Origin of the sequence: Pseudomonas sp. 2957, from assembly GCF_031456345.1 — a bacterium.
In the GTDB taxonomy this organism is placed as follows: domain Bacteria; phylum Pseudomonadota; class Gammaproteobacteria; order Pseudomonadales; family Pseudomonadaceae; genus Aquipseudomonas; species Aquipseudomonas siliginis.
The window spans coordinates 625125-818219 of the sequence record NZ_JAVDUL010000004.1; the positions used below are offsets into that span (position 1 = coordinate 625125).

General features: G+C 60.3%; 162 protein-coding genes, 1 tRNA gene and 3 pseudogenes (1 of these 166 cut by a window edge). 74 read left to right on the forward strand and 92 right to left on the reverse strand.

Annotation, left to right across the window (positions count from 1 at the left end; all coding sequences use genetic code 11):
* The 4 genes from J2Y39_RS17535 to J2Y39_RS17550 all read right to left on the reverse strand — a co-directional run.
* A protein-coding gene (locus J2Y39_RS17535; protein WP_016772779.1) for a DUF1090 domain-containing protein crosses the window boundary here: on the reverse strand, positions 1–282 show its 5' portion. Its footprint begins 114 nt before the window's first position; only the first 282 of its 396 coding nucleotides appear in the window; it begins with the start codon at positions 280–282; the stop codon falls past the left edge of the window.
* A 97-nt stretch (positions 283–379) separates the two neighbouring features.
* Positions 380–2056, reverse strand: a complete 1677-nt coding sequence (gene ligB / locus J2Y39_RS17540; RefSeq protein ID WP_310218924.1) for an NAD-dependent DNA ligase LigB — start codon at positions 2054–2056, stop codon at positions 380–382.
* A 221-nt stretch (positions 2057–2277) separates the two neighbouring features.
* Positions 2278–3468, reverse strand: a complete 1191-nt coding sequence (metK, locus tag J2Y39_RS17545) for a methionine adenosyltransferase (RefSeq protein ID WP_024014624.1) — start codon at positions 3466–3468, stop codon at positions 2278–2280.
* A gap of 18 nt (positions 3469–3486) precedes the next feature.
* Positions 3487–4482 (reverse strand): metalloregulator ArsR/SmtB family transcription factor, encoded by a 996-nt coding sequence (locus J2Y39_RS17550; RefSeq protein ID WP_056786470.1) that lies wholly within the window; start codon positions 4480–4482, stop codon positions 3487–3489.
* Between the two features lie 259 nt (positions 4483–4741).
* Here J2Y39_RS17550 and tkt point away from each other — a divergent pair, with 259 nt between their 5' ends.
* The 6 genes from tkt (at position 4742) to fba (ending at position 11096) form a co-directional block, all read left to right on the forward strand.
* Positions 4742–6739, forward strand: a complete 1998-nt coding sequence (tkt, locus tag J2Y39_RS17555) for a transketolase (protein WP_056786473.1) — start codon at positions 4742–4744, stop codon at positions 6737–6739.
* Positions 6740–6905: 166 nt separating this feature from the next.
* Positions 6906–7958, forward strand: coding sequence for an erythrose-4-phosphate dehydrogenase (gene epd / locus J2Y39_RS17560; protein ID WP_310218926.1), 1053 nt, complete (start codon positions 6906–6908; stop codon positions 7956–7958).
* A gap of 12 nt (positions 7959–7970) precedes the next feature.
* Positions 7971–9134: a phosphoglycerate kinase gene (locus J2Y39_RS17565; RefSeq protein WP_016772785.1), complete on the forward strand. Its 1164-nt coding sequence runs from the start codon at positions 7971–7973 to the stop codon at positions 9132–9134.
* A gap of 34 nt (positions 9135–9168) precedes the next feature.
* Positions 9169–9390, forward strand: a complete 222-nt coding sequence (locus J2Y39_RS17570) for a hypothetical protein (RefSeq protein WP_041476780.1) — start codon at positions 9169–9171, stop codon at positions 9388–9390.
* 57 nt (positions 9391–9447) lie between these two features.
* A complete protein-coding gene (locus J2Y39_RS17575) occupies positions 9448–9780 on the forward strand; it encodes an MliC family protein (protein WP_310218927.1) in 333 nt (110 codons plus the stop codon).
* A 251-nt stretch (positions 9781–10031) separates the two neighbouring features.
* Positions 10032–11096 carry a class II fructose-bisphosphate aldolase gene (fba, locus tag J2Y39_RS17580; protein WP_008081027.1) on the forward strand — a complete coding sequence of 355 codons (1065 nt, stop codon included), beginning with the start codon at positions 10032–10034 and terminating at the stop codon, positions 11094–11096.
* 733 nt (positions 11097–11829) lie between these two features.
* Here the strand turns inward: fba and J2Y39_RS17585 are convergent.
* From J2Y39_RS17585 to J2Y39_RS17605, 5 genes and pseudogenes are all read right to left on the reverse strand, one after another.
* Positions 11830–12426: pseudogene (locus tag J2Y39_RS17585) on the reverse strand (transposase); the annotation flags it as partial.
* Positions 12427–12550: 124 nt separating this feature from the next.
* The gene (locus tag J2Y39_RS17590; RefSeq protein ID WP_056786490.1) at positions 12551–13750 is read right to left on the reverse strand and encodes a type II toxin-antitoxin system HipA family toxin; all 1200 of its coding nucleotides are present in this window, start codon (positions 13748–13750) and stop codon (positions 12551–12553) included.
* The gene (locus J2Y39_RS17595; RefSeq protein WP_056786493.1) at positions 13747–13998 is read right to left on the reverse strand and encodes a helix-turn-helix domain-containing protein; all 252 of its coding nucleotides are present in this window, start codon (positions 13996–13998) and stop codon (positions 13747–13749) included. Before J2Y39_RS17595 ends, J2Y39_RS17590 begins: the two co-directional genes overlap by 4 nt.
* A 101-nt stretch (positions 13999–14099) precedes the next feature.
* Positions 14100–14425, reverse strand: a pseudogene (locus J2Y39_RS17600) (DUF6124 family protein).
* Between the two features lie 390 nt (positions 14426–14815).
* Positions 14816–15484: a polysaccharide lyase family 7 protein gene (locus J2Y39_RS17605; RefSeq protein WP_016772792.1), complete on the reverse strand. Its 669-nt coding sequence runs from the start codon at positions 15482–15484 to the stop codon at positions 14816–14818.
* A 312-nt stretch (positions 15485–15796) separates the two neighbouring features.
* On the opposite strand from J2Y39_RS17605, the gene J2Y39_RS17610 reads away from it, so the two are divergent.
* The 3 genes from J2Y39_RS17610 to J2Y39_RS17620 all read left to right on the forward strand — a co-directional run bounded on the left by J2Y39_RS17610 (position 15797) and on the right by J2Y39_RS17620 (position 18853).
* Entirely contained in the window at positions 15797–17920 is a 2124-nt protein-coding gene (locus tag J2Y39_RS17610) for an EAL domain-containing protein (protein WP_310218930.1), read from the forward strand.
* Positions 17921–17964: 44 nt separating this feature from the next.
* Complete coding sequence (locus J2Y39_RS17615) at positions 17965–18456, forward strand: YgjP-like metallopeptidase domain-containing protein (RefSeq protein ID WP_095181434.1); 492 nt, start codon at positions 17965–17967, stop codon at positions 18454–18456.
* Between the two features lie 100 nt (positions 18457–18556).
* Positions 18557–18853, forward strand: coding sequence for a helix-turn-helix domain-containing protein (locus J2Y39_RS17620; protein WP_016772794.1), 297 nt, complete (start codon positions 18557–18559; stop codon positions 18851–18853).
* A 118-nt stretch (positions 18854–18971) separates the two neighbouring features.
* On the opposite strand, the gene J2Y39_RS17625 is transcribed toward J2Y39_RS17620, so the two are convergent.
* Positions 18972–19424 carry a GNAT family N-acetyltransferase gene (locus J2Y39_RS17625; protein WP_252868404.1) on the reverse strand — a complete coding sequence of 151 codons (453 nt, stop codon included), beginning with the start codon at positions 19422–19424 and terminating at the stop codon, positions 18972–18974.
* A gap of 255 nt (positions 19425–19679) precedes the next feature.
* Between J2Y39_RS17625 and J2Y39_RS17630 the strand changes: the two genes are divergently transcribed.
* A complete protein-coding gene (locus J2Y39_RS17630; protein WP_056786502.1) occupies positions 19680–20417 on the forward strand; it encodes an ABC transporter substrate-binding protein in 738 nt (245 codons plus the stop codon).
* A gap of 111 nt (positions 20418–20528) precedes the next feature.
* Here J2Y39_RS17630 and yccS read toward each other — a convergent pair whose 3' ends face one another.
* From yccS to betI, 9 genes are all read right to left on the reverse strand, one after another.
* The gene (gene yccS / locus J2Y39_RS17635; RefSeq protein ID WP_095181360.1) at positions 20529–22721 is read right to left on the reverse strand and encodes a YccS family putative transporter; all 2193 of its coding nucleotides are present in this window, start codon (positions 22719–22721) and stop codon (positions 20529–20531) included.
* Positions 22722–22939: 218 nt separating this feature from the next.
* On the reverse strand, positions 22940–24118 hold the full coding sequence (locus J2Y39_RS17640; protein ID WP_310218933.1) for an NAD(P)/FAD-dependent oxidoreductase: 1179 nt from the start codon (positions 24116–24118) through the stop codon (positions 22940–22942).
* Between the two features lie 153 nt (positions 24119–24271).
* The gene (dbpA, locus tag J2Y39_RS17645) at positions 24272–25657 is read right to left on the reverse strand and encodes an ATP-dependent RNA helicase DbpA (RefSeq protein ID WP_024014613.1); all 1386 of its coding nucleotides are present in this window, start codon (positions 25655–25657) and stop codon (positions 24272–24274) included.
* A gap of 281 nt (positions 25658–25938) precedes the next feature.
* Positions 25939–27366: a multidrug transporter subunit MdtD gene (mdtD, locus tag J2Y39_RS17650; RefSeq protein ID WP_056786508.1), complete on the reverse strand. Its 1428-nt coding sequence runs from the start codon at positions 27364–27366 to the stop codon at positions 25939–25941.
* Positions 27367–27505: 139 nt separating this feature from the next.
* Positions 27506–28843, reverse strand: a complete 1338-nt coding sequence (locus tag J2Y39_RS17655; protein WP_056786510.1) for a TldD/PmbA family protein — start codon at positions 28841–28843, stop codon at positions 27506–27508.
* Positions 28843–30285: a TldD/PmbA family protein gene (locus J2Y39_RS17660; protein WP_310218935.1), complete on the reverse strand. Its 1443-nt coding sequence runs from the start codon at positions 30283–30285 to the stop codon at positions 28843–28845. The genes J2Y39_RS17655 and J2Y39_RS17660 overlap by 1 nt, the downstream gene beginning before the upstream one ends.
* 261 nt (positions 30286–30546) lie before the next feature.
* Positions 30547–32250 (reverse strand): choline dehydrogenase, encoded by a 1704-nt coding sequence (gene betA / locus J2Y39_RS17665; protein ID WP_310218937.1) that lies wholly within the window; start codon positions 32248–32250, stop codon positions 30547–30549.
* A 180-nt stretch (positions 32251–32430) separates the two neighbouring features.
* The gene (betB, locus tag J2Y39_RS17670; RefSeq protein ID WP_039757620.1) at positions 32431–33903 is read right to left on the reverse strand and encodes a betaine-aldehyde dehydrogenase; all 1473 of its coding nucleotides are present in this window, start codon (positions 33901–33903) and stop codon (positions 32431–32433) included.
* 88 nt (positions 33904–33991) lie between these two features.
* Positions 33992–34585 carry a transcriptional regulator BetI gene (betI, locus tag J2Y39_RS17675; RefSeq protein ID WP_008085771.1) on the reverse strand — a complete coding sequence of 198 codons (594 nt, stop codon included), beginning with the start codon at positions 34583–34585 and terminating at the stop codon, positions 33992–33994.
* A 486-nt stretch (positions 34586–35071) separates the two neighbouring features.
* On the opposite strand from betI, the gene J2Y39_RS17680 reads away from it, so the two are divergent.
* Positions 35072–37012, forward strand: a complete 1941-nt coding sequence (locus J2Y39_RS17680) for a BCCT family transporter (protein WP_224787278.1) — start codon at positions 35072–35074, stop codon at positions 37010–37012.
* Between the two features lie 269 nt (positions 37013–37281).
* On the opposite strand, the gene choV is transcribed toward J2Y39_RS17680, so the two are convergent.
* The 3 genes from choV to J2Y39_RS17695 form a co-directional block, all read right to left on the reverse strand.
* A complete protein-coding gene (gene choV, locus J2Y39_RS17685) occupies positions 37282–38460 on the reverse strand; it encodes a choline ABC transporter ATP-binding protein (protein ID WP_016772804.1) in 1179 nt (392 codons plus the stop codon).
* The gene (choW, locus tag J2Y39_RS17690; protein WP_016772805.1) at positions 38457–39302 is read right to left on the reverse strand and encodes a choline ABC transporter permease subunit; all 846 of its coding nucleotides are present in this window, start codon (positions 39300–39302) and stop codon (positions 38457–38459) included. Before choW ends, choV begins: the two co-directional genes overlap by 4 nt.
* Before the next feature lie 77 nt (positions 39303–39379).
* Positions 39380–40327: a choline ABC transporter substrate-binding protein gene (locus J2Y39_RS17695; RefSeq protein WP_016772806.1), complete on the reverse strand. Its 948-nt coding sequence runs from the start codon at positions 40325–40327 to the stop codon at positions 39380–39382.
* A 435-nt stretch (positions 40328–40762) separates the two neighbouring features.
* Between J2Y39_RS17695 and J2Y39_RS17700 the strand changes: the two genes are divergently transcribed.
* Together J2Y39_RS17700 and J2Y39_RS17705 are read left to right on the forward strand one after the other, a co-directional pair.
* On the forward strand, positions 40763–42139 hold the full coding sequence (locus tag J2Y39_RS17700; protein WP_310218941.1) for an L-serine ammonia-lyase: 1377 nt from the start codon (positions 40763–40765) through the stop codon (positions 42137–42139).
* A 546-nt stretch (positions 42140–42685) separates the two neighbouring features.
* Positions 42686–43789, forward strand: coding sequence for a GlxA family transcriptional regulator (locus J2Y39_RS17705; RefSeq protein WP_007949927.1), 1104 nt, complete (start codon positions 42686–42688; stop codon positions 43787–43789).
* Positions 43790–43862: 73 nt separating this feature from the next.
* On the opposite strand, the gene J2Y39_RS17710 is transcribed toward J2Y39_RS17705, so the two are convergent.
* From J2Y39_RS17710 to J2Y39_RS17735, 6 genes are all read right to left on the reverse strand, one after another.
* Complete coding sequence (locus tag J2Y39_RS17710) at positions 43863–44126, reverse strand: hypothetical protein (protein ID WP_008083190.1); 264 nt, start codon at positions 44124–44126, stop codon at positions 43863–43865.
* A gap of 371 nt (positions 44127–44497) precedes the next feature.
* Complete coding sequence (locus tag J2Y39_RS17715) at positions 44498–45661, reverse strand: gamma-butyrobetaine dioxygenase (RefSeq protein ID WP_150636867.1); 1164 nt, start codon at positions 45659–45661, stop codon at positions 44498–44500.
* 27 nt (positions 45662–45688) lie between these two features.
* Positions 45689–46165, reverse strand: a complete 477-nt coding sequence (locus J2Y39_RS17720) for a thioesterase family protein (RefSeq protein ID WP_056786520.1) — start codon at positions 46163–46165, stop codon at positions 45689–45691.
* Between the two features lie 127 nt (positions 46166–46292).
* Positions 46293–47258: an L-carnitine dehydrogenase gene (locus J2Y39_RS17725; protein ID WP_056786523.1), complete on the reverse strand. Its 966-nt coding sequence runs from the start codon at positions 47256–47258 to the stop codon at positions 46293–46295.
* A gap of 133 nt (positions 47259–47391) precedes the next feature.
* Positions 47392–48279 carry a 3-keto-5-aminohexanoate cleavage protein gene (locus J2Y39_RS17730; protein ID WP_056786525.1) on the reverse strand — a complete coding sequence of 296 codons (888 nt, stop codon included), beginning with the start codon at positions 48277–48279 and terminating at the stop codon, positions 47392–47394.
* A gap of 104 nt (positions 48280–48383) precedes the next feature.
* The gene (locus tag J2Y39_RS17735) at positions 48384–49328 is read right to left on the reverse strand and encodes a choline ABC transporter substrate-binding protein (RefSeq protein ID WP_236167685.1); all 945 of its coding nucleotides are present in this window, start codon (positions 49326–49328) and stop codon (positions 48384–48386) included.
* A gap of 191 nt (positions 49329–49519) precedes the next feature.
* Between J2Y39_RS17735 and J2Y39_RS17740 the strand changes: the two genes are divergently transcribed.
* Positions 49520–50464, forward strand: a complete 945-nt coding sequence (locus J2Y39_RS17740; RefSeq protein ID WP_041476759.1) for a GlxA family transcriptional regulator — start codon at positions 49520–49522, stop codon at positions 50462–50464.
* Between the two features lie 134 nt (positions 50465–50598).
* On the opposite strand, the gene J2Y39_RS17745 is transcribed toward J2Y39_RS17740, so the two are convergent.
* On the reverse strand, positions 50599–51015 hold the full coding sequence (locus J2Y39_RS17745; protein WP_016772815.1) for a DUF3010 family protein: 417 nt from the start codon (positions 51013–51015) through the stop codon (positions 50599–50601).
* 229 nt (positions 51016–51244) lie between these two features.
* On the opposite strand from J2Y39_RS17745, the gene J2Y39_RS17750 reads away from it, so the two are divergent.
* Positions 51245–52210: a tyrosinase family protein gene (locus J2Y39_RS17750; protein WP_310218950.1), complete on the forward strand. Its 966-nt coding sequence runs from the start codon at positions 51245–51247 to the stop codon at positions 52208–52210.
* A gap of 63 nt (positions 52211–52273) precedes the next feature.
* On the opposite strand, the pseudogene J2Y39_RS17755 reads toward J2Y39_RS17750, so the two are convergent.
* Positions 52274–52501: pseudogene (locus J2Y39_RS17755) on the reverse strand (helix-turn-helix domain-containing protein); the annotation flags it as partial.
* A gap of 10 nt (positions 52502–52511) precedes the next feature.
* Positions 52512–52913, reverse strand: a complete 402-nt coding sequence (locus J2Y39_RS17760) for a lysozyme inhibitor LprI family protein (RefSeq protein ID WP_039757631.1) — start codon at positions 52911–52913, stop codon at positions 52512–52514.
* Positions 52914–53144: 231 nt separating this feature from the next.
* Here J2Y39_RS17760 and J2Y39_RS17765 point away from each other — a divergent pair, with 231 nt between their 5' ends.
* From J2Y39_RS17765 to J2Y39_RS17790, 6 genes are all read left to right on the forward strand, one after another.
* Positions 53145–54122, forward strand: coding sequence for a dipeptidase (locus J2Y39_RS17765; protein ID WP_007962626.1), 978 nt, complete (start codon positions 53145–53147; stop codon positions 54120–54122).
* A gap of 78 nt (positions 54123–54200) precedes the next feature.
* A complete protein-coding gene (locus tag J2Y39_RS17770; RefSeq protein WP_039757633.1) occupies positions 54201–54731 on the forward strand; it encodes a 4-vinyl reductase in 531 nt (176 codons plus the stop codon).
* A 15-nt stretch (positions 54732–54746) separates the two neighbouring features.
* A complete protein-coding gene (dgcA, locus tag J2Y39_RS17775) occupies positions 54747–56807 on the forward strand; it encodes a dimethylglycine demethylation protein DgcA (protein WP_024014595.1) in 2061 nt (686 codons plus the stop codon).
* A 153-nt stretch (positions 56808–56960) separates the two neighbouring features.
* Positions 56961–58910, forward strand: a complete 1950-nt coding sequence (dgcB, locus tag J2Y39_RS17780; protein WP_310218953.1) for a dimethylglycine demethylation protein DgcB — start codon at positions 56961–56963, stop codon at positions 58908–58910.
* Positions 58910–60130: an electron transfer flavoprotein subunit alpha/FixB family protein gene (locus tag J2Y39_RS17785; RefSeq protein ID WP_310218955.1), complete on the forward strand. Its 1221-nt coding sequence runs from the start codon at positions 58910–58912 to the stop codon at positions 60128–60130. Before dgcB ends, J2Y39_RS17785 begins: the two co-directional genes overlap by 1 nt.
* Positions 60131–60139: 9 nt before the next feature.
* Complete coding sequence (locus J2Y39_RS17790; RefSeq protein WP_252879019.1) at positions 60140–60910, forward strand: electron transfer flavoprotein subunit beta; 771 nt, start codon at positions 60140–60142, stop codon at positions 60908–60910.
* An 876-nt stretch (positions 60911–61786) separates the two neighbouring features.
* Here the strand turns inward: J2Y39_RS17790 and gbcA are convergent.
* Positions 61787–63082 carry a glycine-betaine demethylase subunit GbcA gene (gene gbcA / locus J2Y39_RS17795; RefSeq protein WP_016772823.1) on the reverse strand — a complete coding sequence of 432 codons (1296 nt, stop codon included), beginning with the start codon at positions 63080–63082 and terminating at the stop codon, positions 61787–61789.
* A gap of 296 nt (positions 63083–63378) precedes the next feature.
* Between gbcA and gbcB the strand changes: the two genes are divergently transcribed.
* The gene (gene gbcB, locus J2Y39_RS17800; protein WP_016772824.1) at positions 63379–64479 is read left to right on the forward strand and encodes a glycine-betaine demethylase subunit GbcB; all 1101 of its coding nucleotides are present in this window, start codon (positions 63379–63381) and stop codon (positions 64477–64479) included.
* Positions 64480–64537: 58 nt separating this feature from the next.
* On the opposite strand, the gene J2Y39_RS17805 is transcribed toward gbcB, so the two are convergent.
* From J2Y39_RS17805 to J2Y39_RS17820, 4 genes are all read right to left on the reverse strand, one after another.
* A complete protein-coding gene (locus J2Y39_RS17805) occupies positions 64538–65302 on the reverse strand; it encodes a hypothetical protein (RefSeq protein WP_310218959.1) in 765 nt (254 codons plus the stop codon).
* Positions 65299–66654 carry a hypothetical protein gene (locus J2Y39_RS17810; protein WP_310218961.1) on the reverse strand — a complete coding sequence of 452 codons (1356 nt, stop codon included), beginning with the start codon at positions 66652–66654 and terminating at the stop codon, positions 65299–65301. Before J2Y39_RS17810 ends, J2Y39_RS17805 begins: the two co-directional genes overlap by 4 nt.
* Before the next feature lie 104 nt (positions 66655–66758).
* Positions 66759–67244 carry an Hcp family type VI secretion system effector gene (locus J2Y39_RS17815; RefSeq protein WP_095181378.1) on the reverse strand — a complete coding sequence of 162 codons (486 nt, stop codon included), beginning with the start codon at positions 67242–67244 and terminating at the stop codon, positions 66759–66761.
* A 159-nt stretch (positions 67245–67403) separates the two neighbouring features.
* Entirely contained in the window at positions 67404–68444 is a 1041-nt protein-coding gene (locus J2Y39_RS17820) for a low specificity L-threonine aldolase (protein ID WP_016772826.1), read from the reverse strand.
* A gap of 126 nt (positions 68445–68570) precedes the next feature.
* Between J2Y39_RS17820 and J2Y39_RS17825 the strand changes: the two genes are divergently transcribed.
* The 8 genes from J2Y39_RS17825 to fdhA all read left to right on the forward strand — a co-directional run bounded on the left by J2Y39_RS17825 (position 68571) and on the right by fdhA (position 78661).
* Positions 68571–69281: a TraX family protein gene (locus J2Y39_RS17825; protein ID WP_252884938.1), complete on the forward strand. Its 711-nt coding sequence runs from the start codon at positions 68571–68573 to the stop codon at positions 69279–69281.
* Positions 69282–69554: 273 nt separating this feature from the next.
* Positions 69555–70808, forward strand: coding sequence for a serine hydroxymethyltransferase (gene glyA, locus J2Y39_RS17830; protein WP_024014589.1), 1254 nt, complete (start codon positions 69555–69557; stop codon positions 70806–70808).
* Positions 70809–70829: 21 nt separating this feature from the next.
* Positions 70830–72080 carry a sarcosine oxidase subunit beta gene (locus J2Y39_RS17835; RefSeq protein WP_016772829.1) on the forward strand — a complete coding sequence of 417 codons (1251 nt, stop codon included), beginning with the start codon at positions 70830–70832 and terminating at the stop codon, positions 72078–72080.
* Positions 72081–72094: 14 nt separating this feature from the next.
* Complete coding sequence (locus J2Y39_RS17840) at positions 72095–72424, forward strand: sarcosine oxidase subunit delta (RefSeq protein WP_047596487.1); 330 nt, start codon at positions 72095–72097, stop codon at positions 72422–72424.
* The gene (locus tag J2Y39_RS17845) at positions 72421–75438 is read left to right on the forward strand and encodes a sarcosine oxidase subunit alpha (protein ID WP_039757642.1); all 3018 of its coding nucleotides are present in this window, start codon (positions 72421–72423) and stop codon (positions 75436–75438) included. Before J2Y39_RS17840 ends, J2Y39_RS17845 begins: the two co-directional genes overlap by 4 nt.
* 142 nt (positions 75439–75580) lie before the next feature.
* Positions 75581–76213: a sarcosine oxidase subunit gamma gene (locus tag J2Y39_RS17850; protein WP_126367130.1), complete on the forward strand. Its 633-nt coding sequence runs from the start codon at positions 75581–75583 to the stop codon at positions 76211–76213.
* 216 nt (positions 76214–76429) lie between these two features.
* Positions 76430–77287, forward strand: coding sequence for a formyltetrahydrofolate deformylase (purU, locus tag J2Y39_RS17855; protein WP_039757644.1), 858 nt, complete (start codon positions 76430–76432; stop codon positions 77285–77287).
* A gap of 174 nt (positions 77288–77461) precedes the next feature.
* The gene (fdhA, locus tag J2Y39_RS17860) at positions 77462–78661 is read left to right on the forward strand and encodes a formaldehyde dehydrogenase, glutathione-independent (RefSeq protein WP_016772834.1); all 1200 of its coding nucleotides are present in this window, start codon (positions 77462–77464) and stop codon (positions 78659–78661) included.
* Between the two features lie 62 nt (positions 78662–78723).
* On the opposite strand, the gene J2Y39_RS17865 is transcribed toward fdhA, so the two are convergent.
* Positions 78724–79032, reverse strand: coding sequence for a hypothetical protein (locus tag J2Y39_RS17865; RefSeq protein ID WP_056786558.1), 309 nt, complete (start codon positions 79030–79032; stop codon positions 78724–78726).
* 281 nt (positions 79033–79313) lie between these two features.
* Here J2Y39_RS17865 and J2Y39_RS17870 point away from each other — a divergent pair, with 281 nt between their 5' ends.
* Positions 79314–79871, forward strand: coding sequence for a DUF2780 domain-containing protein (locus J2Y39_RS17870; RefSeq protein WP_016772837.1), 558 nt, complete (start codon positions 79314–79316; stop codon positions 79869–79871).
* Between the two features lies 1 nt (position 79872).
* On the opposite strand, the gene J2Y39_RS17875 is transcribed toward J2Y39_RS17870, so the two are convergent.
* Positions 79873–80760, reverse strand: coding sequence for an acyltransferase (locus J2Y39_RS17875; RefSeq protein ID WP_236167673.1), 888 nt, complete (start codon positions 80758–80760; stop codon positions 79873–79875).
* A gap of 279 nt (positions 80761–81039) precedes the next feature.
* Here J2Y39_RS17875 and J2Y39_RS17880 point away from each other — a divergent pair, with 279 nt between their 5' ends.
* The 4 genes from J2Y39_RS17880 to creD all read left to right on the forward strand — a co-directional run bounded on the left by J2Y39_RS17880 (position 81040) and on the right by creD (position 85214).
* The gene (locus J2Y39_RS17880; RefSeq protein WP_016772839.1) at positions 81040–81546 is read left to right on the forward strand and encodes an ATP-dependent zinc protease; all 507 of its coding nucleotides are present in this window, start codon (positions 81040–81042) and stop codon (positions 81544–81546) included.
* Between the two features lie 69 nt (positions 81547–81615).
* Positions 81616–82296: a two-component system response regulator CreB gene (gene creB, locus J2Y39_RS17885; RefSeq protein WP_024014583.1), complete on the forward strand. Its 681-nt coding sequence runs from the start codon at positions 81616–81618 to the stop codon at positions 82294–82296.
* Positions 82296–83714 carry a two-component system sensor histidine kinase CreC gene (creC, locus tag J2Y39_RS17890; protein WP_310218967.1) on the forward strand — a complete coding sequence of 473 codons (1419 nt, stop codon included), beginning with the start codon at positions 82296–82298 and terminating at the stop codon, positions 83712–83714. Before creB ends, creC begins: the two co-directional genes overlap by 1 nt.
* Positions 83715–83846: 132 nt before the next feature.
* Complete coding sequence (creD, locus tag J2Y39_RS17895; RefSeq protein ID WP_310218968.1) at positions 83847–85214, forward strand: cell envelope integrity protein CreD; 1368 nt, start codon at positions 83847–83849, stop codon at positions 85212–85214.
* Between the two features lie 169 nt (positions 85215–85383).
* Here creD and J2Y39_RS17900 read toward each other — a convergent pair whose 3' ends face one another.
* The 8 genes from J2Y39_RS17900 to J2Y39_RS17935 form a co-directional block, all read right to left on the reverse strand.
* The gene (locus tag J2Y39_RS17900) at positions 85384–86013 is read right to left on the reverse strand and encodes a glutathione S-transferase (protein WP_310218970.1); all 630 of its coding nucleotides are present in this window, start codon (positions 86011–86013) and stop codon (positions 85384–85386) included.
* A gap of 162 nt (positions 86014–86175) precedes the next feature.
* On the reverse strand, positions 86176–86355 hold the full coding sequence (locus J2Y39_RS17905; protein ID WP_095181386.1) for a hypothetical protein: 180 nt from the start codon (positions 86353–86355) through the stop codon (positions 86176–86178).
* A complete protein-coding gene (locus J2Y39_RS17910; protein WP_310218973.1) occupies positions 86352–87482 on the reverse strand; it encodes a PepSY-associated TM helix domain-containing protein in 1131 nt (376 codons plus the stop codon). Before J2Y39_RS17910 ends, J2Y39_RS17905 begins: the two co-directional genes overlap by 4 nt.
* A gap of 74 nt (positions 87483–87556) precedes the next feature.
* Positions 87557–89995: a TonB-dependent siderophore receptor gene (locus tag J2Y39_RS17915; RefSeq protein WP_310218975.1), complete on the reverse strand. Its 2439-nt coding sequence runs from the start codon at positions 89993–89995 to the stop codon at positions 87557–87559.
* 204 nt (positions 89996–90199) lie between these two features.
* Positions 90200–91174, reverse strand: coding sequence for a FecR domain-containing protein (locus J2Y39_RS17920; protein WP_236167669.1), 975 nt, complete (start codon positions 91172–91174; stop codon positions 90200–90202).
* Positions 91171–91647, reverse strand: a complete 477-nt coding sequence (locus J2Y39_RS17925) for an RNA polymerase sigma factor (RefSeq protein ID WP_236167915.1) — start codon at positions 91645–91647, stop codon at positions 91171–91173. The genes J2Y39_RS17920 and J2Y39_RS17925 overlap by 4 nt, the downstream gene beginning before the upstream one ends.
* 346 nt (positions 91648–91993) lie before the next feature.
* Positions 91994–92701, reverse strand: a complete 708-nt coding sequence (locus J2Y39_RS17930; RefSeq protein ID WP_236167668.1) for a PolC-type DNA polymerase III — start codon at positions 92699–92701, stop codon at positions 91994–91996.
* Complete coding sequence (locus J2Y39_RS17935) at positions 92698–94632, reverse strand: putative nucleotidyltransferase substrate binding domain-containing protein (protein ID WP_309297927.1); 1935 nt, start codon at positions 94630–94632, stop codon at positions 92698–92700. Before J2Y39_RS17935 ends, J2Y39_RS17930 begins: the two co-directional genes overlap by 4 nt.
* Positions 94633–94887: 255 nt before the next feature.
* Here J2Y39_RS17935 and J2Y39_RS17940 point away from each other — a divergent pair, with 255 nt between their 5' ends.
* Positions 94888–95334, forward strand: a complete 447-nt coding sequence (locus J2Y39_RS17940) for a response regulator (RefSeq protein ID WP_016772851.1) — start codon at positions 94888–94890, stop codon at positions 95332–95334.
* A 263-nt stretch (positions 95335–95597) separates the two neighbouring features.
* On the opposite strand, the gene J2Y39_RS17945 is transcribed toward J2Y39_RS17940, so the two are convergent.
* Entirely contained in the window at positions 95598–97775 is a 2178-nt protein-coding gene (locus tag J2Y39_RS17945) for a malate synthase G (RefSeq protein ID WP_252886899.1), read from the reverse strand.
* 640 nt (positions 97776–98415) lie between these two features.
* Between J2Y39_RS17945 and J2Y39_RS17950 the strand changes: the two genes are divergently transcribed.
* Positions 98416–98934 carry a glycine cleavage system protein R gene (locus tag J2Y39_RS17950; RefSeq protein WP_016772854.1) on the forward strand — a complete coding sequence of 173 codons (519 nt, stop codon included), beginning with the start codon at positions 98416–98418 and terminating at the stop codon, positions 98932–98934.
* A 223-nt stretch (positions 98935–99157) separates the two neighbouring features.
* On the opposite strand, the gene rarD is transcribed toward J2Y39_RS17950, so the two are convergent.
* The 5 genes from rarD to J2Y39_RS17975 all read right to left on the reverse strand — a co-directional run bounded on the left by rarD (position 99158) and on the right by J2Y39_RS17975 (position 105037).
* Complete coding sequence (rarD, locus tag J2Y39_RS17955; RefSeq protein WP_041476730.1) at positions 99158–100045, reverse strand: EamA family transporter RarD; 888 nt, start codon at positions 100043–100045, stop codon at positions 99158–99160.
* Between the two features lie 194 nt (positions 100046–100239).
* Positions 100240–101214: a serine/threonine protein kinase gene (locus J2Y39_RS17960; RefSeq protein WP_310218982.1), complete on the reverse strand. Its 975-nt coding sequence runs from the start codon at positions 101212–101214 to the stop codon at positions 100240–100242.
* 165 nt (positions 101215–101379) lie between these two features.
* Positions 101380–103281 (reverse strand): PhoX family phosphatase, encoded by a 1902-nt coding sequence (locus tag J2Y39_RS17965; protein ID WP_252884929.1) that lies wholly within the window; start codon positions 103279–103281, stop codon positions 101380–101382.
* A 70-nt stretch (positions 103282–103351) separates the two neighbouring features.
* On the reverse strand, positions 103352–104116 hold the full coding sequence (locus J2Y39_RS17970; RefSeq protein ID WP_310218985.1) for a TOBE domain-containing protein: 765 nt from the start codon (positions 104114–104116) through the stop codon (positions 103352–103354).
* 186 nt (positions 104117–104302) lie between these two features.
* The gene (locus J2Y39_RS17975; RefSeq protein ID WP_310218987.1) at positions 104303–105037 is read right to left on the reverse strand and encodes a ComF family protein; all 735 of its coding nucleotides are present in this window, start codon (positions 105035–105037) and stop codon (positions 104303–104305) included.
* Between the two features lie 91 nt (positions 105038–105128).
* Here J2Y39_RS17975 and bioB point away from each other — a divergent pair, with 91 nt between their 5' ends.
* From bioB to J2Y39_RS18025, 10 genes are all read left to right on the forward strand, one after another.
* On the forward strand, positions 105129–106184 hold the full coding sequence (gene bioB / locus J2Y39_RS17980; RefSeq protein ID WP_110603564.1) for a biotin synthase BioB: 1056 nt from the start codon (positions 105129–105131) through the stop codon (positions 106182–106184).
* A 159-nt stretch (positions 106185–106343) separates the two neighbouring features.
* Entirely contained in the window at positions 106344–107522 is a 1179-nt protein-coding gene (gene bioF, locus J2Y39_RS17985) for an 8-amino-7-oxononanoate synthase (RefSeq protein ID WP_310218990.1), read from the forward strand.
* A complete protein-coding gene (locus J2Y39_RS17990) occupies positions 107515–108246 on the forward strand; it encodes an alpha/beta fold hydrolase (protein ID WP_095181397.1) in 732 nt (243 codons plus the stop codon). The genes bioF and J2Y39_RS17990 overlap by 8 nt, the downstream gene beginning before the upstream one ends.
* The gene (bioC, locus tag J2Y39_RS17995) at positions 108239–109048 is read left to right on the forward strand and encodes a malonyl-ACP O-methyltransferase BioC (protein WP_310218992.1); all 810 of its coding nucleotides are present in this window, start codon (positions 108239–108241) and stop codon (positions 109046–109048) included. The genes J2Y39_RS17990 and bioC overlap by 8 nt, the downstream gene beginning before the upstream one ends.
* Complete coding sequence (gene bioD, locus J2Y39_RS18000; protein ID WP_041476721.1) at positions 109045–109725, forward strand: dethiobiotin synthase; 681 nt, start codon at positions 109045–109047, stop codon at positions 109723–109725. The genes bioC and bioD overlap by 4 nt, the downstream gene beginning before the upstream one ends.
* Positions 109726–109833: 108 nt before the next feature.
* Positions 109834–110130 carry a hypothetical protein gene (locus J2Y39_RS18005; RefSeq protein ID WP_016772865.1) on the forward strand — a complete coding sequence of 99 codons (297 nt, stop codon included), beginning with the start codon at positions 109834–109836 and terminating at the stop codon, positions 110128–110130.
* A gap of 274 nt (positions 110131–110404) precedes the next feature.
* Positions 110405–112210 (forward strand): phenylacyl-CoA dehydrogenase, encoded by a 1806-nt coding sequence (locus J2Y39_RS18010; protein ID WP_024014564.1) that lies wholly within the window; start codon positions 110405–110407, stop codon positions 112208–112210.
* A 191-nt stretch (positions 112211–112401) separates the two neighbouring features.
* Positions 112402–113691: a GGDEF domain-containing protein gene (locus J2Y39_RS18015; RefSeq protein WP_041476719.1), complete on the forward strand. Its 1290-nt coding sequence runs from the start codon at positions 112402–112404 to the stop codon at positions 113689–113691.
* Between the two features lie 90 nt (positions 113692–113781).
* Positions 113782–115578, forward strand: a complete 1797-nt coding sequence (locus J2Y39_RS18020) for an acyl-CoA dehydrogenase C-terminal domain-containing protein (RefSeq protein WP_310218996.1) — start codon at positions 113782–113784, stop codon at positions 115576–115578.
* A gap of 157 nt (positions 115579–115735) precedes the next feature.
* Complete coding sequence (locus J2Y39_RS18025) at positions 115736–117514, forward strand: acyl-CoA dehydrogenase C-terminal domain-containing protein (RefSeq protein ID WP_310218999.1); 1779 nt, start codon at positions 115736–115738, stop codon at positions 117512–117514.
* Positions 117515–117742: 228 nt separating this feature from the next.
* Here the strand turns inward: J2Y39_RS18025 and J2Y39_RS18030 are convergent, their stop codons facing one another.
* Positions 117743–118657, reverse strand: a complete 915-nt coding sequence (locus J2Y39_RS18030; RefSeq protein ID WP_150743545.1) for a LysR family transcriptional regulator — start codon at positions 118655–118657, stop codon at positions 117743–117745.
* 169 nt (positions 118658–118826) lie between these two features.
* Between J2Y39_RS18030 and J2Y39_RS18035 the strand changes: the two genes are divergently transcribed.
* The gene (locus J2Y39_RS18035) at positions 118827–120053 is read left to right on the forward strand and encodes an aminotransferase class III-fold pyridoxal phosphate-dependent enzyme (RefSeq protein WP_310219001.1); all 1227 of its coding nucleotides are present in this window, start codon (positions 118827–118829) and stop codon (positions 120051–120053) included.
* Positions 120054–120245: 192 nt separating this feature from the next.
* The gene (locus tag J2Y39_RS18040) at positions 120246–120404 is read left to right on the forward strand and encodes a YqaE/Pmp3 family membrane protein (protein WP_003228885.1); all 159 of its coding nucleotides are present in this window, start codon (positions 120246–120248) and stop codon (positions 120402–120404) included.
* 142 nt (positions 120405–120546) lie between these two features.
* On the opposite strand, the gene J2Y39_RS18045 is transcribed toward J2Y39_RS18040, so the two are convergent.
* From J2Y39_RS18045 to rpsU, 16 genes are all read right to left on the reverse strand, one after another.
* Positions 120547–122346, reverse strand: coding sequence for a S9 family peptidase (locus J2Y39_RS18045; RefSeq protein WP_310219002.1), 1800 nt, complete (start codon positions 122344–122346; stop codon positions 120547–120549).
* Positions 122312–123484: a pyrroloquinoline quinone biosynthesis protein PqqE gene (gene pqqE / locus J2Y39_RS18050; protein ID WP_095181401.1), complete on the reverse strand. Its 1173-nt coding sequence runs from the start codon at positions 123482–123484 to the stop codon at positions 122312–122314. The genes J2Y39_RS18045 and pqqE overlap by 35 nt, the downstream gene beginning before the upstream one ends.
* Positions 123456–123731 (reverse strand): pyrroloquinoline quinone biosynthesis peptide chaperone PqqD, encoded by a 276-nt coding sequence (gene pqqD, locus J2Y39_RS18055; protein WP_056786642.1) that lies wholly within the window; start codon positions 123729–123731, stop codon positions 123456–123458. Before pqqD ends, pqqE begins: the two co-directional genes overlap by 29 nt.
* On the reverse strand, positions 123728–124480 hold the full coding sequence (gene pqqC / locus J2Y39_RS18060) for a pyrroloquinoline-quinone synthase PqqC (RefSeq protein WP_039757691.1): 753 nt from the start codon (positions 124478–124480) through the stop codon (positions 123728–123730). The genes pqqD and pqqC overlap by 4 nt, the downstream gene beginning before the upstream one ends.
* A gap of 139 nt (positions 124481–124619) precedes the next feature.
* Entirely contained in the window at positions 124620–125531 is a 912-nt protein-coding gene (gene pqqB / locus J2Y39_RS18065) for a pyrroloquinoline quinone biosynthesis protein PqqB (protein WP_065616547.1), read from the reverse strand.
* 81 nt (positions 125532–125612) lie between these two features.
* On the reverse strand, positions 125613–125687 hold the full coding sequence (gene pqqA / locus J2Y39_RS18070) for a pyrroloquinoline quinone precursor peptide PqqA (RefSeq protein WP_003444522.1): 75 nt from the start codon (positions 125685–125687) through the stop codon (positions 125613–125615).
* A 156-nt stretch (positions 125688–125843) separates the two neighbouring features.
* Positions 125844–128255: a pyrroloquinoline quinone biosynthesis protein PqqF gene (gene pqqF, locus J2Y39_RS18075; RefSeq protein ID WP_310219006.1), complete on the reverse strand. Its 2412-nt coding sequence runs from the start codon at positions 128253–128255 to the stop codon at positions 125844–125846.
* 38 nt (positions 128256–128293) lie between these two features.
* Complete coding sequence (locus J2Y39_RS18080; RefSeq protein ID WP_041476708.1) at positions 128294–129088, reverse strand: carbon-nitrogen hydrolase family protein; 795 nt, start codon at positions 129086–129088, stop codon at positions 128294–128296.
* A 12-nt stretch (positions 129089–129100) separates the two neighbouring features.
* Positions 129101–130783 carry an NAD(P)/FAD-dependent oxidoreductase gene (locus tag J2Y39_RS18085; protein WP_024014552.1) on the reverse strand — a complete coding sequence of 561 codons (1683 nt, stop codon included), beginning with the start codon at positions 130781–130783 and terminating at the stop codon, positions 129101–129103.
* Positions 130784–131006: 223 nt separating this feature from the next.
* Positions 131007–131468: an Lrp/AsnC family transcriptional regulator gene (locus tag J2Y39_RS18090; protein WP_041476707.1), complete on the reverse strand. Its 462-nt coding sequence runs from the start codon at positions 131466–131468 to the stop codon at positions 131007–131009.
* Between the two features lie 272 nt (positions 131469–131740).
* On the reverse strand, positions 131741–132313 hold the full coding sequence (locus J2Y39_RS18095; RefSeq protein WP_056786649.1) for a PBECR2 nuclease fold domain-containing protein: 573 nt from the start codon (positions 132311–132313) through the stop codon (positions 131741–131743).
* Between the two features lie 194 nt (positions 132314–132507).
* Positions 132508–132584 (reverse strand) — tRNA-Ile (locus J2Y39_RS18100).
* Positions 132585–132599: 15 nt separating this feature from the next.
* Positions 132600–136346 carry an EAL domain-containing protein gene (locus tag J2Y39_RS18105; RefSeq protein ID WP_310219010.1) on the reverse strand — a complete coding sequence of 1249 codons (3747 nt, stop codon included), beginning with the start codon at positions 136344–136346 and terminating at the stop codon, positions 132600–132602.
* A 125-nt stretch (positions 136347–136471) separates the two neighbouring features.
* Complete coding sequence (gene rpoD / locus J2Y39_RS18110) at positions 136472–138319, reverse strand: RNA polymerase sigma factor RpoD (RefSeq protein ID WP_024014550.1); 1848 nt, start codon at positions 138317–138319, stop codon at positions 136472–136474.
* 67 nt (positions 138320–138386) lie between these two features.
* Positions 138387–140351: a DNA primase gene (dnaG, locus tag J2Y39_RS18115; RefSeq protein WP_150743558.1), complete on the reverse strand. Its 1965-nt coding sequence runs from the start codon at positions 140349–140351 to the stop codon at positions 138387–138389.
* Positions 140352–140837: 486 nt separating this feature from the next.
* Complete coding sequence (rpsU, locus tag J2Y39_RS18120) at positions 140838–141053, reverse strand: 30S ribosomal protein S21 (protein ID WP_002551877.1); 216 nt, start codon at positions 141051–141053, stop codon at positions 140838–140840.
* 199 nt (positions 141054–141252) lie between these two features.
* Here rpsU and tsaD point away from each other — a divergent pair, with 199 nt between their 5' ends.
* On the forward strand, positions 141253–142278 hold the full coding sequence (gene tsaD / locus J2Y39_RS18125; protein WP_039757706.1) for a tRNA (adenosine(37)-N6)-threonylcarbamoyltransferase complex transferase subunit TsaD: 1026 nt from the start codon (positions 141253–141255) through the stop codon (positions 142276–142278).
* Between the two features lie 23 nt (positions 142279–142301).
* On the opposite strand, the gene plsY is transcribed toward tsaD, so the two are convergent.
* Entirely contained in the window at positions 142302–142871 is a 570-nt protein-coding gene (gene plsY, locus J2Y39_RS18130) for a glycerol-3-phosphate 1-O-acyltransferase PlsY (RefSeq protein WP_310219012.1), read from the reverse strand.
* Positions 142872–142945: 74 nt separating this feature from the next.
* On the opposite strand from plsY, the gene folB reads away from it, so the two are divergent.
* Together folB and folK are read left to right on the forward strand one after the other, a co-directional pair.
* On the forward strand, positions 142946–143302 hold the full coding sequence (gene folB / locus J2Y39_RS18135; RefSeq protein WP_016772885.1) for a dihydroneopterin aldolase: 357 nt from the start codon (positions 142946–142948) through the stop codon (positions 143300–143302).
* Positions 143293–143811 (forward strand): 2-amino-4-hydroxy-6-hydroxymethyldihydropteridine diphosphokinase, encoded by a 519-nt coding sequence (folK, locus tag J2Y39_RS18140; RefSeq protein WP_122699657.1) that lies wholly within the window; start codon positions 143293–143295, stop codon positions 143809–143811. The genes folB and folK overlap by 10 nt, the downstream gene beginning before the upstream one ends.
* Before the next feature lie 85 nt (positions 143812–143896).
* Here folK and J2Y39_RS18145 read toward each other — a convergent pair whose 3' ends face one another.
* From J2Y39_RS18145 to J2Y39_RS18195, 11 genes are all read right to left on the reverse strand, one after another.
* A complete protein-coding gene (locus tag J2Y39_RS18145; RefSeq protein ID WP_310219014.1) occupies positions 143897–145126 on the reverse strand; it encodes a multifunctional CCA addition/repair protein in 1230 nt (409 codons plus the stop codon).
* Between the two features lie 63 nt (positions 145127–145189).
* The gene (locus J2Y39_RS18150) at positions 145190–146752 is read right to left on the reverse strand and encodes a SpoVR family protein (RefSeq protein ID WP_024014545.1); all 1563 of its coding nucleotides are present in this window, start codon (positions 146750–146752) and stop codon (positions 145190–145192) included.
* Positions 146749–148020 carry a YeaH/YhbH family protein gene (locus tag J2Y39_RS18155; protein WP_039757709.1) on the reverse strand — a complete coding sequence of 424 codons (1272 nt, stop codon included), beginning with the start codon at positions 148018–148020 and terminating at the stop codon, positions 146749–146751. The genes J2Y39_RS18150 and J2Y39_RS18155 overlap by 4 nt, the downstream gene beginning before the upstream one ends.
* Before the next feature lie 119 nt (positions 148021–148139).
* Complete coding sequence (locus J2Y39_RS18160) at positions 148140–150062, reverse strand: PrkA family serine protein kinase (RefSeq protein ID WP_016772892.1); 1923 nt, start codon at positions 150060–150062, stop codon at positions 148140–148142.
* Between the two features lie 296 nt (positions 150063–150358).
* Entirely contained in the window at positions 150359–150688 is a 330-nt protein-coding gene (gene glpE / locus J2Y39_RS18165; RefSeq protein ID WP_056786663.1) for a thiosulfate sulfurtransferase GlpE, read from the reverse strand.
* A gap of 34 nt (positions 150689–150722) precedes the next feature.
* Positions 150723–151604, reverse strand: a complete 882-nt coding sequence (locus J2Y39_RS18170) for a symmetrical bis(5'-nucleosyl)-tetraphosphatase (RefSeq protein WP_310219017.1) — start codon at positions 151602–151604, stop codon at positions 150723–150725.
* Positions 151604–151984, reverse strand: coding sequence for a Co2+/Mg2+ efflux protein ApaG (gene apaG / locus J2Y39_RS18175; protein ID WP_095181410.1), 381 nt, complete (start codon positions 151982–151984; stop codon positions 151604–151606). The genes J2Y39_RS18170 and apaG overlap by 1 nt, the downstream gene beginning before the upstream one ends.
* Before the next feature lie 113 nt (positions 151985–152097).
* Positions 152098–152916 (reverse strand): 16S rRNA (adenine(1518)-N(6)/adenine(1519)-N(6))-dimethyltransferase RsmA, encoded by an 819-nt coding sequence (gene rsmA, locus J2Y39_RS18180; protein WP_310219020.1) that lies wholly within the window; start codon positions 152914–152916, stop codon positions 152098–152100.
* A complete protein-coding gene (gene pdxA / locus J2Y39_RS18185) occupies positions 152913–153902 on the reverse strand; it encodes a 4-hydroxythreonine-4-phosphate dehydrogenase PdxA (RefSeq protein WP_016772897.1) in 990 nt (329 codons plus the stop codon). Before pdxA ends, rsmA begins: the two co-directional genes overlap by 4 nt.
* Positions 153899–155221, reverse strand: coding sequence for a peptidylprolyl isomerase SurA (surA, locus tag J2Y39_RS18190; RefSeq protein WP_310219021.1), 1323 nt, complete (start codon positions 155219–155221; stop codon positions 153899–153901). The genes pdxA and surA overlap by 4 nt, the downstream gene beginning before the upstream one ends.
* Entirely contained in the window at positions 155196–157997 is a 2802-nt protein-coding gene (locus tag J2Y39_RS18195; RefSeq protein ID WP_236167649.1) for an LPS-assembly protein LptD, read from the reverse strand. The genes surA and J2Y39_RS18195 overlap by 26 nt, the downstream gene beginning before the upstream one ends.
* 130 nt (positions 157998–158127) lie before the next feature.
* Here J2Y39_RS18195 and J2Y39_RS18200 point away from each other — a divergent pair, with 130 nt between their 5' ends.
* Genes J2Y39_RS18200 through J2Y39_RS18210 form a run of 3 tightly spaced genes read left to right on the forward strand, consistent with a single transcriptional unit; the run spans position 158128 to position 160584 of the window.
* The gene (locus J2Y39_RS18200; protein ID WP_095181413.1) at positions 158128–159147 is read left to right on the forward strand and encodes an aminoglycoside phosphotransferase family protein; all 1020 of its coding nucleotides are present in this window, start codon (positions 158128–158130) and stop codon (positions 159145–159147) included.
* Positions 159144–159815, forward strand: coding sequence for an N-acetylmuramate alpha-1-phosphate uridylyltransferase MurU (gene murU, locus J2Y39_RS18205; protein WP_310219023.1), 672 nt, complete (start codon positions 159144–159146; stop codon positions 159813–159815). The genes J2Y39_RS18200 and murU overlap by 4 nt, the downstream gene beginning before the upstream one ends.
* A 1-nt stretch (position 159816) precedes the next feature.
* Positions 159817–160584: a TerB family tellurite resistance protein gene (locus J2Y39_RS18210; RefSeq protein ID WP_056786687.1), complete on the forward strand. Its 768-nt coding sequence runs from the start codon at positions 159817–159819 to the stop codon at positions 160582–160584.
* Between the two features lie 123 nt (positions 160585–160707).
* Here the strand turns inward: J2Y39_RS18210 and J2Y39_RS18215 are convergent, their stop codons facing one another.
* Positions 160708–161694 (reverse strand): alpha/beta hydrolase family protein, encoded by a 987-nt coding sequence (locus J2Y39_RS18215; RefSeq protein WP_310219025.1) that lies wholly within the window; start codon positions 161692–161694, stop codon positions 160708–160710.
* A gap of 73 nt (positions 161695–161767) precedes the next feature.
* Here J2Y39_RS18215 and J2Y39_RS18220 point away from each other — a divergent pair, with 73 nt between their 5' ends.
* From J2Y39_RS18220 to trpE, 10 genes are all read left to right on the forward strand, one after another.
* Positions 161768–164164, forward strand: a complete 2397-nt coding sequence (locus tag J2Y39_RS18220; protein ID WP_310219027.1) for a PAS domain S-box protein — start codon at positions 161768–161770, stop codon at positions 164162–164164.
* Between the two features lie 84 nt (positions 164165–164248).
* Positions 164249–164878 (forward strand): response regulator transcription factor, encoded by a 630-nt coding sequence (locus J2Y39_RS18225; protein WP_003228820.1) that lies wholly within the window; start codon positions 164249–164251, stop codon positions 164876–164878.
* Positions 164879–165211: 333 nt separating this feature from the next.
* The gene (locus J2Y39_RS18230) at positions 165212–166336 is read left to right on the forward strand and encodes an ABC transporter ATP-binding protein (protein WP_041476689.1); all 1125 of its coding nucleotides are present in this window, start codon (positions 165212–165214) and stop codon (positions 166334–166336) included.
* A 48-nt stretch (positions 166337–166384) separates the two neighbouring features.
* Positions 166385–167428: an ABC transporter substrate-binding protein gene (locus tag J2Y39_RS18235; protein ID WP_016772907.1), complete on the forward strand. Its 1044-nt coding sequence runs from the start codon at positions 166385–166387 to the stop codon at positions 167426–167428.
* Between the two features lie 277 nt (positions 167429–167705).
* On the forward strand, positions 167706–168953 hold the full coding sequence (locus J2Y39_RS18240; protein ID WP_310219029.1) for an ABC transporter permease: 1248 nt from the start codon (positions 167706–167708) through the stop codon (positions 168951–168953).
* Between the two features lie 12 nt (positions 168954–168965).
* Entirely contained in the window at positions 168966–169790 is an 825-nt protein-coding gene (locus J2Y39_RS18245) for an ABC transporter permease (RefSeq protein ID WP_093097808.1), read from the forward strand.
* A 285-nt stretch (positions 169791–170075) separates the two neighbouring features.
* Entirely contained in the window at positions 170076–171224 is a 1149-nt protein-coding gene (locus tag J2Y39_RS18250) for an iron-containing alcohol dehydrogenase (RefSeq protein WP_310219030.1), read from the forward strand.
* Between the two features lie 114 nt (positions 171225–171338).
* Positions 171339–172013: a ribulose-phosphate 3-epimerase gene (gene rpe / locus J2Y39_RS18255; protein WP_007918813.1), complete on the forward strand. Its 675-nt coding sequence runs from the start codon at positions 171339–171341 to the stop codon at positions 172011–172013.
* Complete coding sequence (locus J2Y39_RS18260; protein WP_041476686.1) at positions 172010–172828, forward strand: phosphoglycolate phosphatase; 819 nt, start codon at positions 172010–172012, stop codon at positions 172826–172828. Before rpe ends, J2Y39_RS18260 begins: the two co-directional genes overlap by 4 nt.
* Before the next feature lie 70 nt (positions 172829–172898).
* Positions 172899–174380 carry an anthranilate synthase component I gene (gene trpE, locus J2Y39_RS18265; RefSeq protein ID WP_310219031.1) on the forward strand — a complete coding sequence of 494 codons (1482 nt, stop codon included), beginning with the start codon at positions 172899–172901 and terminating at the stop codon, positions 174378–174380.
* 172 nt (positions 174381–174552) lie between these two features.
* On the opposite strand, the gene estP is transcribed toward trpE, so the two are convergent.
* Positions 174553–176460: an esterase EstP gene (gene estP / locus J2Y39_RS18270; protein ID WP_016772913.1), complete on the reverse strand. Its 1908-nt coding sequence runs from the start codon at positions 176458–176460 to the stop codon at positions 174553–174555.
* Between the two features lie 407 nt (positions 176461–176867).
* On the opposite strand from estP, the gene J2Y39_RS18275 reads away from it, so the two are divergent.
* The 4 genes from J2Y39_RS18275 (at position 176868) to J2Y39_RS18290 (ending at position 180179) form a co-directional block, all read left to right on the forward strand.
* Positions 176868–177461 carry an aminodeoxychorismate/anthranilate synthase component II gene (locus tag J2Y39_RS18275; protein WP_041476683.1) on the forward strand — a complete coding sequence of 198 codons (594 nt, stop codon included), beginning with the start codon at positions 176868–176870 and terminating at the stop codon, positions 177459–177461.
* A 9-nt stretch (positions 177462–177470) separates the two neighbouring features.
* On the forward strand, positions 177471–178520 hold the full coding sequence (gene trpD, locus J2Y39_RS18280; RefSeq protein WP_041476682.1) for an anthranilate phosphoribosyltransferase: 1050 nt from the start codon (positions 177471–177473) through the stop codon (positions 178518–178520).
* Positions 178517–179353: an indole-3-glycerol phosphate synthase TrpC gene (trpC, locus tag J2Y39_RS18285; RefSeq protein ID WP_041476681.1), complete on the forward strand. Its 837-nt coding sequence runs from the start codon at positions 178517–178519 to the stop codon at positions 179351–179353. The genes trpD and trpC overlap by 4 nt, the downstream gene beginning before the upstream one ends.
* Positions 179354–179480: 127 nt before the next feature.
* A complete protein-coding gene (locus J2Y39_RS18290) occupies positions 179481–180179 on the forward strand; it encodes a lipoyl protein ligase domain-containing protein (protein ID WP_310219034.1) in 699 nt (232 codons plus the stop codon).
* On the opposite strand, the gene crp is transcribed toward J2Y39_RS18290, so the two are convergent.
* On the reverse strand, positions 180176–180820 hold the full coding sequence (crp, locus tag J2Y39_RS18295; protein ID WP_041476679.1) for a cAMP-activated global transcriptional regulator CRP: 645 nt from the start codon (positions 180818–180820) through the stop codon (positions 180176–180178). The genes J2Y39_RS18290 and crp overlap by 4 nt on opposite strands.
* A 235-nt stretch (positions 180821–181055) precedes the next feature.
* Between crp and J2Y39_RS18300 the strand changes: the two genes are divergently transcribed.
* Positions 181056–181478 (forward strand): OsmC family protein, encoded by a 423-nt coding sequence (locus J2Y39_RS18300; RefSeq protein ID WP_016772921.1) that lies wholly within the window; start codon positions 181056–181058, stop codon positions 181476–181478.
* Between the two features lie 237 nt (positions 181479–181715).
* A complete protein-coding gene (gene speD / locus J2Y39_RS18305; RefSeq protein ID WP_024014530.1) occupies positions 181716–182510 on the forward strand; it encodes an adenosylmethionine decarboxylase in 795 nt (264 codons plus the stop codon).
* Between the two features lie 112 nt (positions 182511–182622).
* On the opposite strand, the gene coq7 is transcribed toward speD, so the two are convergent.
* The 6 genes from coq7 to hemJ all read right to left on the reverse strand — a co-directional run bounded on the left by coq7 (position 182623) and on the right by hemJ (position 187170).
* On the reverse strand, positions 182623–183270 hold the full coding sequence (coq7, locus tag J2Y39_RS18310; RefSeq protein WP_041476678.1) for a 2-polyprenyl-3-methyl-6-methoxy-1,4-benzoquinone monooxygenase: 648 nt from the start codon (positions 183268–183270) through the stop codon (positions 182623–182625).
* Positions 183271–183466: 196 nt separating this feature from the next.
* Positions 183467–183805, reverse strand: a complete 339-nt coding sequence (locus J2Y39_RS18315) for a histidine triad nucleotide-binding protein (RefSeq protein ID WP_017128660.1) — start codon at positions 183803–183805, stop codon at positions 183467–183469.
* A gap of 56 nt (positions 183806–183861) precedes the next feature.
* Positions 183862–184650 carry an SDR family oxidoreductase gene (locus J2Y39_RS18320; RefSeq protein WP_041476677.1) on the reverse strand — a complete coding sequence of 263 codons (789 nt, stop codon included), beginning with the start codon at positions 184648–184650 and terminating at the stop codon, positions 183862–183864.
* 61 nt (positions 184651–184711) lie between these two features.
* Positions 184712–185659: a DUF805 domain-containing protein gene (locus J2Y39_RS18325; protein ID WP_133336124.1), complete on the reverse strand. Its 948-nt coding sequence runs from the start codon at positions 185657–185659 to the stop codon at positions 184712–184714.
* 80 nt (positions 185660–185739) lie between these two features.
* Positions 185740–186708, reverse strand: a complete 969-nt coding sequence (locus J2Y39_RS18330) for a nitronate monooxygenase family protein (protein WP_252868377.1) — start codon at positions 186706–186708, stop codon at positions 185740–185742.
* Positions 186709–186741: 33 nt separating this feature from the next.
* Positions 186742–187170, reverse strand: a complete 429-nt coding sequence (gene hemJ, locus J2Y39_RS18335) for a protoporphyrinogen oxidase HemJ (protein ID WP_056786716.1) — start codon at positions 187168–187170, stop codon at positions 186742–186744.
* Between the two features lie 134 nt (positions 187171–187304).
* On the opposite strand from hemJ, the gene argC reads away from it, so the two are divergent.
* Positions 187305–188339, forward strand: a complete 1035-nt coding sequence (argC, locus tag J2Y39_RS18340) for an N-acetyl-gamma-glutamyl-phosphate reductase (RefSeq protein WP_056786719.1) — start codon at positions 187305–187307, stop codon at positions 188337–188339.
* A 167-nt stretch (positions 188340–188506) separates the two neighbouring features.
* The gene (gene erpA / locus J2Y39_RS18345; RefSeq protein ID WP_007918905.1) at positions 188507–188857 is read left to right on the forward strand and encodes an iron-sulfur cluster insertion protein ErpA; all 351 of its coding nucleotides are present in this window, start codon (positions 188507–188509) and stop codon (positions 188855–188857) included.
* Positions 188858–188926: 69 nt separating this feature from the next.
* Here erpA and J2Y39_RS18350 read toward each other — a convergent pair whose 3' ends face one another.
* Both J2Y39_RS18350 and J2Y39_RS18355 read right to left on the reverse strand, forming a co-directional pair.
* Complete coding sequence (locus tag J2Y39_RS18350; protein ID WP_310219044.1) at positions 188927–190018, reverse strand: anhydro-N-acetylmuramic acid kinase; 1092 nt, start codon at positions 190016–190018, stop codon at positions 188927–188929.
* 3 nt (positions 190019–190021) lie between these two features.
* Positions 190022–191446 (reverse strand): peptidoglycan DD-metalloendopeptidase family protein, encoded by a 1425-nt coding sequence (locus J2Y39_RS18355; RefSeq protein WP_041476672.1) that lies wholly within the window; start codon positions 191444–191446, stop codon positions 190022–190024.
* A gap of 212 nt (positions 191447–191658) precedes the next feature.
* Between J2Y39_RS18355 and tyrS the strand changes: the two genes are divergently transcribed.
* Complete coding sequence (gene tyrS / locus J2Y39_RS18360) at positions 191659–192858, forward strand: tyrosine--tRNA ligase (protein ID WP_016772931.1); 1200 nt, start codon at positions 191659–191661, stop codon at positions 192856–192858.
* The last annotated feature ends 237 nt before the right edge of the window (positions 192859–193095 follow it).

Genomic DNA, 193095 nt, shown 5'->3' on the forward strand with positions numbered 1-193095 from the left:
CGCCTGACGCTGGCTGACTTCATGCTTGGCCTCAAGCACCTTGTTCTCACGCTCTTTCTTCAGCCCGGCGTCGGTGCAATGTTCGTTCACTTCACGCAGTGCTGTTTCCAGGCCTGCCTGCTGCTCCATGTTGCCGCGCGACTTGGCCTGTTCGATCTGATTGATGATGCCCTGCTTCTTGGCAGCGCAACCGGTCAGGCCCGGGCCGTCTTCTTCGGCCATGACCGGGGCGGCCATGACGCCGCAAAGAGTAAGCAGGGCGAGCGGTGCGAGAAATTTCATAAAAGCTCCATGTGCAAAGGCAATCGGGGTTGGAGGGCACTGCGCTGTTGGAGCGTCTGGCCGGCCGTTGGGTTCCCGCCGGGCGGGGATTGCAGGTTCAGAAGCCGTCGATTCCGGCGGCTTTCAGGGTGTCACTCAAAGCCAGTACCTGCGGGTCACGAAAGAATGCGCTCAGTTGCGCCGCGCGTCCCGGGCCGATACCGGCTTCTGCCTGCCATTGTTCAGTGTCGCGTTGTGCCAGGGCCTGCCACGAATCGTCCAGTTGTGCCTGTCCGGCCGGCGGCATGCCCAGCGCTTTCAACCATCGAGCGAACGGCTTTTGCCGCGCGCCCTGAAAACTGTCGATCAGCCGTGCGCTGCTGCGCTCGCCGAGGCCGGCAATGTTAGCAAGCTCTGACGCATCGAGGGTCAGCCAATCCAGCAGGTGTTTCAGACGGCCTGTTTCCAAAAGTTTCTCCCAGGTGCCGCGACCGACATGCTGCATGGCCAGGCCCTGCTTGCCACTGAGCCAGGTCAGACGCGCGAGAAACTGGCTTTCACACCCCGGCGTCGGTTGCCAGCAGCTCAGGGCGTGGTAGTCGCCAGCATCGGGGATGTTGATGTCCGCCCGTTCGTTGGTGCGCAGCACGACACTGTCGAGGCGCGGAATGGTCAGCCCGGCCAGAGTGATTGCCACCTGATCGCCGGGACGGATGTCGAGGGTTTGCCAGCGCTTGAGTGAGCTGACGCTGACCCGTTTGATTTCGCGGTCATCGAGTCTGACCGGCAGCAGTTCCAGCACCGGCGTGATCCGCCCGGTGCGGCCGATCTTGAAATTGACCTTGCGCACTTCGGCCAATGCCTGGGCGAAAGGGTATTTCCAGGCGATCGCCCAATACGGCGCGCGAGCCTGCCAGCGTTCGGCGGGTGGCCGTTGGCTCTGGCGCAGCACCACGCCGTCGCTGGCAAAGGGCAGTGGCGAGCGATACCAGTGCTCGCGCCATTTTTGCGCGTCTTCGAATCGGGTGACGGGCTGGGTATAGGGCTCGTTTGTGGCGAACCCCAATGTCTGAAGTTCGGACAATCTTTCCGGCAGCCGCACAGGACCTTGCGGCCAGTCCCAGACAAACAGACCGATCCCGGCGGCCTGTTCGGCATCGAGGGATTTGCGCCCCATCAGCCCGGCGACGGTGGCGCGGGCATTGACGCTGCCGGACTGTGATTGAACATGCGCGGTAAGGCGCCAATAGAGTTCGCCCTGTACCAGCAGATCCCGTGGCTGCCTCAACCGTTGCGGAATGGCTGCAATCCTGCGCGCGGAGGCGGTCCAGTCCTGGCCGTTGACCCCGTCACCGCGACTGATGGCCTGCTGCAATATCCCCTGGCGGTAGATCAGCGTGACAGCCACGCCGTCGACTTTGGGCTGCACCCAGACGTTCTGGCGATCGCGCAGCCAGTGGGCGACGTCTTCGACTTTGTGCAGCTTGTCCAGACCGGTGTGTGCGATGGGGTGGGTGACCGTGCCGGACGCGGTGCGCAACGGCTGCGGGGATGTGGGTTGGTTGAAACAGGCTTGCCATTCTTTCAGCCGCAGTCGGGACTGGTCATAGAGTTCGTCGCTGATCAATGAACGGCCTTCGCGGTGATAGGCGTCGTCCCATTGGTCGATCCGGTTTTGCAGGCTGGTGATTTCGCGTTGGGCTTGGGAGTGATCCCAGTTCGGACAGTTGGCTTGGCTGACAAGGGTGATGAGTGCCAGCAGGAAAGCCAGCAACAGGCGCAGTGTGAAGAGCATCGTTGAGCGTCCTTGCTCGGGGGTAATATTTGAAGGGTAGGTGAGGATTCGAAATGCGTTACCGGGGGTGTTTTTCGAGGTGTTTCCGGATTCTGAATTGACGTTGCATGAGCGGGCGCCTTCGCGAGCAGGCTCGCTCCCGCAGGGATCTCAAAAATCTGTCAGGCATGAAAAAGCCCCGCACGGCGCGAACCGTGCGGGGCTTTCTTGCAGCCAGGGTATTACAGGCCAGCGGCGGAACGCAGGGCGTCGGCGCGGTCGGTTTTTTCCCAGGTGAACGTGGTGAAGCTGTCTTCGCCAACGGTCTTGGTCTGCGGCGCGCGACCGAAGTGGCCGTAGGCTGCGGTTTCCTGGTACATCGGGTGCAGCAGGTCGAGCATGGTGGTGATCGCGTATGGACGCAGGTCGAACACTTCACGCACCAGTTTGATGATCTTGTCATCGCTGATCTTGCCGGTGCCGAAGGTGTTCAACGAGATCGACGTAGGCTGGGCCACACCGATCGCGTAGGACACCTGAATCTCGCAACGCTCGGCAAGGCCGGCCGCAACGATGTTCTTGGCCACGTAACGGCCTGCGTAGGCAGCCGAACGGTCAACCTTCGATGGATCCTTGCCGGAGAACGCGCCGCCGCCGTGACGGGCCATGCCGCCGTAGCTGTCGACGATGATCTTGCGACCGGTCAGACCGCAGTCACCTACCGGGCCGCCAATGATGAACTGGCCGGTCGGGTTGATGTGGAACTGGGTGTCCTTGCTCAGCAGTTCGGCAGGCAGTACGTGCTTGACGATCAGCTCCATTACGCCTTCGCGCAGGTCTTTGTACGACACTTCCGGGTTGTGCTGGGTCGACAGAACCACAGCGTCGATGCCGACAACCTTGCCGCCTTCGTAACGGCAGGTCACTTGCGACTTGGCATCCGGACGCAGCCAAGGCAGCAGGCCCGACTTGCGTGCTTCAGCCTGACGCTGCACCAGCTGGTGCGAGAAGGTGATCGGCGCTGGCATCAAAACGTCGGTTTCGTTGCTGGCGTAGCCGAACATCAGGCCCTGGTCGCCGGCGCCCTGATCTTCAGGCTTGGCGCGGTCAACACCCTGGTTGATGTCAGGGGACTGCTTGCCGATGATGTTCATCACGCCGCAGGTCGCGCCGTCGAAGCCGACTTCGGAGCTGGTGTAGCCGATGTCGCAAATCACGTCACGAACGATCTGCTCCAGGTCGACCCAGGCGCTGGTGGTCACTTCACCGGCAACGATGGCTACGCCGGTCTTGACCAGGGTTTCCACAGCCACGCGAGCGTGTTTGTCCTGGGCAATAATGGCGTCCAGCACCGCATCGGAAATCTGGTCGGCGATTTTGTCCGGATGTCCTTCAGACACGGACTCGGAGGTGAAGAGGGAGTATTCGCTCATCTCGATGTTTTCCTGAATTTACCGATGGTGAGTGTCGCCAGCCGGTCGCTGAAAGTGGCGAACCTGGATCTGGAAACCATTACGTAAGCCTACATAGAGGCTTTCCCCGGGAACGAGTCCCGCAGCGGTGGCCCAACGGGCCAGATCGTCCTGTTCAAACCCCAACCAGAGATCACCGCAGGCCTCCCTGGCCCAACTCTGGTTGTGGCTACATAACTCTGTCACGAGCAGGCTACCGCCCGGTTGCAGCAGATCGGCCATGTGCCTGAGCGCATCGGCCGGAGCGGCGAAATGGTGCAGGACCATGTTCAACACTACGCAATGGGCCTTGAGGCTTGTGCCGTTCAATGCATCGGCCAATTGCAGGCTGACGTTAGCCAGCTGTTCACGTTCACACACCTGACGCGCCAGTTCGAGCATCGCCGGGCTGTTGTCCAGCGCGGTTACGGTGCCGAAACGACGGGCCAGTTCCGGCAGAAAAGCACCATCGCCGGGGCCGACTTCAATGGCCGTGGCTGCACCATCGAAGTTCAGTTTGTCGAGCAGGGCCAGCACGCTGTCACGGTACTGCGGCAGGCCTGCGATCAAATCTTGCTGGGCACGGAATTTCTCCGCGACCCGGGCGAAAAAATCCCGGCTGGCGGCGGCACGCTGGCCGTGAACCTGCTCGATGCGTGCTTGCACTTCATCGGGCAGATCCAGATTGTCGACTTCTTCCAGCAATGCCGCGTGCAGCTTGCCGCCGAGCAATTCGCTGTGGGGCAGGGCACGACGATAAAAAATTGCGTTGCCCTCACGGCGTGTCGCCACCAGGTCGGCTTGCGCCAGCACCTTGAGGTGATGGCTCATGCCCGACTGACCGATGCCGAAAATCTGCGCCAGCTCCAGCACGCCAAACGAATCGTTGGCCAGCGCGCGCAATACATTCAGCCGCAGCGGATCGCCGCCGGCCTTGCACAGGGCCGCCAGCTCGTCGCAATCGTCATGGCGAATGGAAGGCACGCGTAAGTTCATAGGGCTGGCAGTCTAGAGACGGGGACAAGGCACCGCAAGGTCAATATCAAAAAGTTTTGATATTGCTCGATAAATGGCACTTCTCGGCGGACGGCAGTCTCTACAAACGAATAGCGGAAAGGTTTCACCAAGCGAAACCTGTGCTATCGATTGGAAAAACGCCTGCCGATGACTATCTGTCATTGCCCCGAGGCGCATGGGTGAGGGAAAATGCCCTCCTTTTTTCCGTTTCAGTCTATTCACACCCAGGAGATCAGCGATGCCTAGCCGTCGTGAGCGTGCCAACGCCATTCGTGCCCTCAGCATGGATGCCGTGCAAAAAGCCAACAGCGGCCATCCCGGTGCCCCTATGGGTATGGCAGATATTGCCGAAGTGCTGTGGCGCGACTACCTCAAGCACAACCCGAGCAACCCGTCGTTCGCCGACCGTGACCGCTTCGTGCTGTCCAACGGCCACGGCTCGATGTTGATCTACTCGCTGCTGCACCTGACCGGCTACGACCTGTCGATCGACGACCTCAAGCAGTTCCGTCAACTGCACAGCCGCACTCCAGGCCACCCGGAATTCGGTTACACCCCGGGCGTCGAAACCACCACCGGCCCGCTGGGTCAGGGTCTGGCCAACGCCGTCGGTTTCGCTCTGGCTGAAAAAGTCATGGGCGCGCAGTTCAACCGTCCCGGCCACAACATCGTTGATCACCACACCTACGTGTTCCTCGGTGATGGCTGCATGATGGAAGGCATTTCCCACGAGGTCGCCTCCCTGGCCGGCACGCTGGGCCTGGGCAAGCTGATTGCCTTCTACGATGACAACGGCATTTCCATCGACGGTGAAGTCGAAGGCTGGTTCACCGATGACACGCCGAAGCGCTTCGAAGCCTACAACTGGCAGGTGATCCGCAACGTCGACGGCCATGATCCGGAAGAGATCAAGACCGCCATCGAAACCGCACGCAAGAGCGCTCAACCGACGCTGATCTGCTGCAAGACCACCATCGGTTTCGGTTCGCCGAACAAGCAGGGCAAGGAAGATTGCCACGGCGCCCCATTGGGTGACGCAGAAATCGCCCTGACCCGCCAGGCATTGAACTGGAACCACGGCCCGTTCGAAATCCCGGCCGACATCTATGCCGAGTGGGACGCCAAAGAAGCTGGCCGCGCGGTCGAAGCCGAGTGGGATCAGCGTTTCGCCGCCTACTCCGCTGCGTTCCCGACTGAAGCCAACGAGCTGATCCGTCGTCTGAGCGGCGAACTGCCGGCCGACTTCTCGGAAAAAGCCTCGGCCTACATCGCCGAAGTCGCCGCCAAGGGCGAAACCATCGCCAGCCGCAAAGCCAGCCAGAACACCCTCAACGCTTTCGGCCCGCTGCTGCCGGAAATGCTCGGCGGTTCGGCTGACCTCGCCGGCTCCAACCTGACCCTGTGGAAAGGCTGCAAAGGTGTCAGCGCTGAAGACGCCAGCGGCAACTACATGTACTACGGCGTGCGCGAGTTCGGCATGACCGCGATCATGAACGGCGTCGCCCTGCACGGCGGTCTGGTGCCTTACGGCGCGACCTTCCTGATGTTCATGGAATACGCACGCAACGCCGTACGTATGTCGGCTTTGATGAAGAAACGCGTGATCCACGTCTACACCCACGACTCCATTGGTCTGGGCGAAGACGGCCCGACGCACCAGCCAATCGAGCAATTGACCAGCCTGCGCAGCACGCCGAACCTCGACACCTGGCGCCCAGCCGATGCCGTGGAATCGGCAGTGGCCTGGAAAAACGCTCTGGAGCGCAAGGACGGCCCGTCGGCGCTGATCTTCTCCCGGCAGAACCTGCAGCACCAGGAACGCGACGCTGGCCAGATTGCCAACATCAGCCGTGGCGGTTATGTGCTCAAGGATTGCGCAGGCGAGCCTGAGCTGATCCTGATCGCCACCGGTTCGGAAGTCGGTCTGGCCGTACAGGCCTTCGACAAACTGACCGAGCAGGGCCGCAAGGTTCGCGTGGTTTCGATGCCTTGCACCAGCGCGTTCGATGCTCAGGATGCGGAGTACAAGCAGTCGGTTCTGCCATTGCAGGTCAGCGCACGTATCGCCATCGAAGCCGCCCACGCCGATTTCTGGTTCAAGTACGTGGGTCTGGAAGGTCGTGTGATCGGCATGACCACCTACGGTGAGTCGGCGCCGGCTTCGGCATTGTTCGAAGAGTTCGGCTTCACCCTGGAAAACATCCTCGGTCAGGCTGAAGAGCTGCTGGAAGACTAAGCAGTACGAATGCGGTGGCCCTGGCCGCCGCGTTCCCCTGTAGGAGCTGCCGAAGGCTGCGATCTTTTGATCTTGATCTTAAAAACAAGATCAAAAGATCGCAGCCTCGTTTCACTCGTCAGCTCCTACATGGGGTTGTGTTGTTAGCGAATCTATCGAGAACCCCATGCCTCAACCGCGTCCCTACAAAGTTGCACTCAACGGCTACGGCCGCATTGGTCGTTGCGTCTTGCGTGCGTTGTTTGAGCGAGGCGAGAAAGCCGGGTTTGAAATTGTCGCGATCAACGATCTGGCCGACATGGCCAGCATCGAATACCTGACACGCTTCGACTCCACCCACGGCCGCTTTCCCGGCGAAGTGCGGGTTGAAGGCGATTGTCTGCATATCAATGGCGACTGCGTGAAGGTCCTGCGCAGTGCCACCCCTGAAGGCATCGATTGGGCGTCGCTGGGCGTCGATCTGGTGCTTGAGTGCTCCGGCGCTTACCACACCCGTGCCGATGGCCAGCGTTTTCTCGACGCCGGCGCACCGCGCGTGCTGTTTTCGCAGCCGATGGCCAGCGAAGCGGATGTCGACGCCACCATCGTCTACGGCGTCAATCAGGACTGCCTGACCGGCGACGAACTGCTGGTGTCCAATGCCTCCTGCACGACAAATTGCGGCGTGCCGCTGCTGCGCCTGCTTGATCAGGCGATCGGCCTCGATTACGTGTCGATCACCACGATTCACTCGGCGATGAACGATCAGCCAGTGATCGACGCCTATCACCACGAAGACCTGCGCCGCACGCGTTCGGCGTTCCAGTCGGTGATCCCGGTGTCCACTGGTCTGGCACGTGGTATCGAGCGCCTGCTGCCGGAACTTGCCGGGCGAATTCAGGCCAAAGCCGTGCGCGTGCCGACAGTCAACGTGTCCTGCCTCGACATAACGATGCAGACCGCCACGGCGACTGACGCCAATGAGGTCAACCGGATCCTGCGCGAAGCCGCCACCAGCGGCCCGCTCAAAGGCCTTCTGGCCTATACCGAGTTGCCGCACGCCAGCTGTGATTTCAACCATGACCCACATTCGGCCATCGTCGATGCCAGCCAGACCCGAGTTTCCGGCCCCAAACTGGTGAACATCCTGGCCTGGTTCGACAACGAGTGGGGTTTTGCCAACCGAATGCTGGACGTAGCAGACCACTATCTGCAAACAGCAACTTCAAAAAAACCGTAGGAAGTGCGACCCATGACCGTGTTGAAGATGTCCGACCTCGATCTGCAAGGTAAGCGCGTATTGATCCGCGAAGACCTCAACGTCCCCGTCAAGGACGGTGTTGTCACTAGCGACGCGCGCATCCTGGCTTCGCTGCCGACCATCAAGCTGGCCCTGGAAAAAGGCGCGGCGGTGATGGTCTGCTCGCACCTGGGCCGTCCGACCGAAGGCGAGTTCTCCGCCGAAAACAGCCTGAAACCTGTCGCCGACTACCTGAGCAAAGCGCTGGGCCGCGAAGTGCCGCTGGTGGCTGACTACCTCGGTGGCGTGGAGGTCAAGGCTGGCGACATCGTGCTGTTCGAAAACGTACGCTTCAACAAGGGCGAGAAGAAGAACGCCGACGACCTGGCGCAGCAATACGCGGCCCTGTGCGACGTGTTCGTGATGGACGCCTTCGGTACTGCTCACCGCGCCGAGGGTTCGACCCATGGTGTAGCCAAGTTCGCCAAAGTCGCAGCCGCCGGCCCGTTGCTGGCCGCTGAGCTGGATGCACTGGGCAAAGCCCTCGGCGCGCCGGCCAAGCCAATGGCAGCCATCGTTGCCGGCTCCAAGGTGTCGACCAAACTCGACGTGCTCAACAGCCTGAGCCAGATCTGCGATCAACTGATCGTCGGCGGCGGCATCGCCAACACCTTCCTCGCGGCGGCTGGTCACCCGGTCGGCAAGTCGCTGTACGAACCGGACCTGCTCGACACCGCGCGTGAAATCGCTGCCAAAGTCAGCGTACCGTTGCCGGTTGACGTTGTGGTCGCCAAGGAATTTGCCGAAAGCGCTGAAGCGACCGTCAAGCTGATCGCTGACGTGGCGGCTGACGACATGATTCTCGACATCGGTCCGCAAACTGCAGCCAATTTCGCCGAGCTGCTGAAGTCGTCGAAAACCATTCTGTGGAACGGCCCGGTTGGTGTGTTCGAGTTCGATCAGTTCGGCAACGGCACCAAAGTGCTGGCCCAGGCTATCGCCGAAAGCTCGGCATTCTCCATCGCGGGCGGTGGCGACACCCTGGCGGCGATCGATAAATATGGCGTGGCTGAGCAGATCTCCTACATTTCCACCGGTGGTGGCGCGTTCCTCGAATTCGTCGAGGGCAAGGTGCTGCCTGCCGTTGAAGTCCTGGAAAGCCGGGCCAAGGCCTGAGGCCGCCCGTTTGGCCAGGCAAAGGAGTGTTCACATGGTCAAGTCGTTAGCGCTGTTGTTGCTGACCGGTACGCTGGCGGCCTGCGGTAGTAACCCGAAGGCCGAAGCCACGCCGGCGCCGAGCGAACCGCAGAAGGGCTGTTATCAGGCCGACTGGCAGGCCGAAACCAACCCGGTGCTGAACAAGCGCTCGGGCCCGGACGGCCTGGACAAATACGAGACGCAAACCCCGGTCAAGGAACATGGTTGTCCTTGACGGGTCTGACTCTTTAACTCAGGGCTGGCGGCATGCGTCGTCAGTCGAGGAACACGGATGAAAGGCTTGATCGCCGTTGCGGCGTTGGCATTGTTGGGTGGTTGCGCGCAGTTGAACCTGTTTCAGTCGTCGGCCCCGGCAGACAACTGGACGACCTGGACCTGCGACAGTCAGGCCAAGGTGTTTTGGCGTTACGCCGATGCCGGCCAGAAGGAAGTCGACGTTCGCCTCGGCGGCGGTGATCAGGTCTATCGCCTGAAAGAAGAGCCGGGCGCCTCGGGCACGCTGTACAGCGACGGCATGCTGGCGTTTCACGTTAAGGGTGACGAAGGCCTGGTGTACTGGGTCGCCACCAATGACCTGATTGGCCGTGGTTGCAAGGCGCAGTAATTGACACACCACAGTTCTACTGTGGGAGCGAGCCTGCTCGCGAAAGCGGCCTGGCAGGCACTGCATCAGCGACTGCAAGATTGCTTTCGCGAGCAGGCTCGCTCCCACAGGGGATCTGTGTAGTTCTTGGAATTTGCTTTACCGAATCACCAGGTCGGGCCTCAACCCCCGATCTGCATTAACTTGAATAGCCGCCGCCGCTTCGGCAGGCTGGCACGATCAACGACCCTCAACCGGGAGAGACACACACAATGGCACTTATCAGCATGCGCCAGATGCTGGACCACGCAGCCGAGTTCGGCTACGGCGTTCCAGCCTTCAACGTCAACAACCTTGAGCAGATGCGCGCCATCATGGAAGCCGCTGACAAGACTGACTCCCCGGTGATCGTCCAGGCTTCGGCCGGCGCCCGCAAATACGCCGGCGCACCGTTCCTGCGTCACTTGATCCTGGCCGCGATCGAAGAATTCCCGCACATCCCGGTGTGCATGCACCAGGACCACGGCACCAGCCCTGACGTCTGCCAGCGTTCGATTCAACTGGGCTTCAGCTCGGTGATGATGGACGGCTCGCTGGGCGAAGACGGCAAGACCCCGACCGACTACGACTACAACGTCCGCGTTACCCAACAAACCGTAGCCATGGCCCACGCCTGCGGCGTTTCGGTAGAGGGCGAGCTGGGTTGCCTGGGGTCGCTGGAAACCGGCATGGCCGGTGAAGAAGATGGCATCGGCGCTGAAGGCGTTCTGGATCACAGCCAGATGCTGACCGACCCGGAAGAAGCCGCTGACTTCGTCAAGCGCACCCAGGTCGACGCCCTGGCCATCGCCATCGGCACCAGCCACGGCGCCTACAAGTTCACCAAGCCACCCACCGGCGACGTGCTGGCGATCGACCGCATCAAGGAAATCCACAAGCGCATCCCGAATACCCACCTGGTGATGCACGGTTCGTCTTCGGTTCCGCAAGAGTGGCTGGCGATCATCAACCAGTACGGCGGCGATATCAAAGAAACCTACGGCGTCCCGGTTGAAGAAATCGTCGAAGGCATCAAGCACGGCGTGCGCAAGGTCAACATCGACACCGACCTGCGCCTGGCCTCCACTGGCGCCATGCGTCGCCTGATGGCCACCAACCCGAGCGAATTCGACCCACGTAAATTCTTCGGCGCCACCGTGACCGCAATGCGCGATGTATGTATCGCACGTTATGAAGCGTTCGGTACTGCCGGTAATGCTTCGAAGATCAAACCGATCTCGCTGGAAGCGATGTATCAGCGTTATCTGAAGGGTGAGTTGAACGCCAAGGTTAATTAAATTTAAGTGTTTGAAAGAAGCCCGCAGTGATGCGGGCTTTATTTATATTAAGTAGCCAGAACGAAATTCAATCTTTTTTATATCCTAACCGTAGATGCTTACGGGATCGCTCCACTCTGTATTTGAGACCGGCGCGTTTTTAGTTGCATAGCATCGAGCTTGAACCTGAATCCATTCACCTGTTTTGATTGTTAACTCGACTCTCCATTGCCCACCCGGCTCGACACGACCTGTTCCGAGGACTTGGCCTGTGTTGGAAACAGCAACGTCAACAAAATAATTAGGCTCGCCAGTTCCGTAAAGTGCGGGATGTGGACCAAGGGGGGGAGCATATTGAAGGGGAGCGATGGTTGCTTTCTGTGCCATGTTGGTTTCTTCCATGTAGATGAGATGGTGTTTGGCTGTAAGGGATACAGTTGGTGCTTGTATCGCTTGTTTTTGATGTTAAGGATTATTTAAATACGCGTAACCTGTAATAGTTGACAGTCTTTAATCTCAATTGGCTATAACAGTCGGATCATTTAGATATTACGATGTCTACTGTGGGAAGAGGCGTATTTATCAAATCCTTCGTTAGTTAAGCCACTAACTGAGCTTGGGTGTTGAACTGATTAAAAGGAAACCCGCCGAGACAGACTGTGTGAAAACGCACTGATGGTGGTTCCAGCAAACGCCCCGACTTGTTCGGGGCGTTTGCTTTTGTGCTCACAGCAGACGAAAAAAGGCGTTTCAGCCCCATCAGCGCCATCATCTGGCGCACGCTCAACACGTTAATTGCTCTTTTCAGGTTGTAGGCGTTCACCGCCAAGGCCATTTCAGCTCTCGCGCCTTCAAGCTGTCGCAGCAAGAAGCGAGCGTTACCAAATAACCACTGTTTAAGGTTGCCAAAGGGATGTTCGACGATGGATCGTCGGCTGACCATCATTTCGGGATGCGCCTGCATTCGCTGCTCCATTCGCTGGAAAGCCTGTTCGTGCATATGGCGCGAGATGTATCGGCGTTTGGCGTCGGTGCACTTCGCTTTAATCGTGCAGCTTGTGCAGTCGCTGACCTTCGCTTGGTAGATCCGGCCTTTGTTGCTGATCTGCTTAAAGATCAGCCATTTCCGCTGGAAATAGCCGTAGAGCTAGAGTTTGAGCTGATCCGCTGGATCGTAAGAGGGACGGCCGGTGCTTTTGGGAAGTGCTTTATCAAAGCCCAGTCGAGCCAGATCCAGCTTGGCGACGTGAAGATCGATAACGCCAACGAGGTGATCCTCGGGGATCAACTCTTCCAGCGAGACCGGAAACAGGCTGGTCTGGCTGCGGGACTGTCCCTGGATGTAGGCCATAACGAAAAATGCTCCGTATCTTTCGATACGGAGCATTTTCTTTGAGCGCTGCGCAGATTGCTAGGTTTTCACACAGTCTGGAGAGGCGGGTTTTTTGGGGGCGGAATTTCTCGCAATGACGAAGTTATCTAAACGTCAGAGAAAATGGCGCTGCCGCGCGCTCAATGGCGTTGACCACATGAGGCGCGTGTTCGCGATACTGAGGATAGCGTCCGAGCACCGTTTCAACCGAGGCAAGCAGGTTTTGAATTCGCTCTTTGGGTTGGTCGATTTCACAGGTGCGAGCAAACTCCAAGAGTCCTTGTCGTGAGGCGAACATTGACTTGTTGCCCGCCAGATCCAATGCCAGAACATCTTCTGGAATATAGGCCGTGGTGTTGACGATGTCGTAAGCCGGCGCCAGATGCGCATCGCGTTGCGTCGGTTCTGAGTAGAGCAATCCGAAATTTTTCAAATGAGCGTCGCCGTTTCCGACGATGCAGCTCAGGGCAACGCTAGCGAAGAGTTGATCAAGCGACGTACGCAAGTGTTTCGCCGGGCAAAACACTCGAACAGCCTTGGCGATTGCCGCATAACTCTTGCTGTACTTCTGGTTAGCCGACAGCCCCATCAGCACGGCCATGTCTTCAAACCCAATCGGGTTGAGCCTGTCGTCGCGATCAAATCGACGCATGACAAACAGCTTGGCGTTGTCGGAAAGGTAAAACGGTGGAACGGGAATCCCCGCCTCTTTCGCCATGGACATGCAAAGGAATTCGTTGATCGCAAGGCCCGGGAATTCGTCTCTTCCACTCTTGATGATCAGATCCGAGGTTTTGGATGTCACTCTCGGCAACTCTGGTTCTTGCCGCTCCGGCACCAGCAACTTGGGTTGAACACCTGAAATGCCTGCCCGCAGGAGGTAACGATCAAGCATCTCAGCGAAGATATCTTCCGTACCATCCCACGTGAGGATCTCTTCGAGTTTTTCTCCCGGAAATTCTTGCGCCTGCAACAATGCATCAACGGTTTCAGAGCGTACGTGAATCCTGCCAATGGGCGATGTACTGCCGGAAAGCGCCAGTAGCAGCATTGGGTTGACGTTCACAGTCTTGGCCAAGCGGTTGCGCAACTGCTCCAGTACGTAGCCTTCTGGCAGGTTCATTTGAAAAACAGGGTGCAACTCGCGCCGACGAAATTCGTCATGCCGTACAGGCATCAGGAGGCTGATCGCCATTTGTGGCGATGCATCTTCGTGATAACGAAAAGTGAAATCCTCGGCATCGCTGCAAAGCCTTCCGCTAGTACCTTCAGGGGTACTGACTTGAAGAGAGGCCATGTTCATTCGAATAAATCTCCAATCTCTTCAAGGGTTGGCATCGTTGCTGGAACCACTGAGAGTTCGCAGTCCAAAGCAGCCAAAACCCGCGCGTAAGCGATCATGCCGACAGAAAGGGTGCCTTTCTCCACTGCGATGACTTTGTATCGCGTCAGTCCCGCCAGATGGGCAAGCTGCGCCTGCGTCAAGCCACGATTTATACGTTTTTCACGTAATTGAATGCCGAGACGGGTAATTAAAAGAGAGTAATCCATGTTGCGCTACCGTCACATTTTGATGTCAATGTAGCGTATGCGGAACATTTAATCTATTTGGCTCAAGAAACCCGCGGTGAGGGAGGCTTTTTTGTGGACGACTATTCCTTCAGTTCAACGAGCATGACCACCTGCGCGATGCCTAGCGCAGTCCTGCGGTGTGAGGTGTCGAGCATGGCGGCGAAGTTGTTGAGCATTTCGCTGGCTGAACCCAGGGTTTCGCTGGCGTTTGCCAGCAGCGATTCAGTGTTGTACTTCGGGTTGGCGAGGTACATGGATCGGGTTTGTGCGTGCTGGCCATGATGAAGGCGGACGGTTTGAGGTAATGGTCGAGGGCGCGTTCGGCGGCGTCGTTGAGTTTTTTGGAATCAAGGGATTCGTAGGGGGATGCGGGACTGTTTCTGGGGTGCGGCGTTGATTTGATCATGGTTCGTCTCCGGTAAATGGAGCCGACACCGGATCGCTACTAAACGAAGAGGGTGGCAGCTGAACGCAGGTTAGTAGACCGGGGAGACGCGACCGGCGCACCCGAAGGCGCTCTGCGTACAGCTACCATCAAGCGCGGGTTATGCCCGACTGAATGGTGCCAGTGCGCATCGCGTAACCACGGGCTACTAAACCCGATCACTGGGAATCAGCTGTTGTAGGCATCCGGAAGTAACTGCTGACAGATATAAACAACGCTGTTTAAAGGTAGGAGCTGCCGAAGGCTGCGATCTTTTGATTTTGATCCCGGCGTCCCAAGAGGCGCCAACATCAAGATCAAAAGATCGCAGCCTTCGGCAGCTCCTACAAGGGATTGCGATGTCGAAATGGGTTACTTGTCGTGATCAATATCCAGTTTGGTAAACGTCACCTGTCCACCTTCACTGGTGTACCCGGTGTTGTCCTGCACATACACGCCGGCCTTGAAGTACAGCGGCTTGTCGCGCCAGGTCGCGCTGATCTGGGAGTCCCACTGATAGCCCGCCGCACTCACGCCCAGGGCACCGCCGGGGCTCAAGTGGATGAGATAGTTGAATTCGCGATCAAGCTTGACGCCGGTGGCGAGGGTGATGACGCGGCTTTCGGCGTCGTCCGGGCGCATGCGCACTTTGATCACCAGATTGCCGGTCTGGGTTTTTTCCTTGTACTGATATTCGAGCTTGACCATCGGCCGCTGGCTTTCGTACGCGTGAATCTGGCCGATGACGATCTTGCCCGAGCTCGGCACCTTGTTCACCGCGAGGGTGGCGCGCAGCAGGTTGTCGGCGTCCGGGTAGTACCAGTTACGCAGGGTGCCGTTGCTGTAGGTTTCGCGCAGTTCGGTACGCGGGTAGATGGCGTTTTCGGTTTTCGAGCCAGTCACCGGGGACCAGAAGAACAGGGTGCCGGTGTCGGAATGGAAGTACTGATCCTTGAAGCCATCCACCAGTTTCGAGGTTTCGACGGTGTACGGCGGGCTGCCAACAGGAACGCTGAGGTTCCAGGTTGCGAGGTCGATCATGACGGTTCTTCCAATCAATTCATCCGGAACGCCGGTGCCAGAAGCTCTAGCCCGCGCGTTTTCGGGCGTCTTTATAAGCGTAGCGGCAATTTTTGTTAATGCCCGTCCGGCGATTACTTGACGTCAAAGTCCTGTCGAAATGCCATCCCGCCCGGTTTTCGGGGGCTGTAGCGGTGACCGTTAGTCGGCTGGGTTGAGCATTGTTTAAATGATGGCGGGATGACAGCTTCTGCTTTCACTGATCCGCGTCTAGAGTGAAGGCTCAGTACGTCTATGGTTTTGCCGGCAACCGGTCCCGATAAGAGAAGCAGCATGGAATGCGCGCAACCCCAGCCAGGTGAAGGCAGCTCGGTCCTTTTGATCGTCGATGATTACCCCGAAAATCTGATCAGCATGCGCGCGTTGCTGCAGCGTCAGGATTGGCACGTGATGACCGCCGCCTCCGGTTTCGAGGCGCTGAACCTTTTGCTCGAACACGACATCGACCTGGTCCTGCTCGATGTGCAGATGCCCGGCATGGACGGTTTCGAGGTCGCGCGGCTGATGCGCGGCAGCCAGCGCACGCGGCTGACGCCGATCATTTTCCTCACCGCCAACGAGCAATCTCAGGACGCCGTGATCAAAGGCTATGCCAGCGGCGCGGTGGATTACCTGTTCAAGCCGTTCGATCCGCAAATCCTCAAGCCCAAGGTCCAGGCGCTGCTCGAGCACCAGCGCAATCGCCGTGCCTTGCAACGCCTGAGTCATGACCTGGAAGTGGCGCGCGCCTTCAATGCCTCAGTGCTGGACAACGCCGCCGAAGGCATTCTGGTGTTGAGCGAGGACGGCGTGATCCGCTTCGCCAACCCGGCGATTTCGCGGTTGCTCAATGCGCCGGTGAAGGATCTGCAAGGCAAGGAGTTTCTCGATTTCCTGCAGAAGCCACACATTCCCCTGTGGGCCGATTCCGAGTTCTACGCCGGCTACCAGCGCGGTGAAACCCTGCGCCTGCATGATGCGTTGCTGCGCACGGCGCCCGGGCAGCAAGTGCCGGTGGCATTGTCCTGTGCGCCGCTGTCCTCGGAGCAGCATGCGATGGTGGTAACGGTGCTGGACATGTCGGTGGTGCGTCACTTGCACCAGCAACTGGAATTCCAGGCGGTAACCGATCCGCTGACCGGGCTGCTCAACCGACGCGGGTTCTACCAGACCGTCGAAAACCTGCTGTTGCGCGGCGAACGTAGCGACAGCAGTTGGGTGTTGCTCTACCTTGATCTCGACGGCTTCAAGCGGGTCAATGATTCCCTCGGTCACGATGCCGGCGATCGCGTGTTGCGCTGGGTCTCCGAACAGTTGAAAGCGTGCCTGCGGCCGTTCGATATTCTCGCGCGTATGGGCGGCGATGAATTCACCGCGCTGCTGGATCTCGAGTTCCCCGAGCAAGCGGCGAAGATTGCCGAAAAACTCATCGAACGGGTATCGGTGTGTCAGCAGATCGAAGGTCTGGATATCGTCCTTGGCGCCAGTATCGGCATCGCCACCTATCCTGACTGCGGGCGCAATCTCGACGGCTTGCTGCGCGCCTCGGACATCGCTATGTACGAGGCCAAGCGCGCCGGGCGTCAGCAATATCGTTTCTATGACCCTGAAATGAACGGCCGCGCACGCTCGCGTCTGATGCTGGAAGACAGCGTGCGCGAGGCCATCGAGAATCGCGATTTCAATTTGGTCTATCAGCCGCAGGTGGCGATCGGCAGCGGACAGATCCGTGGGTTCGAAGCGTTGCTGCGCTGGCAGCATCCGAGCGTCGGCGATGTGCCGCCGGGGTTGTTTCTGCCGTTGCTGGAAGAGGCGCGCTTGATCAGTCGCCTCGGCAGCTGGATCTATCACCGTGGCGCCGGTCAGCGTAAAGCCTGGGAAACCTTGTTCGCTGAAGATCTGGTGCTTGGCGTGAGCCTGAGCAATACCCAGTTCGGCCTGCCGAATCTGGTCACTGAATTGCGTCAAGTCATGGAACGCCATGCGCTGCAACCGCGGCAACTGGAAGTCGAAGTCACCGAAGAAGCGTTGATGCAAGACCCGGACGAAACCCGCAAGCAACTGCGGCTGCTGCGTCATCTCGGGGTGCGCGTGGCGCTGGATGATTTTGGTTCGGGGCCGTGCTCGCTGGCGCATCTGCGCGATCTGGAACTGGACACGCTGAAGCTCGACCGCCACTTGATCGCGCGCCTGCCGAACTCGCCACGTGATGCGGCGCTGGTGCGCATGGTCATCGACCTGTGCAAGCAATACGGTCTGCTGGTGATCGCCGAAGGAGTGGAAACCCTCGAGCAATATCAGTGGCTGCAAGCCCATGGCTGCGAATACGTGCAGGGCTTCCTCGTCGCGCGGCCGTTGATCGCCGAAGACGCGGTCAGCTTCGTCGAGCCGTTTGACTGGAGCGCGCTGCCCGGTTGAATTCGCTACACTGGCGGACCTTTTTCGAACCGCGTCGCTTGTCCATGACTGTGTTGAAGTACCTCCAGGCCTACCCCGCGCAATTGCAGGATCAGGTGCGCCAACTGATTGCCGAAGGGCGTCTGGGTGAATACCTGAATCAGCGCTATTCAGGGCGACACGACGTGCAGAGCGACAAGGCCTTGTACAGCTACGCGCTGGATCTCAAGCAGCAGTACATGCGTAATGCGCCGGCGATCGACAAAGTGCTGTTCGACAACCGCCTCGACCTGACCCACCGCGCGCTCGGTCTGCACACCACGGTGTCACGGGTGCAGGGCGGCAAGCTCAAGGCCAACAAGGAAATTCGCATCGCCGCGCTGTTCAAGGACGCCGCGCCGGATTTTCTGAAGATGATCGTGGTGCACGAGCTGGCGCACTTCAAGGAATCGGATCACAACAAGGCGTTCTATAAACTGTGCGAGCACATGCTGCCGGGGTATCACCAGATCGAGTTCGATCTGCGTGTGTACCTGACGTGGCGGGATATGCAGTAAAGATCAAAAGATCGCAGCCTTCGGCAGCTCCTGCAGTTGAAATGCGATCTTCTGTAGGAGCTGCCGAAGGCTGCGATCTTTTAACGGTGGGAGTGTTTAGATGGACGTAAGCAAGACCAAAAGCAGTTTCTATCGCCGTTTGTACGTGGCTTATCTCATCGATAGCGGCCTGGCGCCGAGTGTGCCGACGCTGACCGAAGTCACCGGCATGCCGCGACGTACGGCGCAGGACACGATTGCCGCGCTGGCCGATCTGGACATCATCTGCGAGTTCGAACAGGAAGAGGGCGCACGCAATCATGCCGGGCGCTATCGGATTCGTGAGTGGGGAGCGATTGATCGCGGATGGATCGAGCGCAATTTGCGGCAGATAAAAGCGGTGCTGGAATACCCCTGAATCCAGCCGCGCCTGAACTGACGCAATCGCTGGCAGCTCCCACAGGGATCTCCAGCGAACACGGTTTTCGTGAACGAGCGATGAACCTGTGGGAGCTGGCTTGCCAGCGATGAGGCCCTCAAGAACGACGCATGCCGATATGTGGAATGTCATCCTCAAGATATTCCTCACCCACCACGACAAACCCGTACCTGCCGTAATACCCCTGCAGATGCGCCTGCGCCGACAAATAGATCGGCACCTGCGGCCAGTGCTTTTCGGCCTGCTTCAGCGCCTGTTCCATCATCGCGTGGCCCAGCCCTTTGCCACGGCCGGCGGGCGCGGTCACCACGCGGCCAATCACCACGTCGCCGCCCTGTGATTCCGGGTCCAGCAGGCGCAGATAAGCCATCAACTGATCATCCTCCCAGCCCATCAGGTGATGGGTATCGCCCTCCAGATCCTGGCCGTCGAGATCCGGGTAGGCGCATTTCTGTTCGACCACGAATACATCAGAGCGCAGCTTCAACAATGCGTACAACTGCTCTTTGCCCAGATCGCGATGATGTTTGCAGATCCACTCGATTGTCATTTTTCGATTCCTTGACCATGTCGCCCGATACTAAGCGCAGCTGCGCCATATGTCTGTATGGCGCAACAGTCTGTGATAAAGGTCAAAATGCCACCATTCCTTTCTCGCGCCCGCCGAGACTTTGTGTAATCTGCTCAAGAGCACTGCGCACTGGTTCCCATGAGCTAATGTTCAATGCTTGGGTTTTGCCGGTAAGGGGCCTTTGGTTTTGACGTGAAACCACGTCGGGCGGTTGCCCGCTGAGGATGTTCAAGCATGCTGCGATTGCTTCAAGCCGTTGCTTTGATCGGACTGCTGGTGCTGGGCCAGGATGCTGCGGCGCAGAAGCTGCGGCTGGCGTTCGATAATTGGCCGCCGTTTACCGACGATGCACTGGTCAACGGTGGACTGGCCACCGACATTGTCAGCACCGCACTCGCTCGCGCCGGTTATGCCAGCGGTTACGAGCAAGTGCCATGGGCGCGCGCATTGCTGGGGATTGGCGAGGGGCGTTACGACGTTCTGGTCAACGCCTGGTACAACGACGAGCGCACGCAGATCGGCCAGTTTTCCGGTGAGTACCTGATCAACCGCATCCGCTTCCTCAAGCGTAAAGACGCACCTATTGAATACAACAGCCTCGAGCAACTGCACACCTATCCGATTGCAGTGGTGCGCGGGTACGCCTATTCCGCCCCTTTCGATGCCGATACGGCGATGCAGAAAGTCCCTGTGCACAACTTCGCCATGGGCGTGCGCATGCTCGCGGCGGACCGGGTCAAGCTGACCCTGGAGGATGAGTACGTGGCCAAGTATTACCTGGCACGGGAATCGGCCAAGGTACGCAATTCGGTGGAGTTTTTACCCAAGCCGTTGAGTGAGAACAGCCTGCATATTCTGGTCAGTCTGAAGAACCCGCAGCATGAGCAGATCGTCGCCGGGTTTGATCGAGCGATCGAGGCGATGAAGGCTGACGGGACTTATGAGAAGTTATTGCGGCGGCATGGAATGTGAAGGGTGATCCGGCAATTTCTTTGTTGCTGATGACCTCTTCGCGAGCAGGCTCGCTCCCACAATTTGAAATGCATACCCTGTGGGAGCGAGCCTGCTCGCGAACGCGTTGTCTCAGGCGCCGCTGATTTCGGCAGTGTCCTTGATCAAATGCGCCGCCAACGTCCGAAGCGGCCCCAACTGCCGGCAAATCAGCGCCAGCTGCGTCTGCACCAACCGTTGCCCTTCATCGATTTCATCCGGCATCTGCTCCAGCTCATTGGCCAGCGCTTCCTCGTCATCACTCTGAATCGCAATCGGCTGCTTGCTCGCCAAACCATGAGCGATTTCGTCGATGCTGGTCGCCAGTTTCACCCCGGCGCCTTCGATCAGATGCTCCCGCACCTCCGCTGGCAACTGTGTTTCACGGTGCGCGCCGAGCCCTGACAAATAGCTGAGCAACGTGTGCGATAGCACCAGGAAGCGGAAGCCGACATCCGCCTCCTTACGGAAATGCCCCGGCTCCATGAGCATGTTCGCCAGTGTCGTCGACAGCGCCGCGTCAGCGTTATGGGCGTTGCGTCGGGCCAGGCGATAAGCGAGGTCATCGCTTTTGCCGGCGGCGTATTGCTGCATGATCTGGCGCAGGTAGATGCTGTTGCAGGTCAGGGTGTTGGCCAGCACTTTGTTCAGGCGCCGACCCTGCCAGTCCGGCAGGAATAGGAACACCGCCAGACCTGCGATCAGGCTGCCCAGCAGGGTATCGAACAGCCGTGGCAGGAACAGCCCGTAGCCATCGCCGACCTGATTGAAGCAGAACAGCACCATGATCGTGATCGCCGCCGTTGCCAGGGTGTAGCGGGTGGTGCGGTTGGTAAAGAACACCACACCGGCAGCGATGGCGAAGCACGATTGCACCACCGGGTTGGGGAACAGATCGAACAGCGCCCAGGCCACCGTCAGGCCAATGGCCGTGCCGATGATCCGCTGGCCGAGTTTGCGCCGGGTCGCGCCGTAGTTCGGCTGGCAGACGAACAGCGTGGTGAGGATGATCCAGTAGCCTTGCGACGGGTGGATCAGGTGCACCATGCCGTAGCCGATGCTCAGTGCCAGCGGTAGGCGCAGGGCATGGCGGAACAGCAGCGAGGTCGGCGTCAGTTGCGTACGCAGGCGAATCCACACGTCCTTGAGATTACGCGGTGAGCGGTCGAGCAGGCTGCTGTCGGTGGCGTCCGCCAGGGCATCGGGGTTGCTGGCATCGCTGAGCAGTCGGTCGAGGGTGCCGAGGTTGGCCGCCAAGGCGCGCAGCGAGCGCAGCAGGCCGCGCCATGCCGGGTTGCTCTGGATGCGTAAATGTTCGAGGGAGGCATGCAGGTCGTTCAGGGCTTCGGCGAAACTGGCGTCATAGATGAACGGCTGGCGCATCTGGATCGATTCGGCCAACGCCCGGCAGGCCTTGCCTTGCTGGCGCAGCAGGCGCTGGCAGCGGAACAGCACGTCGCTGTGGAAGAACGCCTCGGCCAGCGCGTTGTAAGGATAGTGCGAAGAGCTGGCGCGTTCGTGAATGTCCTGCGCGAGGAAATACAGCTTCAGATAACGGCTGACTTTCGAGCCGGGTCGACCGTTGCCGACCCGATGCAGGATGATTTCCTTGGCCGTGTTCAGGGCGGCGACCACCCGGCCATTCTGCTGCGCCAGTTCGAGCCGCCGGGCTTCGACATCCATCTGCCGGATCGGCTCGAACAGCGAAGATTTCAGCTTCAGATAAAGGCCCAGCTCGCGGAACAGCCGCGCCAGGCTCTGCTGCACCGGTTGATTGGAAAACAGCGCCTGCCACAGCACCGAGAGCAGGCCGTACCACGCCGCACCAGCGACCAGCAGCATCGGTTCGTGCCAGAAATCAGTGACCGCGCCGCCGCGCTGATCAACGCCGATCATTGTGTACACCGACAGAATCAGCGTCGCCGAGGCGATCGCACCGTAGCGCTCGCCCAGCGCACCGAGCATGGTCAGGCCGAAACTGGCCAGTGCCAGGGCCACGGCGAAAATGATCGGGTAGGGAAACAGCAATTCCACCGACAGCGCGGCGATGCTGAAACACACCAGTGTCACCGCGAGGGCGTTGAGACGACCCTGCCAACTGTCGTCGGTCTCGGCCAGGGCGCTGGCGATGATGCCGAGGAACAACGGGATCAGCAGGCCCATTTCATCCTGATACCAGCACAGCGCCATGCTGCCGGTCAGGGCGATGAATACCCGCACGCTGTAGCTGAATTTATCCAGCGCCCACAGGCGCCGCAAAGACTGACGAAACGAGGTCGAGGACATGAAGTGCGAAGGCCTTCCGAGGCGATGCCGCTAAATTGAGCCAGTAATGACGCCGACGCAATGGCGCCGAGCACATCTGACAGCAAAAAGTGTTCCTTGATCGCCCGCCCCCCCCTGTAGGAGCTGCCGAAGGCTGCGATCTTTTGACTTTGATCTGTAAAAACAAGATCAAAAGATCGCAGCCTTCGGCAGCTCCTACACGGGGAGTGTTGTTCCGGTCAGACGAACTGCGCAGCAGCGTAGCCCGAGGCCCAGGCCCACTGGAAATTGAAGCCGCCCAGATGCCCAGTGACGTCGAGCACTTCCCCAATAAAGTACAGGCCCGGGCTTTTCAGCGATTCCATGGTCTTGGACGACACCTCGCGGGTGTCGACGCCGCCCAGGGTCACCTCAGCCGTGCGATAGCCTTCAGTCCCCGCCGGCACAACCTTCCAGCTGCCGAGCTTCTCGGCAATCTCCGCCAGTTCAGCATGGGTGTACTGCTTCATCGGTTTGGAGACAAACCAGTTGTCCGCCAGCAGATTGGCCATCTTCTTGGTGAAGATTTCGCCAAGCAAAGTTTTCAACTCGCTGTTCGGACGCTCGGCGACTTGCTGTTGCAGCCAGCTCGCGGCGTCGTGATCCGGCAGCAGGTTGATCTCCACCGTGTCGCCGGGCTCCCAGAACGAACTGATCTGCAAGATCGCCGGGCCACTGAGGCCACGATGGGTGAACAGGATGTTCTCGCGAAAGCTCTGCTCGTTGCAGCCGACCAGACAATCCACCGAGGTGCCGGACAGCTCTGTGCACAACTCCTTGAGCTGGTCGGTGATGGTGAACGGCACCAGCCCGGCGCGGGTCGGCAGCAGTTCATGGCCGAACTGTTTGGCGACCTGGTAACCGAAACCGGTGGCGCCCAGGGTCGGAATCGACAGGCCGCCGGTGGCGATCACCAGCGATTGGCACTGGACCTGACCGAGGGTGGTGTCGAGCAGATAACCACTGGCGGTTTTTTCGATGGCCTGGATCGAGGTGTCCAGGTGCAGCTCGACGCCGGCCTGATCGCATTCATCAAGCAGCAGGCCGAGGATGTCGCTGGATTTGTTATCGCAGAACAGCTGGCCAAGTTTCTTCTCGTGGTACGGCACGCCGTGCTTGCCGACCAGACCGATGAAATCCCACTGGGTGTAACGCGCCAGCGCCGATTTGCAGAAATGCGGATTCTGCGAGAGGAAATTGCTCGGTTCGGTGTACATGTTGGTGAAATTGCAGCGACCGCCGCCGGACATGAGGATTTTCTTGCCGGCCTTGTTCGCGTGGTCGAGCAGCAACACCTGACGCCCGCGCCCGGCGGCGGTCAGGGCACACATCAAGCCGGCCGCGCCAGCGCCAATGATCACGACTTCGGTAGAGCGCAAAACGGTGTCCTCTTGGTGGGTCGCTACAAAACAAACTGTGGGAGCGAGCCTGCTCGCGAAAGCGTTGTGTCATTCAACAATGATGTCGACTGACAGATTGCATTCGCGAGCAGGCTCGCTCCCACAGGGGATCTCCCATGGATGGAAGATCGCTTACAGAATACGCACGCGCAACGAGCGGCCCTTGATCTTGCCGTCGTTCAGGCGCTGCAAGGCCTGCATGGCCACGGTGCGCTCGACAGCGACGTAGGCCTGGAAATCGAAGATCGCGATCTTGCCGACCTGCGCACCGGGAATGCCCGCTTCGCCGGTCAGTGCGCCAAGAATGTCGCCCGGGCGCACTTTGTCTTTGCGGCCAGCGCCTATGCACAGGGTGGTCATCGGCGGTTGCAGCGGCGCCAGGCCCTGGGACTTGAGGTTGTCGATCTGATCCCAGTTCAGCGGCGCTTTCTGCAGTTGTTCGATGGCTTGCGCACGATGCGCTTCGGACGGCGCGACCAGGCTGATGGCGATGCCTTTCTCGCCCGCGCGACCGGTACGGCCGACGCGGTGGATGTGGATTTCCGAATCGCGCGCCAGCTCGACGTTGATCACCATGTCCAGCGCATCGATATCCAGACCACGGGCCGCGACGTCGGTGGCAACCAGCACCGAGGTGCTGCGGTTGGCGAACATTGCCAGCACCTGATCGCGGTCACGCTGTTCCAGATCGCCGTGCAGGCCAACAGCGGAAATGCCTTTGGCGGTCAGGTGATCGACGGTTTCCTGCACTTGCTGCTTGGTGAAGCAGAACGCCACGCAGGACGCCGGACGGAAGTGGTGCAGGACCTTGGTCACCGCGCTCATGCGCTCTTCCGGGGAAATCTCGTAGAAGCGCTGCTCGATCTGCGTGTCGTCGTGGAAGGCTTCAGCCTTGACGGTCTGCGGATCGCGCATGAATTTCGAAGCCAGTTGCTTGATGCCCACCGGGTAGGTCGCGGAGAACAGCAGAGTCTGGCGGCGCTCCGGGGTCTTGATGATGATGTCTTCGATGGCGTCGTAGAAGCCCATGTCGAGCATGCGGTCGGCTTCGTCGAGGATCAGCGTGTTCAGGCCATCGAGCACCAGCGAACCCTTGCGCAAATGCTGCTGAATGCGCCCCGGGGTGCCGACGATGATGTGCGCGCCGTGCTCCAGCGAAGCGATCTGCGGGCCGAACGACACGCCACCGCACAGGGTCAGGACCTTGATGTTGTCTTCGGCGCGAGCCAGACGGCGGACTTCCTTGGCCACCTGGTCGGCCAGCTCACGGGTGGGGCAGATCACCAGCGCCTGGCACCCGAAGTAGCGCGGGTTGATCGGGTTGAGCAAGCCGATGCCGAACGCGGCGGTCTTGCCGCTGCCGGTCTTGGCCTGGGCGATCAGGTCCATCCCCTTGAGGATCACCGGCAAGCTCTGCGCCTGGATCGGCGTCATCTGGGCATAACCGAGTGATTCGAGGTTAGCCAGCATGGCGGCGGACAGCGGCAGAGTATTAAAAGCGGTGGCGATGGTGGTCACGGGACTGGCCTGCAAAACAAAATGTCGCGCAGTGTAGCAGCCCCGTGCCGGTTTCCTCGACAGTTCTGGACGAACAGCGATTGAACCCGAGGCAGGGATTACCTGTGGCGAGGGGATTTATCTGTGGCGAGGGGATTTATCCCCGATGGGGTGCGCAGCACCCCCAATACCTGCCACCTCGATTCATCAGGCTGACCGCATCCAACCTTTTTGGGGCTGCTGCGCAACCCAGCGGGGATAAATCCCCTCGCCACAGAAGTCAAAGAACTCCTTCAGCAGAATCAGTGTTCGATGTGTTCTTGTGGACGTTTCGCCCGGCGCCCGTCTTCCTTCGACAGTTGCGAGAAGATCGTCGCCGCCAGCATCGCCATCACGCCGACCGTGACGAAGGTCAGCTGGAACGCGCCGAGTACGGTTTCCACGCCATCATTGCCGACCTTCGCAGTGAAGCCACCAAGCAGCGCACCGGCGCAGGCCACGCCGAGGCTCAGCGACAATTGCGCGACCACCGACAGCAAACTGTTGCCGCTGCTGGCGCTGGCATCGTCGAGGTCGATCAGCGTCACCGTATTCATCGCGGTGAATTGCAGCGAGTTGATTGCCCCCAGCACCGCCAGCAGGCACAGCAGCAGCCAGTACGGCGTCTGCTCGCTGACCAGGCCCATGCTCGCCAGCATGATCCCCAACGCCAGGGTGTTGCCGGTGAGGACGATGCGATAGCCGAGGCGTTCGATCAGCGGCCGCGCGACCCACTTGGCGACCATCGCCGCAGCGGCCAGCGGCAACATGCTCATCCCGGCTTGCGACGGCGAGTAACCCAAGGCCACTTGCAGCAGCAGCGGCACCAGAAACGGCAGGGCGCCGCTGCCCAGTCGCGCGAACAGGTTACCGAGGATGCCTACGGCGAAAGTGCGGGTCTTGAACAATGAAGGCGCAAACAACGGGTTCTCGATATGCCCGGCGCGCAGCCAGTACGCCGCCAGACAGGCCATGCCGGCGAACAGCAGCAACATCACCCGCAGGTGCGGCAGGTGCAGTTCGCCAAGACCTTCCATGGCGATGGTGATGAGGATCATCGCCGCGCCGAACAGCAGAAAGCCGAGGCTATCGAAGCGGGTGCGCTCCGTGCCGCGCAGGTCGGGGATGAATTTCCACACCGCGTAGCAACCGATCACCCCGACCGGCAGATTGATCAGGAAGATCCAGTGCCACGTCACGTATTCCACCATCCAGCCGCCCATGGTCGGGCCGATCAGCGGGCCGAGCAGGCCGGGAATGGTGATGAAACCCATGATCCGCACCAGTTCCGAGCGCGGGTACGCACGCAGCACCACCAGCCGCCCGACCGGCAACATCAGCGCACCGCCGAGGCCCTGGATCACCCGTGCGCCGATAAGCATGCTCAGGCTGCTGGATAACGCGCAGAGCAACGAGCCGAAGCTGAACAGCAGAATCGCGCCGAAGAAGATTTTCTTGGTGCCGAAGCGGTCGGCGATCCAGCCAGAGGCCGGGATCAGCAGGGCCACGGTGAGCATGTAGGCGATGATCACACCCTGCATGCGCAACGGGTCTTCGGCCAGATCGCTGGCCATGGCCGGCAGCGCGGTATTGAGGATGGTCCCGTCGAGGGACTGCATGAAGAACGCAATGGCGACGACCCACGGCAACCAGCGGGCGGTGATGGCGTCGAGAGGCGGGCGGTTGGGCATGGAACCTCTTGTGGTCTGTTTGATGATCGTTCCCACGCTCTGCGTGGGAATGCCTCAACGGACGCTCTGCGTCCGCTTTTGGCTGGGACGCGGAGCGTCCCGGGCTGCATTCCCACGCGGAGCGTGGGAACGATCGCCGTCAGAGGGTCAGGGTCAACCGGCTGACCAGCGCCCCCGGCAACAGCGATGACGAGGTATTGCGCTGGCTGTACGTACTCGCCGACAGCAGCAGCTCACGCTCGGTGGTCAGTGCCTCCAACTGCGAACCGAGCAGGTTGTAGGCGCTATCGTCAAAGCGCATGGTGCTGACCGGCGCCTGGATTTCGCCGTTCTCGACCCAGAAGGTCGCGAAGCGGGTCATGCCGGTCATGCGCGCCGCCGGTTGATCCGAGTAGTTCAGATACCACAGGTTGCTGATATACAGCCCGGTGCCCAACTGCTTGAGGATCTCTTGCTGCGACAGATCACCGGCGGCCATGTTCAACGCACTGGGCATCTCGCCGCCGCCCGCACCGTTCGCCGCCAGACCATATTCGGCGGCGCTGCGCGAGCCGACCAGTTGATCGCCGGCCTTGCCTTCGATGATCAGACGCAGATCGCTGCGCGGATAACCCTCGGCGGAAAACGCCGGGCTCAGGGACTCGCTGACTTTTTCATCCAGCGACAGCAACGGGCTGAATGCCTGATCGCCGACGTAGAGCTTCTGTAACGGGCTGCTCTTGCTGGCGATCGATTGCGCCGAGAACCCGCCCCAACTGAGCATGCCCATGATTTCTTCCAGTGCCGCCGGTGCCAGATAGGCGCGGTACTGCCCCGGTGCCAGGGTGCGTAACGGTCGGCCGAGAAACTCCAGCTGTTCGCGTGCCTGGGCGAAACGCCGGGCGAAGCCCTCGTCGCTCCAATCGTGGCCGGCATAGCTGGCCTTCACCGCTTCGCCGTTTTCGTGGAACAGGCTGAAATCGAAATTGAAGCTGTTGGCTTCATGCCAGCCGAACGCGCCAGCGGAGCTGGCAAAGCCACGGCTGATCGGACCGGCAGCATAAAAACCGACCAGATCGAGACCTTCAGCGGCGGCGCAGATTTGCCCGACGACATCTTCGGTGTCCGGCAGCGGATGCGCTTGTACGTGCGTGCTCTGCCAGCTGTTGTGATTGAGCAGCAAGTACGGGTCCTGCGGCAGCAGCGGCAAGGTTTCGCGCAATTGTTGCAGGCCTTCGGCGAGCCGTTGCAGATCGGCTTCCTGATCCCCGGACAAGGTGATCTGCAGGTCGGCGTGGCGACCGTCGTTGATCAGTTTCAGGCCGACGTTGGCCTGCTGCACTTGCCCGGCCTGGCGCACCTTGGCGTGATTGAAGCGCACGAACGCCGAGGCTTCGGCGGCGTAGCTGAGCGTGAACTGTTCCGGCTCGCGCACGCTGTCGCGCAGCCAGTTGACCATGACCTTGAAGGCGTCGGACTGACGCTTCGAAATGCTCATCAGGCGTCTCCCCCAAACACATCAATGTTGCTGAATACGCAGGCCGGCGAAGCATGGCCGACGCGAATCACCTGGTTCGGTTCGCCCTTGCCGCAGTTCGGCGTGCCCAGCACCTTGACGGTGCTGGCATCGCCGACGGCGCGCAGGCTCTTCCAGAAGTGCGCGGAAATCGCCCGGTAGTTGGGGTTTTTTACCACGCCTTTCAGTTCACCATTCTCGATCAACTGGCCCCATTCGCAGCCGAACTGGAATTTGTTGCGCGCATCGTCGATCGACCACGAACGGTTGGTGCTCATCAGAATGCCGTGCTCGATACCGCCGATCATCTGCTCCAGCGTTTGATCACCCGGTTCGATGTTGAGGTTGGCCATGCGGTCGATCGGCGGCCGGTTCCAACCGCAGGCGCGGCTGTTGGCAACGCCATCGAGGCCGGCGCGATATTGCGACAGCGCTCCGCCCAGTGGTCGCAGCAACAGGCCGTCGCGAATCAGGAATTGTTTGCTCGCCGCGGTGCCGTCGTCGTCATGGCCGTAGCTGGCGAGTTCTTCCGGGATGCCGGGGTCGAAAGTCACGTTGAGCAAATTCGAGCCGTATTGCAGGCTGCCGAAATCGCTGGTCTTGACGAAACTGGTGCCGGCGTAATTGCGCTCATCGCCGAGGATGCGGTCGAGCTCCAGCGGGTGACCGATGGATTCATGGATCTGCAGCATCATCTGATCAGGCATCAGCAGCAAGTCGCGCGGGCCTTGCGGGGTGTTCGGCGCGAGCAGCAGTTGCAGGGCCTGGTCGGCGACTTGCGGACCGGCACCGACCAGACCGCAGCGGCTGATGACATCGGCGCCACCCTGCTGGCCGAAGTTCTCGCGGCCGAGGCTGCGGGTCTGGCTGTCGTTGCCGTCGTAGGCGGTGACGTCGAGGCTCGGATAGACGAAGCGCTGAGCCTGGCGCAATTCGGCACCGGCGCTGCTCAGGTAGATCTGCTCGACATGGGTGATGCCGATGCTCACCTGCCAATTGACCAGGCGTTCATCCTTTGGCACCGAGGCGGATTCCGCACCGAGCAGATCGAAGCATTCGCTCAGGGACGGGAAGGGCTGTTCGAGATTGGGTGAAAAATAATCAGCGCGATCGCTGGAAAGCGGCTGCTCGCGCAGATCGAGCAAGGCGTGCGGCTTGAGCCGGCGGGCCTGTTGCTCAGCGCGCTCGAGAGCGGCTTGCAGGCCTTGTTGCGAGAGGTCATTGGTCGCCGCATAGGCTTCGACGCCATTGACCCGGACGGTGAGCATCGCCCCTTCATCGCGACTCAGGCTAGGCGGTTCGGCGACGTTCTTGCGCACCGACAGAAACTGCCCGGACTCGCGCACATACCGCAGGGAAAAAAATTCAGCGCCCGTGCGCAAGGCAGCAAAGCGCTGCTTGAGCTGGGGGTGGATATCGAACATTCGGGAACCTCCTTGTAATGGAGTAGCGGCATGGCGACAGCGGGGAGGGGTGAAACGGTTGCGCGAGGTCTAGAGTAGGCCTGCGTGGGGGTAGGATCAAGTGAAGAGGGGGTGTAGGGGGATTTACTGTGCAGCGGGGAATTGTGTGTTGCTGTGAGGGCCTCTTCGCGAGCAGGCTCGCTCCCACAGGGGATTTGTGAATGCCACAGATCCAGTGTGGGAGCGAGCCTGCTCGCGAAGGCGGCGCCTCGGTACTACGACTTACTGCGTAACCGGGGTGATATCCCGCATCGGCTTGCCTTTGACCGGTGCGCCGTTCGCGACGTAATAAGCAGCGGTGCTGCGCGGCAGCGGCTTGCGGCCACGGATCTTGTCGGCGATTTTCTCGGCCATCATGATCGTCGGCGCGTTGAGGTTGCCGGTGGTGATGATCGGCATGATCGAGGCATCGACCACGCGCAGGCTCTGCATGCCGTGCACACGACCTTCGCCATCGACCACGGCCATCTCGTCGGTGCCCATCTTGCACGAGCAGGACGGGTGGAACGCGGTTTCGGCGTGCTCGCGGATGAACTTGTCGAGCTGCTCATCGGTTTGCACTTCGATGCCCGGGCTGATTTCGCGACCACGGAACGCGTCGAGAGCCGGTTGCTGCATGATTTCGCGGGTCAGGCGAATACCGTCGCGGAATTCCTGCCAGTCCTGCTCGGTGGCCATGTAGTTGAAGAGGATGCTCGGGTGCTGGCGCGGATCCTTGGATTTGACCTGGATGCGGCCACGGCTCGGCGAGCGCATGGAGCCCATGTGCGCCTGGAAACCATGTTCTTTCACGCCGTTGCTGCCGTTGTAGTTAATCGCTACCGGAAGGAAGTGGTACTGGATGTTCGGCCATTCGAATTCCGGACGCGAACGAATGAAACCGCCGGCCTCGAACTGGTTGCTGGCGCCGATGCCGGTGCCGTTGAACAGCCACTCGGCACCGATCGCCGGCTGGTTGTACCAGAGCAGCGACGGGTACAGCGAAACCGGTTGGGTGCAGGCGTATTGCAGGTACAGCTCGAGGTGATCCTGCAGGTTTTCACCGACGCCCGGCAGATCGTGGACCACCGGGATGTCGAGGCTTTCCAGCAGTTTCGCCGGGCCGACACCGGAGCGCTGCAGAATCTGCGGCGAAGCGATGGCGCCGGAGCACAGCAGGACTTCCTTGCGCGCCTTGGCTTCAACACGTTCTTCAGCGTCACCGATCAGGTAACGCACGCCGACCGCACGCTTGCCTTCAAAGAGAATCTTGTCGGTCAGGGCGTGGGTGACGATGGTCAGGGTCGAACGTTTTTTGGCGATGTCGAGGTAGCCACGGGCGGTGGAAGCACGGCGGCCGTTCGGCGTCACGGTGCGGTCCATCGGGCCGAAGCCTTCCTGCTGGTAACCGTTGAGGTCTTCGGTACGCGGGTAACCGGCCTGCACGCCAGCTTCAACCATGGCGTGGAACAGCGGGTTGTTGCCGGCTTTCGGCGTGGTCACGCTGACCGGGCCGTCGCCACCGTGGTAATCGTTCGGGCCGATGTCACGGGTTTCGGCTTTGCGGAAATACGGCAGACAATCGAGGTACGACCAGTCTTCCAGGCCCGGCAGTTTCGCCCAGCCGTCGTAGTCCATGGCGTTGCCACGGATGTAGCACATGCCGTTGATCAGCGAAGAGCCGCCAAGGCCCTTGCCGCGACCGCATTCCATACGGCGACCGTCCATGTGTGGCTCTGGATCGGTTTCGTAAGCCCAGTTGTAGCGACGCCCCTGCAGCGGGAACGCCAGCGCGGCGGGCATCTGGGTACGGAAGTCGAGGCGGTAGTCAGGGCCGCCTGCTTCGAGCAGCAGAACGGTGACGCCAGCGTCTTCAGTCAGACGGGTCGCCAGGGTGTTACCGGCCGAGCCGGCACCGATGATGATGTAGTCGAATTCTTGGGACATTGAATGCACCCTCTTTGATAGTGGTCAGGTCGGACCTTGGCGAGTGCTGTGCACTCGAATCGCTGGCAAGCCAGCTCCCACAGGGATTGGGGGCTGCCACAAATTGGGTGGACGACTCCAAACCTGTGGGAGCGGGCTTGCCCGCGAAGAGGCCTTCGCGAGCAATGCAAATCTCGGGTCTTAGAACACCGAAACGTAATCGCCCAGTTCGACCTGTACCGATTTGATGCGCGTGAAGTTATTCAGCGAGCTGATCCCGTTCTCACGGCCCACACCCGACTGCTTGTAGCCGCCGACCGGCATTTTTGCGTCGGACTCGCCCCAGGCGTTGATCCAGCAGATACCGGCTTCCAGTTGATGAATCACGCGGTGGGCGCGGTTCAGGTCTTTGGTGACGATACCGGCGGCCAGGCCGAAGTCGGTGTCGTTGGCGCGGCGGATCACTTCTTCTTCGGTTTCGTAGGAGAGGATCGCCATCACCGGGCCAAAGATCTCTTCACGAACGATGGTCATGTCGTCGGTGCAGTCGGTGAACACGGTGGGCGCAACGAATGCGCCTTTGGCGAATTCGCCGTCGGTCAGGCGACCACCGCCGCACAGGACGCGGGCACCTTGTTCCTTACCTTTTTCGATGTAGGCCAGCACGCTTTCCATGTGGGCGAAGCTGACCAGCGGACCGAAGTTGGTGTTTTCGTCTTCCGGGTTGCCGACGCGGATGCGCGCAACGCGCTCAACGATCTTGGCCTCGAACGCGGCTTTCAGATGCGCCGGTACGAATACGCGAGTGCCGTTGGTGCAGACCTGACCGGAGCTGTAGAAGTTGGCCATCATCGCCGTGTCGGCGGCGCGATCGAGGTCGGCGTCGTCGCAGATGATCAGCGGCGACTTGCCGCCCAGTTCCATGGTCACGTCTTTGAGCGACGAAGCCGAAGCGCTGGCCATGACTTTCTTGCCAGTGTCGGTGCCACCGGTGAAGGAGATTTTCTCGATGCGCGGGTGCTCGGTCAGCCAGGTGCCGACTTCGCGGCCGCTGCCGGTCAGGACGTTGAACACGCCGTTCGGTACGCCGGCTTCGGTGTAGATCTCGGCCAGTTTCAGAGTAGTCAGCGAGGTGACTTCACTTGGCTTGAAGATCATCGCGTTACCGGCCGCCAAGGCTGGAGCGGATTTCCACAGGGCGATCTGGATCGGGTAGTTCCACGCGCCGATACCGGCGACCACGCCCAGCGGCTCGCGACGGGTGTAAACGAAAGAGGTGTCACGCAGCGGAATCTGCTCGCCTTCTATGGCGGGCACCAGGCCTGCGTAGTATTCCAGCACGTCAGCGCCGGTGACGATGTCGACGTACTTGGTTTCGGAGAAGGATTTGCCGGTGTCCAGGGTTTCCAGCGCAGCCAGCTCATCGTTGCGCTCGCGCAGGATGTCAACGGCGCGACGCAGGATGCGCGAACGCTCCATGGCGGTCATCGCGGCCCAGATTTTCTGGCCCTTTTCGGCGCTGACCACGGCGCGCTCGACGTCGTCTTTGGTCGCACGTTGCACCAGTGCGAGGACTTCACCGTTCGCCGGGTTGATGGCTTCGAAGGTGGCGTCGCTGCCGGCGTCGGTGTACGCGCCATCGATGTAGAGTTTTTGCAGTTCGAAACGGGCCATAGTGTCCTCGCAAGTGCATTGGTGGTTGGCGTTGACCACCGCGATGACGCTGCGGTGGAGTTCAGGGGCCGAGCATTTTCTGTGTGCTCTAGCTCACCTTCTTGGCCAATTGGAAATCCATGTATTCGTAAGCGATCTGTTGCGCCTGCGCCGTGTCGAAAGCGTCTCCCGACAGCGCGCCGCGCAACCACAAGCCGTCAATCAACGCTGCCAGACCCCGGGCGGCGCTGCGCGCATCTTCGAGCGGCAGCACACGGCGGAACTGGCAGCACAGGTTGGAATACAGACGGTGATCGTTGATCCGCTGCAACCTGTGCAAAGACGGCTGGTGCATGCTGGTGGCCCAGAAGGCCAACCAGGTTTTCATTGCCGGGCCATTGACCTGGCTGGCGTCGAAGTTGCCTTCGATGATCACCTGCAGATGCGCCCGTGGGCTGTCATCTGCCAGCGCCTGACGGCGCGCGGTGACGCTCTCGCTGAGGGCGGTCATCAGGTACCGCATCGTGGCGGCGATCAGGCCGTTCTTGTCCTGAAAGTAATGACTGATGATGCCATTCGAGACACCGGCCAAACGGGCGATCAGCGCAATGCTGGCGTCCCCCATTCCGACCTGATCGACCGCTTGCAAAGTGGCTTCGATCAGTTGTTGGCGGCGGATGGGTTGCATACCGACCTTGGGCATCTTGCACATCTCCTTAGGCCTTCCGAGGGGCGAATGACGCCGATCGGATTGAGGGCCAGTCTATTTTGTTTTGATTGAACGTTCAATCAACAAAGAATAAGATCTGCGACAATTCGTCGCTGCCTACAGAAAATTCCTACACGTAATGACGATAAAAACCGACACCTGAAACGGCTCGAAACCTGCGCGGGGCATGGCGCGGTTCGCGATTCGATGGACGTGTTGAAAGGGCAAGACGCTCGGGGCCAGGTTTCGGATGAACGTCCGTCGCCTCTGGCCACGAAAGCGAATACGCAACGCCATTTCGGCAGGTTCGGGCTTTTTTCGGAGTGTCTTTATATCACCCGCCGGTCGGCTGCCAACTAACCGATTGGTCGGGTTCCGTGATGCCTTGTGTTCTTCTCTCGCACTGCCTGGAGCATTTGTGCCATGAGTTCTGCCTCGCTAATAAAGACCCCGCCCGAGAAGGTGACGGTCAACGGTTGGGTGTTCTACACCTCGACCGCGCTGATTCTGTTGTTGACCGCCATTCTGATCATCGCCCCGCAAGAGGCCGGCAGAATGTTGGGCATGGCCCAGGCCTGGTTGTCGCGCAGCTTCGGCTGGTACTACATGGTGGTGATCGCCGCCTACCTGGTGTTCGTGGTCGGTCTGGCGTTTTCCTCGTACGGCAAACTCAAACTGGGCAGCAAGGACGACACCCCGGATTTCAGTTACGGCGCCTGGGCGGGGATGCTGTTCTCGTCGGGTATCGGCATTTCGCTGTTGTACTTCGGCGCGTCCGAGCCGCTGGATCACTACTTCAATCCGCCGGAAGGCACCTCGGCCAGCAACATGGCCGCGCGTCAGGCAGTGCAACTGACCTTCCTGCACTGGGGCCTGCACGGCTGGGCGATCTACGCTTTGGTCGGCCTTGCCGTGGCGTATTTTGCCTATCGGCATAACCAGCCGCTGGCCCTGCGTTCGGCGCTGTATCCATTGGTCGGCGAGCGTTGGGTCAAAGGCGCTGCCGGGCACGCGGTGGATGGCTTCGGCATGTTCGTGACCCTGCTGGGTCTGGTGACCAACCTGGGGATTGGCTCGCTGCAAGTGTCGTCCGGGCTGGAAAACCTGTTCGGCATGGAGCACAGCAACACCAACCTGCTGATCGTCATCATCGTCATGAGCACCGTGGCGACCATCGCCGCTGTGTCCGGTGTGGAAAACGGCATCCGTCGTCTGTCCAACCTGAACATCGTGCTGTTCAGCGGCCTGCTGATTTTCGTCCTGCTGTTCGGCCCGACCCTGCATCTGCTCAACGGCTTCGTGCAGAACATTGGCGACTATCTCAACGGCGTGGTGCTGAAGACCTTCGACCTGTACGTCTATGAAGGCGACAGCGCCAAGTCCGATCGCTGGTTGGGCCTGTGGACCCTGTTCTACTGGGCGTGGTGGATTTCCTGGGCGCCATTCGTGGGCATGTTCATTGCGCGGATTTCCCGTGGCCGCAGCGTGCGTGAACTGGTCGCTGGCGTGCTGCTGATTCCGCTGGGCTTCACCTTGGCGTGGCTGTCGATCTTCGGCAACTCGGCGCTGGATCTGGTGATGAATCAGGGCGCGGTGGAGCTGGGCAAGACGGCGCTGGAACAGCCGTCGATGGCGATCTATCAGTTGCTTGAGCATTATCCGGCGTCGAAAGTCGTGATTGGTGTGTCGATCTTTGTCGGCTTCGTGCTGTTCCTGACCCCGGCCGACTCCGGCGCGGTGATGATGGCGAATCTTTCCTGCAAGGGCGGCAACGTCGACGAAGACGCGCCGCACTGGCTGCGGATCTTCTGGTCGGTGGTGATCACGCTGGTGACCATCGGCCTGCTGTTCGCCGGCAACTTCGAAGCCATGCAAACCATGGTGGTGCTGGCCGGCCTGCCGTTTTCGGTGGTGCTGATCTGCTTCATGTTCGGCCTGCACAAGGCGATGCGCCAGGACGTGCAGATCGAACAGGAGCAAGCGCAACTGGCCGAGCGCGGACGCCGTGGTTTCAGCGAGCGCCTGACGCAACTGGATCTGCAGCCGAGCCAATCGGTGGTGCAGCGCTTCATGGACAAGCACGTCACTCCGGCGCTGGAAGATGCAGCGGCGCAATTGCGCAATCAGGGCATTGAAGTGCAGACGCTGCTGGGCAAGGCCAAGCGTTGCATGGGCGTGCGGGTCGAGATGGAAGAGGGCAACCCTTTCGTTTACGAAGTGAGCCTGGATGGTTATCTGGCGACCCCGACCGAATCGGCGCAGTCCGATGAAGCGCGTCAGCGTTATTACCGCGCTGAGGTGTATCTGCACAATGGCAGTCAGGACTATGACTTGATGGGCTTCACGCCGGAGCAGATTACGCGGGATGTGCTGGATCAGTTTGAAAGCCATCGGCAGTTGTTGGGGCGGGTTTATAGCTAAAGTCAAAAGCTGACCCTCACCCCAGCCCTCCCGAAACGTCGGACCGCCCGTAGGGAGAGGGAGCCGACTGAGGTGTCTGGCGTTGTACATTGACCTGAAAGATCGAGTCGATTATGGATTCGGTAAAGCAAGATCAGGTCGGTGCAGATCTGCAGCATCCCCCGATCGGTCCCCTCTCCCTCTGGGAGAGGGCTAGGGTGAGGGGCTATTCCTGACCCAACAAAAAGGGATCGCTCACCGCGATCCCTTTTTTTATCCCACCTGGCGCATTACCCCAGATTCTTGCCCAACAACGCGTGATACAACTCGCTGTCGCCCAGAATCCCCACCACATGATTGTTATCGTGCAGCACCAGCTTGTTGCCGGTCTGATAACGGATCTGCAGCGCGTCACGCATGCCGATGTTCGAGTCCACCAGCGTCGGTTTGCGCTCCAGGCCTTCCACCGCTTGCCCCGGTGCCCAGTTCTGCAGGTTCAGCACCGAGCCGTTCTGCCGCGCGCCTTTGATGGTGTTGCCTTCGGCCAGGTCCAGCCACGAGTCGCCGCCCGGATCGAGGCACACCGAGCCGTTGATGCGTTTGCACTTGTCCAGCGTGCGCATCAGGCTGCGGCCGCAGAGCACGTTGAGCGGGTTGGTGTGGGCGACAAAGGTGCGCACATAGTCGTCCGCCGGGTTGAGGACGATTTCCTCCGGCACGCTGTACTGGATGATCCGACCGTCTTTCATGATCGCGATGCGGCTACCCAATTTGAGTGCTTCATCGAGGTCGTGGCTCACAAACACGATGGTCTTGCTCAGCTTGCGTTGCAGCTCCAGCAGTTCATCCTGCAGACCCTGGCGGATCAACGGGTCGAGGGCCGAGAACGGTTCGTCCATCAGCAGAATGTCGGCGTCCATGGCCAGCGCGCGGGCGAGGCCGACGCGCTGCTGCATGCCGCCGGATAGCTCATCAGGCTTCTTGTTGCGCCATTGGGTCAGGCCGACCAGTTCGAGTTTTTCATCGACCAGTTTCTTGCGTTCCTTCTCCGGTCGGCCCTGCATCTCCAGACCGAAACTGATGTTCTCGCGCACTGTCAGCCAAGGCATCAGGGCGAACTTCTGGAACACCATCGCAATGCGCTTGGTGCGCATCATCTTCAGCTCGGCGGGCGTGCAGGAGGCGATGTCGATCTGGCGGTTTTCATGCTCGACGAACAGCTTGCCGCGGCTCACGGTGTTGAGGCCGTTGATGCAGCGCAGCAGGCTCGATTTGCCCGAGCCGGACAGGCCCATCAGCACGCAGATCTCGCCTTTGTTGATGTCCAGCGTGGCTTTTTCCACGCCGACGATCTGACCGGTCTTCTTCAGGATCTCGTTGCGGGTCATGCCCTGATCGAGCAGCTTGAGTGCCTCGCGCGGGTCCTTGGAGAAGATTACGTCGACATCTTCGAAGCGAATTATGCTCATGCGTCACCCCCTACTTTGGCGTCGGGTTGTTTGCAGATACGGTCGAGCATGATCGCCAGCAGTACGATTGCCAGGCCTGCTTCGAAGCCCAGCGCAATATCAGCAGTGTTCAGTGCGTTGACCACCGGTTTGCCGAGTCCGTCGGCGCCGACCAGTGCCGCGATCACCACCATCGACAGCGACAGCATGATGCACTGGGTGATGCCCGCCGCGATGCTCGGCATGGCGTGCGGCAATTCGATCCTTGAGAGCAATTGGCGACGCGAGCAGCCGAAGGCCTTGCCGGCGTCCATCAGTTCTTGCGGGACATCACGGATGCCCAGGTAGGTCAGGCGGATCGGCGCCGCGATGGCGAAGACCACCGTGGAGATCAGGCCCGGTACCACACCCAGCCCGAAGAGGGTCAGGGTAGGAATGAGGTAAACGAAGGTCGGCACGGTCTGCATCAGATCGAGCACCGGCCGCATCATGGTGTAGAACATCGGTTTGTGCGCGGCGACGATGCCCAGCGGCACGCCGATCAACACGCAGACCAGGGTGGCGAACAGCACCTGGGCGAGGGTTTCCATGGTTTCCTGCCAGTACCCCAGGTTGAGGATCAGCAGGAACGAGGCAACCACGAACGCGGTCAGGCCCCACTTGCGTTGAATCAGATGGGCAATGATGGCAATCAGGCCAATCAGCACCAACGGGTTGAACCAGGTCAGCGCAAACGTCACGCCGTGGATCATCGTTTCCAGTGTCACGGCGATTGCGTCGAAGGTGTTGGCGCCGTGTTGCGTCAACCATTCGACGAAGCCCGCGATGTACTGGCCTAAAGGTATTTTCTGATCAATCAGCATGGTAGTGAACGTCCGCATGCAAGGAAATTAACAGCCCGGGCAGGCACGCCTGCCCGGCATAAGCGATGCCCCTCAAATCAAGGCGCGAGCTTGGCTTTCACGGCCTCCAGGCCTGGTTTACCGTCAATGGTGGTCACGCCAGCGAGCCAGGTATCGAGCACCTGTGGATTCTTTTTCAGCCAGGCCTTGGCGGCCGCGTCAGGCTTCATCTTGTCGTCGAGAATGTTGCCCATCAGTTCACTTTCCATGTCGACGGTGAACTCCAGGTTTTTCAACAGCTGACCGACATTGCTGCATTCTTCGGCGTAACCCTTGCGGGTGTTGGTCGCTACGGTGGCTGCGCCGAAATCGGGGCCGAAGAAGTCGTCGCCGCCGGTCAGGTATTGAATCTTGAAGCGCTTGTTCATCGGGTGCGGTGCCCAGCCGAGGAAGACCACGGCGGTGTCGCGCTTCTGCGCCCGGTCGACTTGCGAGAGCATGCCGGCCTCGGAAGATTCGACGATCTTGAAGCCAGCGGTTTTCAGGCCGAAGGCATCCTTGTCGATCATGCTCTGGATCAGCCGATTGCCGTCGTTGCCCGGCTCGATGCCGTAGATCTTGCCGTCGAGTTCTTTCTTGAATTTGGCGATGTCGGCGAAGTCATGCAGGCCTTTGTCGTACAGGGCTTGCGGCACGGCGAGGGTGTATTTGGCACCCTTGAGGTTGGTGCGCACGGTGTCGACGGTGCCGGCATCGCGATACGGCTTGATGTCGTTCTCCATGGTCGGCATCCAGTTACCGAGAAACACGTCCATGTTCTTGCCGTCGGCCAGCGACTTGTAGGTCACGGGCACGGAGATCATGGTGGTCTTGGTCTTGTAGCCGAGGGCGTTGAGTACAACGGAAGTGGTAGCAGTGGTGGCGGTGATGTCGGTCCAGCCGACATCGGAGAAGTTAACGAGGCTGCACTGTGCCGGTTCTGCGGCTTGCGCCAGTAACGGCAGACTCAGCAGGGCGGCCAACAACAACGACGGGGAACCTTTCATGGATGGACTCCTTGGTGTTTTTTTTGGCAGTGTTCCGACTGTGGACCACCGCACTTATGGGTTGCGGTTGGTGGCGTTTTTGAGACAGCTCTACCGCAGCGCCTTGCAATCGAGTCATCCCGATCATGTACCAGTGAAAATCTGACGCCTACAGGGAGGGTCGTATCCAGTACAGGGATGGTCGCTTCCAGTGTCGGTGACGTCGCTTACAGCTTTTTTCCGCCCCCGATGACCTGCTCGACTGCATAAAAACGGCGTATTTGCGGGGCGAAAACGTGACGACGCTGCTGGACATGACTGCGTCGGTGTCAGACGCCGTGCGCGCCGACAAAAGCCCGATGATGCCGGCATTCGGCGGATCGCAGCTTGAGCGTAGCAGCTCCGCCAGCGGGCGCTTTTGCCGCCCGGACCGGTATTCTCAGGAGCTTCGCAGCAATGGCTATCAGCGTTTTCGACCTGTTCAAAATCGGCATCGGCCCTTCCAGTTCCCACACCGTCGGGCCGATGCGCGCCGCCGCACTGTTTGTCGAGTCGCTGCGCGGCAAGCATCAACTGGAGCAGGTGCGGCGCATCGAGGTGCAGTTGTTCGGATCGCTGTCGGCCACCGGCATCGGTCACGGCAGCGACAACGCGGTGATCATGGGCCTGATGGGCGAGTGGCCGGACGCAATCGACCCGGCGCAGATCGGCCCGCGCATTCAGGCGCTGCGCGAAACTCATACGCTTTTATTGGATGGCCGTCTGGCTGTGCCGTTTATCTGGGCGCGGGACATGCGCCTGATCGACGAAAACCTGCCATTCCATCCCAACGCCATGACCCTGGTGGCCGAAGGCGAATTCGGTGAGCTGCATCGTGACACCTACTATTCAGTCGGCGGCGGCTTCGTCGTTGATGAGGCGCAAGCGGCCAGCGGTGTGGTCGATCTGGATCGCACCGAATTGCCCTACGATTTCTCCAGCGCGGTCGAGCTGCTCGAGTTGTGCAAAAAACACAACCTGCGCGTTGCCGAACTGATGCTGGCCAATGAAAAGGTCTGGCGCAGTGAAGAAGAAATCCGCGCCGGGCTGATGAAGCTGTGGCGAGCGATGCAGGATTGCGTCGAGCAGGGCCTCAAGCACGAAGGCATTCTGCCCGGCGGCCTGAACGTTCGCCGGCGTGCGGCGAAGTTGCACCGCAGCCTGCAAGAGCTGAATAAACCCAATGTCATCGGCTCGACCCTGAGCGCGATGGAGTGGGTCAATCTGTTCGCCCTTGCCGTCAATGAAGAGAATGCTGCCGGCGGGCGCATGGTCACTGCACCGACCAACGGCGCGGCGGGGATCATCCCGGCGGTGCTGCACTATTTCATGAAGTTCAGCGAAGCGGTCACCGACGCCAACGTCGTCGACTATTTCCTCGGCGCGGCGGCAGTCGGCATTTTGTGCAAGAAGAATGCGTCGATCTCTGGGGCCGAGGTCGGTTGCCAGGGCGAGGTCGGTTCGGCCTGCGCGATGGCGGCGGCAGGGCTGGCGGAGATTCTCGGCGCCACCCCTGAACAATTGTGCAACGCAGCGGAAATCGGCCTGGAGCACAACCTGGGCCTGACCTGCGACCCGGTCGGTGGCCTGGTGCAAGTGCCGTGCATCGAGCGCAATGCGATTGCCGCAGTGAAAGCGATCAACGCGGCGCAAATGGCTCTGCGTGGCGACGGTCAGCACTTCATCTCGCTGGACCGGGTGATCCGCACCATGCGTGATACCGGCGCCGATATGCATGACAAATATAAAGAAACTTCGCGCGGTGGCTTGGCGGTCAGTGCGGTTGATTGCTGAGCCAGCCACACCGAGGTGGATTCTTCGCGAGCAGGCTCGCTCCCACAATAGATCTCCAGGAACACAATATTTGTGAACCCCAGATTCCAGTGTGGGAGCGAGCCTGCTCGCGAAGACGCCAGACCAGTCAAAACTGCTCAACAAAAGAACATCCCGATCCAGCCACGCCACCTTTTGGCGCGTCGCAATCAGACAAGCGTCATTGTCAGTCGTGACTCGTCAGTCGTTACCTGACCGTCCGTCGCCCGTGCTTGCGGTGACACTCTGTGCAAATCCTCTGCAGGCCAGTTCCCACAAGTGCTACCGATCTGCTCACGGGCTGCGCGGCAGGGCTCTCGCGGCATCTGATGGCACTTCGAAATGGCGTGTTCCGAGGTCTCGTATAGACGCGTCGCGAGGTCGTTTTCAGGAGTTATTGAATGACCGTCCAATTTCAGGCACGGCAATTGCTCTGTCATAACAAAGCCTGCTTTCTCTGTGAGACGCGGGCAATAACAAGAGCCTCCGCCTGAGGCCGCCACCCGCTTTGTGTGAGGAGATACCGCGATGACGTCGTTCAACTCCGGGGCCCAACCCCAGAACCGTGCGCCTCAATCCATCGGCTTTCTGCTGCTGGACAATTTCACGCTGATTTCCCTGGCGTCCGCCGTTGAGCCGCTGCGCATGGCCAACCAGTTGTCCGGTCGCGAGCTGTATCGCTGGAGCACCCTCACCGTCGATGGCGGCCAGGTCTGGGCCAGTGACGGTCTGCAGATCACTCCCGACGCCTCCATGCACAAAGCACCGCCCCTGGACACTGTGATTGTCTGCGGCGGCATCGGCATTCAACGTACCGTAACCCGTGAACACGTCTCGTGGCTGCAAAGCCAGGCGCGCCAGTCCAAGCGCCTGGGCGCGGTGTGCACCGGCAGTTGGGCGCTGGCCTGTGCCGGTCTGCTCGACGGCTTCGATTGCAGCGTGCACTGGGAATGTCTGGCGGCGATGCAGGAAGCTTTCCCGCGCGTGGCCATGAGCACACGGCTGTTCACCCTCGACCGTAACCGCTTCACCAGTTCCGGCGGTACCGCGCCGCTGGACATGATGCTGCACCTGATCAGCCGCGATCACGGTCGTGAACTGTCGGCAGCGATCTCGGAAATGTTCGTCTACGAGCGCATCCGCAACGAACAGGATCACCAGCGCGTGCCGCTCAAGCACATGCTCGGCACCAACCAGCCGAAGCTGCAGGAAATCGTCGCGTTGATGGAAGCCAATCTGGAAGAGCCGATCGACCTTGATGAGCTGGCAGTGTATGTCGCGGTGTCGCGTCGACAGCTGGAGCGGTTGTTCCAGAAATACCTGCACTGCTCGCCGTCGCGCTACTACCTGAAGCTGCGCCTGATCCGCGCCCGGCAACTGCTCAAGCAGACGCCGATGTCGATCATCGAAGTGGCGTCGGTGTGTGGTTTCGTCTCCACGCCGCACTTCTCCAAGTGCTATCGCGAGTACTTCGGCATTCCGCCACGTGACGAGCGCGTGGGCTCCAACACCACCCAGCAGGTAGCCATGCTGCCGCTGCCGCAGGCCATCGTGATGTCGCCGCTGTCGGGGCCGATGTCAGCGCTGAGTCAGGCGCGCAATGAGTCGACGTTTGCCAGCGTAAGGCTGTAGACCGAGTCTGATCGTTCCCACGCAGAGCGTGGGAACGATCAGGTGGGAGCGAGCCTGCTCGCGAAGGGGTTTCTCAGGCGCTGTGGGACTGCTGGTAATCCGCAAGGGCCGGCAACAACTGTTTGTCGATCGCCTGACGCACCGCCGGCTGAATGCTGGCGCCGCTGGTGTACATGTCCTTGACCATCTTGCGCAGTTCGAATGCACGAACATTATCCAGGCCACGCACCGCGCACTCGCAGGCCTGCTCGGCGGTGGTACCGCTCGGCACCTGAATACCCAAGGCCTTGAGCTGGCCCAACAGATCTTCCTGGTCAATCAAATCGGCGTACATCATTACGCAAATCCTTCTGTGGCAACGGAGGTCTTGGCTCGATTCTGGTGGCCCCGACCGGACGCGGCAAGGGCGTTTTGTCGCGGTGGCCGGGACGACTATGAACAGGTCGTTTTCGGCTAACCGACTGGATTGTCGACTAGGCACACTGGCCTCAGCTCGCTTCACGAAGGTTTGGTCACCCTCGCCTGGCAGCTCCTCAACAGTACCCTCCTCAGCTCCGATCCTGTCACGGCTTGATCGGAGTTTTTTTTGCCTGTGAATCAGCCAGAGATTTGTTGTTCCCGCTGGCGCTTTCGCGAGCAGGCTCGCTCCCACTTTGGAATGCGTACCCCTGTGGGAGCGAGCCTGCTCGCGAAGAACGATGACGCGGTTCAACGTTGCAACACCAGAATCCGCGACAACAACTCATCCCGGTCGACATAGCAGCCCTGAAAATGTCGCGCCCCGGTGGCTGGATCAAAAGCATTGCGCGCATGCAGCGTGCGGCGGTTGTCAAAGCACCACAATTCGCCCGGCTTGAGCCGCTGCATCAGCCGGAATCGCGGCTCGCGGGTCATCGCAATCAAGCGCCGATAGGCGCGATACAGCAACGGCATCTGCGCCACCGACGTATCGAACGCCCCGCGCAGAAAGTTGGCCATGCGAATCTCCGCCACCCGGCCCAGCGCATCCAAAGCGATGACCGGCGCCAGGCAGCGATAGTCGCTGTGCCGGTCCTTGTTGCGGAACTCCACGGGTATTTCACACAGGGCCTCAAACAGCTGCGGATCCTCCAGACGCAAGGCGTCGGCGATCGCAAAACCATCGACGAAAATACTCTCGCCACCCTCGGCATCATTCACCAGGCAATGCAGAAATTGCAGCCCCGGTTGCAGCTCGCGAGTCGGCAAATCCGTGTGCAATGGCAGGTTGAAGGCGGTGTAGGCGTTGCTGTCGGCGTCGGCTTTGGATTGCACATTGAACAGCACGCCGAAATTGCTTTCGCGAATGAAGGAAATTCGCTGCGCGATGAGCTTCAGCGAGCCCGGCTCGGTGGGCACGCCGCGCACTTGGGTCAGGCCGATGTCGCGCACGGCGAGCAACCATTGCAGCAGCGCGGCGTTGTCGTTCATCAGCGCGATGTAGTCGAACACCGGCAACTGCAGATCGCTGTGCCACAAACGGGGCTGCGGTCTGCCGGCCAGGCGTTCGGCGCGGGACTCATCGTCATAGGCATGTGCGCGCAGCCAGCCCGGATCGAAGCGGCTGAGGTGACCGTCCTGCCAGTCGATGCGCAGGCAGCCATCGGTGTCGATGCGCGTGGCCAGCGGTTGCAAATCCTCGGCGGCATCGACGCTCTCGAAGACCTGTTCGCGAGTGACGCTGTAGACGCATTGATCACATGGGCAATTGTCGCGCAGCCATACGTGGTGAAACGGGCTGACACGTCCGTCAGCCCATTCGATGACAACGCGATCCGCCAGACCCTGCACGCCACCGAGCGCGCTGATCAACGGATAAGTACGAAAATCGGCAACAGCGACGGCGGTGTTCATGGCGGCTCCTTGGCGATGGGGGGGGATTTACCGAGCGGGTGGCAGCGCGATCACGCGGCCGATGTAAGCGGGAGCGGGCAGGTCGGTCTGATCCGCGACGATGGTCTGCAAGCGATGCAACGTATCGGGGCTGAACGGTGCCGAGCGCGGGCCGGCGAGGTCGACGTGCAAAAGCATCTGTTCATTGCCGGCCAACTCTTGCTCATCGCCGACCTTGTGCAGGCTGTGGTAGAGGTGCAGGCGCTTGCTGTCATGGCCGATGATTTGCGTGCGCACTTCCACCTCGGTGTCGAGTTTCACTTCGTGCAGATAATTGAGGTGCAGTTCGAGGGTGAACAGCGAGTGGCCGCTGGCCTCGCGGTTGCTGCTGTCCATGCCGAGGCGGTCCATCAGCGCGTCGGTGGCGTAGCTGAAGATCAGCAGGTAGAAGGCGTCGCGCAGGTGGCCGTTGTAGTCGACCCAGTCGGGGATGATGGTGGTTTGGTAGGTGGTGAGGTGGGGCATGGTTTCGGTTCCAACATTGATGATGACTGGACTGCCGTCTTCGCGAGCAGGCTCGCTCCCACATTGAAATGCGTTTACCTGTGGGAGCGAGCCTGCTCGCGAAGGGGCCGGAAGCGCTTTGCAAGGTCTATTCGCTGAAACTCATTCCGTGCTTCTCTTTGGTGGTCTTCACCGCCTCAAGCACCGCCAGCAAACAATCATCACGATAGCGCTCCAGCGCCGAAATGCTGTGCCGACCGAGCTGATCAGTGGTGCCATCGACCACATCATCGATCAGCTTGTCGGTCAGCTCCGGTGCCGGCAGATACGTCCACGGCAACTGCAACGCCGGACCGAATTGCGACATGAAGTGGCGCATGCCGGCATCGCCGCCGGCCAGGGTGTAGGTCAGGAACGTGCCCATGAACGACCAGCGCAGACCAGCGCCAAAACGGATTGCATCGTCGATCTCGCCGGTCGTCGCGACACCGTCGTTGACCAGGTGCAACGCCTCACGCCACAGCGCTTCAAGCAAGCGATCGGCGATGAAACCCGGCACTTCCTTGCGCACATGCAACGGGCGCATGCCGAGGGATTGGTAGACTTGCATCGCCGCTTGCACCGCCTCGGGCGCGGTGTTTTTGCCGCCGACCACTTCCACCAGCGGCAACAGATACACCGGGTTGAACGGATGCCCGACCACGCAGCGTTCAGGGTGCGTCGAACTCTCGTAGAACTCGCTGGGCAACAGGCCTGAAGTGCTGGAGCCGATCAGCGCATCGGGCTTGGCCGCGGCGCTGATTTTGCTGTGCAGATCGAGCTTCAGTTCCAGCCGCTCCGGGGCGCTTTCCTGGATGAAGTCGGCGTCACGCACGCATTCCTCGATGGTCGCGACAAAACGCAGACGATCCTGCGAAGCACCCGGCGCCAGGCCGTTTTTCTCCAGCGCGCCCCAGGCATTGGCCACGCGTTGGCGCAATGCCGCCTCAGCGCCGGGCGCCGGATCCCAGGCCACTACATCGAGGCCGTGTGCGAGGGCACGGGCGACCCAGCCACTGCCGATGACACCGCTACCGAGAGCGGCGAAGGTTTTGATTTCGGTGATAAAGCGCATGGTGATGTCCTGAAGAGTTCGAAGAACCCTGTAGGAGCTGCCGAAGGCTGCGATCTTTTGATCTTGCTTCTAAAAAATCAAAGTCAAAAGATCGCAGCCTTCGGCAGCTCCTACAGGTGAAATGGGTGATGGATCAGCCGCGCTGGGTCAGGCCCATTTTTTTGCGACCTTCTGCCGGTGTGAGCACGCGGGCGCCGAGGCGGCTGAGGATTTCCGTGGCGCGTTCAACCAATTGGCCATTGGTCGCCAGCACACCTTTGTCCAGCCACAGGTTGTCTTCCAGGCCGACCCGCACGTTGCCGCCGAGCAGCACCGCTTGCGCCGCCATCGGCATCTGCATGCGGCCGATGCCGAAGCCGGCCCACACCGCGTCGGCGGGCAGGTTGTCGACCATGGCTTTCATCGTGGTGGTGTCGGCCGGTGCGCCCCACGGGATGCCCAGGCACAGCTGGAACAGCGGGTTGTCGAGCAAGCCTTCCTTGATCATCTGCTTGGCGAACCACAGATGCCCGGTGTCGAAAATCTCCAGTTCGGCCTTCACCCCCAGTTCGGTGATGCGCTTGGCGCCGGCGCGCAGTTGCGCCGGAGTGGATACGTAAATGGTGTCGCCGTCGCCGAAGTTCAGCGTGCCGCAATCGAGGGTGCAGATTTCCGGCAGCAACTGTTCAACGTGGGCGAGACGGGTCAGCGGACCGACCAGATCGGTGTTCGGGCCGAACTCCATCGGCTTCTCGCCAGGTCCGATTTCCAGGTCGCCGCCCATCCCGGCGGTCAGGTTGACGATGATGTCGACGTCCGCCTCGCGGATGCGCTCCATCACTTCGCGGTACAGCGCCACGTCACGGCTGAACTTGCCGGTCTGCGGATCGCGCACATGGCAGTGCACCACGGTGGCGCCAGCCTTGGCCGCTTCCACCGCTGCAGCGGCGATCTGTTTCGGGGTGATCGGCACGTGTGGACTTTTGGCGGTCGTGTCGCCAGCACCGGTAAGTGCGCAGGTGATGATGACGTCGTGGTTCATGGTGCGTTTCCTTCAGGCGTGATGGGTCTGTCCGCAGCCCGTTGCGGGGCTGCGAAGCTTGATTGAAATACCCTCTCCCTGTGGGAGAGGGTCAGGGTGAGGGGTTATTTGCTGGTCAGTTGCAGATTTTCAGCGGCCGGTTTGCCATCGAAAGTCGTCACACCTTCAAGCCAGCGCTGTTTGTCTTCGGGGTGATCCTTGAGCCACTGCTTCGCCGACTCGAAGGCATCCTTGTGATCGAGCAGCGGCTGCATCATCCGGCTCTCGGCTTCGGCGGTGAAAGTCAGGTTGGCCAGCAGGCGGCCGATGTTCGGGCATTGCTCGGCGTATTTCGGCGCGGTGACCGTCCAAACCGTGGCCATGCCTTCGTTCGGGCCGAGGGCGTCTTCGCTGCCGGTCAGATAGGTCATCTGAATGTTGACGTTCATCGGGTGCGGCGCCCAACCGAAGAACACTACGGCTTCCTTGCGCCGTACGGCGCGGTCGACGGCGGCGAGCATGCCGGCCTCGCTTGATTCGACGAGCTGGAACTTACCGAGGCCAAACTGGTTCTTGGCGATCATCGCTTTGATCTGCGTGTTGGCGCCCGAGCCTGGCTCGATGCCGTAGATCTTGCCGCCCAATTCCTTCTCGAATTTGGCGATGTCGGCGAAGGTTTTCAGGCCCTTGTCAGCCAGATAGGTCGGTACGGCGAGAGTGGCGCGGGCATCTTTCAGACTCGGTGCTTCAAGCACTTTCACCTGATTGGCCTCGACGAACGGCGTGATGGTCTGCGTCATCAGCGGGTTCCAGTAGCCGAGGAACAGGTCCAGGCGCTGATCGCGAATCCCGGCGAAGATGATTTGCTGGGAGGCGCTGGTCTGTTTGGTGCTGTAGCCGAGGCCATCGAGCAGGACCTGGGTCATGGCACTGGTGGCGATCACGTCAGTCCAGTTGACCACGCCCATGCGTACGTTCTTGCAGGAGGCCGGTTCGGCCGCCATTACGCCGGTGCTGAAAAAAGCGGTACCGCTGAGTGCAAGAACGCAGCTGCTGATCAGTCGTTTCATGTCGGGTTCCTCGGCAGTTCGATTATTGTGGTTCCCGGCATCTGCGCGCCGGTGAGGCCAAGTTACGCAGCTATACGCCCGTGAAAGCGCACTGCGGCGACTGGCAATTGCACTGTAGCGACCTGCGCGCTTGAACGCCGTCGATAATCGGCGTATCAACGAGCCACGCGACCCGCCAACCGAGTGCGCCCATGTCCCAGGATTTCTACTTTTTGCTGATGCCGGGGTTCTCCGCCATCGGCTTCATTTCCGCGATCGAACCGTTGCGCGTGGCCAACCGTTTTCGCGGCGAGTTGTACCGCTGGCATGTGCTCAGCGCCGATGGCGGCGCGGTACTGGCGAGCAACGGCATGTCGGTCAACGCCGATGCAGCGCTGGAGCCGCTGAAGAAAGGCGCGACCTTGCTGGTGGTGGCCGGCTTCGAACCGCTGAAGTTCATCACGCCGACGCTGGAACACTGGTTGCGCAGGCTGGACAACGACGGCGTAACCCTCGGTGCGATCGACACCGGCAGCTTCGTCCTTGCCGAAGCAGGCCTGCTCGACGGCCATCGCCTGACCCTGCACTGGGAGGCGATCGATGCCTTCAAGGAATCTTATCCACAGCTCAGCGTCACCCAGGAGCTGTTCGAGATCGACCGGCGGCGGATCACCTCGGCGGGAGGTACGGCCTCGATTGATCTGATGCTCGACCTGATCGCCCAGGCCCACGGCCCGCAACTGGCGATTCAGGTCAGCGAGCAGTTTGTGCTCGGACGCATACGCCCGCGCAAGGATCACCAGCGCATGGAAGTCGCCACGCGTTACGGCATCAGCAACAAGAAACTGGTGCAGGTGATCGGCGAGATGGAACAGCACAGCGAACCACCGCTGACCACGCTGCAACTGGCGGAGTCGATCAAGGTGACCCGGCGGCAACTGGAGCGCTTGTTCCGGCTGCATCTGAACGATACGCCGAGCAATTTCTATCTGCGGTTAAGGCTGGAAAAGGCCCGGCAGTTGCTGCGCCAGACCGACATGAGCGTGCTCGAAGTGAGCATTGCCTGCGGGTTTGAATCGCCGTCGTATTTCACCCGCAGCTATCGCGCGCGTTTCGCCCGCTGCCCCCGGGAAGACCGGCGTACCGCGCAGGCGTGAATGGGCTTGCATGAAAGCAATGTGGGAGCGAGCCTGCTCGCGAAAGCGGTCTGTCATCCAACACTGATGTTGCCTGACACATTGCATTCGCGAGCAGGCTCGCTCCCACATAATTTCCGGCGCCTGAGAGAGGCTTATTTCTTCACCAACGCCGAGCACGCCGCCTTGTAAGCCTCATGCTGATATTTGTTCAACGTCCCGGGCAGTTCGAAATTGTGCTTCTTGGCCTGGGCATTGATCGTCTGCGGCGACAGCAGCGTTACCTCACAACCATCGAGCAGTTGAAACACGCCCTCGATCTTGAACGTCGTCGGCCCACCGGCAAACTCGCCCTTTTTGCTGCGCTTCTTGATCGCAATCCGGTCCACCGAGTTCTCCCGCACAAACGATGCCACCTGCGCCGCGAACCGCCGCACGTTCGCCGCCTCGTCGTCGTCATCCAGAGCAATCTTCTTCGTGGCGAGAGGGACGTGGCTCAACGTCGAACCATCGAGCGCCGCCACGGCGATGATCGCTTCGCTGCCTTTGATTTCAATGCCGCAGATGTTCATGGGCGAGTGACCTTATGAGCGAATTGGATGGCGGTCATGTTGACGCAGTCGGGCGGTCAAGTCACCTCGCGTCGGTGCGGCAGCGGAGCAGACCGCTGGTCTGAAATCGTTGTTGACCTGTAATTTCTGACAGTAGACGCGCTTCCGACTGGCGCCTAGCTTGATTGTCGGGGGATTGGGACGAATGTCGCCCTTTTCCATACCTGACCTCGCTCAAGGGATTGAAGACATGAAGCTGCGCAAGAACATTCGTTCGTTGACCCCAAGTGAAAAAGACAACTTCGTCGATGCCTGCCTCCAGCTCAAACAGGCAGGTCAATACGATGAGTATGTGCACCTGCATCACCAAGTCATGAAGCCAACGGTTTTGCCACATGAACCAAACGATCCAAACTACCGTAATGGCGCTCATAGGGGGCCTTCGTTCCTGCCCTGGCATCGGGCATTTTTGCTGAAGTTCGAAAATGACCTTCAGGCGATTAACCCCTCCATCACGATTCCTTACTGGAACTGGACTGAAGATGCTGCCGATCCGGTCAATTCTCCGGTATGGGCTGAGGATTTTATGGGTGGTAATGGTGTAGAGCACGAACACTGGCGTGTAGCAACGGGGCCGTTCGCTTATGAAAAGGGCAAGTGGCCGGTTCCCTCGTATCCGGATGATGATTTGCCAGGTCTTGGTCTGAAGCGCCAGTTCGGGCTGGTCGTGAATTCATTGCCGACATCGCAAGATCTGCAAATGGCGTTACGCGAAAGCCTTTACGACACCCCGCCTTATGATTCCGGCCCGACTGTGCGCGGCTTCCGAAACCGCCTGGAAGGCTGGATCACCCAGCGCGGTGATCCGCAGGTAACCACTACGGGTTCGCAACTGCATAACCGCGTCCACCTCTGGGTGGGCGGCAATATGCTGCCGATGACCTCTCCTGATGATCCGGTGTTCTTTCTGCATCACTGTTTTGTCGACAAAGTCTGGGCCGACTGGCAGTCACTGATGCTCCAGAGCAACGAACATTGGGTGCCGCATCACGCGCCGCTGGTCAATGGTCCGAAAGGACATAACTACGATGATTTGCTCGAGCCGTTTGCCCAGACTGCTCGGGACGTGAGCGATATCGCTGACCTGGGGTATGAATATGAGGGGCCACGTCTGATCCTCGATCAGGCGAAACCTCGGTCTCCTTTTCACGACTGATGCGGGCAGCGGGTGGCGGTGTGAATGCCTGGCTATTACAGCAGGCAATCACGCCGTAACCGATTAGAGCTCAAGCTGAGCTGAGGTGATTCCAAAGGCCGCCGCAATTTTCTCGCGGGTGGCCTTGCGGGGTTTGGCGACTGTTTCCTGCTGGGCAAACGCCGGTTGCGAGATGCCCATGCGCTTCGCCACTTCTTCCTGAGTCAGGTTGAGATGTTCGCGCCAGGCGCGGATCGGTGTTGCGCGATCAACCATATGGCTGACCACTTCATGAGGAATCATTGATTTATCCTTTGTATGTTTATTCCTGCCCGATCGACTCCAAAAACTCCGACCGTTCATCACTCATCCGCGCCACGCAATCATTCTGCGCAATGGTGAACGCCTTGCTCCCCGCCGTTGCCGGGAACGCTTCCACCGCGCAATCCGCATCCCGCGTCTTCAACCACTGCTGCTGGGCGGTTTTCAGTTTGGCGGTGATGTCGGCCAGTTGCGTCGGGTTCTTGCCGTAGGCGGTCTGCATGCGTTCGTTGAGGCTGGCGTAGTTGTCTTTGAGCAGGTCTTCGGCGGTGCTGCGGCTGTAGGCGGAGCATTCCAGGGTCTGGATGTCGTTTTCCACCGCGTCGCACGGGTTGTTCTCGGATTCTTCGGCGGCGTGGGCGCCGGTCGCAATCAGTGCCAGGGCGAGGATTATTGATTTCATTGGGGTCGCTCTAATCCGTTGGTAGGTGCAGGCTGCGGCAGATTCTGGCGCAAGCGCGCGGGCTTGAACAGCCAGCCGAGGAGGGCGGCCGACGACCCTTTGTCGCGGATTGACGCTTTCGGCAATTCCCCTGTCGTTTTTGCACCCGGTCGCCCCGGCACCGAGGCATATGCTGGCCCCAAAGCGCCGGCAGACGATTCGGCGCATGAATTGCCAATAAGGGGACGCCTGATGAGCCCAGCCGAACTACACGCCGACAGCATCGTTATCGACGGTCTGATCATTGCCAAATGGAACCGCGAGCTGTTCGAAGACATGCGCAAGGGCGGTCTGACGGCAGCCAACTGCACTGTGTCGGTGTGGGAAGGCTTTCAGGCGACCGTGAACAACATTGCTGCCAGCCAGAAACTGATCCGCGAAAACAGCGACCTGGTGATGCCTGTGCGCACCACCGCCGACATCCGTCGCGCCAAGGAACAAGGCAAGACCGGCATCCTCTTCGGCTTCCAGAATGCCCACGCTTTCGAAGACCAGATCGGTTATGTCGAGGTGTTCAAGCAGCTCGGCGTCGGTATCGTGCAGATGTGCTACAACACCCAAAATCTGGTCGGCACCGGTTGCTACGAACGTGACGGCGGCCTCTCGGGTTTCGGTCGCGAAATTGTGGCTGAAATGAACCGTGTTGGCGTCATGTGCGACCTGTCCCACGTCGGTTCCAAGACCTCCGAAGAAGTCATTCTCGAATCGAAAAAACCGGTCTGCTATTCGCACTGCCTGCCATCGGGTCTCAAAGAGCATCCGCGCAACAAGTCCGATGCAGAGCTGAAGTTCATTGCCGACCACGGCGGTTTCGTCGGCGTGACCATGTTCGCGCCGTTCCTCGCCAAGGGCATCGATTCGACCATCGACGATTACGCCGAAGCCATTGAATACACCATGAACATCGTCGGCGAAGACGCCATCGGTATCGGCACCGATTTCACTCAGGGTCACGGCCAGGACTTCTTCGAATACCTGACCCACGACAAGGGTTACGCCCGCCGCCTGACCAGCTTCGGCAAGATCATCAACCCGCTGGGCATCCGCACCGTCGGCGAATTCCCCAACCTCACCGAAACCCTGCTCAAGCGCGGCCATTCCGAGCGCGTGGTGCGCAAGATCATGGGAGAGAACTGGGTGAACGTTCTGAAAGATGTCTGGGGCGAATAAGCCGCCGCACTTCTGAATCCTTTCCCCCGGCCATCCGCGCCGGGGGCAACACACAAAATTTTCTGGAGTTAAGTTTCCATGGCCAAGATCGCCCCGCAATTGCCTATCGAAGTCGACAGCGAGACCGGTGTCTGGACCTCCGACGCCCTGCCAATGCTGTATGTGCCGCGTCACTTTTTCGTCAACAACCACATGGGCATCGAGGAAGTGCTCGGCGCTGAAGCCTACGCCGAGATCCTCTACAAGGCCGGCTACAAATCCGCCTGGCACTGGTGTGAAAAGGAAGCCGAATGCCACGGTCTGGAAGGCGTTGCGGTGTTCGAGCACTACATGAAGCGCCTGTCGCAGCGCGGCTGGGGCCTGTTCAAGATCCAGGACATCGACCTCGACAAGGGCACCGCCAGCGTCAAGCTCGAGCACTCGGCGTTTGTCTATGTCTACGGCAAGGTCGGGCGCAAGGTCGACTACATGTTCACCGGCTGGTTCGCCGGCGCCATGGATCAGATCCTCGAAGCCCGTGGCAGCAAGATTCGTACTGTGGCCGAACAAGTCTACGGAGGCTCCGAAGAGGGCCACGATGACGGCCTGTTCATCGTCAAGCCGTTGTAAGCCGAGGACCGTGCCATGGCTTTCGAAGCAATGTTCCAGCCGATCCAGATCGGCAAACTGACCATCCGCAACCGCGTGCTCAGCACCGCGCACGCCGAGGTCTACGCGACTGACGGTGGCATGACCACCGACCGCTACGTCAAATACTACGAAGAGAAAGCCAAGGGCGGCATCGGCCTGGCCATCTGTGGCGGTTCGTCCGTGGTGGCGATCGACAGCCCGCAGGAATGGTGGAGTTCGGTCAATCTGTCCACCGACCGGATCATTCCGCACTTCCAGAATCTGGCCGACGCCATGCACAAGCATGGCGCCAAGATCATGATCCAGATTACCCACATGGGCCGGCGCTCGCGCTGGGACGGCTTCAACTGGCCGACCTTGATGTCGCCCTCGGGCATCCGTGAACCGGTGCACCGCGCCACTTGCAAAACCATCGAGCCGGAAGAGATCTGGCGAGTGATCGGCAACTACGCCCAGGCTGCGCGCCGGGCCAAGGCCGGTGGCCTCGATGGCGTCGAACTGTCGGCAGTGCACCAGCACATGATCGACCAGTTCTGGAGCCCGCGCGTCAACAAGCGTACCGACGAATGGGGCGGCACCTTCGAAGGGCGGATGAAGTTCGGCCTGGAAGTCCTCAAAGCCGTGCGCGCCGAGGTCGGTGACGACTTCTGCGTGGGCATGCGCCTGTGCGGTGACGAGTTCCACCCGGACGGCTTGTCCCACGAGGACATGAAGCAGATCGCCAAGTATTACGACGACACCGGCATGCTCGACTTCATCGGCGTGGTCGGCTCGGGTTGCGATACGCACAACACCCTGGCCAACGTCATTCCGAACATGAGTTATCCACCGGAGCCGTTCCTGCACCTGGCCGCCGGGATCAAGGAAGTGGTCAAGGTGCCGGTGCTGCACGCGCAGAACATCAAGGACCCGAACCAGGCCACGCGCATCCTTGAAGGCGGTTACGTCGACATGGTCGGTATGACCCGCGCGCACATCGCCGACCCGCACCTGATCGCCAAGATCAAGATGGGCCAGATCGACCAGATCAAGCAGTGCGTCGGCGCCAACTATTGCATCGACCGCCAGTATCAGGGCCTGGACGTGCTGTGCATCCAGAACGCCGCGACCTCCCGTGAATACATGGGCGTGCCGCACATCATCGAGAAATCCACCGGGCCGAAACGCAAAGTGGTGATCGTTGGTGCCGGCCCGGCCGGGATGGAAGCCGCACGCGTGGCTGCCGAGCGGGGCCACGACGTCACGCTGTTCGAGAAAAAAGACTTCATCGGCGGGCAGATCACCACCGCATCGAAAGCACCGCAGCGTGACCAGATCGCCGGCATCACTCGCTGGTTCCAGCTGGAACTGGCGCGGCTGAAAGTCGATCTGCGCCTGGGCACGGCGGCGGATGCCGACACCATCATGGACCTGCGTCCGGACGTGGTGGTGCTGGCGGTCGGCGGTCATCCGTACCTTGAGCAGAACGAACACTGGGGCGCGGCCGAAGGGCTGGTGGTCAGCAGCTGGGACGTGCTCGACGGCAAGGTTGCGCCGGGCAAGAACGTGCTGGTCTACGACACCATCTGCGAGTTCACCGGCATGTCGGTGGCCGACTTCCTCGCCGACAAGGGCAGCCAGGTCGAGATCGTCACCGACGACATCAAACCGGGCGTGGCCATCGGCGGCACGTCGTTCCCGACCTATTACCGCAGCATGTACCCGAAAGAAGTGATCATGACCGGCGACATGATGCTGGAGAAGGTCTACCGCGAAGGCGACAAGCTGATCGCGGTGCTGGAGAACGAATACACCGGCGCGAAAGAGGAGCGGGTGGTCGATCAGGTGGTCGTCGAAAACGGCGTACGCCCGGACGAGGAAATCTACTACGCGCTCAAGGACGGCTCGCGCAACAAGGGCCAGATCGACGTCGAAGCGCTGTTCGCGATCCAGCCGCAACCTTCGCTGAGCGAAGCGGGCGACGGCTACTTGCTGTTCCGCATCGGCGACTGCGTGGCGCAGCGTAATACCCACGCCGCGATCTATGACGCCCTGCGGTTGTGCAAGGATTTCTGACCGCTTGCACCAAACCCTGTGGGAGCGAGCCTGCTCGCGAATGCAATCTGTCAGTTGACGCTGATGTCGACTGACCCAGCGCTTTCGCGAGCAGGCTCGCTCCCACAGTAAAGCGGATCGTGTTTCTCCAGGCTGTCTGGTGGGAGCTTCACCATGTTGAACACCCTTCTTCCAATCCTGTTGTTCGCAGCCCTGGGCCTTGCTGTCCTAGGCGCGTTGCGGCGGATGAACATGTGGCGCCGGGGGCGGGCGGCGAAGGTCGATCTGCTCGGCGGTCTGCTGGCCATGCCCAAGCGCTACATGGTCGACCTGCATCACGTCGTCGCGCGGGACAAATACATTGCCAACACCCACGTCGCCACGGCGGGCGGTGCGGTGGCGTCGATTGTGCTGGCCATTCTGGTGCACGGTTTCGGCCTGCATAACCGCATCCTTGGCTACGCCTTGCTGCTGATGTCGGCGGTGATGTTCGTCGGCGCGATCTTCATGTACCTGCGCCGGATCAATCCGCCTGCGCGTCTGTCGAAAGGCCCGTGGATGCGCCTGCCGAAAAGCCTGCTGGCCTTCTCCGCGTCGTTTTTCCTGGTGACCCTGCCGGTGGCGGGAATCCTGCCGGAAAACTTCGGCGGCTGGCTGCTCGCCGCCATCCTCGGTGTTGGCGTGCTGTGGGGCGTGTCGGAGCTGTTCTTCGGCATGACCTGGGGCGGGCCGATGAAACACGCCTTTGCCGGTGCTCTGCACCTGGCCTGGCACCGTCGCCCGGAACGGTTTGGCGGCGGGCGCTCGACCGGTTTGAAACCGCTGGACCTGAACAATCCCGATGCGCCGCTGGGCGTGGAAAAACCCCAGGATTTCACTTGGAACCAGTTGCTCGGTTTCGACGCCTGCGTGCAGTGCGGCAAGTGCGAAGCAGCGTGCCCGGCTTTCGCCGCCGGCCAGCCGCTGAACCCGAAAAAACTGATTCAGGACATGGTCGTCGGCCTCGCCGGCGGCACTGACGCTAAGTTCGCCGGCAGCCCGTATCCGGGCAAACCGATCGGCGAGCATGGCGGCAATCCGCATCAACCGATCGTCAACGGTCTGGTCGATGCTGAAACCCTGTGGTCGTGCACCACCTGCCGCGCCTGCGTCGAGGAATGCCCGATGATGATCGAGCACGTCGATGCGATCGTCGACATGCGCCGGCATCTGACCCTGGAAAAAGGCGCTACGCCGAACAAGGGCGCCGAAGTCCTCGAAAACCTGATCGCCACCGACAACCCCGGCGGTTTCGCCCCGGGCGGGCGGATGAACTGGGCAGCGGACCTGAACCTCACTCTGCTCAGCGAAAAGAAATCCACCGACGTGCTCTTCTGGGTCGGCGACGGCGCCTTCGACATGCGCAACCAGCGCACCCTGCGTGCCTTCGTCAAAGTGCTGAAGGCAGCGAAAGTCGACTTCGCTGTACTCGGTCTTGAGGAACGCGACAGCGGCGATGTGGCCCGCCGTCTCGGCGACGAAGCAACGTTCCAGCAGCTCGCCAAACGCAATATCCAGACGTTGGCCAAATACAGCTTCAACCGCATCGTCACCTGCGATCCGCACAGTTTCCATGTGCTGAAAAACGAGTACGGCGCCTTCGACGGCAACTATCTGGTGCAGCACCACAGCAGTTACATGGCCGAGATCATTCAGGCCGGCGCGCTCAACCTCGGGCAGCACAAAGGCAATAGCGTGACCTATCACGATCCATGCTACCTGGGCCGCTACAACGGCGAGTACGAAGCGCCGCGCGAAGTGCTGCGTGCCCTCGGCATCGAAGTCAAAGAGATGCAACGTTCCGGCTTCCGCTCACGCTGCTGCGGCGGCGGTGGCGGCGCGCCGATCACCGACATTCCGGGCAAGCAGCGCATCCCCGACATGCGCATGGAAGACATCCGCGAAACCGGCGCCGAACTGGTGGCGGTGGGTTGTCCACAGTGCACGGCGATGCTCGAAGGCGTGGTCGAACCGCGTCCGCTGATCAAGGACATCGCCGAACTGGTGGCCGACGCGCTGCTCGAAGACGCCGCGCCAAGCAAGCCTGCCACGCCGGCCAAACGTGAACCTGCGGAGGTGCACTGATGAGCGACATTATCCGCCGCGACCCGCGCGCCGAATGGATTGCGCGCAACCGCCTGCATCCGCTGCACGCGGCGATGCAACCGGCGCAACACAGCTGGATGGGTCCCAATGGCGTCATCCGCAAGAACCTGCACGGCATGGGTTTTATCGGCCCCAACGGCATCAAACGCATTGACCGCAGCGGCGCGCAGCAGGGTGGGGCGGTCAAACGCTCGGCTACTGTTGAAGTGCAATTGCCCCTGCTTCAGGTTCCGGCCCCGGCGTTCTACATCAGCGTGGTGCCGGATATGGTCGGCGGTCGCCTGAGCAGCCACGACCGCGATCTGCTCGGCCTCGCTCACCAACTGGCCGGCAGCGATGGTGCGGTGCTTGCTGTGGTGTTCGGCGAGCACAAGGAAAGCGCTTTCGAAACCGCGGGCGTTGATCGCTTGCTGGTGCTCGAAGGCGATGAATTCAGCGGTTATGCACCGGAGCAACGGGTGCAGGGCTTGCGCGCTGTGGATAACCAATTCAACCCGCGTCACTGGTTGCTGCCGGACAGCCGCAGCGGTGGCGGCGAACTCGGCCGGCGCTTTGCTGCTGCACTGGGCGAGCGTCCGGCCACGCGGGTCTGGCAGGTCAAGGATCAGGAGTGCATCGGCCGCGCCGGGGCCGGATTGCAAGATCTGGCGCGTCCGGTGGCGCGGTTGATTCTCGCCGCTGCCGAATGCGCAGAACCGGTCAGCGAAACTCGTCACGAAGCGTTGCCAGTGGAGTTATCCACAAGCGTCGCGCGCAGCTTGTCGCGAATCGAAGATCTTGGTGCCGTGGCGGTGGATCCGGCAGCGATTCCGATGGCCGAAGCGGAGTTCATTTTCTCCGGCGGCAACGGCGTCAAGGATTGGCAGCTGTTTCACGAAACAGCGGCGGCCCTCGGCGCCACCGAAGGCGCTTCGCGGGTTGCGGTGGACGACGGCTTCATGGCGCGCGATCGTCAGGTCGGCGCGTCCGGCACCTGGGTCACTGCGCGGGTCTATGTGGCTGTGGGTATATCTGGCGCAATCCAGCACCTGCAAGGCATTGGCGCCTGCGACAAGGTGGTGGCAATCAACCTTGATCCGGGTTGCGACATGATCAAGCGTGCCGACCTCTCGGTGATCGGCGAAAGCGCAGAGATTCTGCAAGCGTTGATCGAAGCGGTCGCGGCTTACCGCAACGAAGCCAAGCGCGATGCGGCGTAAGGAAACCCTATGAACACGAACGTTATCAGTCTGGTTTCAATCGGCGCTCACCCGACCTCAGGTCGGCCACGGCGCGCCGATCAGGATGCGCGCGCGGTGGAACTGGGCCTGCAATTGGCTGGGGATAACCTGCAAGTGCTGCATGCCGGTGATGTTGCCGAACCGGCACTGCGTGCCTATCTGGGCATGGGCCTGGAACAGCTGCATGTGCTGGAACAGCCCGCTGGCGCCGACGCCTTGCCGGCGTTGACCGCGTACCTGCGCGATGCCGGGGCGCAAGTGGTGCTGACCGGCAGTCAGGCGGAAACCGGCGAAGGTTCGGGGATGTTGCCGTTCCTCCTGGCCGAAGGCCTGGGCTGGCCGCTGGTGGTGGGCCTGGCGCAGGTCGAATCAATCAATGACGGTTCGGCGCTGGTCCTGCAAGCGTTGCCGCGCGGGCAGCGACGCCGCTTGAAGGTGAAACTGCCGTTTCTGGCGACTGTGGATAACGCCGCGCCGAAGCCTCGGCAGAGCGCGTACGGCCCGGCGCGACGGGGCGAATTGGCCGCCGACGACGTTGAAACGGTGGAAGATGAGTTGTTGGCCGTTGCCACGCTGCAACCGGCCAAGCCACGGCCCAAGCGCTTGAAGGTGATCAAGGCCAAGAGCGGCGCCGACCGGATGAAGGCCGCGACGGCCAAGGCCAGTGGTGGCGGTGGGCAGGTGCTCAAGGGCGTGACTGCCCAAGCCGGGGCTGAGGCGATTCTGAAGCTGCTGATTGAAGAGGGCGTTGTCCGCTAGTCACCCTCTTCCAGGCATGGAATAACTCCTGTGGGAGCGAGCCTGCTCGCGAAAGCGCACTGTCAGCCGACACATGCATCGACTGACCCGACGCATTCGCGAGCAGGCTCGCTCCCACATTGGCATTTCTCCACCGCCAATCTGTACTGCTTACCCACAATCGCTGTTGGCGAAGCTGTGGATAACGTGTTCGCCCTTCCGCGCACCCCACGCCGTTCAAGCCTTCCAGCCATAAGATCAAAAAACGATCAGTGTAACTCACGGATTTAACGGGCTTTTCACTCGGTATTAATCGAGAAGTTGCCCCCAATCTCTGTTGGCGCTTCTGTGGATAAGATGTTCGCTACCAGCTGTAGGCCATATGGAGCAGGGCTTACATGGGTTTGATCAATTATTGATCAAATGTGATCCCCGGGGGCCAAGAGCTGTTAACGCGAAGGGTTTTTCCCCAGTCACAGGTGTTTTTCCACAGGAGATTGAAAGTTGTCCCCGATCTCTGTTGGCGCTTCTGTGGATAACATGTTCGCTACCCGCTACAGGCCTCTGAATACGTGTTGTGTACGAGTGTGATCAAAAAACGATCAATTGTTTTGAGAAACCGCGATTCAGCATAAGTCACGATTTTTCTTTGCAAATCAGCAGGATATTTTTTGAGTCATCCACAGTTACCCCCATTTGCTGTGGGCGGGTATGTGGATAACTTGTTTGCGGAAGGCTGGAGGGCTTGGTGGGTATGGGGACGGGGGTGGTTGATCGGAAATTGATCAGCTGGAAGATGTAGCGTGGGTCAGGGCGTCTTCGCGAGCAGGCTCGCTCCCACAGGGGAATGCATTCCACCTGTAAGAGCTGCCGCAGGCTGCGATCTTTTGCTCTTGATCAGCCCTGAACCGGTACGCCTTTGAGGTAAGGCGCTGGCTCAGCCCCGAGGTTGTTCAACATCCTCTCGCTGTACCAGTCGACGAAGTTGACCACGCCGAATTCATAGGTTTTGGAGTAAGGCCCCGGCTGGTAAGCGGTGGAGTTGATCCCGCGCTGGTTTTCCTCAGCCAGACGGCGGTCCTGATCGTTGGTCGCATCCCACACCTGGCGCATGCGCTCGACGTCGTAATCGACACCTTCCACGGCGTCCTTGTGCACCAGCCACTTGGTGGTGACCATGGTTTCCTGGGCGCTGATCGGCCACACGGTGAAGACGATGATGTGATCGCCCATGCAGTGGTTCCACGAGTGCGGCAGGTGCAGGATGCGCATCGAGCCCAGGTCCGGGTTCTTGATGCGGCCCATCAGTTTGGCGCAGCCCTGTTTGCCGTCGAGGGTCATCGACACGGTGCCCTTGAGCAGCGGCATGCGCACGATACGGTTGCGCAAGCCGAAACTGGCGTGAGCGTAAGGGATCTTTTCCGCTTCCCAGGCAGCGGCGGAGGCGGCGACGTGATCCTTGAACGCCTGATCGGCGCGCGGGTCGGTGACGTCGTCCCATTCCAGCAGGGTTTTCAACAGTTCCGGGTGCGATGCGTTGCAGTGGTAGCACTCGCGGTTGTTTTCCAGCACCAGTTTCCAGTTGGCCTTTTCCATCAAGGTGGTGGTGATCGCCACCTTGGTGTTCTCCATGTCGTACGGTTCCATGTAATGGTTGAGCGTCGACAGGAAGTCATCGATGGCCGGCGGGTTCTCTGCCAGGCTGATGAAGATGTAGCCGCCAGCGGTCTTCACGTTCACCGGTTTCAGGCCGTACTGCTTCATGTCGAAGTCGGCGCCCATCTCGGTGCCGGCAAACAGCAGGCGACCGTCCAGTTCGTAGGTCCACTGGTGGTAATGGCAGACCAGTTTGGCGACTTTGCCTTTTTCACTGGTGCACAGGCGCGAGCCACGGTGGCGGCAGACGTTGTGGAACGCGTGCACCACGCCCTCGGCGCCGCGAATGACGATGATCGGATTCTTGCCGACCTGCAGGGTCAGGTAGTTGCCCTTGGCCGGGATCTCGCAGGTCATGCCGGCGATCAACCATTCCTTCTGGAAGATCTCCTGCATGTCGATATCGAACAGGCGCTCGTCGCTGTAGAACGGCTGTGGCAGCGAGAAGGTGCGCTCGCGCTCCTGCAGCATTTGTGCGGTGGCCTTGCGTGCGGGTTCCAGCGGATCGCCCAGGCTGATTTTTGCGGTGACGTCCATCGATGTAATCCTCATGGCCCTCTGCGTGGCCGGCGAAAGTGGCTGATCAGGTGTGCTGCAAAACGGTTGCTACGCAAGGTGTAAAGAAGTCGTCTTGTGTTGGGGCGAGTGTGGGGCCGGCGCTGGGGGGAACCTTATCCATGCGCGACATGGCGCAATCTGTTCCCGACGCGCAAGGCCCGGTGTTCAAGGGCTGGTCGCGATAAGTATGTCAATGTCGCGGATAGGTAAACGCACGGTCTGCGCTATACGCAGAATCGCCGACAAGAGGCCGACAGTCGGCCGTGGAGAACAGCATGTCCAACAGCTTCCTGAATCCGGTCACCACCCAGACTTGGGCCAATGGCCGACACATTGTCCGTTGCGTCAAAGTCATCCAGGAAACCTGGGATGTGCGCACCTTCTGCTTTATGGCCGACCAGCCGATCCTGTTCTTCTTCAAGCCGGGGCAGTTCGTCACCCTGGAGCTGGAAATCGAAGGCCAGCCGATCATGCGCTCGTACACCATTTCAAGCTCGCCGTCGGTGCCGTACAGCTTCTCGGTCACGATCAAGCGCGTGCCGGGTGGCAAGGTCTCCAACTGGTTGCACGACACTTTGCATGAAGGTCAGGAGCTGGCGGTGCATGGCCCGGTCGGGCTGTTCAACGCGATCGACTTCCCGAGCCCGAAAGTCCTCTACCTGAGCGGCGGCGTCGGCATCACCCCGTGCATGTCGATGGCGCGCTGGTTCTACGACACCAACGCCAACGTCGACATGACGTTCGTGCACAGCGCGCGGTCGCCGAAAGACATCATTTACCACCGCGAGCTTGAGCACATGGCATCGCGGATCGACAATTTCAGCCTGCACCTGATCTGTGAAAAGCACGGCCTCGGTGAGCCATGGGCCGGTTATCGCGGTTATCTGAATCACAAGATGCTCGAACTGATGGTCCCGGACTTCCTCGAGCGCGAAGTGTTCTGCTGCGGCCCGACGCCGTACATGACTGCGGTCAAACGCTTGCTGGAAGCGGCCGGCTACGACATGTCGCGGTACCACGAAGAATCCTTCGGCGCCACGCCACCCGAGGCCCGCGCCGACGCGGTTGAACAGGCCGAACAAGCCGCCGATGCGCCGGAAATCGACGCAGCGGATCTGCACCAGGTCGAATTCACCGCCTCCGGTAAAAGCATCCGCGTCGGCCCGGGCGAAACCGTACACGCCGCCGCCGCCAAGCTCGGCCTGATGATCCCGAAAGCCTGCGGCATGGGCATTTGCGGGACATGCAAGGTGATGAAACTGGGCGGCGAAGTGGAGATGGAACACAACGGCGGGATTACCGAGGACGACGAGGCGGAAGGGTTTATCCTGTCGTGCTGCAGCGTGCCGAAGGGGGATGTGCGGATTGAGTTTTAAATAGGCATGAACTTGGGTCGATCTCCTAAATGAGGAGATCGACCGGGAAAGTGCAATTTCAAATCAGCCCGAACAAAGCGAGCAGGCCGAAGCCCACAAAGGCAAAGCCAAATATTTGCTGGTATTTATTCAGTTTGAGCAGGTCGCGTTTGAGTTTTGGCGGGAAATTCTTAACATCTCTTGCGCTGACTTTGCCTTGGGAAATGTACCGTGCGGGTTTTTTGAGGATGCCGAAAATTTCACCCAACATATAAATACGTCCCCCCAGGCCCGCTTGCCATAACATGAGCAAAGACGATGTGATTGAACTGCGTTTTAGGCTGTTTAGGATCGTTTCCAGTCTTCTCTTGGCGGTATAAAGTAAAATTCCATTTACCACTAAAAGACCTGTGAAACTCACCAGTGTCATGATCACAATTGGATCTTTTACGATATTGTTAATTTGATCTACGGATGAGCTTATTCCCAGGCACATCATAATTGCAAAAAAAATGAAAACCAGTTTGTATAAAATAATCAGGTTCTTTTTCAGTTTTTTGGGGAAGTTTTCGAAGTCTTTCGCGCAAAGCTTTCCTGTGTGAATGTAAAATTCAGGGTTTCGCATGATGTCGAACACTTCTCCCATCATGTAGATTTTGCCCCAAGGACCTCCGTGCCAAAGCATTATCAGTCTGCTTGAAATAGAACTGTTTGTTAGATGATCCAATATGATTTCGGTCTTTGTTTTCGCGACATACAACATCACTCCTATCAAAGTAAATATGCCGACGAAGTCTACAATACCAATCAACAAGAATATTTTCTCTGAAGTATGAAGAGTCATTTAACAGCCTCGTATACTTTCTGTGCGATCCGTTCGCCGCCTTTCTCGCCCAAAGTCCCGCCGGCATAATTTCCGAGTCCTGCCAGTAGCGCACTGCAAAGTACAGTGCCAAGCCCGCCTGTCGGGAGGCCAGCGCCTACGCAAATCGTTGAGGCAGTCAAGCTTACGAGCGCGCCGGCAACCATTCCGCCACCCACACCACCCAAAAAGCTTCCGCTCTCCGTGAACTTCACTTTTTCACATGCCTCCGCGCTTCCGTGCATGCAGACATCCTGCACCTTTAAGGCGGAGGCGCCACCACCCACCGCTGTACCGATCCAGCCGCCATATTTAACGTACTGTGATGCTTGGCTGACTGCCCGAATATGCGTGGCATAACCTGGGTTCTGGCCGATGCCGCCGGCTTTTCGCCAGTGGTGCACAAGATAGGGATGATCAATGCCTAGAGTGGTCTTCAGGCTCGGGTAATCGGGGATGCCAATACTCTGCCGGGTGAACCGATTGAGTTGGACGTCCAGCTTTTTGAGTAATTGGTCACGCTTGTTTATGAATTCTTCAGAGACCCGGTGGCCTTTTACGTCCAGCGTTTGAACATGCAACTTCTCAAGATCTGCGAGAACATTTTTTATGCCATCCAGATGATTGGCTGCCATGGCCGTGACGACTCCGATCACTTTTGATTCATAGGCGAGTGCGGTCTGGATCACGCCATAGTGCTGCGCCATGAAATCCGCTTCTTCCACGGTCAGCGGTTCCAGCGTCGCACTGACGAAACGCGCGGTCTGCATCAGCAATGCTTCCTCGTATGTGCATTGCTGATTGTCAGGGTCGCTCAGCACGATCATCGAACCGGCTTTAATCATGTCCGGGGTCGGATTCAAACTTCTGAATCTGGCGATGACATTCGGGTTGGCGGAGGGGAGCAGTTGTGCCTCAAGCTTCTCGGCGACAATGCTTTTCGGCACGATGTAAAAACCCGGCTCCGATGGGGCCGGACGATCTTGCGGCCAGTGCTCGCTGGGGAAGAACTTCAAGTCGTTGATGGGGTGAGGGCTGCGCGCGGTGCTGCTGTTATTAACGCGCGCCACCCTGAGGTTCTGCTGATGAATCGCGCGCAGCAACCTGTCTGGATCGGAGCGCGAGGCAGGCTGCCTGAGCATCGATAACGGGCGTTTTTTCACCGCTTCAGGAACGGCACCTTTGGTGCCGCGTACCAGAACTCTGGATTGGTTCAGAAGATGACGCTGTTCCTGTGCAAAGGCGTCAAGGCCCATGTCCGCTGAAAGGCGGCCGCTGGCGACATCATCGACAATGCCCTTGGCGAAGCGCGCGACCTCCTGATTGAACTGCACGCGCGCACTGCCGAATGCCAGATGACGTGAGCCGACTGTCTGTGCCTGTGCGAGCAGCTTGCCGGCAACGTGTCGAACGTCGCTGAGACCATGGCGCCGATCGCTCAACCTTCTTCGCCCCACGAGGCATGGCCGCTGGTCCCGGCGAGGTGATGCACCCAGCTGATGCCACGATAACGAATGGCGACCTGCTCCTGAGGTTCCGCGTCGTTGTGCAGAATGACGTGGGGCATATCCAGGTTCAGTTCGGTGAGCACCGCACCGTCGATCGAGACAGAAAAGTATTTTTCCTGCTGACCCTGAGGGGAGGTTCGGTAGAAGTTGATCTTGCAGTCGATCTCTTCACGGTTGGCCAGTGCCTGGGCCAGCAGCGGTGAAGATTTGTCGACGACTTTGGTGACAATGACCGGCGCGTGGGTGGCTCGGTGAGAGTTGTCGAGGTTGGCGAGGTTGTGGCTGTACGACAGCACCATGATTTGATCGGTGTGTGCCGCCTGATATCTGTTGCCGACCGAATCAGGCGTTGAGCAGCCTGCCGAAATCAGCCCTTGGGTCTTGCCCATGATCGTCATGTAGCCGGGAATTGCCATCGCGTGCGCTCCTTGAATCGGGAGCAAGCAGTCTATGGCGGGATTTTTGTGCTTTCTGTAGGCCTTGGTGTAGGCCGATTCTGAAAATGCAGGTCCGCGACGCGCAGCCTCTGGGTTGCATTCCCGTGCTGAGCATGGGAATGCAACTTGGGAGGGGAATCAGGCCGACATGACCTCGCGAATATCGCGCGCCAGTTCGCGCACGCGCTCTTCTTCGGTGTCCCAGGAGCACATGAAGCGTGCGCCGCCCTTGCCGATGAAGGTGTAGAAGCGCCAGTTCTTTGCAGTCAACGCGGCGATGGCCGGCTCGGACAGTTGCAGGAACACGCCGTTGGCCTGCACCGGGAACATCAGTTCGACCCCGGGAATGTCGCTGACCAGTTCTGCCAGCAGTTGCGCGCAGTGGTTGGCGTGGCGGGCGTATTTGAGCCAGGCGTCGTTTTCCAGAATGCCGACCCACGGTGCCGACAGAAAGCGCATCTTCGACGCCAGTTGCCCGGCCTGCTTGCAGCGGTAGTCGAAGTCTTCGGCCAGTTTGTGGTTGAAGAACAGGATCGCTTCACCCACCGCCATGCCGTTCTTGGTGCCGCCGAAACACAGCACGTCGACGCCGGCTTTCCAGGTCAGGTCGGCGGGCGAGCAGCCGAGGAATGCGCAGGCGTTGGAGAACCGCGCGCCGTCCATGTGCAGGTGCAGGCCCAGTTCTTTGCAGGTTGCGCTGATGGCGCGGACTTCTTCCGGGGTGTAGACACTGCCGACTTCGGTGGCTTGAGTCAGGGTCACCACGCGCGGTTTCGGGTAATGGATGTCCTGACGCTTGAGCGCGACTTCGCGGATCGATTGCGGGGTGATCTTGCCGTTTTCAGTGCCGGCGATCAGCAGCTTCGAGCCGTTGGAGAAGAATTCCGGAGCGCCGCATTCGTCGGTTTCGACGTGGGCGGTTTCCGAGCAGATCACGCTGTGGTAACTCTGGCACAGCGACGACAGGGCCAGCGAGTTGGCGGCGGTGCCGTTGAAGGCGAAGAACACTTCGCAGTCGGTTTCGAACAGTTTGCGGAAATGATCGGCCGCGCGGGCGGTCCATTCATCGTCGCCGTAAGCGCGCTGGTGGCCGTGGTTGGCCTGTTCCATGGCGGCCCAGGCTTCAGGGCAGATCCCGGAATAGTTGTCGCTGGCGAATTGTTGGCTCTTGTCGGTCATGGCCGGCTTCCGTAATCGAGACTCTTGTGAAGGCTCGTGGTCAATGAGGATGCGCACTTTACCGAAGATCTTCCGGGGAGCACATGCAATGTCGGGTGGGGAAAATTACCAGTTTATGGGCCGATTATGCACCTGAGCCAACGCGACGGTGCCCTGGATCTGCTCAAGTGGCTGGCGCTGCTGAGCATGTTGCTCGATCACCTGCGATATGTCGGCTTCTCCGCCGATTGGCTGTATGTGCCAGGTCGCCTTGCATTTCCGTGGTTTTGCCTGGCGATGGCGGCGAATCTGGCCCGGGACGATTCGCGCAAGATGGAATGGCGCTATCTGGGCTGGCTGTTGTTGTTCAGCGCCATCAGCGAAATCCCTTATCGCTTTTATATCCCTGACCCTGACACGTTCAACGTGATGCCGACGCTGGCGCTGGGCCTGCTGGTGGCGCGTGGCTGGCAGGATTCAGCATCGGTGGCGCGATTGCTCGCACTGGCCGCGCTGGTGGTTGCGGCGGTTTTTTCAGAACGACTGATGTTCGGTTTCTTCGGCGTATTGTTGCCGTTGGCGCTGCTGCTGGTGTTCCGCCGACCCTGGTATTTCAGCCTGTTGCCGGGGCTGGTGTGTCTGGCGGCGAACCAATGGCAGGTGCTGCTCGAATCGGCGCGGTTCGGCAACAGCGTGGCGACTCTCGGGCTGGCGACATGTCTGTTTGCGCCGATGCTGGGAATGTTCTTGTTGCGACATGGGCGACATCTGCAGCCACCACCGATGCGGCGCTGGGCCTATGCGCTGTATCCCGCGCATTTCCTCCTGCTGCTCGCCATCCGCCAAATCATCGCCTGACCCCTGTGGGAGCGAGCCTGCTCGCGAAAGCGGTCTGCCAGCCAACTTCTATGTCGGATGTGCCGGCCTCTTCGCGAGCAGGCTCGCTCCCACAGGGGATCTGCGGCGTTTCGAAGAGGTCATTTCCAGCCATGTCGTAAACGCACCTTTGCGTGGCGCGCGCAGGCATTTGAGCTGTCTGTGCCGGTCATACCATCGCATCAAAGGGCACTGCCATCATTGCCAGTGCCTTACCGAGACGAATGGCGCACAGATGCCGCTGGGAGAGACGCGATGTTCAGCAAGCAAGACCAGATCCAGGGTTACGACGATGCACTGCTGGCGGCGATGAATGCCGAGGAGCAACGTCAGGAAGATCACATCGAGCTGATCGCGTCGGAGAACTACACCAGCAAACGCGTCATGCAGGCGCAAGGCAGCGGCCTGACCAACAAATACGCCGAAGGCTATCCGGGCAAGCGCTACTACGGTGGCTGCGAGCATGTGGACAAGGTCGAAGCGCTGGCCATCGAACGCGCCAAGCAACTGTTCGGCGCCGATTACGCCAACGTCCAGCCGCACTCCGGTTCTTCGGCCAACAGCGCCGTGTACCTGGCGCTGATCCAACCGGGTGACACCATCCTCGGCATGAGCCTGGCCCACGGCGGTCACCTGACCCACGGCGCGAAAGTGTCGTCCTCGGGCAAGCTCTACAACGCCGTGCAGTACGGCATCAACACCGACACCGGACTGATCGACTACGACGAAGTCGAGCGTCTGGCCGTCGAGTGCAAACCGAAAATGATCGTTGCCGGTTTCTCCGCTTACTCAAAGACTCTGGACTTCCCGCGCTTCCGTCAGATCGCCGACAAGGTCGGTGCGCTGCTGTTCGTCGACATGGCCCACGTCGCCGGTCTGGTTGCTGCCGGCCTGTACCCGAACCCGCTGCCGTACGCCGATGTGGTCACCACCACCACGCACAAGACCCTGCGCGGTCCGCGTGGCGGGCTGATCCTGGCCAAGTCCAACGAAGAGATCGAGAAGAAGCTCAACGCCGCCGTTTTCCCCGGCGCCCAGGGCGGTCCGCTGATGCACGTCATCGCCGGTAAAGCGGTGTGCTTCAAGGAAGCGCTGGAACCTGGCTTCAAGGCTTATCAGCAACAAGTGATCGACAACGCCCAGGCGATGGCCAGCGTGTTCATCAAGCGTGGCTACGATGTGGTCTCCGGCGGCACCGACAACCATCTGTTCCTGGTCAGCCTGATCCGTCAGGGCCTGACCGGCAAGGACGCCGACGCCGCGCTGGGCCGTGCCCACATCACGGTGAACAAGAACGCCGTGCCGAATGATCCGCAGTCGCCGTTCGTGACCTCGGGCCTGCGCATCGGCACCCCGGCGGTGACCACGCGCGGCTTCAAGGTCAGCCAGTGCGAAACCCTCGCCGGCTGGATCTGCGACATCCTCGACAACCTCGGCGACGCCGATGTCGAGGCCAATGTCGCCCAGCAGGTCTCGGCCCTGTGCGCAGACTTCCCGGTTTATCGCTGAGTCGGTTTTGGAGTAATGACTATGCAACGCTATTCCGGCTTCGGCCTGTTCAAACACTCGCTCAGCCACCACGAAAACTGGCAGCGCATGTGGCGCACGCCCACCCCGAAAAAAGTCTACGACGTGGTCATCGTCGGCGGCGGCGGGCACGGCCTGGCGACGGCCTACTATCTGGCCAAGGAGCACGGCATCACCAATGTCGCCGTGGTCGAGAAGGGTTGGCTGGGCGGCGGTAACACCGCACGCAACACCACCATCGTGCGCTCCAACTATCTGTGGGACGAGTCGGCGCACCTCTACGAACATGCGATGAAATTGTGGGAAGGCCTGTCGCAGGATCTCAACTACAACGTGATGTTCTCCCAGCGCGGCGTCTACAACCTGTGCCACACCCTGCAGGACATCCGTGATTCGGAGCGTCGGGTCAGCGCCAACCGCCTCAACGGCGTCGACGGCGAATTGCTCGACGCCAAGCAGGTTGCGGACGAAATTCCGTATCTGGACTGCTCGAAAAACACCCGCTACCCGATCATGGGCGCGACCGTGCAGCGTCGCGGCGGCGTCGCCCGACACGATGCCGTGGCCTGGGGCTTTGCCCGTGCCGCCGATGCCTTGGGCGTGGACCTGATCCAGCAGACCGAAGTGATCGGCTTCCGCAAGGAAAACGGCGTGTGCATCGGCGTCGAAACCAACAAGGGTTTTATCGGCGCCAAGCGCGTCGGCGTGGTGACGGCCGGTAACTCCGGGCACATGGCCAAGCTTGCCGGTTTCCGCCTGCCGATCGAATCCCACCCGCTGCAAGCGCTGGTGTCCGAGCCGATCAAACCGATTATCGACAGCGTGATCATGTCCAACGCCGTACACGGTTACATCAGCCAGTCCGACAAGGGCGACCTGGTGATTGGCGCCGGTATCGACGGTTACAACGGCTACGGCCAGCGCGGTTCGTACCCGGTGATCGAGCACACCATCCAGGCCATCGTCGAGATGTTCCCGGTGCTGTCGCGGGTGCGCATGAACCGCCAGTGGGGCGGTATCGTCGACACCACGCCGGACGCCTGCCCGATCATTTCCAAGACGCCGGTACCAAACATGTTCTTCAACTGCGGTTGGGGCACCGGCGGTTTCAAAGCCACACCTGGCTCGGGCAACGTGTTTGCCGCGAGTCTGGCCAAGGGTGAAATGCACCCATTGGCTGCACCTTTCTCCATCGACCGTTTCCACAACGGTGCGTTGATCGATGAACACGGCGCTGCTGCGGTTGCCCACTAACAGGAGAAATCCCCATGTTGCATATCTTCTGTCCTCACTGCGGCGAACTGCGCTCTGAAGAGGAATTCCACGCATCCGGCCAGGCGCACATCCCGCGTCCGCTGGATCCGAACGCCTGCACCGATGAAGAGTGGGGCGACTACATGTTCTTTCGCGATAACCCGCGCGGTCTGCACCACGAACTGTGGGACCACGTTGCCGGTTGCCGCCAGTACTTCAACGTCACTCGCGATACCGTGACCTACGAGATTCTCGAAACCTACAAGATCGGCACCAAGCCGCAATTCACCGACAAGGCTGATTCGGCGAAAACAGCCACGACGGCGCTGGGAGAGAAGGTATGAGCCAGACCAATCGCCTGTCCAACGGTGGACGGATCGACCGCAACAAAGTGCTGAGCTTCACCTTCAACGGCCAGACCTACAAAGGCTATGAAGGCGACTCGCTGGCTGCTGCACTGATTGCCAACGGCGTCGATATCATCGGCCGCAGCTTCAAGTATTCGCGCCCTCGCGGCATCTTCGCGGCTGGTTCCGAAGAGCCGAACGCGGTGCTGCAGATCGGTGCTACCGAAGCCACGCAGATTCCCAACGTGCGCGCCACGCAACAGGCGTTGTATCAGGGTCTGGTCGCCACCAGCACCAACGGCTGGCCGAGCGTCAACAACGACATGATGGGCATTCTCGGCAAGGTCGGCGGCAAGCTGATGCCGCCGGGTTTCTACTACAAAACCTTCATGTACCCGCAATCGTTCTGGATGACTTACGAGAAGTACATTCGCAAGGCTGCCGGCCTCGGCCGTTCGCCGACCGAGAACGATCCGGACACCTACGACTACATGAACCAGCACTGCGACGTGCTGATCGTCGGCGCTGGCCCGGCCGGTCTCGCCGCTGCCCTGGCCGCTGCGCGCAGTGGTGCCCGCGTGATTCTGGCCGATGAGCAGGAAGAGTTCGGTGGCAGCCTGCTTGATTCCCGCGAAAGCCTCGACGGCAAACCGGCGATGGAATGGGTCGCCAGTGTCATCGCTGAATTGAAGAACACCCCGGACGTGCTGTTGTTGCCGCGCGCCACGGTCAACGGTTACCACGACCACAACTTCCTGACCATTCACGAACGCCTCACCGATCACCTCGGTGACCGCGCGCCGATCGGACAGGTGCGGCAGCGCATCCACCGTGTCCGCGCCAAGCGCGTGGTGTTGGCGACCGGTGCCCACGAGCGTCCGCTGGTGTACGGCAACAACGACGTGCCGGGCAACATGCTAGCCGGCGCGGTGTCGACCTACGTGCGTCGTTATGGCGTAGCGCCGGGCAAAAAACTGGTGCTGTCGACCAACAACGATCACGCCTATCGCGTCGCTCTGGATTGGCTCGATGCCAGTCTGCAAGTGGTCGCCATCGCTGATGCCCGCAGCAATCCGCGCGGTGCATTGGTCGAAGAAGCGCGCGCCAAAGGCATTCGCATCCTCACCGGCAGCGCCGTCATCGAAGTGCGTGGCAGCAAGCGTGTGACCGCTGCCCGCGTCGCCGCGATTGACGTAAAGGCCCACGCCGTGACCAGTCCGGGCGAATGGCTCGACTGCGACCTGGTGGCCAGCTCCGGCGGTTACAGCCCCGTGGTTCACCTGGCTTCGCACCTCGGTGGCAAACCGGTCTGGCGCGAAGACATTCTCGGTTTCGTACCGGGCGAAGCACCGCAGAAGCGCGTGTGCGTCGGTGGCATCAATGGCGTCTACGCGCTCGGCGATTCGCTGGCCGACGGTTTTGAAGGTGGCGTGCGCGCTGCTGCCGAAGCCGGTTTCCAGACCGTCGAAGGCGTGTTGCCGAAAGCCCTGAGCCGTCTCGAAGAGCCGACCCTGGCGCTGTTCCAGGTGCCGCACGAGAAGAACTCGGCGCGTGCACCGAAGCAATTCGTCGACTTCCAGAACGACGTTACCGCCGGTGGTATCGAATTGGCGACCCGTGAAGGTTTCGAGTCGGTCGAGCACGTCAAACGCTACACCGCGCTGGGCTTCGGCACCGATCAGGGCAAGCTCGGCAACGTCAACGGTCTGGCCATTGCCGCCCGTTCGCTGAACGTGACCATCCCGCAGATGGGCACCACCATGTTCCGTCCGAACTACACGCCGGTGACCTTCGGCGCCGTGGCCGGTCGACACTGCGGGCACATCTTCGAACCGGTGCGCTACACCGCGCTGCATGCCTGGCATGTGAAGAACGGCGCCGAGTTTGAAGACGTCGGTCAGTGGAAGCGTCCCTGGTACTTCCCGAAAAACGGTGAAGACCTGCACGCGGCGGTCAAGCGCGAATGCAAAGCCGTGCGCGACAGCGTTGGCCTGCTCGATGCTTCGACCCTCGGCAAGATCGACATTCAAGGCCCGGATGCCCGCGAGTTTCTCAACCGCGTGTACACCAACGCCTGGACCAAGCTCGACGTGGGCAAGGCTCGCTACGGTCTGATGTGTAAGGAAGACGGCATGGTCTTCGACGACGGTGTGACCGCGTGTCTGGCCGACAACCATTTCGTCATGACCACCACCACCGGCGGCGCCGCGCGCGTACTGCAGTGGCTGGAGCTGTACCACCAGACTGAATGGCCGGAGCTGAAGGTGTACTTCACGTCGGTCACCGACCACTGGGCGACCATGACCCTCTCCGGGCCGAACAGCCGCAAGCTGCTCAGCGCCGTGACCGACATTGATCTGAGCAACGAAGCGTTCCCGTTCATGACCTGGAAAGAAGGTCTGGTCGGCGACGTGCCGGCACGGGTGTTTCGTATCTCGTTTACCGGTGAGCTGTCGTACGAAGTCAACGTGCAGGCCGATTATGCGATGGGCGTGCTGGAGAAAATCGTCGAGGCCGGCAAGCAGTACAACCTGACGCCGTACGGCACCGAAACCATGCACGTGCTGCGGGCCGAGAAGGGCTTCATCATCGTCGGCCAGGACACCGACGGCTCGATGACCCCGGACGACCTGAACATGGGCTGGTGTGTCGGTCGCACCAAACCGTTCTCGTGGATCGGCCAGCGTGGCATGAACCGCGAAGATTGCGTCAAGGATCAGCGCAAACAACTGGTGGGCCTCAAGCCGATCGATCCGACCAAATGGCTGCCGGAAGGTGCGCAGCTGGTGTTCAACACCAAACAGGCGATCCCGATGACCATGGTCGGCCACGTGACCTCCAGCTACGCGCACAACTCCCTCGGTTATTCGTTTGCCATGGGTGTGGTCAAGGGCGGTCTCAAGCGCATGGGCGAGCGGGTGTTCGCACCGCTGGCCGATGGCAGCGTGATCGAGGCGGAGATTGTTTCTTCGGTGTTCTTCGATCCGAAGGGTGAGCGGCAGAACATCTGACAACCTCGGGAGCGGTGGGCGGGCGGCTATTCGCGAGCAGGCTCGCTCCCACATTCGATCGCGTTCCCCTGTGGGAGCGAGCCTGCTCGCGAAGGCGGCGGCACAGCAACCACAGGAACCAACAGAATTCAGAAGGTGCTTTATGACCACAGCCAATGTTTACCAGCAACGCCCGACCACCGGCGCCCGTGCCGAGTCGTCGCTGCACCATGCCGACCTCGCCAGCCTGGTCGGCAAGGGCCGCAAGAACGCCGGCGTGATCGTGCGGGAAAAGAAACTCCTCGGCCACCTGACCATTCGTGGTGATGGTCACGATGCCGCGTTCGCTGCCGGTGTGCACAAGGCGCTTGGCATTGAATTGCCCGGTGCGCTGAGCGTAATCGTCAAAGGCGAAACCAGCCTGCAATGGATGGGCCCGGACGAGTGGCTGCTGATCGTGCCAAGCGGTGAGGAATTCGCCGCCGAGCAGAAACTGCGCGAAGCGCTGGGCGATCTGCACATTGCTATCGTGAACGTCAGCGGCGGCCAGCAGATTCTCGAATTAAGCGGCCCGAACGTGCGTCAGGTGCTGATGAAGTCGACCAGCTACGACGTGCACCCGAACAGCTTCCCGGTCGGCAAAGCGGTGGGCACGGTGTTCGCCAAGTCGCAGTTGATGATCCGTCATACGGCGGAAGACACCTGGGAATTGCTGATCCGTCGCAGCTTCTCGGATTACTGGTGGTTGTGGTTGCAGGATGCTTCGGCCGAGTACGGGCTGAGCGTTCAGGCCTGAAGATCAAAAGCCACCCCCTCACCCCAGCCCTCTCCCCCTGAGGGGGAGAGGGGGAAAGGGAGCAGATTTGTGTGTTTTTCGAGCCTGAGTTCGACGCGCTATTTCAGGTCGGCGTAGCTCGAAAGAACACCTCGGTCAGTCCCCTCTCCCTCTGGGAGAGGGCTAGGGTGAGGGAAAAACCTGACACCCCGCACAACGAACAGGAGTCACCGCACCATGAGCCGCGCCCCAGACACATGGATTCTGACCGCCGACTGCCCCAGCGTCCTCGGCACGGTGGACGCGGTCACGCGTTTTCTGTTCGAGCAGGGCTGTTATGTCACCGAGCACCATTCGTTCGATGACCGCCTCTCGGGGCGCTTTTTCATCCGCGTGGAATTTCGTCAGCCTGATGGTTTCGATGAACAATCCTTCCGCGCCGGGCTGGCCGAGCGCGGGCAGGCGTTCGGCATGCTCTTTGAGCTGACCGCGCCGAACTACCGGCCGAAAGTGGTGATCATGGTCTCCAAGGCCGATCACTGCCTCAACGACTTGCTCTATCGCCAGCGCATCGGCCAGTTGTCGATGGACGTGGCGGCGGTGGTGTCCAACCATCCGGATCTCAAGCCGTTGGCCGACTGGCACCAGATTCCCTACTACCATTTCCCTCTCGACCCCAACGACAAACCGGCGCAGGAGCGTCAGGTCTGGCAGGTGATCGAAGAAGCCGGCGCCGAACTGGTGATCCTCGCCCGCTACATGCAGGTGCTATCGCCGGAGCTGTGCCGCAAGCTCGACGGCAAGGCGATCAACATTCATCACTCGCTGTTGCCGGGCTTCAAGGGCGCCAAGCCTTATCACCAGGCTTACAACAAGGGCGTGAAACTGGTGGGCGCGACGGCGCATTACATCAACAACGACCTTGATGAAGGGCCGATCATTGCCCAGGGCGTCGAGGCGGTGGATCACAGCCATTACCCCGAGGATCTGATTGCCAAAGGGCGGGATATCGAAGGCCTGACCTTGGCGCGGGCGGTTGGGTATCACATCGAAAGACGAGTTTTTTTGAACGCCAACAGAACCGTCGTTCTCTAGATCGCTTTCGCGAGCAGGCTCGCTCCCACAGGGTATGCATTCCAATGTGGGAGCGAGCCTGCTCGCGAAGGGGCCGTAACAAACAACGCAAGACCAACAAGCAATACCCGAGCACTCAACGCGCTGCCCAACCGGGGCAACGCAGTTCCATAAAAACAACAGCGAGGTGAAAGCATGTCTGGCAATCGTGGTGTGGTGTATCTCGGCGCTGGCAAGGTCGAAGTACAGAAAATCGACTACCCGAAAATGCAGGACCCGCGCGGTCGCAAGATCGAGCATGGGGTCATTCTCAAAGTGGTTTCCACCAACATCTGCGGCTCCGACCAGCATATGGTGCGCGGCCGGACCACGGCGCAGACCGGTCTGGTGCTGGGTCACGAGATCACCGGCGAGGTGATCGAAAAGGGCTCCGACGTCGAAAACCTGAAGATCGGCGATTTGGTCTCCGTTCCGTTCAACGTGGCTTGCGGGCGCTGCCGTTCCTGCAAAGAGCAACACACCGGCGTCTGCCTGACCGTCAACCCGGCCCGTGCCGGCGGCGCATACGGTTACGTCGACATGGGCGACTGGACCGGTGGCCAGGCTGAATACGTGCTAGTGCCGTACGCCGACTTCAACCTGCTGAAACTGCCGGATCGCGACAAGGCCATGGAGAAAATCCGCGACCTGACCTGCCTCTCCGACATCCTCCCGACCGGCTATCACGGCGCGGTTACTGCCGGCGTCGGTCCGGGCAGCAGCGTTTACATCGCCGGCGCCGGTCCGGTCGGCCTGGCCGCTGCCGCTTCCGCACGTTTGCTCGGTGCGGCGGTGGTGATTGTCGGCGACGTCAACACCATCCGCCTGGCCCACGCCAAGGCCCAGGGCTTTGAGGTCGTCGACCTGTCCAAAGACACCCCGCTGCACGAACAGATCGCCGCGCTGCTGGGCGAGCCGGAAGTCGATTGCGCGGTGGACTGCGTTGGCTTTGAAGCACGCGGCCACGGCCACGACGGCGTCAAGGCCGAAGCCCCGGCCACGGTGCTCAACTCACTGATGGGCGTGGTGCGCGTTGCCGGCAAGATCGGTATCCCCGGCCTGTACGTCACCGAAGATCCGGGCGCCGTCGACGCTGCCGCGAAAATGGGCAGCCTGAGCATTCGCTTCGGCTTGGGCTGGGCGAAATCCCACAGCTTCCACACTGGGCAAACTCCAGTGATGAAGTACAACCGCCAACTGATGCAGGCGATCATGTGGGATCGCATCAACATCGCTGAAGTAGTCGGCGTGCAAGTGATCAGCCTCGATCAGGCGCCAGAAGGTTACGGCGAGTTCGATGCGGGCGTGCCGAAGAAGTTTGTGATTGATCCGCACAAGTTGTTCAGTGCGGCGTAAGTTCTACCCATGTAAGAAGGGCAGCCGATCGGGCTGCCCTTTTTTGTTCTGAACACGATCAGTTATTTAAAGGCGCATTTGCGGGCGTCACCATCCTTGGTTGCACACTCATCACCATTCCAATTGCTACCGGTGGCTTGAACCGGAGTGTCGTTTCTGTAGCCAGCCGAGACGCCAAGGTCTGCCTCACCTTCGTATCGGCAGATGACAACTGAATTAGCAGTGTCTTTATCTTTAAGTCGGGCAGAAGTGAAGGTTACATCTTCGGCGCCTTGCGCATGAGTCACTGATATCGTTGGGCAGGTTGCAGCATAGGCAGTACTCATCATGGTCAGACCAAGCAGGGCGCCAGTGACAATTTTCAACTTCATCTTTTCGTACTCCGTTACGTAATTGGAGTGGAGATATTCACTTGCATCGTTATGACTGCCAACTGTCAGATCTGACAGTTGGTTAGTTCCAATCGAAATAAATAGTCGGGTTTTCAGTGTGAAGTCGAATAGTGAAGTGGCTATTCAACGATTGAACAATTCATTTAGGTGAGTGCGTAGAGAAGGGGATGCGCCGCGAGGAACATGCCGCCCGATACCCGGTCAAATCGGCAGTTTCGTCGCCGTTGTCCGGCGGCTGCTTTTCCCAAGAGGATGTCTGAATGAAGATTTCACGCGGTTTTGCCTTGGCATCGCTCCTGACCCTGGCCGCCGGGCCGGTGTTTGCCGGTTTCAGTTTGAACGACGTGGCCGGTGCGGTAGCGGGGATGCAAGGTGGTGACAAGGCGGCCGCTGCAGCGCCGACTTCGGAGACCGCTGGTTTGTTGAGTGCTTTGAGTGCGCTGGACGTCACGCCGGAGCAGGCCGTTGGCGGTACCAGTGCGATGCTTGGGCTGGCGAAGAATCAGTTGAGCAGCACCGACTACTCGCAACTGGCCAAGGAAGTGCCGGGCATCGACAAACTGTCCGGTGGCAGCGGCAATCTGGCGGCGCTCGGGGCTTTGCTCGGTTCGTCCGGCAAGTCCGCAGGTCTTGAAAATGCGCTGGGCAATGTCAAAGACACTAACGACCTGAACAACGCGTTCAGCGCGCTGGGCATGGACAGCGGCATGATCGGCCAGTTTGCCCCGGTGTTGCTGCAATATCTCGGTCAGCAGGGCGTCGGTGGTTCGCTGTTGAGCAGCCTGGGCAGCATCTGGGGCACCGGCACCGGCACTTGAGTCAGCCGCGCTCGTTGCGCAGCTCGACGATGCGCTGATCCTTCTCGGTCCAGAGCTGGTTGACCCAGTTCTGGACGTGTTGGCGAAACGCCGGATCTTTCTCGTAATCGCCCTGCCACAGCGCCGGGTCGAGTTCGCGGGTCCTGATGTCGATGATCACTCGCGGCACGTTGCCGCTGATCAGGTCCCAGAAGCCCGGGATCTTTTCCTGCGGATACACCACCGTCACGTCGAGCATCGCGTCGAGCTGTTCACCCATCGCCGCCAGCACGAACGCCACGCCGCCGGCCTTGGGTTTGAGCAAGTGGTTGAACGGTGATTCCTGCTGGGTGCTTTTCGCCAGGGTGTAGCGCGTGCCTTCCAGATAATTCACCACCGTCACCGGCTGGCGCTTGAACAGCTCGCACGCCGCTTTGGTGATTTCCAGATCCTTGCCTGCCAGCTCGGGGTTCTTTGCCAGAAAGGCTTTGGTGTAGCGCTTCATGAACGGGTAATCCAGCGCCCACCACGCCAAGCCCAGGAACGGCACCCAGATCAGCTCTTTCTTCAGAAAGAACTTGAAGAACGGCGTGCGCCGGTTGAGGGTCTGGATCAGTGCCGGAATGTCGACCCACGATTGATGGTTGCTGACCACCAGATAGGACGTGTCGCGGCGCAGATCGTCGCCGCCGCGTATGTCCCATTGCGTGGGGATGCACAGCTGGAAGATCAGCTTGTCGATTTCGGCCCAGGTCTCGGCGATCCACATCACCGCCCCCGACGCGTAATCCCGCCAGCGCCCGGGTGCGACCAGCTTGAGCAGGGCAAACACCATCAACGGCCCGATCAGGATCAGGGTGTTGAGCAACAGCAGCAGGGTGACGAAACAGCCGGTGAGCAGGCGGCGCATAAGCAACTCTATGAAGTGGCAGGGGCGAGCCATGATAAGCAGCTTCACGCGACAGGCCAAATCGGTGCTGACGAATGTTTCACTTTTCGCCGGGTATGCTTCGCTCAAGATTGGATCTGAATGCACTGGCCTCTTCGCGAGCAGGCTCGCTCCCACAGGGCAATGCATTTCAATGTGGGAGCGAGCCTGCTCGCGAAGGGGGCCGAGAAGCGAACGAATAACTTGGTGCGTGTCTAAAATCCCAGTTTGCCGCCCTCAATTTCCAAGGAAGCCCCTTACGTGAAATCCCTCCTTGCTCTGTTTGCTCTCGTGGCGCTGCCGGTCATGGCCGCCGAGCCGACGCTGTACGGTCGCTACGAATACATCGCGCTGCCGGAAATCGGTGGCGAAGTGCTCAAGGCCAAGATGGACACCGGCGCGCTGACCGCCTCGCTGTCGGCCAAGGACATCGAGACCTTCACCCGTGATGGCGAAGACTGGGTGCGTTTCCGCCTCGCCACCAAGGACGCCAGCAACAAGGTTTTCGAGCACAAGGTCGCGCGGATCAGCAAGATCAAAAGCCGTTCCGACGAGGACGATGAAGAGCGCGACAGCAGCGATGTCGCCAAGCGCCCGGTGGTCGATCTGGAGCTGTGCCTGGGCAACGTCAAGCGCACCGTCGAGGTCAACCTGACCGACCGCAGCCACTTCAACTATCCGCTGCTGATCGGCGCCAAGGCCTTGCGCGAGTTCGGCGCGGCGGTCAACCCGGCACGGCGTTACACCGCCGACAAGCCTGACTGCTAAGTGGTCTGATTGACGTAACCCCGGGCTTGGGGCACCGTTCGCGCACTAACTGCCACGGGCTCGGACGCCATGCCGCACATCCTGATTGTCGAAGACGAAGCGGCGATTGCCGACACATTGATTTTTGCCTTGCAGGGCGAGGGGTTCAGCACCACGTGGCTGAACCTCGGCGCGGCGGCGCTGGAGCATCAGCGACAAACCCCGGCCGACCTGATCATTCTCGATATCGGTTTGCCGGACATCAGTGGCTTCGAAACCTGCAAGCAATTGCGGCGCTTCACGGAAGTGCCGGTGCTGTTTCTCAGCGCCCGCGACGCCGAGATCGACCGCGTGGTTGGCCTGGAGATCGGTGCCGACGATTACGTGGTCAAGCCGTTCAGCCCGCGTGAAGTGGCGGCGCGGGTCAAAGCCATCCTCAAGCGCATGGCGCCGCGTGCAACCCTGGAAGCAGGCTCAACGCTGTTTCGCATCGATGCTGAACGCGTGCAGATCAGCTATCGCGGCCAGCCGCTGAGCCTGACCCGCCATGAATTCCGCTTGTTGCAATGCCTGCTCGAACAACCTGAGCGAGTGTTCAGCCGCGAGCAATTGCTTGATGCGCTGGGCGTTGCCGCTGATGCCGGTTACGAGCGCAGCATCGACAGCCACATCAAAAGCCTGCGCGCCAAGTTGCGCCTGGTACGTGCCGAGGCCGAGCCGATCCAGACCCATCGCGGCCTCGGTTACAGCTACAGCCCGGGGCACAGCTGATGTCGCTGGGGCTGCGGATCTTTCTGGTGTACGTGCTGTTTGTCGGCCTGACCGGCTATTTCGTCCTCAACACGGTCATGGAAGAAATCCGCCCCGGCGTGCGTCAGTCCACCGAAGAGACGCTGGTGGACACCGCCAACCTGATGGCAGAAATCCTGCGCGACGATTTCAAGGCCGGCACCCTCAGCGAGAACCGCTGGCCGCAATTGCTCCGCGCCTATGGCGAGCGCCAACCGCAAGCGACCATCTGGGGCTTGCCGAAAAATCAGGTCAACCACCGCATCTACGTCACCGACGCCAAGGGCATCGTCGTGCTCGACTCCAGCGGCGTCGCGGTCGGCCAGGATTATTCGCGCTGGAACGACGTCTACCTGACCCTGCGTGGCGAGTACGGCGCGCGCTCCAGCCGCAGTGATCCTGACGATCCGAGCTCTTCAGTGATGCACGTCGGTGCGCCGATCCGCGACAACGGCAAGATCATCGGCGTGGTCACCGTGGCCAAGCCCAACAGTTCGTTGCAACCCTACGTCGATCGCACCGAGCGGCGCTTGCTGTTTTACGGCGCCGGACTGATCGGCCTCGGTCTGCTGTTCGGTGCACTGTTGTCGTGGTGGCTGAGCCGTGCGCTACATCGTTTGACCGGTTATGCCCAGGCGGTCAGCGAAGGCCGGCGCGTGGAAGTGCCGCATTATCGCGGCGGCGAACTGGAGCAACTGGCCACGGCGGTGGAGCAGATGCGCACGCAGCTCGAAGGCAAGGCCTACGTCGAGCGCTACGTGCACACCCTGACCCATGAATTGAAAAGTCCGCTGGCGGCGATTCGGGGCGCGGCGGAGTTGCTGCAAAGCGAGATGCCGGCCGTCCAGCGTTTGCGCTTTGTCAGCAACATCGACAGCGAAAGCGCGCGGATGCAGCAGTTGATCGAGCGCCTGCTCTACCTGGCGCAGGTCGAACAGCGCCAAGGGCTGGAAGAACGGGTGGCAGTGCCGCTGGCGCTGTTGGTCGCAGAACTGCTCAAGGCGCAGGCCGCGCGGATCGAGGGCAAACAACTGCGCGTCGAGCAAGCGATCGGCGAGGATCTGCTGTTGATTGGCGAGCCGTTTCTGCTGCGCCAGGCGTTGGGCAATCTGCTGGAAAACGCCTTGGATTTCACCCCGGCGCAGGGCCTGCTGCGCTTGCGTGCCGAGCGGGTTGGCGAGCAGATCGAGTTCCGCCTGTTCAACCAGACCACGCCGATTCCCGATTACGCCTTGCCGCGTCTGACCGAACGCTTCTACTCGTTGCCGCGCCCGGACAGCGGACGCAAGAGCACCGGGCTGGGGCTGAACTTCGTTGAGGAGGTGGTCAAGTTACATGGCGGGGTGATGCGCATTGGCAATGTCGAGGGCGGGGTTGAGGTGGTATTGCGCTTGCCGTGAGACCCAGTTGCTGCCTTCGCGAGCAGGCTCGCTCCCACAAGAGAATGCATTCTCCACACAATCTCCATATTCCCCCCACATTCCCACCACAGCGCATCCCCAGACTCTTCCCATCCAAACAGGGAGAGTCCCATGAACAAGAATCTGACCATCAAACTCGGCGCGATCGCCTTGTTGATCCTGCTGTTGCTGATCCCCTTGCTGATGATCGACGGCATCATCGATGAGCGTCAGCAACTGCGCGACGGTGTGCTCGAAGACATCGCGCGCAGTTCCAGTTACAGCCAGCAACTGACCGGGCCGGTGATGGTGGTGCCGTATCGCAAGGTGGTGCGCACCTGGAAAACCAACGAGAAAACCAACAAGCGCTACGAAGAAGTCAGCGAAGCGCGCGGGCGTCTGTACTTTCTGCCGGAGCGCTTCGAGCTCGACGGGCAAGTACAAACCGAACTGCGCAAACGCGGCATTTACGAGGCGCGACTGTTCCACGCCGATAACCGTATCGACGGGCATTTTTCCCTGCCGGCGCAGTTGGGCATCAAGGAGAATTTTGCCGATTACCAATTCGATGCGCCGTTCCTTGCCGTCGGTATCAGCGACATTCGCGGCATCGAAAACGCGCTGAAGCTCGAGCTCGGCGGCCAGCAACTGGACTTCGTGCCCGGCAGCGAAGTGGCGTGGATCGGCGAGGGCGTACACGTGACGCTACCGGCACTGGACGCCAGCAAAGCCACGCAGTTGACCTTCGGCTTCGACCTGCGTCTGCAGGGCACCGGCTCGCTGCGCGTGGTGCCGGTGGGCAAGACCAGCAGCGTCAGCCTCGCCGCCAACTGGCCGCACCCCAGCTTCGTCGGCAACTTCCTGCCGGCCAAGCGCGAGATCAACGATCAGGGTTTCAGCGCCGACTGGCAGACCTCGTTTTTCTCCACCAACCTGCAAGAGGCGATGGAGCGCTGCGTCGCTGGCGACTGTGATGCACTCAACGGGCGCAGCTTCGGCGTCAGCTTCATCGATCCGGTGGATCAGTACCTGAAGAGCGATCGGGCGATCAAATACGCGCTGGTGTTCATCGTCCTGACATTCGCCGGTTTCTTCCTCTTCGAAGTGCTCAAGAGCCTGGCGGTGCACCCGGTGCAATATGCCTTGGTCGGTGTCGCGCTAGCGTTCTTTTACCTGCTGCTGTTGTCACTGTCGGAACACATCGGTTTTGCGCTGGCGTATCTGTTGTCGGCCAGTGGCTGCGTGCTGTTGATCGGTTTCTATGTCAGCCACGTCCTGCGCAGCGCGCGGCACGGTTTGAGTTTTTCGGCGGGGCTGGCGGCGCTGTATGGCCTGCTGTACGGATTGCTAAGTGCCGAGGATTACGCGCTGCTGATGGGCTCGCTGATGCTGTTCGGTCTGCTCGGGGTGTTCATGGTGCTGACGCGCAAACTGGATTGGTACGGGATTGGTTTGAAACCGGCCAGGCCGCTGGAGTTTGATGTGGAGGCGATGCAATGAGCGGGTTGAGGGCTGAGCGCAGGGAAGTGGCGGTTCTGCTGACGCTGATTGTTGCAGCGCTGCCGCCAGAACCGAGGTGGTGCATTCGCTCCCACAAGGGATTGGGGAATGGAACCCATCCTGTGGGAGCGAGCCTGCTCGCGAAGAGGCCGGAACAGGCAGCGCAGCTTTAGGGCTTGGGCATCGTCGCCACCATGGACGGTCGCTGACTCACTTCAAAATACCAGTTGGCCAGTTGCGGATTGGCTGCACGCCAGTCCATGTCCGGGAAACGCAGATCCAGATAGCCCAGTGCGCAGGCCACGCTGATCGCCGCGACATCGAAATGGCTGGTCAGCTCGGCAATCGCTTCGTTCTCCAGCACGGCGAGGGCGCGGCGGATCTTGTCGCGCTGGGCGTCGAGCCATTCGTCCCAGTGTTTTTCCACCGGGCGCAGCACAGTTTCATAACGCACCATCACCGAGGCATCCATGATCCCGTCAGCCATCGACGCCAGGGTCAGGCGCCGCCAGCGCGCCGCACCTTCACGGGGGATCAGCGGATTGCCGACGTGCTGCTGGTCGAGGTACTCGAGGATGACGCGGCTGTCATGGATGACATTGCCGTCGGCCAGGCGCAGGGCGGGGATCTTGCTCAGCGGGTTGTCGGCGATCAGCGCCGAGTCCGGGCTGACCGGGCTGAGCACGCAGTCCTGCAGCGCGACACGATCCTGCTGACCGGTTTCGTGCAGCAGCACCATGACCTTGCGGACGAAGGGCGACAGGGTGTTGTGGTACAGGGTCATGCTGGGGGCGGACATGGCAAGGTCTCGATCAGGACAATGATCGGGCAGCATAGCCTGCTCGCGTCCGGCGCAGAACCCATGTGGGAGCGAGCCTGCTCGCGAAGGCGTCGTGACAGTCGACTTTGATGTTGAATGTCCGGGCGCTTTCGCGAGCAGGCTCGCTCCCACAAGGGATTCTCAACGTCGGGGCAGTAAACCTCTTATCGCCAGAAATGCCGGCACGCCAAGCCCGACCCAGCTCAACGCATCCCAGATTCCATCCCCCAGCAAGGCCGCAAACAGCCCCGCCGCACTGAGCAAGGCGATCACGATCGGTGTGCTGAAAACCTTCCAGAAACTCGACTGACGCGGCTTCATGCCGAGGCCTCCGCCGCTTCCAATACAGGCTTGGCCGCCTTGCGCCGCACCACCCACAAATACACACCACTGGCCAGCACGATGATCGTCAGCACATCCAGGGTCGCCCAGAGAATCTTCATCGGCATGCCGCCGTAGTCACCAAAGTGCAGCGGCTGCGACATGCCCATAGCGTCCATGTACCACGGCCGTTCGGCCACGGCGGTGACCTGCAAGGTCGTGGCGTCGATCAGCACCGGCGTCAGCAGGTGCGAGGTCAGGTGCGTGCCGCCCTTCATGAATACCGAGTAATGGTGCTCGCTGGAAAAGCGTGTGCCGGGGAAGGCGATGAAATCCGGTTTCATCCCCGGTGCGACTTCCTCGGCGATGTCGAGCAGCCGCGTGGCCGGCGCCAGTTGAGTCAGCGGCGGCGCATCGCGATACGGCGTGATCAGGGTGGTCAGCGCGTCGTTGCGCCAGGCGGCGATGAGCAGGTCGGCGCAGGCGCTGATCACCCCGGTCACGCCCACCACCAGGCACCAGGTCAAAGTGACGACGCCGATCAGGTTGTGCAGATCGAGCCAGCGCAGTCTTGTCGACTTGTCCTGGCGCACGGTGCCAAATTTCAAGCGGCGCATGAACGGCAGGTACAGCACCGTGCCGGAGACGATCGCCACGACAAACAGCAGCCCCATGAACGCCAGCAGCAGCTTGCCCGGCAGCCCGGCGAACATGTCGACGTGCAGACGCAGGATGAACAGCATCAAACCGCCATTTGCCGAAGGGGTTTCCAGCGCTTCGCCAGTACGCGCATCGAGCATGAAGGTGTGCGAAGAGTTCGGCTCGGTGTCGGCCGTCCTGGCCATGATCGCGAACGCCGCGTTCGGCTCTTCGTCGTCATAACCGAAGTACTGCATGACTTCGCCCGGGCGATGTTTCTGCGCGGCATCGACCAGTTGCTGCAGGTTGAGTTGCGGCGTGTCGGCCGGCATCTCGCGCAGCTCCGGGGCGTTGCCGAGCAAATGATCGATCTCGTGGCTGAAAATCAGCGGCAGACCGGTCAGCGCCAGCATCAGCAGAAATACGGTGCAGATCAGGCTGGTCCAGGTGTGAATGAACGACCAGCGGCGGATGGTTTTACTTTTCATTGCATGACCTTCAAAAACACCAAAGCCGTCCGGTACGGACGGCCTGGGAACAGGGCCTGTTTCAGCTCACTGGCTTACCACTTGTAAGTGGCGCTGGCGACGACACTGCGCTGGTCGCCGTAGTAGCAGTAGAAGCTGTCGCAGGTGGAAATGTAGTCCTTGTCGAACAGGTTGGTCGCGTTCACCGCCAGCGATGCACCCTTCAGACTGTTGTCCAGACGGCCCAGGTCATAATGCACGCTGGCGTCGAACACGGTATAGGCATCGGCCTTGCCCAGCCAGGTGTTGGCCTTGTCGCCGTAGGTGTTGCCGGTGTAGCGCACGCCGGCGCCAATGCCGAAACCGTCGAGCACGCCGGCGTGCCAGGTGTAGTCGGTCCACAGCGAGGCTTGTTGGTTGGGCATCAGTTGCAGACGATTGCCCTTGTCGACGCCTTTCTGCACTTCGGACTTGGCCAGGGTGTAGGCGGCGATGACTTTGAGGTTGTCGGTCACATCCGACACGGCCTCGAGTTCCAGGCCTTTGACCTTCACTTCGCCGGTCTGGCTGGTCACCGAAACGTTGTTGACGAAGGTGTTCACCGCGACGTTCTTCTGGGTCAGGTCATACACGGCGGCGGTCAGCAGGGTCTTGCTGCCCGGAGGCTGGTATTTGACGCCCAGTTCCCACTGCTTGCCTTCGGTTGGCTTGAGCGAGCCGGTCGAGGTGGCATCGGCGCCCGTGGTCGGCTGGAAGGATTCGGCGTAGGACAGGTACGGCACGAAGCCGTTGTCGAAGACGTAGCTGAGCGCCGCGTTGCCGCTGAATTTCTTGTCACGCTGGGTGTTGGTGGCGTCGCTCTGGTTGATGAATTGGGTGCTGGTGTGCACCCAGTCTTCACGGCCGCCGAGGGTCAGGCGCCACTGATCGAGGGCCATTTGGTCCTGCACGTAGAGGCCGGTCTGGTAGGTCTTCTGGTTGTAGTCGTAAAACGCGGTGGAGCGTGCTGGACGTACGATCGGCTGGCCGTAGATCGGGTTGATGACGTTGGTTTGCAGACCATCGCCAAAGATCGAGGTGTAGTTGGTGTTGCTGCGCTGGTGATCCAGACCCAGCAGCAAGGTGTGGCGAATCTCACCCGTGGCGAAGTCGGCCTGGAAGTTGTTGTCCACGGCGAACTGGCTGATGTCTTCGTCGGCGTTAGTTGTACTGCGACCGACATTGCCTTGATCGTCCACGGTAAATCCGGCAAACGATGGGTTGTAACTGTTGACGGTCACGGTCTGGAACGACAGGTCGGATTTGGTGTAGCGCAGATTCTGCTTGAACTGCCAGATATCGTTGAGGCGATGTTCGAAGGCATAACCCAGCGCGTAATAGGTGCGGTCGTAATAATCGTAGTCGGGATCGCCGAGATTCTTGTGATGGGAAATCTTGCCGAACGGCATGTCGATCTTGGTGCCCTGAATGGGATAGAACTGGCTGGTGACGCCGGTATCGTCGCGGGTGAACTGGCTCAGCAGGGCGAGCCTGGTGTCGTCGTCGATGTTCCAGGTCAGGCTCGGTGCGATGTTGTAGCGCTTGTTGTCGATGTGGTCGATTTGCGTATCGCTGTCGCGCACCACGCCGCTGAGGCCATAGAGAAACTGCCCGGCGTCATCGATCTTGCCGGTGCTGGCGAAGTTGATCTGGCGGTGGTTGTCGCTGCCGTATTGCAGCTGGATTTCGTTGCTGGCCTCGGCGCTCGGGCGGCGGCTGACCATGTCGAGCAAACCGCCCGGCGGGGTCTGGCCGTACACCGACGAAGCCGGGCCACGCAGCAGGGCGAGGCGGTCGAGGTTCCAGGTTTCCTGTTTCGGGTTGGCGTACACGCCTTTGGGCAGCGGCAGGCCATCGAGGAACTGGGTCGGCTCGAAACCACGCACGCGCAGCCAGTCGGCGCGGGTGTCGCTGCCGTAGCTGCTGGCGGTGATGCCCGGCATGTAGCGCACGGCGTCATCGAGGCTGTGCACGCTGCGGTCGTCCATTTGCTGGCGGGTCGCCACCGAGATCGAACGCGGTGCTTCGACCAGCGCAGTGTCGGTCTTGGTGCCGGCGGCGGTGCGGGTCGCAGTGTAGCCTTCGACCGGGCCCCAGGCGCTTTCGAAGTTTTCCACACCGATGACCGAAGTTTCCGGCAGGGCCAGCGTGCCTTCCGGCACGGCCACCAGGGTGTAGGTGCCAGCGCTGCTCTGTTCCAGTTGCAGACCGGTGCCGCGCAAGGCCGCGCGCAGGGCTCCGGCGGCGTCGTACTGGCCGTTGACCGGGGCCGAGGTCTTGCCGGCGGCCAGCGCAGGATTGAGCGACAGAGCGAGGCCGCCCTGGCTGGCGATCTGGTTCAGGGTGGTCGACAGCGGCGCCGCCGGCAGGTTGTAGGCGCGCACGCTGGACGCTTGCTCAGCGGCGAGCAACGGGCTGCTGATCAGCGGCGTGCCGAAAGCGATGGCAAAAGCCAGCAGACTGGGGCGCAACAAGGTGTCTGGCGAACGGGACATACGGCGGCTCCTGAATGGAAATATTTCTCAATTGCCTGTGTGCCGGACGAGATTGGAAAAGTGATAGGGCTGGGTGGAAATTCTTTTTTGCAGGAAATGGTTGTGCGGCTGATGGCGCCTTCGCGAGCAGGCTCGCTCCCACAGGTGATCGCATGCCAATGTGGGAGCGAGCCTGCTCGCGAAGGCGGTTTTCCTGCCGACGCATTACTCAGGCTTGATATCAGCCTTCGCCACGGTGACCCAATACGGCGTATGCCGCTCGATCTGCACCGGCAAGGTTGGCAGCAACGCACTCAGGGCCTTGTCGGTGTCGTGCAACGGAAAGCTGCCGGTAATGCGCAGATCGGCCACTTCCGGCGCCACACCCAGATGCCCGCGACGATAGCGCCCCAGCTCGTGCACCAGATCGCCCAGCCGTGCGTTGTCCACCACCAGCATGCCGCGCGTCCAGGCATCCGCGCCGGGGGCGAGGGCGGCAATCGAGCCCAGCCCGTCACTGCGCAGCAACACCTGCTGGCCTTCGCGCAGAATCTGTTCTTGCGGATTCGCCTGGGCATGGGCCGCCACCGCTGACTGCAACACGCTCAGGCGGGTGCCATCGTCCTCGCGCTTGACCAGAAACCGCGTGCCCAGCGCGCGCATGCTGCCTTCGCGGGTTTCGACGATAAACGGCCGCGCATCGCCATGCCCGGTCTCGACGAGGATTTCGCCTTCCTGCAACACGATCAAGCGGCGCTCGTCATCGAAGCGTACGTCGACCGCGCTGTGGGTATTGAGATTGAGCAGGGTGCCGTCGGACAGGCGCACGCTGCGCTGTTCACCGGTGGCGGTGCGCTGATCGGCGAGCCAGTAATCCAGCGGCAGATAGCGCTCGCTGACAAACAGCCCGAGCCCGATGATCACCACGACACTGGCCAGCCCGCTGCCGAGTTTGCGCACGCGGCGGCGAATGCCTTCGCGCGATTGCAGCAACGCACTTCGGGCCGGGCCTTTGGCGACACTGAAGCGCTGATCGAGCATGCCCAACTGACGCCACGCGCGGGCGTGTTCTTCATGGGCCGCGTGCCATTTGGCGAATTCCTCGCGTTCCAGCGCGGTGCTCGAGTCGAGGGTCAATTGCCAGGCAATCGCCGCGTCCAGCACATGCGCCGGCACCGGGCGCGAACTGGCCGCCGTCATGTCGGCTCACCGTACAGGGCGATGTAACACTGGCGCAGGCCTTGCGCCAGATACTGCCGCACGCGCGGCACTGACACGCCGAGTTTGCCGGCGATCTCGCCGTGGCTGAGGCCGTCGAGGCGGTTATACAGGAAGGCCGCGCGCGCCTTGGTCGACAGCTTGCCGAGCAGGCGATCGATGGCTTTGAGGTCGTCGAGGATCATTTGCTGTTCTTCAACCGACGGCTGCTCGTCTTCGGGGATCAGCATCAGTTCGGTGAGGTAGGCCTGTTCCAGCGCGGCGCGGCGGAAGTAGTCGAACAACAGGCCTTTGGCGATCGCCACCAGAAACGCCCGAGGTTCGCGCGGCGTCAGCAGCTGGTCGCGGTTGAGCAGGCGCACGAAGGTGTCCTGGCTCAGGTCCTCGGCACGCTGCGGACACGCCACATTGCGCCGCAACCACGCCAGCAGCCAACCGCGATGGTCGCGATACATCGCACCGACGAGCTCACTGTGGGGGTTGGGCACTGACGACACCGGACATCACCGATTGGGAAATGTTAACTAACGAGAATAGTTCGCGATTCTGGCAGAGGTGGGAATGGTTAGCAATTGGCCACTGGTCAGGTGATGAATCAAGGGCAGCCCCTCACCCTAGCCCTCTCCTGGAGGGAGAAGGGACTGATCGGGGGATATTCTGGAGGTACATCGACCTGAACGATTTTCAGCGATTCCTCAATCGACTCGGTCTTTCAGGTCGATATAAGGCTTCAGACACCACGATCGGCTCCCTCTCCCTCCGGGAGAGGGCTGGGGTGAGGGGCTTTTGATCTGAATGATTCTAAAAGGACGGCGCCTGCTGCCTGCGCTTCCACTGACTCAACCGCTGCTGCAGCTGCAACGGACTGTAAATCTGCTGCGCCCGCGCGCGGCTGAACAGGATCAACGCCAACTCCGCCGTGGCCAGCGCATCGGCACTCGCGTTATGCCGCTCGAACACTTCAAGGCGAAACCACTCGATCCACTCATCCAGCCCGGCCTCGCGAATCTGCGCCTGCGGACACAGAAACGGCGCGATATCTGCCACATCCAGAAACACATGCTGCAGCTTATGCCCCAGGTGTTCTTTCACTGCGCGCCCGAGCATGTGCTGATCGAACGGCGCATGAAAGGCCAGCACCGGGCTGTCGCCGATGAACTCCAGCAACTCCAGCAACGCTTCCGCCGGGTCGCTGCCTGCGGCAATCGCATTCGGTCCCAAGCCATGAATCAGCACGCTGGGGCTGAGCTTCAATTCGCGACATTGCAGCGTGCGCTCGAACTGCTGACTGAAATCGATCGCGCCGTCCTCGATCACCACCGCGCCGATCGACAGGACCCGATCCTTGCTCATATTCAGGCCGGTGGTTTCCAGGTCCAGCACCACCCAGCGCTGCTCACGCAGGCTGCATTCGCTCAGCTCGGCAAGCGCCGGCAGATTCGCCAGCCGCTGCTGTAGATCCGCCGACACTACGAGACTTGACGGGCGCAGCCAGGAAAACAGGCTCATAGCTGATACCGCAAGCTCAGGCTGCTCTGCAGGCGTTGCGCCTGCCGCAGGGATTCACGCAGGATGCGCCGGTCAAGGTGATTGAGGCTGTCGGGATCGACGCGGTTGGAGTACGGCTGGTTCTCCCGGGTCTGGAGCTGATGCTGCTGCATGCGCGTTTGCTGAATGAAGTGATAGGCCTCTTCATACGCCGCGCCGTCGAGCGGCTCGATGACTTGTTTATCGACCAATTGGCGGAAACGCTCGAGGGTGTTGTTGGCGTCGATGCCGTTGGCCAGCGCCAGCAACCGGGCACCGTCGACGAACGGCGTCAGACCCTGAATTTTCAGATCCAGCGTGGCCTTCTCACCGTTCTTGCGTGCCAGCACGAATTCACGGAAGCGCCCAACGGGAGGGCGATTGCGCAGCGCATTTTCGGCGAGCATGCGCTGGAACAGACGGTTGTCACCGACCTGATCGAGGATGCCCCGGCGCAATTGCTCGCAGCCTTGCTCATCGCCCCAGACCACGCGCAGGTCGAAATAAATGCTCGAACCCAGCAGGTTCTCTGGCGTGGCTTCGCGGATGAACGCCGCGAAGCGTCGCGCCCATTCGGCCCGCGACAGACACAGCTCGGGATTGCCGGCCATGATGTTGCCCTTGCACAGAGTGAAACCGCACTGCGCCAGGCTCTGGTTGATCTGCTGGGCAATCGGCAGCAGCTTGCCGCGTATTTCTGCTGCGTGCGCGGCATCGCGCGCGTCGAAGAGAATGCCGTTGTCCTGATCGGTGTGCAGCGTCTGCTCACGCCGGCCCTCGCTGCCGAAACACAGCCAACTGAACGGCACACCCGGGTCGCCCTTTTCCGCGAGGGTCAGTTCGATGACCCGGCACACCGTGTGATCGTTGAGCAGGGTGATGATGTGGGTGATTTGCGTCGACGACGCGCCGTGGGCGAGCATGCGTTCGACCAGTTGGCCGATCTCGCCGCGCAAGGTCACCAGTTGCTCGATCCGTTGCGCGCTGCGGATGGTCCGGGCCAGGTGCACCAGATCGACCCGTTGCAGGGAGAACAGATCACGCTCGGACACCACGCCGCACAGGCGTTGATCCTTGACCAGACAGACGTGAGCAATGTGCCGCTCGGTCATGGCGATCGCCGCATCGAAGGCGCTGTGATCCGGCGACAGATAAAACGGTGATCGAGTCATGTGCTGTTCGATGGCGTCGCTGAAATCGCCGACACCTTCGGCGACCACATGGCGCAAATCGCGCAGGGTGAAAATCCCCAGCGGCGCCTTGTGCTCATCCACCGCGACGATGCTGCCGACCTGTTGCTCGTGCATCAGCTTCACCGCTTCACGCAACGGCGTCTCGGCGCTGCAGGTCACCGGATGACGCATCGCGAGTTCACCGAGACGAGTGTTCAGCGAGTATTGGGTTCCGAGGGTTTCCACGGCTTTTTGCTGGACTTGCTGGTTGACCTGATCGAGCAGGCTGCTCACCCCACGCAAGGCGAAATCGCGGAAGGCACTGGAGAGGGCGAACAGTTTGATGAACGCCAGCTTGTTCAGTTGCAGGCAGAAGGTGTCTTCGCCCGCCAGATGTTCGGTGCGCGTGGCGCGCTCACCGAGCAGCGCGGCCAGCGGAAAGCATTCGCCGGTGGTGATTTCGAAGGTGGTTTCGGTGCCGGGCTTGGTGATGTGCTGGCGTTCGCCGACCACCCGACCCTGTTTGACGATATAAAAGTGCTCCACCGGGCCGTCAGCCGGTTTGATGATGCTCTCGCCCTGGGCAAAAAAACGCAGCTGACATTGCTCCACCAGATAGGCGAGGTGGGCGTGTTCCATCTGATTGAAGGGCGGGAAGCGCTGGAGGAATTGCAGGGTGCCCTGAATGTTCTGCAACACCGCGGTTTTCCCTGCCTGGGTGAAGGCGTCCGCTTTGCTCATAACCATTACCGCAGTCTTTTTCGAATTGTTGTTGTCGGATCGTTGCCACCATGGTCGACCCCGGCGGGCAGGGTGCCCATTGGACGTAAGTCTAGGTTTTGCCACCATTGGCCGATTTTCGGAAATAACCTACGCAAAAGCTCGGAAAAGCTTGCGCTAGCCACTTGGAAAAAATTCCGACGAAGTGCACATTGAAGCGCTGTCCGGTGATGTCTGACGACTTGCCAGGGATTGTTTGAACATTTAGAGAGCGCCATGTCCGACCACGATATTTTGAGCGACGCCGAGCGGGAAGCGCTCAGCGCAGTGATGCTCGAACCTGATCTGCCGCCGCAGCGTGTCCTGATCGTCGACGACGACAAGGACGCCCGCGAGCTGTTGTCGGAGATACTCGCGCTGGACGGCATTCGCTGCATGACCGCAGCCAGCGGTGAAACCGCGCTGAAAATGCTCGATGAAAAGCCTTCGATCGGTCTGGTGATTACCGACCTGCGCATGGGCAATGTCGACGGCCTCGAGCTGATTCGCCAGGTGCGTGAATCGGTACGGGCAGCGATGCCGATCATCATCGTCTCCGGCGATGCCGACGTGAAAGATGCGATCGAAGCGATGCATTTGAGCGTGGTGGATTTTCTGCTCAAGCCGATTGATACGGGCAAGTTGCTTGAGTTGGTGAAGCATGAATTGGGCATTGAGCCCTAGAAGCCCCTCACCCTAACCCTCTCCCAGAGGGAGAGGGGACTGACCGCGGTGAATGTTGGAGGTACACCGACCTGAATTTCATGAGTCGAACTCAGGAATTGAAACTTCCCCAATCTGCTCCCTTTCCCCTCTACCCCTTGGGGGAGAGGGCTGGGGTGAGGGGGATGGATCTCAAGCCCACCACAACAATCCAACCCACCTCACAAACAAAAAGGCCCTGATCTCTCGATCAGGGCCTTTTTCACTTCCAGCGTCAGCGCAAATTACAGACCATTCGCGGCCTTGAACTCGCGACGACGACGGTGCAGCACCGGCTCGGTGTAGCCGTTCGGTTGCCTGGTGCCTTCGATCACCAGTTCGACCGCCGCCTGGAAGGCGATGTTGCTGTCGAAGTCCGGTGCCAGCGGGCGATACAGCGGGTCGTTGGCGTTCTGACGGTCGACCACCGGCGCCATGCGCTTGAGGCTTTCCATCACTTGCTCTTGGCTGACGATACCGTGGCGCAGCCAGTTGGCGATGTGCTGGCTGGAGATACGCAGCGTCGCACGGTCTTCCATCAGGCCAACGTCGTTGATATCCGGGACTTTGGAGCAACCGACACCTTGGTCGATCCAGCGCACCACGTAACCGAGAATGCCTTGGGCATTGTTGTCCAGTTCGTTCTTGATCTGCTCTGGCGTCCAGCTTGGGTTCACTGCCAATGGAATGGTGAGGATGTCGTCCACCGAGGCGCGCGCACGTTTGGCCAGTTCGGCCTGACGCGCAAACACATCGACCTTGTGGTAGTGCAGCGCGTGCAGCGCAGCGGCAGTCGGCGATGGCACCCAGGCAGTGTTGGCGCCGGCGAGTGGGTGAGCGATTTTCTGCTCAAGCATCGCTGCCATCAGATCCGGCATCGCCCACATGCCTTTACCGATTTGCGCACGACCTTGCAGGCCGGTGCTCAGACCGATATCGACGTTCCAGTTTTCGTAGGCGCCGATCCACTTCTCGGCCTTCATGTCAGCCTTGCGCACCACTGGGCCGGCCTCCATGGAGGTGTGGATTTCGTCGCCGGTGCGGTCGAGGAAACCGGTGTTGATGAACACCACGCGCTCGCTGGCGGCCTTGATGCAAGCCTTGAGGTTGACCGTGGTGCGGCGCTCCTCGTCCATGATCCCGACTTTCAGGGTATTGCGCGGCAAGCGCAGGACATCTTCGATACGCCCGAACAGCTCGTTGGTGAACGCCGCTTCTTCCGGGCCGTGCATTTTCGGTTTGACGATGTACACCGAACCGGTGCGGGTGTTGCGCCGCGAAGTGTTGCCGTTGAGGTTGTGCATTGCCGCCAGACAGGTCACCAGACCATCGAGGATACCTTCCGGTACTTCGTTGCCTTGGCTGTCGAGGATCGCATCGATGGTCATCAGATGGCCGACGTTGCGCACGAACAACAGCGAACGACCGTGCAGGGTCACTTCACCGCCATTGGGCGCGGTGTAGGTGCGATCCGGGTTCATGGTGCGGGTGAAGGTCTGGCCGCCCTTGGACACGGATTCCGCGAGGTCGCCCTTCATCAGGCCGAGCCAGTTGCGGTAGATCACCACTTTGTCGTCGGCATCGACGGCGGCCACGGAGTCTTCGCAGTCCATGATCGTGGTCAGCGCCGCTTCCATGAGGATGTCTTTGACGCCGGCGGCATCGGTCTGGCCGACCGGAGTGCTGGCATCGATCTGGATTTCGAAGTGCAGGCCGTTGTGCTTGAGCAGAACGGCGATCGGCGCGTTGGCGTCACCCTGGAAACCGATCAACTGAGCGTCATCGCGCAGGCCGCTGTTGCTGCCGCCCTTGAGCGTCACGACCAGTTTGCCGTCAGCGATCCTGTAGCCGGTCGAATCGACGTGGGAGCCTGCGGCCAATGGCGCGGCTTCGTCGAGGAAGGCGCGGGCGAAGGCGATGACTTTGTCGCCACGCACCTTGTTGTAGCCTTTGCCTTTTTCCGCGCCGCCGTCTTCGCTGATCGCGTCGGTGCCGTAGAGAGCGTCGTACAGCGAGCCCCAGCGGGCGTTCGAAGCATTGAGCGCGAAGCGCGCATTCATCACCGGCACGACCAATTGCGGGCCGGCGGTGCGGGCAATTTCATCATCGACGTTTTGCGTCGTCGCCTGGAAATCAGCCGCTTCTGGCAGCAGATAACCGATCTCTTGCAGGAAAGCTTTGTAGGCCACGGCGTCGTGCGCCTGGCCGGCATGCTGCTGATGCCAGGCATCGATGCGCGCCTGGAAGTCATCGCGTTTGGCGAGTAGGGCTTTGTTCTTCGGCGCCAGGTCATGAATGACCTTGTCGGCACCTTCCCAGAATTGTTCGGCGGTGAGGCCGGTACCGGGAATGGCTTCGTTGTTCACGAAGTCGAACAGGACTTTGGCGACCTGCAGGCCACCGACTTGAACGTGTTCAGTCATTGCTTGCCTCACTCTGCTCAGCTATTTCGCTTTTCAGCTCGTCAATTTAACAATGAAGCTTCCGGCCATTTAAACCACAAACCTGCGGACCAGTACATGCCATTGCTGGCGGCTGGGCTAGGACCAATCAACGGCTTGGAGGCCTTGCTGACGGGGCTTTCAGGGTTGCGAAGGGCCTTGGGCAGACATCGATCCAGCGTTATGTAGTGCGCGCTGCGGCATACTACATGATGAGTTGCGCTTGTGAAAATCAGACTAATTACGTCGTTCTGCGACCTCATGACGCATTGCGGTCACGTCGCGGAACGGGATGTTCTCAAAAAAGCATTGAATTGTTCCAGCTAAATATCGAAAGTTGTACACATAATTGCTGTTTGGCTGCTATGGCGCAGTTTGGCGTCTCCCCCTTTGCGATGAGCGAATCTGTGGCGAGGGGATTTATCCCCGTTTGGGTGGCGAAGCCGCCCCCTGCGGTCCGGCTGGCAGACCCAATTGGCAGGACTCACGACTGCTGCGCAGCCGGACGGGGATAAATCCCCTCGCCACAGGTCATCATCTGCCAGCACTGGGTCAGGCTGAATCAAGCCGCTTGCCTATACTTGCCCTTCGATAACAAAAGTCATGACAAGAGGGCTGCGCCATGGACCATCTCGTACTCACCGTTTTCGCCCCGGACAAGCCCGGGCAGGTCGAGCGCATCGCCCAATGCATTGCCGAGCACGGCGGCAACTGGCTGGAAAGCCGCATGTCACGCATGGCCGGGCAGTTCGCCGGGATTTTGCGCGTGGGCGTGCCGGCGGAGGCTTACGACGAACTGGTCGATGCCCTGCAAGCGCTGTCGGCCCATGGCATTCGGGTATTGATTGCCGAAAGCGGAGTGGAGCAGTCCTGCACGTGGAAACCGATCGCCATGGAACTGGTCGGCAATGACCGGCCGGGTATCGTCCGCGATATCACTCGGCTGTTGAGCGAGCAGGGCGTAAACCTGGAGCGACTGGTAACTGAGGTGCGCCCGGCGCCGATGAGCAGCGAGCCGCTGTTTCACGCCGAGGCGATTCTCGCGGTACCACTGACGCTGTCGCTGGATGTGTTGCAGGCGCGCCTGGAAACCCTGGCCGATGATCTGATGGTCGAACTGGTGTTACGCACAGAGGTTTAAACGTTCACAGGGTTATTCAGGTTTAACGTGCACCTGCCTGTGGATAACCTGTAGAGACAGACCGCCACGCCACGCCGGCCGTGGCTTTGCGCAGGTTGATCAAAAAATCGCCAACATTCAGTGACTTGCGCACAAACGGCGGGGATCACGCTGTGGATAAGCTTGGGAAGGAACGATGCAGGCCACGAGAACCGTGGCCTGCGGAGCTTTGTGCGTTTTTTGATCAGGCCCGTCGGCGCAAACTTATCCACGCATCAACGCTGTAGACCGCCAGACCGGCCCAGATAAACATGAACGCGACCAGCGTGCTGGACGACAAATGCTCGCCAAACAGCAGCACGGCTTGCAGCAACACCAGCGTCGGCGCGATGTATTGCAGGAAGCCGATGGTGGTGTAGGGCAAGTGGCGGGTGGCGGCGTTGAAACACACCAATGGCACCAGCGTCACCGGGCCGGCAGCCACGAGCCACCAGGCTTCGGAGGTGGTCCAGAAGGCCGGCTGCACACTCGTGGCAGTCTGATTGAACAGCAACCATGCAATCGCGATCGGCACCAGCATCCAGGTTTCCACCACCAGCCCCGGCAACGCCTTGACCGGCGCCTGCTTGCGGATCAGACCGTAGAAGCCGAAAGTCAGCGCCAGCGCCAGCGACACCCACGGCAAGCTGCCGACCTGCCACACCTGCTGCGCCACACCGATGGCAGCGAGACCGACCGCGACCCACTGCATGCGCCGCAGCCGTTCGCCAAGGATCACCATGCCCAACAGTACGTTGACCAGCGGATTGATGTAGTAACCCAGACTCGCCTCGAGCATGCGGCCGTTGTTCACCGACCAGACATAGGTCAGCCAGTTGGCCGCGATCAGCGTGCCGCTCAGGGCCAGAATCGCCAGGCGTTTTGGATTGTCGAGCAGCTCGCGCAGCCAGCCCGGGTGTTTCCACACCATCAGCAGCAACGCACCGAACAGCGCCGACCACAGCACCCGATGGATGATGATCTCGACGGCCGGGACTTCGGCGATGGCTTTGAAATAGATCGGGAACAGGCCCCAGATGATGTAGGCGCTCAGGCCCAGAATGTACCCGCGACGCGGGTTGGCGGCTTGCATGCAGAATCCTTGCTCAGGCAGCTGACAAAGGAGGGATTGTAAGGAGATTTGTCTGCAAGTGAGTTGTGAATTTGTGAACACCGGACAAATGTAGGAGTGAGCCTGCTCGCGATAGCGTCGGGTCAGCCAACATCAAAGTTGAATGTCCGTCCGCTATCGCGAGCAGGCTCGCTCCCACAGGGTTCAGGTTTGAATCAGAAAAGTTTCAGCGGCTCTTCATTCAGTGCCGCCAGCTGCTCACGCAACGCCAGCACCTGGTCGCCCCAATACCGCTCCGTGCCAAACCACGGAAAGCTGTGCGGGAATGCCGGGTCGTCCCAGCGCCGCGCCAGCCAGGCGCTGTAGTGCATCAGGCGCAGGGCGCGCAACGGTTCGATCAGTGCCAGTTCGCGCGGGTCGAAATCATGGAATTCGTTGTAGCCGTCCATCAATTCCGACAACTGCCCCAGACACTCCTGGCGATCGCCGGCAAGCATCATCCAGATGTCCTGCACCGCCGGGCCCATGCGGCAATCGTCGAGGTCGACGATGTGGAACATCTCGTCGCGGCACATCATGTTGCCGGGGTGGCAGTCACCGTGCATGCGGATGTTCTGGTGCGGCGTAGCGGCGTAGACATCTTCGACGCGTTTGAGCAGGTCGCGGGCAACCGACTCGTACGCCGGCAGCAGGCTCTTGGGAATGAAATTGCCTTCGAGCAAAGTGTTCAGCGAGGCATGGCCGAAGTTCTGCACGGCGAGGGCTTCGCGGTGCTCGAACGGCTTGGTGCCGCCCACCGCATGCATGCGCCCGAGCAACTGGCCGAGGCGATACAGCTGATCAAGGTTGCCCGGCTCCGGCGCGCGCCCGCCCCGGCGCGGGAACAGTGTGAAGCGAAAACCGGCGTGCTCATGCAGGGTTTCGCCGTTGTGGATCAGCGGCGCTACTACCGGGATGTCGACGTCGGCCAGTTCGAAAGTGAACTGGTGCTCTTCGAGGATGGCCTCGTTGGTCCAGCGCTGCGGACGATAGAACTTGGCAATCAGCGGCTCGGAGTCTTCGATACCGACCTGATACACACGGTTTTCGTAGCTATTGAGCGCCAGAATGCGCGCATCGCTGAGGAAACCGATGCTTTCAACGGCATCCAGGACGAGATCGGGGGTGAGGGTTTCAAACGGGTGGGCCATGCTGACTCCTGCGCGCAGCAGGCTGCTGCGTCCGGCTCGGCATGGTAGCGCAGATGGCGGCGGCGGAGGTGGTTGGTGTCATTGCTGATGCCATCGCTGGCAAGCCAGCTCCCACAGGTTTTGCGCAAGACCTGTGGGAGCTGGCTTGCCAGCGATGAGGGTTTATCAGGCGCCGACGATCCCACCATCCTCGCGCGTAATAGCCATCACCGAAGACCTTGGCTTGCCATTGGGCAGATGCTCGGGGAAGGTCGAACCGCCGTTCTCGCCTGGATGCTGAATCCCGACAAACAGGGTTTTCTGATCCGGCGAGAAGCTGATCCCGGTCACTTCACAACCCACCGGCCCGACCATGAAACGGCGAATCTCACCGGTCGCAGGATCGGCGCAGAGCATCTGGTTGTTGCCCATGCCGGCGAAGTCGCCAGCGTTGCTCGAGTCGCCGTCGGTGAGAATCCACAGGCGTCCGGCCTTGTCGAAACCCAGACCGTCGGGGCTGTTGAACATGTTCTGCGGGGTGATGTTCGATGAGCCACCCTTCGGCGTCCCGGCATGCACGCCCGGGTTGCCGGCGACCACAAACAGATCCCAAGCGAATGTCTTCGAGGCATGGTCATCGCGGTCGGTGCGCCAGCGCAGAATTTGCCCATAGACGTTCTTCTCGCGCGGGTTCGGCCCGCCCACCGGTTGACCGTCTTCGCCACGTTTGGCGTTGTTGGTCAGGGTGCAATAAACCTGGCCGTCCTTGGGGCTGACGACGATCCACTCCGGGCGGTCCATGCGTGTTGCGCCGACGACGCTGGCGGCGAGGCGCGCGTGGATCAGTACTTCGGCCTGATCGGCAAAGCCGCTGCTGGCATCAATGCCATTCTTGCCGTGGCTCAGTTCGATCCATTGGCCCCGGCCTTTCGGATGATCGGGATTGCCGTCACCGGCATCGAATCTGGCCACATACAGCGTGCCGTGATCGAGGATGTTGCGGTTGGCTTTCTGATTGCGGTGGTTGATGCGGTCGCGGCTGACGAATTTGTAGATGAACTCACCACGTTCGTCGTCGCCCATGTACACCACAGCGCGACCATCGTCGGTCTCGGCGAGTGCGGCGTTTTCATGCTTGAAGCGGCCCAGCGCGGTGCGTTTGACCGGAGTCGATTGCGGATCGAATGGGTCGATCTCGACCACCCAGCCGTGACGGTTGAGCTCGTTGGGGTTCTTGGCCATGTCGAAGCGCGGGTCGTGCGGGTGCCAGTTGATGTCTTTGCTGCTGGCGACAACGCCGTAGCGCTTTTGCGCGGCATCGAATTGCTGCTGGGCGTTGCTGCTGCCGAAGCAGTCGGTGAAGTTTTCTTCGCAGGTCAGGTAGGTGCCCCAAGGCGTCTTGCCGTTGGCGCAGTTCTGGAAGGTGCCGAGGACTTTTTTGCCGTGCTTGTCGGCAGCGGTTTTCATCAAGTCGTGGCCGCGGGCCGGACCGCTGATGCGCAGCGGCGAGTTACCGTGAATCCGACGGTTGTAGCGCGAGCCCTGGACGAATTGCCACTGGCCGTTCTTGCGCTGCACTTCGATCACCGACACGCCTTCGCAGGCCAATGCCTTGCGCACATCCTCAGCTGACTGCGGCATGCCGCCATGCGGATACAGGTAGCGATAGTTGGTGTATTCGTTGTTGATCGCCATCAGCGCGCGGTTCTTGTCGTCCGGGAAGGCGAACAGGCTCATGCCGTCGTTGTTGTCGCCGAACTGCACTTCCTGCGCAGCAGCGGTGCCGTTACCGCTCGGATCGAAGGCCGGGCCGTTCTTGTGCAGCGGCTGGCCCCAACTGATCAGCACCGAAGACTTGTAGCCCTTGGGCAGGCTGATGGCGTCGGTGGTCGCTGCCGGGATGCTCTCGAAACCGAGCAGGCGGCTGTTGCCGGCGCTGACACTGGCGGCCATGACGCTGCGGCTCAGCAGGTTGCCGCCGAGGAACATCGCCGCGCCGCACAAGGCACCGGCGCTGATGAAACCGCGACGGCTGAGGCCGACCATTTTTTCCAGATCAGTGGATTGGTTTTCTTCTAATAGGCTCACATCAGGCTCCCTGCTTGGTTATGGGCAACACCTTAATGCGGGTCGATGACGCTTTTGTGGCAAGGGCTAATCAGAGCGGGGTGCCGATCAGCACGTTAGATGGTGCGCATTGCACCTGCACCGGATTGCCGACCTCCAGCCTGTGGCTGCGCAAGTGCAGCGGTTCGGCCAAGGCGCAAAGTGTCTGGCCGTTGGGCAGGGAAATGCGCACCTCGCTGGGACCGTCCTCGGCATCGAGGATCGCTTCGATGGTGCCGCGCAGGACATTGTGTCCGGGCGTTGCCGACTGATCGGCGCCGAGCAACTCAAGCCAGCCAGCCTTGATCAGCGCCATCACTTCGGTTCCGACCTGCAATTCCAGATGCACGGTGCTGTCGTGGGTGATCTGCGCCTCCAGAGCAATGCCTTCGGCCAGTTCAAGGTGGATCAAGTCATTGCGACCCTGCGCCTGAATCGCTGCCACCGTGCCATGCAGCTGATTGCGCGCGCTGGTCCTGAGCATCAGGCGCCCAAGCAGGTCGAGATCACTGGCGTCTTCGGCCGCTTCCAGCACCTGCGCCTGCAACGCCTGCAATTTCTGATACAGGCGCAGCACTCGCTCGCCCTCGCTGGACAATCTGGCGCCACCGCCACCCTTGCCGCCCACCACGCGCTCGACCAAGGGTTTCTGCGCCAGGTTGTTCAGCTCATCGATCGCATCCCACGCCGCCTTGTAACTGAGCCCCGCGCTCTTCGCCGCACGGGTGATCGAGCCTTGCTCGGCGATGTGTTGCAGCAGGGCAATGCGCTGCGGGCGGCGGACGATGTGCTGGGACAGCAGGGTGGGCAGGGACATGGCAGAACGCTTCTGGCTCGGGCGATGAAATGGACGTTGGCCACTTGCAACGCATGAGTCAAGCCTGACGCAAAGCCCCCTGTGGGAGCGAGCCTGCTCGCGAAAGCGGTTTGACCAACAACAGCTTTGTTGAATGTGATGCCCATTCGCGAGCAGGCTCGCTCCCACACGATATCTGTATTCGCTTCAGGTACCGGGTTTCGGCGTGCGGGCCAGGCAATACACATCGACCCGCGCCGCACCTGCATTCATCAGCAACCGCGCCAGCGCTTGAGCGGTCGCGCCCGTGGTCAGAACATCATCCACCAGCGCGCAATGGCGGCCACTGACCTGCGCGTCAGGCACCAGCGCAAAGGCATTGCGCAAATTGCGTTTGCGCGCCTTGGCGTCGAGATCCTGTTGGGCATCGGTGTCGATGACTCGCCGCAGCAGCTGTTCTTCGCACGGCAAATCCAGCGAAACACTCAACCAGCGCGCGAGCATCGCCGCTTGATTGAATCCTCGCCGACGCAGTCGTTTATTCGCCAACGGCACCGGTAGCAACACATCGGGGCGCGGCAGGTCCTCGGCGAAGCGATGCTGCAGGTATTGGCCGAGAACGTCGGCGAGCAGGTGACCAAACGGCCATTTCGCGTTGTGTTTAAACCGTGTAATCAGACTGTCCACGGGGAAGCCATAAACCCAGGGCACGGCGACCTGTTCGAAGGCCGGAGGCTCTAGCAGGCACTCGCCGCAAGTCAGGCCATCCGCCGCCAGTGGCAAAGCGCAGCTCTGACAATGGCTGCCGAGCCAGGGCAGTTCGGTTTCGCAGGCCTCGCACATTGGCATTTGTGCTTCTGCGGGCTCATCGCACAGCAAACAGGCCTGTACGTTTTTTAAACAGATGTAAACCTGTCCTTGGTATTGCGGTTGACAGCGCATCGCTCTTCCTTAAATATGCCGAACATCCGTGTAGCGCCTGTGGGTATTCCGTTTCCCCCAGCGCCAGCCAAGCATAACCAAGGAATTGCCCATGAGCGCGAGCACCACCGCCACCCTGCGTCACGATTGGTCTCTGGCCGAAGTCAAAGCACTCTTCGTACAGCCATTCAACGACTTGCTGTTCCAGGCGCAAACGGTGCACCGCGCACATTTCAACGCCAACCGCGTGCAGGTCTCGACACTGTTGTCGATCAAGACCGGTGCCTGCCCGGAAGACTGCAAGTACTGCCCGCAGTCCGGGCACTACAACACCGGGCTGGAAAAAGAAAAACTGATGGAAGTGCAGAAGGTCCTCGAAGAGGCGGCCCGCGCGAAAGCCATTGGTTCGACGCGGTTCTGCATGGGCGCAGCGTGGAAACATCCGTCGGCCAAAGACATGCCGTATGTGTTGAAGATGGTTGAAGGAGTAAAAGCCCTCGGCCTGGAAACCTGCATGACCCTCGGCCGTCTCGATCAGGAGCAGACTGAAGCGCTGGCCAAGGCCGGTCTCGATTACTACAACCACAACCTCGACACCTCGCCGGAGTTCTACGGCAGCATCATCACCACCCGCACTTACAGCGAGCGCTTGCAGACGCTGGCCTATGTACGCGAGTCGGGAATGAAAATCTGCTCCGGCGGCATTCTCGGCATGGGCGAATCGCTGGACGATCGCGCCAATCTGCTGATCCAGCTGGCCAACCTGCCGGAGCACCCGGAGTCGGTGCCAATCAACATGCTGGTGAAAGTCGCCGGCACGCCGCTGGAAAACGCCGAAGACATCGACCCGTTCGACTTCATCCGCATGCTCGCCGTCGCGCGCATCCTCATGCCGCAATCCCACGTGCGCCTGTCCGCCGGTCGCGAAGCGATGAACGAGCAGATGCAGGCCCTGGCATTTTTCGCTGGCGCCAACTCGATTTTCTACGGCGACAAATTGCTCACCACCGCCAACCCGCAGGCGGACAAGGACATGCAGCTGTTCGCGCGCCTCGGTATCCAGCCTGAGGCTCGCGAAGAGCACGCGGATGAGGTGCACCAAGCGGCGATCGAGCAGGCGCTGGTGGAGCAGAAAAGCAGCGAGCAGTTCTATAACGCTGCCGTTTAAAAGCTGCACGGATTGCGCTGAAGGAATGCAAAACCCCTGTGGGAGCGAGCCTGCTCGCGAAAGCGGTTTGGCTGCGAATATCCATGTTGGATGTGACGCCCATTCGCGAGCAGGCTCGCTCCCACAGGGGATCTGTGTCATTTGAAAATCGAGGCCTGCATGTCTTTCGATCTCGCCGCACGCCTTGCTGCCCGTCGTGCCGACAACCTTTATCGCCAGCGCCCGCTGCTCGAATCGCCGCAAGGCCCGCAAGTCGTGGTCGACGGCCAACCGCTGCTCGCTTTCTGCAACAACGACTATCTGGGCCTGGCCAATCATCCGCAGGTGATCGAAGCCTGGCGCGCCGGCGCTGAACGTTGGGGTGTCGGCGGTGGCGCGTCGCATCTGGTGATCGGCCACAGCAGCCCGCATCACGCGCTGGAAGAAGCGCTCGCCGATCTGACCGGGCGCCCACGTGCGCTGCTGTTCACCACCGGCTACATGGCCAACCTCGGCGCGGTCACCGCGCTGGTCGGGCAGGGCGATACGGTACTCGAAGACCGGCTCAATCACGCTTCGTTGCTGGACGCGGGCCTGTTGTCCGGCGCGCGTTTCAATCGCTATCTGCACAACGACGCCGAAAGTCTGGTCAAGCGCCTGGAGAAAGCCACCGGCAACACACTGGTGGTGACCGATGGCGTATTCAGCATGGACGGTGACATCGCCGACCTGCCGGCGCTGGCCCGCGCGGCCAAGGCCAAAGGCGCGTGGCTGATGGTCGACGATGCCCACGGCTTCGGCCCGTTGGGCGCCAACGGTGGCGGTATCGTCGAGCATTTCGGCTTGAGCCAGGACGATGTGCCGGTGCTGGTCGGCACCCTCGGCAAAGCCTTCGGCACCGCCGGGGCCTTTGTCGCTGGCAGCGAAGAGTTGATCGAAAGCCTGATCCAGTTCGCCCGCCCGTACATCTACACCACCAGCCAACCGCCGGCGCTGGCCTGCGCGACGCTGAAAAGCCTCGAGCTGTTGCGCAGCGAACACTGGCGCCGTGAGCATTTGCAGACACTGGTCCGCCAGTTCCGCCACGGCGCCGAGCAGATCGGGCTGGAGCTGATGGACAGCTTCACGCCGATCCAGCCGATCATGATCGGCGATGCCGGCCGCGCGGTGCGGCTCTCGCAAATGCTCCGCGAGCGCGGCTTGATGGTGACCGCGATCCGTCCACCGACCGTGCCGGCCGGCAGCGCGCGGTTGCGCGTCACGCTGACCGCCGCCCACAGCGAGGCACAGGTGCAACAGTTGCTGGAAGGGTTGGCAGATTGCTTCGCCCGATTGTCATTGGAGCCAGGCCATGCGTAATCGTCTGATCCTGCTGCCCGGCTGGGGCCTCGGCGTGTCGCCGCTGGAACCGCTGGCCGCAGCATTGCGCGGCCTCGACGAACATCTGCAAGTCGAGATCGAACCGCTGCCGGAGCTGGACTCCGCTGATCTTGAAGACTGGCTCGACGAACTCGATGCGCGCATTCCGCAGGAAATCTGGCTTGGTGGCTGGTCTCTGGGCGGCATGCTCGCGTCTGAGTTGGCGGCACGACGCGGCGAGGCGTGCTGCGGGCTGCTGACGCTGGCGAGCAACCCTGCGTTTGTCGCCCATGAGCAGTGGCCGAGCGCGATGCCTGGCGAGACCTTCGATGCGTTTCTTGCCGGTTGTCAGGCCGACCCGCGTACCACGCTCAAGCGCTTCGCTCTGCTATGTGCGCAAGGTTCACCAGACCCGCGCGGCTTGTCGCGCTTGCTGCTCGCTGGCGCGCCGGCCACCGCGCCGACCGCGCTGATGGCAGGGTTGGAGCTGCTCGCGCAGATGGATACACGCCAGGCGTTGCAGGCGTTTCGCGGGCCGCAGTTTCATCTGTTCGGCGGGCAGGACGCGCTGGTTCCGGCGGAAGCGGCCGGCGCATTGTTCGCGCTTTTGCCGGATATCGAAATTGGTCTGATCGAACAGGCCAGCCATGCTTTTCTGCTGGAAGACCCGCATGGAGTCGCGGGCGCGATCCAGGCTTTTCTACATGAGTGCGCTGATGACTGATCTGTCCCTTGTGCTGCCTGAGGGCTTGCCCGACAAGCGCCAGGTGGCGGCGTCTTTTTCCCGCGCTGCGGCCAGTTACGACAGTGTCGCGGAGTTTCAGCGTGACGTCGGCACGCAGCTGCTTGAGCGTTTGCCTGGGAGTTTCATGCCGTCGCGGTGGCTCGATCTCGGTTGCGGCACCGGCTATTTCACTCGCGCGCTGGCCTCGCGTTTCACCCAGGGCAGCGGTGTCGCGCTGGACATCGCCGAGGGCATGCTCAATCACGCACGGCCGCTGGGTGGCGCTGAGCATTTCATTGCCGGCGATGCCGAAAGGCTGCCGTTGCAGGACGCGAGCTTTGATTTGATTTTCTCCAGCCTTGCAGTGCAGTGGTGCGCCGACTTCGAGGCGGTGCTCAGCGAAGCCTTGCGCGTGCTTAAACCGGGCGGGATTTTTGCGTTTGCTAGTCTTTGTACAGGGACGCTGTTCGAGTTGCGTGAGAGTTGGCAGCAGGTCGACGGGCTGGTGCACGTCAATCGCTTCCGCGAGTTCGCCCGCTATGAACAGTTATGTGCCGGCAGTGGCATGCGCATTTTGGTGCTGGAGAATCAGCCGCACGTGTTGCATTACCCGGATGTGCGCAGCCTGACTCATGAGTTGAAAGCGTTGGGCGCACACAATCTGAATCCCGGGCGGCCGGGCGGTTTGACCGGACGGGCGCGGATTCTCGGGCTGATCGACGCGTATGAGCGGTTCCGTCAGGCGTCGGGGCTGCCGGCAACGTATCAGGTGGTATACGCCGTGTTGGAGAAACCTCTATGAGCGCAGCCTATTTCGTCACCGGTACCGACACCGATGTCGGCAAAACCACCGTTGCTGCCGGATTGCTCCATGCGGCGCGGTCGGCAGGCTTGAGCACGGCGGCGGGCAAACCGGTGGCATCGGGTTGCGACGTCACGCCCAAGGGCTTGCGTAATTCCGACGCCCTGGCGCTGCTGGCCGAATGTTCGTTGCCGCTGACTTATCAACAGGTCAACCCGGTGGCGTTCGAGCCAGCGATAGCTCCCCATCTCGCGGCGCGCGAAGCGGGTGTGGCGTTGACGGTGCAATCGCTGCTGGCGCCGATGCGCGGGATTCTGGCGATGAACGCCGACTTCACCCTGATCGAAGGCGCGGGCGGCTGGCGGGTGCCGTTGGCCGATCAGGACAATCTCTCTGACCTGGCGATTGCACTGAAGCTGCCAGTGATTCTGGTGGTGGGCGTGAGGCTGGGGTGCATCAGTCATGCGTTGCTGACCGCCGAGGCGATTGCCCGCGATGGTCTGCAATTGGCGGGGTGGGTGGCGAATATCATCGATCCGAAAACTTCGCGGCTGGAGGAAAACCTCGCGACCCTGGCCGAGCGCATCCCCGCGCCGTGCCTTGGGCGGGTGCCGAAACTCAAGGCGTTGAGCGCCGAAGCGGTGGCCGAGCATTTGCAACTGGATTTGCTCGACTAAGCTTTTGCCTATGAGCAGGCACTGTGCCATTAGTGTTTTTGACGGGCGTTTTGCCGGCGCGTCTGCTTCAATGGCGAGCATTGATCCTTTGCAAGGATGAGAGCGACTATGGAAATCTCAGGTAACACAGCTTTTTATGCGGGGCTGAGCTCGATTCAGTCCGGGCAGAACCGCGTCGATCAGGCCGCCAGCCAGATCGCCAACAACACTATCGAACGTTCGGTGACCAGCCAGTCGTCCGAAGTGCAGGTCAATCGCCTGCGCGGTGTGGATCGCGCACAAGAATCGGATCTGGCGAGCAATATCGTCGAGCTGTCGCAGGGCAAGATCCAGGCAGAGCTGGGTGTGAAGGTGGCCAAGGCATCCGACGAAGTGCTCGGGACGATCATCGATACTTTCGCCTGATTGAGTTTGTTGTAGACCCCGAAACGCCGCGCCCTGTCGCGGCGTTTTTCGTTTAAGTCCTTCTTGCTCAACTAATCTTTTTACAACGCCCGTGGCTTATATCAAGTCGCGGCGATTTGTCGTCTCCGGCATTTGGAGAGCGTGATGACGAACGGCAAAAGATCGATGCTTGACAAGATTTCGGCGTAAACGTATGTTTCAAACAACTGTTTGACCGTCACAACAATTCAACACGGTCGTTCATTCCCGGTTACATCAGCAGAGGTTTATCGCTATGCCTGACTACAAGGCCCCCTTGCGTGATATTCGCTTCGTTCGTGACGAACTGCTCGGCTACGAAGCGCACTATCAGAGCCTGCCAGCGTGCGCAGACGCCACGCCGGACATGGTTGACGCCATCCTCGAGGAAGGCGCCAAGTTTTGTGAGCAGGTACTGGCGCCGCTGAACCGCGTGGGCGACATCGAAGGCTGCACCTGGAGCGAGTCCGGCGTGAAAACCCCGACTGGCTTCAAAGAGGCGTACAAGCAATTCGTCGAAGGCGGCTGGCCAAGCCTGGCGCACGACGTTGAGCACGGCGGTCAGGGTCTGCCTGAGTCGCTGGGCCTGGCAGTGAGCGAAATGGTTGGCGAAGCCAACTGGTCGTGGGGCATGTACCCAGGTCTGTCGCACGGTGCGATGAACACCATCTCCGAGCACGGCACCCCTGAGCAGCAGGAAGCCTATCTGACCAAACTGGTCTCCGGCGAATGGACCGGCACCATGTGCCTGACCGAACCGCACTGCGGCACCGACCTGGGCATGCTGCGCACCAAGGCCGAGCCTCAGGCCGACGGTTCCTACAAAGTCTCCGGCACCAAGATCTTCATCTCGGCCGGTGAACACGACATGGCCGACAACATCGTCCACATCGTATTGGCGCGTCTGCCCGATGCTCCGGCTGGCACGAAAGGCATCTCGCTGTTCATCGTTCCAAAGTTCCTGCCAAACGCCGATGGCACCATTGGCGCGCGCAACGCAGTGAGCTGCGGTTCGCTGGAACACAAGATGGGCATCCACGGCAACGCCACCTGCGTGATGAACTTCGATGGCGCCACTGGTTACCTGATCGGCCCGGCGAACAAAGGTCTGAACTGCATGTTCACCTTTATGAACACCGCTCGCCTCGGTACCGCACTGCAAGGTCTGGCTCACGCCGAAATCGGCTTCCAGGGCGGTCTGAAATACGCTCGTGATCGCCTGCAAATGCGCTCGCTGACTGGCCCGAAAGCGCCGGACAAAGCCGCTGACCCGATCATCGTCCACCCGGACGTGCGCCGTATGCTGTTGACCATGAAGGCGTTCGCCGAAGGCAACCGCGCGATGGTCTACTTCACTGCGAAGCAGGTCGACATCGTCAAATACGGCGTCGATGAAGAAGAGAAGAAGAAGGCCGACGCACTGCTGGCGTTCATGACCCCGATCGCCAAAGCGTTCATGACCGAAGTCGGTTTCGAAGCCGCCAACCACGGCGTGCAGATCTACGGCGGCCACGGTTTCATCGCCGAGTGGGGCATGGAGCAGAACGTTCGCGACAGCCGCATTTCGATGCTGTACGAAGGCACCACCGGCATCCAGGCCCTCGACCTGCTCGGCCGCAAAGTGCTGATGACTCAAGGCGAGGCTCTGAAAGGCTTCACCAAGATCGTCCACAAGTTCTGCCAGACCAACGAAGGCAACGAAGCCGTCCAGGAATTCGTCGCGCCGCTGGCTGCACTGAACAAGGAATGGGGCGAGCTGACCATGAAGGTCGGTATGGCTGCCATGAAAGATCGCGAAGAAGTCGGCGCGGCCTCCGTGGATTACCTGATGTACTCCGGTTATGCCTGCCTGGCTTACTTCTGGGCAGACATGGCACGTCTGGCTGCGGAAAAACTGGCTGCCGGCACCAGCGACGAGGCGTTCTACACCGCCAAGCTGCAAACCGCGCGCTTCTACTTCCAGCGCATCCTGCCGCGTACCCGTACGCACGTGGCCACTATGCTGTCGGGTGCTGGCAACCTGATGGACATGAAAGAAGAAGACTTCGCACTGGGCTACTAAGCCTTAACGCAGTCTGACGAAAACCGCTGCTCCCGTTAGGGGGCAGCGGTTTTTTTGTTTGTGGATCGCTCAGATAGTCGAGCTTCCGGCCGTTACAGAGACCGTGTGTGATCTGGATCACATTGTATGGGCTTGGCCGCACTTTGCAGGCACAATGCCATCTCTTTGCTATGACGGGTCGGAGCTTACCCTTGCCGCGTTCTTCCGCTGTGCGTTTCAGCCATTTCCTGCCATCACTGCTGTTATTGCTTGCGGGGCTGGCGGCTGCGTACGTCAAAGACCTCAGCGTATTCTTCACATCGCTGTTCAACGTCCTGCCGACATTGGTTCTGCTCCTCGGTGGCGCGTATTGCGCGGTGTATCGACGTCAGCGCGAACTGTTTCTGATGCTCACGGTGTACATCGCCTACTTTCTGCTGGACACCCAGACAGATTTCTACCGCGACAACGGCAAGGTCCGCGAAGACGCTGCGGTGGTGTTTCATCTGGTCTGCCTGCTGCTGCCGTTGTTGTTCGGATTATTCGCCGCATGGCAGGAACGTACCCATCTGTTTCAGGACATGGTCGCGCGCTTTGCCGTGCTGCTGGCATTTGGCAGCGTGGCGTTGGGACTGGAGCAAAGTTACCCACAGGCGCTGCTGCTGTGGTTGTCGGAGATCCGCTGGCCGGCGCTGCATGGGGCATGGATGAGTCTCATCCAGTTGTCCTATCCGGTGTTCATTTCGGCCTTCCTGCTTCTGGCCTGGCAATACTGGCGCAACCCGCGCCCTTTGCACGCGGCGCAACTGGTTGGCTTGCTCGGTGTGTTCTGGATGCTGCCGAAGACCTTCATTCTGCCGTTCACCCTGAACATCATGTGCAGCCAGGTGATGCTGATGATCGCCGCCGCCGTTGCGCATGAGGCCTATCAAATGGCCTTCCGCGACGAGCTCACCGGCCTGCCGGGACGACGTGCGCTCAACGAACGTATGCAGCGACTGGGGCGCAACTATGTGCTGGCGATGAGCGACGTCGATCACTTCAAGAAATTCAACGACACCCATGGCCACGATGTCGGTGACCAGGTGCTGCGCCTGGTCGCCAGCAAACTGTCGAAAATCAGCGGTGGCGGTAGGGCGTATCGCTACGGCGGTGAGGAATTTGCCTTGGTGTTCGCAGGCAAGACCCTTGAGGAGTGCATGCCGCACCTGGAAGTGATCCGTGAATCGATTGCGTCTTACAGCATTCAGTTACGCAACCAGGAAAACCGCCCGCAGGATGATCAGCAAGGTCGCCAGCGGCGCAGCGGTTCCGGGGCTTCGGCGGTGTCGGTGACGGTGAGCATCGGCGTCGCCGAACGTGTCGAGCAGCGCACCCCTGAAGAAGTGCTCAAGTCCGCCGACCAGGCGTTGTACAGCGCCAAGGGCGCCGGGCGTAACTGCGTCATGGCATTCGGGCAGAACCGCCGTGGCGCGGTGCGCATGGACACTGCTGCGGGTTGAGTGATGACGGCGCATTCAGCGCCTGTACAGTGATTGTCGCGCGTGGTGGCCAGCAGTAGGTTGAACAAATCTGCTGACGGAGAAGCCACCATGCCCGAGTACAAAGCTCCCCTGCGCGACATGCGCTTTCTGATCGATCACGTCTTCGACTTTCATACCAACTACGCCAGTCTCGGCGCGCATGACGCCAGCCCGGACATGATCAGCGCGATCCTCGAAGAAGGCGCGAAGTTCTGCGAGAACGTGCTGGCCCCGCTCAATCGCAGCGGCGACGAAGAGGGCTGCCATTTCGACAACGGCGTGGTGACAACGCCTACAGGCTTCAAGCAGGCCTTCGCACAATATGTCGAGGGCGGCTGGCATGGATTGGCGGCCGATCCGGCTTACGGTGGCCAAGGGTTGCCGAGTTCGCTGGGGTTGGTGATCAGCGAGATGGTCGGCTCCAGCAACACGTCCTGGGGCATGTACCCGGGCCTGACCCACGGCGCGATGTCGGCGATCCACGCCCACGGTACCGCCGAGCAGAAAGACACCTACCTGAGCAAACTCACCGCTGGCCAGTGGACCGGCACCATGTGCCTGACCGAAGCCCACTGCGGCACCGATCTGGGCATCATCAAGACCCGCGCGGTGCCACGGGCCGACGGCAGCTACGCGATCACCGGCAGCAAGATTTTCATTTCCGCCGGCGAGCATGACCTGAGCGACAACATCATCCATCTGGTCCTGGCCAAGCTGCCGGACGCACCGGCCGGAACCAAGGGCATTTCCCTGTTTATCGTGCCCAAGTTCCTGCCCGATGCAGCAGGCGAAGCGGGAGAGCGCAATGGCGTTTCCTGCGGCTCGATCGAGCACAAGATGGGCATCAAGGCTTCAGCCACCTGCGTGCTGAATTTCGATGCCGCCACGGGTTACCTGATCGGCGAGCCGAACAAGGGCCTCAACTGCATGTTCACCATGATGAACCACGCGCGGCTTGGTACTGGCATGCAGGGGCTGTGTCTGGGCGAGGCGAGTTTTCAGGGTGCGATCAAGTACGCCAATGACCGCCTGCAAATGCGCGCCCTGACCGGTGCCAAATCCCCGGAAAAACCTGCCGACCCGATCATCGTTCACCCCGATGTGCGACGCATGTTGCTGACCATGAAAGCCTTCAACGAAGGCAACCGCGCGCTGACCTATTTCACTGCGCAGATGCTCGATGTTGCGCACCTGAGCAGCGATGCCGATGCGCGTCAGGAGGCCGAAGACCTGCTGGCGTTCCTCACGCCGATCTGCAAGGCGTTCATGACCGACACCGGGCTGGAAGTGACCAATCACGGCATGCAGGTATTCGGCGGCCACGGCTTCATTCGTGAGTGGGGCATGGAGCAACTGGTGCGCGATTGCCGGATTGCGCCGATCTACGAAGGCACCAATGGCATTCAGGCGCTGGACCTGCTCGGGCGCAAGGTGCTGGGCAGTCAGGGCAAGCTGCTGCGCGGCTTTACCAAAATCGTCCACAAGTTCTGCGCAGCGAACGCCGAACATGCGCAGCTGGGCCGCTTCGTCGCGCAACTCAACGGGCTCAACCAACAGTGGGGCGACCTGACCATGAAGGTCGGCATGGCGGCCATGAAGAACCCGGACGAAGTCGGTGCTGCGTCGGTGGATTATCTGATGTACAGCGGCTACATCATCCTGGGCTACCTGTGGCTGCGCATGGCGTTGGTTGCTCAGGCACAGCTGGAGGCGGGCGAGGGTGAGGCTGATTTCCTCAAGGGCAAACTGGCGACGTGCGAGTTCTACTTCAAGCGCTTGCTGCCGCGTACGGCTGCGCATCAGGCGGCGATCGAGGCGGGGAGTGATTGTTTGATGAATTTGCCGGCGCAGGCGTTTGCTTTGTAGGGCAGATCGAAAGATCGCGGCAATCTTTTTCCGGTGACCAAAAATAACAAATCAGTCACCGGTTGACCCTATGTGTCGCAAAAGTTGTTGAGGTACACTCCGGATCAACGAAAACATCATTCCACGAACCACCTGTTTAGATCTTGCGAGGTTTGCCATGGCTGACTACAAAGCGCCGCTGCGCGATATGCGCTTCGTCCTCAATGAAGTGTTCGAAGTCGCCAAACTCTGGGCCGAGCTGCCGGCGCTGGCCGAGACCGTCGACGCCGAAACCGTTGAAGCGATTCTCGAAGAGGCCGGCAAGGTCACCAGCAAAAGCATCGCGCCACTGAGCCGTGCCGCTGACGAGGAAGGTTGCCATTGGGCGGACGGTGCCGTCACCACGCCGGCCGGTTTCCCACAGGCTTATCAGACTTATGCTGAAGGCGGTTGGGTCGGTGTTGGTGGCGATCCGGCCTACGGCGGCATGGGCATGCCCAAAGCCGTGTCGGCACAGGTCGAAGAAATGGTCAACTCCGCCAGCCTGGCGTTCGGTCTGTATCCGATGCTGACCGCCGGCGCCTGCCTGTCGATCAATGCCCACGCCAGTGAAGAACTGAAAGCTGCGTACCTGCCGAACATGTACGCCGGCATCTGGGCCGGTTCCATGTGCCTGACCGAGCCGCACGCCGGCACCGACCTGGGCATCATCCGCACCAAAGCCGAACCTCAGGCCGACGGTTCCTACAAGGTCAGCGGCACCAAGATCTTCATCACTGGTGGCGAGCACGACCTCACCGAAAACATCATTCACCTGGTACTGGCCAAGCTGCCTGATGCCCCGGCCGGTCCAAAAGGCATTTCGCTGTTCCTGGTACCGAAGTTCATGGTCAATGCCGACGGCAGCCTCGGTGCGCGCAACCCGGCCAACTGTGGCTCGATCGAGCACAAGATGGGCATTCAGGCCTCGGCGACCTGCGTGATGAACTTCGACGAAGCCGTCGGCTATCTGGTCGGCGAGCCGAACAAAGGCCTGGCGGCGATGTTCACCATGATGAACTACGAGCGCCTGGGTGTTGGTATTCAAGGCCTGGCCACGGGCGAGCGCTCTTATCAGAACGCTGTTGAATACGCGCGCGATCGTCTGCAGAGCCGTTCGCCGACCGGCGCGCAGAACAAGGACAAAGTCGCTGACCCGATCATCGTCCACCCGGACGTGCGACGCATGCTGCTGACCATGAAAGCCTCGAACGAAGGCGGCCGTGCGTTCTCCACTTACGTGGCGATGCAACTGGACACCGCCAAGTTCAGCGAAGACGCGACCACTCGCAAGCGCGCGGAAGATCTGGTGGCGTTGCTGACGCCGGTAGCGAAAGCCTTCCTGACCGACCTGGGTCTGGAAACCACCGTCCACGGCCAGCAGATTTTCGGCGGCCACGGCTACATCCGCGAGTGGGGCCAGGAGCAACTGGTGCGTGACGTGCGCATCACCCAGATCTACGAAGGCACCAACGGCATTCAGGCGCTGGACCTGGTCGGGCGCAAGATCGTTGGCAGTGGCGGCGCGTTCTACCAACTGTTCGCTGACGAGATCCGCCATTTCACCGCCACTGCAAGCACCGATCTGGGCGAGTTCACCAAGCCGCTGAACGATGCCGTCGACACCCTCGACGAGCTGACCGCGTGGCTGCTGGACCGGGCGAAAAACAATCCGAACGAAATCGGCGCGGCCTCGGTCGAATATTTGCAAGCGTTCGGATACACCGCTTACGCCTACATGTGGGCGTTGATGGCCAAAGCCGCGCTGGGCAAGGAAGCGCAAGACGATTTTTATGCGAGCAAGCTGGGCACCGCGCGCTTCTATTTCGCCCGCCTGCTGCCACGTATCCACTCGTTGAGCGCGTCGGTCAAGGCCGGTAGCGAGTCGCTGTTCCTGCTGGATGCGGCGCAGTTCTGATCCTGTAGACGTCATGTAAGCATTTGCTTACGTGACGTGCTGCTGTTCTCCCATATCCGTATATTGGATCCACGGCTAATCTACATTTCATGGACGTCGCGCAGGAAGCGCAAAGTAAACAACACGGACACGTAGGATTCTGCCAGGGTGGCGGAGTGAAATGGATGTCAGGGAAACAGTCTGCAAAGCCCCGCTTCGGCGGGGTTTTCTTTTGCCTGAAGAAAAGTTTCAGGCGAGCGGATCAAGGGGCGGCTTCGTTTCGCGATCGATCACCTCTTCAAGCAATGTCCGCAGCAATGCCAACGAGGCCTGCTGGCGTTGCACATCACGGCACACCAGGCCAACTTGCAACGGCACCCGTGGTTCGCTCAGCGGTTTCCATAGCAGATCTTCATCGTCATATTCCTTTTGCGAACGTCCCGGCAGCACCGTTGCCAGCCTGGTGTGCGGCAGGCTATCGAGAATCCCCAGCATAGTGTTCAACTCGGCCTGCACCTGCGGGCGTCGTCCGAGGCTGGTCAGTTGTGCCTGCCAGATCTGTCGGATCTGGAACTCTTCGCCGAGCAGCAACATGGGCAGCTCAGCAGCCTGGCGCATCGAGACCTTCTTGAACTCGCGCAAGGGATGGTCCGCCGGGATGACCAGCGTCAGTTCATCTTCGTACAGCAACACACCGTGCAGACCGGGTTGGCGCGGTGGCAGATAGCTGATGCCGATGTCCAGGGAACCATTGAGCAGACGCCGTTCGATTTCCAGCCCGGTCAGTTCATAGATTTGTACCACCAGATGCGGCTGCGCCTTGCGCACACGCTCGAGCATCTGCGGCACAAGGCTGGTGTGCACCGTTTGCAACACACCGATCGCCAGTGTGCGCAGTGCCTGACCCTTGAAACTACCCAACGCCTCGCGCGCCCGCTGCAAGCCATCGAGCAATGGCAACGCGTGGTTGTACAGCGTATGCGCAGCGAGGGTCGGCAGCAGGCGTTTACTGCTGCGTTCGAACAGGGTTACGTCGAGGTTCTGCTCCAGCTGACGGATCTGTTGCGACAGCGCCGGTTGCGAGATCGACAAGCGCTCAGCCGCACGGCCGACATGGCCTTCTTCGTAGACCGCGACGAAATAACGCAGTTGTTTGAAATCCATAAGTAGCGCTTATCGAAATGGCTGAGAAATCGAAATGGCCTGAAGCCGTTTGCGCGCCTAGTCTAACCGCATTCACAAGGCTTGCAGGGCCAGAAAGCGTGACGAATTCCATTTGCTTCGTTCGTGATTACATAGGCAGTTCAAAAAACCTCCAGCGAGGTTTTTCCGCATGAATCTGTTCAGTTTGCGGCGCCAGACGCCAAGTCTGGATGACCTCACCTTCGAGGCGGGGCCATCCGCCATGAGCGACCACCTCCATTCTCAACGCCTGATGCCCAGCGTCGATCGGCCGCAACAAGTGTTCGTTCGCGGCCAGGGTTCCTGGATGTGGGATAGCAATGATCGCGCCTACCTCGACTTTTCCCAGTCAGGCGGCGCCAACAGCCTTGGCCACAGCCCCACGGCGCTGGTCAAAGCCATCGCCAATCAGGCCCAGGCGCTGATCAATCCCGGCTGCAATCTGCATAATCGCGGCATGCTCAGCCTCGCCGAACGTTTGTGCGCCAGCACGTCCAGCGATCAGGCCTATCTGCTCAACAGTGGCGCCGAGGCTTGTGAGGCGGCAATCAAACTGGCGCGCAAATGGGGGCAGCTGCATCGCGGCGGCGCCTCGCGGATCATCATGGCTGAGCAGGGTTGTCATGGCCGCAGTCTGGCGACGATTGATCGAGTGCCATTCAACGACCTGCCGGCGCTGCATGCGGCGGTAGACGCGCAGACAGTGGCGATCATGCTGGAGCCGATCCAGAGCGATGCCGGGGTCATTCCCGCGACCGAGCATTACCTCAAAGGGGTCGAACGACTGTGCCGTGAACTGGGCATTCTGCTGATTCTCGACGAAGTGCAGACTGGCATCGGCCGCTGCGGCAGCTTGCTCGCCGAACAGTCCTACGGCATTCGCGGCGATATCGTCGTGCTCGGCAAAGGTCTTGGCGGCGGCTTGCCGCTGGCGGCCTTGCTGGCGCGAGGTAAGGCCTGCTGCTTCGCCACCGGCGAGCTGAGCGGCACCCATCACGGCAACGCATTGATGACGGCGGCCGGTCTGGTAGTGCTCGACAGCATCCATGACCGCAGCTTTCTCCAGCAGGTTAACGACAGCGGCCAGCATTTGCGCGAAGGCCTTGCGCGACTGGCGCACCGCTACGGCCACGGCGAGTTGCGCGGCCAAGGCCTGTTTTACGGGTTGACGCTGTCCGAGGAATGCGCCGACGCCGTCGTCCATGCCGCACTTCACGAAGGCCTGATATTGAACGCCGCGCAGCCTGACTGCCTGCGCTTCACCCCGGCCCTCACTGTCAGCAAAGCCAACATCGACGAAATGCTTCTGCGCTTGGGCCGCGTCTTCTCGCGGGTGCGCACCGCCCAAGTGCACTGCCGCAAAGGCATTGCCGTCTGAGCCGAGCAGCCCCAACCGATTACTCGAACCGTCTCGCGGTATAACGCACGCCCCACGCCTGATTCTTTTGGCGTAGGGCGTTTTTTTGTGGTGCTGGCGATCAAATAGCAAGCGTAATGAACCCTGACGAACGGCGCGTGTCGATTAGCTTGTATGGCTCAAGTGAGCCAACCCCCATTCAGGAGCTGCCCCATGGATTTCATTCGTATCATCATCGCTATTCTGTTGCCGCCACTGGGCGTGTTTCTGCAGGTCGGGTTTGGCGGGGCGTTCTGGCTGAACATTCTGCTGACGCTGTGCGGCTACATTCCAGGGATCGTGCATGCGGTGTATATCATCGCCAAGCGTTGAGTCCAGTGGCGTCTGATCAATAGCTATCGCGGGCAAGCCCGCTCCCACAGTGTTATGAGTGATCACAATTTTTGTGTACACCAAATAACCTGTGGGAGCGGGCTTGCCCGCGATTGGAGCGACGCAGTCTCAAAGTGAGGGCTCAGTCAGTTAGCCCCATCACCCGCCGATAAAACGTCCACTCCTGCTCCAGCGCATGTGCCTGGTTGGCCGCGCGGCGGAAGCCGTGGCGTTCGTCAGGGTAGTAATGCGCCTCGACCGGGATGCCGTTGTGCTCCAGCGCCGCGACCATGTCGCGGGTTTGTTGCGGCACGACCACCGCGTCCAGTTCACCTTGAAAGAAAATCACCGGCACGCGAATGTTGTCTGCGTGCAGCAGTGGCGTGCGGGAGGCATAGCGTTCGGCATCTCCTTCGGGATCGCCGATCAGCCAATCCAGATAATCGCCCTCGAACTTGTGCGTGGCCCGGGCCAGCGCGACCGGGTCGCTGACGCCGTAGAGGCTGGCGCCTGCGCGGAAAACCTGTCTGAACGCCAGCGCACACAGCGTTGTGTAGCCACCCGCACTGCCGCCGCGAATGAACGCGCGGTCACCATCGATCAAACCTTGGCCAGCGAGATAGCTGACCACCGCGCAGGCATCCTCGACATCCACCTCGCCCCAGCGCAGATGCAGCGCTTGGCGATATTCGCGACCATAGCCACTGCTGCCGCGATAGTTGAGGTCGGCGACAGCAAAGCCGCGCTGCGTCCAGTACTGGATGCGCGGATCGAGGATCGGATAGCACGCCGACGTCGGGCCGCCGTGGATAAACACCACCAGCGGCGGTTTCGCTTCACCGCTCATGGCCGGGTAAAAGAAACCGTGCGCCTCGCCGGAGCCGCTCGGATAACGCAAGGTCTGCGGACGGCTGATGCGTTCGGCAGGCAATGGAGCCACGCCGCCAGCGAGGATTTTCACGGCATGAGACACACGATCAATGGCGATCACTGCCGACGGGCTGGTCGGCGATGCAGCGATGCAATAGATGAATTGTTGATCCATCGCCAAGTGCCGGAAGCGGCTGTAGTCACTGCTGAAATCTTCATTTCCCAGGGCCAGGCGACCGAAACCATCCTCGCTCCAGCTGGCTAAAAATTGATCACCGACAGGCAGCCACGTGCAGCCGCCTAGCTGCCACGGCGCGGGCGCGTGATCGGCCTCGGCACTCGGTAGCGCGTGCAAGCCATCAGACGTTTCGCCCCACGGCTGCCAGTAGCCGCCACGGTCCGTCAGGCAACAGAGCCGCCCATCAGCGTCGAATCGCGGCTGCTGGATCGACTCCTCCATCTGCGTACCGGCAACACAGCGAGGCGCAGAAAAATCGCCTTGCGCGACCATCAACCGCGTCGAGGTCCACGGCTGATGCGGGCGACTCCACTCGATCCACGCCAGCCGCTGGCCGTCGGGGCTCAACGTTGGTGACGCATAAAAATCCGCACCCTCGGCCAGCACCTGTCGCGTACCGGTCGCCAGATCAATTGCCACCAGGCGATGCCGATCCTGCTGCTCTTCAACCGCCAATACCCGGCCAGCGGCGAATTGCAGATCGCCGTAGCGGCAGTCAGTCGACGTCAGCGCGACCGGCTCGCCATCCAGCGCCTGCCGATACATCTGCTGATCCGCTTCATTGACGAAAACCACCCCGTCAGGCGTCAGACAAAACGCACCACCGCCATATTCGTACACGCGGCTACGCACGCTGAAGCCGTCCGGCGTCAGACTTTTCGCTGCGCCATCGCGCCAATGCCAGATCCGGCATGCGGCATCCTCGGGGCGGTATTCATTCCAGAACACACCATGGGCGCCGAGCTGCAGTTCGGCGAAGTCGGTTCCGGCGGCGACGGCTTGGGCGGCGCTGAAAGGCTCAGCCCTTGGCGATGAGGCGTGAGTTTCGTTCATTGCGAAAGGCCAATTGTTCGATGGTTTGAGTGGCGGTCTCGGCTTCTTCGCGGGCCTTGAGGATCACGCCGTGATGTTCGGACTTGCTGCACACCGGGTCGGCATTACTGGCGTCGCCGGTGAGCATGAACGCCTGGCAGCGGCAGCCGCCGAAGTCCTTTTCTTTCTCGTCGCAAGAGCGGCACGGCTCGGGCATCCAGTCGTAACCGCGAAAACGGTTGAAACCGAACGAGTCGTACCAGATGTGCTGCATGCTGTGATCGCGTACGTTGGGAAACTGCACCGGCATCTGGCGGGCACCATGGCAGGGCAGGGCGGTGCCGTCCGGGGTGACGGTCAGGAAGATGCTGCCCCAGCCGTTCATGCAGGCTTTCGGGCGTTCTTCGTAATAGTCCGGAGTGACGAAAATCAGCTTGCACGGATGCCCTTCGGCTTCCAGCCTGGCGCGGTATTCGTTGGTGATGCGTTCGGCGCGCACCAGTTGCTCCTTGGTCGGCAGCAGGCCAACACGGTTCAGCTGCGCCCAGCCGTAGAACTGGCAAGTGGCGAGTTCGACGAAGTCGGCCTCCAGCGCAATGCACAGTTCGATAATGCGGTCGATCTTGTCGATGTTGTGCCGATGGGTGACGAAGTTCAGCACCATCGGATAACCGTGGGCCTTGACTGCGCGAGCCATTTCCAGCTTTTGCGCAAAGGCCTTTTTCGAACCGGCGAGCAGGTTGTTCACTTGCTCGTCGCTGGCCTGAAAACTGATCTGGATGTGATCGAGCCCGGCCTTTTTGAAGTCGCTGATTTTCTGCTCGGTCAGGCCAATGCCGGAGGTGATCAGGTTGGTGTAGAAACCCAGCTGCCGCGCTTCATGGATCAGTTCGGCCAAGTCCTGACGCACCAGCGGTTCGCCCCCGGAAAAGCCCAATTGCGCCGCGCCCATCTCCCGCGCTTCGCGGAACACCTTGATCCATTGCTCGGTGGTCAGCTCTTTGCCCTGCTCGGCGAAATCCAGTGGGTTTGAGCAATACGGGCATTGCAACGGGCAACGGTAGGTCAGCTCGGCGAGCAGCCACAGCGGCAGGCCGACTTCAGGTTTTGGCGGGACTTGCACGGACGAATCAGGCAAGTTCGATCCAGTGCTGCGCACGGGCAACCTCCATGAATTGCTCGATGTCGTCACCGAGCTCGGGCACGCCGGGGAACTGCTCGTCGAGTTTGGCAATGATCGCCGCGACATCGCGTTCACCATCAATCAAGCCGCCGATCAGTGCGGCGCTGTCGTTGAGTTTGATCATGCCTTCAGGGTAGAGCAGCACGTGACCCTTTTGCGCCGGCTCGTATTGGAAGCGATAGCCCGGGCGCCAGCTCGGCACTTTGCTGCGGTCGAAACTCATAAGATGATTCCTTTATGCCAGACCCGTTGTTCGGTCACGCTGTGATACGGCGGACGGTTCAGTTCGTAGGCCATGCTCATGGCATCGAGCATGCTCCAAAGAATGTCCAGTTTGAACTGGAGAATTTCCAGCATGCGCTCCTGGCCTTCGCGGGTCTTGTAGTGCTCGAGGGTGATCGCCAGCCCATGTTCGACGTCACGCCGCGCCTGACCGAGGCGGGTGCGGAAATATTCATAACCGGCCGGGTCGATCCATGGGTAATGCTGCGGCCAACTGTCCAGACGCGACTGGTGGATCTGCGGCGCGAACAGTTCGGTCAGCGAGCTGCTGGCGGCCTCCTGCCAACTGGCGCGACGGGCGAAGTTGACGTAGGCATCGACGGCGAAACGCACGCCGGGCAGCACCAGTTCCTGGGAGCGCAATTGGTCCGGATCGAGGCCAACAGCCTGGCCCAGACGCAGCCAGGCTTCGATGCCGCCATCTTCACCGGGTGCGCCGTCGTGGTCGAGCAGGCGCTGAATCCACTCGCGGCGGATTTCCCGATCCGGGCAATTGGCGAGGATCGCTGCGTCCTTCAGGGGAATGTTCACCTGATAGTAGAAGCGGTTGGCGACCCAGCCCTGAATCTGCTCGCGGGTCGCACGGCCTTCGTACATCGCCACGTGGTAAGGGTGGTAGATGTGGTAGTAGGCGCCCTTGGCGCGCAGGGCCGCTTCGAATTCGGCGGGGGACAGCGGGGTGTCGGTCATGTCTGTTCTCCGGGAACAACCCTGGAAATCTCTGGTGTCTGTGCTGGCCTCTTCGCGAGCAGGCTCGCTCCCACAGTTGATCGCATTCCATTGTAGGAGTGAGCCTGCTCGCGATAGACCGCGCAGCGGTCTCGATTGCTTAAAGCACGATACTCATGCCGTCGAACGCCACTTCAACATTACGCCGCGCCAGCTCGGCACGCTCCGGCGAATCTTCATCGAGAATCGGATTGGTGTTGTTGATGTGGATAAGTACCTTGCGCTGCTCGGGCAACTGCTCCAGCACTTCGAGCATACCGCCGGGGCCGTTCTGCGCCAGATGGCCCATCTCGCGACCGGTGCGGGTGCCGACGCCACGGCGCTGCATTTCATCGTCATCCCACAGCGTGCCGTCGACCAGCAGGCAATCGCTGCCCGCCATGATTTCCAGCAACGGCGCATCGACCTTGCCCAGCCCTGGCGCGTAGAACAGCTTGCCGCCAGTGTTGAGGTCTTCAACGATCAAACCGATGTTGTCGCCCGGATGCGGATCGAAACGGTGCGGCGAATACGGCGGCGCGGCGCTGCGCAACGGCAACGGGGTGAAACGCAGATTCGGGCAGGCGGCTACGGTGAAGCTCTGGTCGAGCTCGATACGGTTCCAGTCCAGCCCGCCGTTCCAGTGGGTGAGCATCTTGAACAGGGGAAAACCGGTGCTCAGGTCTTCGTGAACCATGTCCGTGCACCAGACCTGATGCGGGCAGCCTTCGCGCAGACTCAGCAGGCCGGTGGTGTGGTCGATCTGGCTGTCCATCAGGATGATCGCGCTGATGCCGGTGTCGCGCAGGGCCCGGCCCGGTTGCATCGGGGCGAAGCTTTGCAGTTGCGCGCGGATGTCCGGCGAGGCATTGCACAGCACCCAGTTCACGCCGTCATCGGAAATGGCGATGGACGATTGGGTGCGGGCCTTGGCGTTCAGGCTGCCGTCGCGAAAACCTGCGCAGTTGACGCAGTTGCAGTTCCACTGCGGAAAACCGCCACCGGCGGCCGAACCCAGAATCTGGACGAACATGAACGCTCCATCATTTCAACGCGGAAAATAAAACGCCTCGGCGAGCCGAGGCGTTGCACTGCGATTCTGCGTAGGCAGAACTCAGCGGCTGGCGAAGTACATGGTGACTTCGAAGCCGATACGCAGGTCGGTGTAAGCAGGTTTGGTCCAGGCCATGAGATGTCTCCTTCTGAGGGTTGGGATAGCGCTATCCATAGTTATAGTCCACGGCAGCGCGGTGATGTTCCAATTAGTTAGGCGGCTATGTTACTCAAAATTTCAACGCCGTGACCCGTGAATCTTTGAGAAAGCTCCTTGCAGCCTCGGTAATGATCAGTTTGTCACTTGCCACGGCGCGTCCGGCATCGATTCATTGGCCAGGCAATGCCAGCCGCCCTCGGCATTGATCAGGCGCTGCGCAGCGGCCAGCAAAGCCTGGCGATCGAGTTGCCGGATCGCCGTGACCAACTGCTCCCGGTAATCCGACGAATGGCCGGCAAGTTTGCCTTGCCAGAGGAGTTCGGCGGCATCCTTGGTGGACAGTGTGGTGTCGTCGAACTGATCGGCGAGGCTTTGACGCTGTTGCTCGAGGCTTGCTTCATCGAGCGTTTCGATCAACGCGGGAATGCTGTTGAAGAACTCCTGAATGTATTCGAGCAACTTGCCCGCCGGGTTCGTCGGCGATTGCACGCCAAAGACAATCGCGGTCATGCCGTGCAACTGGCGCAGCGCGCTGAACATGGCGTACCCCAATTGCAATTCGACACGCAGGCGCTGATAGAAAGGCGTCTGGTACAACTGAGCCAGAAGGCGCCACGCTGCTTCATCAGCGATGTCGCTGCTGGCAGTCGGGCAGATCAGCAGCAAGGCGTGTTCGCTGGAGGCCGTGTTGATCTGGCTCCAGTGGTACTTGCCTTGGGCGATCGGTGTCACCGGTAGCTGATTGTCCGGTGTGCCGGGAATGCGGCTCAGCGCCAGGCCCAAGGCTGACTGGGTTTGTTGGTTAAGGCCTAGAGCGAGGCCGTCCCAGCGCGAAGTTGTCCACAGCTGATTGGCGTCATCGCTGGTTTCAATCGTGGGCAGGGATTTCTCTGGCAACGCTTCGAGTAGTTGGCGGATCGGCATCGACGGTATCTGCACCTCGTCGCGCGGCGAATCGGCGTCGATCATCGTCAGACATTTCAGCGCATGCTCGAGGATGCTGGGCATCGGTTCCTGTAGTCCGGTCATTTTCAGCAGGCATTGGTTACCTGCGGCGCTGAAAGACAAGTCCACTCCGGCTTCGGACGCATCCTGTCGGGTCTGGCGCAGACTGCGCTGCAATCTTGAGCGCAGATCGGCGCTGGCCGCCGTCTCGACCTGCCAGCGCAGGTAAATCGCGCCCTCATCGCTGTTGTCCGGCAGCGCCTGGCTGAACTGCATCGGCGATCGCTCGCGACGACTGCGCGAGCGATCCTGGGCGAAGGTGCGCAGGCCACGGTGGGCGCTGGTCTGGCCGCGAATCAGCCCGGCGTTGGCCAGCGGTTCACTGGCGCGCAAGAAAGGATTCGCGGCGGGCAGATGCCAATGATCGCTGAAGTTATCCACAACGCCGATTTCGCGAAGGATGTGCTCAAGTGCGGCAGCGCCGGATTCGGACAGGCCGAATGCTTGCTGCTCGATGTCGGTTCGCGCCAGTTGCAATGCGCCGCTGACTTGCTGCTGGCGCTGAAGCAGGGCGGCGTATTCCTCGCGCAACGGCGTCCAGTCCTGACGGGCGAAGAAGCTCAGCCAGTCCAGCAGGTGTTCGCGAATGGTATCCAGGCGGTCGCCGCCAGCATTGAATTGAAGATGCAGCAGCGCTTGGCCGGCGAACTGGTAGAGCGGCGTGGCTTTCAGGCTGTCAGCCAGATTCTGTTGATGCAGGTATGCGAGCAATCCACCAGGTTTTGCGCTATTCAACCAATGACAGAGAAAAGCCATCGCCTCGGCGGATGACTCGGGCAACGCGTCGAAAGCGAATAACAGGTTCGAGTGAGCGCCGACCTGTTGATAACTTTTCACTGCCAACGGTGGCGGTGCGGCCTGGGCAACTTTATCCCCAATCGGCAACACTGCTGCGAATTGCTGCGCCAGCTCCCGAAGCTCATCGATACTTTGTGGCCCGACCAGACTCAGGCTCATTTGCCCGGTTCGATAAAAGCGCTGATGGAAGTCTTGCAGCGCCGACTGAAACCCTGGCGATTCGACCTGCAAGCTGTCCCGATTGCCCGCATGAAACCCACGCAACGGGTGCTGCGCGGGTAAACCTTCATACAGGGCAAACTGCTGCTGTGCTGTCGGATCCTGCGACCAGGCGACAAATTCCGCCTGCAGCACTTCCCGTTCACGCAGTTGATCGTCCCGATTCATCCGTGGCCGGGCGAGCATGTCTGACAGACGCTCGAGCCCCGCGCTGAAGGACGACACAGGCAACTCGAAGAAAAAATCCGTGGTGCGCTCACGGGTGCTGGCATTCACCTGCCCGCCGTGACGTTGCACGTAGCCCATCAGCCCTTCGTCTGTGGGAAAACGCTCGGTGCCGAGAAACAGCAAGTGCTCAAGAAAATGCGCCAGCCCCGGCCATGCCAATGGCACGTCATGGCTGCCGGCCGCCACGCGCAATGCGGCAGCGCTGCGCTTGAGACCGGGCACGTGGCGCAGGGTCACGCGCAGGCCGTTGGCCAGGGTTTCAGAGTGGGGGCGGGGATGAGTCGGCGCGGGCATGGGCACTTCCAGAACAGTGAAGTGCCCATGCTAGCGGATTAGCGGCGGTTGAGCGCGCCGTAAAGCTCCGGGCGGCGATCGCTGAGATAGCGATTGGCCTGGCGTGAATCGTTCATCAGTTGTCGGTCCAGTTCGCCGACGATCAACGCCTCGTCCAGACCTGCCAGAGCGATGCGGCTGCCGTCCGGCGCGGCAATGCTGCTTTGCCCGCAATACTGGATATCGCCTTCATGTCCGCAGTAATTGGCGTAAGCCACGTAGCACTGGTTTTCGAAGGCGCGGGCACGCACGGTGACATCGGCAACGAAATCGAACGGAATCATGTTGGCCGTCGGCACCACGATCAGCTCGGCGCCGGCCAAGGCCAGGCGCCGCGCGTTTTCCGGAAACTCCAGGTCGTAGCAGATCAGGAAGCCGAGCTTCCAGCCGTTCAATTCAACCACCGGCAAGTCGGAGTCACCGGGGCTGAACATCGACCGATCGAGGTCGCCGAACAGATGCGACTTGCGGTAATTGCACAGGCGCTCGCCATGGGTGTCGATCAGTTGCACGGCGTTGTAGATCTGCCCGTCGGCGGTGCGCTCCGGGTAGCCGTAGACAATCGCCAGACCGGCAGCCTTGGCAATCCGGCCGATCTGCTGCGCCCATTCACCGTTATAGACCTCGGCCAGCGTGCCGACCGCTTCGGCGCCGATGTTGTAGCCGGTCATGAACATCTCCGGCAGCACCAGCAGATCGGCGCCTTTGGCCTCCATCGCTACTTGATGCAGGCGATGCAGGTTGGCGGCGGGGTCCAGTGGCAGCGGTGGACATTGGTAAACGGCTACGCGCATCGGGGAATCCTCTTACTCGGGCAGGGCGATAGGGCCGATGTCTTTGAACACATCACCCGGGCCGGGGTTCTCTTTATGTGTGGATCCGCCGAAATGTTTCATGATGCCCCACACCGCGTTGAGCGAAGTCTGCACCGCGCCTTCGACCCACGCCGGTGTCCACGACACGTCGTCGCCGGCGATGAAAATCCCGCGCTGTTCGGCCGGCATGTCGTCCTGCATGAAGTGCGCATACATGCGCTGGTTGTAGCGGTAATGGCCGGGCAGGGCGCCTTTGAAGGCACCGAGGAAATACGGATCGGCTTCCCACGACACGGTGATCGGATCGCCGATGATCCGCGCGGCGATGTCGACTTTCGGGTAGATCTTCTTCAGCGCGTTCAACGCCAGCTCAACACGTTTCTCCACCGGATGCGGGAGCATTTTCAACGCGTCGCTCATCCACGAGTACGACAGGCAGATCACCCCCGGCTTGTCGTCGCCGTTGTCGAACAGATAGGTGCCACGGGTCAGGCGATCGGTGAGGGTCATGCTCATCACGTCGCGGCCGGTCTCCGGATCCTTGTCTTTCCAGAATGGCCGGTCGACCATCACGAAGGTTTTCGACGACTGCATGTAGCGCGTGCGGTCGAGGGCCATCCACATCTTCTGCGAGAACAGGGTTTCATCGCATTCGATCTGAGTGGTCAGCAGCCAGCTCTGGCAGGTTGTCAGGACGGCGGCGTATTCGCGGGTGTCACCGTTGTTGTCGGTAACGGCGAAACGGCCCTCCGGTGCATGAGCAATTTTCTTCACGCCGGAACGCGGCGCGCCACGGTGCAGGGATTTCAGGCTGGTGCCGGCCGGCCAGTGCACACAGCGCTCCGGCACATGGCGCCAAATGCCCTGTGGCACCTGCTCGACGCCACCGACCACCAGGTGTTGGTGATCGTCGCAATTGGTCATCACCACGCGGAAGATTTCCAGCATCGAATTGGGGAAGTCCGAATCCCAGCCGCCGGTGCCGAAACCGACCTGGCCGAACACTTCGCGATGCTGGAACGACAATTTGGCGAAGGCCTTCGAGGTGGCGACGAAGTCGTAAAAGGTCCGGTCGTCCCACAGCGGCACCAGCTTGTTCCACAGCTCTTTCAGGCGCGGCACATCGCGATCGCGAATGGCTTGCTGGATGTCGGAGAACTGCGAACCGGCTTCCAGCGCATCTGCCCAGGCGTCAGCGACTTCCTGGAACAATGCAGGAAGATCCTTCAGGCTTTCGGCGTAATAGGTTTCGCCTTCCAGATCGATCACGGTACTGCCCGAAGCACCGGTCAGCGGGTTGGGGAAAGGCTTGGTTTCGAGGCCGAGCTTGTCCACGTAGTGATAGAACGCCGTGGAGGACACTGGAAAGCGCATGCCGCCAAGCTCCGCGACGATGGCGTCGGTACCGTTGAAGGCTTGCGAGCGCAGACGACCGCCGAGTTTCGACGCCTCGTACACCACTGGCTTCAAACCGAGTTTCATCAGTTCATACGCAGCCACCAGACCGGCAATGCCCGCCCCGACAATCGCCACCTCAGCGCCATGGTGCTGCTCAGGAATGCTCCCCAGCCCGGCGGGATGCTCGATCCAGTCGTCAAACGCGAACGGAAAGTCCGGACCGAAAATGGTGACAGGTTTTTTTCCGTCTGCAGGATGGCGGTTGTTCTTGTTCATGGCTGACCTTGTTGGCGACCCGACGCAGGATTCGCGTCTGAGTATAGGAAAAGATGTCAGCCATTCTAGGGAGCGTGGAGCGCGTTAATAAGACGCAATGTGTCGTCGTTTTGCCTGATTGTTGTGCAGACTGACGATTGCAGGCTGCATACCGACCAAAATGTGGGAGCGAGCCTGCTCGCGAAGAGGCTCTGAAATTCACCCGAGAAGCTCGATCAAAATCTTAAACCGGCTGCCCCCGATCAATCTTGCTGCTCAGAATGATCGACGTCGTGGTCTTCTCCACCCCATCGACGCTGCCAATCTGATCCAGCAACTGATCGAGCTGCTCCGGCGAGTCGGTGCGCAACCACGCCACATAATCAAACTCGCCACTCACTGCACACAACTGCTGCACCTGCGCCATCGCACTCAAACGCCGCAACACGTCCTTGCCGGAACGCGGCTGCACCTTGATCCCGACGTACGCCTGCAAGCCACCATCGACCACACGCTGACCAAGACGCACGCCATAACCGGTGATCACTCTGGCCTTTTCCAGCCGGGCCAGGCGCGACGTCACCGTCGTGCGAGCAATGCCTAGCTGACGGGCGAGCATGGCCACGCTTTCGCGGGCGTTGATTTGCAGCGCGGCGATTAGCTGGCGGTCGATTTCGTCGAGGATGGGTTGGCGGGTGTCTGGCAAGGTGGGCTCCATTGGCGTTGAGTCGGAGGGAGGCGCACTTTACAGGCAAATAAGGAAAGGCTTTTGCGCCATAGCAAAGTGGTCACTGATGAATTTGATGAAACAAATGTTCTGACAATTGATTTGACTTGTCTGCCCTGTTTCCCAAGAATGCCAACAAGAGCGCGAAATCTGCTGCCTTGCAGGGCATTAGCAGATGTAGGTACCTCAGCGATGCTGCAACATCGCTGTCAGGTGAGACCTCTTCATCCCATTTCCTGAGGATGCAAATATCAGGATTTAGATGTTACGGGCAGCCCGATGGCTGCCCTTTTTTTGTCCGTAAGAATGTACCGCCTATACAAAAGCTCGCCTTTTCGATGCCTGTTCATGGCTCTCGCCGGAGCGTGCATAAAATTCCACAGAACGTGTCCATTCCGAATGTCTACAACCACAAGCATGTCATTTTTTGCCTCATAGGCATTGATGAATGCCACGCGGTGTCCGCCGTTATCGTATCGGACTTTCCATATTTCAAAGGGTCCCGTTAAGGTATCGATAGCGTGTCGAACATAGCGCTCGCGCGAGTCCGGGCGTTTTTCAACGATGTGGGCCAGTTTGTCTCTCGCAACCGCAACGTTTCCAATCGGCGTCAGGATCGTGACGGCCATAACAGACTCATCGATGAATCCGAAGTATTCCAAGAGTATTCCCAAGGCACCCGCTGCATCGTCAGCCCTTTTTATTTCTGTGATTGCGGCTGATCGAAGTTCTTTTGAGAGTGTTCTCAAGTCGGGTAGGGCAAGATCGATCCAGGTTGCTTGGTCGGCTGCTTCGCTGATTGTTGGAGCAGCATTCATGAGCATGGAAACAGTCCTGGGCGGCGATGGCGTCAGGAGATTAATTGCTCGCAGGAAAGCCTCACAAGGCTGCAAACGTCCCGGAAGCATCGCTTCAGAATGATCCTACAGATAGCGCAGCTTTCTTCCTGGGTCGGAATTAGCCAGACTGAGAAACCGCACCCACAAAAAAGCCGCGCATTCAGCGCGGCTTTTCAATTTGGTGGGCCCACACGGACTCGAACCGTGGACCAAAGGATTATGAGTCCTCTGCTCTAACCAACTGAGCTATAGGCCCTCAGTAGGCCGCGGATTATAGCGACGGTTTCGCGGCTGTGCTATCCGAAAAATCCGATACGGTTACATGCAGAAACGTCGCGGCGAATTCGTCCGGGGGCAGCGGCAGGCTGACGATGTAGCCCTGGATCTGTTCACAACCTTCTGCGGCGAGGAATTGTTGTTGCGCCTGGGTTTCCACGCCTTCGGCAATCACGGTGAATTGCATGCTGCGGCCGAGCGCGATGATGGCGCGCACAATGGCCGCGTCGTGGGGGTCGTCAGGCAGTCCGCGGACGAAGGACTGGTCGATCTTGAGGATGTCCAGCGGCAGGCGTTTGAGATAGCTGAGCGAGGAGTAGCCGGTGCCGAAGTCATCGATCGCCAGTTGCACGCCGAGGTGTTTGAGCTGGTGCAGCACTGCCAGCGCCTCTTCGGCCTGACTCATGATGAAATTCTCGGTAATTTCCAGTTGCAGTAAATCCGGCCTGAGGCGGTTGTCCTTGAGCAGTTGCTCGATGCGCACCAACAGGTTCGGCTGACGCAGCTGCGCGCCAGCGAGGTTTACCGAGAGCGGCCCGAGCGGTTGGTAGATCCGGCTCCACTCGAACATTTGCCGGCAAGCGGTTTCGAGCACCCAGTCACCGATCTGCAGGATCATGCCGTTCTCTTCGGCCAGCGGAATGAAATGCTCGGGCGGCACGTCGCCGAAGGTTGGGTGGCGCCAGCGAATCAGCGCCTCTGCACCGACCAGACTGTGGTCGACCAGGCTGATTTTCGGTTGGTAATAGAGAAACAGCTCATCGCGCTCGATGGCGCGGCGCAGTTCGTGTTCCAACGCTACGCGCTCGCTGGCTTGGGCGGTGAGGTCGCGGGTGTAGCTTTCGACGCGGTTACGCCCCTTGGCTTTGGAGCGGTACATCGCCGCGTCCGCGTTTTTCACCAGGGTGGCGACATCGCAGCCGTCGCGGGGATAGAGGCTGGTGCCGATGCTCGCGCTGATAAAAAACTCGTGTTCGCCGGCCTGGAACGGCGCACCGAAGCAGTTGAGCAGTTTCGTCGCGATGTTGTCGGCATCGCTGGCTTGCTGCAGGCCCGGCAGCAGAATGATGAACTCGTCGCCGCCCAATCGCGCGACCGTGTCGATATCGCGCAATTGTTCTTTCAAGCGCACGGCAATGCCCTTGAGCAACAGGTCGCCGACCGGGTGGCCGAGGCTGTCGTTGATGTGTTTGAAGCGGTCGAGATCGAGAAACAGCACCGCGCCCTGGCCGCCATTTTCCTGCTGGCTGGTCAGGGCCATTTGCAGGCGGCTCTCGAACAAGGTGCGGTTTGGCAAGCCGGTGAGCGGGTCGTGGTGAGCCTGGTAATCAAGCTTGGCCTGCGCATGCTTGAGGCTGGAAATATCGGCGAACACCGCGACGAAGTGAGTGATGAACTTGTCGCGATTGCGCACCGCGCTGATGGTCAGCCAGCTTGGGTACAGCTCGCCGTTCTTGCGCCGGTTGGAAATCTCGCCTTGCCAGTGGCCTTCGTCAGTCAATTGGTGCCACATCGCCGCGTAGAAAGCGCTGTCATGCAGCCCTGACGCCAGCAAGCGTGGCGTGTGGCCCAGTGCTTCGCTTTCGCTATAGCCGGTAATTTCGGTGAAGGCACGATTGACGGCGCTGATGTGTTGTTGAGTATCGGTGATCAACACGCCCTCGGCGGTGCTCTCGAAAACGGTCGCGGCCTGCTGTAGTTTTTCCTGCATGAGATGGCGTTCGGTGATGTCGCGGGCGATGGTCAGCATGCAATCCTCGTCGCCGATCGGCAGCGGTCGACTGGACACTTCGCACAGGCGAATCTGCCCGTCGCTGCGACGGATGTGGCAAGTGAAGTCGCGGACAAACCCGTCGCGCTTTAGCAGATCGAGCATCTGCTTGCGTTCGTTGAGGTTGACCCAGATGCCCAGGTCCAGTGTCGACCGATCCACCGACATGGCGCTGTTGAAACCGGTGATGCGGCTGAAACCTTCGTTAACCTCCAGCAGCAGGCCGTCGCTCTGGCGCGACAGCAACAGGCCGTCGGGCGACGCATGGAAAGCCTTGGCGAATTTTTCTTCAGAGGTTTGCAGTTGCTGTTGGGTTTCCTTGAGCTGGCTGATGTCGCGAACTACCACCACCAGCGCCGGGGTGGTGTCGAGGTCGAAAGGCTCGGCGGAAATCAGCCCGGTGAACAATTGGCCGTTGTTGCGGCGAAAGGGCATTTCCAGATTACGGATGCTGCCGGCCTGCAAACGCTGCAAGAGGCCCGGCCCGACCCCGGGAATGCCCCAGATATTGAGGTTGGTGGCGGTCTGCCCGATCACATCCTCGGCCCTGAGGCCGATCTGCTCCTCGAAGGCCTCGTTGACCTCCAGCAGGCAGCCGTCGGACAGGCGCGCAATCACCAGAATGTCCGGGCATTGCTCAAACACCGAAGCGAACTTCTGCTCGGACAGCCGCAGCGCTTCTTCGGTGCGTTTGATTTCGCTGATATCGATCATCAACCCGCGCATCACCGGTTCGTGGCCATGCTCGATCAGGCTGACAATGTCGCGCACCCACAGGCAGCGGCCGTCGGCGGTGATCACGCGATAGTCGACGATGTGATCGCGGCCCTGGCGCAGCGCTTCCCTGCAATAGTTTTGCGTGCGGGTCAGGTCGGCGGGGTGAATGATGTTGTGCCAGAAACCCGGAATCAGCCAGTGAGACTGTGGATACCCGAGCAGGTCTTCAGCATGGGGCGAAACATAGCTGTAGGTGAAGTCGCTCATCCGCGCTTCCCAAGCGATCGCCGACAAGCTCTCCACCAGACCGCGGTAGTGATATTCGCTGCTGCGCAATTCCTGTTCGAGGTCGATGCGCCGGGAGATTTCCGAGCTCAGGCGGCGGTTGATGCGAATCACCACGGCCAGCACCGTCATCAACAACAACAGACCGGGCAGGCCATACATCAGCAGATCTGACCAGAATGTGCGGTGGTCGAGCACATTACCGACCCAATGTTCCTGAATGCTGCTGATTTCCGCCGGTGTCATGTCGGCCAGGACTTTATCGAGAATGCCCACCAACATCTTGTTGTCGCGGGGCACGGCCATCGCCAGTTGATAGCGATACGGGGTTTCGCCGCTGACGTAGAGGCCGTCGAGTTTGAGCTGGCGCAGGCTCCAGACGCTGGAAGCCAGATCGCCGACCACCGCGTCCACTTCATCGGTCGCCAGGGCTTGCAGCGCCGAACTGACATTGGGCATGGCCACCAGATTCAGATCGGGATGGTGAGTGCGCAGCAGTTCGTGGGGAGCGTAGTTTTCCACTACGGCGATTTTCAGACCGTACAGGTCGTCGAGTTTGCGCGGCTGGGCCCCGCCGACATGGGCCAGAATGACGATCGGGAAGTCGAGGTACGGCCGGGTAAATGACAGGTAATTCTGGCGTTCCGGCGTGGACATGATTCCCGGCAGCAAATCGATCTTGCCTTTTTTGACCTGCTCCAGCACCACCGTCCAGCTTGCCGGTTCGATGGGCGTCAGCTTGATCGCCAAACGTTGGCGAATCACGTCGATATAGTCAGCGGCGAGACCCTGATAGCGGTTCTGGTCGTCACGAAATTCGAAAGGCGGCCACGATGCATCAACACCCAGGCGCAAGTCAGGGTGAGCCGCCAGCCAGCTGCGTTCTTCATCGGTGAGAGTCAGCGCGTCAGCCGTGGCGGTGCAGATCATCAATGACAGCAGAAAAAGCACGGGCGCCAGTCTGGGCATAACGCTCTCGTCAGGGCTTGGGATGATTGTTTCGAGTGTAGACGGGGTACGCGACGGGGAGGGCGGAGCGGGGAATTTAATCTGCCATAAAACAAAACCCCCGGCCTGGGCCGGGGGTTCTGGTATCACTCGTCGAGGAAGGAGCGCAGATGCTCGCTTCGCGTCGGGTGGCGCAGCTTGCGCAGCGCCTTGGCTTCGATCTGACGGATCCGCTCACGCGTTACGTCAAACTGTTTGCCCACCTCTTCGAGCGTGTGGTCGGTGTTCATGTCGATACCGAAACGCATGCGTAGTACCTTGGCTTCACGGGCAGTGAGGCCGGACAGCACTTCGCGAGTCGCTTCCTTCAGGCTTTCCACTGTGGCGACATCGATTGGCGACTGCATGGTCGAGTCTTCGATGAAGTCGCCCAGATGGGAGTCTTCGTCATCACCGATCGGGGTTTCCATGGAGATCGGCTCTTTGGCGATCTTCAGTACCTTGCGGATCTTGTCCTCAGGCATTTCCATGCGTTCGCCCAGCTCTTCCGGAGTCGGTTCGCGACCCATTTCCTGCAACATCTGCCGGGAAATACGGTTGAGCTTGTTGATCGTCTCGATCATGTGCACCGGGATACGGATGGTGCGCGCCTGGTCGGCGATCGAGCGAGTGATCGCCTGACGGATCCACCAGGTGGCATAAGTCGAGAACTTGTAACCGCGACGGTATTCGAACTTGTCCACCGCCTTCATCAGGCCGATGTTGCCTTCCTGGATCAGATCGAGGAATTGCAGGCCGCGGTTGGTGTACTTCTTGGCGATCGAGATCACCAGACGCAGGTTGGCTTCAACCATCTCTTTTTTCGCGCGGCGGGCCTTGGCCTCACCGATCGACATGCGACGGTTGATGTCCTTGATTTCTGCGATGGTCAGGCCGGTCTCGGTTTCCAGCGCAATCAGCTTCTGCTGGCAACGGATGATGTCCGGCTGCACGCGACCGATGGCTTCGGCGTACTTGCTCTTGCCTTTGGCCAGGGCGTCGGACCAGCTTTCGTCGACTTCGTTGCCCGGGAACTGACGCAGGAAATCGGCGCGCGGCATACGTGCATCACGTACGCACAGCTGCATGATCGCGCGCTCTTGCTGACGCAGGCGATCCAGGGCACTGCGTACACGCTCGACCAGGGCTTCGAATTGCTTCGGCACCAGTTTGATCGGCATGAACAGCTCGGCCAGGGCCAGCAACTCGGCAACGGCTGCCTTGTTGTGACGACCGTGCTTTTTCAGGGCCTTGCGGGTGATTTCCATCTGGTCGGCGACGGCACCGAAGCGCTGCGCAGCGATGACCGGATCCGGACCGCTTTCGGCTTCTTCTTCATCGTCGGAAGATTCGGCATCATCGTCGTCGGTATCGTCGTCGGCCTTGACGGCTTTCGGGTCAACCGGCGGCGGCACTTCTGCCGCAGGCGGCGCGATGCCGTCGTCCGGGTCGATATAACCGCTCAGGACGTCGGACAGGCGACCACCTTCGGTGGTGACGCGGGTGTACTCGGAGAGAATGTGGTCAACCGTGCCTGGGAAGTGCGCAATCGCGCTCATCACTTCACGAATGCCTTCTTCGATCCGCTTGGCGATTTCGATTTCGCCTTCACGGGTCAGAAGCTCGACCGTACCCATTTCACGCATGTACATGCGCACCGGGTCAGTGGTGCGACCGATATCGGTCTCCACCGCCGCCAACGCAGCGGCTGCTTCTTCCGCAGCGGCCTCGTCGGTATCGGCGTCGGCCAACATAAGGGCGTCCGCATCCGGAGCACTCTCGTGTACGGGGATCCCCATGTCGTTAATCATGCGGATGATGTCTTCCACCTGCTCCGGATCTGAAATATCCTCGGGCAGGTGGTCGTTGACCTCGGCGTAAGTCAGATACTTCTGCTCACGACCCAGTTTGATCAACTCAATAATACGAGACTGCTGTTGCGCTTTTCCGGACATAACACCCTATCCACTGAAGGTCTTGGCGGGCAAAAAACAAGCCGAGGATTATACCTGAGCTATGACCTCACGCGCCAGTTGAGGTCGGGTTTGATGCGGAAACATTGCGACTTAAAAGGTCGCGCAGTTGATTTTTCTCTTCGACGCTCAGTTCGCTTTGCCGCGCTTTCCTGAGTAACTGTTCGAGATTTCGCTCGCGTTGGCGGGCGGACAAGCTAGTAATGGTGTCGAAAAACTGTTGTTCAAGGTTATCTCCGTCAATCAGCCATTCCTTTTCTGCCAGCGCCTTGAGTAAGCGACCCTGTTCAGTACCGTGCCATCGCGCGATCAGCTGAAATGAGTTTAGCTTGGGATTCTTCTGTACGGCTTCGAGCAGCGCCACAAGCAGCTGGGCGTTGGTCTGATTTTCATCGGCAATGTGCCCGGCGTCTTCGACGCGCTTGGCCAGTTGCGGATGATGGAGCAATGTGCGCAGTGCCGTCAGGGTTGGCGATTCAACGCCAATCGGTGTACGCGGGCGCTGCTGTTCGCGATCGCCACCACGTTTGCCGTTCTTGTCCCACGGTTTCTTGTCCCACTTCTTGCCGCCGGCGCCGGGTTTCTTCGGCGTCCATTCCTGCTGCGGCACATACATGTCCTGTGCCTGCGGCTGATGGTAGTCGCTGTAGTCCGGCATGGCGTCATAATCGAAGCCCGGATCGTAGGCGGGCGGTGCTTCCTGCGGCGCACTCTGAACCAATTGGCTGACGGTCTCGCTGCTCAGGCCGGTAATCTCGGTCAGGCGCTGACGCATGAGGATGCGCAGGTTCGCTCCCGGCACCTTGTCGATCAATGGTGCGGCGAGGGTGGCCATGTGTGCCTTGCCCTCAAGAGAGCGCGGGTCGGCTTCTTCGGTCAGTTGCTGGAAAAAATAATCGGCCAGCGGCTGCGCGTGCTGATTGATGCGCGCCTTGAAAGCATCGGTGCCTTCGGCGCGAACCAGGGTGTCCGGGTCTTCGCCTTCGGGCAAAAACAGGAACCGCGCGCGACGACCGTCCTGCAGGCACGGCAGGGTCGCTTCCAGTGCGCGCCAGGCCGCGTTGCGGCCGGCCTGGTCGCCGTCGAAGCAGAACAATACGTTCGGGACGACGCGGAACAAGCGCTTGAGGTGTTCTTCGCTGGTCGCGGTACCCAGCGTGGCGACGGCATTGCGCAAGCCTTGCTGGGCGAGGGCTATGACGTCCATGTAACCCTCGACGACGATGATTTCGTCGAGGTTGCGATTGTTCTTGCGTGCTTCATAAAGGCCGTAGAGTTCCTGGCCTTTATGGAATACCGGGGTTTCCGGTGAGTTCAGGTACTTGGGCTTGTCGTCGCCCAGTACGCGACCGCCGAAGGCGATGATCCGTCCGCGGGTATCGCGAATCGGGAACATCACGCGATCGCGGAAGCGGTCATAGCGTTTGCCGGTTTCGGCGTTCTCGATCAGCAGGCCAGCTTCGATCATGGCCTTCTGTTGCAACGTGTCGCTGCTCAGATGCTTGAGCAGGTTGTCCCAGCCCGGCGGCGCAAAACCGAGGCCGAAATCCCGAGCGATCTCGCCCGTCAGCCCGCGCCCCTTGAGGTAATCCACCGCAGCCTTGCGCGACGGATGACTCTTGAGTGCCTGCCGGTAAAAATCAGCGGCGGCGGTCAGCAGCGGGTACAGCGGCGAATCGGTCGGCTGGCGCGGCTTGCGCTCGCGACCGCTTTCTTCGCGGGGGATTTCCATGCCGGCGGCTTTGGCCAGATCTTCGACGGCCTGGGGGAAGTCCAGGTTGTCGTGATCCATGAGAAAGCCGAGGGCGTTGCCGCCGGCGCCGCAACCGAAGCAGTAATAGAACTGTTTGTCGGGGCTGACGCTGAATGACGGGGTTTTCTCTTTATGGAACGGGCAGCAGGCGGTGTAGTTCTTGCCGGCCTTCTTCAATTGCACGCGCGAGCTGACCACGTCGACGATGTCGGTGCGGTTCAGCAGGTCGTCAATGAAGCTCTGGGGAATCAGCCCGGCCATGGCGTTCTCGTCGTCTGCGCTGCAATAAATCCGTTGCGACAGGCCGTCGGACGCGGGCCATTGCTGGAAACGCACAAAAAGTGCGGCTCGACCGGTGTCGTCTGCGTAATCGCTGTCGGGAAGTGTATCTGCCGAAAATCCACTGACGTTAGTACCTATCAGTCTTCGACTATGTGAAAGTGTTGCGCTGAATCCGCTGACGGCCGATTGTCGACCTCGGATAGCTCAATAAAGCGGGCACGCATGCAGGTGCCTTGGGCTGATCGTCGTAAGAGGAATCAGTGGGTGTGCTCGTCAGTAGCCTTGAAAGGCTCGTCAGAAAAGACGTGCACCGCTGGCAAAAGAGCCAGGCCTGACGCGGTGAAGCAGATTTGTCTCGGTCGCATCGGCGGCGTCGACGGTGAAGCATCAAGCGTTTTACGCAAATGCCATTAGCCCGGCTGAGGGCCGGGCTTAGGCAAGAAGCTTGCTACGAACGTCTGTGGATTAGTACAGACGAACGGCGCGGCGCTGTTCGCGCTGAACTTTCTTGGCGTGACGCTTAACAGCGGCTGCTGCCTTGCGCTTACGCTCAGAAGTTGGCTTCTCGTAAAATTCGCGGCTACGAACTTCAGCCAGTACACCGGCTTTTTCGCAGGAGCGCTTGAAACGACGCAGAGCTACGTCGAAGGGTTCGTTCTCTTTTACTTTGACGGCTGGCATCCAGAGCTACCTTCATTCATTACCGGGGTCAACATCCTCGCGGCAAAAGAGCACTTGAAGACGTCGGTTTTTAAGGGTTGCGGATGTTAACCCCTCATCGCTCGGAATGCAAAGCCTCTGATCGAAAACCGCTGGTCGGGGCATCACGTGGCGACTATTATGCGCGCCTTCGAATTCAGCCTAAACAAGGCGCAAACCCATGCTAGTACTGGGATTAGAAACCTCCTGCGACGAAACCGGCGTCGCATTGTATGACAGTGAACGCGGTCTGCTGGCCGACGCGCTGTTCAGTCAGATCGACCTGCACCGTGTCTATGGCGGTGTGGTGCCGGAGCTGGCCTCGCGTGACCACGTCAAACGCATGCTGCCCTTGATCCGTCAGGTGTTGGCCGAGGCCGACTGTGTGCCGACCGAGATCGACGCAATCGCCTACACCGCAGGTCCTGGCCTGGTCGGCGCGCTGCTGGTCGGTGCATCCTGCGCGCAGGCGCTGGCGTTTGCCTGGGGCATTCCGGCGCTTGGCGTGCACCACATGGAAGGCCACTTGCTGGCGCCGATGCTGGAACCGAAACCGCCGGAATTCCCGTTCGTCGCTTTGTTGGTTTCCGGTGGCCATACCCAGTTGGTTCAGGTCGACGGCATTGGCCAATACAGCCTGCTCGGCGAGACGCTCGACGATGCGGCCGGTGAAGCCTTCGACAAAACCGCAAAAATGATGGGCCTCAATTACCCCGGCGGGCCGGAAATCGCCAAGCTGGCCGAGAAGGGCGTCGCAGGACGTTTCACCTTTCCGCGTCCGATGTGTGATCGCCCGGGTCTGGACTTCAGTTTCAGCGGCCTGAAAACCTTCGCCCTCAATACCTGGCAGCAATGCGTCAGCGCCGGGGACGACGGCGAGCAAGCCCGTTGCGACATCGCGCTGGCGTTCCAGCAGGCCGTGGTGGAGACTTTGACCATCAAGTGCAAGCGCGCCCTGAAACAGGCGGGCATGAAGCGACTGGTGATTGCCGGCGGCGTCAGCGCCAACAAGGCGTTGCGGGTTTCGCTGGAAAAAATGCTCGGCGATATGAAGGGTGATGTGTTCTATGCGCGCCCGGAGTTCTGCACCGACAATGGCGCGATGATCGCATTTGCCGGTTGCCAGCGCCTGAAGGCCGGCCAGCAGGAAAGTCTGGCAATCACCGTGCAGGCACGCTGGCCAATGGAGCAGTTGTCGGCGCTGTAATGAGCGACGCTCATGGACGGCAGTCAGAAATGCCGTTCGCGCCCGGCAAACAGGTCGCGTAGATTGCCGCGATGGCGCCAGACAATCAGCAAGGTCAGCGCGCTCATTGGCAGCAAGGCTTCCGGCTCCTGCCAGGCCAGCAATGGCAGGGTCAGTGGCGTGGCAATCAGCGCCGCCAGCGAGCTGGTGCGGGTCAGGTAAAACGTCAGTAGCCAGGCACATACTGCCAGCAGCGCGGCGGGTGGATACAGGCCGAGCAGCATGCCTGCGGCAGTGGCAACGCCTTTGCCGCCGCGAAAGCGAAAGTACAAAGGGAACAGGTGACCGATCACGGCGCACACGCCGACCCAGGCCTGATCCTGCACTGAAAGGCCCGCGCCCGAGGCGATCAGCACCGGCAGCAGGCCTTTGCACAGATCACCGAGCAGGGTCAGGATCGCCAGTTTGCGACCGGCCAGGCGCAGCATGTTGGTGGCGCCGGCATTACCCGAGCCACTCATTCGCGGATCCGGATTTCCGGTCAGGCGGCTGAGCAAAATGGCAAAGGACAGCGAGCCGAGCAGGTAGGCGAGAATCGCCAGTAACCAAAACATGCTAACTATTCCGGGCGAGGACGCCCTGATTCTAACGGCGCATCGCGCCCTTGTCGTGCAGCGGAGAGAAGTGCTTGGACAGAGTGTTTATCGAGGGCCTGGAAGTCGACACCGTGATCGGTGCCTACGACTGGGAGCGCGGCATCCGTCAGTGCCTGCGTCTTGATCTGAGCTTCGCCTGGGACAATCGCCCGGCCGCCGCCGGTGACGACCTGACCCTGGCGCTCGATTACGCCAGTGTTTCCACGCGCATTCAGGCCTTCGCCGAGCAGGCGCAGTTCCAGCTGGTCGAAACCTTCGCCGAGCGTCTGGTTGAAGTGCTCATGGCCGAATTCAAGATCACTTGGGTGCGACTGAAACTGACCAAGCCGGGCGCCGTTCCAGCGGCCAAGGGTGGTGTGGGTGTGGAGATCGAGCGCGGATGTCGCTGACTCAGGTCTACCTCGGGCTCGGTAGCAATATCGAGCGCGAAACCCATTTGCGCGCCGGTCTCGATGCGCTGGCCACGTTCCTGGTGGATATCCGTTGTTCGGCGGTGTTCGAGAGCCAACCGGTGGGCATCAAGAGCGGGCCGTTCTTCAATTTCGTGGTCTCGGCGTACACCGATCTGCCGTTGATGGAGCTTGACCGCCGCTTGAAATTCATCGAGGCGGACAACGGTCGTTATGCCCCGGATCGCAAAGGTCTGCCGCTGGATATCGACGTGCTGCTGTATGGCGATCTGGTGGGTAATTTCGATGGATTGATGCTGCCGCGTGCGGAAATCCTGAAAAACGCATTTGTGCTGTGGCCGCTGTCGTTGATTGCGCCGGATCGGGTGCATCCGGGGGTGGGCAAGAGCTTTGCGACGTTGTGGGCTGAGGCGCAAATTGATCAGGTGTTGGCGCCGGTTGCGTTCGAATGGCGGGGGGAGCAGCTCACGCCTTCGGATTTGCGGTGATATCAAATGCGCTTTCGCGAGCAGGCTCGCTCCCACATTGGATTGAGGTCTCCTGTGGGAGCGAGCCTGCTCGCGAAGTTTTTTATCAGGCTGTCGCCGCCTCTTTGTAGGCTTTCAACGCCTTCAGTCGTTCCCGCTTCAGCGCTTCACCCAGTTCCGGCCCCTTGAAGCCCTTTTCCAGCAGCGGCTGCACCGCCACCGCTCGCGCAGCTTTCGCCGCTCCGCGCAAATAATCCGCCTGTGGATAACTGCGCTGCTCCAGGCCCTTGCGGCCACGGGCGTCCATCTCGCACGCGGCGATAAATTCCTCGAAGCGCTGTGGCCGGCGATAGATATCGAAACTTTGCAGCAACTCCAACAGCGTCGAGGCTTTCAACTCGAGCGCCCGGTGCCCATGGGTGTGGTACTGCCCCACCAGCAGCGCCAGTTCCTGACAGTCCTTGGGGACCTTGAAGCGCTCGTTGACCGCTTTGATCAGCTTCAGCCCGGTGTGCTCATGGGCGATATGCCGAGGCCATTCGTCTTCCGGCGTCAGGCCTTTGCCCAAGTCGTGCAGCAGGCAGGCCCAGCGCACCGTCAGCGGCTGCCTGTGCAGGGCTGATTGCTCCAGCACGCTCAGGGTGTGCAAGCCGGTATCGATTTCCGGGTGATGAGTTTCCGGCTGGGGTACGCCGAACAGGGCATCGATTTCCGGTATCAGCTCTTTGAGCGCGCCGCAGTCGCGCAATACCTGGATGAAGACCTGTGGATGGTCTTCCAGCAACGCCCGGGAAATTTCCTTCCAACTGCGTTCGGCAGTCAGAGCCTGCAGTTCGCCGGACTGGCTGAGCTGGCGCATGAGATCCATGGTTTCGTCGGCAACCGTGAAACCCAATCCTGCGTAGCGCGCAGCAAAACGGGCAACACGCAGGACACGGAGCGGATCTTCGGCGAATGCCGGGGATACATGGCGCAGGATTCGCGCTTCAAGATCGCGCTGGCCATGGTACGGATCGGTAAGGTTGAGCTGATCGTCCTCGGCCATGGCATTGATCGTCAGGTCGCGGCGAATCAGGTCTTCTTCAAGCGTCACTTCGGGACTTGCGTAGAAGGTGAAGCCGCCGTAACCGCGACCGCTTTTGCGTTCCGTACGGGCGAGGGCATATTCCTCACCGGTTTTGGGGTGTAGAAACACCGGAAAATCGGCGCCAACCGGGCGGTATCCCTTGGCGAGCATTTCCTCCGTGGTGGCGCCCACCACGACCCTGTCGATGTCAGTGACCGGCAACCCCAACAGGCGATCACGTACTGCGCCGCCAACCTTGTAAACCTGCATAAAAAACCTCCGTCAGTCCGACAGGATAACCCTTGCGTCAGACTTTCGGAGGCCGGAACCGGATCAAAGATGAATCACGGCCAGATCGAGCCGGCCGTAATCGCCTTCGCTGTGTTCACTGCGTGGCGGCACGTGATGGGTTTTCATGATCTGGTCGCCTTGCAGGGTTTCCAGATGAATGTCGAAGCCCCAGAGCCGGTGCAGGTGCTTGAGGACTTCTTCGGTGGAGTCGCCCAAGGGTTTGCGGTCGTGCTGCTGATGGCGCAGGGTCAGCGAGCGATCACCGCGCCGATCGATGCTGTAGATCTGCACGTTCGGCTCACGATTGCCGAGGTTGTATTGCGCTGCCAGGGTTTCACGGATGATGCGGTAGCCGCCCTCATCATGAATGGCCGGCACCAGCAAGTCGTCTTTCTGGTCGTCATCGAGAATGCTGAACAGCTTTAGATCACGGATCACCTTGGGCGACAGGTACTGCAGGATGAAGCTCTCGTCCTTGAAACTGCTCATGGCGAACTTGATGGTCGACAGCCAGTCGGAACCGGCGATGTCCGGGAACCAGCGGCGATCCTCTTCGGTAGGCTCTTCGCACATGCGCCGAATGTCGCGGTACATGGCGAAACCCAATGCATAGGGGTTGATGCCGCTGTAGTACGGACTGTCGAAACCCGGCTGGAATACCACGCTGGTGTGCGAGGTGAGGAATTCCATCATGAAGCCGTCGGTGACCAGGCCTTCGTCATACAGGTCATTCATCAGCGTGTAATGCCAGAACGTTGCCCAGCCTTCGTTCATGACCTGGGTCTGGCGCTGCGGATAGAAATACTGGGCGATCTTGCGCACGATGCGCACGATCTCGCGCTGCCAGGGTTCCAGCAGCGGCGCGTGTTTCTCGATGAAATAGAGGATGTTTTCCTGCGGTTCGGCCGGGAAGCGGGCGTTGTCCTTGTCGCTGTATTTGTCCGCGCCTTTGGGAATGGTGCGCCACAGATCATTGATCTGCTTCTGCATGTGCTCTTCGCGATCCTTCTGCCGCCGGCGCTCTTCTTCGGCGGAAATCGGATACGGGCGCTTGTAGCGGTCGACACCGTAATTCATCAGGGCATGGCAGGAATCGAGCAGGTCTTCCACGGCATCGATGCCGTGGCGCTCTTCGCACTGCATGATGTACTGCTTGGCGAACACCAGGTAATCGATGATCGAACTGGCGTCAGTCCAGGTACGGAACAGGTAGTTGCCCTTGAAGAAGCTGTTGTGGCCATAGCAGGCATGGGCCACCACCAGCGCCTGCATGCAGATGGTGTTTTCTTCCATCAGATAGGCGATGCACGGGTCGGAGTTGATCACGATCTCGTAAGCCAGGCCCATTTGTCCGCGACTGTAGGATTTTTCGGTACTGAGGAAGTGTTTGCCGTAGGACCAGTGGTGATAGCCCAGCGGCATGCCCACTGAGGCATAGGCGTCCATCATCTGCTCGGCGGTAATCACTTCAATCTGGTTGGGATAGGTATCCAGCGCGTAGCGGGCCGCGATCCGGGCGATTTCGCGGTCGTAGGTCTGGATCAGCTCGAATGTCCATTCGGAGCCGGTGGAAATGGGTTGGCGCTTCTGCTCTTTGGCGGTCATGTCACTAACCTGCGCTGGAAGAGTTCACGGAAGACCGGATAGATATCTCCGGCCGAGACCAGTTGCTGCTGGGCAAACGTGTCAGAGAAGGCTTCGGCGATGCGTTCGTATTCGTACCACAGGGCCTGATGTTCGCGCGGGGTGATCTCCACGTAAGTGTAGTACTGCACAAACGGCATGATCTGATTGATCAGGATGTCGCGGCAGATCGGCGAATCGTCGTTCCAGTTGTCGCCGTCGGAGGCCTGAGCGGCGTAGATGTTCCACTCGTTGCTCGGATAGCGCTCGGCCATGATTTCCTGCATCAGCTTCAGGGCGCTGGAAACAATGGTGCCGCCGGTCTCACGAGAATAGAAAAACTCCTCTTCGTCCACTTCCCGGGCGCTGGTGTGGTGACGGATGAACACCACATCGATCTTGTCGTAGTTACGCTTGAGAAACAGGTACAGCAGGATGAAAAAGCGCTTGGCGATGTCCTTGGTGGCCTGCGTCATAGAACCGGACACGTCCATCAGGCAGAACATCACTGCTTTGGAGCTGGGGTTGGGTTGCTTGACCAACAGGTTGTATTTCAAGTCGAAGGTATCGAGGAACGGCACGCGGTGAATGCGCGCGCTGAGTTTCTCGATTTCAGCTTCGAGTTCCTGAATATCGCCGAAGTTGTCCGGTTCTTCGCGCTTGAGCCGTGCCAGCTCTTCCTTGGCTTCGCGCAATTTCGCGCGGCTGCTGCCAGACAGGGCGATACGACGCGCATGAGCCGAGCGCAACGTGCGGATGATATTGATGCGTGAAGGGTTACCTTCATTGCTGATCCCGGCGCGGACGGTTTTGAACGTGTCGGTGCCGGTCAGGTTGCGTTTGACCAGGTTCGGCAGTTCCAGATCTTCGAACATGAATTCGAGAAACTCTTCCTGCGTGATCTGGAAGACGAACTCGTCCATGCCTTCGCCTGAATTGCCGGCCTTGCCCGGGCCGCGCCCACCGCCGCCGCCCGGTGGACGGGCGATATGTTCACCGGCCGTGAACTCTTTGTTACCGGGATGCACCACGGTCTGTTTGCCGCCGCGTCCGTGATGAAGTACCGGTTCGTCGATGTCGCGACCGGGAATGCTGATCTGCTCACCGTGCTCCATATCGGTAATGGAGCGGCGACTGACTGCCTCTTCGACAGCCTTTTTGATGTGGTCACGGTAGCGCCGCAGAAAACGCTGGCGGTTCACCGTGCTCTTGTTTTTGCCATTGAGGCGTCGGTCGATCACATAGCTCATAAGGCCCCTCCGGGGAGCTTCAAGTTTTGAGCTGCAAGCTGCAAGTAGAGGCCGATTCACCCGGATGGGGATTCACGCGCGTTCTCCTTGCAGCTTGTGGCTTATAGCTTGCAGCTGCCTCACTGCGACTTGCGGACCCGCAGGTACCATTCGGACAGCAGGCGTACCTGTTTATCGGTGTAGCCACGTTCAACCATTCGCGTAACGAAGTCGTTGTGTTTTTGCTGATCCTCCTTGCTGGCCTTGGCGTTGAAGCTGATGACGGGCAGCAGGTCTTCGGTGTTGGAGAACATTTTCTTCTCGATGACCACCCGCAGTTTTTCGTAGCTGAGCCAGGTCGGGTTCTTGCCGTTGTTGTTGGCCCGGGCGCGCAGGACAAAGTTGACGATCTCGTTGCGGAAATCCTTCGGATTGCTGATTCCGGCCGGTTTTTCGATTTTTTCCAGTTCTTCGTTCAGGGCCACGCGGTTGAGGATCTCGCCGGTTTCCGGGTCGCGATACTCCTGGTCCTGGATCCAGAAATCCGCGTACAGCACGTAGCGGTCGAAGATGTTCTGACCGTATTCGCTGTAGGACTCCAGATAAGCGGTCTGGATTTCCTTGCCGATAAACTCGATGTAGCGCGGCGCCAGGTACTCCTTCAGATAGCGCAGGTAGCGTTCGCGGGTTTCGGCCTGGAACTGTTCCTGTTCGATCTGTTGTTCAAGCACATAGAGCAGGTGCACCGGGTTGGCGGCGATTTCATGCGGGTCGAAGTTGAACACCTTGGAGAGGATCTTGAAGGCGAAGCGGGTCGACAGGCCGTTCATTCCTTCGTCGACACCGGCCGAATCGCGGTACTCCTGAATCGACTTGGCCTTCGGATCGGTGTCTTTCAGGTTTTCGCCGTCGTAGACGCGCATCTTCGAATAGATGTTGGAGTTTTCCGGCTCCTTGAGGCGCGACAGCACAGTGAACTGCGCGAGCATTTTCAGGGTGTCCGGTGCGCAGTGCGCCTTGGACAGGGAACTGTTGAAAAGCAGTTTGTCGTAGATCTTCACTTCGTCGCTGACGCGCAGGCAGTACGGCACTTTGACGATGTAGATGCGGTCGATGAACGCCTCGTTGTTCTTGTTGTTGCGGAAGGTGTGCCACTCCGATTCATTGGAGTGAGCCAGCAGGATGCCGGTAAACGGAATCGCGCCGAGGCCTTCGGTACTGTTGTAGTTGCCCTCCTGGGTAGCAGTCAGCAATGGGTGCAGCACCTTGATCGGCGCCTTGAACATTTCGACGAATTCCATCAAGCCCTGGTTGGCCCGGCACAGCGCACCGGAGTAGCTATAGGCGTCAGCGTCGTTCTGTGGGAATTCTTCGAGTTTGCGGATATCGACCTTGCCGACCAGAGCCGAGATGTCCTGGTTGTTCTCGTCACCGGGTTCGGTCTTGGCCACGGCAATCTGATTGAGGATCGACGGGTACAGCTTGACCACGCGGAACTGGCTGATGTCGCCGCCGAATTCGGCCAGGCGCTTGGTCGCCCAGGGCGACATGATGGTGTTCAGGTAGCGCCGTGGAATGCCGAAATCTTCCTCGAGGATCGCGCCATCTTCGGTGGCGTTGAACAGACCCAGAGGCGACTCGAAGACCGGCGAGCCCTTGATGGCATAAAAGGGCACTTTCTCCATCAGCTGTTTCAGCTTCTCGGCCAGGGACGATTTACCGCCGCCAACGGGGCCGAGAAGATAAAGAATCTGTTTCTTCTCTTCCAGGCCTTGGGCGGCGTGGCGGAAATACGAGACGATCTGGTCGATGCATTCTTCCATCCCGTGGAAGTCTTCAAAGGCCGGATAGCGGCGGATCACCTTGTTGGAGAAGATGCGCGACAGCCTCGAATTGGTCGAAGTGTCGAGCAGTTCCGGTTCGCCGATCGCCATCAACAGACGTTCGGCGGCGGAAACGTAGGCGCTGCGATCGTTTTTGCACAGCTCCAGGTACTCCTGCAGAGAGAGTTCTTCCTGGCGTGTGGATTCGAAGCGTTGTTGGAAGTGGCTAAAGATACTCATGACGTCACCTCGCTCGATACGTGGAGCCGACGCCGGATCACTCAGTCGATGCTGGCAGCAGTCGCTGTGGCAGCTGCTGTTTACCCCCCAGAATTCTCCCACGGTCGACAAACCGCGAAAGCTACTCCCGATGACCCGCGCGCCGGTGTACCGGCTCTCCCCTGTTTTGGATGGCCTGCGCTTAAGGATAGTTGGGAATTCGAGAGGTAAAGGCGAGATACGTAATTAGTTGTGGCAGACCGTTCGTCTGCCGCGCGCAGGCCCACGGCAGCCGGGGCCTGCGCCGGGCAAAAAAATTATTCGTCGGTGCCTTGCGCGGTTTCCGAAGGATAGGTCGTACGCCACAGCTCGAAACCGCCATCCATGCTGTAGACGTCGGAGAAGCCCTGGCCGACCAGATAGGCGGCTGCGCCTTGGCTGGAATTGCCGTGGTAGCAGACCACGACGGTCGGTGCATCGAGGTCGGCGCCTTGAATGAAAGCGTGCAGGGAATGGTTGTCGAGATGTTTGGAGCCGCTGATATGCAGCGCGGCAAAGGTCGCCGGATCGCGTACGTCGACTACGACTGCGCCCTGTTCACGCAGGGCCTGCGCCTGTTCCGGCGGGATTCGTTTGAATTCGGTCATGACAAAGTACCTGTTGCTCTACTGAAGGCGCAGTCTAACGCGAGGCGTTGACGGGCGAATCGTTGGGGGTGAGTGGGGCGACTGATGGCGCAAGTCCGCCGTGCTCGTCGCATTTGCATGACAGGCGTTCGCCGCTGTCGACGTTCATCAGCGTCAGGCTGCCGCCCCAGACGCATCCGGTGTCCAGCGCGGAAATGCCCGGCTCATGGATATTGCCCTCGAGCGCGGCCCAGTGACCGAAGATGATGCGCAGGCCTTTGGTTTTGCGCTCCTTGTGCTGAAACCACGGCTTGTAGCCGGGCGGCGCGCTGTCGAGGCCTTCCTTGCTTTTGAGGTCGAGTTTGCCCTCAGCGGTGCAAAAGCGCATGCGCGTGAAGTAATTGGTGATCACCCGCAGCCTATCAATGCCTTTGAGGTCGTTGTCCCATTTCGCCGGTTCATTGCCGTACATACCGTCAAGGTAGGCGGGGAACACGTTGTCGTCACGCAAGGCGGTCTCGACTTCGGCGGCGCACTTCAACGCACGGCGCAGCGACCATTGCGGCGGGATGCCAGCATGGACCATCGCAACATCGCGTGTTTCGTCGTAATGCATCAGCTTTTGCTGGCGCAGCCATTCCATCAGTTGCGGCCCATCGGGGGCCTCGATGATTTCGCGCAGTGTGTCGCCTTTCTTCAAACGCTCGATCTTCTTCGCGGCGGCCAGCAGGTGCAGGTCGTGATTGCCGAGCACGCAGACCAGCGACTCACGCATGCCAAAGAGAAAACGCAGGGTTTCCAGCGACTGCGGGCCACGGTTGACCAGATCGCCGACCAGCCACAGCCGGTCAAGCGCCGGGTCGAAGGCAACTTGTTTGAGCAGGCACTTGAGCGGTTCGAGGCAGCCTTGCAGGTCACCGACGGCATACGTCGTCATCAGTGCAGGGCTCCGGGCACGGCGAGGCGAAACGGTTCAATGATTGCATCGAAATGTTTGCCGTCGTCGGCGAGCATTTGATAAGTGCCCTGCATGGTGCCGACCTTGGTGGTCATCACTGTGCCGCTGGTGTAGACATGGCTCTTGCCTACATCGATCGACGGTTGCTGGCCGACGACGCCTTCACCGCGCACGTGTTCGACATGGCCGTCACCATCGGTGATCACCCAGTGCCGGGACAGAAGCTTGGCCGCAACCTTGCCGTTGTTCTGTACGGTGATGGTGTACGCGAAGGCGAAACGGTCGTGTTCGGGTTGCGATTGGTCTGGCAGATAGCGGGTGACGACGCTGACATCGACCTGATAACGGGAATCGGACATGCAAGAAGGCCTTAATGAAGCGGAACGCGGGGCGTAGCTGATGGGGAATCAGTCTAGGCAAGTATCGGGCAGTAAACCAGAGTGGTGTGCTGCCCGATAGCGTTCATCGCGAGTCAGTCGGCGGCGGGAGCTGCCGGGGCCTGTATCGCGAGCTGGTCGGCCAGGCGCACGAATGCGGCCAGATCCAGCTGCTCGGGACGCAGGCTGCCATCAACGCCAGCGGCTTCGATTTCGGCATTGCTGAGCAATTGCTTGAGGGTGTTGCGCAAGGTTTTGCGGCGCTGATTGAAGGCTTCGCGTACCACGCGCTCCAGCAACTTGTGATCCTTGGCCGGGTGCGGCAGTACCGCGTGGGGCACCAGACGAACGATCGCCGAGTCGACTTTCGGCGGCGGGTTGAATGCGCCCGGGCCGACGTTGAACAGATGTTCCACGCGGCAATGGTACTGGACCATGATCGACAGACGACCCCAGTCACCGCCACCCGGGCCTGCGGCCAGGCGCTCGACCACTTCTTTCTGCAGCATGAAGTGCATGTCGCGAATGATGCCGGCGTTGTTCAACAGGTGAAAAATCAACGGCGTGGAGATGTTGTACGGCAGGTTGCCGACCACCCGCAGGCTGTTTGGCGCGGCGTTCAGTGTATTGAAGTCGAACTTCAGCGCATCGCCCTGATGCAGGTTGAAATTACTCATGCCGGCAAACTGCTGATTGAGGATCGGGATCAGATCCTTGTCCAGCTCCACTACGTCGAGTTGCGCGCCGGAGCCCAGCAAACCTTGGGTCAGCGCACCCTGACCGGGGCCGATTTCCAGCAGGCGGTCGTCAGGCTTGGCGTGGATGGAGCGCAGAATGCGGTCGATAACACCGGCATCGTGGAGAAAGTTCTGACCAAAGCGTTTGCGCGCCTTGTGTTGGTATTGCTCGTTCATAAACGGGTCTCGGCCATCTGGTAGGCGGTTTCCAGGGCGACTTGCAGGCTGCCGGTGTCGATCCTGCCGCTGCCGGCCAGATCCAGGGCGGTGCCATGGTCGACCGAGGTGCGGATGATCGGCAGGCCCAGCGTCACGTTGACGGCAGCGCCGAAGCCTTTGTACTTGAGCACGGGCAAGCCCTGGTCGTGGTACATCGCCAGCACTGCGTCGCAGTGCTCCAGATATTTGGGGGTAAACAGAGTGTCGGCAGGCAGCGGGCCACGAAGGTCCATGCCCTCGCCGCGCAGGCGCTCTAATGTCGGTTCGATGATGTCGATTTCTTCATGGCCCAGGTGGCCGCCTTCACCGGCATGCGGGTTGAGACCGCAGACCAGGATGCGGGGCCGGGCGATGCCGAATTTGTCTTGCAGGTCGGCGTGCAGGATTCGCGTGACCCGCTCCAGCCGCTCCGGGGTGATCGCGTCGGCAATCTCGCGCAGGGGCAGGTGGGTGGTGACCAGCGCCACGCGCAAACCGCGAGTGGCCAGCATCATCACTACTTGCGCGGTGTGCGTCAGGTCGGCGAGAAATTCAGTGTGTCCAGAGAACGCGATGCCCGACTCGTTGATCACACCTTTGTGCACCGGCGCGGTGATCATCCCTGCGAAATCACCGTTCAGGCATCCGTTGCCGGCGCGGGTCAGGGTTTCGAGGACGAATGCAGCGTTGGCCTTGTCCAGTTGCCCGGCGATTACCGGTGCGCTGAGCGGCGTGTCCCAGACGTACAGGCTGTTGGCCGGTGCTGGAACATCTGGCCACTGCCCCGGCGCGACATCCAGCAGACTGACGGCCAGCCCCAGCTGCGCGGCCCGCTCAAGGAGTAGGTCGCGGCTGGTGATGGCAATCAGGGGATGTGGCTGGGCTTGCGAGGCGAGCAGCAGGCACAGGTCGGGACCGATGCCGGCCGGTTCGCCGGGTGTCAGCGCGAAACGCTTGGGTTTCACTGCGCTGCCTGGTCTGCACCAGGGAGTTTGATCTCTACGTATGCTTCGTCACGGATCTGACGCAGCCAGGTTTGCAGCTCTTCATCGTATTTGCGGTTACGCAGTACAGTCATTGCTTGCTGCTCACGGGCCTGTTCGGTGCCGTCAGTGGCGCGACGGCCAAGGACTTCCAGCACGTGCCAGCCGTATTGGGTCTGGAATGGCTTGGACAGCTGACCTTGTGGGGTCGAAGCCATCACTTCGCGGAATTCCGGTACCAGCACGTTCGGGTCGATCCAGTTCAGGTCGCCGCCGTTGAGGGCGGAACCCGGATCTTCCGAGTAGTTTTTCGCCAGCTCGGCAAAGTCTTCGCCGGCGGTGATGCGGTCATACAACGATTGCACCAGTGCCTTGGTCTTGGCTTCGTCGCGGATCGGGCTCGGCTTGACCAGGATGTGGCGGACATGCACTTCGTCGCGCATCTGCGCTTCGCCGCCACGTTTGCCCAGCAGCTTCAGAATGATGAAGCCGCCCGGCGTGCGCGCAGGCTGAGTGATGTCGCCAACCGCCATGCTGCTCAGCTCACGATCGAACGGAGGTGGCAGTTGTGCGGCTTTACGCCAGCCCATCTCGCCGCCTTCCAGCGCGTTGTCGCTGCCGGATTTGGCCACGGCCATCTGACCGAAATCGGCGCCTTGCTTGAGCTGCTGGTAAACATCCATGGCCTGACGATAAGCGCTCTGAATGGCTTCAGAGTTGGCGCTTTCCGGGGTCGGAATCAGGATGTTGGCCAGGTGCAGTTCTTCGGACAGCTGCATCTTACCGAGGTCGGAGGCGAGGAAGTTCTTCACTTCCTGCTCGGACACCTGGATGCGCTCGGCCACACGACGCTGACGCACACGGCTGATGATCATCTCGCGCTTGATCTGATCACGGGCGTCGTCATAGTTCAGGCCATCACGAGCGAGCGCAGCACGAAACTGATCGACACTCATGTTGTTGCGCTGAGCAATGGTGCCGACAGCCTGGTTCAACTCTTCGTCAGTGATGCGGATGCCCGAGCGTTCGCCGATCTGCAGTTGCAGGTTTTCGACGATCAGACGCTCGAGCACTTGCTGATCGAGCACGCCCGGAGGCGGCAGACCGCCACCGCGCTTGGCGATGGTCTGCTGAACTTCGTGAACGCGCTGGTCCAGTTGGCTCTGCATGACCACGTCGTTATCGACGATCGCCACCACTTTATCGATGGACTGTACGGCGGCGTTGGCCGCCGTACCCAGGAACAGCGCGCCCAGCAGCAGCGGGCGCAGACAATCAGAAAGCTTGGTCTTCACGTTCACGATAACCTTGAATGCCTTTGTCGAGGAAGCTCTCTACCTTGGCGCCAGTCAGGCCGCCGAGTCCCTTCAGAACAATTTGGAGGAAGACGCCATGGTCGCCTTTTTCGTTTTGCGGAGCTTCCTGGCTGAACTCGTCATAGGAAACCCAGTAACGGTTGATCAGGCGCAGTTTCCAGCAGCAGTTGTCGTATTCGAAACCACCGAAGGCTTCCAGCGTGCGATTGCGGTTGTAGTCGTACTGCCAGCGACTGATGGCGTTCCACTGCGGAACGATCGGCCAGATGACCGAGAAGTCATGCTGCTGGATCTTGTAGTAGTCCTTCACGTAGCCAGGTTGGCCCGGGGTGCCATAGTCACCGCCGCCCACAGACCATTTACCGGTGTTCTGGTCATAACGAACCTGGTCATTACGGTAGCGATAACCAACGTTGATGACTTTGTTCGGGTTGTCTTCCGGCTGATAGTGGAACATCGCACTGCCGGATCGTGGGCTGCGGCTGTCCGGGTCCCAGTTGTAGTCGGCAGTGGTGCGCCAATCGCGGTTCCAGCGGTATTCGTATTCCAGCGCGTATGGCGAAACGTCGGATTTCGCGTCGTCACGATCGTTGAAAGCGATACCCGGCAGTTGAACCTTGCGATCCTTGAAGTACAGAGCCTGGCCGACGCTGATGCGCTGACGCTCAAAACCATTGTCTTCAATCCAGCGACTGGTTACGCCCAGCGACAGTTTGTTCTCGTCGCCGACACGGTCTGCGCCGGAGAAGCGGTTGTCGCGGAACAGCGAGGCGTAGTTGAAGGTGTATTCGCTGGTGTCGAAAACCGGAATGTCTTCCTGATCAACCTCAGGTACATAGAGGTAGAACAGGCGTGGTTCCAGGGTCTGACGGTAGTTCTTGCCGAAATACGAGGTGTTGCGGTCGAAGTACAGGCCACCATCGATGCTGGCGATCGGTACGCCACGGTTCTGGTTGCTGTCGAACTCGCCGTTGAGCTTTCTCTGTTCTGCGGTCATCGCATCGATCTGCGATTTGCCGGTGTTGTCCAGATCAAGCTGATACTGCGTGTACTGGTACTTCAGCGATGGCTTGAGGAAGCCATACGTCCAGTTCATCGGCAGGCTGACGCCCGGCTTCAGATTCAAACGATCGCCATTGGCGCGAGCCAGGCCAGTGATGTTGTTGTCCAGGCGCGACTCGGTAGTGATGCCGTCTTCCTGTACAAACGTGCCGCTACGCAGGTCGCGATCAAAGCGAACCAGCTCGGTCTCGTAATCGAAATTCAGACCTTCCGGGTGATACGGCAGCTGACCATTGAAGGTGATCTGCGGCAGACGGCCATATGGTGTGATGTTCGAAACGGTCGCCAGTTGATACTGCTGAGCGTTGAGGCGTGCGGTGTAGTTGTCGCCACGATAAGTGACCGAGCCCTGCTGATTGACGAAGTCGTCGCTCTTGACGCCGATCTGGTCGGTTTGCAGGTCCTGGAAGTAATACGGATCGCTGATCTTGGTGTAGTCAACCTGGGTCAGCACGCGGGAATCGAGACCGCCCTTGTGCTGCCAGTTGTACATGTAGCGAGTCTCGTTGTAGTCGGACTGGCGCTTGCGATCGTCGTTCTCATCGTTGAGGTACGATGCACCGAACTGCCCTTCACTCGACTTGGTCAGGTAACGGAACTCACCCTCCACCAGCATGCCGCGCTTGCTCATGTAGCGCGGGTACAACGTGGCGTCATAGTTCGGCGCCAGGTTGAAGTAGTACGGGGTGACCAGCATGAAGCCGGTGTCGCTGCCCGAACCGATGGTCGGCGGCAGGAAACCTGACTGGCGACGGTCGTCGATCGGGAAGTAGATGTACGGGGTGTACAGAATCGGGATGTCTTTGACGCGCAACGTCACGTTGGTCGCGGTACCGAAACCGGTCGCCGGGTTCAAGGTGATGTTGTTGCCCTTGAGCTGCCAGGCGTTGCTGTTCGGTTCGCAAGTGGTGTACGTGCCGTCCTTCAAGCGGATGATCGCGTTTTCGGCACGCTTGGCATACAGCGCGTTACCGCGGATGCGCGATTTGTGCATCACGTATTCGGCGTTGTCGACCTTGGCTTCGCCGGTGTCGAGTTGCACATCGGCGTGGTCGCCGACGATCAGCGCGCCGTTGTCACGGATGCGCACGTTGCCGGCCAGTTCGCCACGGCTCTCGGCCTGATACAGATTGGCCTCGTCGGCTTCGACCTGCATGCTGCCCTGACGCATGATCACGTCACCGGCAAGGCTGGCGACCTGGGTGTCCTGCTCGTAACGCGACGCTTTGGCACCGATGAAGGTCGGCGCGTCACTTTTATTCGTCTTGTCATTCATGCCAGGACGAATCGGTTCGATATAGGAACCAGAGCAGTAAGGACCGGTCTCGGCCAATTGGGCGGCGGTGAGCTTCTCGCGCGGAACCCAGTCGAGGTGACTGTAGTCTTCGCTACGGGATTTCAGGCCGCGGCCCTTGGACTCGGTGACCAGTGCGGTTTTCGCGCCAGTGTCGGCGTCGGAACCCTTGTCGGCCGCAGGCTCGCCGGCGGCGCTGACGGCACTGCCGTCATGCACCGGGCGCGGCGGCAATGCCGCGGCGGGCGACTTGGGCGCACAGTCCCAGCCACCCGTAGCCGAGACGGAGCAGTCATACTGCTCGGCGGCAACAACGAATTGACTGGCCAGAGGTTGCATAGCCAGCAGACTGCCGGTTACCAACAATGGAAATTTTTTACGAAACGCGGGGGATTTCAATGCCATCTTATTAGTCCGGGCTTCCTGCGTGCCATCTGCCCGCGGTGTGGGCCGCACGCCTCTCGATGGTCTGAAAAAGATGCTGGATAATAAAGCATGACCCGCTTGACGGCTAGCGCCGTCGGAGACCCTTGCAATGCCTGACCAAGATGTACGCTTGCAACACCTGAAAGTTTGGCTCGATGAGCAGTTGGCAAAGCTGTTTGCCGAGCAGGGCTGGGGCACCGTGCCCCCGGCCACGTTGACCGCGGCCAGCAGCGACGCGAGTTTCCGCCGCTACTTCCGCTGGGAGGGCGATGGTCGCAGCTTCGTCGTGATGGACGCGCCGCCACCCCAGGAAAACTGCAAACCGTTCGTGGATATCGCTTTTTTGCTGGCGAAATCCGGAATTAATGTGCCGAAAATTTACGCCGAAGACCTCGAACGCGGTTTTCTTTTGCTCAATGACCTGGGCAACAAGACCTATCTCGACGTCATCGATGGCGAAAATGCCGACGCGTTATTCCACGATGCCCTGCAAGCGCTGTTGGCTTTTCAACAGTTGCCGATGGTTGCGCCGTTGCCCAGTTACGACGTCGCCTTGTTGCGTCGTGAGCTTGAGTTGTTCCCCGAGTGGTACGTCAAGCATGAGCTGGGCGTCGAGTTCGATGCGGCCCAGCAGCAACAGTGGCAGCACATCAGCGAGCTCTTGATCGACAGCGCGCTGGCGCAGCCGAAAGTGCTGGTGCACCGCGACTACATGCCGCGCAACCTGATGCTCAGCGAGCCGAACCCTGGCGTGCTGGACTTCCAGGACGCGGTGTACGGCCCGGTGACCTACGACGTGACTTGCCTGTTCAAGGACGCTTTCCTCAGCTGGCCGGAAGAACGTGTACGCGGCTGGCTGGAAAGTTATTGGCAGCAAGCCTCGGCACTGGACATTCCGGTGCAAGCTGATTTCGAAGACTTCCTGCGCGCCAGCGACTTGATGGGCGTGCAACGTCACCTGAAAGTCATCGGCATCTTCGCGCGTATCTGCCATCGCGATGGCAAGCCGCGTTATCTGGCCGATGTGCCGCGCTTCTTCTCTTATATAGAAGCAGTGATCGCCCGCCGTCCTGAACTGGCGGAGCTGCAAGCGCTGTTCAGCAGCTTGCGTGCTGGAGCGACGGCATGAAGGCAATGATTCTGGCGGCGGGCAAAGGCGAGCGTATGCGCCCGCTGACCCTGACCACGCCGAAACCGCTGGTGCAGGCCGCTGGCGTGCCGCTGATCGAGTATCACCTGCACGCCCTCGCGGCTGCAGGCTTCAACGAAATCGTCATTAACCACGCCTGGCTCGGTCAGCAGATAGAGGATCATCTGGGTGACGGTTCGCGTTTCGGCCTGAGCATCCAGTACTCGCCGGAAGGCGAGCCGCTGGAAACCGGTGGCGGGATTTTCCGTGCGCTGCCGTTACTAGGTGACGATGCGTTTCTGGTGGTCAACGGCGACATCTGGACCGATTACGACTTCAGCGTGCTGCACCAGCCGATCAATGGCCTGGCGCATCTGGTGCTGGCGGACAATCCGGCGCATCACCCGAAAGGCGACTTCACTCTCATCGACGGCAAAGTGCAGGACGGCGAGCCTGATGCGCAGACGCTGACCTACAGCGGCATCGCCGTGCTGCATCCGCAGTTGTTCGATGGTTGCAGCGATGGCGCCTTCAAGCTCGCGCCTCTGCTGCGCAAGGCCATGGCCAAAGATGAAGTGACGGGCGAGCGGCTGAAGGGGCATTGGGTGGATGTCGGTACCCACGAGCGTCTGGCCGAAGCCGAAGCCCTGATAGAAGCGAGTCGCTGAGATGCTGTGGCCAGGGACTCTGATTGGAGCCGGAGTGGGGTACGCGATTGCCAGCATTCCGGGGGCCATGCTTGGGGCGTTGTTGGGGCAGGCGCTGGATCGGCGCCTGCACTTGCAGAGCTGGGGGCACTTACGCGAAAAGCTCGGTGGCCGGCCGATGCTGCGCAACGATGAACTGCTGTTCGTGTTGCTCGGGCGTCTGGCCAAGAGCGACGGGCGCGTCACTGACGGGCATATCCAGCAGGCGCGCAATGAAATGCGCGCATTGGAAATGAGCGAACCGGCGACTCGACGGGCGATTGCCGCGTTCAATCGCGGCAAGTCCGGCAGCGACAATCTGCGCGGCTATCTGCGTCGTTTGAGTGCGCAACCGCACGCGGCCGAAGGTGTGTTGCGCGCCTGTTGGCGAATGGTTTGGGCTGATGGTCGCGCCGGGGTCAGCGAACGCGAGTTGCTGGCGCAGTGGGGCAAGTGGCTCGGCTGGACGTCGCAGCAGGTGCAAGCGCTGGCCAGCGATTACGAGCCGGGCAAGCGGCCGATCGTCAGTGCGGCAGTGAGCTATCAGGAGGCGATGAAGCTGCTTGGGGTGTCGGCGAGCAGCGAGCCGGCACAGATCAAGCGCGCTTACCGGCGATTGCTCAGTCGCCATCACCCGGACAAGATCGCCGGCAGCGGCGCGACCCCGGCGCAGGTGCGTGACGCGACCGAGCGGACGCGGGAATTGCATAGCGCCTATACGCTGATTCGCGAGCGGCGGGATTTTCGCTAGAAGTTAGATGGGTGTTGCTTGTGCTTGCCCCTTCGCGAGCAGGCTCGCTCCCACATTGAATTGTGCATAGATCCAATGTGGGAGCGAGCCTGCTCGCGAATTAAGGGCGATTCGGTGTGACAGTCAGTCAACAGCCTGAGGATTCAACCAGCCCCGCACCCGCCGAAACAATTGTTCCTGCTCAGCCTTCTTGTCCGGCAACACCTTCAGCGCCACCTGGCTGAACGCCGAGGTCTTCAGGCGCTTGCTCGCCTGCATGCGCTCCAGCGCCGCGTTGCGATCCAGCGCTCTGTCCATATAGAAAATATCCACCGTCGGCAGCTTCAGCGTCGGCGTCAGTTCGGCGAGTGGCGGCAGGGCTTTGGTCGGGACTTGCGCATCGACCATCACCAGTTTCTCCACCTGAGGCGTTTGTCTCTCACTGAGAAAACGCGCCGCCCAGTAGGCGCCGGTGCCGTGACCGAGCACGACAATGCTGCGCGCGCTCTGCTGTTCGGCGTAGGCAATCGCTGCGTCGATGCGTCCGAAAATGCGCTCGGCGTCGGCTTTGGTTTGTTCTTCGCTGGTCTCGGCCACTACCTGTTCGGCAACTTCCGCTTCCCCACCAGCGGCCTGTTCGATCGGTTGTGCGGTGGTGGCGTCTTTGCTTGTGGTTTCCGGGGCTTTCGGCGCGGCGGCCGGTTCGATTACGCGCGGAGCAATGGCGTCGCTTTGCAGATCCGGCAGGGTGATACTCAGGCTGCTCCACTCGGCATCCGGCAATTTGCCTCGCAACGGGCCAACTGCCTGCGGCCAGTCAGCGGTTTCGCCGGCACCGGGAACGATGATCACCGCGCCTTTGGGTTCGGCGCTGTTGGCCGGTTTCCACAGGGCGAGGAAAGTGTCGCTGCCAGCCTGCAGTTGTTGCTGCTCTTGCGCCGGCAGTTTACGTTGCAGTGCGGCGGCCTCTTCCTGACTACGCTCAAGTAGTGGCTGGCGCTCGGCCGGTTTTTCCTCGGCGGGTTTATCCGTGGCGGCGGGCGCCGGGTCGGCGGCTTCGGCGGAAAACGCACAAGGCAGGATCAGCGACAGGCACAATGCTGGCAGTGCCAGGCGGTAGACAGAGGGCATCGGTTATTCCAGGCCAGAAAGTATCCCGGCAGCCTAATGGGTTGGTCAGAATTTGTCAGTGTATGAGACTTCAATGAAGCGATTTTGCTGCCTGTGGGTTATCGGCTGTTTGTGGTTTCCCTTGATGGGCTGGGCGGCGCCTGCGCCGCCGGGCCATGCCGCGCAATTGTCGCCAGAGCAGCAGCAATGGCTGGCGCAGCACAACGAATTGCGCGTCGGCCTGGTCTTGCAGGCGCCCTACGCGACCTACGATCGGCGCCTGCAGCGATTGTCCGGGGCCAATGTCGAGTTGATGAAACTGCTGGCCAAAACCCTCGGCGTGGAACTGAGCTGGCGCAACTTTCAGGATCTCGGGCAGTTGGAAAACGCTTTGCGCGAGGGCGAGATCGACATCGCTCCGGGCCTCAGCCAGACCCCGAGCGCGCTGCGTCTCTGGCAGTTTTCCGACCCGTACATGCGCGTCCCGCAATTGGTGGTCAGCGATCAGAAAAGCAGCGGCGCGGTCGATCTGGAAAAGCTCGACAGCCAGACCCGCGTCGCCGTGCGTATGCCGAGCAGCACCGCCGATTACCTGCGCAGCAATTATCCGCACTTGAATTTGCAAGGTGTGCCGTTGGAGCGTCAGGCCTTGCAGCTGCTGTTGAGTCAGCAAGCCTCCTACGCGGTGGTCGACGAAGCGCAGTTGGGGCGTCTGTCGGTGGAACCGGAGTTTGCCGAACTGGTGGTGGTTGGCGATATCGGCCTGCCGCAGCTGCTGCGTGTGGCCTCGCGCCGCGATTGGCCGGAGCTGGCCGGCATTGTCCAGAGCGCCTTGCGCGCAATACCGGCCAAGGACCTGGAACAACTGCACAACCAATGGCTGCAGCCGAAATACCCACGGCTGACCGAGTCGCCGGGGTTCTGGCAGAACCTCAGCCTGTTGTTCGCGGTGATGCTGCTCAGTTGCGCGGCAATCGTGGTCTGGCAGCGGCGCCAACAGCACAGCCTCGAACAACGCCTGCTCAGCGCCCGCGAAGACATTGCGTTGCGCGCGGCCAGTGAAGAGGCGCTGCGGCTGACGCAGTTTTCCATCGATCAAAGCACCGTCGGCATCCTCTGGGTCAATTGGGACAGCCATGTGCGCTACGCCAACCGCGCAGCGGAAAACATGCTCGGCTATCCCTCGGGCGGGCTGATCGAACGGCCACTGATCGATTTCGAGCCCGGCCTGCACATGGATCGCTGGCTCAATCTGTGGAAGCGTGCGCGGGCCAGTGAAGAAGGGCCGCTGAGCTTCGAAACCAGCTGCCTGCGCGCCGATGGCAGCGTGCTGCCGGCCGACGTGTCTTTGAGTTTTCTGCGTTTTCGCGACAGTGAATATCTGGTGGTCTACCTCACCGACGTCACCGACCGCCGCCGCGCGCTCGCCGCTTTGCAGGAAAGCGAGGCGCGCCTGCAAGGCATCGCCGCCAACGTTCCGGGTCTGGTGTTCAGGCTGGAGCGGGCACCGGTCACCGGGCAGATCGACTTTGCCTACATCAGCGAAGGCAGCGAAAGTCTGGTCGGTTATGCGCCGGCAGCCATCGCTCATCGCGACATGGGCTTGCGCAGCCTGGTGCACCCCGATGACAGGGCCAGTTATCACCGTACCCAGGATCAGGCGCTGGACACTGACAGCGACTGGTCGTGGCAGGGCCGCATCGTCACGCGCCAGGGTGAGCAGCGCTGGGCCGAGATCAAGGCAATCACCCGCCAGTTGGAGGACGGAGCCTATGTGTGGGACGGCATCGTCTGGGACATCAGCGAAAGCAAACGCATCGAGCTGGAACTGGCGGCCTCGCGCGAGCAACTGCGCGAACTGTCGGCGCACCTGGAAAGCGTGCGTGAAGAAGAGAAGGCGCGCATCGCCCGGGAAGTTCATGATGAGCTGGGGCAGATGCTCACCGTGCTGAAACTGGAGACATCGATGTGCGAACTGGCCTACGCGCAACTCGATCCGGGTCTGAACGAGCGGCTCAACAGCATGAAGCGCCTGATCGCGCAGTTGTTTCAGCTGGTGCGCGATGTGGCGACGGCGTTGCGTCCGCCGATTCTCGATGCCGGGATTGCCTCGGCGATCGAGTGGCAGGCACGACGCTTCGAGGCACGCACGCAGATTCCGTGTCTGGTGCAGGTGCCGGACAACCTGCCGGCGCTCAGCGATGCCAAAGCGGTGGGGCTGTTCCGGATTTTGCAGGAGGCACTGACCAACGTGATGCGCCATGCTCAGGCGCACACGGTGGAGTTGACGCTGGAGCTTGCGGGCGATGAATTGTGTCTGACCGTCAGCGATGATGGCGTAGGATTTGTCGCGGCCGAGGGTAGGCCGACGTCGTTTGGTCTGGTTGGCATGCGTGAGCGGGTGCTGATCATGGGCGGGCGGCTGGAGCTGGTGAGTGAGCCGGGGGAGGGCACCAGTCTTCAAGTGTGGGTGCCGGTAAGTGAGGTCTGAGGTTTTGTATTGTGAGTGCTGACGCCTTCGCGAGCAGGCTCGCTCCCACAGGGACTGGTGTGTACCTGAAATCTGGAGAAAAACGTGATCCGTGTACTGGTAGCCGAAGACCACACCATCGTCCGCGAGGGCATCAAGCAATTGATCGGCCTGGCCAAGGATCTGCAAGTAGTGGGGGAGGCGAGCAATGGCGAGCAACTGCTCGAAACCCTGCGCAGCGTGCCGTGCGAGGTGGTGCTGCTGGACATCTCCATGCCCGGCGTCAACGGCCTGGAAGCGATCCCGCGCATTCGGGCGCTGAACAATCCGCCGGCGATTCTGGTGCTGTCGATGCACGACGAAGCGCAAATGGCCGCGCGCGCCTTGAAGGTCGGCGCGGCCGGGTATGCGACCAAGGACAGCGATCCGGCGCTGCTGCTCACGGCGATCCGCAAAGTTGCGGCGGGCGGGCGTTACATTGACCCGGAACTGGCCGACCGCATGGTCTTCGAAGTCGGCCTGACCGATACCCGGCCGCTGCATTCGCTGTTGTCAGAACGCGAATTCTCGGTGTTCGAACGCCTGGCCCAAGGCGCCAACGTCAACGATATCGCCCAGCAACTGGCCTTGAGCAGCAAGACCATCAGCACGCACAAGGCGCGGCTGATGCAGAAGCTCAACATCACCTCGCTGGCGGAGCTGGTGAAATATGCGATGGAGCACAAACTCCTTTGACCGTCACCGCCCTCATGTGGGAGCGAGCCTGCTCGCGAAGGCGGCGTAACAGTCAGCCATTCAGTTTGATGACCCACCGCATTCGCGAGCAGGCTCGCTCCCACAGGTTCGGAGTTGGCATATCCATTAGCGACAGACGCTTTTGCCTTTACTAGCGGCTTGCAGCTTGCCCCTTGCCGCTGCGTTTGCCCAAACGCGCCATCCTTGTAGGGCATTCCCTACCCCCAACCTTCCATTGCGCTTAAGCGATTCTCTCCTGCACCCCGATTTGCGTGGCCGCCGCCAGCCACTAGGCTTGATGAACAAGCAGTCATCAACAACAAAGGTGTGGGTATGAGCCAGGTCGATACAAGCGCAGGGACCAGTGATGTGCTGGTCAGCTTTCGTGGTGTGCAGAAGAGCTACGACGGCGAGAACCTGATCGTCAAAGACCTCAACCTGGACATTCGCAAGGGCGAATTTCTTACCCTGCTCGGGCCGTCCGGTTCCGGCAAGACCACCAGCCTGATGATGCTCGCCGGTTTCGAAACGCCGACCGCCGGTGAAATCCTTCTGTCCGGGCGTTCGATCAACAACGTACCGCCGCACAAGCGCGATATCGGCATGGTGTTCCAGAACTACGCGCTGTTTCCGCACATGACTGTCGCGGAGAACCTTGCTTTCCCGTTGACCGTGCGCGGCTTGAACAAAAGCGATGTCAGCGAGCGGGTGAAGAAAGTCCTCAGCATGGTTCAGCTCGATGCCTTCGCTTCGCGCTATCCGGCGCAGTTGTCCGGCGGTCAGCAGCAGCGTGTGGCACTGGCCCGCGCGTTGGTGTTCGAGCCGCAACTGGTACTGATGGACGAACCGCTGGGCGCCCTCGACAAACAACTGCGTGAACACATGCAGATGGAGATCAAGCACCTGCACCAGCGCCTCGGCGTGACCGTGGTCTACGTGACCCACGATCAGGGTGAAGCACTGACCATGTCCGACCGCGTTGCCGTGTTCCATCAAGGCGAGATTCAGCAGATTGCGCCGCCGCGCACGCTCTACGAAGAGCCGAAAAACACCTTTGTCGCCAACTTCATTGGCGAGAACAACCGCCTCAACGGTCGCCTGCTCAGCCAGAGCGGCGAGCGCTGCGTGGTCGAGTTGGGTCGTGGCGAAAAGGTCGAGGCACTGGCAGTCAACGTTGGCCAGACCGGCGAGCCGGTGACCCTGTCGATCCGTCCGGAGCGCGTCAGCCTCAACGGTTCGAGCGATCAATGCGTCAACCGCTTCTCAGGGAGGGTGGCGGAATTCATCTATCTGGGCGACCACGTCCGGGTGCGCCTGGAAGTCTGCGGCAAGACCGACTTCTTCGTGAAACAACCGATTGCCGAGCTCGATCCTGCGCTCAGCGTCGGCGACGTGGTACCGCTTGGCTGGCAGGTCGAGCACGTTCGTGCGCTCGATCCGCTTTTAGAGGCGCACTAAGCGCCCCGGCAATACCAACACCAACCCTGCACGTGGAGAGAACAATAAATGTTGAGATCCCTGAAGTTCACCGCCCTGACTCTGGGCCTGATGGGTGCGACCGGCGCAATGGCCGCCGGCCCGGACTTGACCGTGGTGTCGTTTGGCGGGGCGAACAAGGCGGCGCAAGTCAAAGCCTTCTATGCACCGTGGGAAGCGGCGGGTAACGGCAAGATCGTCGCTGGCGAATACAACGGCGAGATGGCCAAGGTCAAAGCCATGGTCGACACCAAGAGCGTGTCGTGGGATCTGGTCGAAGTTGAATCGCCAGAGCTGTCTCGGGGTTGCGACGAAGATATGTTCGAGCAACTCGACCCGGCCCTGTTCGGCAAGACCGAAGACTACGTCAAAGGCGCCATTCAGCCGTGCGGCGTAGGTTTCTTCGTCTGGTCGACCGTACTGGCTTACAACGCTGACAAGCTGAAAACCGCGCCGACCAGTTGGGCGGATTTCTGGGACACCAAGAAATTCCCGGGCAAGCGCGGCCTGCGCAAAGGCGCCAAGTACACCCTCGAATTCGCTTTGATGGCCGACGGTGTGGCGCCGAAAGACGTCTACAAAGAGCTGGCAAGCAAGGGTGGCCAGGATCGCGCGTTCAAGAAACTCGATGAGCTCAAGCCAAGCATTCAGTGGTGGGAAGCCGGTGCACAACCGCCGCAATACCTCGCTTCCGGTGACGTGGTGATGAGCTCGGCGTACAACGGTCGCATTGCGGCGGTGCAGAAAGAATCCAACCTGAAAGTGGTGTGGAACGGCGGCATCTACGACTTCGACGCCTGGGCCATCCCGAAAGGTCTGGATGCCAAACGCGCGGAAGCGGCGAAGAAATTCATCGCCTTCTCGGTGCAGCCGCAGCAGCAAAAGACCTACTCGGAAAACATCGCCTACGGCCCGGCCAACACCCAAGCCGTGCCGCTGCTGGCCAAGGATGTCCTGAAAGACATGCCGACCACCCCGGAAAACATCGCCAACCAGGTGCAGATCGACGTCAGCTTCTGGGCTGACAACGGCGAGCAACTGGAACAGCGTTTCAATTCCTGGGCGGCGAAATAACCACTTATTTACCTGTATGGAGATGGCAAGGGGGCTTTTGTGGTGAGGGGATTTATCCCCGTCGGGTTGCGAAGCAGCCCCGAAGCCATACCCGCTCGGTGGGTCAGGTAAACCGCATTCTCAGGTTTTACGACTGCTGCGCAGCCGAACGGGGATAAATCCCCTCGCCACAAAGGCTCGCTGCCACAGGAAGGCTCGTTCCCACAGGTAGCAGTGTTTCAACGCAACAGAGGTGGTTCGCCACCTCTGTAACGATCAAAGATTTGCGGAGTACGTCATGGCCATCGCCGTTCCCCTGAACGAGGGCACCAGCCCCACCTTGAAGCAGAAGCTCAAGCACGCCGAGCGGGTCAACCGCTGGAAGGCCCAGGCACTGATTGCGCCGCTGGTGCTGTTTCTGCTGCTGGTGTTTCTGGTGCCGATCGTGGCGCTGCTCTATAAAAGCGTCGGCAACCCGGAAGTGGTTGGCGGCATGCCGCGCACCGTGGCGGCCATCGCCAGTTGGGACGGCCGCGGCCTGCCCGCTGAACCCGTCTACAAAGCCGCCGGCGAAGACCTCGCCGAAGCGCGCAAAAACCAGACGCTGGGCGATCTGTCCAAGCGCTTGAACATGGAGTTGGCCGGCTATCGCAGCCTGCTGACCAAAACCGCCCGGGCGCTGCCCTTCGCCAGCGAACCGGCATCCTATAAAGAAGCGCTGGAAGCTCTCGACGAACGTTGGGGCGACCCGGCCTACTGGCAAGCGGTCAAACGCAACACCAGCAGCATCACCCCTTACTACTTGCTGGCGTCCGTCGATCACCGTATCGACGACCTCGGCGAAATCGCCCCGGCCACTCCGGATCAGGCGATCTACCTCGACATCTTCGCCCGCACGTTCTGGATGGGCCTGGTCATCACGGTGATCTGCCTGTTGCTGGCTTATCCGCTGGCTTACTTGCTGGCGAACCTGCCGTCGCGGCAAAGCAACCTGCTGATGATTCTGGTGCTGCTGCCGTTCTGGACTTCGATTCTGGTGCGCGTCGCCGCGTGGATCGTACTGCTGCAATCGGGTGGTCTGATCAACAGTGGCCTGATGGCCATGGGCATCATCGATAAACCGCTGGAACTGGTGTTCAACCGCACCGGCGTGTACATCTCGATGGTGCACATCCTGCTGCCGTTCATGATTCTGCCGATCTACAGCGTGATGAAAGGCATCTCGCCGACCTACATGCGCGCGGCGATTTCCCTCGGCTGTCACCCGTTCGCCAGTTTCTGGCGGGTGTACTTCCCGCAGACCTACGCCGGCGTTGGCGCCGGCTGCCTGTTGGTGTTCATCCTCGCCATCGGCTACTACATCACCCCGGCGCTGCTCGGCAGCCCGAACGACCAAATGGTCAGCTACTTCGTCGCTTTCTACACCAACACCAGCATCAACTGGGGCATGGCCACCGCGCTCGGCGGCTTGCTGTTGCTGGCGACCGTGGTGCTTTATCTGATCTACAGCTGGCTGGTCGGCGCCAGTCGCCTGCGCCTGAGCTAAGGGGAATTTGCGATGCTGAGTCCTTACATGTCGCCCATCGAACGGGTGTGGTTCTACAGCCTGCGGATTCTCTGCGGCCTGATTCTGTTGTTCCTTATCCTGCCGGTGCTGGTGATCGTGCCGCTGTCGTTCAACTCCGGGAGTTTTCTGGTGTACCCGCTGCAGGGTTTCTCGCTGCAGTGGTACCACGACTTCTTCGCCTCGGCGGAATGGATGCGCGCGCTGAAGAACAGCATCATCGTCGCCCCGGCGGCGACGGTGCTGGCGATGATCTTCGGCACCCTGGCGGCGATCGGCCTGACCCGTGGCGACTTCCCCGGCAAGTCGCTGGTGATGGCGCTGGTGATTTCGCCGATGGTGGTGCCGGTGGTGATCATTGGCGTGGCCAGCTATCTGTTCTTCGCGCCACTGGGGCTGGGTAACAGCTTCTTCTCGCTGATCGTCGTGCATGCGGTATTGGGTGTGCCGTTTGTGATCATCACCGTTTCGGCAACGTTGCAGGGTTTCAATCACAACCTGGTGCGTGCTGCTGCGAGTCTCGGTGCTTCACCCCTGACGGCGTTCCGCCGGGTGACCTTGCCGCTGATTGCGCCGGGAGTGATTTCCGGGGCGCTGTTTGCCTTTGCGACTTCTTTCGATGAAGTGGTGGTGACGCTGTTTCTCGCCGGGCCTGAGCAGGCGACATTGCCTCGGCAGATGTTCAGCGGGATTCGCGAAAACCTCAGCCCGACGATTGCGGCTGCTGCGACGTTGCTGATTGCCTTCTCGGTGATTCTGCTGCTGACCCTGGAATGGCTGCGCGGGCGCAGCGAGAAACTGCGTACTGCGCAGGTCTGAGATCAAGGTCAAAAGCCACCCCTCACCCCAGCCCTCTCCCCAAGGGGGCGAGGGGGAAGGGAGCAGATCTTCGAGGCTTTCGCGGCCGGAGTTCGACTCGGTAATTCAGGTCGATGTATTTCGAGAGTACAACCCCGTCAGTCCCCTCTCCCTCCGGGAGAGGGTTAGGGTGAGGGGCTCTTGATCTTCCTATCCGATCAACCATTCACACCCTGAATAGCAGACAACCCCAAATCCCCAGCTAATCTTGTGCCCAGCTCCCACATCTATAAGAGGCTGCGCACCATGAGTCTGTCCCAGTTCAAAATCGCTCATAAACTGATCACCGGCGCCGCAGCCATCGAACAACTGGCCGCCGAACTCACCCGTCTGGACATCGATAACCCGCTGATCGTCACCGACGCCGCGCTGGTCAAGTCCGGTACTGTCGAACTGGCGCTGGTGCAACTCGGCGGGCGCGAGTACGAGATTTTCGACCGTGTACTGCCCGATCCGGAAATCGCCATCGTCGAAGACTGCATGCGCGCCTATCGCGAAGGCGGGCATGACGGTTTGATCGGCCTTGGCGGTGGCAGCGCCATCGATATTGCCAAAAGTGTCGCCGCCTACGCCGGATATCACGGCGCGCTGGAGGATCTGTTCGGCGTCGACCAAGTCCCGCGCAAAGGCCCGCCGCTGATCGCCATCCCCACCACCGCCGGCACTGGTTCCGAAGTCACCAACGTGGCGATCCTCTCCGACAAGGTCGCGCAGTTGAAGAAAGGCATCGTCAGCGACTATCTCCTACCGGATGTGGCGCTGGTCAGCCCGCAGATGACCCTGACCTGTCCGCGCAGCGTCACTGCTGCCAGTGGCGTCGATGCACTGGTGCACGCTATCGAATCCTATCTGTCGGTGAACGCCTCGCCGATCACCGACTCCCTCGCCATTGGCGCGATAAAGCTGATCGCCAACGCCTTGCCCAAGGCCTACGCCAACGGCGCCAACCTGCAAGCGCGCGAAGACATGGCCACCGCCAGCCTCATGGCCGGCATGGCGTTCGGTAACGCCGGGGTCGGTGCGGTGCATGCGTTGGCGTATCCGCTGGGCGGGCGCTTCAACATTGCCCACGGTGTCAGCAACGCCTTGCTGCTGCCCTATGTGATGACCTGGAACAAAATGGCCTGTGTCGAACGCATGCAGGATATTGCCGAAGCCATGGGCGTGAGGACCGCGCATCTGAGCGCCAGCGAAGCCGCGGACAAAGCCGTGCAGGCCATGACCGACCTGTGCGCGGCGGTGGAAATCCCTGCCGGACTGCGCAGTTTTGGCGTGCCTGAGGAAGCAATTCCGGCGATGGCCGTGGAGGCCGTCGGCATCGAGCGCTTGATGCGCAACAACCCGCGCAAACTCAGCGCCGGCGACATCGAGAAGATCTACCGCGCGGCTTACTGAGGCGCGGGCGCTGAGGGCACATGGCACAACCCAATCATCGCGGTCCCGGTGCGCGCGTGGAAACTTGAGGTATACAATGCGCGCCATCGTGATTTAGCTCAGCACAGGTGCGTCATGCAGCCCTTCGTAATTGCTCCGTCGATCCTCTCCGCCGACTTCGCCCGCCTCGGCGAGGAAGTGGACAACGTTCTCGCCGCCGGCGCCGACTTCGTCCACTTCGATGTCATGGACAACCACTACGTGCCCAACCTGACGATCGGCCCGATGGTCTGCGCGGCGCTGCGCAAGTACGGCGTCACCGCGCCGATCGACGCGCACCTGATGGTCAGCCCGGTGGACCGCATCGTCGGCGACTTCATCGAAGCCGGCGCGACTTACATCACCTTCCACCCGGAAGCCACTTTGCACGTCGATCGCTCGCTGCAACTGATCCGCGAAGGTGGTTGCAAATCCGGTCTGGTGTTCAACCCGGCGACCCCGCTGGACGTGCTCAAGTACGTGATCGACAAGGTCGACATGGTCCTGCTGATGAGCGTCAACCCGGGCTTCGGTGGGCAGAAGTTCATTCCCGGCACCCTCGACAAATTGCGTGAAGCGCGGGCGATCATCGACGCTTCCGGTCGCGACATCCGTCTGGAAATCGACGGCGGCGTCAACGTCAACAACATCCGCGAAATTGCCGCTGCTGGCGCCGATACCTTCGTCGCCGGCTCGGCCATTTTCAACGCGCCAAACTATCAGGAAGTCATCGACAAGATGCGTTCCGAACTGGCACTGGCGCGCCCATGAGCGGTTTTGAGCAGTTGTTCCCGGGGCAGTTGCCACGGTTGGTGATGTTCGATCTGGATGGCACGCTGATCGATTCGGTTCCCGACCTGGCAGCGGCGGTGGACACCATGCTGCTCTCCCTCGGCCGTCCGCCGGCAGGTATCGAAGCGGTGCGCGAATGGGTCGGCAATGGCGCGCCGGTGCTGGTGCGTCGGGCCTTGGCGGGTGGTATCGATCACTCGGCAGTGGACGACGCTGAAGCCGAGCGCGCACTGGAGATTTTCATGGAGGCGTACGGCGCCAGCCATGAACTGACCGTGGTCTATCCCGGTGTGCGCGACACGCTCAAGTGGCTGCACAAACAAGGCGTGGCCATGGCGTTGATCACCAACAAGCCGGAGCGCTTCGTCGCGCCGCTGCTCGATCAGATGAAAATCGGCCGCTACTTCAAGTGGATCATCGGCGGCGATACCCTGCCGCAGAAGAAGCCTGACCCGGCGGCGCTGTTTTTCGTGATGAAAATGGCCAACATTCCGGCCTCGCAATCGTTGTTCGTCGGCGACTCGCGCAGCGATGTGCAGGCGGCGAAAGCAGCGGGGGTCAAGTGTGTGGCGCTGAGTTACGGCTACAACCATGGCCGGCCGATTGCCGAGGAATCGCCGGCTCTGGTGATCGACGATTTGCGCAAACTAATTCCCGGTTGCCTGGATCTGGCCGGTGGGATAACGTTGCCCGACGCTGTTCAACCCCCTTCTGGAAACGCCATCGTGGTGGTCACCCGCAAACTCTGGATGAAAGTCATCAAGGCCCTGGCCCGCTGGCGTTGGCGCGCCTGACTGATTCTGGCCGGCCGTGCCGGCGCGTTTGCATACTTGACTGATTGCACCTCACCCCACGAGGCACCTTATGAATCGCGAAGAATTCCTGCGTCTGGCCGCTGACGGCTATAACCGCATCCCGCTGGCCTGCGAAACCCTGGCCGACTTCGACACGCCGCTGTCGATCTACCTGAAACTGGCCGACCAGCCCAACTCCTACCTGCTCGAGTCGGTGCAGGGCGGCGAGAAATGGGGCCGTTACTCGATCATCGGCCTGCCGTGCCGCACCGTGCTGCGGGTGCACGATCATCACGTCAGCATCACCGTTGATGGCGTCGAGACCGAAAGCCACGAGGTTGAAGACCCGCTGGCGTTCGTCGAAACCTTCAAGGCGCGCTACAACGTGCCGACCATCGCCGGCCTGCCGCGCTTCAACGGTGGACTGGTTGGTTACTTCGGTTACGACTGTGTGCGCTATGTCGAGAAGCGTCTGGGCAAGTGCCCGAACCCCGATCCGCTGGGCGTGCCGGACATTCTGCTGATGGTTTCCGACGCCGTCGTGGTGTTCGACAATCTGGCTGGCAAGATGCATGCGATCGTCCTCGCCGACCCGGCCCAGGCCGATGCCTTCGAGCAAGGCCAGGCGCGGTTGCAGGAACTGCTCGAGCAACTGCGTCAGCCGATCACCCCGCGTCGTGGCCTGGATTTCAGCAAACAGCAATCGGCCGATCCGGTGTACCGTTCCAGTTTCACTCAGGACGATTACGAAAAAGCCGTCGACACCATCAAGGAATACATCCTTGCCGGCGACTGCATGCAGGTGGTGCCGTCGCAGCGCATGTCGATCGACTTCAAGGCTGCGCCGATCGATCTGTATCGCGCGCTGCGTTGCTTCAACCCGACGCCGTACATGTACTTCTTCAACTTCGGCGATTTCCACGTCGTCGGCAGTTCGCCGGAAGTGCTGGTGCGCGTCGAAGACAACCTGATCACCGTGCGCCCGATCGCCGGCACGCGCCCACGCGGCGCCACCGAAGAAGCCGACGTGGCGCTGGAGCAGGACCTGCTCTCGGATGACAAGGAGATCGCCGAGCACTTGATGCTGATCGATCTGGGCCGCAACGATACCGGGCGAGTCTCGGAAATCGGCTCGGTGAAGCTCACCGAGAAAATGGTCATCGAACGTTATTCCAACGTGATGCACATCGTCTCCAACGTCACCGGCCAGTTGAAGTCGGGCCTGACCGCGATGGACGCACTGCGAGCAATTCTGCCGGCGGGTACTTTGTCCGGCGCACCGAAGATTCGCGCGATGGAAATCATCGACGAACTCGAGCCGGTCAAGCGTGGCGTGTACGGCGGTGCGGTCGGTTACTTCGCCTGGAACGGCAACATGGACACCGCCATTGCCATTCGTACGGCGGTGATCAAGAACGGTGAATTGCACGTGCAGGCCGGCGGCGGCATCGTCGCCGACTCGGTGCCGGCGCTGGAATGGGAAGAAACCCTGAACAAACGCCGCGCGATGTTCCGCGCCGTGGCCCTGGCCGAGCAAACCCCGGACGCCTGATCCACGCAATTTTCCATGTGGGAGCGAGCCTGCTCGCGAAGAGGTGAGTCAGTCACCGTTGATGCTGACTGACCCAGCGCTTTCGCGAGCAGGCTCGCTCCCACATTGGGTTTTGTGTTGAGGCATAAAAAAAGCGGCGCCCTGACAGGCGCCGCTTTTTTGCATCTACGACTCAGAAATCCAGCACAACCCCGACATTCAGGCCCTGCTGCTTGAAGTCATCATCCTTGCGGAACGTATAACCCCCACGCAGCGCCAGATCAGCCGTCAGCTTGTGACTGACGCCCAGGCTCAAGCGGTTCAGGTGACTTGCCGGTGTGTAGCCTTCAAGGGTGAAGTCATTGGCCGGCAGGGTGTTGAGGGCGATGTTGACCTTCTGCACGTCATCTTCGTACTCACGCTCGTGGGCGTATTCGCCATACACCTGGGTTTGCGCGGTGAAGTTGTACTTGCCTTGAATCCCCAGGCCCAGGCGTTTCGAATCGCGGCTCTGGTCATCGAAGGTCAGCGCGGTGGCGCGGTTGCTCTTTTCCGAGTAACCGTCGACATCGACACTGGCGTAATCGGCGCTGACAAACGGCGACAGATGCCATTGGCTGCCCGGTTGCGCAATGTCATAGCCCAGGCGCGTGCTGAACGCCCACAGGCTGCCGTCGGTATCGCCTTTCTCCGCGCCCTCGCTGGCGCCGAGGTCGAACTTGCGCTTGAGGTTGTCGTAGTCGAGTTTGCCGCCGGTCAGCGCCGCGTCGGCCCACCAGCGGTTCTGCTGGAACTGGGCGAACGCGGTGGCCATGTAGCTGTTGAGTTTGTAGTCGGAATCGTTGTGCCCGGCCTCAAGATTCTGCCGGTACAAACCGGCCGCCACGCCCACGCGCCAGGCCTCATTGAGGCGATAGCTGCCGCCGACGTTGAGGTTGTAACCGCTGCCATCGGCGCTGGCGCCGCTGCTTTGGCTGTCGACATCCAGATGCTGTCCGCCGGCCGAGACAATCGCACGCCATTGGCCGACCGCTTGCCAGTTCTCCCAGTCCGCCTGCCATTGATTGCGCAATTCATCCTGATGCGCGCGCACGGTGCCGTGGGCCATTTCCGGTAGCAGGCTCAATTCCCATGGCGCAGCCAACAGCGAATAGGCGTAATCGGCGATCAGTTTTTGCCCGGATTCGGTCGGGTGTACGCCATCGTTGTAGATCAGTTTGGTCGGATCCGGCGTGGCGCTGTTGATCCCGTAACGGGCGTTTTCCGTGCAGCTATTGCCACTGAAGCAGGTCGCGGTGAGGTTCTGGTCGGTAGCCAGACCAAAGCGCCCCGGGTCGGCGAAGACTTCCGAGAGCAGCACCGGAATGTTCAGCGGAATGACTTCGGCGTTGATGCCTTGCAGGCGCGTCACCAACTGACTGTTGAACTGGTTGGCGAGGGTGCTGCTGAACGCTTGCAGCGGCGTGCCGTTCAGAGCAGGTGTCAGGCCCACGTCGGGCAGCAGCCAGACCATCACGTATTTGGCGCCGGCGGTCTGCAGGGTTTGCACGCTATCGGCCAGTCGATCGGCTGCGGCGTTGGCCTGGGGCAGGCTGAGAATGCGGCCCTGGAGGAAATCGTTGCCGCCACCGGAAATGTAATACAGCGCATTCGGGTCGGCGCGGAAGCCGTTCGACGGCAGGTAACCGGCGCGGGTGCGTTCGCCGGTGGCAGATTGGGTGGTGATCGAGTCGAGAATCTGGTCGGTGCGATAACCACCGACCGCCCAGTTGTTGCCGTCAGGCTGGCCGTTTTCCGCGCGCACCGCGGAGCTGGAAGAGGCTGTCTGGTCGGGCGAAAAGCCCAGGCGGCCGCCGAGCAACTGGGTGGAATTCAATGAAAAAACTTCGCCGCTGCCATCCTGATACACCGGCCCGGTACGGTTGGTGTAACGCTCGGTGGAGCCCGCCGGGCCACCGGTGTCGGCGAAGGTGCCGGCATCGTTGAGGCTGTCACCGAAGACGATGAAACTGGAATAAGGATTGGGCGCTGCATTGGCCTGGGCGCAGGCGAGTGCGAGCAAGCAGCTGGCCAGCGGTACAAACAACGTCTGTCTGATCATGAGCAAGTCCGTTTATTTATTGTTGTAGGTGAACGAAACGACAGTACCAAAAACTTTCGGCATTTTGCCATCGGTCGCGAATCCTTCTGCCGTTTTATAACCCGCAGGCCCCGCCATATTGCACGCTCCGCCCAGCTAAGTTACTGTGCCGGAACGTATGAACGAGACCTTCCCCGTGTTGATCACCAGCAAACTCCTGGATCAAGTCATCAAGGCACACGCCCGCTGGCGTTGGCGCGCCTGAATCTTCTCTGCCGGCTCCGCCGGATCTGTATCGCTTTGCCTTCCTTGTCTGTTTGAAATGCCGCTGTGCTGGCGCCCTCTGCGCGTCCGACATCGCGCAGCGCCCTGCGGGCAAGTCATCTGAAGGCTGTCATCAAGTCAGAATTCAAGAGGTTCGAAACGCCATGTTGCTGATGATCGACAACTACGACTCCTTTACCTACAACGTTGTGCAATACCTCGGCGAGCTGGGTGCCGAGGTCAAAGTGGTGCGCAACGACGAACTGACCATCGCCGAAATCGAAGCGCTGAATCCCGAGCGCATCGTGGTTTCCCCGGGGCCGTGCACGCCCACCGAGGCGGGCGTTTCCATCGACGCGATCAAGCACTTCGCCGGCAAACTGCCGATCCTCGGCGTCTGCCTCGGCCACCAGTCCATCGGCCAGGCCTTCGGCGGTGATGTAGTCCGCGCCCGCCAAGTCATGCACGGTAAGACTAGCCCGGTATTCCACGAGGACAAGGGCGTGTTTGCCGGCCTCAATCATCCGCTCACCGTTACCCGTTATCACTCGCTGATCGTCAAGCATGACAGCCTGCCCGATTGCCTCGAGCTGACCGCATGGACCCAGCACGATGACGGCTCGGTCGACGAGATCATGGGCCTGCGTCACAAGACCCTGAACATCGAGGGCGTACAGTTCCACCCCGAATCGATCCTCACCGAGCAGGGTCATGAACTGTTTGCCAATTTCCTCAAACAAACCGGCGGCACGCGCTAAGGACTTCCCATGAATATCAAGACAGCCCTCAGCCGTATCGTCGAACACCTCGACCTCAGCACCGATGAAATGCGCGATGTGATGCGCGAGATCATGACCGGCCAGTGCACCGAAGCGCAGATCGGCGCGTTCATGATGGCCATGCGCATGAAAAGCGAGAGCATCGACGAAATCGTCGGCGCCGTGTCGGTGATGCGCGAGCTGGCCGATCAGGTCGAGCTGAAAACCCTCGACGGCGTCGTCGATGTGGTTGGCACCGGCGGTGACGGTGCGAATATCTTCAACGTATCGACCGCGTCTTCCTTTGTTGTCGCAGCGGCCGGTTGCACCGTGGCCAAGCACGGCAACCGCGCGGTGTCCGGCAAGAGCGGCAGTGCCGATCTGCTGGAAGCTGCCGGCATTTATCTGAACCTGACCCCGGTGCAGGTCGCGCGCTGCATCGACAACGTCGGCATCGGTTTCATGTTCGCCCAGACTCACCACAAAGCGATGAAGTACGCCGCCGGCCCGCGCCGCGAACTCGGCCTGCGCACGCTGTTCAACATGCTCGGCCCGCTTACGAATCCGGCCGGTGTGAAGCATCAGGTAGTCGGCGTATTCACCCAGGCGCTGTGCCGGCCATTGGCCGAAGTCTTGCAGCGGCTGGGCAGCAAACACGTGCTGGTGGTGCATTCGAAGGACGGTCTGGATGAGTTCAGCCTCGCCGCGCCGACCTTTGTTGCCGAGCTGAAGAACAACGAAATCACTGAGTATTGGGTCGAACCGGAAGACCTCGGCATGAAGAGCCAGAGCCTGCACGGTCTATCGGTTGAAGGCCCGGAAGCGTCGCTGGCGCTGATCCGTGATGCCCTCGGCAAGCGCAAAACCGAAAACGGCCAGAAAGCTGCCGAGATGATTGTGCTCAATGCCGGTGCGGCGCTGTATGCCGCCGACCTCGCAAGCAGTCTGAAACAAGGTGTGGAGCTGGCGCACGATGCGCTGCACACCGGCCTCGCTCGGGAAAAGCTCGAGGAGCTGGGTGCCTTTACCGCGGTATTCAAAGTGGAGAATGAAGGATGAGTGTACCGACGGTTCTGGAAAACATTCTGGCGCGCAAGGTTGAGGAAGTCGCCGAGCGCAGCGCTCGGGTCAGCCTGAGCGAGCTGGAAAGTCTGGCCAAGGCGGCCGATGCACCCCGTGGTTTTGCCCAGGCTTTGCTGGCGCAAGCGAAGAAGAAACAACCGGCCGTGATTGCCGAAATCAAAAAGGCTTCGCCGAGCAAAGGCGTGATCCGCGAAGACTTCGTGCCGGCAGACATTGCCAAGAGCTACGAAAAGGGTGGGGCCACCTGTCTGTCGGTGCTGACCGATATCGACTACTTCCAGGGCGCCGATGCCTACCTGCAACAGGCGCGCGCCGCCTGCAAATTGCCGGTGATCCGCAAGGATTTCATGATCGATCCGTACCAGATCGTTGAAGCCCGCGCGCTTGGCGCCGATTGCGTGTTGTTGATCGTCTCCGCCCTGGACGACGTGAAAATGGCCGAGCTGGCCGCCGTGGCCAAAGGCGTCGGTCTCGACGTCTTGGTGGAAGTGCACGACGGTGACGAACTGGAGCGCGCGCTGAAGACCCTCGACACGCCGCTGGTCGGGGTCAACAACCGCAACCTGCACACATTCGACGTCAGCCTGGAAACCACCCTCGACCTGCTGCCGCGCATCCCGCGCGATCGTCTGGTGATCACCGAGAGCGGCATCCTCAATCGGGCCGACGTCGAGCTGATGGAAATCAGCGATGTGTACTCGTTCCTGGTCGGCGAAGCGTTCATGCGCGCGGAAAATCCGGGCATTGAATTGCAGCGCCTGTTCTTTCCGGAGCGTGGTGTGCCGATCAGTGGTTCGACCCTCGACTGACCGAGTCGACCTCATTCGCGAGCAGGCTCGCTCCCACATTTGGAATGCATTTCCCCCTGTGGGAGCGAGCCTGCTCGCGAAGGGGCGCTAAATTCCGCTAAATAGATTCAATCTGCCGGAGCTCACCATGTCGCTGCCAACCCCGCTGACCATCGAATCCGGCCTGCAAGCCGAACAGGACTTGCTGGCCTCGGTCTGCGCCGGCGACGCCGAATTCGGCCTGTTGTTCTGGCAACCCACCGATCGCGCGCTGGTCATGCCGCGCCGCCTCAACCGTCTCCCGCATTTCGAGCACGCCTGCGAAGTTTCCGCTGCTGCTGGCTGGCCGGTGCTGTTGCGTGAAACCGGCGGTGAGCCAGTCCCGCAATCCGCTGCGACCATCAACATTGCCTTGGTATATGCCCCGCCTCGCAGCGAAGGCGATCTGAACCGCATCGAAACCGGCTACCGCCGCCTGTGCGATCCGATCTGTCAGTTGCTGGATGAGTTGGGTGGCACCTCGTCGGTCGGGGAAATCGACGGCGCATTCTGCGACGGCCGTTTCAACGTCAATCTCGACGGTCGCAAGATGGTCGGCACCGCCCAGCGCTGGCGCCAGAGTCAGGGAGGCCAGCGTCCGGTTGGCCTGGTGCATGGTGCGATGCTGATGGATGACGAGCGCGAAGCGATGGTTGCTGCGGTCAATCGCTTCAATGAAGCCTGCGGCCTGGATCAGCGGGTGAGGGCGCAAAGCCACATTGCCCTGTATGAGAAATTCAACGCGCCACAGGCATTGGCGCGTCTCGATGAATTGTTTCGTTTGATGCTGGCGCAGATTTACGTCTAGCGCGTGCCGAAGACCACCATGGTCTTGCCTTTCACATCGACCAGGTTGCGTTCTTCCAGATCCTTGAGCACGCGGCCGACCATCTCTCGAGAACAGCCGACGATACGACCGATCTCCTGGCGGGTGACCTTGATCTGCATGCCGTCCGGGTGAGTCATGGCGTCCGGTTGTTTGCACAACTCCAGCAGGCAGCGGGCGACTCGGCCAGTGACATCGAAAAACGCCAGGTCGCCGACTTTGCGCGTGGTGTTACGCAGGCGTTGTGCGATTTGTCCGCTGAGGGCGTAAAGAATGTCTGGATCTTGCTGCGACAGTTCGCGGAACTTGGCGTAGCTGATTTCGGCGGTTTCGCATTCAACTTTGGCGCGCACCCAGGCGCTGCGCTCCTGTTCCTGACCTGCCTGCTCGAACAGACCCAGTTCGCCGAAGAAATCCCCGGCGTTCAGGTAAGCGATGATCATCTCGCGACCATCGTCGTCTTCGATGAGGATGGTGACCGAGCCTTTGATGATGAAAAACAGCGTGTCCGAGCGATCCCCGGCGCAGATGATATTGCTCTTGGCCGCATGACGCCGGCGCTGGCAATGCATCAACAGCTTGTCGATGTTCTTGATTTTGGGTGTGGGGGTAATAGCAACCATGGTTGTATCCCGAAAAGACTGCACGGTGATGTTTGAGTTGTTATGAGGCGCTGAAGGCGGTCGCTACAGAGCTGACGAATTGGCGCCAGCGAATTGGCGCCAGCTTACCAGACACTTCGTCGAAAATTCGAGAAATTACCTACAGCCAGAAAGCATCGGTCCTAGGACGTCGTTCCTGTCGGGACAAAGTGCTGTGCTAAGCTGGCGACCCTTTTTTTACAGTGGAGTCTGGGCGATGAAGGCACGCATCCAATGGGCTGGCGAAGCCATGTTCCTCGGCGAATCCGGCAGTGGTCATGTCGTGGTGATGGACGGCCCGCCGGACGCCGGTGGCCGTAACCTCGGGGTTCGCCCGATGGAAATGCTCTTGCTGGGTGTCGGCGGTTGCAGCAACTTCGACGTGGTCAGCATCCTGAAGAAGTCGCGCCAGGCCGTTGAAAGCTGCGAAGCCTTTCTCGACGCCGAGCGTGCGACTGAAGATCCCAAGGTCTTTACCAAGATCCACATGCACTTCGTGGTCAAGGGCCGGGGCTTGAAAGAAGCTCAGGTCAAGCGCGCCATCGAGCTGTCGGCCGAGAAGTATTGCTCGGCGTCGATCATGCTCGGCGCGGCTGGCGTGGCAATCACCCACGATTATGAAATCGTCGAACTCGGCTGAACCGACATTCAACTATCATAAAAGCAGTGCAGACTCTGGCGATCCCCCGCTGACGTCTGCATAATGCGCCACTTTTTTCAGGGCAGTGATCGGTCAGCCGACGGGTCATCCGCCTGAACAGATAACCAAAATCGCCATCGCGAAGAGGTGTTAACCGTCCTACGCAGGTGCGTTGTTCGCACTTGACGGGCATGCTTGATCACGCGGCCGCGCCGCATACATAGAGAGTTTTTAACGGTGAAAAGCAAACTCAAGCTCCACGGGTTCAATAACCTGACAAAGACCTTGAGCTTCAACATCTATGACATCTGCTACGCGGAGACCCCGCAAGACCAGCAGGCTTACGTCGAGTACATCAATCAAGAGTACAACGCGAAACGCCTGACGCAGATTCTCACAGAAGTTGTCGAGATCATTGGTGCCAACATCCTGAACATCGCCAGTCAGGACTATGAACCCCAGGGCGCCAGCGTCACGATTCTGATTTCGGAAGAGCCGGTAACCCCGACTGACAGCCAGATCGAAGAATCGCCGGGCCCGTTGCCCGAAATCATTCTGGCCCACCTCGACAAGAGCCACATCACGGTGCACACCTATCCGGAAATCCATCCGGACGATGGTATTGCGACCTTCCGTGTGGATATCGACGTGTCGACCTGTGGTGTCATTTCACCGCTCAAAGCGCTCAACTTCCTCATTCACCAGTTCGATTCGGACATCGTGACCGTGGATTACCGTGTGCGCGGTTTCACCCGTGACGTTGAAGGCAACAAGCACTTCATCGACCACGAGATCAACTCGATCCAGAACTACCTCTCCGAAGACACCCGCGACGCGTACCAGATGACCGACGTGAACGTGTACCAGGAAAACCTGTTCCACACCAAAATGCTGCTGAAGAACTTCGAACTGGACAACTACCTGTTCGGCGACGCCACCAGCAACCTCTCGCCCGAGCAACGTGCCCAGGTGACCGACCGTGTGAAACACGAAATGCTGGAAATCTTCTACGCGCGCAATATGCCGACCTAAGATTCCCGGAAACAAAAAAAGGCGACCTCCTGGTCGCCTTTTTCATGCTTCAGACAAAACCCCTGTGGGAGCTGGCTTGCCAGCGATAGGGCAATGTCGGGCGATACATATCTCAGATCCGATAAGTACTCTTGGTCATCACCTTGGCCAACAAGCTCATCCCGAACTTGACCGGCGCCGGAAAACGAAACCCGCCCGCATCCAGGGCACTTTCCGCATGGTGTTCTTCATCGATGCGCATCTGCTCAAGAATCGCCCGGGACTTCTCGTCCTCGGCCGGCAATTGCTCCAGATGTTCGTTCAAGTGTTTGCAGACCTGATGCTCGGTCGCCGCAACGAAACCAAGGCTGACCTTGTCGCTGATCAGTCCGGCCACCGCGCCGATACCGAACGACATGCCGTAAAACAGTGGATTCAGCACGCTGGTGTGGCTACCCAGCTGATGGATGCGCTGCTCACACCAGACCAGATGATCGATCTCTTCTTCAGCCGCGTGCTCCATGGCTGCGCGTACCTGCGGCAACTTGGCGGTCAGCGCTTGCCCCTGATACAGCGCCTGAGCGCAGACTTCGCCGGTATGGTTGATGCGCATCAGGCCGGCGACGTGGCGAGTGTCTTCATCGCTCATCTGCGTATCCGGCTGCAGAATCGCCGGCGACGGGCGGTACGGCTGGCCACTGAAGGGCAACAGAGTGCGCATCGCGGCATCGGCTTGCAGCAGCAGACGGTCTATGGGCGAGTAGTGACGTTGGGTAGTCATGCTGACCTCCGGGAAGAATCTCGGCGGCCAGTTTAACCGAATCGGCCGGCGAGGGTTTGCGCTGGGTCACTTGCTGCGCGGTCAGGCTTTTTTGTGGGAGCGAGCCTGCTCGAGAAAGCGGATTATCGGATACTGAAGTGTTGAATGTATCGGCGCCTTCGCGAGCAGGCTCGCTCCCACAGTTGGTTGTCGCCAGTCAGCCCGGCGGCCAGTTCATCTGGCGCTGACCCAGCACGTGCATATGAATGTGATAGACAGTCTGCCCACCAAGTTCATTGCAGTTCATCACTACGCGGAAGCCTTCTTCGCAACCCAGTTCCAGCGCCAGACGCTGCGCGGTGAACAGGATGTGCCCGGCCAGCGCCTTGTCGTCTTCGGTCAGGTCGTTGAGCGTGCGCACCGGTTTTTTCGGGATTACCAGAAAGTGCACCGGAGCCTGGGGGGCGATGTCGTGGAAGGCCAGAACCTGGTCGTCCTCGTAAATGATCTTCGCCGGGATTTCCCGGTTGATGATCTTGGTGAACAGAGTATCCACTGCTGTTTCTCCGTTGAGTTGGGCTGAATCGAGTGTACCGCTTCGAAGTCGTCTTCCTAGCGGGGGCAGTAAGCTTTGTTGATCATGCCGACGATGGTGCGATTGAGCCAGCGCGAACCCAGCCGCGGCAGGAACGCCAGCCAGCGATTGCGTCGTCCCGGAATGATGATGGCGCGGTTTTTATCCAGTGCGCGTACGGCATGCAGTGCCACTTCTTCCGGACTCATCAGCGAGTGGCTGCTTTCGATCTTTTCGCTACTCATCTGTGCGGTACGGAAGAACGGTGTGCGCGTCGGGCCGGGGCACAGCACCGAAACTTTCACGCCGCTTTGTTTGAGCTCCACGCGCAAGGCTTCGGAAAAATGCAGCACATACGCTTTGCTGGCGTAGTACGTGCTCATCCACGGGCCAGGACTGTAGGCGGCGACCGACGCGACGTTGAGAATCTGCCCGCCACCCAGCAGCGCCATGCTGTTACCCACCGCATGGCAGAGGCGGGTGAGGGCGAGAATGTTGACCTCGATGAGGTCCTGCTCGGTCATCCAGTCCTGCGCGAGGAATGGCCCGCAAGTGCCGATGCCGGCGCAGTTGACCAGTAGATCGATCTGCCGGTCACCTTCTTCGAGCTCCAGCAAAAAACCGGAAAGGCGCAACGGTTCGCCGAGGTCGCAGGCGCGAAACAATACTTCGACATCGAAGCGCTGGGTCAGCTCGATGGCGATACTTTCCAGCTGATCACGCTGCCGTGCCACCAGAATCAGGCTGCGGCCGCGCCGGGCCAGTGCTTCGGCCATGGCCAGGCCGATGCCGCTGGAAGCACCGGTGATCAGAGCGTAACGGGTCATGCAGTTCTCCATCGCAACAGCTCCGCGCCGGCGACGCGGTTGTCGCGGCAGGGAGCGCTGTTCATTCTTGCGCAGAGTCTACAGGGGCCTGCGCCGGTTCGGCTGCCTCGTCGGCGGAAATCGCTGGCGGCTCGACGACCTCAACTTCGTCGGTGGTCACCGAGCCGCTGTCATAGCTGCTCTCCAGATTGCTTTCATATTCTTCCTGCACAGCCGAGAAGCCGCCAAGAAGGCCTCCGGCAAAAATCAGTGCGAAGAATACGATCCATAACGAGCACAGCACTTTGACCGCCGTGCTGTTCGGCGGTGGTGGCGGGCCATAGCGGTTGGCGCCGGCATTGCCGGGTACGACCATCATCACCAGAGGGAAAAAACTGCCGACGAACGGCACCAGATTCAACAACCACAGCCAGCCCGACCAGCCGATATCGTGCAGGCGCTGAACGCTGAACAGAATGCTGACGATCATGAAACCGAGGAACAGGAAGACCGCCAGAATGCCGCCGAGGATCAGGCCGGTGGTTGAATCGCCACTGACCAGACCCAAGGCAATCAAGGCAAACACACCGACGATGGGCAGGGTCACCAGGCTCAGGACCATGGTCCAGGCGAGAAAGCGCAGGCGACCGATCCGGCCTTCGACGCTGAATGGCTTGAGCGTGGCGAATGGCGGCAGAGCTTCACCGACATTGGCGCGCGGTGGGGCGTAAGGCGAGTCCGGTTCCGCCACCGCTGCAGGGTTATCGTGGACATCCGCCAGATTCAGCTCGATGGCGGTTTCCGCTTCGATCCGCGCATCGATCCCGGTTTTGTTCAATGCCTGCAGATACGTCTGGGCATCGCTGTGGGACAGATCACGTTTGAGGGCGACGGTGCGGCCACTGAACAGGCGCTCGATGGCGGCCACATCGCTTTTGAACAGATCCGCCAGATTCAGTTTGGCGGTGGTGAGGTCGACGCCGGGCTGCAGCGCGCCGTCGAAGACGATCTTGTAACGGGTGTCGCTCATGGCCGAGGCATCCTTGTCGCGATTGGGTTTGCAGTAGTCAGTTCAAGGCCAGTCTGACAGCGACTGGCCGGGGGTATTGCTCAGCGCGGCCAGCGTTCCGGCAGCTGTGCGGCGCGCGCCTGAGCCTGACGATATTCTGCATCGAGCCGCGCAATCAACTGATCCACGCTTGGCAGGTCACCAATCTGGCCAACACCCTGGCCCGCCGACCACACGGTCTTCCAGGCTTTGGCTTCATCGTTGATCGGCTTGAGCTTGTCGCCGAAGTTCACCTCGCCCTTGCCTTGCAGTGCCGCCATGTCGAAACCGGCCGCCTCCAGGCTCTGGCGCATGAAACTGGCCGGCACTCCCGACACTGCTGGAGTATGAATGATGTCGGCAGCCTTGGCTGTCAGCAGCATGTCTTTGTAGGCGTCAGGCGCGTGACTTTCTGTGGTGCCGATAAATCGCGTACCGAAGTAGGCCAAATCCGCGCCGAGCAGTTGCGCGGCGAGAATCTCATGGCCGTGGTTCAGACATCCTGCAAGCAAGAGTGTCTTGTCGAAGAACTCACGGATCTCGGCAATCAGCGCAAACGGGCTCCAGGTACCAGCATGCCCGCCGGCACCGGCCGCAACGGCAATGAGCCCGTCGACACCGGCTTCAGCGGCTTTCTCGGCATGGCGCCGCGTGGTCACGTCGTGAAACACCAGACCGCCATAGCTGTGCACCGCGTCGACCAGTTCCTTCACCGCGCCGAGGCTGGTGATAACGATCGGCACCTTGTGCTCGACGCAGATGTCCAGATCCGGCTGAAGGCGCGGGTTGCTGTGGTGAACAATCAGGTTCACCGCATAAGGGGCCGGATTATCCAGCGTCGCCAGGCCCGCTTCGATCTGTTCCAGCCAAGCCTTGAACCCACTGCTTTCGCGTTGGTTCAGAGCCGGAAAGCTGCCGACCACGCCGTTGCGGCAGCAGGCGAGCACCAGTTCCGGATTGGAGATCAGGAACATCGGCGCTGCTACTACGGGCAGACGCAGACGTTGTTCGAGCAAAGCGGGCAGCGACATTGTGAACCCCCCAAGGACCTGTATTGGTTGAAGTTAGAACGGCTTGACCACGACCAGAATTACGATAGCCAGCAATATCAGAACCGGCACTTCATTGAACCAGCGATAAAAGACATGGCTGCGGGTGTTTTCGCCACGGGCATAGCGTTTTACCTGCGCGCCGCACATGTGGTGGTAGCCGATCAGCAATACGACCAGAGTAAGTTTTGCGTGAATCCAGCCGCCCTGGCTGAAGATTGATGGATTAAGGTAGATCAGCCAGCCACCGAAGATCAGCGTGGCGATCATCGCCGGGCCCATGATGCCGCGATACAACTTGCGCTCCATGACGCTGAAGCGCTCCTGGCTGATCGTGTCGGTGCTTTGCGCGTGGTAAACGAACAGGCGCGGCAAGTAAAACAGCCCGGCAAACCAGCAGACGACGCTGACAATGTGAAACGCTTTGAGCCATAGATAGAGCATTTTTGGTTATTCCCTCATTCACGGTAGCCAGATAGTAGAGGCTTGAGCGTCCGCGCGTCACCTTGGCGGTTGTCGCAGGCGCGCGCGGCCCCTATTATCGACGGCTTTCCAGTGGGTTCGTTGAGGGCAGGTTTATGGTCAAGGTCGGTATCGTCGGCGGCACGGGTTACACCGGTGTCGAACTGCTGCGTCTGTTGGCACAGCATCCGCAGGCAGAAGTGGTCGTCATCACTTCCCGATCCGAGGCCGGTCTGGCCGTGGCTGACATGTACCCGAACCTGCGCGGTCACTATGACGGGCTGGCGTTCAGCGTGCCGGACGTGAAAACCCTTGGCGCCTGCGATGTGGTTTTCTTCGCCACGCCACACGGCGTGGCTCACGCCTTGGCAGGCGAGCTGCTGGCGGCGGGCACCAAGGTCATCGACCTGTCCGCTGACTTCCGTCTGCAAGATGCTGATGAATGGGCCAAGTGGTACGGCCAGCCACACGGCGCACCGCAATTGCTGGACGAAGCGGTCTATGGTCTGCCGGAAGTCAATCGCGAGCAGATCAAGAAAGCGCGCCTGATCGCGGTGCCGGGTTGCTATCCGACCGCAACGCAATTGGGTTTCCTGCCGTTGCTGGAAGCAGGTCTGGCCGACGCATCGCGTTTGATCGCCGACTGCAAATCCGGTGTCAGTGGTGCCGGGCGTGGTGCGGCTGTTGGTTCTTTGTACTCCGAGACGTCGGAAAGCATGAAGGCCTATGCGGTAAAAGGTCATCGTCATCTGCCGGAAATTCGCCAGGGCCTGCGTCGCGCGGCGGGCAAGGACGTCGGCCTGACCTTCGTCCCGCACCTGACGCCGATGATTCGCGGTATTCACTCCACGCTCTACGCGACAGTAGCGGATCGCTCGGTTGATCTGCAGGCACTGTTCGAAAAGCGCTATGCCAACGAACCGTTCGTCGATGTCATGCCAGCCGGCAGCCACCCGGAAACCCGTAGCGTGCGCGGCGCCAACGTCTGCCGCATCGCCGTGCATCGTCCACAGGATGGCGATCTGGTGGTCGTGCTGTCGGTGATCGACAATCTGGTCAAGGGCGCCTCGGGCCAGGCGGTGCAGAACATGAACATTCTGTTCGGGCTGGATGAGCGCTTCGGCCTGTCACACGCCGGCATGCTGCCTTAAAAGCAGCTACGAGCTTCAAGCCACAAGCTACAAGAGATCAGAGGCAAGCTTGAAGCTCACCGCTTGAAGCTTGCGCTGCTCCTCTAATAGTTGACCAATTTTCTAGGACAAGCGGATAATGCGCGTCATCACGCATTATGGCGGCGTAACGCCGGGAGATAGTCAGCATGAGCGTCGAATCCTTCACCCCCACGGCTTTGCAATTCACTCAAGGTGCTGCGCACAAGGTGAAGAGCCTGGTCGATGAAGAGGGGAATGATCGCTTGAAGCTGCGCGTATTTGTTACGGGCGGCGGTTGTTCAGGGTTTCAATACGGTTTCACCTTCGATGAAGACGTGGCCGATGACGACACCATTGTCGAGCGCGAAGGCGTGAGTCTGGTGGTTGATCCGATGAGTTTCCAGTACCTGGCCGGTGCGGAGGTGGACTACCAGGAAGGTCTGGAAGGTTCGCGCTTCGTGATCAAGAACCCGAACGCGACAACGACTTGTGGTTGCGGGTCGTCGTTCTCGATCTGATCGCGCTTTACAGCACACAACAAAACGCCGCAGAGCCTTTCGGTTCTGCGGCGTTTTTGTTTCTGAAGGTTATGCCGGGTAGATGGCGCCGAGTACGCGCAGGCCGCGAGCGCCGGTGACGCTTGGCCGATTGGCGGCGATGCCTTCCAGGCAGCAATGGGCGAGCCAGGCGAAGGCCATGGCTTCCACCCAATCTGGATCAACCCCGTGAGTTGCGGTGCTGGCGACTTGGGTATTTGGCAGCAGGTCCGCCAGACGTTTCATCAGCGTGGCGTTGTGCGCGCCGCCGCCACAGACCAGCAGTTCCTGAGTGCCCGATTGAGCGCTTTGTAGCGACTCGACGATGGTCAGCGCCGTAAGTTCGAGCAGGGTGGCCTGAACGTCTTCGGCAGCGAAAGTCGGCAGACGCGATAGATGCTGTTCCAGCCATGGCAGATTGAAGACTTCCCGGCCCGTACTTTTCGGGCCTTTGGTCACGAAGAACGGGTCGCTGAGCAGCGCCTTGAGCAGGGCTGGTTCAACCTTGCCGGTCGCAGCCCATTTGCCGTCCCGGTCATAGTTTTCGCCACGTTGCCGGTGAATCCAGGCGTCCATCAGAACATTTCCCGGGCCGCAGTCGAAACCGGCTACAGGTTTGTTCGGCTCAATCAGGCTGAGATTGCTGAATCCGCCGACATTCAAGACTGCCTGGTTACCAGTACGCTCTTCAAACAAAGCTTCGTGAAAGGCTGGTACCAGAGGCGCACCTTGGCCACCCGCTGCGACATCGCGGCTGCGGAAATCACTGACGACGGTAATACCGGTCAACTCAGTCAGCAGGGCTGGATTACCGATCTGCACGGTAAACCCGCGCGCCGGCTCATGGCGAATGGTCTGACCGTGGCTGCCGATAGCGCGGATTGCTTCGAGCTTGAGTTGTTGCTGCGCGAGGAGGGTGTGAATGCCCGACGCGGCAAGTTCGACCCAGTGTTGCTGGGCAATCGCCGAGCGGGCGATCTCGTCGGGGCCGCTGGCGCACAAGCCAAGCAGCTCGGCGCGCAGGGAGTCAGGCATTGGCAGGTAGTGGGTGGCGATCAGTTTGATCGCCGAGGTCTGCTCGATCAGGGCGATGTCCAGCCCGTCGAGACTGGTTCCGGACATCACACCGATATACAGGGCCATGGCTTAGCGCTTGCTCGAAGCCAGCATGGTGGCTTTCTCTTGATCCATGCGCGCCATCAGTGGCTGGCTCTGCGCGAGGAAGCGCGCGCGTTCGGACTTGGCGATCGGATCGGCCATTGGCAGCTTCTGGCCCAGCGGATCGACGTGAACGCCGTTGACCTGGAACTCATAGTGCAAATGCGGGCCGGTGGACAGGCCGGTGGTGCCGATATAGCCAATGACTTGACCTTGCTTGACGCTGCCACCGGTTTTCACGCCTTTGGCAAAGCCCTGCATATGGCCGTAGAGCGTACGGTAAGTGTTGCCATGCTGAATGATCACAGTGTTGCCGTAGCCACCGCGACGGCCGGCCAGCAGGACTTTGCCGTCACCGGCAGCCTTGATCGGCGTGCCTCGCGGCGCTGCGTAGTCGACACCTTTGTGGGCGCGGATCTTGTTGAGGATCGGGTGCTTGCGGCCCATGGAAAACTTCGAGCTGATGCGGGCGAAGTCAACAGGGGTCCGAATGAAGGCCTTGCGCATGCTGTTGCCATCGGCAGTGTAGTAGCTGCTGTTGCCTTGTTTGTTGGTGTAGCGAACGGCGGTGTAAGTCTTGCCGCGGTTGGTGAAACGCGCCGACAGGATCGGGCCGGTGCCGACCGCCTTACCGTTGATGACTTTCTGCTCGTAGATCACATCGAATTCGTCGCCTTGACGAATGTCCTGCGCGAAATCGATGTCGTAGCCAAAGACACTGGCCATGTCCATGGTCATGCTGTGAGAAAGGCCGGCGCGGGCTGCGGACTGCGACAGTGAGCTGTTGATGACACCGTGGACGTAGGCAGTGCGAACAGTTGGCTTGGCAGTCACTCGGTTGAACGAATAACCCTTGTCATTCTTGGTCAGGGTGATGGTTTCAACGTCGCTGACCTTGCTGTGCAGGCTGGTCAACTGGCCTTCCGGACTCAGTTCGAACTCGAGTTTCTGGCCGCGCTTGAGCTGGCTGAACTGTTTGGCTTGCTTGTCGCTTGCGAGTACTTCGTGCACGGAGGCTGCCGGTAGTCCGACTTTTTCAAACAGGGTAGACAGCGTATCGCCTTTGGAAACCACGACTTCACGGTGGCCAGGCTCTTTCGGTTTCTCAGCAGGCGCCACAGGTGCTGGCGCGGTTTCAGCGGTTTGCGCGGCGTTTTCGTCGCTGTTTTCGATTTGGGCGAACGGCGAAGCTGCGGGCTCGTTTGTGGCTTGAGCCGCATCAGCAGCGTCTTGATCTTGTGTCAGTTGTTCAGCAGGACTTTCCAGTTCAAGACTCAGAGTCGTCTTTTTGGCTTCAACATCGCTGGAGGGAAATACCAGCAGCGCCAGGCTGAGAAGGGCGGCGATTCCACTTGCGGCGAGCAGGTGGGTCTTCGGGTAAAGCGGGGGCGCTTTAGACGGTTCTGTGGTCATAGGTAATTTTTGACTTTGAAATAGATGAATTGGAAAAGATGAATGACATGATGAAGATGAAATAACTGTATAAAATATAACCAAATCATCGCTGAAGCAAGTCTACAGACCTCGGGTCTGTGGATTGGTGTCCGTGCGCCGGGCAAAACTTGTAATTGGTGCGCGTTCTTGTATGGTTGGTTCCCTTTGAATCTGAGCCTTGCGGGTCTGTTATGAAGTCGGTTGAAGAGCAGCTAGCGCTGATTAAACGTGGTGCGGAAGAACTGTTGGTCGAGTCCGAGCTGGTCGAGAAGCTCAAGCGCGGCCAACCGCTGCGTATCAAGGCTGGTTTCGATCCAACCGCTCCGGATCTGCATCTGGGTCATACGGTGCTTATTAATAAGCTGCGCCAGTTCCAGGAGCTGGGGCACCAGGTCATCTTCCTTATAGGTGACTTCACCGGGATGATCGGCGATCCAAGTGGCAAAAGCGCAACGCGCCCGCCACTGACGCGTGAGCAGGTTCTGGAGAATGCCGAGACCTACAAGACTCAGGTTTTCAAAATTCTTGATCCGGCGAAAACCGAAGTTGCCTTCAACTCCACTTGGATGGACAAGATGGGGCCGGCGGATTTCATTCGTCTGACCTCGCAATACACCGTCGCTCGCATGCTCGAGCGCGATGACTTCGACAAGCGCTACACCACTAATCAGCCAATCGCTATTCACGAGTTCCTCTATCCGCTGGTTCAGGGTTATGACTCGGTCGCGCTGCGCGCGGATGTCGAGCTGGGCGGTACCGATCAGAAATTCAATTTGCTGATGGGGCGTGAGTTGCAGCGTGGGTATGGTCAGGAGGCACAGTGCATTCTGACGATGCCATTGCTGGAAGGTCTGGATGGCGTGAAGAAGATGTCCAAGTCGCTGGGCAACTATGTCGGTATCCAGGAAGCACCAGGCGTCATGTACAGCAAGCTGGTTTCCATCCCGGATGCGCTGATGTGGCGTTACTTCGAGTTGCTCAGCTTTCGCTCGATGGATGAGATCAACGCCTTCCGGGCTGACGTCGAAGCTGGAGCGAATCCTCGCGACATCAAAATCAAGCTGGCTGAAGAGATCGTTGCGCGCTTCCATGGTGAAGAGGCTGCGGCGAATGCTCACCGAGGCGCCGGCAACCGTATGAAGGATGGCGAGCTTCCAGATGACTTGCCTGAGATCGAGCTGTCTTCGGTTGAGGATATGCCGATCGCTGCCGTCCTTAATAAGGCAGGCCTGGTGAAGAACTCGGCGGCGGCGCGTGATCTGTTGGCGGCGGGCGGAGTCCGGGTCGATGGCGAAGTGGTTGATCGCTCCTTTATATATGTACTGGGCACGACTCACGTTTGTCAGGCCGGCAAGAAGGCTTTTGCGCGTATTACGCTGAAATCTGAATAAAGTTGAAATTGGGGGTTGACGGCGAATTCTAGAAGTCTATAATTCGCCCCACTTCCGGCGCGGTCGAAACAGAAAACTCCTTGAGATTCAAAGAGTTACGTAGTTTTCGGCAGCGGCTTGCTTCAGATCATCGAGGCTTGGGAGGAGTTGAAAGAGCAGTGATGTGTAGCTCTTTTAACGGTTCGATCTTCTCGGTCGAAAGCGGAGAAAAAGAGGTGTTGACAGCAGCGATTAACG

What these genes read in the sequence shown, in the direction of transcription:
- tkt (WP_056786473.1), top strand. Translation starts at nt 4,742, where the DNA reads ATGCCTAGCCGTCGTGAGCGTGCCAACGCCATTCGTGCCCTCAGCATG.
- choW (WP_016772805.1), bottom strand. Translation starts at nt 39,302, where the DNA reads ATGCTGATTGATCAGAAAATACCTTTAGGCCAGTACATCGCGGGCTTC.
- bioC (WP_310218992.1), top strand. Translation starts at nt 108,239, where the DNA reads ATGACTGATCTGTCCCTTGTGCTGCCTGAGGGCTTGCCCGACAAGCGC.
- J2Y39_RS18030 (WP_150743545.1), bottom strand. Translation starts at nt 118,657, where the DNA reads ATGGATTTCAAACAACTGCGTTATTTCGTCGCGGTCTACGAAGAAGGC.
- J2Y39_RS17910 (WP_310218973.1), bottom strand. Translation starts at nt 87,482, where the DNA reads ATGAAAAGTAAAACCATCCGCCGCTGGTCGTTCATTCACACCTGGACC.
- J2Y39_RS17660 (WP_310218935.1), bottom strand. Translation starts at nt 30,285, where the DNA reads ATGTTCGATATCCACCCCCAGCTCAAGCAGCGCTTTGCTGCCTTGCGC.
- glyA (WP_024014589.1), top strand. Translation starts at nt 69,555, where the DNA reads ATGTTCAGCAAGCAAGACCAGATCCAGGGTTACGACGATGCACTGCTG.
- fba (WP_008081027.1), top strand. Translation starts at nt 10,032, where the DNA reads ATGGCACTTATCAGCATGCGCCAGATGCTGGACCACGCAGCCGAGTTC.
- tyrS (WP_016772931.1), top strand. Translation starts at nt 191,659, where the DNA reads ATGAAGTCGGTTGAAGAGCAGCTAGCGCTGATTAAACGTGGTGCGGAA.
- J2Y39_RS17970 (WP_310218985.1), bottom strand. Translation starts at nt 104,116, where the DNA reads ATGTCCCTGCCCACCCTGCTGTCCCAGCACATCGTCCGCCGCCCGCAG.
- rpe (WP_007918813.1), top strand. Translation starts at nt 171,339, where the DNA reads ATGCAGCCCTTCGTAATTGCTCCGTCGATCCTCTCCGCCGACTTCGCC.
- rpsU (WP_002551877.1), bottom strand. Translation starts at nt 141,053, where the DNA reads ATGCCAGCCGTCAAAGTAAAAGAGAACGAACCCTTCGACGTAGCTCTG.
- J2Y39_RS17570 (WP_041476780.1), top strand. Translation starts at nt 9,169, where the DNA reads ATGGTCAAGTCGTTAGCGCTGTTGTTGCTGACCGGTACGCTGGCGGCC.
- trpD (WP_041476682.1), top strand. Translation starts at nt 177,471, where the DNA reads ATGAATATCAAGACAGCCCTCAGCCGTATCGTCGAACACCTCGACCTC.
- J2Y39_RS17825 (WP_252884938.1), top strand. Translation starts at nt 68,571, where the DNA reads ATGCACCTGAGCCAACGCGACGGTGCCCTGGATCTGCTCAAGTGGCTG.
- J2Y39_RS18085 (WP_024014552.1), bottom strand. Translation starts at nt 130,783, where the DNA reads ATGAACAAGAACAACCGCCATCCTGCAGACGGAAAAAAACCTGTCACC.
- J2Y39_RS17945 (WP_252886899.1), bottom strand. Translation starts at nt 97,775, where the DNA reads ATGACTGAACACGTTCAAGTCGGTGGCCTGCAGGTCGCCAAAGTCCTG.
- J2Y39_RS17790 (WP_252879019.1), top strand. Translation starts at nt 60,140, where the DNA reads ATGAACACGAACGTTATCAGTCTGGTTTCAATCGGCGCTCACCCGACC.
- J2Y39_RS17720 (WP_056786520.1), bottom strand. Translation starts at nt 46,165, where the DNA reads ATGCCCCACCTCACCACCTACCAAACCACCATCATCCCCGACTGGGTC.
- J2Y39_RS17745 (WP_016772815.1), bottom strand. Translation starts at nt 51,015, where the DNA reads ATGAACATCTGCGGCATTGAAATCAAAGGCAGCGAAGCGATCATCGCC.
- J2Y39_RS17835 (WP_016772829.1), top strand. Translation starts at nt 70,830, where the DNA reads ATGCAACGCTATTCCGGCTTCGGCCTGTTCAAACACTCGCTCAGCCAC.
- J2Y39_RS17625 (WP_252868404.1), bottom strand. Translation starts at nt 19,424, where the DNA reads ATGACAATCGAGTGGATCTGCAAACATCATCGCGATCTGGGCAAAGAG.
- J2Y39_RS18290 (WP_310219034.1), top strand. Translation starts at nt 179,481, where the DNA reads ATGTCGCTGCCAACCCCGCTGACCATCGAATCCGGCCTGCAAGCCGAA.
- J2Y39_RS18150 (WP_024014545.1), bottom strand. Translation starts at nt 146,752, where the DNA reads ATGACCGCCAAAGAGCAGAAGCGCCAACCCATTTCCACCGGCTCCGAA.
- J2Y39_RS18245 (WP_093097808.1), top strand. Translation starts at nt 168,966, where the DNA reads ATGCTGAGTCCTTACATGTCGCCCATCGAACGGGTGTGGTTCTACAGC.
- J2Y39_RS17710 (WP_008083190.1), bottom strand. Translation starts at nt 44,126, where the DNA reads ATGATGTACGCCGATTTGATTGACCAGGAAGATCTGTTGGGCCAGCTC.
- bioF (WP_310218990.1), top strand. Translation starts at nt 106,344, where the DNA reads ATGTCTTTCGATCTCGCCGCACGCCTTGCTGCCCGTCGTGCCGACAAC.
- J2Y39_RS18010 (WP_024014564.1), top strand. Translation starts at nt 110,405, where the DNA reads ATGCCTGACTACAAGGCCCCCTTGCGTGATATTCGCTTCGTTCGTGAC.
- J2Y39_RS18035 (WP_310219001.1), top strand. Translation starts at nt 118,827, where the DNA reads ATGAATCTGTTCAGTTTGCGGCGCCAGACGCCAAGTCTGGATGACCTC.
- rsmA (WP_310219020.1), bottom strand. Translation starts at nt 152,916, where the DNA reads ATGAACGAGCAATACCAACACAAGGCGCGCAAACGCTTTGGTCAGAAC.
- J2Y39_RS17840 (WP_047596487.1), top strand. Translation starts at nt 72,095, where the DNA reads ATGTTGCATATCTTCTGTCCTCACTGCGGCGAACTGCGCTCTGAAGAG.
- trpE (WP_310219031.1), top strand. Translation starts at nt 172,899, where the DNA reads ATGAATCGCGAAGAATTCCTGCGTCTGGCCGCTGACGGCTATAACCGC.
- J2Y39_RS17990 (WP_095181397.1), top strand. Translation starts at nt 107,515, where the DNA reads ATGCGTAATCGTCTGATCCTGCTGCCCGGCTGGGGCCTCGGCGTGTCG.
- J2Y39_RS17975 (WP_310218987.1), bottom strand. Translation starts at nt 105,037, where the DNA reads ATGCGCTGTCAACCGCAATACCAAGGACAGGTTTACATCTGTTTAAAA.
- J2Y39_RS17960 (WP_310218982.1), bottom strand. Translation starts at nt 101,214, where the DNA reads ATGGCCCACCCGTTTGAAACCCTCACCCCCGATCTCGTCCTGGATGCC.
- crp (WP_041476679.1), bottom strand. Translation starts at nt 180,820, where the DNA reads ATGGTTGCTATTACCCCCACACCCAAAATCAAGAACATCGACAAGCTG.
- J2Y39_RS17820 (WP_016772826.1), bottom strand. Translation starts at nt 68,444, where the DNA reads ATGACCGACAAGAGCCAACAATTCGCCAGCGACAACTATTCCGGGATC.
- J2Y39_RS17935 (WP_309297927.1), bottom strand. Translation starts at nt 94,632, where the DNA reads ATGAGCAAAGCGGACGCCTTCACCCAGGCAGGGAAAACCGCGGTGTTG.
- J2Y39_RS18020 (WP_310218996.1), top strand. Translation starts at nt 113,782, where the DNA reads ATGCCCGAGTACAAAGCTCCCCTGCGCGACATGCGCTTTCTGATCGAT.
- mdtD (WP_056786508.1), bottom strand. Translation starts at nt 27,366, where the DNA reads ATGCCCAACCGCCCGCCTCTCGACGCCATCACCGCCCGCTGGTTGCCG.
- J2Y39_RS17620 (WP_016772794.1), top strand. Translation starts at nt 18,557, where the DNA reads ATGGACGTAAGCAAGACCAAAAGCAGTTTCTATCGCCGTTTGTACGTG.
- ligB (WP_310218924.1), bottom strand. Translation starts at nt 2,056, where the DNA reads ATGCTCTTCACACTGCGCCTGTTGCTGGCTTTCCTGCTGGCACTCATC.
- coq7 (WP_041476678.1), bottom strand. Translation starts at nt 183,270, where the DNA reads ATGACTACCCAACGTCACTACTCGCCCATAGACCGTCTGCTGCTGCAA.
- J2Y39_RS17610 (WP_310218930.1), top strand. Translation starts at nt 15,797, where the DNA reads ATGGAATGCGCGCAACCCCAGCCAGGTGAAGGCAGCTCGGTCCTTTTG.
- erpA (WP_007918905.1), top strand. Translation starts at nt 188,507, where the DNA reads ATGAGCGTCGAATCCTTCACCCCCACGGCTTTGCAATTCACTCAAGGT.
- pqqF (WP_310219006.1), bottom strand. Translation starts at nt 128,255, where the DNA reads ATGCCCGCGCCGACTCATCCCCGCCCCCACTCTGAAACCCTGGCCAAC.
- J2Y39_RS18195 (WP_236167649.1), bottom strand. Translation starts at nt 157,997, where the DNA reads ATGGCATTGAAATCCCCCGCGTTTCGTAAAAAATTTCCATTGTTGGTA.
- J2Y39_RS18155 (WP_039757709.1), bottom strand. Translation starts at nt 148,020, where the DNA reads ATGAGCTATGTGATCGACCGACGCCTCAATGGCAAAAACAAGAGCACG.
- tsaD (WP_039757706.1), top strand. Translation starts at nt 141,253, where the DNA reads ATGCTAGTACTGGGATTAGAAACCTCCTGCGACGAAACCGGCGTCGCA.
- J2Y39_RS18230 (WP_041476689.1), top strand. Translation starts at nt 165,212, where the DNA reads ATGAGCCAGGTCGATACAAGCGCAGGGACCAGTGATGTGCTGGTCAGC.
- J2Y39_RS17595 (WP_056786493.1), bottom strand. Translation starts at nt 13,998, where the DNA reads ATGGATTACTCTCTTTTAATTACCCGTCTCGGCATTCAATTACGTGAA.
- trpC (WP_041476681.1), top strand. Translation starts at nt 178,517, where the DNA reads ATGAGTGTACCGACGGTTCTGGAAAACATTCTGGCGCGCAAGGTTGAG.
- betI (WP_008085771.1), bottom strand. Translation starts at nt 34,585, where the DNA reads ATGCCCAAGGTCGGTATGCAACCCATCCGCCGCCAACAACTGATCGAA.
- J2Y39_RS18220 (WP_310219027.1), top strand. Translation starts at nt 161,768, where the DNA reads ATGAAGCGATTTTGCTGCCTGTGGGTTATCGGCTGTTTGTGGTTTCCC.
- J2Y39_RS18215 (WP_310219025.1), bottom strand. Translation starts at nt 161,694, where the DNA reads ATGCCCTCTGTCTACCGCCTGGCACTGCCAGCATTGTGCCTGTCGCTG.
- J2Y39_RS18040 (WP_003228885.1), top strand. Translation starts at nt 120,246, where the DNA reads ATGGATTTCATTCGTATCATCATCGCTATTCTGTTGCCGCCACTGGGC.
- J2Y39_RS18235 (WP_016772907.1), top strand. Translation starts at nt 166,385, where the DNA reads ATGTTGAGATCCCTGAAGTTCACCGCCCTGACTCTGGGCCTGATGGGT.
- J2Y39_RS17850 (WP_126367130.1), top strand. Translation starts at nt 75,581, where the DNA reads ATGACCACAGCCAATGTTTACCAGCAACGCCCGACCACCGGCGCCCGT.
- J2Y39_RS17715 (WP_150636867.1), bottom strand. Translation starts at nt 45,661, where the DNA reads ATGAACACCGCCGTCGCTGTTGCCGATTTTCGTACTTATCCGTTGATC.
- J2Y39_RS18080 (WP_041476708.1), bottom strand. Translation starts at nt 129,088, where the DNA reads ATGCGCGTAGCCGTTTACCAATGTCCACCGCTGCCACTGGACCCCGCC.
- J2Y39_RS18330 (WP_252868377.1), bottom strand. Translation starts at nt 186,708, where the DNA reads ATGTCGCTGCCCGCTTTGCTCGAACAACGTCTGCGTCTGCCCGTAGTA.
- pqqD (WP_056786642.1), bottom strand. Translation starts at nt 123,731, where the DNA reads ATGAGTTTCGACCGCAGCAAAGTGCCGAGCTGGCGCCCGGGCTATCGC.
- estP (WP_016772913.1), bottom strand. Translation starts at nt 176,460, where the DNA reads ATGATCAGACAGACGTTGTTTGTACCGCTGGCCAGCTGCTTGCTCGCA.
- J2Y39_RS17845 (WP_039757642.1), top strand. Translation starts at nt 72,421, where the DNA reads ATGAGCCAGACCAATCGCCTGTCCAACGGTGGACGGATCGACCGCAAC.
- J2Y39_RS18260 (WP_041476686.1), top strand. Translation starts at nt 172,010, where the DNA reads ATGAGCGGTTTTGAGCAGTTGTTCCCGGGGCAGTTGCCACGGTTGGTG.
- metK (WP_024014624.1), bottom strand. Translation starts at nt 3,468, where the DNA reads ATGAGCGAATACTCCCTCTTCACCTCCGAGTCCGTGTCTGAAGGACAT.
- J2Y39_RS17740 (WP_041476759.1), top strand. Translation starts at nt 49,520, where the DNA reads ATGTCCCAGGATTTCTACTTTTTGCTGATGCCGGGGTTCTCCGCCATC.
- J2Y39_RS17815 (WP_095181378.1), bottom strand. Translation starts at nt 67,244, where the DNA reads ATGGCAATTCCCGGCTACATGACGATCATGGGCAAGACCCAAGGGCTG.
- J2Y39_RS17865 (WP_056786558.1), bottom strand. Translation starts at nt 79,032, where the DNA reads ATGAAGTTGAAAATTGTCACTGGCGCCCTGCTTGGTCTGACCATGATG.
- J2Y39_RS17605 (WP_016772792.1), bottom strand. Translation starts at nt 15,484, where the DNA reads ATGATCGACCTCGCAACCTGGAACCTCAGCGTTCCTGTTGGCAGCCCG.
- J2Y39_RS17730 (WP_056786525.1), bottom strand. Translation starts at nt 48,279, where the DNA reads ATGAACCACGACGTCATCATCACCTGCGCACTTACCGGTGCTGGCGAC.
- J2Y39_RS18145 (WP_310219014.1), bottom strand. Translation starts at nt 145,126, where the DNA reads ATGCAGGTTTACAAGGTTGGCGGCGCAGTACGTGATCGCCTGTTGGGG.
- J2Y39_RS17870 (WP_016772837.1), top strand. Translation starts at nt 79,314, where the DNA reads ATGAAGATTTCACGCGGTTTTGCCTTGGCATCGCTCCTGACCCTGGCC.
- apaG (WP_095181410.1), bottom strand. Translation starts at nt 151,984, where the DNA reads ATGTCCGATTCCCGTTATCAGGTCGATGTCAGCGTCGTCACCCGCTAT.
- epd (WP_310218926.1), top strand. Translation starts at nt 6,906, where the DNA reads ATGCCTCAACCGCGTCCCTACAAAGTTGCACTCAACGGCTACGGCCGC.
- rpoD (WP_024014550.1), bottom strand. Translation starts at nt 138,319, where the DNA reads ATGTCCGGAAAAGCGCAACAGCAGTCTCGTATTATTGAGTTGATCAAA.
- J2Y39_RS17925 (WP_236167915.1), bottom strand. Translation starts at nt 91,647, where the DNA reads ATGTATCGCGACCATCGCGGTTGGCTGCTGGCGTGGTTGCGGCGCAAT.
- J2Y39_RS18210 (WP_056786687.1), top strand. Translation starts at nt 159,817, where the DNA reads ATGCTGTGGCCAGGGACTCTGATTGGAGCCGGAGTGGGGTACGCGATT.
- folK (WP_122699657.1), top strand. Translation starts at nt 143,293, where the DNA reads ATGTCGCTGACTCAGGTCTACCTCGGGCTCGGTAGCAATATCGAGCGC.
- betB (WP_039757620.1), bottom strand. Translation starts at nt 33,903, where the DNA reads ATGGCCCGTTTCGAACTGCAAAAACTCTACATCGATGGCGCGTACACC.
- hemJ (WP_056786716.1), bottom strand. Translation starts at nt 187,170, where the DNA reads ATGCTCTATCTATGGCTCAAAGCGTTTCACATTGTCAGCGTCGTCTGC.
- J2Y39_RS17725 (WP_056786523.1), bottom strand. Translation starts at nt 47,258, where the DNA reads ATGCGCTTTATCACCGAAATCAAAACCTTCGCCGCTCTCGGTAGCGGT.
- creB (WP_024014583.1), top strand. Translation starts at nt 81,616, where the DNA reads ATGCCGCACATCCTGATTGTCGAAGACGAAGCGGCGATTGCCGACACA.
- J2Y39_RS18250 (WP_310219030.1), top strand. Translation starts at nt 170,076, where the DNA reads ATGAGTCTGTCCCAGTTCAAAATCGCTCATAAACTGATCACCGGCGCC.
- bioB (WP_110603564.1), top strand. Translation starts at nt 105,129, where the DNA reads ATGAGCGCGAGCACCACCGCCACCCTGCGTCACGATTGGTCTCTGGCC.
- yccS (WP_095181360.1), bottom strand. Translation starts at nt 22,721, where the DNA reads ATGTCCTCGACCTCGTTTCGTCAGTCTTTGCGGCGCCTGTGGGCGCTG.
- J2Y39_RS18200 (WP_095181413.1), top strand. Translation starts at nt 158,128, where the DNA reads ATGCCTGACCAAGATGTACGCTTGCAACACCTGAAAGTTTGGCTCGAT.
- J2Y39_RS18095 (WP_056786649.1), bottom strand. Translation starts at nt 132,313, where the DNA reads ATGCTCATGAATGCTGCTCCAACAATCAGCGAAGCAGCCGACCAAGCA.
- purU (WP_039757644.1), top strand. Translation starts at nt 76,430, where the DNA reads ATGAGCCGCGCCCCAGACACATGGATTCTGACCGCCGACTGCCCCAGC.
- J2Y39_RS18160 (WP_016772892.1), bottom strand. Translation starts at nt 150,062, where the DNA reads ATGAGTATCTTTAGCCACTTCCAACAACGCTTCGAATCCACACGCCAG.
- bioD (WP_041476721.1), top strand. Translation starts at nt 109,045, where the DNA reads ATGAGCGCAGCCTATTTCGTCACCGGTACCGACACCGATGTCGGCAAA.
- J2Y39_RS18045 (WP_310219002.1), bottom strand. Translation starts at nt 122,346, where the DNA reads ATGAACGAAACTCACGCCTCATCGCCAAGGGCTGAGCCTTTCAGCGCC.
- J2Y39_RS17765 (WP_007962626.1), top strand. Translation starts at nt 53,145, where the DNA reads ATGAGCCCAGCCGAACTACACGCCGACAGCATCGTTATCGACGGTCTG.
- J2Y39_RS17930 (WP_236167668.1), bottom strand. Translation starts at nt 92,701, where the DNA reads ATGAGCCTGTTTTCCTGGCTGCGCCCGTCAAGTCTCGTAGTGTCGGCG.
- J2Y39_RS17760 (WP_039757631.1), bottom strand. Translation starts at nt 52,913, where the DNA reads ATGAAATCAATAATCCTCGCCCTGGCACTGATTGCGACCGGCGCCCAC.
- J2Y39_RS17785 (WP_310218955.1), top strand. Translation starts at nt 58,910, where the DNA reads ATGAGCGACATTATCCGCCGCGACCCGCGCGCCGAATGGATTGCGCGC.
- J2Y39_RS18005 (WP_016772865.1), top strand. Translation starts at nt 109,834, where the DNA reads ATGGAAATCTCAGGTAACACAGCTTTTTATGCGGGGCTGAGCTCGATT.
- J2Y39_RS17655 (WP_056786510.1), bottom strand. Translation starts at nt 28,843, where the DNA reads ATGAGCATTTCGAAGCGTCAGTCCGACGCCTTCAAGGTCATGGTCAAC.
- J2Y39_RS17565 (WP_016772785.1), top strand. Translation starts at nt 7,971, where the DNA reads ATGACCGTGTTGAAGATGTCCGACCTCGATCTGCAAGGTAAGCGCGTA.
- plsY (WP_310219012.1), bottom strand. Translation starts at nt 142,871, where the DNA reads ATGTTTTGGTTACTGGCGATTCTCGCCTACCTGCTCGGCTCGCTGTCC.
- J2Y39_RS18105 (WP_310219010.1), bottom strand. Translation starts at nt 136,346, where the DNA reads ATGCCCAGACTGGCGCCCGTGCTTTTTCTGCTGTCATTGATGATCTGC.
- J2Y39_RS17750 (WP_310218950.1), top strand. Translation starts at nt 51,245, where the DNA reads ATGAAGCTGCGCAAGAACATTCGTTCGTTGACCCCAAGTGAAAAAGAC.
- J2Y39_RS18320 (WP_041476677.1), bottom strand. Translation starts at nt 184,650, where the DNA reads ATGACCCGTTACGCTCTGATCACCGGTGCTTCCAGCGGCATCGGCCTG.
- rarD (WP_041476730.1), bottom strand. Translation starts at nt 100,045, where the DNA reads ATGCAAGCCGCCAACCCGCGTCGCGGGTACATTCTGGGCCTGAGCGCC.
- dgcB (WP_310218953.1), top strand. Translation starts at nt 56,961, where the DNA reads ATGTTGAACACCCTTCTTCCAATCCTGTTGTTCGCAGCCCTGGGCCTT.
- J2Y39_RS18355 (WP_041476672.1), bottom strand. Translation starts at nt 191,446, where the DNA reads ATGACCACAGAACCGTCTAAAGCGCCCCCGCTTTACCCGAAGACCCAC.
- J2Y39_RS18170 (WP_310219017.1), bottom strand. Translation starts at nt 151,604, where the DNA reads ATGACGACGTATGCCGTCGGTGACCTGCAAGGCTGCCTCGAACCGCTC.
- J2Y39_RS17630 (WP_056786502.1), top strand. Translation starts at nt 19,680, where the DNA reads ATGCTGCGATTGCTTCAAGCCGTTGCTTTGATCGGACTGCTGGTGCTG.
- J2Y39_RS17550 (WP_056786470.1), bottom strand. Translation starts at nt 4,482, where the DNA reads ATGAACTTACGCGTGCCTTCCATTCGCCATGACGATTGCGACGAGCTG.
- J2Y39_RS18025 (WP_310218999.1), top strand. Translation starts at nt 115,736, where the DNA reads ATGGCTGACTACAAAGCGCCGCTGCGCGATATGCGCTTCGTCCTCAAT.
- gbcA (WP_016772823.1), bottom strand. Translation starts at nt 63,082, where the DNA reads ATGGACGTCACCGCAAAAATCAGCCTGGGCGATCCGCTGGAACCCGCA.
- dgcA (WP_024014595.1), top strand. Translation starts at nt 54,747, where the DNA reads ATGGCTTTCGAAGCAATGTTCCAGCCGATCCAGATCGGCAAACTGACC.
- J2Y39_RS18275 (WP_041476683.1), top strand. Translation starts at nt 176,868, where the DNA reads ATGTTGCTGATGATCGACAACTACGACTCCTTTACCTACAACGTTGTG.
- J2Y39_RS17950 (WP_016772854.1), top strand. Translation starts at nt 98,416, where the DNA reads ATGGACCATCTCGTACTCACCGTTTTCGCCCCGGACAAGCCCGGGCAG.
- J2Y39_RS17770 (WP_039757633.1), top strand. Translation starts at nt 54,201, where the DNA reads ATGGCCAAGATCGCCCCGCAATTGCCTATCGAAGTCGACAGCGAGACC.
- J2Y39_RS17735 (WP_236167685.1), bottom strand. Translation starts at nt 49,328, where the DNA reads ATGAAACGACTGATCAGCAGCTGCGTTCTTGCACTCAGCGGTACCGCT.
- glpE (WP_056786663.1), bottom strand. Translation starts at nt 150,688, where the DNA reads ATGACCGAATTCAAACGAATCCCGCCGGAACAGGCGCAGGCCCTGCGT.
- J2Y39_RS17615 (WP_095181434.1), top strand. Translation starts at nt 17,965, where the DNA reads ATGACTGTGTTGAAGTACCTCCAGGCCTACCCCGCGCAATTGCAGGAT.
- J2Y39_RS18300 (WP_016772921.1), top strand. Translation starts at nt 181,056, where the DNA reads ATGAAGGCACGCATCCAATGGGCTGGCGAAGCCATGTTCCTCGGCGAA.
- J2Y39_RS17920 (WP_236167669.1), bottom strand. Translation starts at nt 91,174, where the DNA reads ATGACGGCGGCCAGTTCGCGCCCGGTGCCGGCGCATGTGCTGGACGCG.
- J2Y39_RS18240 (WP_310219029.1), top strand. Translation starts at nt 167,706, where the DNA reads ATGGCCATCGCCGTTCCCCTGAACGAGGGCACCAGCCCCACCTTGAAG.
- J2Y39_RS17905 (WP_095181386.1), bottom strand. Translation starts at nt 86,355, where the DNA reads ATGAAGCCGCGTCAGTCGAGTTTCTGGAAGGTTTTCAGCACACCGATC.
- creC (WP_310218967.1), top strand. Translation starts at nt 82,296, where the DNA reads ATGTCGCTGGGGCTGCGGATCTTTCTGGTGTACGTGCTGTTTGTCGGC.
- gbcB (WP_016772824.1), top strand. Translation starts at nt 63,379, where the DNA reads ATGTCCAACAGCTTCCTGAATCCGGTCACCACCCAGACTTGGGCCAAT.
- J2Y39_RS17915 (WP_310218975.1), bottom strand. Translation starts at nt 89,995, where the DNA reads ATGTCCCGTTCGCCAGACACCTTGTTGCGCCCCAGTCTGCTGGCTTTT.
- J2Y39_RS17900 (WP_310218970.1), bottom strand. Translation starts at nt 86,013, where the DNA reads ATGTCCGCCCCCAGCATGACCCTGTACCACAACACCCTGTCGCCCTTC.
- argC (WP_056786719.1), top strand. Translation starts at nt 187,305, where the DNA reads ATGGTCAAGGTCGGTATCGTCGGCGGCACGGGTTACACCGGTGTCGAA.
- J2Y39_RS17590 (WP_056786490.1), bottom strand. Translation starts at nt 13,750, where the DNA reads ATGAACATGGCCTCTCTTCAAGTCAGTACCCCTGAAGGTACTAGCGGA.
- J2Y39_RS17705 (WP_007949927.1), top strand. Translation starts at nt 42,686, where the DNA reads ATGACGTCGTTCAACTCCGGGGCCCAACCCCAGAACCGTGCGCCTCAA.
- creD (WP_310218968.1), top strand. Translation starts at nt 83,847, where the DNA reads ATGAACAAGAATCTGACCATCAAACTCGGCGCGATCGCCTTGTTGATC.
- murU (WP_310219023.1), top strand. Translation starts at nt 159,144, where the DNA reads ATGAAGGCAATGATTCTGGCGGCGGGCAAAGGCGAGCGTATGCGCCCG.
- betA (WP_310218937.1), bottom strand. Translation starts at nt 32,250, where the DNA reads ATGTCCCAAGAATTCGACTACATCATCATCGGTGCCGGCTCGGCCGGT.
- fdhA (WP_016772834.1), top strand. Translation starts at nt 77,462, where the DNA reads ATGTCTGGCAATCGTGGTGTGGTGTATCTCGGCGCTGGCAAGGTCGAA.
- pqqC (WP_039757691.1), bottom strand. Translation starts at nt 124,480, where the DNA reads ATGACCGACACCCCGCTGTCCCCCGCCGAATTCGAAGCGGCCCTGCGC.
- J2Y39_RS17575 (WP_310218927.1), top strand. Translation starts at nt 9,448, where the DNA reads ATGAAAGGCTTGATCGCCGTTGCGGCGTTGGCATTGTTGGGTGGTTGC.
- J2Y39_RS18350 (WP_310219044.1), bottom strand. Translation starts at nt 190,018, where the DNA reads ATGGCCCTGTATATCGGTGTGATGTCCGGAACCAGTCTCGACGGGCTG.
- pqqB (WP_065616547.1), bottom strand. Translation starts at nt 125,531, where the DNA reads ATGTTCGTCCAGATTCTGGGTTCGGCCGCCGGTGGCGGTTTTCCGCAG.
- J2Y39_RS17695 (WP_016772806.1), bottom strand. Translation starts at nt 40,327, where the DNA reads ATGAAAGGTTCCCCGTCGTTGTTGTTGGCCGCCCTGCTGAGTCTGCCG.
- dnaG (WP_150743558.1), bottom strand. Translation starts at nt 140,351, where the DNA reads ATGGCCGGGCTGATTCCCCAGAGCTTCATTGACGACCTGCTGAACCGC.
- J2Y39_RS17805 (WP_310218959.1), bottom strand. Translation starts at nt 65,302, where the DNA reads ATGACTCTTCATACTTCAGAGAAAATATTCTTGTTGATTGGTATTGTA.
- J2Y39_RS17875 (WP_236167673.1), bottom strand. Translation starts at nt 80,760, where the DNA reads ATGCGCCGCCTGCTCACCGGCTGTTTCGTCACCCTGCTGCTGTTGCTC.
- choV (WP_016772804.1), bottom strand. Translation starts at nt 38,460, where the DNA reads ATGAGCATAATTCGCTTCGAAGATGTCGACGTAATCTTCTCCAAGGAC.
- J2Y39_RS18325 (WP_133336124.1), bottom strand. Translation starts at nt 185,659, where the DNA reads ATGAGCGACACCCGTTACAAGATCGTCTTCGACGGCGCGCTGCAGCCC.
- J2Y39_RS17940 (WP_016772851.1), top strand. Translation starts at nt 94,888, where the DNA reads ATGTCCGACCACGATATTTTGAGCGACGCCGAGCGGGAAGCGCTCAGC.
- J2Y39_RS17700 (WP_310218941.1), top strand. Translation starts at nt 40,763, where the DNA reads ATGGCTATCAGCGTTTTCGACCTGTTCAAAATCGGCATCGGCCCTTCC.